Genomic DNA, 230,686 nt, shown 5'->3' with positions numbered 1-230,686 from the left:
CAAAATGAGCGGCTGCCGTGATTCCAAGCTTAGTCTCAATCATACTGCCGACCATGCACTCCACACCATAGGCTTCAGCCAGATGGTTGATTTTCACAGCTCGATGAATACCACCGGATTTCATTAGTTTGATATTGATTAAATCGGCGCTCCGTGTCTCTAATATCCGCCTGGCATCTGTCGGACCAAACACACTCTCATCCGCCATGATTGGTGTATAAGTATGGTCGGTGACTTGTTTCATCCCCTCTATGTTCTGAGCATGAACAGGCTGTTCCACCAATTCTATGGGAAGGTGGTGGTCCTCCATTTTACGGATGGCATAAATGGCTTCTTTCGGTGACCACCCTTGATTCGCATCCAGCCTGATTCGAACCCCCTCACCTACCCGCTTATGGATGTTCTGAATCCGTTCGATATCTTTTTCAATCGTATCTTTACCTACTTTCACCTTTAAGACCTTAAATCCGTTGCTGACATAACGGGCCGCGTCTTCCGCCATTTCTTCCGGATCGTTTACACTGACCGTATAATCGGTTTCCAACTCGCTCTTCGATCCACCAAGCAATTGATAGAGTGGGAGTTGATAGATTTTTCCTAAGAGGTCGTGTAAAGCTATATCCACGGCAGCTTTAGCACTTGTATTCCCAATGCAGCAGCCCTGCAGCTTTTCAAAAAGATCCTCTCTATACGTGATGTCCTTTCCGATCAGAACAGGTGTGATGATTTTCTTTATCGTATGATCGATACTCGTTAAACTCTCTCCGGTAATCACAACCGTTGGCGGGGCTTCTCCCCACCCTTCGGTCCCATCCTCACCAATCACTTTTACGTAAATGGACTCAGCTACGGTAACCGTACGTAAAGCCGTTTTGAATGGGGTGTGTAAAGGGACCGCAATCGGATAAGTTTCTATAGACTGAATTCTCATGATCCTCCACCTTTCTTAATCGACACCTGGCTGTATCATTAGGGATTTCCTGTGACTTGATAATACGGCGTCTGTTCCAAATGGAATGCTGTAATGGGGCAGACAGTGACCAATCTTAAACCCTGCGAGCACAGGTTTATTCAGATGAGAAAAATAGTCCTCATAAACTTGTGATAAGGATAGGGTTTCTTTTGTCTTCTCTGTTTCCGTTCCACTAAAGTCTCCGAGGATGATCCCAGCCGCATCTTCAATTTTACCTGCAAGCTTCAATTGATTAAAAAATGAATCCAAACGGTAGGGTTCTTCTCCGACATCTTCAAGGAAAAGTAATTTCCCCTTCGTATCAATCTCGTAAGGTGTGCCCATTGCATTTACAAGTAAGGATAAATTCCCACCCACTACTTCTCCTGATGCTTCTCCTTCTCCAATGACTTCTAAAGGAGAAAGGTTCTCGTTATAATGAATCCCCTCAGGCTCAAACAACTGGTGAAACATTTTTTCTGATTCCGCATCAAAGTCTTCTTTTCCAACATCCGAACAAAGCATTGGTCCGTGAAAGGTGACGAGTCCTGTTTCCTGACGAATAGCGGTATGTAAACATGTGATATCACTATAGCCCCAAAAGATTTTAGGGTTTTCTTTTATAGATGAATAATCAATATCCGCAACAATCCGTCCCGTGCCATATCCCCCACCAGCACAAAAGATGGCCGTAATTTCCGGATCTTGAAACATGTGATGGAAGTCTTCCAACCTCTGTTGATCATTTCCTGCTAGATAGCCATGCTTTTTATTTACATGGGCTCCTAGTTTCACTTTCAGACCTAAGCTTTCCAGGAAAGAAATGCCTTTGTCTAAGTTTTTAAGGTCCGGGGGACTTGCCGGGGCTATAACCCCAACGGTATCGCCCTGATTCAACCGTTCCGGCTTCATCATATTCATATTCCTCCAATGAAGGAAAAGAGGCGAAAGAATCGCCTCTTTTCAAAGAAAGTCTATTGTTTGTCTGCCCACTTCAATTCAAGGTAACCGACAGGATGACGAACGATATCGGATACGTTGTCTTTCTCAAGAACGACCTGGTTATAGAAATGAACAGGGAAGATCGGCATCTCTTCAAAAAGAAGTTTCTCTGCTTCATACATCAATTCCCAACGCTTTTCTTCATCCGCTTCATTTTTAGCATCGGCGATCAGCTGATCGTATTCTTCATTGGACCAACCTGTACGGTTCATGGAAGAATCCGTCGTGAAACTCTCAAGGAAGTTGATTGGATCGGCATAGTCAGCTAAGAAAGAACTTCTGGAAAGCTGGTGTTCCAATGCTTTTTGCGCTTCGAGGAAGACGTTCCATTCCGCATTCTCCAGCGTAACTTCTACGCCAAGATTTTCTTTGAACATTTGTTGGATGGTTTCTGCAATTTTCTTGTTGTCCTCGCTCGTGTTATAGGAAAGGGTGATGGCTGGAAGTTCGTCGTACCCTTCTTCCTCCATTCCTTCTTCAAGCAACTGTTTCGCTTCTTCTACATTCGGTTCTACAAGATTTCCATTGTGTTCACGGAAATCTTCCCCAGATGGACTTTCAAATCCATAAGAGACAAAACCATACGCAGGCTCTTCTTTATTTTTCGTCACATAATCGACGATTTCCTGTTGATTCACACTCATGGCGAGTGCTTTTCTTATCTTCTTATTCTGGAAAGGCTCTTCATTTACATTGAAACGGTAGAAGGCTGTACCTGCCTGGTCCTGGATCGACACCTCTTCACTGTCTAACAGCTGCTCCGCCATATCAGACGGAATATTGGAAGTGTCAAGCTCCCCACTTTCATACATTTGGTATTCCGTATTGGTATCATTCACCATCGCCCAGTGGACTTCATCAAGCTTCACAGTCTCGTGATCCCAATATTCTTCATTCTTTTTCATAAGCATTTCACTATCATGTTTCCATTCTGCCAATGCAAATGGTCCGTTTCCTACAAAGCTGTCTGCTTCCGCGAACCACTCTGGGTTTTCTGTTGCTACAGACTCATTGATTGGGAAAAACGCCGGGTTGGAAATGATATTTAAGAAATATCCTGTCGGTGCACTTAATGTCACTTTTAACTCTTTGTCACTGACCGCTTCCACCATCACATCATCGGCTGATCCTTCTCCATTGTTAAAGGCTTCTCCACCTTCAATAAAATAACCCAGGAAAGCTGCTGGTGAAGCCGTTTCAGGATCAAGAAGACGTTTCCAAGCAAACTCGTAGTCCCCTGCCGTCACGTCATCCCCGTTCGACCACTTTGCATCTTCACGGATGAAAAACGTATATTCCTTGCCATCTTCGGAAATTTCCCATTTCTCAGCAGTTGCTGGTTCTGGAGTGTGGTCTTTGCCAAGACGCGTCAGACCCTCCATCAAATTGTTCAACGCATTCCAGGAAACCGCATCGAATCCTTGAGATGGATCGAAGGAGGTCGGCTCCTCTCCGTTATTCAGTAATAGCGTTTTTGTTCCTGAGTCACTTTCTCCTTCAGAACTACCCTCATCACTTTCTCCTGCACTTTCCGAAGCTGTACATGCGGCTAATACAGCGACAAGTAAAACCCCCATAAAGACTGTCCACCATTTTTTCATACTCGTTCTCCTCTCTATATATTTAATAGGTTGATGCCATATATTTTTTTGCTCGCTCATCCTGCAGCCAACAGTCCACGTCATGTGTTCTGCTCAACTTAGAATGAAACGGATAAACCTTTGTGCACACTTCCATGGCCATTGGGCATCTGGCAGCAAATGGACACCCTTCCGGTGGTGAAAACAAATCCGGAGGTGTTCCGTCTATTGGTATTAATTTTTCTCCCTTTTGATCCAAACGGGGCACAGAGTGAAGCAGACCCCTGGTGTAAGGGTGCTGCGGGGTGTAAAAAATTTCTTTCCGTGTCCCTGTTTCAATAACTTTTCCGGCATACATGACCGCAATGCGATCGGCTATTTTAGCTACAACCCCTAAATCATGCGTGATGAGTATGATAGAAACACCGGTCTGTTTCTGTATTTTCTGAAACAGCTGAAGGATTTGAGCCTGGATGGTGACATCTAAAGCGGTTGTCGGTTCATCGGCAATCAGTAGTTCAGGATCACAGATCAGTGCCATCGCAATCACGATTCGCTGGCGCATGCCGCCACTAAATTCGTGAGGGTACTGCTTCATACGTTCGACAGGGTTGGGGATTCCGACAAGGGTAAGCATTTCCATCGCCTGTTTATCCGCTTCTTTCCTTGAAATGGAACGATGTTGGCGCAGCCCCTCTGTCAACTGGTCTCCAACGGTCAAGGTCGGATTCAAGGCAGTCATCGGATCCTGGAAAATCATCGAAATATCTACACCGCGAATTTTTCTTACTTCCTTGTCCGAAAGCTGAGTCATATCCTGTCCTTTGAAAAGAATGGATCCATCCTTGATCTCACCTGGAGGTGTTGGAATAAGGCGCATGATGCTGTTCGCTGTGACACTCTTCCCACAACCGGATTCTCCGACAATGGCAAGGGTTTCCCCGCGATATAATTCTAAATTTACGCCGCGCACGGCCTGTACCTCTCCCCCGAAGGTTTTGAACGATACATGCAGGTCACGGATGTCCAAGATTTTTTCCATTGATGTTTACCTCCTGAGCTTAGGATCGAGCGCATCCTGGAGACCATCTCCAAGCACGTTAAATGCGAACATTGTTGCTGAAATGAAGAATGCAGGAAAGAAAAGACGCCACCAGTCCCCTGATAAGATGACACCCAGCGCATCATTGGCCATCATTCCCCAGCTTGCAAATGGTGACTGAATGCCTAAACCCAAAAAGCTTAAAAAAGCTTCTGCAAAGATGGCTGTTGGAACAGTAAGAGTCATCTGTACAATAATCGGCCCCATCGTATTCGGGAGCAGGTTCTTTTGAATGATCCGCTTCGTTTTCGCTCCGAAAGACTGGGAAGCCATGACAAATTCATTGTGTTTCAACTGCAGGACCTGTCCTCTGACAATTCGTGCCATACCAACCCAGCCGGTAACCGTTAAGGCTATGATAATGGTTAAGAGACTTGGTCCCATGACCACGAGGAGTAGAATGACGACAAGCAGGTAGGGCAGTCCATAAAGGATTTCGATGATCCGCATCATGATATTATCAGTTCGACCACCTTTATAACCTGACAGTCCTCCATAAGCGACCCCTATGAAAAAGTCGATCAAAGCGGCCATCAATCCTACAAACAAGGAGATTCTTGCCCCGTACCACGTCCTCGTGAATACATCCCGTCCTAATTCATCTGTACCGAACCAATGGGTAAGCGATGGTGCCTGGTTCTGGTTTGGCAGGTTTTGAGTATCCACATCGTGAGGGGAAATCCAAGGCCCGATGACAGCCATGATGCCTAATAGGATAAGAAAAATGAGCCCTGACATAGCTAATTTATTCTGCCGGAGTCTTCTCCAGGCATCTTCCCAATAAGAAAGAGAAGGACGAACAACGGATTCCGCATCTTCTGTATTTTTCTCTTTCGGTTTAAACCATTCATCTGGAATCGATGAATGAGGCGTTTCTTCATTCTGTTTCTTCGCAGGAATCACATTACTTGCCCCCTTCTTTATGCAGCTTGATTCTAGGATCGAGAATTCCGTAAGCGATATCCACCAGGAACAACATCAATACAAGAAAGGCACTGTAAAAAACGGTCGTTCCCATAATGACTGGATAGTCGCGCTGGTTTATGCCTTCAACAAAATATTTGCCCATCCCCGGAATCGCAAAAATCTTTTCAATGACGAACGTTCCTGTCAAGACCCCTGCAAGCAAGGTACCTAAAATGGTGACCACAGGCATGAGTGCATTCTTCAATGCGTGCTTCACAATGATTTTGGCTGGCGAAAGCCCTTTGGCCCTAGCCATTTTTATATAATCCTGTGTTAACGTTTCAAGCATGCTTGACCTGGTTAAACGGGCAATAATGGCCATGGGGCCGGTAGCAAGGGCAACAATTGGGAGCACCATATGTTGTGGGCTGCTCCACGTCGCAGCAGGGAGCACACCTAAGTTGACGGCTAACTGCTGGATTAACAGGGTAGCTAATACAAAGTTAGGGATCGATATCCCCAGTACGGCAATGGTCATCGCTATGTAATCAATCACTCCATTGTGCTTCAATGCCGCAAAAACACCGAGGGCCACTCCGGAAATTAAAGCAATGAGGATTGTCCATATTCCTAACTCAGCGGATATAGGAAAACCTCTGCCTAATAAAGAATTGACCGTTTCTGTCGGTTGTTTAATCGAAGGACCGAAATCCAGCGTCACAATGGATTTTAAATACAAGACGTATTGCACAACTAACGGTTCATCCAGATGGTAATGGGCCTCTAAATTTCTCTGGACGGCTTCGTTGGTTGTCCTTTCTTCATTGAACGGTGAACCCGGTAGTAAATTCATTAAGAAAAACGTGAGCGTTGCTATGATAAAAACAGTAACTATCATGTAAATGAAACGTTTCAATATGTATTTCGCCACGACTGGTCCCCCTAGCTGGATGTTGTCTGCATGGCAAGCTCTGTCATGACAAGCATGGCTTGGTATGCTTCCACTATGTTTTTGGCTTGAAACCTTACCGTTGTTGAATCTGGTTCGATTTCCGTACCAGGCATGAGATTTGCCCATTCGGCCTGGCCATAATTCATAAATTCAATTCTTAGAGTGGGATCTTCTGGAGGTACGAGCGGCTCTACTCGATTTCGGTTATGTATCGCTTCCGTCGTTCGTTTTTCCAGAAGTTCTCCTGCCTTTTTCGGTGTTAAACTTTTGACCGCTGATCGAGAAATCGTTTCTTTGACTGGTACTGTAACGATATTTGGAATCAGGGCTTCTGCTTCCATCGCTGCACAGTCATCCCCGGCAACCATCAAAACAGGGACACCGTAATAACCGGCCACATATGCATTAAAACCAAGCTCCCCCACGGCAACGTCATTTATGTAGAAGTTACGAACCCCGAAAGTCATCGAGTGTGATAGAACCCCTTTTTGAGCTGCCCTGGCATGGTACCCTACAAAGATAGCTCCGGCATAGGATTCATCTAATCCTTGAATCATAGATAGTGGCTTCACACTTCCAGTGATTAATGAGGCATCCGGGTGAATCTCATTGATCAGTAAATTGTTCATCTTCGAATGGCTGTCATTGACTAATACTTCTTCTACATGGTTTTGAAATGCCGCTTCAATGACATGGTTCGTTTCTTCTGTCATGATCTTCCTCGCCCGTTCATAATTGTGCTGGGAAGAATCAACAAAGGTGTAATCGGGTACACCGGTTATTCCCTCCATATCTACGGAGAGGTACAACTTCATGATCATCATCTCCTTTTTGGTAATATTGTTAATTTTCATAAAATTTTACCAGTTGATGACAAATTTTGCAATAGGACTCTTCCTCCACTTCTGTTTAAAGATCAATATCTCCACCATCTGAAGACCAGGAATACGGCTCATAAATCATCAACGGCCTAAATAAAAAACCTGGAGTTAGACTCCAGGTTTCACATAGGCTTTTTAAATAATGACTGTTTTTCAAAGTAGTAATCAATGACTTCAAGTTCAGAATAAGGAATTTTTTTATCGCCAACAATTTGGTAACCACCAAACCCTATACTTGCGGTGGCGACGTTCACACATTCCATATTAAAACAGCCTTTCATTACGGACAGGATTGCTTGGCACATAAAAAAAGACAGCCGCCGGACCGGCGCTGCCTTTTCTTATAAAAGAAGCTGGTTTATAAAAGACGAATATGCGTGATTTTTGCTTGGGGGTTACTTTTCAAATGACTTTCGCGTGCTTTTTCTTTGTGCGAAGCATATACAGGGACTTGTTTCACTACGCCTGATTTGGCCTGGTAATAGATCAAGTATTTTTCTGCCATTCTACTCTACCTTTCCTGATTCTTTGTTGCTACAAGTATTCGCACGAATGGACAGGAATATACATGATGTGGGTTCTTGCGCGCGATGAAGATGCTCTTGCGCGCGATGAAGATGCTCTTGCGTGCGATGAAGACGCTCTTGCGTGCGATGAAGATGCTCTTGCGTGCGATGAAGATGCTCTTGCGTGCGATGAAGATGCTCTTGCGTGCGATGAAGATGCTCTTGCGCGCGATGAAGATGCTCTTGCGTGCGATGAAGATGCTCTTGCGTGCGATGAAGGTGCTCTTGCGTGCGATGAAGGTGCTCTTGCGTGCGATGAAGATGCTCTTGCGTGCGATGAAGATGCTCTTACGTGCGATGAAGATGCTCTTGCGTGCGATGAAGATGCTCTTGCGTGCGAATCACGCACTGAAGGCGTGATTCGCTCGTACAAAAAGAAGCAGCATCACTGCATGTCTGCAATGATCTGCTTCTTCTCTTGATCTGATACGTAATTGCGATGGTTGAACACTTGATATCCGTTTTTTCTTACAGTCGGAAGGATGGCCCGATACATTTTGGCGGCGCCTCCTACTGGTGTGCGTGAATACAAAGGGTATTCAGGTAATGTTTTCATCGCCTTGTCATAGTAGGCTTCGGCATCGGCGGCCAAGTCTTCCCACATGCTGATAAAGGCTTGATTTACCTTTTTCTTTTTCAGGTCAAAAAAAGTGTAGCCATGCTGATCCATCACTTCTTGTGGTAAGTAAATACGGTCGATCTCCATGTCTTCGCCTATATCTCTTAGTATGTTAGTAATTTGCATGGCGTAGCCGAGTTCAATCGCTCCTTGGCGGAGAGCAGCGACTTTTCCTGGAGCAATGACAGGGAGAAGCATCAGACCGACGGTACTTGCTACATGATAGCAATAATCTAATAAATCCTCTTTCGTACAGATGGTGGTCGGATACAGGTCCATGCGTTGACCTTTGATCATGTCATAATAGGGCTCAGGATCGATAGAGAAATGTCTGAACACATCATCGAGCGCGATCCAGGAAGGGTCTTTGAGTTCAAGCTTCCCTTCCATGAAATGATCAAATTGTTGGGAGAAAGATTCGAGTTCTGTTTTTGGGTTAATTCCTTCATCTACGATATCATCGACACGACGGCAAAAGGCATAAATCGCCCAAACCGCTCTTTTCTGCTGTTTGGGAAGCATAGCGAATGCTTTTGAGAACGTTTTGGAATGCTTTTCGATTACTTCGCGGCAATGATCGTATGCTTGGTTTAAGTCCGTCATCACTAAACACCTCGCTTGTAATTATGCCTTTCTTTAACACCATATTGCAAATTATCTGCCAACAATTTTGCTCCTTGCATGACAATTGGAACACCACCGCCTGGATGAATCGAAGCTCCAACCGCATACACATTCCCTAACGCATACGGCTGCAGCTGCGGTCGAAACACCCCGGATTGGAAAAGAGTCGGCGCGATTCCGAAGCTGCCTCCTGCATACAAACCTTCCCGTTCAGCATCTTCAGGGGTTCGGACATGCATCCATTCGATATGTTTTCTCAAGCCCGGAAACCCGCGTGCTTCCATTTCATCGATGATGCTTTCAATCAATTGGTCTTTCTTCCCCCAATCCACCGACTCTCCTGTCGGCACAGGAATCAATGTGTAGAGCACACCTTTTCCATCAGGTGCGAGAGAAGGATCCACTAAGGACGGATGGAAGGTATAAAATGACGGATCATCCGGCAATTGCTTTTCAACAAACACTTGACGCATATGGCGGTCAAAGTCACGAGACATGAAAAACTGGTGGATGGAGTCATTCTCATACGTACGGTCAAGTCCCATATAAAGTAAGAGACAACCAGAGGAAGGAGTATATTTCCGTTGAAGCTGCTTTTCAGCGGGCATAATTTTGTCCATCAGAGGGAAATCACCGTTCAAGATCAATTCATCGAACTTGATTTTTTCTCCTCCTGCCGTTATGGATAATGCTCTATCCTTGTTTGTTTCTACACCTTCTACAGGCATTCCTTTATAAATATGAACCCCTCTTTTTTCCAACTCTTCCTCGATGATTTCAACAAGATGAGCATAGCCGCCTTTCATGTACCAGATGCCGTGCTCATGTTCACTGTAAGACACGAGCGAATACATCGCCGGCGACTGTTCCGGATGACCTCCGATGTACAACGTTTGTAACGTATAGGCTTCGACGAGACGCTCATCATCGAAATAACTGCGCATCATTTTTTTAACGTTCTGGTAAGCTTTTAATTTGATCAATGTTTTCAAGTTTTTACGGGAGAAAAAGGTTCGCTTGTCTACGAACGATTTTTCGAGAAACTGCGCTTTCCCCTGTAAAAACCGTGTCCGCATATCGCTTAAGAACCTGTCGAAATGAATCTCATTGCCAGGGAACTTTTCCTTTAATTCCGCTTTTTGTTTTTCGGTATCTGAATATTTGTTGAACGTCGTCCCGTCAGGAAAATGGATATTATAGAGAGGGTCGCAAGGAATCAATGGAATACGGTCCCTGGAAATGCCGCCGTCTTCTAAAATACTTAGAAGCATGTCAGGCAGAAGAACGATCGTGGGACCCTGGTCGATTTTGAACTCGCCATGCCGTTCGTACGTAAGCCTGCCTCCGAGCACGTCTTTCTTTTCATATATGGAGATCTTGCGGTCAGGGTCGTTGGATAAAAGCAGAGCCGTTACAAGACCGCCAATGCCTCCGCCGACAATCGTCGTTGTTGTCATATCGGCTGCACCTCCTCTTCCCTGATCCATCCGGTCGTTATCCTGGCCGATTCAAGGATGGTCGGCAATCCGCTTCCTGGATGGGTTCCCCCACCGACGAGCCAGCAATGATCAAGTTCCTGAAACCTGTTGTGCGGCCGGAAGTACATCATCTGGGAAAGTTGGTGACCAAGACTGAACGTCGCACCCTGGTGGACAAAATGATCGGTTTCCCACTGTTTCGGAGTGAGGACTTTTTCTTCAACGACGTGGCTACGAATATCGGTGAACCCTGTTTTTTTCTCGATTTCGTCATAGATTAATGATTTGAATGTTTCCTGCTTATCCTCCCAATCAATCTCAGAATAATTGTTTGGAACAGGAGCTAATATATAAACGGCTGAATGACCCTCAGGTGCGAGCGTCGGGTCGGTCACGCTTGCGTTATGGATATAGATGGATGGCTCGTCGGATAATACGAGGTCTTTCGTCATCTCATTTACATTCTTCTGGTAATCTTCCGCAAAAAGAATCGTATGATGCGGCATATCGTACACCTTGTCGAGACCGACATAGATCATGAACGTCGAACATGAAAACTTCTTCTTTTGGAGCTTTTCTTTGGAATGGCGGCGCAGGACACCGTCATCGACTAAACGGGTCATCGCTTCAGCGAAGTCCGCATTGATGATGTATTCATCCGCGTGTACCGTTTCCCCGGAGTCGAGGACAAGCCCCGTTATCTCCTTACCTGATACATTGATTTTCTGCACACCTTCATTCAAATGTATTTGTCCTCCGTGTTCCTCCGTCACTTCCGCCATCGCTTTCGACAGTTGATTGACCCCTCCGATTGGGTGAAACACTCCCCACTCATGTTCCATGTACGAGAGGATGGAAAAGGCGCCCGGACATTCCCACGGCGACATGCCTAAGTACTTCGCCTGAAATGTGAACGCAATTTTCAGCCGTTCATCAGTAAAGTAATCGGAAAGGACGTCATAGACCGATTTACCGAGTGAAAGCTTTGGTAGTGCTTTCAGCGCCCGCTTACTCATATAGTCGGTCAGCTTGTTATGTTTCGTTTGTAAAAGAGGCATGAGTGCCTGCATTTTTTCCCTAGTGTCCTTCATGAAGTTTTCATAACCCGCCTCATTGCCCGGGAAATGCTCAGAGATCACCTCAAGCATTTTTTCCCGTTCCCGGTACATCGGCACCCTTTTTCCGTCGAATTGAAGTTCATACATAGGGGAAAGCTCTTTCAAATCCATGTAATCGTGAACATTCCTCCCGGACATTTCAAAGATTTCCTCCATGATCTGAGGCATACTCAAAAATGTCGGACCGATATCGAATGTATAATCCCCGAGCGTAAAATGACCGTTCCTTCCGCCCACATAGGATTGTTTTTCATAGACATGAACGTCATAGCCTTTAGCTGCAAGGATCATCGCTGAGGCTAAGCCTCCAGGTCCTGCTCCGATTATGGCGATTTTTTTCATAACCATCCACCTTCTCTCTTGAACTTCTACTGTACAATCATTATACAAAATATGTACAAATACAGCCATTGATCCAACTTCACCAATGTGCTCTGCCAATTTTTCCATTTCTTTATACTCATTTTTTACCCTTCAGGCGGATGTTATAACCCTCTACTTCAGTAAAGTACTACTTTCGCTTCTGTTTCTTGATATTCCTCCTAACGGTACAGGGTGGTTTTATGACAAGGATAATAAAGGGAATCGAGGGGATAATATGGTCGAAGGAGGCATGGTTATGTATTCAAATCAAAGGATTTCCGGTCCTTATTACCCTTCCCATTCGACCCATCACCCACCACACAACCAATACAGCAACGAACAATTGAACCATTGGTGTGAGGAGCTAGATCAGTGTGATCATCACCAGGAACAACGGTCGGACAGCATGCACCAAAAAAGTAAAATCACAAAACTTTCGCCCCCGACCTTCATGATTTGATGAAGCTGGGTAGATGACCATACACAGCCCCTCCCACGTGCATAGGCTACAAATGTAACAACAGGAGGTGAGCTTATGTACGGAGGCTATCCTTACGGAGGAAGACGGTGCCACAGACCACGACGTTACGGCAATAACTTCGCCTTGATCGTCGTATTGTTCATCCTATTGATCATCGTAGGTGCAGCATTTTACTGCTAACCACTGATTTGTGCTTGAAAAAGAAACGCCAAGCATAAGACGAGGGACGGGAGGATGTCCTTTCCACCAAACTTGTCCAGCGTCTTATGGAGAAAGTAGAGGTAGTCGCTGAGAGAGGATGGGAGAAAAGACAACCCTCTCCCCTCTTTACAAGACTCATCTTTATTCTTTTTCCTAAAAAAGGACACAGCCTTATCGGCTGTGTCCTTTTTAATTAGTGGACCGGTTTGTTTTCGAAAACGGTGATTAACTCCTCAGCGGGCAGTGGCTTGCTGTAGAAATACCCTTGGATCTCATCACACTTTTCACTTTTAAGAAAATCCCATTGTTCGGCGGTCTCTACGCCTTCTGCAATCACCTTCATATTCAATGAATGAGACATGTGGATGATCGATTTTACGATCGCCTGGTTTTGCTCCTGGTTTTCACTGATGAAAACTTTATCGATTTTCAACTTACTCACAGGAAAACGGCTCAAGTATTTGAGTGATGAATATCCCGTCCCGAAATCATCGATGGAGACATGGACACCTAGGTTCCGGAGTTCATTCAGTGTTTGGATGATGTACTCTTCGTTGGTCATCGCCATGGATTCAGTAATTTCAAGCTCCAGATACATCGGGTCGAGGCCGGTTTCTTTCAGTATCTGTTTCACCCGATGGACAAGGTCCTTTTGTAAAAACTGCAGGGCTGAGAGGTTCACACCAACAATGACTGCCGGATACCCTTCTTCCTGCCATTGTTTATTTTGACGACACGCTTCCCGTATGACCCAATCACCGATTTCGAAGATCTGGCCATTTTTTTCTGCGACCGGTATGAAGGTCGCCGGAGAAATCCTTCCTTTTTCCGGATGGTTCCAGCGAATTAAAGCTTCAAGACCGACGATTTTTCCTGTGTGTATGCTTTTTTGTGGTTGATAATGCAGTTCCAGTTGATTGCCTTTTAAGGCTTTACGCAGTTCTGAATCGATGGAAAGCATTTGTTCAAACTCTTCACTGATCGATGTGTTATAGCAAAGATAATCATTGCGATGCTTTTCTTTGACGGTGTACATCGCACTGTCTGCCTGCTTGATAAGATCTCCAGCTGTCTTTCCATGCTCCGGGTAAAGGCTAATTCCAATGCTTACGGATGTGTACAACTCATACCCGTCGATGATGACAGGCTTCCGGAAAGCTTCAATCAGCTTTTGCGCCAATAACTCTGCATCGGTCTGATGGTTCACATGCCTCTGCAGGACAAGGAACTCATCCCCACCCATACGAGCAATGAATGTATCTGCATCTTGGTGCAATTTCAAACGCGAAGCACATGCTTTCAACAGTTCATCCCCGAAAGAATAACCGAGGGTGTCATTGATTTGTTTGAAATAATCAAGGTCGATGAAGTGGACAGCAAGCCCGTCCTTCTCTTCGATCGCCTCTTTGACCATATCCATGAAGTAATAGCGGTTGGGAAGGTCCGTCAGTTCATCATAATAGGACATGAATTCAATTTTTTTCTCGTTATGTACACGTTCAGTAATGTCCCGAACGATCGCCACGCGTAAAACACGATCGTCCTGAGGATAAGGGTGGGCGAGGACTTCGATATAAAAAGGGGTCCCATCTTTCTTAATCGCCTTCAGCACATAAGGCTGTTCAGGGTAGCTAAGAAAAAGCTTGTGCAGCGCTTCGTGTTCACCTTCTTCTGTGAGCGTGAACGCGTCCTGCTTCATAAGTTCTTCTTTTTCGTAACCGAACATGTGTGCAAGCGTGTCATCACAATCAATGATCTTTCCTTTTTCGTGAATGACCATCCCCTCGGATGGAACCGTTAACCGTTGACTCATCTTTTTCTTAACTTCGAACGTTTGATCGAGCATCGGGACGGCGTGGAGAAAAATGGCGTAAAGAGAGCTGTTTTTCTCCACTTCCCGGCATTGAACTTTATACAATGGACCTCCTGATGGGGGGAGATCCACCAACTTCGGGGTTTCTTCCTTTTTCAGTTGATGAAAATCAAGGAGGTCGACGAGTGACTGGACATCCCCGTCGATCAATTCTCCCGCTTTGTCATTGAACCGAAGCAGTTCCCCTTCTTCATCTACAAAAAGCAGGGCATCATTCATTTGTTGAAAAATCCAATCATCTATAGGTAATGCAAGCTCTTTCAAACGGTCCGACATAAGTGTGCCCCCTAAACAGCTGTGTTCTAACCAATAATGATTCTTTCTCTAGGATAATGAAATTTCCCTTGAGCTTTATCATGTTTCTTGAATGAGAATAAAAATGTCAATAATCCGATTCGTCCTAAGAACATGAGCAGCATAAGCACGACTTTTCCAAAGGAAGAAAGGCCTGGCGTGATGCCGAGGGATAACCCAACGGTTCCGAACGCCGAACAGACCTCGAAAACGAGTTCATTCAGTGTAAAAGGTTCTGTGATGGTCAGAGTGATAACAGCGCTGAAGCAGACGAATAAGGCGACGATCGTGACGACAACCGCTTTATTCAAGTCTTCTGGATGAACTTCTCTTCTGAACAATCGGATATTGTTCCCGCCCCTGGCAAAGGTCAATACGAAGATGACCACAAGAGCGAATGTCGTCGTCCGGATCCCGCCTCCCACACTACTCGGGGAAGCACCGATAAACATCAAGGAAGACATGAACAGCTGGGTTTGTTCTGTAAATTGATTGATATCCATCGTGGAGAGACCACCACTTCTCGTTGTGACAGACTGGAACAAGGCATAAAAGAAAATTTCATGCCAGGACTTGTCTGTAAAGAAATGATTGCTTTCTAAAATGATGATCATGATTGTCCCTAATACAACCAAGGCAAAGAAAGTAAAAGTCGTCAGTTTGGCAAACAATGAAAAACGAATCGTTTTCTCTTCATGATTTTGCATCAAATATTGTTTGACCTCGATCAGAACCGGGAAACCGATGGCTCCGGCAATGATGAGGATGATGTTGATGAATTGCACAAAATAATCATCACGAAACGGGATCAATGATTGGCCCGTGATGTCAAAGCCACCGTTCGTCATCGCACTAATCGTACCGAAGAAACCCTGCAAATAAGCTTCGCCTGGTTCATAGTACTGAAGAAAATACGTACCCAGGACAAGGAAACCGACCAGTTCGATCACCAATACAACGATAACGATTTGTTTCACAAGTCTTACCATCCCGGCGAAGGACGTCTGGTTCTGGTCTGTCATAATCAAACGGCGTTCTTTCAAACCGATTTTCTTCCCGAGCATCAACCAGATCAACGTACCTAAGGTCATCACACCGATCCCTCCGAATTGGAGAACAATCGCCAGGATGAAATAGCCCGTCGTACTAAACGTTTCCGCTGTCGGCAGGGTGGTCAAACCTGTGACACTGACCGCACTGACCGCCGTGAATAAAACATCGATAAATTCAACTTTGACCCCATCCCGGTGCGCCACAGGAAGTGCAATCAATATAGAGGATATGGTCACCGCGACCATATAATATAATGCGATTAATTGGAATGGCGATAAGTCATTCAGCCATCGCAGGCTCTTTCTTCTCACCCACATAAAGTAAAACTCCTTTGATGTTGCCAGGTCTAATGGATGTCTATCACCACTATTAGTATAGCAGGATGTTCGACAAATTACTTCCGTTTTTTTAAAAATCTAAGACATTTGAACTAATACACACGTCGGAGGCGTCTGATATTCAGACGCCTCCAACCCTATGCTTATGCTTTTGATTCCTGGCCACGCTTTTTGAATTCTTCTAAGAGGTCTTCTCCCTGATAGCCTTCGTCCATCAATTGCTTTAACACCCACTCCACTTGTTCCTGCTGCCGATCTACAATCGTTCCCATGAAAATGACATTCATACGGTCGCCGATCATGTTGACGTCAATCGGTTTCACGAGGAAAGTCGCTGGACGGTTGCTTTGTTTCGTAATCTTCACTTGTATGATGATTTCTTCTTGATTTTCTTTCATCGTTTCAAAGAAGTCGCGATAACTCTCATCGACGTACGCCTCAATCACCCAACGACCGTGATCATCTTCCCTGTTGATGATCAAACCATCTTCGAGCTTGATGCGTCTTTGAGTGATATCCTCATGCTTTTCTTCCACGATATCCAATGAAATCAGTTTAAAGGTTTTCATTCGAATGACCTCCGAGAATGATAATTATCTCCATTATAGAACACGGAGAGGACTGGAGCAAAGACTGATTCCGACCTTTTTTTATCCACCGATATAAGACATTTCGATTTTATTCTCTTTCATCGGCTTCCCTTGGGCCCTGTCGACTGAATATTGATCGGTACGACCTGTCCAAATCGCGAGCAAATAGTCCGTAATTGTTTCATCATCTTCCCCATCACGAAGCATGGTTTTCAAATCATACCCGGATGAAGCAAACAGACAGGTAAACAAGTTTCCGTCTGCGGATAGACGGGCCCTCGTACAGCTCGAGCAAAACGCTTCCGTCACGGATGAGATTACTCCGATCTCTCCCGAACCATCTTCATAACGGTAACGGGAAGCCACTTCTCCATAGTAATTCGGATCCTGAGCCACGAGCGGCATTTCTTGATCGATTTGTTCGATGATCCATTTTTTCGAAACGACGGCATCCATATTCCAGCCGTTGTGGTTGCCGACCTCCATGAATTCAATAAAGCGCAGCGTATCGCCGGTCCCTTTGAAATAGCGCGCCATCGGCAGGATTTGGTCTTCATTCATTCCATTTTTCACGACCATGTTGATTTTAATCTTTAAACCCGCGTCTCTTGCGGCTTCGATCCCTTTCAACACCGGTTTCGTTTTGATGCCGCGTCCATTCGTTTCCTGGAAAACGTGATCTTCAATCGCATCAAGGCTGATGTTCACACGATCAAGCCCTGCATCCTTCAGTTTTTGAGCCTGCCTGACAAGAAAGACCGCGTTCGTGGTGACGGCAATATCTTCGATGCCATCGATTTCTTTTAACCAGCGCACGAGATCCGCAAGGTCTTTCCTCATCAAAGGTTCGCCTCCGGTCAGGCGTATTTTTTCCACGCCGAATTGGGCGAAGACCTTCGCAAGCCGTACGATTTCATCAAAACTCAGGAGTTCTTCTTTTGGTAAAAAAGCATAATCCGGACCGAAAATTTCTGCCGGCATACAGTATGTACATCGGAAATTGCATTGATCGATCACTGATATTCTTAAATCCTTGATGGGACGACCGAGTTGATCAATGATGTGTGAATCGATAAGATCACCCCTCCTCAAAATATTCTTGTCCGCTTTGATCTTCTAAAAGGATCGCTTCTACAGCATCTCCTTTTTTAAATCCTCTCGTTCCTCCGGGAAGCACAAGAAAAGCGTTTGTTCCAGCCAGGGATGTAACGACATTCGACTTGTCCATCCCCGCTGGAGAGACCATCACTTTCCCTTCCTCGTAGTGAATCTTCCCACGCACGAAACGGGCGAAAGGATTCGGCTTGGGGAAATCTTCTCCGAGTGTTGCTTTGATACGTGTATGGAAAGGCTCGGGGTTTCCAAGCAACTTTTGAATGATTGGATAGGTGAATAGTTCAAAACCGACATAACAAGCGGACGGATTGCCGCTTAATCCATAAAGCAGCTGGCCATCAAGCTCAGCGACGGTCGTCACACTACCAGGGCGCATCGCAACTTTATTGAAAAGCACCTGAGCCCCTAGTTTTTCATAAATGTCCGGCATGAGGTCATAATCACCGACAGATACGCCTCCTGTCGTAATCAAAAGATCATAATTTAGAGAACGGGAAACGGCACGAAAACAAGCGTCAAAGTCATCCACCAGTTTCCCTAAAAAGTGACCATCCGCTCCTGCGCGTTCGATTTGGGATAAAATCATGGGAGCATTGGAGTTGCGGATCTTCCCTGGCTGAAGCGGTTCATCTACGTCAAGCAGCTCTGTTCCCGTTGCAAAAACGCCGATTTTCGGCTTTCGATAAACCTTCACCTCTGGATACCCGAATGTAGCGAGGAGTGCTTTGACACCAGGATTGATACGCGTGCCTGCCTCGACGAGCACTGTCCCCTCTTCTGTCTCGGATCCTTTACCGATAATATTCTGGTCCTGATCCATCGATCGCTTTAATGTCATGTAAGAGATGCCTTGTTCTTCATAGGTTTGGCAGATTTCAAACATTGCGACACAATCCGCACCCTCAGGAATCTCTGCCCCTGTCATGATACGGACGGCTTCCCCTTTTTCTACCGGTTTACTTGCGAGCTGGCCGGCACCAATGGTTTCCGTTACACGGAAGCCGCCTGGATTTTCTCTCGATAAATCCTTCGTATCTTCTGAGCGTAAAGCAAATCCGTCGTAAGGGGATTTGTTGAAAGGAGGAACAGGATGCGTAGCAAGTAAGTCTTCAGCTAACCTGCGTCCATCACTTTTCTCAAGAGGAACGGCTTCGGACCTTCCTTCTTTATTATAGTTCATAACCCTGTCTACAGCTTGTGGTACAGGGAGTGGATTTCTATGTAAGTTCATCTTCGATCCTTCCTTTACTAACGTCTTCCTTTGAACATATAGGAATATTCGTATTTTTTCAAAGATTGTATGTATGATTTACTTCTTTTCCCTAATGGTTTGGTAAATAAACACTCATCTTGTAAATCGCTGGAAGGTTTTCGTTATAATATCAGTGTTTTCAGTGTTTTATCAGTATCTGACAAATAATATTAAAAGCCCGAAGCAACGGCTCCGGGCTGAGTTTTGGTTAAATGGGATCGTACACATTGACGACGTGGTTGATCGCTGTCTCATCCTGCTTTTTCCCACGTCTTTCTTCTTTACGCGCATGCTTTTTCTCATTACTCTTCGTTATTTTCTTATTCCCTGATGCCATGTTCATTCACTCCCCTCCTTCCTATTGTTCCAACGAAGAAAGGATTTTATGACAAAACCTCTGCCTGACAGGCAGAGGTTTCATTGGTTATATCCGTGTGTATTTGCTTTTCACATCATTGATTTTCTGGTCGATCTGCCGGCTGCGTCGTTTTGATTTTTCGACAGAGGCGGCATTCGCACGTTCAATAATGATGGTAAAAAGAATCATATGGATTCTCATGTTTTTTCCTCCTCTTTGTACTGAGGCTAAGCGGTATCCTTCTCAACATTCAACCAGTTCATAAAAGCCATTCTCAGCAATTCTCCCATTGTCATCATCTCCTTAATATTTGTAGGTGTTACATGTAACGGCTGAATGCAGATTTCCGATCAAGCCACTGGTCTTTCGCCGTCGGTCGGTACCCGGGTAACGGCTGACAACTTTTCTGCTTGTTTTTTGCGACGGTAATCGTAAAAATGAAAAATTGAATCGTCATGAAAATCACCTCATTTCAAAGTGTAATATTTATATCTAAAGAGTAAAATTACTCTTAGATAGCATAAGAAAAAGCCGCAGGGCATACTGCGGCTTTCGAAGAAATCTCTCCACTAAAAAAGCCACAGGAATACAATATGCATCTCCTGCGGCTGATATGAGTGCTTTTTTATAAAATAGTCGTAGATCTCAGATACGGATCTCCGCGCAGGTCGATGGTATGAAATTGTTTTGGTTTTGTGTCATCCAGTTTTTCATGTTTTCCGACCTCGCTTTCTGAGAAATTTTTCTTACACTGGAAATTATATAGGACGTTTTACGGAAAGTAAAGCCTATTCCCAAAATATTCTTGACTTTTTTAGATGGGCAGAAAAATTCCTGCCCATAACGCCCCTGCTCTGATTCAATGTATGAAGGGCCAGAGGAAGTTATGCCAACTCATCATCATCTTGCAAATATTTTTCGATTTTCAAATCCAATTCATGCAATCGCTTCAATGCTTCGCTTTTGTCCATTTGTTTGTAATGATGCAACCCCATCGGCTGCTCATCCTTTTCATCGGCTTTCGCTACAACATGTTGAAGCGGCGTTCTTTTTTCATCAAGACCAAACGGCAGGTAGCTGTCCGTGTGGAGAAGAACAGCCACAGACACTTCCTTCGCGACGAGACGGTCTTCGCCGAGACGGATCAGGAGCTTATGGGCCCGTTCTGCGCCCTTGATCGCATGGATATCAGATTTCCGGTATTCATCATAATCCCATTTCCCATCCCGGTACCACTCATAATGGCCCATGTCATGGAGCAAAGCTGATTTCGTAGCAAGATCAGGGTCCACTCCCTTTTTCAATGCCATATCAAATGCGTATCCTGCAACGGTGACCGCGTGGTTGATTCCTGAGCGCTGCAAGTACTTTTGTGTAATGCGGTGTTTGAACACATCGACGAGTGTCACTCTTTTCATACGATCACCTCCAATTTTTTAAAAAAGATCATATCATGATTACCCATTTAGAACAAGATTCCACTCGTTGATTCGCAGCTTTCGGAGAGCTTGGAGTGGAAAGTATCTTTTCAGACGACGTTTAATACAGTCATTGATTTCACATTCCTATGGAAGTTTACCCTATAATAGAAAAAGGAAACGATTCCGGGGAGGGATAAACATGACAAGAATGAACGAAACGGTACTCATCACAGGCGTTGCTCAGGGCATTGGGCGTGGATTAGCTATAGCTTATGCGGAGAAAGGATACCGGGTGATTGGCTGTGATGTGAATGAAGAAAAAGGTCGGGAAACGATAAAAGAAGTGGATGGTGTATTCGTGCGTTGTGATGTAAGTGATCCAGAAGAGGTCGAAGTTCTTTTCCAAAAAATAAAAGAGCCTTTTTCCATTTTGATCAACAACGCCGGCGTTAGTGAATTCAAATCGATGTTCGAATTGGACGTGAATGAATGGGACCATGTGCTGAATACAAACCTGCGCAGCTGTTTCCTTTTTTCAAAATATGCAGCTGAACGATGGAAAAAGGATAAGATTCCTGGACGAATTGTGAATATGGCATCTACGAGGGCGTTCATGTCTGAGCCTGACTCGGAAGCTTATGCGGCAAGTAAAGGAGGCCTTTTCGCGCTTACCCATGCGATGGCCGCTTCTTTATCTCCCTACAACATCCGGGTGAACAGCATCAGTCCGGGTTGGATTCATACAGGCGATCCTCATGAATTGAGAGATGTCGATCATGACCAGCACTTATCCAATCGTGTAGGTACGGTCGATGATATTGCAAAAGCTTGTTTTTATTTGACGGATGAGGCGAATGATTTTGTGAATGGAGAAAACGTGACCGTTGATGGCGGAATGACTCGAAAAATGATTTATGAACATTGATGATGGCGAAATGTTTAGTATAAGTTTTGTAGGGGTAGTGATATAGCAACAAAACATTACGGAGGTGACGACAGTGAATGAGCTGTCTTCTTACCAAATCACATTGAATCGCCCGTTAAAAACAAACCAGATTATGAAAGTGTACAAAACAATTTCGAAAAATGGGTGTGACTTATACTTACATCAAAATCAGCTGATTGCTGATGCTGGGCACCTTCCGAAATTATTATCATTTTTTCTATTCATGGATAAGGAAGAGTCATTCGTCATGATCATCGATGGCGAGTGTGTAGATGATGTTTACAACGAAATCGAAGACGAATGGGAGGATCATATTGCGGAGAGTACGTGCCGCAGAAAATACAATGATGCGATGGTTGAAAACGAAACTTCTATCTTAGTATAACGTTTGTACAATTATCTTAATAACCGTTGTACGATGGAAATGTCGAATGATAGTGAACCTTCTTCCGAGCGAAGGAGTGATCATCTTTGATTTTACGACTATCCAGAGACTCCTTCGCATCCCTTTTATACATAAGACGAAACCCGCTCCTTTTACAAGGAAGCGGGTTTCTTTTGGGCATACGTGTGTTCTTTTTTGTAAAAATTCATCCGGAACTGCAGAAATCCTAAGAGGATGATAAGAGAAAACGCCAAGAAAATGTTGCTGTAAACCGCCGTCGTGCCTTCAAACCCTAACCAGTTGAACGGCTGGTTAGGGTTGAATACGTCGAGCGCTTTTCCAATCAAAGCGCCACTTAGAGCACCGGATACGAAGTTGAGCAGGTTGAACACTCCCATTCCAACTCCTGTTTCATTTTTGTGTAAAATGTTCGCCAGGATGTCAGCGGACGATGCCTGCACGAGTGGAAAGCTCATGTAAGCAATGATGATCGCTGCACTTACGATATACGGATGTGCGCCGACAAGTGTAGACAAAACGACAAATCCGGTCCCTAGTAAGCCCAGGGCCATATAAAGAACGAACGTGTTCCCTTTTGAATCGACGAGATTCCCACCTTTTTGTCCCATCAATGCTGCACTCAATGCCCCTGGAAAAAGGACGAGACCGATCATCATCGTTCCAAGTCCATAAGCATCACGGAACATGATCGGCAGCATGAACATCATGCCGAACAAACACACGACACCGAGAAAACTTGTAATGATGGTGGCTCTGTACTGATTGCTTTTGAATAGATGAGCAGGTATAAATGGTTCGTCGATCGCCTTCATGCGCCATAAATTCAAAACAAAGAACAGAACCGTAAACAAGAACAGCCAAGTGATCCCGAGGGTAATCCCAAGCATAAGCGTAGAAATCACTCCGGCGATTAAAGCAGCACCGAGATAATCGATGTACCCTTTTTTCGACTCTTCTTGAGGCAGGTTTTTACGCAAGAATGGCAAAGTAATAATAATCATCGCAGACGTTAAGAACAAATACCGCCAATCAAGAAAACCTGCAATAAATCCACCGGCAATCGGGCCCACACCTGAGGCGAAAGCCATGACAGATGAGACGATTCCCAGCACTTTCCCACGCTCATTCGGAAAATAACGAATCGGCGCCAAGAATACGAGCGCCGGAATCATTGCCCCGCCTACCGCCTGGATCACTCTTGCCAGCAGGACCATCCCATAGTTTTGAGCAAAAAAGCCGAACAAAGAGCCGGCACAAAAAATGCTGAGTCCAAACGTAATCAACGTTCGATATGGATAGTAATCGGCCAGTTTTCCGTAAGTGAGAGCCCCGACGGCATAGACCATAATATATCCTGTCATGACCCAGCTGACTTCCGATGGCATCAGTTGATACGTTTTTGCTATATCGGGAACAGCGATGTTGAACATCGTTCCATTCATCACTGACATCATCATAACCGCGCAAAGGGAGATCAATAATCCCTTTGGGTTACGTACTTGTTGTTCTTCTTTCATGTTTTGATCTCCCCTCCATTATTTCGTTACCCGAAATGATTCTACACGACATCCTTATCAAAAGCAACGGCCAAACCTCACATCTACGCATTTAGTTTTTTTATCATAAGCTCCCTTTAGTTGATGACTCAGTTTCGAGACTTTTGATGAGCGGATCGGGGATCCTGGGGATGGCTCGCTTTCCGCGGGAGTGCGTTGAGCCTCCTCGGACTGCCGTCCTGCGGGGTCTCACCAAGCACTCTCTTCCCGCAGGAGTCTCACCATCCCCAGAAGCCCCTTGCTGTAATAAGAATCTCGAAACAATCTCCAAACAACAGGGATTTTATGTCTCAAATTCCTACAATGACAGGATTTAGGTGTGATTTCACCCGGACTTGGCAGGTTACTTTGAAGGGGATTTCGAGAACCTCATATGTCAAAGGGGCGGAGGGAATCGGTGAGATGGTATCTCGAAACCACTTCTGCCTTTCATGCTTAAGGGAAGTGAAGAAATATATACTTGTAGGCAGGTATTATCATCGTGATCGCTTTATATAGAGCATTTTATGCCTATCACAAATAAGGATGGAAGCCTCTCCTTCTGAGCGTAGGGGTTCGTTCATCACTTCGAATGGGGTGGTTGGGAAGCTGCGAGACTCCCGCGGGAATGGATTGGCTGGCGAGACCCCGCAGAGCTTTAGCTCGAGGAGGCTTGCCGCCATCCCCGCAGGAAAGCGAGTAGCTTCCCAACCACCCCTGCCACTCAACTTAGCAACGAACCCCTGTTACCTCGAAATAAAGCCGTTATAACTTTCAAGCTTGCTAAAATTTAAATGGGCGGAAAATTCAGATATAATGGAGGAGAAACTTCAAAAAGGAGTGATTGGATGTACGATGTAGCGATTATCGGGGCCGGACCGGCCGGTGCCAGTGCCGGACTTTTCACCGCAAAAGCCGGTAAGAAAACGATTCTTTTTGATAACGGAAAGAGCATTACTGCCAAAGCATGGGTCGAAAACCATTATGGCGTCGATCCGATCGAAGGTCCGAAACTATTGGAGCAAGGCCAGAAACAGGCACAGAAATTCGGGGCGGAAATCGTCCAGGATGACGTCGCCGCGATTGAAGAAAAAGGAGAACTCTATGTCATTCAAACATCCGAAGGTAGTTATGAAGCGTCCCACGTCATTTTTGCGACAGGCATGTCTGTAAAAGCGGCGGAAGCTTTTGGACTTGATGTTGTCGAAGGAACCGAGCCTCGCGTGGCAAAAATCATCGAGACCGACAATCACGGACGTACGTCGAAGCCGAAAGTGTGGGCCGCGGGCACCGTTGCTGGTGTGAGTGTCCATACGATTGTTACATCTGGTGACGGAGCGAAAGTCGCCATCAATGTCATTAGTGAGCTGAATGGCAAGCGTTATGTCGACCATGACGTGCTGGGTAAATAATTTTGGAATATACAAAACGAAGCCCCCGATCTTATTAGACCGGGGGCTCGCTTTATGATTTTTTATCATCCGGCGGGTTGAACCGCCCTACTCCTAGTTCTCTACCCTCTTTATAGATCGCCTTCACAAAACTGATGACCATCATCAACATGATGATCGAAAATGGCAGGGCTGCGATGATCATCGTATTTTGCAAGGCCTGCAGTCCTCCTGTGTAAAGGAGAGCCAAAGCTGTGGCAGACAACAACCCACCCCATGTCAGTTTGATGGATGTTCCCGGCGTTTCGGAACCACCTGTCGTCATCATCCCGAGGACAAACGTTCCTGAGTCTGCAGATGTGATGAAGAAGGTGGCAATCAGTGTCATCGCAACAATCGAAGCCAGCCATCCGAGCGGTACGTTCGAGAATACCCCGAACAACGATTCTTCTGTAGCTAGAGAAGAAATCGTATCAATAGCATTGTGCTCCAGTTGAATGGCTGTTCCACCAAAGGTCGCAAACCATAAAAACCCAATGATCGAAGGCACAACAAGTACGGTGAATACAAATTCACGAATGCTCCTCCCTCTTGATACACGGGCAATAAATACACCGACAAACGGCGACCACGCGATCCACCAAGCCCAATAAAAAATCGTCCACGCATTGATCCATTCACGTGTTTCCTGATTGAGGGGCGCAATCCGAAAGCTCATGGTAGGCAGGTATTGAAAATAAGCACCGATTGAACTTGTGAAGATGTTTAGGATGAACATCGTCGGTCCTACAATGAAGACGAGGAGGAAAAGGAGTCCGGCAAGCGCCATGTTCGCATTACTGAGAATTTTGATACCTTTTCCTAGCCCCGTCCAGGCGGAAATCATGAACAGAACGGTGACGATCGCTACGATAATGAATTGGACGACAATGCCGCTCGGAATATCAAAAAGATAGGAAAGACCTCCATTGATCTGCACGGCACCGAATCCAAGCGTTGTCGCGACCCCGATGACGGTCGCAATAACAGCAAGGATATCAATGACTTTTCCAAAAACTCCTTCCGCAGCCTTTTCCCCGATCAACGGTTTTAATGTGGCACTAATGAGCCCTGCATGGCCGTGACGGAAATTGAAATATGCGAGTACGAGAGCAACGATGCCGTAAATGGCCCATGCGTGAATACCCCAGTGAAAGAAAGTGAACCGCATCGCATCTTTAATCGCCTGATCGGTCCCGGTCTCTCCCGTCGGCGAACTGATGGCATAGTGACTGATAGGCTCCGCCGTACCCCAGAACACGATCCCAATCCCCATGCCGGCACTGAAGAGCATCGCAATCCAGGTCGGACGTGAAAACTCAGGCTTCTCCCCTTTTTTTCCTAACTTGATTCTTCCAAGCGGTGTAAAAAGGAAAGTGAGGCAGACAAGCACAAAGAGAGTGACGACGATTAAATAATACCAGCCCAGCTTATTAGCAATAAAACTTTTGACGTTCGTAGTCATCTGTTCCAAACCATCCGGCCAGACGATACCTATGATGACAAGCACAAGCATGATTCCAGCTGAAACTTTGAATACTGTATTGAATTTTTTCATCAGCAAGCGATCCCTTCCAAAAAAAGATTGTTAAAGATAGTATCTTTCCGCCTGCTTTTCCTATTCTCGTCCTAGGAAAACTGAAAAATAAGAAAGTTGCTTTCCATTCTGATACCTGTCAGACTTGAATAGTCAAATAATCACGACTTACCGTCAATTAGGAACTTTTTTATAAAATTACGGAGGTGAAGACGATGATCGAAGTACGTACGTCTACACTTGAAAACGAAGAATTGAACCGCGGCATTTTCGCAAAAAGGGATATATCTAAAAATGAGCTGATTCACCAGGCTCCTGTCATCCCTTACCCAAATGAAGAACACGTCCACATCGAAAAAACCCGCCTGGCTGATTATGCTTTCGAATATGGCGAAAACCACACCGCCTTTGTGCTCGGCTATGGAATGATGTTCAACCACTCCTACGAGCCGAACGCCAACTATGTCATCAATTTCGAGACACACACGTTTGACTTTTACGCCTTCAAAGACATCAAAGCGGATGAAGAAGTGTATATCAACTACAATGGTTTTGTTGATGAGCAGGAACTCCTTTGGTTCGATCAGGACGAAGAAGAATCTTAAATGAATATCAAAAACGGTCGTGACATTTCGTCACGACCGTTTTTATTAGCGGGGGCGGCGCTCCTGGATATCAATAGAGATTTCAAAGATGTTGATCATTCCGGTCATCTCCTTTGTTTTCTTGTTATCTTAAGTATAGACCGCCCCGCTTTTCTTTCTAACGGCCGTTGGAGTGATTTCCATTCATCCTCTGGACCGAAAAAGGACGGAGGAGAAATGAAGGAGCCGCTTCATCCTCCCGCCTCAGAGGGATAGATACTGATAAATGAGTAAAACCCAACGATAAAAGTGAGAAACCCACCGATAAAAAAGCCTAAGTCACTGTTAAAATCTCAAAAGCCACTGATAAATGTCCAAATCGCTATTTAACAGATTCCATCTAAATACAACCAACAAACAAAACGCCCGCAACCGAAGTCACGAGCGTTTTATTCTATACATTCAGCGAGGACGGCGCTCCTGGATATCGATAGAGATTTCAAAGATGTTGATCATTCCGGTCATCTCCTTTGTTTTGTTGTTATCTTAAGTATAGACCGCCCCGCTTTTCTTTCTAACGGCCGTTGGAGTGATTTCCATTCATTCTCTGGACCGAAAAAGGACGGAGGAGAAATGACGGAGCCGCTTCATTCTCCAGCCTCAGAGGGATAGATACTGATAAATCGGTCAAACCCACTGATAAAAGTGCAAAAGCCACTGATAAAACCTCAAAAGCTACTGATAAATATCCAAAACCACAAAAAAGCTGCTCTAAGTAAATGCGCTCAAACCAAAACGCCCGCGACCGAAGTCACGAGCGTTTCATTTTATACATTCAGCGGGGGCGGCGCTCCTGGATATCAATAGAGATTTCAAAGATGTTGATCATTCCGGTCATCTCCTTTGTTTTCTTGTTACTTTAAGTATAGACCGCCCCGCTTTTCTTTCTAACGGCCGTTGGAGTGATTTCCCTTCATCCTCTGGACCGAAAAAAGACGGAAGCCACCTGCCCGGGTGGCTTCCGTCTTACGTCTGATGTTCAATCAAACCAGCCTTTGTTTCTGAACCAGATGAACATCGCAACCGCTACAGCAATCATGAGTCCCCACACGACAAAATAGCCGTATTCCGTCTGCAGCTCGGGCATGTTGGCAAAGTTCATGCCGTACACACCAACGATAAACGTCAGCGGCATGAAGATCACACTGATGACCGTGAGAATCTGCATCGTCCGGTTCGTTTCATGGGAGTTCAAGGACAAGTAGCTATCGCGGATATCCTGTGTCATCTCCCTGTTCGATGCGACCATGTCAGCTACTTTAATCAAGTGGTCATGAATGTCCGCAAAATATTCCCTTCGCTCAAAGACTCCGTCTAAATGTCTTGTATTTAATATACGGTACAACAAATCCCTCATTGGGTGAATCGTCTGCCTCAATAACAGCAGTTCGCTTCGTCTGTCGAACAATTCCTCAAGCAGCTTTTCCATCGACAAATCTTTCGTGTTGTCTTCGATTTCATTGATATGATCTTCAATTTTATAAATGATCGGAAAATAGTTGTCGACGACTTTATCCAGGATCTGATGGAAGACATAATACTCATCGACTTTCTCGTGCTGCTTATTATTTTTGACGATCCTTTTTGCTTGTTCCAGCGGTTCGTTTTTTTCCTTATGAAAAGTGACAATAGAACAATGACCGAGAAAAACGTTGATTTCTTCCCGCTCAAGTGTCTTTGGATTGACGGAATGAACAACGATGAAGCTGTGATCGTCATAATAATCGAGCTTCGGACGCTGCAGCCCGTGCAGACAGTCTTCAACCGCCAGAGGGTGGAACTCGAAGGTTTTCTCTAAGAGCGTCACTTCCCCCTCGGTCGGTTGATTGAAATCAACCCAATACCAGTCCCATTTTCCACCGGAAAGTTCTTCGATGGAAAGGTTGTCATGCAATCCAGTTTCTTTACTATAAGCCAAAACCTCAATCATTCGTTTCACCTGCCTATGTACGTCTTATTCTTTTATAACCGTAAACGAAAATATTCAAACAACCATTCCCACTTATGGTACGATGGAAGAAAAGACGGAACGGAGGCAAGCGGATGCTGCAACGTTTGAAATGCGACGAGCAATTAAAAGGACAGAGGGTGATACTACGGCATATTACCGAAGGGGACATTCCCGTTTTGTACCAATTGATTTACAATGGCGATGAACCGGAATGGAAAAAATGGGACGCGCCCTACTATCCGCTCGAGCCTCATACACTCGAAAGCTATCGCAGTCACGAAAAAGCGCGCATCAACAGGCTCGGTCCGAATGAACCCGATTCACGACTCATCATCGAAGTGGACGGGAAGACAATCGGAACCGTCACCTATTATTGGGAGCACAAACCATCTCTATGGCTTGAAGTCGGCATCGGCATCTATGATCCCGATTATTGGAACGGAGGCTACGGATCGGAAGCGCTTGAAATCTGGGTGGATTACCTTTTTCGGACTCTCCCCCTTGCCCGTGTCGGTTTGACGACATGGTCCAAAAATGAGCGGATGATGCGTGTTGGTGAAAAACTCGGCATGAAAATCGAAGGCCGATTGAGGAAATGCCGTATTTATGAAGGACAGTTTTATGATTCGATCCGTATGGGAGTCCTTAGGGAAGAATGGATGAAACGTGCGTAGAAGAACGCTTGGCCTAAACAGCCAAGCGTTTTCTTTTTCCGGTGCTTCTAAAGCACTTGTCACTTGTGCCATTTCACTGCATAATACCTCATCCCTCTCGGAACACCCATGAGCATGAATTCCCCTTGAAGGACAAGCTCACGAACTCGATACTCGAAAAAGCTGTCCCCGACAACTTGTGATGAATGTCCGAGAACCTCTCCAATTAATCGAGCCGCTTTTATGTAATCATCCATATCACTCTCAAACTGCAACTCTTTTAACGTTTGGATGAGAGTCGCATCAAAATAATTTTCAGACAACGATTGGATGCCTCTCTTCCACACTCGGAGATTCGCATTCTCTTCGGATAAAGCCCGCCATTCGTCCCTGTAGGTTTCCATGCTCTCATCGGACAGGGGACTACTTGGGAAACGTTCCAACAAACTCACCAAACGAGCAGGAGAAAGCTCCCCTGTATGAAGCGGGAAATCTAAAGCGTCCGTTACTTGAACCGTATAGATTCCGTTGGGTTTGTTTTTCAAAAGATGCAACACAAACCGAAGCCCGGTCTGTTCATGGGCATTGTCACCGACCCAGATCGTGATCGGCACCCCAGTTGGAATGGAACGTAGATCTTCAATAACCTTCAAGGAATCTTCTACCATGTGCATCCACTGCTCATCGTCCATGACAAGATGATTGAACAGCCATTCCTTTCGCTTTTCGATACCTTCTTCTTTATCCAAGTCCTGTATTGGACCGATAGAAAACATAGGAGAAAGAGCGATCACTTCTTCCTTTGTCTCCTCTTTTCGTCTCAGCGCTAGCTGCAATGAGCCTTTCGTAGATTCACTAAAGACGATATGGACGTGCTCTACAACTTCCCCTGCCTCCCCTTGAAATGGATGCAGGCGGTCTTCACAGACACGTTCGGTTCTTTTTTTCATTTCTTTCACCTGATTGATCCATTCTTTCTCTGAGATCTTCTCTTCTTCTACATAAGTAAAAAGGGTCCACTGATGGAGTAGAATGGTGCGCATCTCTTCTTCAGTCAACGCTTCAAGAATTCTTTTAATAGATCGATTCATTTCCTCTCTCCTTATCCCTTGGTAAAATGAAAAGCATTGAACTTCCTTCCCTACGATTGAATAAATCCATAAGTTTCATTTCATAAAAAAACGAACACCTGTATAGGTGTCCGCTTAACTCATCGATACACTGCTCATAAGACCAAGGTATAAGCACCACAAAACCATTGCACTGACAAAAAAAGTACCTGCCAGCGAGTTCCGCTTGATCATCACTCCTGTAAACAGCAGAAAAATAAAGCCTAAGGCCAAAGAGGAGATACTGATCAAATTCGGAGCGAGGGTTAAGGGGCCAAATCCTTCCACTGTCGTGAATATACGGAAAAGAACAGAGGGATCCTGCTGCTCCAACGTCTGCTTGATATTATGCGGCGTTTCCTGTTCGGTCATGTATCCTGTAATCGTATAGATAAAAACGATGAGAAGACTTTCCGCTTTCCACCAGCGTCTCGGTGAGAAGCCTGCATCCTCTGCTACTAAACGCTTCATGAGAAAGCCATTGATGAAGGCAAACAGCAGAAGAACAATAAACAGAAGATGTTTGACCAACAGCGCCTGGCCATAGGAAAGCATCCACGAATCTACAATACTCTCTGACAATAGTAAACTCATAGCAACACCCGTCAACGTAATCCATACGATGCAGCCGATGGCTACCTTCGTAAACCAGCGTACAAAGGACTCCCACTGGTGCTCGTGATCAGAAAAAAAGCTGACCACGAGTAATATTCCGGACCATATCCCCACACCGATGAAATGAATCGTATGAAAAAGTGCTCCTTGAAAAGAAGCGGTGCTCGCAGAATGTCCGGTCACACTCTGAGTAAGAATCATCCCCGCGATAAGTAATAAACTGAACGAATAAGCGACCTTTGGCTGTTTCATCGTGTTCAGTAGAATGACATGAAGAATAGCCAATGATAATAGTAGAAGCCATGCCTGCCCTCCCTTTAATTGGGTGAGCACATGAAAAAGACTCGACAAAAAGCTTCCTCCCCGATATTCCTGAAGCCTACCCGCCAGCTCTATGATTGGAAATGCAGCTAAAACAGGTACAGTCAAAGCAACCAGTGCCCATGTCTTTCTACGCTGAGCAAGCTTTTCATCAGAAAATGACAAAAGGCTTGCCCCGATCAGAATGGAGAGACAAGCATAGAGGCCTCCATTCGTTAACGCATGAATCATGATTTTTTCCTGATCCCCAGGAACACGAGTACAGCCGTAACCAAGATCCCGAATCCAAGTACAGGTACAATCCATACCATCGAATCGTTCCCCTGGTTAGACGCTGCGACTTGGTCACTTTCAGACGCTTCTCCGCTCCCACTTCCGCCTTCACCTGAAGCCGTTGCAGGTTCCTCTGTATTTGTGTCTTCTCCAGCGGTAGAAGCCTTATCCTTCACGGTATAATTAAACGTCAGCTCATTTTCCATGACGTGCCCGTCTTCACCGATGATGCTAAAGAAGACCTCGAGGTCCCCACTAGCTACTTCTTTAGGAATACTGAATTCGATGACATTTTCAGGGGAATGGGTATAGCTCTCTATTTCGAACTCTTCCCCATCATCATCTGTAATGGTCAAGGCCGTCGGTTCCTGGACTTTGGAATCAAAAGTCAGTGTGATGCCTGGGTTTTCTGATGTTAGCGCACCTCCTGATTCAGGTTCTGAACTTTCAAGGTGTGTATGCGCCTCTACCGTCATAGGCAGGGCAAGTACAATAAGTAAACAAAACATGGATATATATTTCATGGTCCTACTCCTTTTTCTCTTTTATAAAGACTACGAATAAAAAGGAGCAACGGTTCACTCCTCCTTCTAATTTATATCAGAGCAAAGGTTGTAATACCAGGAGAAAAGATGGACAATTTAGTGAACAGAAAAACCTCGGTTCATGAGCTGAACATAAACCAGGCTTTGTCGGGACCCTGCATTTGATGGTTTTATTCAATGATATTTTTCTTTCCTTTTTCAAATGTATAAATACCACCACTGATCTTTTTAATACCACTATCCGAAACGAGCACAGATCCTCCGTCTTCCATAGCAAGGATCTGAAAACTCTCATTCTTTGTGATGAGGGTTGTTTCACTCTCATCCTCCGATTTGTAATGACACACTATCCTGTAGTTCTCCACGAGATTCAGAGCTTCCTTCCCTCCTGAATGGGCCTTTCCGAACACTACAGCGCCAGCACTCTGACCGAAAACTACGCCTCCTCGTTTGTAAAAATCCAAAAGAACCCGATCGAATCCACTTTCATACATTAACCTTCGCAGCTTCAATGAACAGCCTCCACTGATGTAGACACCAGCAAACATTTGAAGGTCCACGAATGACTTTCCGTTAAGGTCTGTCCACATCTCCAACTGAGAGATTCCATGTGGCTTCAGACACTTTTTTATGTAATGGAAACTCTCTTCATGTGGCCTTCGTTCCGGATCCCCTGCGACCGGAATATACAAAACAGCCTTTCCTTGCTCCAATTTTTCCGCGAACGATGCATGGGCCTTCTTGTTCTGCTCTGCACTTCCACCACCTGAAAGAATCAATGCCCCCATACCACCACACCTTCCTTCTTATGAATCAGATACAAAAGAGAAGCAGCCAAACCACTCGCAGTCCCGGATGTAATGAATACTATACTTATCATTTTCATCCCTAGAGAATGGGCGGGAAAAATAAAAAAAGCAGCAAGCAACAACATGACAGCCCATACTCCAAAATACATGATCAACGAAAACTTTCCCTTGTGGAATAAAACCACCCCGCTTAATGCTATGAAATAGATGAGGCCCAAGAGGAGCAGTAAAGGAAAGAACGGTTTAAATTTAGCAGCATAGACCAAATAATCGACGACGAGGATGTCTGAGGATGTTTTCACCTCTCCATGAACCCACTGGCTGAATACAGCAGAAGACCTCCATTCAAACGGATGATCTTTGATTTCACTTCCTTCATACAAAGCGGCGACCGTTGAAAATAAAAAAGTACATAGAGCGGCGACATACTGAACTAGAACTCTCATTATTATTAATTCCCCCTCCCACTTTTTACCAATTATTTCAAATGTTCAACAATTACTCAATCTTTTATTTAAACAAGCACGCGACTTACGTGATACGATACGATTAATGATTGATAGAAAAAAGGAGCCTGGTAACCATGTACAAAATTCTTACAGGAATCTTCTTATTAACAAGCATTTTTTTCGCTTACCTTTGGTTCGATACAACCAGATCCTCAGAGATCGACACGTTCACAAAAGATGCCGCGACTTCCGCTGTGTCCGAACTTCCCTATCGCATCGAGGACGTCACCCTGTCCTTTGACTCATTTCATAGCGAGGGAAGTGAAAAAGAAAGGTTTTATACGGAGACTTTGCTCACCCGCAGCCTCCAGCAGCTGACCGGATATCAAAGATTATTAAATGCTGCCGAACGATCGAATGAATTGAAAAAAGGGTATTTCCGTGATTATTCGAATGAGTTGTTCAAGCTTCGATCGGTGATTACTACGGAATCATTTGAAGATGAGGATTCAGACAAAGTAGATGATATCACAGCCGCTTTAAAGCAGCTCCACACCGACGTGCAGTATATTGTGGAAAAAGACTCTTTTACGGTATCTGATAAAGAAAAAATGGAGGCACTAACAGAAACGATCCGCTCCTTTAATGATAAGTTTCTATCATAGGAGATTAATGGTAGTTATTAAACTATATGGCAGAATTGTGATAAACTCAGTTTCGAGATAACTGGGGTTCGTTACAAAGTTGAGCGTCAGGGGTGGTTGGGAAGCCACTCGCTTTCCTGCGGGGATGACGGCAAGCCTCCTCGTGCTTCGCACTGTGGGGTCTCGCCAGTCAATCCATTCCCGCGGGAGTCTCGCAGCTTCCCAACCACCCCATTCGATGAATGTGAGAAACGAACCCCATTACTGTGTGGGGGGGTCTTCCACTATCCTTGTGTTATATGCATAAAGCGCTACATAACAAGCTTTCCGCACCCAGAATAGAGTGCCTGCAAGTTCGTATCCTCCATTAAATCTGTGCATAAAAGCAACTTATTCTGGAAGTGGTTTCGAGACACTTATATGGCAAAGGGGCGGAGGGAAACGGTGAGACTCCTATGGGACGTGTGGGACAGGTGAGACCCCGGAAGGCGTAGCCTGAGGAGGCTCACCGCCCGCCCCATGGAAAGCGAACCTTTTCCCGCAGCCCCTAAACTCACACAAAAGTCTCGAAACTGAGTCTTCCAGAAAAGGGAGCTTATATGGAAGAGAAGAAATGATATAAGAAAAGCGAACCCTCAATATGAGGGTTCGCTTTTCTTCTTATCCGAAATATGTGTTCAATGGAGGTACGATTTGTTTCTTACGGGATACGACACCTTTCAAGACAGCCTGATTGCCATCAAGCTCTGTTTCGAAAGCTTTTGCAACCGCTTCTGTTTCGTTACCAACCGCAACCACTGTCGAGTCACTTTCAAGAATGTCTGTCACGACAAGCAGGAACAAGTCCAAGTCCTTTTCAGAAACGTTCTTTTCGATCGCTGCTTCAAGTTCGCTCTTACGGGAAAGCACATCATCTGTATCGACTGTGTTCACTTGAGCGATTTCTACTTTTTTATCGCCCATGTTGAACCCTTTCGCATCCAGGGAGATCAATTCTTCCGCTGTCTTGTCACTGATGTCCGCACCAGCTTTCAGCATCTTCAAGCCGTATTCTTCAGCATCGACACCAGCAATCGCTGCAAGTTCTTCGGCTGCTTTACGATCTTCGTCCGTGCACGTCGGTGATTTGAATAAAAGAGAATCGGAAATAATCGCTGACAGCATTAGTCCTGCCATTGGCTTTGAAACCTGCTGTCCTTTTTCCTTATACAACTTGTTCAAAATCGTTGCCGTACATCCGACAGGCTCCGCACGATAGTAAAGAGGTCCTTTTGTTTCGAAGTTTGCAATACGGTGGTGGTCGATGACCTCAAGCACCTGCACCTCATCAATATCCTCTGCACTCTGCTGGCGTTCGTTATGGTCGACAAGGATGACCTGCTCGACTTCATCAGAAACACGTTCAACAAGACGTGGCGCATCGACATTGAACTGATCCAACGCAAATTGAGTTTCTCCGTTTACTTCACCAAGACGAACGGCTTCTACCTCTTCGCCAAGGGCTTTTTTCAGTTCAGCATACACAAGTGCTGAAGTAATCGTATCCGTATCGGGGTTTTTGTGCCCGAAAATCAATGTTTTGCTCACAAAAATCTTCCTTTCTTTATCAAGGGTATGTAGGATGTCTTGTCCGTTTCGATTATAAAATAGATTAGAGCCATAGTCCATCTTCTCCTACCATTCCCCTTAATATGGAAAAGAAACTATTCCTTTTCGAACCCTTTTATAAGAAAGTAACCACAGAGAACCTGGATCACCGAACTCACAGAAGGATTGGTAACCAGTAGATTTGGAAAAATTGAATCGATCGGGATGATATAGGGAACCATCATCAAGTATAAAGAAGGAAAAAGAAAGAGGAATCCGTATCGTTTCTTCCATTTCCATTGTCCTTCTTCTTCCCATTTATTAAGGAACGCTGGCAGGGCGAGTAAAATTCCTAGAGGGACATACACGAATTGTGAGAAAATAATATAAAAATAAAAATTTTCTGTCACAAGGGCGGTTCCTTGTACTTTCACCGTTACGAATGAGATGAAAACCAAGTAACCAAAAACGGCTGCAGACTGCATGAATACAAGCTTTTTACTGTTCATACAATACCTCCATTCCACTTATAATCTACCTTATGTAGGAGGACGAAATTTTTTACTAAATCATAGGTTTACGATAAAAAAATAAGGGAATTTACATAAAAGGCATTTGAGATTTGTCTACACTATGTGTTAGAATTCCTAACATAAGAAAAAGTGAGATACATATCCACCACTATTCCGGATACACATCTCATAATAAAATTGTTAAAGAGAGGGTAATGTATGACTTACACAAAAGAGCAAATTATTCAGGAAGTAAAAGAAAACAACGTAGAATTCCTACTATTAGAATTCACAGATATGTATGGGGATACGAAAAATGTTGAACTACCGGCTGAGGAACTAGAAATGGTCTTGGAAAATGAAGCCATGTTCGACAGTTCTTCCATCTCCGGTTTTTCCGATATCCAAGAAAGTGACATGTATCTCTATCCAGACTTAGATACATTCCTACTGCTTCCTTCTTTGGTCGATGAAGATCGCAGCGCGCGCTTCATTTGTGATATCTACAAGCCAGATGGCACTCCATTCGAAGGAGACCCTCGTTACATCCTTAAACGTGCAATGAAAGAAGCCGAAGACATGGGATACACAGTAAACGTCGGTCCAGAACCAGAATTCTTCCTATTCAAACTGGACAAAGATGGTTACCCGATCCGCGAAATGAATGACCGCGGTGGATATTTCGACGCTTCTCCAAAAGATAAAGGGGATAAAGTACGTCGTGACATCGTTCGTACACTGAAAAAATTCGGTTTCGAAATGGAAGCTTCCCACCACGAAGTGGCTATGGGTCAGCACGAGATCAACTTCCGTTTTGACAACATGCTGAAAACAGCCGATAACATCCAAACGTTCAAAAACGTAGTTAAGGATATTGCAACAAACCATGACTATCACGCAACATTCATGCCTAAACCAATCGCAGGTGAGAACGGTTCCGGAATGCACGCACACCTTTCCCTATTCAGAGATGGCGACAGTGCTTTCTACGATGAAGATGCGAAAGATGGCGTTTCCAAAACTATGAAACAGTTTATCGCAGGAATCCTTCACCACGCTCGCGCGATTGCAGCGATTACGAACCCGAACGTGAACTCTTATAAGCGTCTCGTTCCTGGTTATGAAGCACCTGTAAGTATTGCATGGTCCCACTCCAACCGCAGCTGTATGGTCCGTGTACCAACAACACGTGGTCAAGGTACTCGTTTCGAAGTCCGTAACCCGGACCCGACAGCAAACCCTTACCTGACTCTTGCGGTATTGATCCAAGCTGGTCTTGAAGGTATCCGTAACGAATATGATGCAGGTGAAGCGGAAAGCCGTAACTTGTACGAAGTTGAGGACGACAGTGTACCAACACTTCCTACAAACTTGAAAGAAGCTCTTTCTGCTCTTAAGAAAGACGAAGTTCTTCTTAAAGCTCTTGGCGACCACACGGCCAATGCGTATATCGAAGACAAAGAAGATGAGTGGACTCAGTACTCCTTGCAAGTAAGCAAGTGGGAAATTGACAAATATATGAATAAGTAAGAAATAGCAAAGCAGCGCTCCGATGTGGAGCGCTGCTTTTTTGTGTAGGCTCTTCGCTTCTTTTGCGCGCGACTCGGCTTTCTTGCGCGCGACTCGGCTTTCTTGCGCGCGACTCGGCTTTCTTGCGCGCGACTCGGCTTTCTTGCGCGCGACTCGGCTTTCTTGCGCGCGACTCGGCTTTCTTGCGTGCGACTCGGCTTTCTTGCGTGCGACTCGGCTTTCTTGCGTGCGACTCGGCTTTCTTGCGTGCGACTCGGCTTTCTTGCGTGCGACTCGGCTTTCTTGCGTGCGAAAGGTCATCCTCAAATCGGATGACCTTTCGCATCATTTACTCATTAAATAACGATAAGACAGAACTAGGCCTCCCACGTAAAAGAACAGCGCGATGTATGCGGGCAGCAAGTGGATGAATGTCGTATAGCCGATCATAATATGTACAAAAATCCCTGCGGCAAAGGCAGGGATACCTCCGATCAGGAACATCCACCAAAACCAGCGTTCCCCCTGGTGATACCCCCATAAAGCGCTCATCAGGACGAGAGAACCGACACTGAACAGTGCGCTTCCGAACCCGGCGCGATCATGGGCGATGACGGGAATCAATCGTTCGTTGAAACTTTGTATCAGTTCAGGAGGCATGCAAAGATACTGAATATCAGTCGGGATAAAGACGCCTGTCACGCCGATATAGGAAATGACGATGCCACCAAGGACGAAAGAGAATCCGAGGACGACGAAGCAAAATTGTCCATAGACGCCGAGAAGCCACGTTCTGTCATTTCTTCGATTCATCGAAGCTGGCTTTTCGGAGAGACCCCGGGATTTGATCCATCCCGTCACATATAACGGCAGAAGGATGATCCAGAATAACAGGTGCAGCCAGTCAAAATAGCCATATCCGATAAAAAAGAGAATGCCTAAAAAGCCTGCAATCGCAGCAAAGTCAATCGCTTGTTTCGCCCATTTTTCTCCCTTGGAAACAGAATACCTTGCCAGCCACATATAAAGCAGCCCACCGGAAATCATGGTTCCGGCGAGGGTCATCCGGTCGTGGGCCATAAACCAGAGGATCCGTTCATTGAACAATAGCAATTGTTGTCTGGATATTCCGAGGAACGTTTCATCATAAGGTAGGATGACCGAGGTCAAACTGAACACCAAGGCGAGGATGCCACCTAGAAAAATCGCCAGGCCGAAAAGAAAATACCACATCCAGCCGGTTTCTTCCTTGCCACCTTGAGCTCTTTCATCCAGCAGCGCTTCGTGAATCCGCTTCGGTAGTCCAGGACCTGCTTCGACGTATTCAGTAGAAAGAAATACCATACGGGCACCGGCGGAAAGGAGGGCCAGCGCATCTGCGGGTTCCTTCACTCCGCCGACCGTAACCACATCATAGCCCTGCAGCTTTTCCATTGCCTTTTTGTGCGCTTCTAAATTACCTTCCTCACCAGATTCTTCTAAGACGAAGCCGGCGACTCCTCCAAATCTGTCTACCTCACAAACATTCTTACTCGGAACTCTTAAAAAAACGGGTTTCCATTCTGAGAGTTTTCCAACTAGATTCGGCGACCACACATGATGAGAGAAACTGAATATCCCATGAAAAGGTTTTAGAGCTTCTGCCATTTTAAAAATTTCATCTTGTGACCCTTGCAAATGAAAGAGATAAGGAATTTCTGCATCCGCCTTTTCCAGCCGACGAACCGTTTCCTCCAAACCAATCGACTCTCCGTGATCCGGAAGCAGCAGGCGACCCTCTTTCCTTTCAGGGAAACCCCCATTCTGCGGTTCCAGCGTCACCGGACCAACTTCGATCATACTGAAACCTAACTGACTGAATGCCTTCACACCTGATAACCGCGGATCGATTTTTCCTGATAATCCAACAGGTCCACGGATCCGTTCGCTCCCAAGAGAAGTGGTGAGTTTCTCCGAGATTTCTTCTCTCCCAAGAAAATGGATAATAGAGCTTCCTCCAGGAAGAGAAGCGATACGGTTCATATTTTTATGTATAAATTCTCTTGAAGTCACAGGGGCTAATTTTGACAGCCACGGTTTGAATAACACATGATAAGACCAATCCGGCATACAATCTTCCTTTTCTTTTATAATCAAAAGCTCCAACTACAAAAAAAGAGGCACCGGAACCGGCACCTCTTTTTTCTACTTGATTGCATTCGGTCCGTGGAGCATCCGGTTCGTGCGATGCGTCCCGTACCGATCTTTCAACTCGAGCCGCTTCAGCTCCCGTTTTAACTTGTTGTAGCTTTTCAGACGCGCAGCTTCAAGCTCTCCTTCTTCAATGGCTTGCTTCACTGCACATCCCGGTTCTTGTTCATGTTTGCAGTCTCTGAACTTACAAGACCCGCTCAGGCGATCGATATCAGAGAATGTCTGGTCCACCCCTTCTTCATCTCCACCCCATAACTGCAATTCGCGCATGCCGGGTGTGTCAATGATAAAAGTTCCGTTCGGCAGTTCAAACAGCTCTCTGTGCGTCGTCGTATGCCGTCCGCGCTGATCCTCTTCACGCACCCCTTGAGTCGCTTGTTTTTCCATGCCGAGCAAATGATTGATGAGTGTTGACTTGCCGACTCCGGAAGAACCTACGAGCGAAATGGTTTCGCCAGTCCGTAATTCAGTGACAAGCTCTCCCATTCCTCCACCTGTCAAACTATCCACTGCATAGACAGGAACGCCCGGCGCTACACTTTCGACTTCAGTAATATGATCAGGCACCGTGTCGCACAAGTCCCGTTTTGTTAAAACAACAACCGGGCTCGCTCCACTCTCATAAATTTGCTGAACATACCGTTCGATTCTTCTAAGGTTAAATTCCTGGGTCAAAGCGGTGACGATAAACACGGTATCGACGTTCGCCGCAATGATTTGCTCCTGATGACTTCCGCCCGCCTTTTTCCTGGACAAGACGGTCCGCCGGTCCAGGACGCGGTGGATTTTCGCACGCGCTCCTGCATCATAAGGTTCAAATACGACCCAATCCCCGACAGCCGGGTAATCTTTGTCAACCTGTACGGTATGATGAAACCTTCCGGAGACTTCTCCGTTCCGCTCCTGTTCATCATCCACAACGGTGTACAGGCCATGGGTCAGGCGGGTGATTCTTCCGATCTGTTCCCCTTCGTTCGTCTGTGCTTTAAAAAATTCTGTAAAATCATTCCGTTTCATTCGATTCCTCCTGAATTTTGGAGGACGTTACGAGTGATGTCCTCCGTGATTTGATGGATTTGAGTTGAATTGATTTGTTACGTTTGCCATAAAACATCACTCCTAACTTTTTGATTAGTTCCATTATACCAGAATTTTTTGCCAGTGGTTACGTTTATCCGCGGGAAACTGCTTTTTTCGCAGAAATGGCTGCAAAGGTTATGGTGATGGTACACACGATGACGATCGCGAATACCCCCTGCATCAAATCCCAAAACACCCAGCCGTCGATGAGTGCCGTCCGCATACTTTCAAAGATGTAAGTCGTCGGGTTAATCGTCGCCGCGATTTTCAGCCACTGAGCTTCAATCAGCTCATACGGGACGAAAGTGGTGCTTAGGAAAATGAGCGGGAAAAAGATGAACGTTCCCGCTTGTGCGGCCTGAGCGTTCCCAGTCCGAAGCGCGACCCCGGCAGAATAGCCGGCAAACGCAAGCCCCCAGCCGACGGCAATCAGCAGCACAAACAAAATGCCTCCGAAACCTGTCACCACTTCAAGACCGAGCAAAAAGGCGATGCCGATGATGAGCAGTGTTTGCACGACGAGTTGAAGCATCCCGGCAATGATTGGTCCGAGAACGATCGCCAATCTTGAAGCTGGCGTCAGCAACAACCGGGAGAAAAACCCATTCTCAATATCTTTCACGATGCTCTGTCCCGCCCCCCCGGCTCCACCAATGGCCGCAGATACAATCGACACAGGCAGAATGAACGCCAAATAGTTCGCCCCTTCAAATGTCGGGAGCTGGGAGATTCCGCTCAACCCGCCTTCATAAACAAGGAGGAAGAAAGCCGATATGATCAGGTTCGGGATAAAAGAAAACGGATTACGTAACGTCGTTTTGATGTTTCTTACTGTCATGAGCCACGTATCTTTCCATAGGTTATTCCCCAACCGCTCTCACTCCTTCCTTTTTCTCACTCGTGATCTTCAAGAAAATATCATCCAGCGTTGGTGAGGAGAGTTGGATGTCTTCGATTTCATAGCCTTCCTGATCAAACAGACGGACAACTTCAAGCAATTGCTTCGTCCCCTCTTCAACGTATATGAGCACCTTATTCTGACGATTGATCACGTCAACGTCCGCCATTTGTCCACGTAAGTACTCCACCGCCTCGGATTGCTGTTTTTCATCTTTCAATGTAAGGGTGATCAGATCATTTCCGATTTGTGCCTTCAATTCTTTCGGCGTGCCTGTCGCAACAATCTCCCCATCATTGATGATACTGATGCGGTGAGCAAGCGAATCGGCTTCCTCTAAATACTGGGTAGTAAGAAAAATGGTGGTGCCCACTTCCTCGTTCAGCCGTCGCAATTCCTCCCAAATCGCCATCCGGTTCGAAGGATCAAGCCCTGTTGTCGGTTCATCGAGAAAAAGGATTTTCGGTTCATTGACGAGTGTCAGGGCAAGATCAAGACGCCTGCGCATCCCGCCCGAGTAGTTGCCGATTCTCCGTTCCGCCGCTTCTGTAAGCTGCACAATCTCCAACAACTCCTGGGCCCTCTTTTTCCCTTCTTCTTTACGGAAGCCGAAAATATTCGCTTGAAGCTCAATCATTTCCCTGCCTGTCAGATCAGGGTCCACACCTGTTTCCTGCAGGGCTACACCTATATAACGTCTCACTTTTTCCGGCTCTCGGATGACGTCATGACCGGCCACTTCTGCTTTTCCAGAAGTGGCATTGATGAGCGTCGTCAAAATTTGAACGGTGGTCGATTTACCTGCTCCGTTCGGTCCTAGAAAAGCGAAAAATTCCCCTTCCTCTACTTCGAAAGAAACATCTTTTACCGCTTGGACGTTTCCTTTTTTGAATGTTTTGGTTAGGTGTTCAACAACGATTTTCCCATTCACTACAATCCCTCCAGTCATCTTTCCATATCTTTACTATATACAAATGTCCTACCATATTCACTTTTCCACACTCTCTTCCCCACATTCCCCCGTTCATCTAAATGGCAGCATTGTTGAAGACTTGATTTCGAGATGTTTTGGGGTTCGTTGCTGAGTTGCGCGTCAGGGGTGGCTGGGAAGCAACTCGCTTTCCTGTGGGGGAGCGCCGAGCTTCCTCGGGCAACCGCCCTGCGGGATCTCGCCTGTCTCCTTCTCCCACGGGAGTCTCGCAGCTTCCCAACCACCCCATTCGATGGAGGTGAGAAACGAACCCACATACACAGTAGGAGCATCTTCCAAAACTACAGAAGTTGAAAAGGGCTCTATAGAAAGCTTCAGAATAAAAGTGCTCCTGTTTTAAGAGTGATTCACCAACTTCTATTACGCTCGAAAGCTGCTTATTTTGGGAGTATTTTCGAGACACTTAAATGGTTTAGGGGCGGAGGGGAATGGCGAGACTCCTGCGGGAAAAAAGTGCATGGTGAGACCCCGCAGAGCGAAGCTCGAGGAGGCTCACCGCGCTCCCGCGGAAAGCGAGTCATTCCCCGCAGCCCCCATCCACTCAACAAAAATCTCGAAACTGAGTCTTCCACAAACTGGAGCTTTAGTGAAAGAAAGATAAATATGAGGGATTTGGGGTTTGAAGCTGTTTCAAACGGGGAATCTTTATTTTTACGTCCCAACGGAAAACCGCCAAAACTAGACGGTTTTCACGGTTGAAGCAGGGTTTCATAACGTGATAGAATCTTTAATAATAAGAATTTTCAGAATATACTTTGAGGAGGTGAATACCATGGAGCTTATGCAGGTATATCCCTGGTTGATGCCGGCCCTTTTGATCATCAGTATCGGTACGTTGTTCGGTTCATACTTAACGTTTAGAGCAGAAAAATACATGATGTTGATCGCGATTGGGATGGTGCAGACGCTGATCAGTACGATGCTTGCGACAAGTGTCGGACCGCTTTTGTTCGGAATCGGGTTGACACAGTTCTACGTAGGAATCGTCAACATGAAAAAGGTGAAAGGCTATGAGACATGAGAAATCATCGTCTTATAGGTCTTTCACCTTTTTTTCTATATATATACAAAGATCCCCAAGCGTCGGAAATTGGGCGAGCTCACGATTTCCAGGTAGTTCCTGATGGCTGTTCGGAGGGAGCTCCCAATGTTGAATGATGGCAGCAAACGCCTCCAAAAATTTGGAACGGTCATTTTTGAATACGGTGGCAAGCTTCACATTAGTCGTTAAGTGCTCCAGTGCATCTTCATAGGTTTCATCGCTATACAAATGCACATAATAAACGACACTTCGATAAATCGCTACGGTTGTTCTCGGGTCCTGGATCTTCTTCTTCTCTCTTTCTTTCTTTGACTGAAAAGCTTTGAAGTTGTAGACTTCTCCCATTGCCCCCACCTCAATCTTTTTTCTATGAGGATATATTTCTTTTTTTCTATTCCTTATTCCTTCAAGAGCGCAGATAATCTTTGTAAAAGTTTCACCCTCATGAATTTTCGACTGTTGTGGTATCCTGTAGGAAAGAGCTTTTTTAAGTGAGGGAATTGCTTATGATGAAGAAAAACGTGTGGTGGATCGGCTTGGTCCTTCTTTTGTTAGTCGGATGCAGCTCAAATGCAGATGCAGAGGACACGTTGAATATGAATTCGCTTGAAGGGGACGATCCCCTCATCGATGAAGAAGGAGCGGAAGCCAATGGAAATAAGATGCAGCTCACCCTCGATGGCGCTTCCTATCCATTCACGGCCAAAGACTATCCCATTCTATCTCAATTTGTACATAATTTTGATCAACCGGAACCACAACTGCGCAAGCTTCCTTTTTCAAAAATAAAAGAGGACCAGTACTTGGTGGAGTTTGCCTGTCATGAACAGCGTTGCTCGCATTTGATGATTGATTTTGAACAGAAGCACTCGTTTTTAATGAGTGATTTGAGCAAATTGGTTTCAAGCCACGTTTCTCCTGACCAGCAGTATGTGGCCTTCCTTTTCGAACGCACGTATGAAAAAGAAGCGATGCACCAGCTCGTCGTCATGGACCTTCGTACGCTCGAACCGATTGAACTGGAACCAGGAGAAGATCACCTCCTCCCGAAACCGAATCAGTATCAATACGCCATCCATTCTGTTACTTTTATGGATGAAGAACGATTGCAAATCACCAGTAACGATCCAGTGGCAGGTTCCGATACCAAGGATCCGGTCCGGACGCAATGGATCTACAAATAGGAGGCCACGTTCATGAATGAAACAATTGAAACACTTCTGAACCACCGTTCGATTCGAAAATTCAAAGATACACCCGTAACTGACGAGCAGCTGAGCACCATTGTGTCTGCCGCCCAGCAAGCGTCAACCTCAAGCTACATGATGGCTTATACGATCATCGGGGTAACAGATGAAAAGAAAAAAGCTCAACTTGCAGAAATCACCGGGCAAGGATACGTGAAAGATAACGGGCATTTGATGATTTTCTGTGCCGATCTTTACCGTCATACCCTCAACGCCTCTTCAGATGAGTATGAAGAGATGCTTGCCAACCTTGAGAACAGTGAGCATTTTCTCGTTTCAGCGATTGACGCAGCGCTTGCTGCCCAGAACGCGGCGGTTGCTGCAGAATCGATGGGGCTCGGCATTTGCTATATCGGAAGCATCCGTAACCAACTTGATAAAGTCGATGAAATACTCGGACTGCCGAAACACGTCCTTCCACTTTTCGGCATGGTCCTCGGTGAACCCGATCACCAGCCTGATCAGAAACCCCGACTTCCTAAAGAAGCGGTTTATTTTGAAAATGAATACAAGCGCGATCACAAAGATGAACTAGGAGCGTTTGATGAGCAGATCGCAGCCTACTATCAGTCGCGTCAGACGAATACAAGGAATGATTCCTGGACCGATCAAATGCTGCGCCGCTTCACAAAACCGATGCGGATGGACGTCACAAGCATCGTGAAAAAGAAAGGCTTTAACAAGCAGTAAGAGGAGTTGCCGTCTATGTATGAAACGATTGCTCTCAACATAAAAAGTGCCGAACGGATCGCCGTACTGACTGGTGCAGGCGTTTCAACAGCGAGCGGCATCCCTGATTTCCGCTCGAGTGAAGGATTATGGACAGAAAATCATGATCGCGAGTATTACATGTCCACCGATTACTTTTTCCATGACCCCGAGGATTTTTGGAAAAAGTACAAGGCGATCTTCCGGATGAAGCTGTTAAAAGACTTCCAGCCGAACCTTGTGCATCAGTTCATCAAGGATTTGGAAACCGATGAGCGGGAAGTATCGGTCATCACCCAGAACGTCGACGGGCTCCATTCGCTTGCAGGCAGCTCCCGTGTCCTTGAATATCATGGAACGTTAAACCGATCGAGCTGTCCGAACTGTGGAAAGTCCTATTCTTTGGATGATGTCATGAAGGTAGCTGTGCCGGTTTGTGAAGATTGCGGATCGGTTTTGAAACCGGATGTCCTGCTGTTTGGTGATATGATCACCGCTCACGATGAGGCCGAGTCGATTATTGAAAAAGCGGACCTCCTGCTCGTCATGGGAACATCGCTTTTCGTGACTCCTTTCAACCTGCTGCCGTATCTTGCCTATGAACAGGAAAACACGACGACCGTTCTCATGAACAATGAACCAACAGATAAGGACCGTCTATTTGACTATGTCGTGCACGAGGATTTGTCAAAAGCCATAACAAAAATAAAAGAAAAGATGTAAAAAAGCCTCCTTCAGTGAAGGAGGCTTTTTCCATTATCTGTATGACCTGGTACACCAGAATATGGATGTTAGGCTAAGCCGAGTTTTTTGATGACTGGCTTTAATGTCAGTCCTTGGACGATCAATGAGAAGAGGACGACGGAAAAGGTGAGCAGCAGCACTTGTTCCCGGCCGTCAAAATCCATCGGCAGACTCAAGGCAAGTGCGATGGAGAGACTTCCTCTTAATCCACCCCAGTTGATGAGGATTCTTTCTTTGGATGACAGTTCTTTCACCCACCCTGTTCCAATGTAAACCGCGATGGTACGTCCGACGAGCACAATAGCGATCGCTCCAACAATATATCCCCAGTTCCCCGCAAGATCGATGTTCCGTATTTCAAGACCGACCATCAGGAAGATCAGCGCATTGGCAAGCAAGGTGACACTATCCCAGAACGTATTAAGGTTCGTCTTCGTTTCTTCCGACATGCCGATCTTCGCACCGTAATCGCCGAAGACGAATCCACCGACGACAACGGCGATGACGCCCGATGTATGGAAGTGTTCAGCGATGAAGTAACTTCCGAAAAACAGCAGGGCACTGAAGGCAACTTCCAACGGGTAATCATCATAGACACGAATCACTTGAGAGAACACATAGCCTAAGATCAGTCCGATCAGGGCGCCACCGACCGCAAATTTCAAGAACATGAACACCCCGCTGCCGAGCCCGGCCCAGCCCATTTCGATGTAGGTCAGTAAGTAAATGCTGGCGATTTTAAAGAGAACGACGGCAATACCGTCATTGAACAATGACTCCCCCTCCATAATCGTCGACATTTTTTGTTTTACCCCAAGAGACTTGAAGATGGACAGCACACTGATGGGATCGGTCGCACTCATAAGCGCAGCAAATGTAAACGCGACAGCAAGCGGCAAGTCCAATAGAAAATAAGACGCTGCCCCGATGGTAAGCGACGATATGAAAGTCCCTAAAAACGCGAGCCCCATGACCGTCTTCTTTTGTGAAAACAGATGGTGGAAAGGCAGTTTCAACGTCGCATCACCTAGTAGAATTGGCAGGAACAGCGAGATGACGGTCGCCTGGAACACTTCCGACTGTGTGATGTAGCTTTCCGCTTCCTCAATGAATGGCAGCTGTGTCAGTCCGAGGACAAGGCCGACCAGAACAAGAGCCACCGAGTCCGGTTCCTTCAAAAGTTTGGCGATCGCGATAACCGTGACAGAAATGGCGAGTAACAGTAGTATTTGAATGAAAACATCATGAAATCCGTGCATGAGAAACCCTCCCAGTATGAATGCGCTATAATTAGTCTTTCCCTTCTTGCTCGCCCATTACCCATAAAAAAACGGACGTAAAAAAACGTCCGCGTTGCCGTTATTCTTTAACTATCAGCTGATGATCTGAAAGTATGATGGCCAATTGGTCTTCGATCTCATCCACATCTTCCGACAAGAAGTGATTAAATACCATCGCAAAAATCAGAGGCTCCTCGTCTTTTGTCGTTACATACCCGGACAGAGAGGAAACACCTGTCAACGTCCCTGTTTTCGCTCTGACATTTCCTTCCGCATTGGTCCCCTGCATCCTGTGGCGCAACGTGCCCCCTGCGAATCTCTTTTCATTGCCGGCAACAGGAAGCGATTGCAAGAATTCTGGGAGCCATTTTTTCTCTTGAACAAGGTAAAGCAATTGGGAGATTTCGTTGGCAGGGATTAAATTTGTGGACGACATTCCCGACCCATCATTCAGTTGGATGGTCTCCATATCCACCCCTAAACGCCGCATTTCTGCTCCGACAACATCCAGCCCTTTTTCCCAGCTCCCTTCACCATGAACGACCTTGCCCATTTCCTTTACTAATACTTCGGCATGCCCGTTGTTGCTGAGTTTCATAAAGGGGAAGAACAACTGCTTTATGGGCATGGACGAACGCTCATACAAGCGTATGGCATGCACAGGAGTTTCAGCGATTCTCGTATGTGATCCCTGCACACGAATCCCCTCTTTCATTAAGGACTGGTGAAAAAGATCAGTAACGAGCCCTGTCGGTTCAAATACCGCAATCCATGACTTAGAAACAGGATCATCAATCTCCATCGTTCCCTCTACAATAATGCGATTGGTTCCGTGCTCCCTCTCAACTTTTAATTCATCTTCTTCTCTTGTCTTACCGGTCTTTGTCATGTTCACGATTTCCACATATTTATTATCTGGAGTGACTTCGATCTTTCCTGGTTCCCCATCTTTATTTGCAGGAGAGACGCTGATCAACACGGTTCCTGCATCATAATCCTGATCCGGAGACACGGTCAGCGCAGACACTTGTGAAGCGTAGTATTCACTTTCCTGCGACCATAGAATCCCATCAGATAAACGGATATCGTCATACCACGTATCATCCGCTATGACATCTCCTGTAATTTCCCGGACGCCCTTTTCTCGTAAAAAAACAGCCATTTCACTCAATTCTTTTTCTGTTAAAGTCGGATCCCCTTTTCCCTTTACATAGAGGTTTCCTTCCAGCTTACCGTCCTCCATATCCCCGTCCGACCATAATTCTGTCGCAAATGCGTACTCAGGTCCAAGTGTTTCCAAAGCTGCAGCTCCTGTGAACAACTTAGTATTCGAGGCAGGCGTCAGACGTAGATGAGCATTCTTTTCATAAACAACCTCTCCTGACCCGGCATGTCGAATGCTCACTCCTGCGATCGCCCCATGAAGAGCTTTATCTTCTAACAAATCGTCAATTTTATCTTTCAATGACGTCTCCCCTTTCGAGACCTCCTTTTCTTCTTCCAACGTTGAATTAAAAAACAACATCATGGATGATGGTAAGAAAAGGGATGACTAGCTGCATGCTCTTTGTTGTCGACATCTTTATGTACAGGCCTCCTAAAAATTTTGCCTATGTTTATAGTAGCAGAGCAGACAGATTTTGTAACTTTCTCTTTTTCTATACGCCCACATGTTAAAAGCTATTATGATAGTGAATGAGGAATGAAGTGAAAGTATTTACCCATCCAATTCAGCTTCAAGGAAATTTTTTTATCTTCCTTTTCCATTCATATGAATTCATTTATGGTCCCTTGTAACACTTACGAATCTTCATCCTACAAATCCCCTTTCAACTACTAAGCATATTGTTATCCATTTGATACCATCATTGATAGAGTACCTTTAGAAGGAAGAGGTGGCGATATGAAAATAAAACTTATATTGACCATAAGCGTTGTGCTAGCAGCGTTGCTATGGTTCTTAAATGATGGAGATGGAAAAGAGGAAAAATCAAAAACCACCGTAGACGACTGTTCTGGGGATCGGTTCTGTTCGTTTGAAGAGTTGACGGAAGTCTATGAGGAAGGAGAAGACTGGATTATTGCCACAAGTACGGAAGGGAATCAGCAATGGCTGGTCAGCGCAATCCATGGCGGTGGGATCGAAGAAACGACATCGTCCTTAGCTGAGGCGATTGCGGGAAAATCTTTTCCCTATTACGCATTCAAAGGAAGATTAGCCTCTGATAATTTCAGAAACTTACATATCACCTCCACAAACTTTGATGAGCCCCAGGCGCTTGAAATGGTTGCAATGGCCGATCATCACATTTCCATTCACGGGGCAGGTGGAGATGAGCGAAAGACACTGATTGGCGGCCGGGATAAAGAGTTGATGAAAATCGTGAAGCGCCATTTAGAGGATAAGGGATTTGCCGTCGAACAAGCTCCTGAGCACCTAGACGGCGATCACCCTGACAATTACGTCAACAAGACGAAGACAGAGAAAGGCGTGCAGCTTGAGATCACACGCGGACAAAGGAAGGCGTTTTATAAGAATGGAGACATCAGTTACTCCTCAAGGAAAGATGTTTCTAATGAGACGGAAGACTTTAAAGCGTATGTAAAAGCGATAAAAAGGGCGATGGAAGAATACAAGGAATAACAGATGTAACGCTCCACCTCTGTGATGGAGCGTTTTCCTGCTGGGAATGATCAACTCAGCTATGATCCTTTTTCCCATTTGAAATCCGCATTCTCGATCATTTGTAAAAGGGAATTTTGTCCTTCCACTTCATATTCAGTGCCGAGATCCTCCCCATCCATACTCCCCATGATACGGAGCGCGTCATCCCCGACAATGATCCGAACCTCGTCTTCATAGGAATCCCCTTTCAAGTAGATGGAATAGAGATGGCGGGAGAGCCCCTCATCTGTAGTCACAAGCGTCATGCTCGAGGGGCTTTGCAGGATTTTTTTTATCTCTTCAAGGTTTTCAAGCGTGACGGATTTGAATCCCCTCTTCTTTTCATCATAGATTGTCATTTCCGTCACCACCTGTGCATCACTGATTTCATCAGGCATCGCTTCTTCGAATGTTGTAGTTGTTGGTTTGTTTACAAAATAAAACACAGCAGGAGTGACTAGGAAAAAAGTGATCACCATTCCTGTAACTATTCCTGCTTTTCTTCTATAGAGTAAGGATAAGAAGGCCAGTGCCGCTGCCCCTAAAATGCTGATTAATAATATAACATTTCCAATGTCAACACCATCATCCAAATAAGCCCCTGACCATCCAACACCAAGCAGTGTCGCGACAGCTATGAACGGGAGTGCGATGAGCATGACTTTACGCAGACGTTCGTTTATCAAAAAATCCCTCCGTTAGTTGAATAATGCATAATTTCACAGCGTTTTCTGTTGCGGTTACAAGTTATGGTAGACATTGACGCTTACCCTCGTCACTTTTTGGGTAAATATGGAAATAGAAACACTCCAATAAGGAGGTAATTTCATGGAATTCGTTATGGCCATTTTCTTATTTCTTACCATTGCAGCCCTTTTGACTGTCGGCATTCTGGCTTTTTTACCTGAAAACAGAACCCACAGGATATCAGCAGGACTCATCATCGCCCTCCTTTCCCCGCTCGCTTTTTTTATCGGTGCGTCTCTTGGAGGAATCGGTGGAGGCGTTTTCGGTGCCATCGTTTCAATTGGTCTCTTCTTTTGCGGGGTATCCATTTTCATTAATGGGTTACTCATAAGCAGTAATTACAAGCACGGAGCTTTAGAAAAAGAAAGGAAAAAAACAAATCATTCCAACGGTTGAGCTGTATGATTTCCCTAATAAAAGGCCCCCTCCAAAATTCCCTTAATATCCCCCAAATGCTGGATAAGGGATAGTCCAGAAACAAAAACGTAAAAACTACTGAGGACAAGCACTTTCTTCAATGGTTCCCCTTGGAGGACCTCCATCCCCAGCCAGAAGATTGCTACCATGATGGATGTGAAAAAGAGGTGATACTCCATAGCTTGACCCTCAATACGATCGGCCAGTGCTTCCGCTCTCCATTCATACCCTTCAGGTGGTTGATAGGTGACCCTCTCTTCTTCAAATCCCCACGTATTCAAAGACTGTACAACCACTGCGTTCTCCTGCTTTTCCACCACTTCATAACCGAGCGGAGAATACCCGAGTGGATAAGCGAGAAAATAGGATAAGAAAAATGTGCCCATAAGAAACGCTATGTAAAGTAGGACCCGTCTTCCTTTATTCAACATTTCTTCACTCATGATCATACCTCCTTACCCGTATATCCTTCTCTTGAATTTCTTTCCTTCTTATACGATTAAAGCAAGGAATCGTTTCACATCCTTTTTCAAATGCACACAAAAAAGAGATTGAACCTTATGAATTCTCCCCTGCTTTCTTACGCACACGCCTTACACAATAAATGAATGACACATTCATTAGCTGAATTGTATTTCCACAAAGCTTCTCACATGATTCTTAGATCTCCTACTCATACTAACTTCAGGAGGAGTCTCGGATGAAAATTACCATTTTATCACTATGCTTATTAATCGCTGCACCGTTCATTCAAGAAGAGAATGTATCCATCACTTATGACGGGGAACAATTGATGTCTGTGAACCGGGATGACTTCACGGACGTGATGTTAGGTAAGCCCTTTGTGAATCAAGAGAAAACCACCCAACTGGTGGAACAGCTGGAAGGAAAAATCTACCGTGAGCCAGTCCCTGCAAAAATCGGGAAAGCAGAGGAAATCATTCCCGGTAAGGCGGGGCGTAAAGTCGATCAACAAAAATTCACGGAAGATTTTTACCACTATCTGCACAGCACCGGGAAAGCTACAATCCATGTGCCTACAATTCCTGCTCACCCTAGAGTCGATGGTGAATTACTCGCAACCATCCGCACGAAACAGATCGGCCAATATGTAACCTATTTCAATAAAAATAATAAAGAACGCTCCCACAATATCCGTTTGGCTGCCGAAGCCCTGGACAGTCATGTCGTCTTTCCTGGCGAGGTCTTTTCTTTCAATAAAGTTGTAGGAAAAAGGACGGTGGAAAAGGGATACAAAAGAGCCCCGGTCATCGTCAAAGGTGAAGTGACAGAAGGCATTGGCGGTGGGATCTGCCAGTTGTCTTCCACACTGTTCAACTCCGTGGACTTAGCCGGAGTTGAGATTATGGAACGCTATTCGCATAGTAAACGTGTTCCTTATGTACCGGAAGGGCGAGATGCGACAGTGAGCTGGTATGGTCCCGATTTCACGTTTAAAAATCAGTATAATCAGCCTCTGCTCATCCGCTCAAAGGTAGTAGGAGGAAAAATGGTTGTAACAGTATATTCATCTGATTTAATAGATATGGAGCCGAGAAACGGGGAGCAGGAAGCAGACGAATGAGAGGGATTGAAACATCCAGTGCCAGGGCCCCTGTGGAGGGTCTGGCACTTTCATTTTTTTAGAGATCAGATCGATAGCGAGCCGCGGAATCCCCTCGCCTTATAATAGGACTCTGCTCCGTTGTGATACACGAAGACGTGACCGAAACGGCGATCACAAAAAAGCGCACCTCCAAGCTCCCGAATGTCCTCAGGAGTGTGGATCCAGCTTGAAGTCTTTACATCAAATTCCCCGACCTTCTGCAGCGCTCGGTACTCTTCCTCAGTCAAAAGTTCGATCCCCATGGATGTGGCAAGATCCAACGCGCTTGTTTCCGGCTTATATTTCTTCCTTGATTCCAAGGCTGCACGGTCATAGCAGACACTCCTGCGGCCTTTAGGGCTTTCTTTTGAACAATCGTAAAAAATATAAGCACCTTTCTCCTGATCGTAACCGACAACATCGGGTTCGCCGCCGGTTCTTTCCATTTCGTTCAGCGACCAAAGCTTTTCAGGTGTCTCCTCAAGTTTCTTCTTGATCTCAGACCAATCCAGCCCTTCGTGGCGGTTCATGTTCTTTTCAAAACGTTCTTCCAATGCTTTAAGTATTTCTTCTTTTCCCTTCAGTGAAAGCTCCTTTTTACTACCGGGCTCCGTTTTCTTTGTCATGGTTGTGCCTCCCTTCAAAATAGTGGATGTCCCCTCTATCTTACTATAAAAATCCATTTTCTTCTCGGCGACCCTTACTCCTAAAAAATAGACGAAGCTCCAATAACCTAAAACCTCTTCAAGCCCTATCAGGATATGTCCGATCACCCTCCAATTGGCTTTTGTTCAAAGTTTTTCTCAGCATCTTTTCATTCATTTTGCCAACCTTCCAATCCCTTGCATTTAAAAAATTCCAACACATACCCGTTTAGGTATGGAGGGAATCGGTTATGAAACAACTGTGAGCTAAATAAGAAAATCCTGGAGATCGGAGATCTTACTATCATTTGAAAAAATGTACATGTTCAACCATCCCAAATGATTTCCTGCATTTCTAATTGAAAATCCCTAAACCATTTCAAAGGAGTGTTGGTATGGAACAAGAAAACCAGGAACAAAAACAAACGTACAGCTTACCTAGAATCGGTGAAAAAGCACCAGAGTTTACGGCACAAACGACACATGGAGAGATGTCCTTGAATGACTATGAAGGGAAATGGCTGATTCTTTTTTCCCACCCTTCTGATTTCACACCTGTGTGTACAACAGAATTCGTGGCTTTCCAGGGCATCTATGACCAATTACGAGAAATGAATACCGAATTGATGGGCTTGAGTGTCGACAGTGTGACTTCACACATTGCCTGGATACGAAATATTGAAGAAAATTTTGATACCACGATCGAATTTCCAGTCATTGCGGATTTGGATAAAGCAGTCGCTACCAAGTTTGGCATGATTATGCCGGAAAGCAACGGGACAGAAACATCCAGGGCTGTCTTTGTCATTGATGATAAAGGAACGGTCCGTTCGGTCATCTATTATCCGCTGACCACCGGCCGAAATATGGGGGAAATCGTCCGCCTTGTAGAAGCTTTGAAAACAACAGATGAACATGGTGTATCGACCCCTGCAGATTGGAAAAAAGGAGATAAAGTGGTTGCCTCCCCGCCAAAAACAACAGAAGATGCTAAAGCACGCATGAATGATTCAGATTATGACTGTGTGGATTGGTACTTTTGTAAAAAGGATATAAATACCTGAGAATCCCTGTCCAACTAAAGGTAGCACGTGCAAGGGAGCTGCTAAAAGCAGCACAAGCAGTCATTCATAAGAAAGACCATTCAAGGAAAACTATCTGATGAGATTAATTTTTCAAGGAGGAATTTCAAATGGCGAATACAAAAGTGGCCATCATAGCAGCGAACGGAAGTTTATTTGATGCCTATAAAGTTTTTAATGTTGCCTCAGCAGCTGCAGCTTCTGATGCGGAGGTAGGCATCTTCTTTACTTTTGAGGGACTAAACTTAATCCATAAAGAAGGACACAAGAACCTGCCTTTACCTGAAGGAAAGGAACATTTCCAAGAAGGGTTTCAAAAAGCGAATGTCCCTTCCATTGAAGAATTGGTAGGCATTGCTCAAGAAATGGATGTAAAACTGATTGCGTGCCAAATGACCATGGATGTCATGAGTTTAGAAAAAGAGGATTTCGTAGAAGGCATCGAAGTCGGCGGCGCTGCGTCTTTCATTGAGTATGCCAAAGATGCAAACATTTCCTTAACTTTCTAAACAAAGGAGGCTCCATAGTGACCGTTAAGCACTTATCGACAAGCGACTTGGCTGAAAAGATGGAAAATCATGAAAAAACGTTAATTTTAGATGTACGAAATTCCGATGATTTCGATGAATGGAAAATGGAAGGCAGTCAAGTCGAAGTGATCAACGAACCTTACTTCAACCTGCTCGATGACATCCGATCCCTTGATGGGAAATTGGAAAAAAATCAAGAAGTGGTCGTCGTCTGTGCGAAAGGGAACTCTTCTCAAATGGTTGCCGAAATGCTGGATGAAGAAGGGTATGAAGATGTGTATTCATTAGAAGGCGGCATGCAGGCATGGGGAGAACACCTCGAACGTTAGAGGGTCTACATGTTAAGGATGACCGCTTACAAATACCTCCCCTATGAATAAATAGGAGGAGCTGGTACTCGACACGAACGAGATCGTGTGTTTCTTATATGAAAAGGAGGATGACAAATGGAAGCAAATGAAGTGTTAGATGCAAAAGGGTTGGCATGTCCGATGCCGATCGTAAAAACGAAAAAGGCAATGGAAAAACTTAATACCGGCGAGGTTCTCGAAGTCCAGGCAACAGATAAAGGGGCTAAAAGTGATATTGCCGCATGGGTGAAATCCGGTGGTCACGAGCTCTTAAAAGATGCAGAGGAAAACGACGTCTTAAAGTTCTGGATCAAAAAAGGGTAAATTCAGGGGCCGGCTGGTCCCTGTTTTTTTAAGAAGGTGCAAATATGGAGTATAGCATGCTTTTTTTGATCATCATTTTTATGATTGGCTTTGTCGGTTCATTCATATCCGGCATGGTCGGCATCGGCGGTTCCATCATCAAATACCCGATGCTGCTTTATATTCCTTCATTAGTTGGACTTTCCGCTTTTACGGCTCATGAAGTTTCCGGTATCAGCGCAGTCCAGGTTCTTTTCGCTACAATTGGAGGAGTATGGGCCTACAGAAAAGGCGGTTACCTGAATAAGAAACTTATTCTCTATATGGGGATCAGTATATTGATCGGAAGCTTTATCGGAGGGTACGGATCCCGTTTCATGTCCGATGAAGGCGTTAATCTCGTGTATGGTATTTTAGCCATCACAGCGGCCGTCATGATGTTTCTCCCAAAAAAAGGCGTCGATGACATTCCATTAGATGAAGTGACATTCAATAAATGGATCGCTGCCTCCTGTGCTTTCCTTGTAGGTATCGGGGCAGGAATAGTAGGAGCTGCCGGGGCCTTCATCCTCGTTCCTATTATGCTGATTGTTCTTAAAATCCCGACACGGATGACCATCGCTTCTTCCCTTGCGATCACATTCATTTCATCCATCGGAGCAACCACAGGGAAGTTATTGACTGGTCAAGTCCTGTTGTTCCCTGCCGTGATTATGATCATCGCCAGTTTAATCGCTTCTCCACTCGGTGCGAATGCAGGGAAGAAAGTGAACACAAAACTATTACAGATATTTCTAGCCTTACTCATTTTAGGCACAGCCATAAAAATCTGGTTCGATATTCTTACATGATCAAAAAAATCTGCGGCCGGCTCTGAACAGCCGGCGGCAGATTTTTCATCTATCGTTTACAAAAATACAAAATACATAATAAACAATCCACCAAGCGTGTACATGATCGGGTGGACCTGTTTCCAATCCCTTTTCGCGATCATAGCAAATGGATAAAGAATAAAGCCAAGCGCAATCCCTGTCGCGACACTAAACGTGAGCGGCATCATGATGATCGTGACGAATGCCGGCACGACGATTTCAAACCGGCTCCAATCGATTTCTTTCACCTCTGTCGCCATCAGAGCACCGACGATGATCAGTGCAGGTGCCGTCACTTCTGGTGTAATGACACCAAGGACAGGCGAAAAGAACAACGCGATAAAGAAACAGATCGAGATGACAACGCTCGTAAACCCTGTACGGCCGCCGACAGCAACCCCAGCAGAAGATTCAACGAATGAAGCGGTCGTCGATGTTCCAAAAATCGCTCCCGCGACGCCTGAAGTAGAGTCAGCCAATAGCGCACGTCCTGCGTTCGGAATTTTGTTGTCCTTCATGATTCCAGCCTGACTGGCCACAGCAATGAGCGCCCCGGCTGTATCGAAGAAAGCGACAAACAAGAAGGTGAAAATAACAGCTAAGACTTCCGGTCTAAAGATATCCCCTAAATGCTGAAACACCACGCCGAAGGTAGGCTCAAGGCTTGGAATCTCCCCTACTACGGAGCTCGGCACATCCACTAAACCAACGATCATCCCTATGATGCTCGTAACGACAATCCCGTAAAAAATACCTCCACGAATGCCACGCACAAGCATCATCAGCGTTATGATAAACCCGAACGCAGCAAGAGCTGTCGTTGGAGAAGTCAACTGACCGATCGATACGAACGTTTCCTCGCTCCCGACAACGATGCCGGCATTTTTCAAACCAATGAATGCAATGAAAAAGCCGATGCCACCTGCAATCGCATGTTTCAAGTCTTTCGGAATCACATTGATGATTTTCTCGCGGATCTTCAAGAGACTCAAAATCATAAAGATGATTCCAGCGATGAAGACGCCGGTTAAAGCGACCTGCCATTCAATCCCCATCCCGATGACAACAGAAAAGGTGAAGAATGAATTGAGCCCCATACTCGGCGCAATTCCTACAGGAAAGTTTGCCATAAGCCCGATTAACAGCGATCCGACAATCGCAGATAAAGCGGTAGCCGTAAAGAGCGCTCCTTTATCCATCCCTGCCTGACTTAAAATGATCGGGTTGACGACTAATATATAGGCCATGGAAAGAAACGTCGTAATTCCAGCGAGCGTTTCTTTTTGAAAATTCGTTTCACGTTCTTTGAATTGAAAAAAGTTTCTCATGATGTCCCCTCCTACAAACGAAAAAAAGCACCGGTCATCTACCGGTGCTTTTACATAGGGAAAGAAACATAGACGTTCCTCCCCTTGTAGACGAGCTATTTCCGGTAGCTGGTAGAAACGTTCAGGCCGTATTCCTGAACTTATACAAGGTGCTGCATCTGTTTTTAATTATAGGGAGAATCATACCAACCCAATAGAGATGGGTCAATGAATATAGAAAATGTTCGGGAATTCACTTTTTTCTGATTTCTTAAATCATCTCTGCCTCCTCAACTCCCGGTCCTACCATATTCCATCCACCCTTCTCTCTTTCGCTTTCTCCTATGTTGGGAATAAGAGATTAAAATAAACAGATTTGTGGTAGAACTGTAAGATGGATAAATACAAGAAGTGATTCGATTCCATCAAGTGATAGGAGTGGCAAAATGAAAAAGCCGGACATACAACGTTATTTTTTTATGACCAAACGGGAAAGGCGGAATGAACTCAACCAAACACTATGGTTGATGCCCCTTCGTTATATCGGGGTAGCCCTTGCGTTATCAGTGCTGAGTGCTTTCTTTGATACTTATTTAGATATACATAAACATGTGCCGAATGGCATGGTGTTCAACGGAGCGACGACGAGGCTGTTAATTACGACACTTATTGGTGGCGTTTTAACTCTAAGCGCCTTTACAATCAACTCTTTGTTGGTGGCTTTGACTACCCTGAGCGGGCAGTTTTCCTCCCGTATGGTATTGAATTTCATCAGTGAACCTCCCACTCAACACGTGCTCGGAATTTTTAACGGGAGCTTCATTTATGTCCTATTAAATATTCTTTTCTTGAGCAATAGTTCTAATGAAGTGTATTTCGTTATCCCTCTGTTTTCCGTCATGGTCACTTTCGTGGCTGCTGTCACGTTCATCTATTTCGTAAACCATACTTCGACATGGCTTCAAGTCCACAACATTACATCGAATATGAAAAAGACCACCAGAAATACGATTAGGAGTTCATTATTAGAGGAAATCGGACCATACAGGAGCACAGTTGGAGAGGAATATAGTGACGAAAGATGGGCCGATCGCGAAGTAAAGACCATTTATGCAAGGAGATCTGGACACCTGCAATCCGCTAATTTTCAAAAAATTATCGAAGAAGCTAAAAACGATGATATTGTCATTGAATTAAGAGTGTCGATTGGTCAATTTATTCTAGAGAATACTCCCCTTTTTGATTACAGGCAGGGCAGCCACACGTTTGATGAAGAAAAATATAGAAAGCTTGTTCGCGTGGATACGAAAAAAACCGAAATTCAAGACTTGGAGTTCGGGCTGGAAAAGTTAGTGGAAGTCGCTGTAAAAGGTTTGGGGAATAACGACCCGTTAACTGTGAACAACACATTGTATCAGATCACAGACTTGTTGAAAGAAATAGGGAACGCTACAAGCTTCTCACCGATTTTGGTAGACGATGAAAATCACGTAAGGTTGAGGCTCAAACACGATGGGTTTGATTATTTCCTTTATAAGAGTTACGGATATATTCGAGAATATGCCAGTCAAAATTCTACTGTCATTATCACAATCATGGAAATGCTCAGTCTTTTAGCAGAGTCCATGAATCGCAACGTTCACGATGACATTTGGGATTTCGCAGAGAGTACGATAAAAGGGTACCAAAAGTACTCTCTTTATAAAGAAGATTGTCATTACATCTTAAAACACTTAAAAGCAGTCGCTGCACATACCGATCACACTGAAGCATATCCACAATTAGAAGAAATGCTTTCGAAAAGGGTATTCTCATAGCTTACTGCTTCTTTGGAGGTGCCTGACCTCACTCTGCTAAAAGGATGACGTAGGAGAGGTCAGGCATCATCATTGGATCCATACTTTCATCAGTAAAAATCCCCAGGATCATCATATACGTCTACAGCGGTGAAATTTATGATTTATAAAGTTTGTTTCGGTCCATCGGTTGTGGCGGTTTTTCCATCCATCCTCTTTCGATCATAAGCTTCTGCCCTTCATCCCCGAATTTTATGACATCGGCAATAAAGCGGCCGTATTGAACGGCTAAGTCCTTCCGCATTGAAACAGACAAGGCGTCTCCAAGCTTAGAAATAGCCACTTGGTTTGAAGCACTGATTAAAAACAGGATCAACCGTTCAGAAAACGGAGAAGTAGTCGAGTTTGTTACTTCTATAGGAACAGGTGAACCAATATGGTGATCGTTTTCTTTCAATAATTGATCGAGCGTTTCAATTTGGTTTTCCGCAAGTTTCTTCCCTTTTAATAAATAGTTCTTGATTTCCTTATCTTTCGTCACTTGTAAAAACCCAATCAAAAGGACAAGCCCCATCCCATTTCTCTCAATATCCTGGAAAATCTCTGCCAGCTCTAAGACGTTTAATGGTCTCTTTTCCCCTAACCACGTGTTGACTAACGAAGGTTGGTGCTCGATGAACTCCGCTTCTTTTGGATATTCGATCTTCGGAGGTCGGTCGAAGATTCCTTTGGAAAACATCAAGTTTAAGACTTTCCTATGTAATTCCGTTTCACGGGATTGGCATTCCTGCAGCAACGCGTAGATATCCATCCGCGTAACTTTCGTCAAAGCGTTCGCATAATGAGGAATGGTGATTTGACCCCCTCGATAAACAAAACTCAAGGCATACAAGTCTGTAAATAAAGCGGGAGCAGAAAGGTCAACATCCTTATCCGAAAAACCTTTTGGAATAGGAAATTTTTCTTCATTAAAAATGGCTTCCACGTTTCCTATAGTATAGTCAACATTATTCAAAGCTTCTTCTACCATGGGTTTAATTTCAACATCTTGAAGATTTTGAAGAAAATGTTTATAAAAACAACGGACAGCCGTGCTTTGGATATAAGTTTTCCAAAGAATTGTAATGTCTGCTGAGGTTAACTTTACGAAATGATGCTTATCTTCCATGACGGCACCCTCCTATTGAATCATTCAAGAAATAGTATGTCCCATATAGGAAAATTAATTGCAATCCTCCCCACGCCACGAAAGCTTTCATTCAAAAGGCCGGGCACAGAATCTAAAAAGAGAGGAAGCCTAAAAGCCCCCTCTCCTTTCTCATTCCTTTAAAAATCAGCCGGCAGTTTTTCTCTTCCGGGCAGGAAATATTCACTTAATGCTTGCTGTAAAGTAGCCAGCGTCTCTGTTTGCTGATTGAAGTTGACGCCACTATTTGTAATCTCTCGTACCGTTTCTTTCCTGAGCCCTGTAATGACCGTTTTACAGCCCATCATCGCTATACCGTCAAGGAGCTTCATCAATTCAATCGTACTTTCTTTATCCATCGCTGCAACACCGGACAAATCCATAATTAATGTTTCAATCCTCAATTCAGATACTTTTACTAACACTTTATCTTTGAGGGTTTCGATACGGCTGGTATCCAGTGACCCAATAAGCGGGAGGATACAGATGGAGGCATCAATCGGAATGATGGGAACAGAAAGATTCTTCACGAGTTCCTGCTGCGCTGTAAGCAGAGAGTCCTTGTATGTAGAGAAACTGATGAAGAACGAATTCAGAAATTCATCGACGCGGTTATTGATCGCATGTTCCAATTGAAAAAAATACCGGATTTGCTTATTCTCATTCATTTCATAGAATTTTTCAATCATGGCCCATAGGGTTCTGCGGATTGCTTGTATCCATTCTAACTTGAATGACAGGTCAATGGAATGCGTCGCCCAGGCAATGCCTTCTTTTTTCGCAAAATTCCTTAAGGCTTCATCTTCGCCATCAATGATATAAAAAACAAGGTGATGCGCATTGTTCACAAGATCGATGTTCCCCACAGTTAAAATATCATCAATCTTGTCTTTCACATTCACGGCTTCGTTCAGAAGGGTTTGTTCGAAGATTTGATTATTTTTCTCGAAGAATCCTTTTAATTGATTGGAGTATTCATAAGTTAATTCCATGCTTTCACCCTTTCTTAGTTTTCACTGATCTGTGATTATTTTTATAGGATACAAGCGCGGACAGGGAAATGAAGAATCCTAACTTATATTCGTTATCATACCACTTCCACCTTCATCTTGGTAGGAGTAAGGACGGTATCTGCCCCGGATCCCTAAAACGTTTTCATTTACTTAGACTGATGATTGATCACGATCGATAATTTATAATTGGCATGCCGGTTCAAATCTATCAGAAACTGATCCAATTGTTCATGAGAAACAAATCGGCACTCCAACATATAGCATCCCTCTCCACTGATTTTGTAATGATTCTCCACATGCTTCGTTTGGGTTTCAACAAAATTCAGATAAGGATGATGCGAGGTACTTTGGGTTATAACCGTAATAAAAGCATGGACGGCATACCCCATCTTCTTCTTGTTCACTTTCACCGTATAACCCTCGACAACGCCTTGTTCTTCCAGCTTCACTACCCTTGTCGCGGCCGCTTGTCCTGTCAAATGGACTTTATCTCCTAATTCTTTCATCGTCATCCGGCTGTTGTGCGTCAATTCCTGTATGATTTTCAAATCTGTATGATCCAGCATGTTGATTCTATCCTTTCATAAATCAAGTAAAAACACACAAAGACTTGATTTTATCTATGTCGTTCTCTGTTTAACTAAGTATAAAATAGACGTAGACCTTAGAAAAGGAGTTTTCAAATGGAGATCACACACATTCGAAATGCGACACTTATCGTAAAATACGCAGATAAAAAGTTTTTAATAGACCCTATGTTAGCAGACAAAGGTGCTTACCCTCCCTTTCCTGATTCGGTACGCCAGGATCAAAATAACCCATTGGTTCATTTACCCACTTCACTGGATCAAGGGATGAAGGATGTGGATGCGGTCATTGTCACCCATTTGCATTTGGATCACTTCGATGAGGCAGCTAAAAAAGTACTGCCAAAAGATATGAAAATGTTTGTTCAAAATGCAGAAGATGCGGCTGAAGTGAACAACAGCGGTTTTCAAAATGTTGAAGTGCTTACAGAAGACACAGGCTTTCATGGCATCCAATTAACGAAGACAGCTGGAGAACATGGAAGGGGTGAGATTCTCGAATTTGCCGGGAAAGTCTGTGGCGTCATCTTCAAACACCCGGATGAAAAAACATTATATGTTGCAGGAGACACCGTATGGTATGAAGGTGTGCAAAAAGAAATCGATCAGCACCAGCCGGATATTATCATAGTCAATGGCGGGGATAACCAATTCCATCAAGGGGGATCACTTGTCATGGGAAAAGAAGATATCCACGAAGTGCATAAAGCTTCCCCTGATGCCGAAATCATTGTCGTTCATATGGAAGCTGTTAACCACTGGACATTGTCGAGAAAAGAACTAAAAGATTATACGAATGAGGCAGGAATGGACACACATGTCAGGATTCCCGAAGATGGGGACTCGTATTCCTTTTGAAGAACCGTTCTATTCGTCTTGCCAGCATCCCATCCGTCAGGGACGCTGGCCTTTTTTCTACTCAATGGCGTCGGGACCAGATGACAACTGGAATGAGAAGAAGCGATAAGAGGCCCCCTCCGATAGATAAAATGGCGAAACTTGAATTCGCAGCTACCATTCCCGAAAGCGCACCTCCGGAAGCACCGGCTAAGGCAATAAACACATCAAGGGTCCCTTGTGTTTTCGCACGTGTTGCAGGCACAGTCGAATCCACAACTTGTGCGGTACCACTGATCAAACCGAAATTCCATCCCAACCCCAACAATGAAAGGGCGACAATTAATAGAAACACAGAATCACTAGGTGCGGAAGCCGCTACTAAACCAGCCAGTAATAATATGATACCAGAAGCTATACTCATAGCTGTCCGCCCTATTTTATCAACCAATACCCCAGTGATCAGGGATGGAAGATACATCGCTCCAATATGAAAGCCGATGACCATTCCCACTTCACTCAAACCATGTCCATGATTTTTCATATGGACAGGGGTCATCGTCATGATGGCGACCATTACAAGCTGGGTTAACACCATAACCGTCGCCCCGACAGCAAGACCTTTTTTGTCTGAATGATTGTTTATAAGATCCGAACCCATGCGTTGATTGTTTTCTTTGTTATACGAAGCGATCTTTTTGGCCATATCCAGCGGATCCGGACGGAGCAGCATAAAAAGCACAGCGCCCGCCAGGATGTAAGCCGCTGCCGATAAAACAAATGGCCCTGCCAGTGCTGGAATTCCGATGGAACGAGCGATCTCCCCCATGATTCCGACTAAATTCGGTCCTGCTACAGCTCCAAATGTTGTCATGACCATTGTAATACTTACAGCCGTAGCCCGCTGCTTTTGACTTGCCAGGTCTGTCCCTGCATAACGGGCCTGCAAATTGGTCGCCGTACCCGCACCATAAATCAAAAGAGAAACAAATAAGAGAAGGACACTATGGAAAACGGCTGCAAACACTACTCCGATCGAACCAAGACCGCCTACAATAAACCCTGCCGATAAACCTGTGCGACGTCCATACCGCTGAGAAAGTCTTCCGACGATTAAAGCGGCTCCCGCCGATCCTAAAGTGAATAAAGCGGCCGGAACCCCAGCAAAAGCATCCGTACCGAGCATCTCCTGTGCTAACAAAGCCCCAACGGTAATCCCCGCCGCAAGACCAGCGCCACCAAATATTTGCGATATACTCACAACAACCAATACTTTTCTATACATTCTTTTTAACTGCTCAGGAGAAGCTATGTAATCCTGAACGGGATCCTTGATGCTTCCGGACATCTCCACACCTTCCCTCTTTGAAACATTAATAACAAAACGAAGCAGCTCTTGCATTCAACTAAATAATTGAATAGTTGTATATTAGTGAGAAATGGATCGATTGTCAATCTTTTTAAACCACCAATAAAGTACATCTTCTTCCCCCTTCTTGATCATGATTCTTTACATTACACATTCCCTAATGATATTATTCAACCATTCAGTTAAATAGTTAAATGTAAGGAGATGGAGTGTAAACATGGATGCAAGATCATTCAAAGATACCATCTACAATGAATTCGCCCGGATTGGAAAAGTTTTATCCAGCCCGAAACGATTGGAACTGCTCGATTTGCTTTCTCAATCACCGAAATCGGTCGAAGGGTTATCCAAAGAAACGAAAATGTCTATGGCTAATACATCAAAACACTTACAGGCATTACTGGACGCTCGTTTAGTGAGTTATAAAAAGGAAAAAAATTATGTCATTTATCAACTCGCAAACCCTGAAGTCACGGACCTTCTTTTCTCCTTAAAATCCATCGCCGAAGCACAAATGGCTGATGTGAATCTTTTACGGGAAAGCTTTATAAAAAGAGGCGAAGATCTGGAAACACTGGAGCTTGAGGACTGGGTCGAACGCAAGAAAGAGGAAAGCCACATACTGATTGATGTCCGCCCGAAAGCAGAGTATTTAAGCGGCCATCTGGATGGAGCGATTTCCATCCCTATGGAAGAGTTGAATGATTATATCCGTAATCTTCCGAAGGATAAAAAAGTGATTGCATACTGCCGCGGTCCATACTGTGTCTATGCAACCGAAGCGGTGGAGTATTTGAAAGCAGAAGGCTTTGATGCCGCCCGTTTGGAAGCAGGTATTCATGAGTGGAACCAATATAAAGAACAGCATACCCACTAAACCGTAAGCCCGGTTGTGGAAGACTCCATTTCGAGATGTTTTCGGGTTCGTTGCCTTATTGGGATTCAGGGGTGGTTGGGAAGCTACTCGCTTTCCTGTGGGGATGACGGCAAGCCTCCTCGAGCTTCGCTCTGTGGGGTCTCGCCAGCCAATCCATTCCCACGGGAGTCTCGCAGCTTCCCAACCACCCCATTCGATGTATGTGAGAAACGAACCTCAATACCTCAAAAGAGTGTCTTCCACTAACCCGGTACTATTAGTATAAAGCACTTCTGAACTTGCTTTTACGTTCTAAATTCCTAGTGGGAAGAGGTGTTTATGATCCGCATCCTTCTATCATACAATCTGTTTTCAAAAGTGGTTTCGAGACATTGATATGGCAAAGGGATTGAGAAAACTCTCGTGGAAAGCGACAACTAGGCAGGGTCCTATAAGAGGGATTTCGAGAACCTCATATGGTAAAGGGGCGGAGGGAAACGGTGAGACTCCTATGGGTTGTGCGGGAAAGCTGAGACCCCGGAAGGCGTAGCCTGAGGAGGCTCAGCGCCCGCCCCATGGAAAGCGAACTGTTTCCCGGAGCTCCTAGAATCACAAAACCATCTCGAAACTGAATCTTAACCAATAATGCCAAATCCTTTAATAACTAATTATTAGCAACGAAAAAAATAAAGCACCTGATTGACTCCATCAGGTCCTTTTAAAGGAGGGATACCCTATGAGAAATGTGCAAGTAGGTGTTAGAGAAAATATTGTTCAATTTGTATTACTAGTGGTGATCAACCTGTTCGTCGGGTCTATGGTCGGTTTGGAAAGGACCATTCTGCCGATTATAGGAGAAGAACGATTCGGATTGGCATCCATGAGTGCCGCCTTATCCTTTATTGTCAGCTTTGGTTTTTCAAAAGCGATCGTCAATTTCTTCGCAGGGGACCTGGCCGATCGGATGGGAAGAAAACAGGTGCTGCTCGTTGGCTGGGGAATCGGGTTAATCGTTCCGATCCTGGTGATTTTCGCTCATGCCTGGTGGGTTGTCATTGTCGCCAACATCTTTTTAGGGATTAACCAAGCACTCACATGGTCGATGACCGTAAACATGAAGGTCGATCTCGCTAAATCCACACAGCGGGGATTAGCTGTCGGCTTCAACGAATTTGCCGGCTACATCGGTGTAGCGATTATGGCCGTTGTGTCAGGGTATGTGGCTTCTACTTATTCATTGAGTCCGGAACCCTTCTACATTGGAATTGTCCTCGTCATCATTGGATTTATTTTATCTCTTATTGTCCAAAATACGGATCAGCATGTGAAAACACAGGCAAAACAACACAAGGTCGAATCTGACCCTGTTTCCACTTGGGAAGTGTTCAAGCGTACCTCATGGAAAAACCCTGATTTAGCAAGCAACAGCTTAGCTGGTCTGACGACGAACTTAAAAGACGGCATGGCATGGGGACTGTTCCCGATCTTTCTTGCTGCTGGTGGCTTGAGTGTCGGTCAGATCGGTACGGTGGTTGCGGTATATCCAGCAGCCTGGGGGTTGTTTCAATTATTCACAGGGGTTTGGAGCGATAAAATCGGACGAAAAAAATTGATTGTACCGGGCATGTTTGTTCAGGCATTCGCGTTATGGTTCATCTTACTCGTGGATAGCTATTCCCTTTGGATCATCGGTGCCGCCCTGCTTGGTATAGGTACAGCCATGGTTTATCCGACCATTCTCGCTTCCATAAGTGATGTAGCCCATCCAGAATGGCGCGCCACATCCATGGGTGTTTACAGGTTTTGGAGAGACAGTGGCTACGCCTTTGGTGCACTCCTTGCCGGAATCATTGCTGACATGATCAATGTCGACTGGGCTATCGGTCTTGTCGCCCTTCTCCCGCTCCTTGCTGGAATCATTGCCTGGACGAAAATGAAGGAAACGCTTCAATCTTCAGCGTAAGACAAATGCCAACCCCGATCTGTTATTTTTCAAGCAGAGCGGGGTTGGCATTTTTTATGACAAAACATTCCAAAGTTATGTTTTCTATACCAAAATAAGGGAATATTCTTACTATTGCCTCTATTTCTCACAGCTTAGGTGTCGTGAACGTATCGTTTGGTATTTCATTTTCCCTTAAGGAGGAGAAGCATGACAAATAACCGGGCAGTAGCGTACACAGGAAATGGTGGAGTGACGGTGAAAGAGATTGATTTTCCAGAGTTGGTACTTAGAGACGGACCAGGTGTAAACCCGCAGAATGTCGGCCGGAAATGTGAACACGGGGTTATTTTGAAAGTGGTTTCGACGAATATTTGCGGGAGTGATCAGCACATGGTCCGCGGAAGGACGACGGCTCCGGAAGGACTTGTGCTCGGACATGAAATTACAGGTGAAGTGATTGAAACCGGACGAGATGTCGAGTTTGTCAAAAAGGGCGACCTCGTTTCGGTTCCTTTTAACATTGCCTGTGGCCGCTGCCGGAACTGTATTGAAGGAAAAACCCACATTTGCTTACACGTAAACCCTGACAGACCGGGTTCCGCTTATGGCTATGTCGATATGGGAGGCTGGGTCGGCGGACAGGCTGAATATGTCATGGTTCCTTATGCCGATTTCCAAGTACTGAAATTCCCAGATAAAGACGAAGCCATGGAAAAAATGCTAGACCTCACAATGCTTTCGGACATCTTCCCTACCGGATTTCACGGCGCCTATACAGCTGGAGTGAAAATGGGATCGACGGTTTATGTCGCCGGTGCAGGTCCTGTAGGCTTAGCGGCCGCCCACTCCGCCCAATTACTTGGAGCTTCTGTTGTCATCGTAGGGGATTTGATAGAAGAACGGTTGGCCCAGGCACGCAGCTTTGGCTGTGAAACGATCAACATCAGTAAGCATGATGACATTTCCAAACAGATTGAGCAGATTCTCGGTGTTCCGGAGGTGGATGCAGCCGTGGACTGTGTCGGTTTCGAAGCTCATGGACATAACCACCAGGAAGCTCCTGCCGCTGTCCTTAATGACATTATGGATGCGACCAAAGCTGGCGGAGGTTTAGGCATCCCCGGTCTTTATGTAACCGAAGACCCCGGCGCCTCTGATGAAGATGCCCGCAGAGGCTCATTGAAGCTTGACTTCGGTCTCGGGTGGGCGAAAGCTCAATCATTTGCCACAGGTCAAACACCCGTCATGCAATATCATCACGGATTAATGATGTCGATTTTGAAAGGAAAAGCAGACATCGCAAAAGCCGTAAATGCTACAGTGATTCGTTTAGAAGACGCTCCGCGTGGTTATGAAGAATTTGACAGTGGGGTAGCGAAAAAGTTCGTTCTTGACCCGCACAACCTGATCCGCAGCTAATGATTGAACGTCTCTATCCTCTATATAGGATAGAGACGTTTTTCACCTTTTCGGCACCCTGCCTAAGTATGAATGGGTTCTCTACATACGGGGCGCCATAAAAAAAGAATAAATATCAAAAAAAGCTGACTAGTACATCTAGTCAGCTTCCCCCCATCATTCATGTGGCTACCTTTTCTTTCAATGCTTTCACTGTACCGGTATGGACTCCTTCATGGTATAAGGTGAAGTTAAGGATTTCTCCTACCGTTGGCAAAGATAAGAAAGCTTGTGCCGCTTCGTCTTCCAACTGTCCAGTCAGTAATTCCTTCAGTTGCACCGGCTGCTCCTGAAGCACTTGCTTCAGCTCATCAAGAGAAGGAACCTCCCCCTGCCAATCAGCTGGTTTTGTTCCTGGTGCGAACAACTCTATGTAACGGGATGGGGTTTCAATAGTTTTGCCTCCAAATTTAGCCAGCAATGAATTTTGCACCACGTATATGTGTCCAAGGTTCCAGCGGATCGTGTTTTTGAATCCTTCTGGTTGTTCATCTGCCTCTTCCTCTGTGACACTTTCCAATATCTTTAATGTTGCTTGTCTTACCAAGTTAATTTGTTTAAACAGCTGTTCTTCATTCATATGAACATCTCCCTTCTTCCCTATTATTCTAGCTGCCTCCCCTGCTATTCACAACTAAACTGCTCGGGTCAAAGACCATGGCCTGTCCAGTAAGACAGGACATTTCACACTATATTTCCAGATTAAAAAACAGAAATCTCCTGTTTATCTTTCAGGAGATTTCTCTTTGTGAAAAGGGTCATGTTCTTTATATTTAAGTATGCATATTACCAACAAGCCAGCTTCTCGGTTGATAAAAACCAACAGGAATTTGAATGAGCGTCGTTTCTCCGGAGCTCTCCAGCTGATACATCTGATCACAAGCCTTCCCATCATACCCAAGCAGCGGATGGCCGTTCATACCAAGGGCACTGGCGGTTAACAACAATTTTTGAAGGAGCATGCCTGCTTCCATCTGCTGAATCCGGTATCCCCTGTACCCGAGTTCCTTTTTGTAATGGGTTCGTTCACCTACGATATGAAAACAGATCGGCACTTGATGGAGATTGACGTTATCGACTTTCATCGCTTTCTGCAACGGGAGACGGAAATCACCTTGATGTATTTCAATCAACGAATGGGTCCGCGCATGATATCGATAGGCGCCGTCAGCCAACCCTTCCACACCATGGAAACATCCATAAATAGTAAGAGAGGATCGGCAGCTTTTTGAATAAAGGTCTGTATGGGATGTTTGGACTGACTCTTTAAGAAGCAAAGCGAGCTTCTTTAATGGAATCGTTTGTTTGATAAAGTCCAGTTCTGGCGAGTGCCGCTTCCGGCAGACCTCAGCTAGGTCGTAGGCCAATGGTTCAACTTCCGGTAACGGGTGGCTGCGGTAAAAATCCCGAACCTCTTCTTTTTCTTTTAAAAGCCCAAACTGCGCTGGAGAGTCGAACATGGAATGCTGGTTCATTTTTTTAATGTACGGGAAGTCCAGAACCTTGTTTGAACGTTGATAATGGCTCGTGTGAACGGCGGGGATTTCTCTGCCCCCTTCAGTTGCTGACCATTGATTAAAAAAGGAAGAGGTCCGATCTGTAAATGGAATAACAGCATAGGTGCTCTCCTCCTCGTCATCCAGGCCAAGCAGGTGATTGATGGAGCGATCTACAAATTGAAAGTGTACGTTAGTAAAAAACCGTGCACATGAACCCACTTCCCGGCATTGAACGAGCAGTGCCCCTGCATCGAGGCCTTGAAGACGATAGGCGAAGTGGTTGTATTTGAAAAAGTTTTTCCAGAACATCGTCGTCACGAACAGTACACCCTTCGCTTCGGAGAGATCAGAGCGGTTTCCAAGTGCCTCTGTTATAAAAGCATCGAAATGCCCCTCACGAATCAAAAGCAGACGGTGGTGTGCGGCATCATAATGGTAGACGCCGTCCGGGAACCCTTCCATTTTTAAATACATATACAATTCACTCGGATACAACCCTCCCCCCGAAGGGACAAACCGTCGGAAGGCATGGATGGTTTCGGGGTGGGACCCGTCTGCTGAGGGGGCTGCGGTTTCACTGTAGCGGGCAAGCCCGTACGTGTACCAGAGAAAAGCGCTGAGCCTCGTACGTTCACTCTTTGAAGCTAAATCATCTTCCTGTAACGACAGCGGAATTTCACTGTCAAGCGGAACCTCCTGTAAATGCTCGTAGAGTTTATAAGGGAGCGGAGCATCCTCCCATACCGCTTTCCAATCGGCCGGGATAACCCGCTCACTCTGAAATTGTAAATTATGCAAGAACCTGTCAAGATCCATCACAAGCCTCCTTCAGCCATCAAGGAAATGGATGCGGATATGGGTTAAGATCCTCTGGAGTGAGATTCCGATCGGTATAACCAAGCTTTTTCGGCACCTCGAAAACTCTGTTCAACCCCTCAAGACGTCTGAGGTGATGTCCGAAAGTCATCGGCAGCATGCCCGGGATTATAACTTTGACGCAGTGCAGTCCATTCCTTTCTAATTCGGAAGTCGTCTGGTCGACAACGATGACATCCAAATTCAAATTTCGCAAAACTTCCAGAATCTCCTTTAAATCTTCGGTCAGATCAGGATGAGTCCGCTTCCGATGGAAAGCTTCTTCAAACGTTTGGAGAGGGCGGTCCTGATGCAGCAAAAAGCCGAGGCGTTCTTCTGCTTCAGGAAGTCCATACACCATCCCGTGATCATCCATTTTCTTCACAAGGAAAGAATCGTGAAGCATTTTCCTAAACGTCTCTTTATTCTTTTTGAATTCTTTATTTAAAGGCTCGATCATGCCGACACTTTCAAATACGGCACTTTTCACTGCTTTGACAGGATCCAGGTGGGCCCCGGCGGCACAGATCAGGTTCAAATCCCCCGAATCCGCCTTTCTGTTTTTGATGATGGTCAGAATACAAGGAATGCCGTGTTCCATCGTCGCGTTATATAAATAAAGGTCGTAGCCTGCGACCTCTTTCATCCGGTCGATCATCAAATGCAGTTCCTGATCACCGGATGAATATGGATCTATGCGCGGAAGAGGAAGTTCTGCATACCAGGACATGAGAAAAGAATCGCGCTCCAGGACTTCCATGATTCCATGGAAAACGGCTTCTTCCCTGCTTCCTCCGATGGCACATCCGTTGGAGGTTTCAAAAATGTACCCGCCCCCGCAGCCCATGCTGTAATAGGCAAGCCTTTCCGGCACTAAGATCGGCTTTTCCTGCAATAACGAATACCCCCACACCCAGTTCATTTTTTTATCCGGATGGTAGGGGGTGAAAGGAAAATCTTTTTTTGCATACTGTGCATCAGAGTGAATACCGACATCCAGAGGGTTAAGCGCTGAGCGTAGGTTGCTGTAACTGTCATACACACGCGTTCTTTTCCCTTTCGGATCCATTCCACAAAAGCGTTCCAAACCTTCCAGGATGGCGGTCCTTTCACTGGCAGCATAGGAATTCGTCCTCCCTGCCGATCCTTCATTGCCGTTCATGAGCGGAAGATTCACGATCACATCAGCGAACGGTGTCTCAAAATCGATCATTTTATGATTGAGAATTCCTGTACGCGGGTCGAGGTAATCCTTGGTCAGAAAGTTGCTCAAATCTTCCATCGACCTTGTTCGGTAACTGCCTTCCGTGATTTTCATACTCGGCATCATGGGGACCTCAGCAAGGTAAGGGGAATCCTCTACGACTCTGCCGCAATACGGACATTGCGAATCTGGTAAAAAGAGATGACGGGAGCTTTCCAATGTCTTCATGTTGACCAGATGGACGGCTTGTTCTGTTAAGACGCGTTTCCCTTCGCTCCAACGCTGGACCTCATTTTTGATAAAACACGTCATCTGCATGACCCCGTTCAGTGAAACCCATTCATCCTGTCTTGCCCGTGTATCCTCCACAAGTGTCTGTTGAATGTTCCAGAGGTCTTCGCGATCGCTCGCTGTCATGACTCTTCTCAAATCCGCACACTGCGAACATCCCTCATCCCCTGGGCGCACAAACGGGCCGATGACTCCTTCACCAAAAGCAACAAAGCCTCTCAGCCAATCGATGCCATATTCCCTGGCGATTCTTTCTCCCATGAGAGAGGTCCCCGGATTCCAGCCGTCCTCTAATACAACAAGCAAATCCGTGTTATCCGGAACTTTTTTTTCAAAACTTGAGATACAGGTCACTTCATAATCCGCTTTCAGTTCCTTGACGACGCAATCAAGCAGAACGCCTTCGCCTACCGCCGTAATCAAAGCGCTCATTGGCTTTCCTCCTTATCCACCCATACCCCGTAAAGCTCGATCATCCCGTCCCTCTCGAAAGGATCCATGGAAATTTTGACGAAGGAAGGTTTGTTTCGTCGTTTTTCGAGCTGCGCGACTGCACTACGAAGGAGCTTTTGATTATCTTCCGCTTCCATAGAAGGAAGGTCAAAAACGTCTGGGGATTCATTTTCAAAATAGAGCTGAGAGCAAGAAAGGAAAGAATAAGCAGAGGGAAGGCCATGATTTTGCTGTTCCATGACGAGAAGGAGTAACGCCTGGCGGACAGCCAGTGTCTGATCCAGAGCGATCGTCCCCCGCCATTTGCTGTTGAGCGTTTTCACCCACACCACAGGAAATCCGAAACCATCTTCTGAAATGGCAAGTTCCGGTTCCTTATCCATCGTCTTGAGAACCTGCCAATAATAGCGGCAATGCTCATCTTCGATCTTGTTTAACGTAATCTTTCTTGCTTTTTTGACTTTGTGATGGTCCTGCATCATCCATACGTTTTCAACCACTTTTTGCAAAGCCCTGAGGCAGGCTTCTGTTCGAGTTTCTCCGGCACCGATGTGGAAGGTATTTTCAGAAACCGTTTGCGGTTCCTCTGCATGAGGGTCAAAACTTTGTAAGATATCCCTTTTCAGAGGCTTCACATACGCTTCCACCCCCATGAGAGCCGCTTCCCGTCTTGCCTCTTCATGGGTTCTCCCACCGGCAATGATCTCTGGATTCAACTGCTGTGTCCGGACATGGACCACTTGAACGGCACATTGGGAAAGAGGGTTCTGTTCCAGGTCCTTTTCTTCCCAATGATGAAAGATTCCTAAAGGGCTTGCCGTTAACTCACTAAAATAGTACAGCCATTCGTTCTGGTCTTTCTTTTGAGTCGAGCCTTCTCCTCCAGGGTTCATTTTTTCCGTTGAAATACTCTTTGTCGCGAGTGGATGCGGTTTAAAAGGATGCCACCTTCCCTCAAGGGTTTCCAAGTTCATCAGATAGACGTGATTGGTCTGATGAGGCTCCTTGATTCCTGTCATTTTCTTGAACAGTTCAAATACCAGGATCGTGGAAAGCATGGATTGAGCAGGACTCGAAGCATTCAAGGACGGGGATCCGCTTTTCATATGATGGGGCAGGCTCCGCCAGGCCGATTCCCAAGCTTTGTCTGAAGCTTCATCTATATAGGGCCCTGCGATTCCATAATCTCCTAGAATCATAGCCGGAAGGAAGCCTTTCTTCTTTTCCAGACATTGGTTCATGATGCTCTGAAGCTCTTCCACCTTCCCTTCTTGAGATACGTAGAGAACCGCATCATAAGAATCGATCTCCTCAGCCCAGGAAAAGGACTCCTTTTCAACAAAGATATTCACCGATACGTCAGGGTCAATTTTTCTGGCTGCTGTTTCTAATTCCGATAACCGGTGTACGTTTGTCTTCTTGGGACCTGTGAGAAAGACAGAAACGTCCGCCAACCCAGATTGAAGCATAGCGGAAACAAGCCCGGTCACCATCGTCCCCTCACCGATGGCTAACACTTTTTTCTGACGAAACTGCTGAAAATGGTATGCAGGGGAAGCAACGAAACTTTCTAAGTATTCGATTTGAGACGCGAATGCTCCCACCACCTGCTCTCTCAAGTCGTGAGGCCGTACCTGACTGACATCTAAAAGGAATCCATTCTGATAAAGGGTGTCGATAATTTCATAAAGCCGTTCGCGATAAGGATTCGGTAAGCCGTCTGTCAGACTTTCCATAGAATGACTTCCGTTCAGCATCGGGATGAGTTTTTCAATCCATTGCTGGATCATCGGGCCTTCCATACGGAAAGAACCCGCATTGTTTCTGAAATAAACACGATCGGTCTCCGGCATAAAAAACGTGCCCTTTTTGACTTTCAAGCACATGGAAGGTTGGACCTTTGTCATGACGTTCCTCCTTGCCCGCTAAGGTGACTTCCTAACCGATTTTATGTATGCCGACACCGGAGTTATGCGTGGACAACACGGAAGAACCCCTGTCGGAATATCCAACAGGGGTGAGCATTCTCTTTTATTATGTCCGTCCGGGTCGATGGATCAGCGTCCTCCGCAGCGACCCCCACAACGGGCGCATCCTGCACAACGAGCGCAGCCGCCGCATCCCGCACAGCGCGCACAACCGCCACATCCCGCGCAACGGGCGCAGCCTCCACATCCGCCACAACCAAAGCAACTGAAACAGCCGAAACATCCTCCGATTCCGAACCCAAGCCCCACACACAGACGTGCGTCATTCGAATAAACTTCCTGCTGCTGACTCGGGACCAACTGTTGAGCCCGATATTCACCGACGTCTAAGTTTTGAATTTGATTTTGAAACTCATTCACTTTGTTTCCCCTCCATCATTCCATCCTTTGTGCACAAAAAACACAAAGCACTACGTTCACAACAACGTATGAAGAAAGCCTATATATTGTTACTGTTCAGGAAAGTGGCCGGTGCCTGCCCCCACCCTGTTAAAGTGATAACAAAGTGGCGGCAGAAGGTGATGAAAGATCATTCAAAATACCATTTATAATCGATCGTAATAGTGATTGACAAGTTCCACTAACCTGCTGCCTTCTTCAGCAGATACTGATTCAGACAATCTTGCGGCAGCAATAATTGGCGCCCATCGGAAAATTTCATCTTTGGAGAGGCCAGTTTTCTTACAATACAGCTCAATGTACATTTCTGCCCATTTTATTGAAACTTGTGAATATAAAAGGTACGTTCTATAAATATCAGCGCGAATATCCCCTGCACTTGCATCCACCCAATCGATGACAGCAGCTTCATTCCCTGATTGAATCAAATTAAAAAAATGAAAGTCCCCATGACAGAGTTTCTTCTCATATGTCATGGCATTCAACTGACCCAATAATTCCTTTTTCAGACTGAATTCCAAACGAGGGGCTTCTTTTATTTGTCGACTCAGTTTCTCTTGCATAGATTCCATAGAGTGTGCTTCGTGCTCATGAATGTTTTGCTGTAAATCTATAGAAAGATTCATATAATACTCCACCTGTTCCGGGTGTTGGGAGATGAGATGGCCCACCGTTTCGCCCTGAACATATTCCATGATCAGCGCTTGTCTGCCATCTACTTTTGTGACTTCAAGAACCTTTGGCACAAAAAGCCCGCAGTAATGAGCATACTTCTGTTTTTGAGCCTCGTTCACAGCTTCCGAATCCGGCAAATACTCTTTGAATATTTTGACAACCTTGTTTTTAAAAAGATACACCTCTGCTGTATTCCCTGCTGCAAATGGTGCGCCTAAATCAACAATATTCATACATGTACTCCTCTTATCACATTGCACTCCTCCTAATTCTGCAGTTCCCAATCAAACCACCGTCCATGGCCATCCGTTTCACCGATCGTCTGCGTCTTAAAGCTTCCCTTCAAATAGGAATCCACATGAAGCTTTCTTCTGTCATGGATATTGTTATAAATATGGAAGACGTCTCTTCCTTGTCCTATTTCCTCCACTTTTTGAAGAAGGTCTTCTTTTACATTCTCAGGCATTTGGTTGGCTACATGAGTATGATAGATACATAGAGTAGAGTTATGCGGAATATCCTCAGCAACGCGCGGAAGCAGGGCCACTCCATCACCTTCCATCATTGTAGGTGGGGACGTTCTAAACTGTCGGACGGCCGTTTCAAAGTTCCTTCTACGTTCTTCGTGCTCCGGCCATATGAGAGCTTTCAGCCATTGAACATCCTCTTCTTTTGTTAAATCACTGACATGGAGATCAACGCCTATCCGTTTTTCCACGGGAGGTGGTGATTTCATGACCTCCGGCGACAGTGTGCCTCGCCTTACTTTCGAATGGAGCTGGACGAGGGAGGATGGATTCCCGTAAATTTCATGATCTCCATAGGAATAACTGTATTTGTCCCACAGCAATTGTAGCCCGGCGCTTGTTCCGATCTCTATGAGGGAGAGAGGTTTCTTTGTCTGTTCGTGGATGGTGCAGAAAACAGGATAGAGATAGGCGCACCGGCGGACTTCGTTTGTCTGTACACGCTTCGTTTCAAGTATGGTGATGATGGCTTCTCTATTTTCTTTACAAAAGGATTGGAAGAAAGGGAAAGGGTTTTGAGTTAGATCAGGAGATTTCGTGAGGCTAGGGTAAAAGGTTTCCAGTTCATGATGATTTCCTTGCAGCAGCAAATAATGAACAGCACCGAAAAGCAGATTGGGGACGGGTTGTGATTCTCTTGTATGCCGGCATAGTTGCAGGATTTTCTCATCTTCAGCAATATGTAGAGATAACTGTTTATAAAGTTCACTTGAGCCTTCACACTCGTTCGTGGCGAAATCTTTAAATAAGTCCGCGATGGGTAATGTTTTCACACCATTTCCTCCTGTTAAAATAATATTTTTAAAATCCTGATTATGGAAAATGTTCTCTTTTAAAACATAACACATCCTTATTTCTTCAGAAAGAAATGCTTCCTGCAAAATATAAAAAAAGCCTGGAGGTCGATTCTCCAGGCTTTACGTCTTATCCATATATACTAACAGGCTCTTTTTGTTCCTTTTCCTGTCCAATCAAATCATAAGTAATCAGCGCAGGACGGTGGGTGCGTGGGTCAGTGACAATGGCTGCATCAATGTTGAACACACGTCTTAGAACAGAAGAAGTCATGACCTCATGAGCTGTTCCTTCCTTGATGATCTTGCCACCATTCAGCGCAACTAAATGATCGGCAAAACGTGCCGCGTGGTTCAAGTCGTGGAGCACCATCACAATCGTGCGGCCTTCTTCTTTGTTCAATTTTTCCAAAAGAGTGAGCACTTCAAGCTGGTGAGCGAGGTCCAGATAGGTCGTCGGTTCATCCAAAAGCAGTAAATCCGTGCCTTGTGCTAAAGCCATCGCGATCCATACCTTTTGACGCTGCCCACCGGATAAAGCGTCGATCGGACGTTCAGAAAATTGGAGGACCCCTGTTACTTCAAGCGCCCACTGAATAATATCACGGTCTTCGTCCGTCAATTTCCCGAATCCACGCTGGTGTGGGAAACGCCCGTAAGAAACGAGTTCATAAACCGTCAATCCACTCGGTGCCTGCGGAGTTTGGGGAAGAACCGCCATCTTCTTGGCAATCTGCTTGGTCGATTCTTTATGAATCGCTTTTCCGTCCAAATAGACAACCCCCGACTTCGGCTCAAGCAAGCGCGACATCGTTTTTAGTATCGTCGACTTCCCGCAGCCGTTCGGACCGATGATCGTCGTGATTTCGCCTTCAGGGATATGTAAGTTCAAATCTTCGACAATTTTCACTTCACCATAGGCAATGCCTAAGTCCTGCATGGACATTCTCACCATTGTTGTGCACCTCACCTTTTCTATTTGCATGCGCTTGCATGTTCTATATCCGTTCAAGTTAGATAGTAATAATCATTCTCAATTAATCGTATACGGAAATTATTTTTTCGTCAAGGAAGAACATGCAAAAAAAGAAGCCCTCTGGAAAAGGACTTCTTATCGTCTAGCTTATAGCTGTTCCCTTCATCAAGATCTTTGTGTTACAGAAAAATATTGGAACCAGAATCGAAATTCATCAAAAAATGCGTGTGGGGATATTTCGATATGATCGAAAAAATCCTCCAACTGCTCCTCCTCCACTTCATCCAGTAACCCTGTCACGTATAAAGGGGTTTGAAAACGGGTGTACATCTCTCCATGTCCGTAGGTTTCAAACACTTCCTGCATTTGTTCTTTCGTCATCCGTGTCCACTCCTTTATTCTAGAGTGGCACGAATACTCCAAATCTATTCTTTTTTACACATTAAATTTCTTTAAGTATATGGCATTATTCTTGAAGACTTGATTCCGAGATGTTTGTGGGGTTCTAGGGGCTGCGGGAAAAGGTTCGTCTTGCTCCATCGTCCAGACACTCGCGTCATAAGCAGAACAGCAAAGGAATGAAAGGGCACATTCCTTTGCTGTTCTGCTTATGCCAGTCGTGTCTACCAGGACGATTCCGCATTTGAACACTTTCCATGGGGCGGGCGCTGAGCCTCCTCAGGCTATGTACTGACCCCATAAAATTGGACACTATGTAATTAGGCTGTTGCTTGATGCTTATTGCGGAATTGGACCGGGCTCATCCTTAGTTTAGACTTGATTCTGGTATTGTTGTATTTTTTCATAAATGTTGAGAGCTCCTGCTTGAAGTGCTCAACACTTTCAAACGCTTTATGATAAAGGAACTCGGATTTCATAATTCCAAAGAAATTTTCTATGACGGCATTATCGTGGCAGTTGCCCTTACGTGACATACTTTGTGTAATGCCTGCTTTTTGTAGACGGTCTCGATATTGTTTCATTTGATAATGCCATCCTTGATCGGAATGGATCAGTAATTCATCTGTGTCTTTCAAGCGTTCAAGTCCTTTTTCTAACATCTCTCCAACGAGGGTATAGGTCGGGCGTGTTCCTAGCGTGTACGTAATAATTTCTCCATTGAAAAGGTCAAGAATCGGGGAAAGGTAAAGCTTTTGGCCGAATAGCTTAAACTCTGTAATATCCGTCACCCATTTTTGATTCGGTTTCTCTGCTTGGAAATTTCGATTTAAGATGTTTTCAGCTACTTTTCCGACTTGGCCTTTATAAGATGAATATTTCTTCATACGCACGAGACAACGAAGACCTAACTCTTTCATCAGTCGATACACTTTTTTATGATTGATTGGTATTCCTTGATTTTCAAGCTCATTCTGGATACGTCGGTATCCGTACGTACCGTCTTCTCGGTGAAAAATGGTACGAATCTTTTCTTTCAAATCCCGGTCTGGATCCGGCTTACTCATTTGGCTAATTTGGTGGTAATACGTACTGCGTGAAAGGCCGGCCACGTCCACTAATTGTTTCACGGGGAAGTCATGCCTTAGTTCGAAGATGATTTGCGCTTGTTGCCTTTTGAATTGCGGTCCTCTTCTTCCACTAAGGCTTTCAACTTTTTTAAATACGCGTTCTCCATTCTTAGGTATTCCACTTCTTCCTCTACGGATTTAAACGTCTTCTTCGTTTTTGGGTTCTTATTATGCGGCACTGGAACGTTCCCCTTTCGTTTGGACTCCAGGGCTTCCACACCGCCATTCTTCCATTTCACGATCCATCTTCGGACCATTGAATAATCAGGGATATGGAAGAGAGCTGAGGCCTCGCGAATGGAATACCCTTCGTCTTTAATCCATTGAATTACCTTCAGTTTAAAGTCTGAGGAATAGTTTGTATAGGGACACGCAAAAGCTTGATTGCCATGATACTCATATAATTTGACCCAATAACGTAGAGCGGAGTTGTCTACGCCAATCTCGTTAGCAAGGTGACGGTAGCTTATCGTTTCATCCATATATCGACGAACGGCTTGGAATTTGTCTTCTTTCGTAAATTTTTTCAAGGTGAACCCCCCTTAACTCAGAGCTAGATAAGTGTCCAACTCTTGGGGGTCACTTCACTACGCCTTCCGGGGTCTCAGCTGTCCCGCACGTCCCATAGGAGTCTCACCGTTTCCCTCCGCCCCTTTGCCATATGAGGTTCTCGAAATCCCTCTTATAGTACCCTGCCTAATTCTGTGGCAAAGTCCTGCCTAGTTTCCTTTACCTCCGCCAGCTCAGTCCAGTCCATACGCCGCTGGTCAAGGCGCCTCCACACTTAAGGTAGGAGTCTCGCCATTCCCCTCCGTCCCTTGCCGTAAAAGATTCTCGAAACTACCTTCCAGTAACAAGCGCTTTTATGGTTAAGAATCCTATATCGACGTGGTTTATTCGATGTTGACTTATCGTACAGAAGCGAGGGAAGTCTTGAGTGGGTGGGGCTGTGGGGAATAGCTCGCTTTCCGTGGGAGCGCGGTGAGCCTCCTCGTGCTTCGCTCTGCGGGATCTCATCCTGCTCTCTTTTCCTCTTCGATATGCGGTTCCGGCGCCAGCGGCTAATGACAAAAGTCTCAAAACTGAGTCTTCTAGAATAGGGAGCTTATTTGATGGAAGAGAGATGCGTTATAATGGTAGGAAAGATATTTGAGGGGAGTTGGTGGAGGTGCCTGTCATTGTTCAGCGGACATTTATTAAAGCAACAGTGGATGTGTGCTTTGATCTCGCGAGAAATGTGGATGTTCACACACAAACGACCAGCAAGACGAATGAAAAAGCGGTGGCTGGGGTGACGGAAGGTTTGATGGAAGAAGGAGACGAAGTAACGTGGGAAGCGACACACTTCGGGATCCGCCAACGACTGACGGCCCGGATCACAGAAATGGACCGGCCCCATCGTTTTGTTGATGTGATGGTCAAAGGAGCTTTCCACTCGTTCACCCATACCCATGAGTTTTTCGAAAAAGCAGAAGTTACAGTGATGGTGGACACGTTTGCCTATAAATCACCACTCGGCCCTCTCGGTATGCTCGCCGATCGGCTGTTTCTGGAGAAACATATGAGAAGCTTCATAGAACTTCGCGCCGCTGGATTGAAAAAAATGGCGGAAAAAGAAAAAGACTCAGAGGTAAACTCTGAGCCTAAATGATTACGGAGTAAGGGTCAGGACATCGCCGTCCACTTCTTCAGTGGATGTCAGGTGGTACTCCCCTTCCACCCAATCTTCCAGTTGATCATGGTACCAGTCACTCCTGAAATGGCCGGATTGTCCTGGTCCGACGACGTGGTACGCTTCGGTCGGATCATCCATGTCGATGACAAAACGCCACGATGCTCCGTGATTGACGAGACCTTCGCTGTTGAAACCAGCGGCACGAACAGTCACCCGGTTGCCACTGACTGGATGAGGATCGCCTGGGTTCAGGAATCGTTCCAGGAATCCGATGCTTGAGAGTGGATGAGTAAATTCGACGGCATGAGCATCTCCCCACTTCCATTTAGAAGGCTCTTCCCCGAATTCTTCCACCACTTCATCGATCGTCGCATGAAAGGCATTGGAAATCATAGGATTCATGCCTCCTGCTTTTTGAACCCACCGTGACTCTTCCCCCATACGCAGCAATTCATCGGTCGTCTGCCCGGAGCCTTTGAAAAACTTTTGAATATCCGCGGACAAATCTACATTGTAAAGCTCATCTTCAATGTTCGCCATCCAGCGATGGAAGATCAGAGGCTGGGCGAGCGCTCGGTCATCCTCCATATTCCACTCCTCCATTAAAGCGGTCACTTCTTTTTCAATCGTGGTTACAGGTTCGACATGATCAAGCAATAAAGGCAGAAACTCTTCCGCCTGGAGGTTTTTCACATCCATCTGCATCGATTGGAATTGTTCCGGCGTCAGCTCATTTTCCCCTTCGAGCATTTCGCTGATGCGTGCGTAACGATAAGGCTGTGCCCAATTGTGGCTGATATGGTAAGGGTAGTCATCTGTTGTAATTTTATTGTTCGCAGTCGCAATGAATCCTTCTTCCGGGTTGACCACTCGCGGCAGCTCATCAAAAGGAACGAACCCCTGCCACTCATCCTCAGACTCCCACCCCCGCATCGGAAGCAACGCATCATCCGGTTCATTATAAATCGGCACCTGGCCATTCGCCTTGTAGGCAATCGTTCCGTCTTTACTCGCAAAAACGAAATTCTGCGCGGGAACGAGGAATTTTTCCAACCCTTTTTCAAACGACTCCCAATCATCGGCGCGGTTCATTTCTAGGACCGCTTCCAGTTCAGTCGTCGCATCAAGAGCGGTCCATCGTAACGAGAGCAGCGTATCTTTTCCAGACTCCCCCGCGTAATCACTGATTACAGGTCCGTGACGGGTCTCTACGACCTCGAGCTCAACAGGCTCACCGTCTTTCACATCAATCGTTTCTGTGAACACATCCGCTTCTTCCCATTCGTCTTCATATAAAAATTGGTGCGGATTCTCGGGATTCCTTTTTTCTAAGTATAACTGCTGCACATCAGGCCCGACGTTCGTCACACCCCAGGCGATGTTGTCGTTATGTCCGAGGATGATGCCGGGGATGCCTGCAAAAATTACTCCGGAAACGTTGTAGCCGGGAGCTTCGAGGTGCATCTGGTACCAGATTGATGGTGTCGCCATTCCGAGGTGCGGGTCATCAGCGAGCATCGGAGATCCGGATGCCGTACGATCTCCACTCACGACCCAGTTGTTGCTGCCATTGAATTCGTTCGGAATGATCACTTCGGCAAAGCTTTTTACAATATCGACCGCTTCTGCTTCAGCAAGGACTGTCGGGGCACCTTCCGGATACGTCGGGAAAAGTTCATACGCTTCCTCTTCAGAAAAATTCTGCATGAGATAATAGTTGAACGCCTGCCGCTCCCAGTGGCCGCCAAGGTCAAACGCCATGTATTTTCCGATCGTCAACGAATCGAGCGGTGTCCACGGTTCCGGGTCGATATTCATCATCGCAAACTCCGGAGGCAGCGGTTCGTTATTTATGAACGCATTAACCCCTTCCGCAAACGCCTCAAGCCGTTCGACGGCTTCGTCTGAATAAACCGCCAGCGATTTTTCTGCGGCCCGTCTCAGACCGAGCGTCCGGAAATAACGGTCCTGATCGACCGTCGCCTCCCCGACCACTTCACTCAACCGGCCCGAGGCCTGCCTGCGCGCAAGCTCCATTTGAAATAGCCGATCCTGCGCCTGCACATAGCCTTGGGCGCGAAAGACATCGAGTTCGTTTTCAGCCTGAATATGAGGCACACCCTGATCGTCCCTTGTCACGGTCACGGAAGCTTCCAGTCCGGCAAGTGATGCCTCCCCGTCGGTCTCGGGCAAACTCCTTAACGTGTAAGCGTTTACAAAAATCACAGCACTAACGATCAATAACACGATGATTCCAAGCGTCAGCCAGGTTGCCTTTTTCCACCGTGGCCTTTTCTTTTTTTGTGGATCGATCTGTCGAGCTGTCTCCATTCCCCCACCTCCAAAACTTTTCTTCATTATATCTCATTTTCGAGAAAATAGATTAAAAAATTTTCGAAACGGGTATGGAACGAATGTGCTTGACTTTGGAGGTGTAAAAATGGAAAAAATCAAAATTAGTGATACATCCATGGAAGCGAGCCGCATCGGCCTTGGCACATGGGCGATCGGCGGCTGGATGTGGGGAGGCACGGATGAAGAACAATCCGTTAAAACGATCCACTCTGCGCTTGACCAGGGCATCAACTTGATCGATACCGCACCTGCTTATGGGTTCGGACGCTCAGAAGAAATCATCGGAAAAGCCGTCGAACAATATGGGCGACGTGAAGACCTTCTGCTTGCGACGAAAGTGGGCATCGACTGGAACGAAGACTCCGTGTTCCGTAATGCCAGCAAAGAGCGCATCCATAAAGAAGTCGAAGATTCACTGAAACGATTGAAAACCGATTATATCGATATTTACCAGGTCCACTGGCCGGATCCGATCACACCGATCCACGAAACAGCGGAAGCTCTATCTTACTTGTACAAACAAGGAAAAATCCGCGCCATCGGTGTCAGCAACTTTTCACCAGAACAAATGGACATCTTCCGTGAAGCGGCGCCGCTGCACACGTTACAGCCGCCGTACAACCTGTTCGAACGGGACATCGAGTCGAAAACACTCCCTTACGTCCAGGACCATAACATCACGACCATTTCCTACGGCTCGTTATGCCGTGGACTGTTGTCAGGAAAAATGTCCACAAAACGTGAGTTTGAAGGCGACGACTTGAGAAACAATGATCCAAAATTCCAACAGCCACGCTTCAAGCAGTATTTGAACGCTGTAAACGAACTCGAACAGCTCGCTGAAAACCGTTTTGGCAAAAGCGTCCTACAGCTCGCCATCCGATGGGTGCTTGACCAGCCAGGCTCCGGCATCGCCCTCATGGGAGGACGCCGTCCTGATCAGCTCAACCCGATTGACGGCGTAGACAGCTTTACGATCGATGAAGAAACACGACACGACATTGATGAAATTTTGCTGAAACACGTGAATGATCCCGTGGGGCCGGAGTTCATGGCTCCCCCTGATCGTCAGGAATTAGGCTTAAAATAAAATTTTGGGCGGACCCTCTCTCGTAGGAGGGTCCGTTTTTAAGTTTGAGGACATTGAACCGTAGTTAGAGAACGTTGAGACTGCGTTAGGGCGCATTAAAGTAGAGTTACGGGACATTGAGCTTGCGTTAGAGGACATTGAAAGGTTGAACGAGCATAGAAAACTAGAAACCCATAAAAGTTTAGAAACTTTTATTCTCGTCAATCGTATAAAGGAAAGGAACAGAAACTCAGGAGGTACACGTTTATGGATATACTTATTTGGGTGATCATCATCGCCTGCTTCATCGCTAGTTTTGCAAGCGTCATTTTTCCAATCATACCGGCACCGCTCGTGCTGTGGATCGGATTCCTTGCTTATGCGTTTTTCATCAATGGCAGCGGGCTATCGGTCTTCTTCTGGATCGGAGCGGTCGTTTTAACTATACTGCTCATCGTCTCTGACATCATTGCCAACAGCTACTTCGTGAAAAAATACGGTGGAAGTAAATGGGGCGAGCGATCAGCGGCGATCGGTGTCATCATCGGATCGTTTATTATTCCGCCGTTCGGCATCATCGTCATTCCATTCGTGCTCGTCATCGTTGTGGAACTTGTGCAGAAACGATCGTCGGAAGAGGCCTTTAAAGCAGCCATCGGCTCTCTGTTTGGCTTTCTCAGCGGGACGGTTGCCAAAATCATCATTCAGGCGATTCTCATTATCTGGTTTTTCTTTGACATTTAAACGCGATAGAAAAATCTCAGAGTTCATGGCTCTGAGATTTTTTTGTTTCTTTTTTTATGCGTTAAGTTCATCGTATTCGGACCGGTCACGATCATTGGGCGCATCCTTCGTCACATAGGTGCCGCCGATAAAATCATGGACCCCTCTTTTATCTTCCCTTAGTCCGACCATGAAGGCGCTGACGACGAGAGCGATCCCGAACGTCACAAAGTACAATAACCCCCCGACAAGCTCACGTAAGACGATATTGATAAAAGTAACATCTGAACCATCGGTTTTGACAATTCTGTTTCCCAATGCTCTTCTGCCAAGCGTATAGCCATACCATATCGGCGGCAGAAGAAGGGCATAAAAAATCGACAATACATCGATAACTGTGAAACTTTCCCGAACAACGAACTCACCCGTTATGACTCCGAAAAAGCCAGCCAAAATGAACCCATCTAAAAACCTTGCGCCGACTCTGTTCCAAAAACCAGCTGGATTTTCCAAGTTCCATCCCCCCATGACCATTCCTGTTGCTACTTTTGTTCTACCTATGTATATGTACTCATTATTATGGATGATATTGGTATTTTCAAACGAGAACGCTTTTGTGAAAAGTGCCACAATAGTGAAGATCATCATCCAAGCCTCTCTAAATTTTATGCTTCCCATTTAGTGATAAATGAAAAAAATCCCAGAGGTTGTTTCTCTGAGATTTTTCATGCCCATCGTTTCGTTCATTTTTTCTCTCTCTGCTGTTCTTTAATCAGGACTTTCAGTAAGGATTTGGTTTCCTCAACATCTGCTTGTTGCTTTTTTAACAATTTCTCCATATAGCTCACTTGGAAAACAAGATATAAAAAGAGCGCAAAACCCATGATTACCCATAAAACCCCCATATTCCCCCTCCTACAACGGCTTTCGTCACTTGCCAAAACAAGTATAGCAAGCACCATCCAGGAGTGACAATCATTTAGTGGACATACGCTTATTTCATGAAACGTCTTTTACCTCAGACTTATTCCTATCCTCGCTCTTTTCCTTAGATAAGAACCAGCCGCCAACAGCAATCAACAATAGAATCGACCAGAACGTGATTTTCCATGGAGCGCTTTTCGCAAAACCTTCGGATAAAAACGCGATTTCCGGGTGGGCCATCGTATAGACGGCAAGCTTGACGCCTACCCAGCCAACGATCATGTAAGCGGCTGTTTCAAGGCCCGGACGGCGGTCAAGCAATCCGACAAAATAGCTGGCCGCAAACCGCATGATGACAAGACCGATGATTCCCCCGGCAAGAATGACAGCGAAGTGACCACCATCCAATCCTCCGACTTGCGGGAGACTTGTCAAAGGTAAGGTTACGGCTAAAGCAACTGCTGCAAGGATGGAATCGACCGCAAAGGCAATATCTGCAAGCTCCACTTTTATAACCGTAGCCCAGAACCCTGATCCTTTTCTTTCCATGGTTTTGGCTTGTTTGATTTTAGGTTTAAGCACATGCTTCTTCAATAAATGATAGACCGCGATCCCAATAAGATAGAGGGCTCCGATGGCCTGCACCTGCCAAATGGTAACGAGGTAGGAAATGAGAAACAAAGAACCGAAACGGAACAAAAAGGCACCGGCTAACCCGTAAAATAAGGCTTTCTTTCTCTTTTCCTCAGGAAGGTGTTTCACCATCGTCGCGATGACGAGCGCATTATCCGCAGCAAGAATCCCTTCAAGACCGATCAAAATCAACAACACCCAGCTGTATTCCATAACTAAACCGAAGTCCATCTTCTTTACTCCTTATTTTTTAAGTTTTTTAGTTTACGACGATCTCATCATGATCAAAACTTTTAGCATTGTTTTCATAGACCAGCCGCGTCTGCAGTTTATAAGATTTCCCCTCTGATAATAGAGGAAGATTTCGCGGCAGTTCATAGCGGAAGGGATACTCATCATACCCTCCCGCTTCCATTGTCCGTGTCATGAGGACAGTGGTGACCGGCTCTACCAATAGAGGCTTCCTCCCCCGCTCAACGACGACCAAATCGCATTCGAGACGCTTGATGTTCTGCTTTCTCCAACTTCCAGAGAGTTGAAAGATTCCTGACAAAACATAGGGATCCTCTCCTTTTGAGTCCAGAACTAGATCCACCTTCGGCTTACCGCCCCATAATCCATTCATCCATTTCGTTAACAATGAAAATCCCTCCTATGAATATAAAAAAACCTTTACCAACAGATGGTAAAGGTTTTTGAGAGTTCTTCATCATATCCCTTCACCATCATGGCAAAGGTCTCGCGAACAACGTTACGTTGCCAGGTATGCCGGAGGCCGGATGGGCCACGTAATGACGACATAACTGCAAGCTACTCCCCTTTGGAGTTATATAAGCTCTATTGAGCACAGTTTTCACTCGTTGACTGTAACTTAATCATATTTAATTTTCAGAAAAATGTCAATTCTTTTTTTCTTTTTTTTCAAGCTTTTTGTATGGTTTCGATATGGCAGAGGACGCTGCCACCGAGAAGCCAGTAATGGGTAAGAAGCTAGTCTCTACCCAGCGGTGTTGTATGGCGCGAATCCTTATCGGTGGGTTTTAACCTTTTATCAGTGGGTTTCGAGATTTTATCGGCGACTTCCGGGCTTTTATCGGTGGGTTTCGCACATTTATCGGTGACTTTACTGACTTTATCAGTAATTTCCCCAGCGAGCTTAGTTAAAAAAAGAGGGTGAAGCCATTATGGCTTCACCCTCTACGTTTGTTACCTTCCCATGCCCTTCAGAAAATGGAGGAGCATCGTGATGCTGCGGTTGATTTCCGGGTCTTTCAACGCTTTGGCAAGGTCCAGGAACGACGTCTTGTCGGTCGTCCCTTCTCCTTCCATCGCTTCCAGACCGTGATTCAATCGTGAGCTCAGCTCACGGATGCCGCTTACATTGATCTCTCCTAACAGGAAGACGAGTTCAGGCAGGTTGCGCAGCAAAGGTTCGTATTGATCCTTATCGATTTCTTTCACAACGTTCGCTAAGGCTTCATCTTTCGCTTTGACAAAAGCGGTCACAGAATCCAGGGTTCCTCCGTTGTCGAGCGCCTTCAGCAATTCAATCCCCTTCAAAAGAGAATCTTTGTTGTCGGCGACGGCTTCTTTCACTACGCGGACATCCTGCTCGATCTGGTCTTCCCTTGATACTTCATACCTTTTGATTTTCGTAATGGCTTTGGCCATCATCGTCCCCCCTTGCCTGGGAATATATAATCTTCACGCTTCCATTTTTCCTGTACTTTGACACCTTTTTGCGGAACAGGATTCCCGCGGCGGTGGTTGTTGTGTGGGATCGGCGACTTGCCTTTTTTCTTCAACACTTTCATCTTCACCGCGATTTCCTTATATGCTGGTGTATCCGTATCTTTATCCACACGGTTATCTGTCAAATAGTTGATGGCTGACTTGCCATTGTCATTCAGTGGCAGGAACAGTTCATTGCCACGGACACGGTCGGTGACGGTAACGGTGCCTGTCGCTTCTCCTGCTTCTGAGATCAGCTTCACTTCGGCTCCTTCTTCAATGCCACGTTCTTTCGCAAGCTCTTGCGACACTTCAATGAAGGCGTTCGGAGTTTTCCGTCTAATTCCTTCAGATTTATATGTCATGTTTCCTTCGTGGAAGTGCTCGAGCAGACGCCCGTTATTCACATGCAGGTCGTATTCTTCATCCGTATCATACATCAGCTCATACGTCAGTGGGTACAGCTTCGCTTTTTTATCTTCAAAAGGAAATCCTTCCGTGAACAAGAGCGGCTGATCGGATCCGTCTTCTGCGACCGGCCATTGCAGGGACTTGTACCCTTCAAGACGATCGTAATGGACACCCGCAAACAATGGTGCAAGGCCTGCTGCTTCGTGCATGATTTCAGATGGGTGCTGGTAGTTCCAGTCACGTCCCAGTTCTTTTGCGATCAGTTGAATGATCTGCCAGTCCGGCTTCGTTCCTTCAAGCGGCTCGAAACTCTGATACAGACGTTGGATGCGGCGTTCGGTATTCGTGAACGTTCCTTCTTTTTCAAGGCTTGGAGATGCTGGCAGCACAACATCCGCGTATTCAGCGGTTTTTGTTAAGAAAAGATCCTGTACGATGAACAAATCTAACTTTTCAAAAGCTGCCGTTACGTAGTTAATGTTGGAATCGACAACCCCTGTGTCCTCACCCATGACGTACATCATGGAAAGCTCATCATTATGGATCGCCTCGATCATTTCGTGGTTATCCATACCCGGCTCTTTCGGAATCGTCGCATCCCACGCTTTTTCATAGCGGGCGCGGACGTCATCATCTGAAGTCGCTTCATAACCAGGGAAGAAGTTCGGCATGCTTCCGAAATCACTACATCCCTGCACGTTATTGTGGCCGCGGAGTGGATAAGCCCCTGTTCCCGGCTTGCCGTAGTTCCCTGTAATAAGAAGCAGGTTACTGATGGCTGTACTCGTATCACTTCCGAGCATATGCTGCGTGACACCCATGGCCCAGCAGATGGCTACAGATTCCGAATGGGCGATTTCTTTCGCGACATCCTTCAATTCCTGTTCAGGGATGCCGGTCAACTCGGAGGCATAGGCCATCGTGAACGGCTCCAAGCTTTCGCGGTATGCGTCAAAATCATTGACCCATTCCTCAAGGAAGCTCTTATCTTCCCAACCTTGGTCAAGAATGTACTTCGCAACAGCGGAAAGCCAGACGAGATCCGTACCTGTCTTCGGCTGGTAAAAGCGGTCGGCGCGTTTCGCCATTTCGTGCTTTCTCAAATCAAAGACGAAGAGTTTCTGCCCGAACAGCTTTTGGGAACGTTTAATTCTAGAAGCTAAAACTGGATGGGATTCTGCCGTATTCGATCCAATCGTTAAGACCAGTTTACTTGCGGCGATATCATCGATCGATCCGGAGTCTCCCCCATATCCGACTGTACGGAACAATCCTTTCGTCGCTGGTGCCTGACAGTAACGGGAGCAGTTATCGACGTTATTCGTCCCGATAACTTGACGGGCCAATTTCTGCATCACATAAGATTCTTCGTTCGTCGCTTTCGATGAAGAAATGAATGCCAGGTGGTCCGCGCCTTTTTCTTCCTTGATCTCTGTCATACGATCAGCGACATGGGCGATCGCTTCGTCCCATTCGACTTCTTCAAAATGGTCGCCACGACGGATGAGCGGCTTTTGCAGACGTTCTTCACTATTGACGTAGTCCCAGCCGAACTTCCCTTTTATACATGTCGAAATCCCATTCGCCGGAGATTCGGCGCTCGGTTCGACTTTAAGGATTTCTCTTCCTTTCGTCCATACGTCGAAGGAACAGCCGACACCACAGTACGTGCAGACCGTTTTTTCCTTTTGGATGACTTCTTCGCGCATCGCTGCTTCCGTATCAGATACAGCGAAAAGCGGACCATAGCCCGTCTCTACTTTTTTCGTCAAATTGATCATTGACTTCAAAAGCCCAGGCTCGGTGTCGGTTAAGAATCCGGCATCGCCTTCCATCCCTTTTTCCATCATTGCGTTACAAGGACAGACGGTGGAACACTGCCCGCAGTTGACGCAGGACGATTCGTCGATCGGCACATCATTATCCCAGATGACACGTGGTTCCTTGCGATCCCAATCGATCGTCAGCGTCTCGTTCACCTGGACATCCTGACAGACCTCGACGCAGCGACCGCAGAGGATACACTGATCCGGGTCATAGCGGTAAAAAGAACCGGAGTCGTCCTTTTCATAACTCGTCGGCTGAAACGGACGGGACTGATGTTCCAGTCCAAACTCTGCCATCGTATTGTGAATCTCACAAGAGCCGTTGTTGTAATCACAAACCGTACAGTACAATTCGTGTTTTTCCAAAATGCGGTCCAACGACTCCTTCTGTGCTTTATGTACATGAGGAAGTTTCGTTTGGACTTTCATCCCTGCTTTCACACTCGTGCCGCATGCGCGCGTCAGTTCGCCATCGACCTGGACGATACACGTATCACACGTCTGGATCGGACCCAGCGATTCGTTGTAGCAGATTTGCGGCACCTGTTCTTCCGCCTCGTTCATCAGTTGAAGCAGATTCTGCCCCGGTTCAGCCAAAAATTCTTTTCCGTTGATCGTCACTACCGTGTGTTCATTCAATCGTTACTCCTCCTCCACTGGCTGCAGCAATACGCCTCGGATGAGTGTACACATTCATCCGCTCCCCCCGTAAAAATCCGACAGCCGTAATGTTCAAATCATCCGCAAGCTGAAGGGCTAAATCTGTCGGTGCCGATTTGGACAACAGGACACCAAACCCCATTTTCGATATTTTCAAAAGGACTTCTGAAGAAATCCTGCCTGTAAATAAAATGATCTTCCCTTTTCTGCTTACGTTTTCTTTCAATAAAAAACCATACAATTTGTCCAGCGCGTTATGACGGCCGATGTCCGCATACGCTTTCACTATTCCATCTTCTGTGGCTATGGCTGCCTGGTGCACCCCGCCCGTCCGTTGGAACATGCCCGCCTGGGACTGGAACTCTTCCATCAATTTGTAGCAGACATCAGGATCGAAGGTACTCTCATCCATGGCTGTACGGGCTGTCGCCGCATCGCTTTGAAAATAAAACGCCCGGCTTTTCCCACAGCAGGATCCCAGCCACCTTTTTTGACCACTTTGCATCTCCGGAAGGCTCTTCACTATTTCCACATAAGCAAACCCACGGTCTTCATCGATGGTCATCTCCTTGATTTCTTTCACATTCCGAATCAGACCTTCGGATGCGAGGAATCCGATGACCATTTCCTCTTTGTCCATCGGAGTGCAGACCATCGTCGCGAATTCTTCCCCGTTGACGGTCACCGTGAGTGGATACTCGATAGCGACTTCATCTTCTTCAGAGGACCATTCTCTCTCTCGAAATCTATGAATCTGCCACGACCTCGTCCCCAATTTTTTACCCCCTTACCAATCGTTCCCTAACTTATTCCCGTTCTTTCGACAAAACAAACACCTGCCATTGGAAAAGTTGGACAGGTGCCTGGGTGATTATTCTCTTTAATATCTTCTCTTTTCGTGTCCATTTCCCTTTTTTGCTGGCGTTTATAATTACAATTAATGGGAAGGTAACAAATAAAATAAACTTATGAAAAGTGGTGATGGCAATGAATGTACTAGAAACCCTATTTCAAATCATTCGAAAAATCCGCGGCATTATTTTATCGATCGTTCTCATTTTCATCGTTCTATTCGCGCTCTTTATTGCGGCAGGATACATCACTTCCCTCTTCAACTGATGTGAAAGCTTGCCTTTTTCTAAATTGAAAATAGAAGAATAGCAGCCAAACACCTCCAATGATTCCGATCCCCCCTCCCCACAAACCAAGGGTGCGGGCACTGAACACATCTAAAAACCAACCGGAGGCAAACATCATGAGCCCAAGCTGAACGTTAGTCCATGATTCCATCCAACCGAAAACACGCCCCTGATCTTCGGCTTTCATATTTTTCATGAGAAAAGCATCCAGCAGAGCGCCCCATACACCACCGATCAAGGCGATCGATACGAACGTCATCCACAAACCAGGAAAATTGGCCATACGGCTGGCGAGCAGATGGAGCATCCCTTCGACGATAAGGAGAGCCAGACATAACGGGAGACCATAGGTTTTAATCTTACTAGAAAAAAAGAAACTGGCCACCAGCCCTGTGCCGAGAGCTCCATATAAGAAACCGACGCCAAGTTCGCCAAGATGAAACGTTTCGGCCCCATATACACTGATTAAGACATTGAACGCCCCATCCATCGTAGCGCCGACAAGCTGAATGACAACAACAAAAATCATCCACCCTTCCCAATGGACGCGTTTTTTCGTTTCTTCTTTTTCAAAATGGCTGCTCGATGGAGGTCGCTTTAGAGGGAGAACCAGTACAGCTGCCGCAACAAAAGAAAGGCCGTTAAGCCAAAAGGCGAATGAAGTTCCGAAGACATATGCGACCACGCCACCTGTAATGGAGCCGGCGATCAAAACGACTCCAAGCAGCAGCTGCTCCCAGCCATTCACCTTCACCAAATCCTCTTTTTCTACAATCGTAGCAATCAAGCTTTTCCGTACCGGCTGATAAACAGCCTCCCCGCAAGCCAGGACGAACATCGTCGTGAAGACGAGCCACACCATCTCCTTCGTATCCACCAGCAAAAAACTGAGGGCAAACGGAATCCTGAACACGTCTGTCAGCACAAGCAGCCACTTTTTGTGAAAACGATCGGCCAGCCTTCCTCCGAGCGGGGATAACAGCAAGTAGGGAACCACCCTTAACCCAAGAGCCGCTCCTACCGCCAACCCTGAACCGGTCAGTTGTAAAAGAAGCGTCAAAACCGCTACCTGACTGAAGCGGTCACCGATCCCATTGACGATCCCTGAATAAAACAGATAACGATAAGAATGCGTGCGTATCATACAAACCACAACCAGTTAGATATACATCTAATTAGATTTTCAAAAAAAGAAGCCATGTCGTCACCTTTGGACGACGACCGGCCACATTTCCACAGGGTTCAGCTCATACTGATTGTTTTCCCTGTACATGAACTGCTGCATGATCCATTCCCGTCTGACGGTCGCAAAATCATCGAAGAATGTTTTGATATATTCATTGACCTCTTTCTCGTCATAGGTTTTTCCATGTTCAAACCATTGGACAAAATAAGAAAGAATGACGTTTTTCTTCTTCAGCTGGCTTGGCATCTGTTTCAGTTTCCCTTCCACCGTGACAAAATTTTTAATGATTTTCGCCTGATCTTTTGCATCTACTTTCAATTCTTCGGCTACCACTCGTTCACCATCTCCAATCCTTAATATAGCGGTCGTCATGAATTCCAAATTCTGTTCATTCAAATAAAAATAAATCGTATTTTTATCCCTTCTCGAGTAGACCGCCCCTGTATCTTTCAGCTTCTTCAAATGATGGGTAATTGTCGGCGGGCGCAATCCCAGCTTCCCTGCGATTGCCTGGCCGTGCAGAGGTCCCTTTCGTAAAAGTGCGATGATCCTTAACCGTGTCGGATCTCCCACCGCTTTATGAAACGCGACCATTTTTTCTAATTGCATCTTTCCACCCCACTAATTAAATGTATATCTAATTAAACAGTAATCTAATTAGTTGAAAATGTCAATAACGACAAGTCCCATGGAATTGGAAGAATCCTAATATCTAAACGATTTGTATAATTTTTCTAGTTTTGAAATAATGGAGCTTAAGATCTAGGTTTGGAAAAATGAGGATAAAGTTCAAATGTGCTGGAGAGGAGCATTTTATGAAAAAGCAATTTTTCTTGTTTTTATTAGTTGTACATGTATTTTATATCGCGCATGCCCTTTTTGATTTCGGACTAAGGATGTCCATGGAGTGGAACATTTTGCTCGGTTTTATATTCATCACGAGCCTTTTCTATTCCAGCATCCATCTTTTACGATCCAAAAAGCACCCTCTATTGAGCGTTTCCGTCTTGTCACTAAGCTTAGCTTCACTCGGTTGGTTTACGTTTATTAACTTCCTCTCCATTGTGATGGGATAACTGAATCATTGGAGAAGGAGGAAGTGAATGGAGAAGGTTCTAAAATGTCGGTTTGATTATAGATGATTCCACTATTTCCCATCAAAAAAAAGCACCCCATACCGGGTGCTTTTCGTTATCCCAACCACTATAAATCTTCCACCAGAATATAGGCCGCTTTTACAGGTCCGTGAACACCTACGATCAAGTTCATTTCAATATCCGCACTGTTGCTCGGTCCTGTAATAAAACTGACGCATGACGAAACAGGGTTCCCTTTCTGTTCCTGTTCATGAATCACCCGCGCTACCTGCGTCATTCTCGGTACCAACGTACTTTTCGGAATGATGGCGATAAACGTTTCCGGGAGAAGGCTGATGGATCTACCGTTATGTTTATCGTTGAAAAGGGTCACCGTCCCGGATTCTGCAAGGGTGATGTCACTGAAGACGATCCCGACGCCTGCCTGTTCGGCAAAGGTTACGTCGCCTTCTTGGTCATTCCAAATGCGAAAGTCGAAGCCTTCTTCCCGTAGCTCATCATAAATACCGGGCAACCCAAATTCATCCAACCTCGGACCTCCTGCGCTGATGACTTTCCTGGAACCTTCAAACGAAGCGAGCACTTTTTGTAAGGAGTCACCAAGAGCAGCGCGTGTTGTTCGATCGAAGGAGGTATGAATGACGCTGCATTGGGCTTCCAACTTTTCGATCAGTTCGTCCTGGGTGGCTCCTTGGAAAACACGGTCCTGCGGCTGTACGGAATACACGGGAGCTTGCACTTCTGTACGCCGCTCCCGGCCAAGATTCTCGGCGACACGATCAAGAAACGATGTCCGATTATGAACGGTCATGCTTCTCCCCTCCTTTTTTCTCGTTGTTTGTACCATTCCCGGAAGTTCTTCTTCGCGGGGGCAGGAAAATCGCGGCTCTCCGTCCATCCTTTCAGCGGGCCCGGACCTTTTTCGATCTGCTCGTCTTTCGTCCACGGTTTCATCGCTGTTCTCGCCATTTTCGTACTCATTTTATAGGCAGCAGGTGTGGATGCCCATTTGGCGAATCCTTTCATCATCCATTCTTCAGACTTCGCCCCCATTTGTTCCCGTTCAACGATGATTTCGCGGTGCCGGATCAAATGTTCATGAAGCGGAATCTTCACAGGACATGCCTCTGTGCAGGCGGCGCACAGCGTAGATGCATAAGGCAAATCTTTATGGTCTTCGTACCCGTCGAGGAGTGGTGTTAAGACAGCACCGATTGGACCGGGATAGATGGAACCGTAAGAGTGGCCGCCCACATGCCGGTACACCGGGCAGGCATTGATACAGGCGGCACAGCGAATGCAATGCAGCGCAGACTGAAATTCTGTCCCTAGAATTTTCGAACGTCCGTTATCGACAATGACGAGATGGAAATCCTCCGGCCCGTCTGTTTCGTCTTCTAACCTTGTTCCTGTAAGTGCCGTGATGTAACTCGTCAGTTTTTGGCCAACGGCCGCTCTCGTAAGTAAGCTGACCACGACTTCCAACTCTTCCCATGTTGGAACGACGCGCTCCATGCCCATGACGGCAATGTGGGTATCAGGAAGGGAAGTGACCATGCGGGCGTTTCCTTCATTCGTTACAAGCGTGACCGCTCCGGATTCAGCGACAGCGAAGTTACATCCCGTCACACCGAGGTCTGCTTCCAGAAAATCTTTTCGGAGCTGTTCGCGGGCAAAGGCGGCCAGTTCTTCGGGCTGATCGGTTTTCGTATAGCCCTTTTTATTCGCAAACGTTTCGCGGATTTGTTCTTTATTTTTATGAAGGGCAGGGGTGACGATGTGGGACGGGGGATCTTCATCGAGCTGCAAGATCCACTCCCCTAGATCTGATTCCACCACCTCACAGCCGCTCTTTTCCAAGGCTTCATTCAAGCCGATTTCTTCTGTGACCATCGACTTTGATTTCACAACTTTGCGTGCCTGCTTTTTCTTCGCGACTTCCTGGACGTAAGCGTTCGCTTCCTCAGCGGTTTCTGCAAAAAATACCGTTCCGCCTCGCTTTTCCACTTGTTTGCTCAGCTGATGCAAATAGTAGTCCAGGTTTTCCATCGTATGATGACGGATTTCTTCGCCAAGCGTCCGCCAATCTTCCCAATCGCCGAGTTCTTCGGCCGCTTTCAAACGTCCGCTTCGGAAACGGCCCTGAGCCGAAGATACGGCTTGTCTCATAAAACTATTTTCGATCCCGGCCTGAATCCGTTCGGCATACGGCTTATCCCCGATTTTAATTCCCATGTGATTTCTCCTTTCTTATTGGCTGTTCAGCACTTGAGCGATGTGCAGTACTTTCACGTCCTGTTTGTTCCGGCTCATGCATCCACCCATATTCATCAGGCAGCCCATATCACCGCCAATGAGATATTCAGCCCCGGTTTCATCGATATGCTGGGCTTTTTCATCCACCATTTGACCAGACACGGCCGCATTTTTCACAGCGAACGTGCCCCCGAACCCACAGCAATCTTCCTTCATCGGAAGCTCGATCAAATGCAACCCTTCTACGTTTTCCAGTAAAATTCTTGGCGCATCCTTCACTCCTAAAAGACGTGTCATATGACAGGACGGATGATACGTCGCTGTCCCTTGAAACGTCGACTTCACATCCTCCACGTGCAGAACTTCTACTAAAAACTGCGTCAGTTCATATGTTTTCTCCGCGACAGCCTGTGCTCGTTCGCGCCACTCCGGTTCATCCTTCAACGCATGTGGATACTCCTTGATCATCTGCACGCAGGAACCGGATGGGCCGACCACGTATTGTGATGCTTCAAAGGCTCGGATCATTTGTTTCATCGCTTTGATCGATTCTTGCTTGTATCCACTGTTGAATGCCGGTTGGCCGCAACAGGTCTGGTTGGCAGGAAAATCCACGTCACATCCGTAGCGTTCGAGCAGTTGGACCGTGTCTTTCCCGACGTCTGGTGTGAACGTATCGCAAAGACAGGTAATAAATAATGAAACCTTCATAAGGGTATATCCTCCTTTTTACACATAAGGTCATCAGATGACTTAACATTTGAGAAAGGATACTGACAACAGAATCCTTTTTATGATAAATATTCAGCTAAATGTTCTTCCACACTTTCCAAGTGACGGACCATCGCCTCTTGGGCTAAGGTTTCATCTTGAGCTGTGACCGCATCCAGAATTTGTTTATGCTGCTTCAGCAGACGGTTCGTTCCTTGCGGCGTATGCAAAAGTTTGCGGGTTTCCCTCATGGCCTGCATCATAATTTCAGAAACACTGTTCATCAGATTAATCAAAATCTGATTTTGTGTCGCTTTAACAAGGGCAATATGGAATTCGAGGTCCGCCTTTTCGCCGAGCTCCCCGTTTCCTTTCGCTTTTTCCATATCCGCCAAGGCCTGCTCCATCGCTCTGAGGTCATCCTCCTGCCTCGTCCGGGCAGCTGTCCCAGCAGCGCCGACCTCCAGAATATGTCTCACTTCCATCAAATCTTTCATATCGTCCTGTTTCATCAAAAAAGCGACGGATACGGGTAAAGAAAACCTCGAAGGATCGAAGGCCTTCACATACGTTCCTTCCCCCTGGCGCATTTCAAGAATTCCCATGGCTCTCAGTGCGCTTAACGCCTCACGGATCGCCGACCTTCCGACACTGAAGCTGCTAGCCAGGCTCTCGACACTGTCCAGCTTGTCTCCCGGCTTCAATTCCCCTTTTTTCAATGAATCCAAAAGCGAATCGGCTACTTGTTCATATATTTTTTTCGTACGAATCGGTTTATAATTCACGCTGTTTCCTCCAAAGTTTCGCTTGTCTCTTGCTACTATTCTAATCGAAAACCATATCCTTTAAAAGAGAAAGCGATTTCTAAGTAAAGAAAAGATAAACAAGAGCAGCGGTTCCGACAAGCAGCCCATACAACAAAGCAGGGCCGATCGTTTTTCTAATGATATCCCCTTCTTTTCCTGCGAGTCCTACGACCGCACCTGCAGCTACGACATTATGCACACAAATCATATTTCCTGCCGCTGAACCGAGGACCTGCAAGGACAACACGGTATCTTTTGCAAGAGCCGTTTCCTGAGCAATACTGTACTGAACGGGTGAAAACGTCAGCGTTGAGACCGTAGCGCTTCCGGTAATGAACGCTCCGAGCTGGCCAAGAAAAGGAGCAACCATGACCCACATGGACCCGAATCCCGCGGCGAGTGTCTGGGCGATGTACTGGGGCATGCTCACAAGATCTTGAGCGTTCATTCCTGAATTCGTAAACACCTGAACAAGCGCAAGTGTCGCAACTAACGCTAAAGCCGCATCCTTCATGGAGAGAACGGATTCTTTCGCCGCCTTCGTAAACCGGTCAAAGGACTTCTTTTGCACAACGACCGCCATGATGGCAGCAAAGACTAATACAGAACCCGGAGAATAAAGCACTTGCCAAGAGGACGTAATCCCTTCCACACCTAAAATATCCGCCCAGGAAAGATCAACCCAGGTCAACGCGAATGATTTGACTGATGGAACAATCCTTGTCACAAGCAAGAGCAAGACAATGATCACATAAGGAGCCCAAGCCGCCCACAAGCTCATAGAGACAGGTTCATTGGCCCCCTTTTCCTCTTGAAGGGCTTCCTGCCAAGGTTCATCAGGAAGCAGAAAACCTTTCTTCGCCGTAAAGGTGGCGACGAGCAGGCCGGTCAAAGAAGCTAAAATCGCGACGAACTCATGACCGAAAATGCTTGCATAAAGGTAAGCGGATAATGTATAGGTGAAACCGATCAAAAGTGTCCAAGGAATCATTTGTTTAATATCTTTGAGGTTCCGCTGCTTCCCAAAAAAGACGGTTAGAATGACTACAAGAATAAGTGGAATGAAACTTCCTGCAAACAGATCAAAAAACGCGACTTGTACTCCAATTTCTTTGTAAAAAGAAAGATCTGCTCCCGGAATATTACTCAATCCGACCTGGATCGGCGTGCCAACTGCTCCATAAGAAACCGCTGAACTATCCGCTATAAGCGCAATGGCCGCGGCAGCCAGTGGTGAAAATCCTAAAGCTACCATCAACGGCCCTGTCACAGCCGCCGGCGTCCCAAAACCCGCGGCCCCTTCGATCAAGGCGCCGAATAAGAAGGCCACAATGACAATCTGCACTCTCATATCTTTGGAAATGCTCCGGAATCCTTGATTGATCCGGTCCACCGCGCCCGTGTTCCTTAATGTGTTCAAAAGAACAATCGCTCCAAATAAAATAAACAGGATGGTTAACGTCTTATGCGCGCCCTCCAGTATAGAGGCAGCAATCACCCTCTCCCCCACACCCCATACGAAGTAAGCAAGGCCGATCACAATCAATGCGCTATACAACATCCCTTTCTTCGCCGGCATTCGTAAAAGGACCAGAAAAATAAAAGGAGCGAGTATCGCACTCAAAGCTACGAATAAAATCATATAAATCCTCCCCCACCACACGATTTGTCAACGCTTTCAATACATGTATAAAAGTAAGGTCATCAGATGACCTGCTTTACTTATATTTTATATCGATGATGTGGTTTTTGCAAACGCTTTTATGAATTTCACAGAAAAGACAAAAGTTGCTGAACTTTTCCCTATTAGGTAAAAGGATTCCTAGAAAATAGTTCAATCAAAAAGCCGTACATCTCTCATGTACGGCTTTCACACTCATTGATTTTTCATGTATTCAAGAACTTTCAAATCAATCTTACCGCGCTCCTGCTCACGGCTTTCGAAGTTTTCCGTGTGCAAGTATGTTGTGAACGTATCGTAAAACTCATCAAGGGTAACGTCCTCTGATTCGAGATAACCGAGACGACGCAAGTGACTTTCGACCTCTGCCTTCACCTCACCATCCAGTCCTACGACATCATCAGAATCAGATGCCCCGAAATAGAGTTGGTGCAGCTGATAGATTCGGTCCAGTTCTTCAATCGGTTCCGGATGATCATCGACTCGGAGATCGACAGCGACATCGCTGAGTTCCCCATATCCTGCCTTATCTTTAACAACGAGGATGGCTGCCGATTGTTTCCCGCGGCTGTCTCCCCCAGCACGCTGAGCGGCTTTGATGGCTGTCATCAAACGATCAGCAAGAGAACCTTTTGCATGTTCAAAAGCTTCCCCCATATCGGTGACGGTCTCCTCATTCACAAGGATGTTTCCTTGAGCGGCATAGTGTTTGCCGACTTTGCCGCCAGCCCACTCGTAGCACTCCTTACCTGTAAACGTAGCCCCGTTTCCTTTCGCATCGACAATTCCGACTTGGCGGTCTTCCTTTTGTGGATCCTCAGAAGTTAACCGCTCGATCACTTCCTCAGCTGAAAGCCCTTGTTCGAGCAGGTTCAGTCCGTCCGGCCCATACTGGGGGTTTCCAAGCGCCTGGGTAGCAATTGCCCCCACACCTGCTTTCGCCCACGGAACAATCGATCCAACACCTAAAAACTTCGACTGTACGGCAACGCCCCACTCCCCTGTTTCAGGGTCGTGAGCACAAATAGAAAACGTAGCGATGATCTTTGATTTCATTTTCTTCCCTCCAATCTTATATGTAATTCGGGATGTTTGGACAAATTCCTGCAAAATTTCGGTTTGGGAGTTTTTAGCGATTAGAAACTTAATTGATATATCTGGATTTCAGTTGATTTATTGAATTTTTAATTGATATATGAAATTTTCAATTGATATTTTTACGTTTTGATTGATAACCTTTTCGTTTTGATTGATAAAACCTCTGCGCATTCACACGTTTAATTCATCTCCACCCGGGTACATTCCATACCGTAGCAGCTATTAGAAAAAGGGAGAGATCAAAGATGAAACCAACAGTGCGTGAATACACAAATGATGAAAAACTGATGGAAGATGTGAAGCGCTTAAAAGACGAAGGCATCGACAACAAAGACATTTACATCCTGTCGCACGATGACGACCGTACAGACCGCATTGCTAAAAACGTCAACGCCAATACCATCGGCCTTTCCGAACAGGACATCAAAAACGTAATCAGCAATCTCTTCAGCAAACAGGGCGACGAACTACGTACAAAACTTCAGGAAATCGGATTTTCTGAACAGGAAGCAGAAGAATACGAAGAAGATCTGGATGAAGGGAAAGTTCTCCTTATCGTGACAAACCCTGCTAAAGCAGAAACCCTATTATAAAAAGAAAGGAGCGCACGGAATGTGCGCTCCTTTTCTATCAGTATGTGGTAAACCATGTCCATTTCTGCAAGTAATAGGTGGCATAACGGATGAATGTTAAATTATCCTGGTATTCTTTATAGTCAGCCGTATAATGTCCATCTTCATTATTCCAAATACGTGTAAAGTAATCATTTACATCTGTAAATACTTGTTCTTCTCCATTCCCTTTGATGACAACATCGGCTTCCAAGTTTAAATTGGATAGGTTACGACGCGTATAGTTCGCAGACCCCGCGATGATGACATCATCCTCAGGATGGTCGATGTACAGCATTTTCGTGTGATACTGCTCGATATTGACGTCATACCAGCGCAAATGGATATTCTCATTACCCAGGCGCTGCAACTCGGCAGCTACAGGTAAATTAGGAATGCCGGTTTTTTCATGACCAAACGCCTTTTTGTTTGGGTCCATCACAATGTTCACCGTAGCTCCGCGGTTGGCTGCATCATCAAGCGAACTCATGATTTTCTTATCAGCCAGATAGTACATCCCGAGCCAGACGGTATCCCCTTCACCTGCTGCAGACAATTCATCGAGAATCGCTCGATAAATTTTCCCTTCCGTTACAAATTGAGTCGTCAGAGGACCTTCCTTTGCCTCCCAATTACGGTTCTCATATTCAGGAAAATCAGCCTCCCCTGAATAGTTAACAACGGCTTCTTCGGCTTCTAAAATATCTTTGATGATCGGCCCCGTCATCTTGAACGCCACGTTTTCATGATAACCACTGGCATCATGAGGATTCGCTGTCGAGACAATCGCAGATTTCTCTGTCACAAGGATTTTCCTATGGTTCGCCTTGATGTTCAACAGCTTCATATACGATCTGAGCGTCACATCCGGAGCTTCTTTGGCCATAGGGTTACTAATCCAACCGTTGTCTCCGGTACCCATCCATGAAAACAACAGCCGCCAGACGCTCGAGTATAAAGGATTCGAATCTCTCAATTTATTCAAATTGGTCAAAACGACATCGACCCCGCCATCTTCCAGACGCTTGATCGTCTCCGATTCATACGACCCGTAAACCGTGTTGATCTGATCGGTTATGAAAACAACCTTCAAATCAGGCACTTCCTTTTTCCTTTTTAAGATGGCATCCACTAAATTACTGGAGATCTGTGGAAACTCGTTTTTCCCATTTGTGTAGCCATTGAATAAGAACATATCCGCTACAATAAAGTCTTCAGCTTCCGATATGGTTTGATTGATCTCTTCGAAAACCTGAAGGTCATGCACGGTCTTTCCTGCTTCATTTTCGTATGTTAAATCACGGAAAAACTCGATATTTTCCATCTTGTGCTTTTCCCCTTCATAAGAAATCCCCTCAGGAAGAGCTTTCCATGAAGTATGATAAGCAATCGTAACACTTAAAATAGCTATAATGATGACGATGATCCAAAACCACTTACTTTTCCCTATCCGCTTTAAACGGTCCATTACGTAGCCTCCCCAACTAAAGTGCTTATCTTATTTTCACTATAATCGCCTGTTTCAAACCTCGATAGAAGAAAAAATCAAATAAAATACATTTTATTCGACTATATGCCAGGATTGTTGAAGACTCGATTTCGAGACTTTTATTGATTGGGTGGGGGCTACGGGGAATAGCTCGCTTTCCGCGGGAGCGCGGTGAGCCTCCTCGAGCTTCGCTCTGCGGGGTCTCACCAAGCACTTTTTTCCCGCAGGAGTCTCGCCATTCCCCTCCGCCCCTTTGCCATGTAAGTGTCTCGAAACTATTTCTGGAAACGCTGCTTGTGTACTCAAGCAAAATGGATAACATCATACTCTCCCCAGAAAGCCTGATATAGAGCCTCTTATGCCTACATCTGAGTATGGTGTGAACACCCCTCATCTTGGTATAGGGTTCGTTTCTGTTCCACATGGAATGGGGTTGTTGGGAAGCTGCGAGACTCCCGTGGGAGAAGGAGACAGGCGAGATCCCGCAAGGCGATAGCCTGAGGAAGCTCGGCGCTCCCCCACAGGAAAGCGAGTGGCTTCCCAACAACCCCTGACTCTAAATAAGGCAAACGAACCCCGGTTATCTGGAAACTGAATCTTCCACAAACTGGAGCGTTTATGGAACAATGATAAAGAAATAACTAAAATCCCCCGTTCGATGCCGAAACATCAAACGGGGGATTCTTATTAATGGCTTAATAGTGTTGGTCGTTTTACAAATAGGAGACTGACGACGATACTGCTTAAGATAAACGCCGGAAGCATGTATCCACCATTATAGACGAGGGAATACAGCCAGACCGGCTGGCCTTCAGGGGCGAACTCGCCGTAAAAAACGATGCCTGCAAAAAAGTGTCCGAAAAAGCGCAGCACACTTCCGATCAGGCAGCCGACAATAATCCATCCGACCAATCGACGGGACTCTTTCGATTTGATCGCATTCCATAGCGGTTTAGCTACTAATCCAGCCGTTCCAATCACAGCAAAGGCGACGACATAGTCAAGAAACGCCTGAAGAGGGGTCATAATATAGGCGCCTGTCATGATTTGATAGATTCCTAAAAGCAAACCCGTGGTGACACCACCTTTTACCCCCCAGCGGAAAGCCATGATGAAGACTGGGACCATGGCAAAAGATACTGATCCTCCCTGCGCCCACAGTTTAAACGATAAAAACGGGATGATATCCAACAATAGTGCGAGTGCTGAAAAAATCGCAATCTCTACGAGAAATAAAACGCGACGATTTCTCATTTCAACATTCCTCCTAAAAAAAGACACAAAAAAAGCAACGCCAAATAGGGAAGCTTCCTGATGGAGGAGTCCCAATTCTGCATTGCACCATCAAAAAAGCCGCCATCCCTACGCCAGTGCTAACTGACAGGTTCGAAGGGTCAGAACATTAACGTTCACTCTCAGCCGGAGGCTCCCCTTGAAGGCTTTATACCGTTTACTTTTCTTGATTTGTCTCTATTATAATAAACTTTTTACTAGATTACAAAACCTTTTATATTTCCCGGGCAATCACTTCGTGTTCGTGTACATTTGGAAAAATTCCAGGGTACGCTCGATGATCATATCCTTATCATGATCAAGGGTCGCCACATGGTAACTGTTTTCCAGATGGATGATCTCTTTGTGTTCAGAAAATACCGATTCGAAGATGACTTCTGAATTGTGAGGAGGAACGACGTGATCCTCATCCGATACGAAAATCATAATCGGGCAATGAATTTCATCAAGCCTGTCCTTCACCTTGCCCATCAATCCGACGAGCTCTCCGATCGATTTCACCGGTGTGCGGTCATACGCAAGCTCGACAGTTGCAGGATCCTTGATATCCGAGCCGATCGCATCTAAAAAGCGTTCGTCCGTTCCCTGGCTATTTTCAAGTGCGGGAATATCAATGGCCGCATTGATTGGAATGACTCCTTCAATGTCCCGGTACTCACTCGCCATATATAAAGCAAGGGTTCCCCCCATGGATAACCCTACGACAAATATTTTCGAACACCTTTCTTTTAACCAGGTGTACGCTTCTTCTACTGAATGCACCCAATCCATATGAGAGGTGGATTCCATATCTTCCGGGCTTGTTCCGTGGCCTTTTAACCTCGGACAATAAACGGTGTACCCAGCTCTAGCATAGGTTTCAACTAAAGGCTTCATACTTTGCGTCGTTCCTGTAAACCCGTGAGATACGAGAATGCCGACTTCATTACCCTCGAAGCGCATCTCCTCCGCTCCATGCATCACTTTTTCCATTCAATCCCACTCCTTTGGCTTTCTCTTTTCCAAGAATTTTTTGTAACACGGTCTTTTCCAGCCAGCTCCATGGCAGCAAGCGCTTGAACCAGACGTTCGTCCTTACCCCGGCACCGATCGGATAGCGTAGTTTCCCAAGCGATTCTTTCTCCATCAATCCAGTCATCAGGTCAGACACATCCTGGGGATTTCCATGCGATTCTTTGTTGAGCGCACTCCACAACCCTTTTATGTATTCAGCATAAGGAGATTCCGGATCCTGCACTTCTTCCGGCATATAAAGCCCTGAAGACCAAATGTTCGTCTGATATGAGCCTGGCTCGATCAAAGCGACATCAATTCCGAACGGTTTCACTTCGAAACGGAGACTTTCCGATAATCCTTCCAATGCATGTTTGGAAGAAACATAGGCAGATAAACCCGGAAAACCGATCAAGCCACTCACACTGCTGACATTTAAAATCTTTCCTCTCCCCTGTTTGCGCATTAATGGCAGAACCGCTTTAGTTACGGCAATGACACCGAAAACGTTCGTATCAAATTGCTTGCGGTACGTTTCAAGCGGCACCTGTTCAAGAAATCCGCCGACCGCATAACCGGCGTTATTGACGAGTACGTCCAGTCGTTCCAGCGTGTTCACTTTTTCTGAAAAACGCTCGAGCGACTGTGCATCTGTCACATCCAATGGCCATACTTCAATGCGTTTTTGTACCTCCTCGTCGAGCGTTTCATACGCGGAGGCCTTTTCTACATTTCTCATCGTGGCGATGACACGAAAACCTTTTTGTGCACATTTCACAGCTGTATGGAAACCGAATCCACTGGATGCTCCTGTAATGAGTACGGTTTGTTTCATATTCTGACTCCCCCTTGTGCTAGTCGTTACCCCATATCATTCGATGTCACACCCTTATTCTCCTCTTTCCATAAAAGCTAAACAGATCCATATGGGCATGTCACGGCATAATTCCGATACATATTGTATGGTTTTAGACATATTAATGGTAGAATGGTAAAGGTTATCGACCGAATAAATATTAATAGAAAGGAAGTTTCATATTTTATGAGTACGAACATGAAGCTTCAGGCGCTTACCCCTTCTTATGACCCGTGGGAAGCGTATATGGACGTGGAAGAACACGGAAAGATGACGTTATCGAACATTGAATTTACGACGACGACGCTCTGCAACATGCGTTGTGAGCACTGTGCGGTCGGATATACGTTAGGTGCGAAGGACCCCGAGGCTTTGCCGATGGACTTGCTCAGAAAGCGTCTCGATGAAATCCCTCATTTGAGGACGCTCAGCATCACGGGCGGGGAACCGATGATGTCCAAGAAGTCTGTAGAGAACTATGTGGTCCCCCTGCTGAAATACGCGCACGAGCGCGGAGTGCGGACACAAATCAATTCCAACTTGACGCTTCCGTATGAGCGTTACATCCCGATCATTCCTTATTTGGACGTTTTACATATTTCCCACAACTGGGGAACGATCGAAGAATTCATCCATACCGGATTTGCCCGTATGGAGCGGAAACCATCCGAAGAAAACCGTAAGAAGTTCTTTGACCGGATGGTAGAAAATTCCCAGCGACTTTCTGAAGAAGGGGTCATGGTCTCGGCTGAAACGATGCTGAACCGTCGTACGTTCCCCTACCTAGAATCGATTCATGATCATGTGAAAGAAATGAAATGTGCGCGCCACGAGATTCACCCGATGTACCCAGTGGATTTTGCCAGCAGTTTGGAGACGTTGAGCCTTGAACAAATGCGTGAAGGCATCAACCGGCTGCTAGATCATCGGGATGACGACATGTGGATGTTATTCGGAACGCTTCCCTACTATCCATGCAGTTCTTCACAGGATGATCTCGATATGCTGAAGCGCCTGTACAGCGAAAAGAATGTGACGGTAAGAAATGATCCAGACGGGCGCTCCCGCTTGAACGTCAACATTTTCTCAGGCGATATTATTGTGACAGATTTCGGTGACGAGCCTGGGCTTGGGAACATTCAAGACACGAAGCTTACAGATGCTTACAACAACTGGCTTACTACTAGTACAGCGAAAAGCCTGAACTGTCATTGTCCAGCCGTGAAATGCCTCGGACCGAATGTCCTTGTCAAAAACACGTACTATGAAGGTGTCGATTTCCAAAAACGGAAAACGCACATTACGTTGTAAGATAGAAAGGAGGCTATGATGCCAACTGTTACTTTTGACGAAAGAAAAATAACTTATACTGTAGAAAAACAAGAGGTCTCTTTTATCAAAATTTATCTCGACGATTTAAATGGTGTAAAAGTGACCGTTCCCCCTCAAAAAGAGGAAGCAAAGATTCAGGCTTTTGTAGAGAAAAAAGTGGATTGGATTTTTGAAAAATGGCAGAAGACGCATGAAGATTTATACGCAGTCGATGGGCTTATCGCTTCCGAGAACGAAAAGATTTCTTACCTTGGCCGCTCTTACCGGCTGAAAATTGAACATAAAGATGAAGCGCACTTCGCTTTTCGAAAAGGAACCTTCCTTTTTGCTTATCCCGAAACATGGACAGCGGAAGAAGCGAACCAACAGCTCAGAATAGAAGCGAGCCTATGGCTTAGCCGGAAATCGGAGGAAAAGTTTTCGACGCTTTCAGAGTGGCAAGCCGCGTCAGAACAAGACTACCTCAGGCTCGGTGTGAAAGATCAAGACCGCATCCATCTCAACTGGCGGCTTGTTCAAAGATCGAAACAAAAAATCCAAGAGACCATCGAAGATCTAATTCACGAGAAAACGTGTTAACAAAAAATGCCCAGCAAGCGATATCGCTTGCTGGGCATTTTTTCAGATAAATAACAGAAGGCTCAAAGCCATGACGGCCATTCCGGCGACGACCCCGTAAATCGATAAATGCGCTTCTCCGTACCTTCTGGATGCAGGCAGCAATTCATCAAGGGAAATGAACACCATGATCCCTGCCACCCCTGCAAACAGAATACCGAACACCATGTCGTTCAAGAACGGCATCAACAAAAGATAGGCTAGAACCGCACCAATCGGTTCAGACAAACCACTCAGGAACGAAAGCTTAAATGCTTTCTTCTTGTCTCCTGTGGCATAGTACACCGGCACGGATACCGCGATTCCCTCTGGAATGTTATGAATCGCAATCGCCGCAGCAATCGCAATTCCGAGTGCCGGGTCGTTCAAGGCAGCCGTAAATGTCGCGATTCCTTCCGGGAAGTTGTGTATCGCGATCGCAAGCGCTGTGAACGTTCCCATCTTCAATAAATCAGGATCTTTCACAGCTGTCTGACGCTTCGACATGTCTTCCACTTTTTTCACTTCGTGAGGGTTCCCTGACTTCGGTATGAATTTATCGATGAGTGCAATGACGAGCATTCCTCCGAAGAAGGCACCAACGGTCATCCACCGGCCTGGTTCGTTCCCCATTGCATCAACTAAGGCATCCTGTGCTTTAAAAAAGATTTCCACCATAGATACATAGATCATGACCCCTGCTGAAAAACCGAGCGCAAGGGAAAGGAACTTCGTGTTCGTCGTCTTCGCAAAAAATGCAATCAAGCTCCCTACACCTGTGGCTAATCCGGCAAGTAAGGTCAGCCCGAAAGCCAATAACAAGTTTTCCATTGTACCTCTCCTTCAATTCGAACATTTTCTCTAAGCACATTGTAACGAAGGTTTTTCCTTAGAGCAACTTTTTTAGTTTCAGTTATATTTTATGAGCCCATAAAATAAGTGCTACACATTATTCTCAACTTTTATATTCATATTTAGGTCCTCCCGTGCATAATCTATCCTTTTTTGCCCATAAAAAAACCACCTTCCATTTTGGAAAGCAGCTATTTAAGGCAAATATTGAAAATGCGCTTCCACCCTGGCGACCGTTTCGAGCGTCCCGGGTTCGATCGGAGTGGCAGTCGCTCCGAGTACGTCCGCTTTTTGAAAAGTTTGCACGGGAACAGCAGGCGTTGTGCCTAGTTCAATGATTTTGACAGGGGTTTGATCCAGGTTCAGCCCCATTGTGCCCGCGATGGTCTGCGCATTTGCGAGCGCGTTTCCGAGAGCGATTCTTAACGCTTCTTGATAATTCTGATACGGATCACTCACGGTAAACGAAATATTGGATATCCGGTTCGCCCCGGCCGCTACCGCTGTATCGATGATAAAACCGGTTTGACTCACAACATCGATCGTCACTTTTAAGGTATGGGTCACTTGATAACCTCGAAACTCCTGCTTGCCATCAACATAATCATATTCAGGAAAAATGAAGAAGTCGGCCGTCTGAATGTTTTCTTCCGGAATGCCGGCAGCAACCAACTGACTGCGCACATTTTCCATCGTACGAGCATTTTCCTGCTGTGCTTTTTCCAAGTTATTATCTTGTGTCACGACGCCGATGTTCACATTCGCAACATCGGGACGCACTTGAACTTTACCGACGCCATTGACTTTAAGAAGTCGGCTCTCCCCTTCTCTTCCTACCTGTCTCATACCAGAGTAATACATCTCGCATCTCCTCCTTTTTTATTTAATGAAGGAGGACAGAGGATTATGTCCTTTCTCTAGATAAGGATTTCTCCCTATACTTTTATTTCCATTTTTTGAATAGATAGTAAAAGGGGGTGGCGACGATGCATCGTGCATATGAAGAAAGCGTGCAAGAATATAAATCACATATTCTCGAGGGGTTACCTAATTACGGACGTAAGAAACGGATACTTATTTTAGGTGCGGGTATGGCCGGGCTTGTTGCCGGGTCCCTTTTAAAGAAAGCCGGGCATGACGTCATTATTTTAGAAGGAAACGATCGAGTCGGTGGAAGGGTCCATACCATCCGGGAACCTTTTTCGAACGGTAATTACATAGACGCCGGCGCCATGAGAATTCCTAAAAATCACCAATACATCCAAACGTATATAGATAAGTTTGGCATAACGACCAACCCCTTTATTAACTCTAAACCCAACGACCTTTTGATGATTAATGGTCAAAAGGTGTTCCGTTCACAATATGAACAAAATCCTGACCTATTACAATACCACCTCCTCCCGCACGAACGAGGGAAAACGGCGGAGCAATTGTTTCTTGACGCTGTTCAGCCATTTTTAGACCTTTACCGAAAAAGTTCAGATCAGGAAAAGAAGAAATTGGAGGATCAATTTTCTAATTTTTCGATGGGGGAATATTTGAGAAACAACCCTTACGGCCCCTCGATGTCTAATAATGCTGTACGCATGATCAAAGTCGTGCTTGGCATGGAAGGCTTTCCTGAGTTTTCTTTTCTTGATATTTTAATTGATATCACGTTCCCCATTTTTAATGGGCAGACAGAATTCGTTGAAATCCAGGGCGGCAATGACCGGCTCCCTCATGCTTTTCTTCCTGAACTCATCGATAACCTTTACTTTGAACAAAAAGTGACGAAGATCGTCCACAACCATGACCGTGTCACCGTTCACACGGAAGACCAGCGTTTTTTGAAGCCATCGTGCTGGAGTGGAGATTTTTTACTGACGACCATTCCTTTCAGCGCCTTTCAATTCATTGACGTTTTTCCCTTTGGGTGCTTATCACAGAAAAAATGGCAAGCCATTCGAGAGGTCATTAACGTACCAGCCGTCAAGATCGGCATCGAATTCAAGTCCCGTTTCTGGGAAAGGTATGCGGTCGGAAACCTCATTTCTGACTTACCGATCCGCTTTGCTTATCAGGCGAGCCATCATCAGGGTATGCCGGGTCCGGGGGTCCTGCTTGCCAGTTACACATGGGGGCAGAACGCGCTGCTGTTCAACAGCCTCAGCAAAAAAGAAGCGACCAAACAAGTACTAGAGAATCTCGCTCGTGTGTATGGAAACGTCGTGTACGAAGAATACATGCAGAGCGTTGTTTACAATTGGAGCCAAAATCCATTCTCCGCCGGGTGCTTCACCTTATTCACCCCGGGACAGAGCCGTGACCTTGAAGGAGTGATGCCGCTCCCGGAAGGTCGGATCCACTTTGCTGGAGAACAAACATCCTCCTACCACGGCTGGATGGAGGGAGCTGTAGAATCCGGCATCCGCGCTGCGAAAGAAATTAATGAACGGTGATGGTCGGGTGACAAAGTGGGTGGTTCCACAGTGGGTGGTTCCAGGTACGGAAAACTTTTTTCTCGTACCTGGAACCGCATGAAAGCGTTCGGTACCTGGAACCACAAAACGAGCGACTGTACCTGGAACCAAAAAAAGCAGTTCAAGTGCCAGGTTTGCTGTTAACCGTTTCACAATATCCAACAAAAAATCCCTTTCCACCGTTTAAAGTGGAAAGGGATTTTTATTCTTAGGATGCTTCTTCCTGCTCGGCACTTAGCTCTTCACCGGAACCGCTCCAGATTTTGACAGATTGGTTCTCTTTTTTGACCGGATAGACGACTTTGTACTTCTTCATCTGCACTTCCCCATCGACCGTTTCTTCAGCCGTGAGGAAAGCGGTGACTTCGACCTTATCCCCCTGTGGATCTGCGACGAGGTTATCCACTTTCACACTGAGCGTATTGTTGTACCCAGAGCGGAAGTCTTCAAACGAAATGTCTTCCTGCCAGCTGGCGCTGAGCAGGGAATATGCTGTGACGAAATCACCTTGATTGATACTGTCATAAAAATACTGCACCATATAACTTGCCTGCTCGGCATCCGTCCCTGTTACAGGTGAGTAGACCTCACCGGTGAGTTCCGGGAATTCCGGAAGGGAGCGCATCGGAGATTCACTCCAACGCCTCACCATCGGCAGGACATCGGCAATAGGGATGCTGAAACCGATCGATTCGTCATCCATTTTAGCGGAGTTAATGCCGATGACTTCACCGGTTTCCCTATCAAGAAGGGGTCCTCCACTGTTTCCTGGTGAGATCGGTGCTGAAATTTGGTATAAGTTTTTGTAATGGAAGGGCTCGATGTCGAGCGTCCGTTCAAGGCCGCTGATTTCCCCTCGTGTGACGGTATTTTGCAGCCCTAGAGGACTTCCAAGCGCCAAAACTTCATCGAGCAGCTCTGCTGAATCTTCTTTTCTGATTGGCAGTGGCTCTTTTCCTTTCAAGCCTGGCACTCGAACGACAGCGACGTCAATGTCGCGGCTGACTCCGATTACGTCGCCGGGCATTTTCTTTCCATCGGATGTAATGACATTGACCTTCTCTGTATTCGCAACGACGTGCGCATTCGTTATGATATCTCCTTGATCATTGTACAAAAACCCCGATCCGACAGAACCGTCTTCAAGCTCTAACTGCACGACAAGCTTCTGTGATTCAAAAATGATCTCCTGTGTTTCTTTCGGTACTTCTCCCTCTTCGTCATCCTCAGCCGGTGGTTCATTTAAAACCGCTGAAACCGTCACGTCCTTTTGAACGGTATCCATGACGTAGAAAACGCCCGCAATCCCGCCACCGAGGATCAGAAGAGTGGCGAGAAGGCTGATGATCCAAGATCGTTTCATCTTCCATCCCCCTATTCTACGAGCCACTCCATCTCTGTCATTTCGACGGAGTATTCTCCCTCTTCTAATTCATAATGTACTTTATCAAACGTTCCCTGATCTCCAGGGTTCAAATAGTTCGGAAAAACTTTCACAGATTCAGAGCGGACGACGTTTCCTTCTTTATCGAGGATGTCATATTTCACAGTCACCGTACTGATGATTTGTGTCGCCACACTTTTCAAGGAACCCTTCACTTTGTAATCACCGAACTCATCTTTTGTAATCGAGAGGTCAACAACTTCAAGTGCCTGGGTCTGGTTACGCAATTCATCCTGTGCCGCTTGCTGCATGGCACTTTCCAGCCTTTGCTGTTCCGCTTGTTCGAAGGCCTTCTTCTCCTGTTGGATCCGTTCCTTCAACTGAATCAATTTTTCGTCATTGGAAACGTACTGCAAGCCCTGATCGATGATGGCAATCGCTTCAGCATAGCGCTTTTCTCCCGCTGCCGCTTCCGCTTTTTTCGTCGATTGGTTTACGATTTTTTCAAAAATTTTATCCCGTACTTTGGAAGCTTCCTCCAAATTCAGGTCGGATAATGTATTCAGTTTTGCTGCCAGTTCATCCACATCTGTGATTTTCGAAAGTTCCTGATTGATTTCCTTCAATGTCAGTCTGGAATCCATTTCATTCATTTTTGGAACAAGGGTAACAAGCAAACGGCTGTCTTCCTGTCGCAAAGACTCTTGAATGGCCGTGAGCTTCTCACTCGCTTTTTTCAACGAACCTTCTTCGATCCACTGGCCGACCGTCTCAAGCTCCTGATCCCATGTCAAAGCTTCCTGCACAGATCCGAGTTCCTTTTGAAGCGCTTCAAGCTCCGGACGGCGGTCGATCGCTCCGACGAGCAGTTTTTCTGCTTCCCGGTACTCACCGGCAAGAGCTTCCTGCTCCGCTTCTTTTTTCATCGCAACGACTTCGGCATTCACATCTTTCTGATAGTCATAAACAAAATAAAGGGCTACCCCCATTACGGCAAGCATGATAAAAGGCGTAATGATTGGCAACCACGATCGTTTAGACGTGCTATTCGGTTCAGGTGTTTCCATCAAGTTCTTTCCACATTGGGAACAGTAACGGGCACCGTCATCCACCATATGCTTACAATGAGGACATTCAGTCATGGTCCCGTCCTCCTTTTCTATCACTTTCATAATTCTGGAATCTCTAAGAATCCTTATCTATTATAGCATGCCTTCCGCTGGATAAGTAAACGACATAGGTCCCTTTTTTTAAAAAAATTCCTGCATGCAGGGTAAGCGCACGGCCCGTTCTCATTTGTCTGCATAAAATGATATATCTCAAACCCGAGAGGAGGGTCCTCATGTCGAATCGCCCTAATGAAAACAAGCCGAGCAGAAAGCCCTCAAAACCGTGTTGTGGACGTAAACGTAAAGGGACGTCCCGCTGAAAATAGCAGGAGCCGCACGAAAAAAAAGCGGCTCTTTTTCAACAGGGTGTCATTTGTCACGGGAATGTAATCTTTTTGTAGGTATTTTGTCTTTGTATGGTGGTCCGGTGGTTGTTACAATAGGCAAAGTGAAATATTGAAAGGGGACCTTTACTTATGAACAAACGTCTTTTTTCCCTTCTTCTTCTGCCTATGATCATCTTCGGACTTACACTTCCGGTAGCTGCCGATGAAGTGGACAAGCCCGCACAAAATATAGAAACGAAATCCCTATCTTTAGATAAAAAAACAAAAGATCTCGAACGTTTTCCTGACAAAGAAAAGAAAGCCGTCACGGCCTCCGCTTCGAAAGATGACGTCAAGCGTACCGTTGCTGTTGAAGCGACTGCCTACACGGCTTTTTGCGAAGGATGCAGCGGAGTCACGTACACAGGTATCGATCTCCGTGCCAATCCGAATCAAAAAGTGATCGCCGTCGATCCGAACGTCATCCCACTCGGCTCTAAAGTCCGCGTGCCCGGCTATGGCGTAGCCGTTGCTGGCGACATCGGCGGAGATATTGAAGGTCACCGCATCGATCTCTTTATGGCACAGGAAAAAGACGCCTTCGACTATGGGCGCCGACAAGTAAAAGTTGAGATCTTGAATTAAACTCTTCCTTCCAGGGAGAGTTTTTTATTTTAAACCGATTTGTCTTCTCTAAGAGCGAATCATTTTTCCTAGAAGCGTTCCTTGTTTACCCACTCATTCTAATGCCTTGACGAACGGGGTATGAATTCTCATCAACGATCACGCTGTCATGAAGGCCGACTCTTTCAACCTTAAAAGCGTATAAAAAATGGGCAGCTTCCTTTTTACAGGAAAGCTGCCCATTTTTTTAATCTCTGCTGAACCTTGTTTTCTTCGCACATTTGTCCAAATAAAAACTTTCCACACCACTGGTATGAAGCGCTACACCATCTTCCAAAAACCACCATGTGCCCTTATCCAGCTGTTTGACGATGAATTCGGACGCCTCACGCTCATCCATTTCTTCACTCAGCTCAAGGTCGTGCGTCACGACACGCTTGCTATCCAAAAGGAAAATCACGTGCCACTCTTTTTTCTTCGCCATGTTAACCACTCCTTTTCCTATATGTAACTTACTATTACTTACCCACCTGTTTTTTAGTTTAATCTTAAAATTAAAACTCATACATCAACTTCTAGTACTGTTCGCCAAACCTTGACATAAGATATCCACATTGCCTTAATTATTAGCGGCTTCCTCCTGTTTATTAGCAGCTTCAGCATACATATTAGCAACTTTCTCCTATATATTAGTGACTTCCCCCCATTTATTAGCAACTTTCACAAAACACCTTCCCTAAACAACAAAAAAGCCACGCCAGCAGCGTCGCTTTCGATCAGTCTTTATGTAGGGGGAGGTGCGCCAGATGTACGCCAAGAAGTTCTTCGATTTGCTTTTTTACAAACAAAGAAAAACCAGCGAGTAACATATGAGCGAGCGACAGGTATAAGACATCCCTCCAATAATTGTTTTAGGTCGTCCTGTCTACACATTTATTTTACCACTTGTCCTCGTTGAATCATGTTAATTCTACGTAAAGACTGAGCTTTGTTCTCTTTGTACAACCATTGTATGCAGGATGATTTACAAATAGACGAGTCTCCGTTACAATATCAAAAGTTCATTTAAAACTAAGTAAACAAATCGGATTTAGGAGGAATGAAACATGCAACAACAAACTGTCCAGCAGACGGTTGAAGAAAACAACACCCGTTCGACCGTCATCGCTCCATTAGATCCGGTACAAAAACCATTCGTATGGATCGGTGCGATCGTATCGCTGCTTTTATTTATAACGATAGTATCTGTCACAACCTTCACACAGGGCGTTCTATTCTTGATCGGCCTTGCTTTCGGGCTCGTGCTTCTGCACGCAAGGTTCGGCTTCACTTCAGCATTCAGACGGCTGATATCAGTCGGTAATGTCCAAGGTCTTCAAGCCCACATGCTCATGCTCGCTGTTGCAACAACGCTTTTTGCCATTATATTAGGGACAGGGTTCAGCTTCACAGGTAACGCCCCTCAAGGCTATGTGTTCCCTGTCGGCATCAGTGTCATCTTCGGTTCCTTCATTTTCGGTATCGGCATGCAGCTTGGCTCCGGCTGTGCATCCGGAACGCTATATACTGTCGGAGGAGGAAAATCGTCGATGATCCTCACGCTGCTAGGTTTCATCGGAGGCTCAGTGCTCGGTGCGTATCATATCGGGTTCTGGCGCGAGACGCCGACCCTACCGGCCATTTCTTTAGCGGAATCCACCGGCTTTGGCTATTTCGGCGGCTGGATTCTGCAACTGGTGATTTTCTTAGGGATCTACGGCATTACCGTTAAGGTAGCCAGGAAAAAGAACCCACCGAAAATGGCGCCACTCAAAACGACGACCGGTTTGAAAAAATTGTGGCGCGGGGCGTGGCCGCTGCTGCTTGCTGCCGTCATCCTAGGCGTATTGAATGCCATCACCCTTGCTGTCCGCGGCAACCCTTGGGGCATCACCTCCGCCTTTGCGCTTTGGGGATCCAAGTTCATCCAAATGTTCGGCGTAGATGTCGCGAATTGGACATATTGGTCCAATGATCCGGCACCATTGAATCAGACGGTCCTTGCCGACTCCACGAGTGTCATGAACTTCGGCATCATCCTTGGAGCGTTCATTGCGGCAAGCTTCCAAGGTAACTTCAAACCGGGAAAAATCAAGCCCGGCATTGGGGCTGCATCCATCATCGGCGGCGTTCTGATGGGATACGGCGCACGCCTTGCTTTCGGTTGCAACATCGGCGCCTACTTCGGCGGCATCGCATCCTTCAGCCTCCATGGCTGGGTATGGATGATCATGGCCTTAGCCGGAACATATCTCGCTCTGTTCCTGCGGCCGATGTTCGGCATGAAAAACCCGAACCCTAAAGATTCGATATGCTAAAAGGAAAACCTCCAGCTTCCGGGCTGGAGGTTTTTAAGGTTTATTGATATATGGAATATTCAGCCGAGATCTGTCTTCCTTTCATTGATATATTGAGATTTCAACCGATATATTTAAATTTCAAGCGATATCATCCAAGTTCCATTGATATCTGTTCGAACCACTCACCTGTTTCTTTTTCAAAAAATGTGGTATGATAAGAGTAGATACAGGATACACATAAGAAAAGGACCACAGCTGGCACTGTGGTCCTCCCGGATCAGCGCTTCAGCCAAAGGGCGCAGCCTTAAAATAGACTCACCCGCATTCACGTCAGAATAGGGAGTCTATTTTTTTATGCGTAAAATCGCGACAACTAAGCCGAGAACGGACACGATGAACGAACTGAACGCGATCATCACCATCAACGATTCATACATACTCAGAGGCATCACCCCCTTTGCGCTGGGGTTAGCCGACACCCTATTCAATTGGCGAAAAGCGTGATCCACTTTAAATTATACCATGTCCTTCCACGGAAACAGACAGTCTTTTTGGACTATCCCTACTTCCACTCTCGCTCCCGTTTGTTGATGAGGGAGTTTCGAGACTTTTGTTGAGTGGATGGGGGCTGCGGGGAATCGCTCGCTTTCCGCGGGAGCGCGGTGAGCCTCCTCGGACTGCGTCCTGTGGGGTCTCACCATGCACTTTTTTCCTCTTAGGTATCCGGTTCCGGCGCCTAGCGGCTAGTGAGACTTCCCTCGCTTCTGTACGATAAGTCAACATCGAATCGCTGCGCTCTTCGTGTTTCCTTTATCTCCGCCAGCTCAGTCCAGTCCATACGCCGCTGATCGAGGCGCCTCCACACTTAAGATAGGAGTCTCACCATTCCCCTTCGCCCCTTTGCCATACAGGTATCTCGAAACCACTTCCAGAATAAGCCGCTTTTATGCCCATGGTAATTGGAGGGGAATGAACTCCTAAGGACGCTATTCTGCATACGAAAAGCTTGTTATAGAGCGTTTATGCTTATAACACTTCGATAGGGGAAGGCTCCAAGGGAGTGTTCCTCACCTTCTTAGGAAGGGGTGGTTGGGAAGCTGCGAGACTCCCGTGGGAGAAAGGAGATAGGCGAGATCCCGCAGGGCTTTAGCCCGAGGAAGCTCGCCACTCCCCCACAGGAAAGCGAGTAGCTTCCCAACCACCCCTTACGCCCAACACGGTAACGAACCCCGAAACATCTCGAAACGAAATCTTCAACACTCCACCCATAATCTAAAAAAGGAAGGCACTGAAGTACCTTCCTTTCTCCTTATAACAACTTCGCGACAAACTTCCGGCTTCTCGGTCCGTCGAACTCACAGAAGTAAAGTCCCTGCCATGTACCGAGAACGAGTTTGCCATCTTCCACAAGCAGCGTCTGAGCATGTCCAAGCGTACTTGTTTTCATATGTGCGGCTGTGTTTCCTTCCGCATGACGATCTTCAGGGTGGTCCCATGGATACACTTCACGGAAGCGGCGCAGCATATCGGTTTTCACGTCAGGATCGGCGTTTTCATTCACAGTCAGGCCTGCCGTCGTGTGCATCGACTGCACAACGACAACACCGTCTTTGACGCCTTCTTCACGGATCCAGTCCTGGACCTGGCTGGTCACATCAATCATTTGATCATGATGCTCGGTTTTAACATGGAATGTTTTTAACATAGAATCAACCTCCGATTTCTGAAGCAGCGAACGCTTCTAGTTTTTCATAGGTCGCATTTTCTTCTTCAAAAAATTGCTTCTCTGAAACTTCAAAAGTAAGGGCTCCCAAATCGACATCAACCTCTGCTTGATAGACATTGGTTCCATTCCCGCGCAGCTGGATGGAGAAACGTCCGTTGTCTTTTTCGACGACACAGTTGACGAGTCCGCCTTTATTGATGACAACGATCGGTGTACCCAAATCATTCGGTCCTAGAATCGTTGACACTAACGAAGAAGCGCTCATGGCAGTACCGCAGGCGTTTGTCAATCCGACCCCACGTTCGAACGTACGGACGAAGATTTTATTTTTCTCTAACACCTGGACATAGCTTACGTTTACACCATTCGGAAAAACTTCCGGCAAATCGTTCGCCTTTTTCCCGACCGATAGCAGTTCTTCCTGATCGACGGAATCGACGATGGTCACGATGTGCGGGTTTGGTACACTTAGAGCCGTAAATGTTCGCTCTTCAGACAACTCGGGAATCTTCACATCGACCGCTTCTTTCCCTGCAAAATTCATTGGCAGTGAATCGACCTCAAAACTGACAGGCTCAATCATGACAGAGAACGTATCGATCTCAGGGAAAATCTCTTCTACTTGAGAAACGGGCAGCACGGCTTTCTCTGTTTCAATCGCAATTTCCTTTTTCCCGAGTTTTTCAATCATATGGCGGGCGACACAGCGCAGACCGTTGCCGCACATTTCCGCTTCCGTGCCGTCTGAGTTGAACATCCGCATCCGGCCTTCCGCTTTTTCACTCGGCATAACAAAAAGAATGCCATCCGAACCGATTCCGTTTTCACGGTCACATAATAATAACGAGAGTTCCTCGCGCTCTTTTTCTGAAAAACCAAAGTCGTTTTCAATCTCGTCAATGAGGATGAAATCGTTCCCCGACCCGTGGCATTTGATGTATGGAATCTTCATAATAAAACTCTCCCCTGGCGTTCATTTTTTCATTATCATAGCATACATACGCGTAAAAAAAGAAGCGTGTGACCGTTAAGTCGCACGCTTTTTCATCAACCATAAAAAGTAAGGTGCTCCAATCAGGGCGACGAGGATCCCTGATGGAATTTCGTTCGGCGCAAGCAGAGTCCGGCTGAACAAATCAGCAACGACCAGCAGCGCCCCGCCGATCAGCATCGTAACAGGCAGAAGCTTCTGATTGACGCTTCCGACAAGCAGCCGTGCCAAGTGCGGCGCGATCAAGCCGACAAAGCCGATCGAACCGACAGCAGCAACACTACAGGCAGCAAGAAGTGTGGCAATCAAGGCCATTTGGAAACGGACGTTCACAACACGAAGTCCGAGTCCTTTCGCTGTATCATCTCCGAGTGACAGGACGTCGAGCGTTTTAATGTAAAACGCAAGCAGCGGGATGAACAACAAGACCGGCCAGATCAAGTATTGCAGCAGCTCACTCCACCCTTTTGCATAAGTCGTCCCGGATAGCCACGTCAACGCAGAAGCCACCCCGATATCCGCTTGGACGACTATGATTTGAATTAAAGCCGAACCGAACGCAGACATCCCGATTCCGAGTAATGCAAGCACCGTCGGCTGGAATTCGGCTTTTGCTCCTAGAGCCATGACGACGATGAAAAACACAAACGCACCGGCCATCGCGCCGACCGGAATCCAGACGGCCGAGACACTGAACCAGTACATCGTCATCAACGCACCGACCCCTGCCCCTGAGGTGATACCAATAACAGAAGGATCGGCAAGCGGGTTCCGTAACACGCCTTGGAAAATAAGACCACTGACCGCGAGAACCGCCCCACTGAACAAAGCAACAAGCGCACGAGGCAGTCTCAAGTCTATGATCAAACTTTGTAAGAAGGTGTTCGCTTCCCCGAAGAACGCATTGTAGGTAACCAACGGTTCGAATCCGTAGTTCCCTGAAGCAAGGCTGACGAGCAGCGTTATCGTAATAAGCGCTAACAATACGGGCAGCAATTTTTTCATGGACAAAGTAGCGGAATTCTTCCCGGCCATAATCGCCCCGCTGTCCTGGCTGCCTGTCCGCTTCATCCGCATGACAAGCCAGATGAGCCACGGCGAACCGACAAGTGCTGTAATAGCACCTACCGGCAGTTCATTGAAGGATGGATCGATGACCCGGGCAAGGACGTCCGCTAAGAGAAGCACGTTTCCTCCCCATAAAAACGACCCTAAGATGAGCGGCAGGTGGGCCCTGTAACCGATTAGTTTGATCAAGTGCGGCGCGACAAGTCCAACGAAGCCAATCGGTCCAACGATACTGACCGTCACACTCGTCAAAAGCACAGCGGCGATAATCGTCACCACTTTAACGCTGCGCACATTCTGTCCAAGCGCTGTCGCGACATCGTCACCCAGGGTTAGTGTGTCGAGCTTGCTTGAATAGATCATCGTAACCACTACACCGACAATGATTACCGGCAGAGAAAAGGTCACTCCATCCCAGTCATTCTGAATCAGTGTTCCAGATCCCCACAAAAACAACCCCTGCGTTTCATTTTCATAAAAAATCTGCAGGACAGACGTAAGCGCTGAGAATAGGAACGTAACAATCATCCCGGCAAGCACCATCCGGACAGGCGTCGCATCCGAACCACCGGAGAGAACGTAAACAAACAGGAACGTCAGAATACCGCCGAGAAAAGCAGTCATGATTCCATTTCCGACCATAGCGGCCGGCAGAAAAATCGTTGTGACGACAACGGCAAAATACGTTCCTGAATGAATGCCGAGCGTACTTGCAGAAGATAACGGGTTTTTCGTAACCGTCTGCAAAATCACACCGGAAACGGCAAGTGCGCCACCGGCGATGATTCCCATGACTGCACGCGGCATCCGCAGTGTACGGACGGTATGGTGCTGCAGGGTATCCTGAGGATTGATAATTGATTCAACGACGACCCCGAGCGGTATCTCTACATTTCCTTGATTAATATGTATAAATGTTAAAAGACACAACAACGCGGTCCCACCTCCGAAGGTGAGAACCGCAATCATTGTGTTCTTAAGTGTAGAATTCATAACATCCACTCACTTTATTTTTCTTCAAGGGCTGCGTTGACCACTTGTTCAGCCAAGACTTCTGCGGATAGCGGTCCACCGAATGTCCAAGCATCTCCTGGCATTTGATACGTACGGTCTTCTTTTACGAACGCAAGGTTTTCCCATACCGGGTTGCCCGCCAGCTGTTTTTTGAAAATGTTGTCTTCTTCCTGAACGATGTAGAAGAAGTTGGAGTCCTGATAGTTCTGAAGCGCTTCTACTGTTGTTTCCGTGTAGCCGTACACTTCAAGCTTTTCAGACTCATAATCGTTCTTCATGCCCATGCTGTTCATGATTTGTGCGACCATGGAGTTGTCTGTGAACAAACGAAGCGTCGGCGTATCCTGCATCGTGAACGCTTGTGTGATCACATAGTTCATGCCATCTTTCCCCGCCTCTTCTAAGCGGGCCTGCTGCTCTTTGAATGTATTCTCCATATCAGAAAGGACCTGTTCAGCCTTGTCCTCTTTATCGACGATTTTCGCCATCGTGTTGAACTCATCTTTCATGTTCTGGAACTGATCCTGTGCTGCTTCTTCAGAATATGGTGCAAACATGACCGTTGGCGCGATGCTTTCCAAATCTTCTTTGATGGCATTGTGACGGAAATCGACACCAATGATCAAATCAGGATTCAAACGGGAGATCGCTTCCAAGTTCGGCTCTTGACGCGTTCCTACATCTTCCACTTTTTCGCTGAATGGAATACCGACATTGACCCAGTCGCCATATTGATCAAGACCAGCGACACCCACCGGCTCCATGCCAAGTGCCTGAAGGTTTTCCGCATAGGTCCACTCTAAAACAACGACTTTCTTAGGTGTTCCTTCGATCGTCTGTTCTCCGTTTGCATCTTCAATTGTCACGGAACGAGTTTCCTCTTCTTCCGTTGTTTCTTCTTCCTGATTTTCTGTTCCTTCACTCTCGGAACCTTCTTCAGATCCGCCACCACAGGCAGCAAGAACGACTAGCCCAAGCATAAGGGCAAACAACCAAAACTTCTTCATATTTGACATCCTTTCACACGTTTCTTTTATGTAGAATCCTTTATCCGTCGCTTCATCTTTATACCCTTATATAGAAAAACTTAACAACTGATAAAGATTCTCATTATCATCACAATCACTATCCTACCTCAGACTCAAATTTCTGTCAATGAAAACTTTTCTCAATTAATCGCTTGTGAAACATTAGGCTGATATTCAACCACCTTAAGTCGCTATGGCAAGTGGTTAGGGCGTTACTTCCTGCGTTAAGTCGTTCCTCCACCTCCTAAAGTCGCTACTATTTCCTTTAGGGCGCTATCCTTACAATTACGAATGCATTCCCTCCAGCCAATCATAAAAAATTAAACCTTTCCCCGACTCAAAGCCTTCCTTCCGCACCACCTGTTTGAACACTTCCATCAATCCCCCATAAAAATAGCGCAGCAATTCTGTACGTACCATTCCTTTTTTATAAGCAAAAACCGCCTGCCTGAACGTTTCGTTGATCTTATCCAAATAATGCTCGATCGGTTGTTGCAGCTTCCATTGTTTAAACGCACTCTGCACCGTCCGCCAAGCTGGCAGCACCTGCTCTACGCCTACAAACGGCTGAGAGGTTTCAATGAAGGAAGACGGGATGAACGATGGCAGAAATGTCACATCAAACGGTACAACTTTACTAATAGAAGATTCTCCCTGTTTTTTCTCTGTTTCAGGTGTGGATTTGGCCGCTTGAGGGTTGTCCTGTTGGGGAGTTGACGTTTTTTGTGGGGTGTCAGGAAGGGTGTCACGAGGGGTGTCATCCGAGGGTAAAAAAAGATCCGGCTGGGGCAGGAAAACGAGCAAGTTGCCACCCTGCCGTCCGTTCGGCTTCTTCGTTGTCACTTTTTCAATCAACTTCTCGTTCACTAAGCTTCTTAATGCACGAACCACTGTGCTCTCACTCAATCCAGTCCCTTTTGTGATCGTCGCTCTTTTCGGAAAAGCGACGCCGGGAAACTTGACGGCATGACGCCAGATGAACGTCAGTACCTTGAGCGTTCCCTCTGACAATGCTGCCTTTCTTTTGTATAAAAAACTGCGCACATGCAGATCGAGCTCCTTTTTATCTTTGAAGCGTTGATGTTCTTTTATATTATTCCAATCCATTTTCCTTCCACTCCCATTTTATAGTCTCAAACTATAATCGATAGAAGTGAGCGTTTGGTGTCTAAGAAAATGAAATTTTTCATAAAATTTAGAGTTAGGACACTTTGTATTGGCGTTAAGGTACTTTCCTGTGACGTTAAGTCACTTTGATCACAGTTAGGGCGCTTTCAACCGACGTTAGGTCACTTTGACTCCCCGCACGGGCACTTTCACTCATGCCGCCTCACCCGAACCCTATAAAAAAACTGTTTAAACAAGGGCCAAATCGGTAATTCTAAAATTGTCAGCCTAATTTATGAACATTTTGTGTCCAAAGTGCGAATTTTTTGTTACAATGAAATCAAAGAAAACGTTTACATTAAGGAAACATCAATAAGGAGATGATTTTCATGGGTGCGATCGTAATGTTCTTGTTATTGGCGACAGTAGCTCCATTTCTATTTTTACAAGCGAAAAAGATGGCTTTTGCCGTCGCACAATCGATTCTGCTCATCGGCATGTGGCTGTATTTCTTCCAGGTGACGATGTACGCAGATCCAGGTGCCTTCTCGATTACATGGTCGATGTTCTATCTTGGATTGATCGGCGCGCACGTCGCATGGGTGATGTTCATCGTGGCGACCGTCAAATCAAGTCCTGGGTACCAAGAAAGTTTAACCAAAGAAAAAGAAACGCTCCTTTCCTGATTCCAGGAAAGAAGCGTTTCTTTTTTTAGTCTCTCGGTTGCAGTTTGTACAGTTGGATCATCGCCTGTACGAAACTGAAACCAGTTAGAATATATAGGACAAATTTAGGGTCATAGGAGGAGTAAAGCGCTCCGCCTAAGGAAAAAGCCGTCAGCAATATGCAAAGAACGAATCCTACTAAATCTTTCCACGGCCAGCCGGCCTCCATCGACATGTTCTGCTTTTGTTCCATCCTGATAACCCCCATTTGTATTAATGACCGCTATGGTCTTCTGATTCTTGCTGCTCGTGCTGTTGGTGTTCGCCTGTGTCTCCATGATCATGCCCGAAGGACATTACGAAAAGGGAGCCTGCTACGATGATGCCAGCGAGGGCGAAACCGTGAAACATCATGTTCCATGGCACATGTCCATTTCCACTTGAAGCTTCCGTGACGTGCATGAACATGAACAATTGAACGCCTGCTTGCAACAGAGCCAAAATCATGATGCCGATGATGACCCATGTGACAGGCAGGTCGGATTGAATCGCTGCCCATGCGGCAACAAGTGTCATGACAAGCGACAAAATAAAGCCAATGACGTGATTCATCGGTACACGTTTTTTCGAATCTGCCATATTAAATCACCATCCCAATCAGATAGACACTCGTGAAGATGAAGATCCAAATGACATCAAGGAAGTGCCAGTATAAGCTGATGATAAAGAATTTACGGCTTGTGACGTTCGTCAGTCCACGCTGCTTGATTTGGATCAAGAGCAGAATCGCCCAGCCGATACCAAGCGTGACGTGCAGTCCGTGTGTTCCGGCAAGGATAAAGAACGCCGACCAGAATGCACTGGACTGGATCGTTGCGCCTTCATGTGCATAGTGAACGAATTCGTAAATTTCAAAACCAAGGAATCCAAGACCAAGAGCTAGTGTAATGACCATCCAAAGGATCAGCCCTTTGACCGATCCCCTTCTCATTTCGTGAATCGCAAGTCCACAAGTAAAACTACTTGTAAGAAGCAGGAAGGTCATGACAAGAACGATGCCCGGCTCAAACAGTTCGCTTGGCAGTGGTGCATCAGCTGTACGTCCGAACAACACGGCATATGTTGCGAAAAGGGTCGCGAAGAGGACGACTTCGGCTCCGAGGAAAATCCAGAAGCCCATGATGCCCATCTGACCTTCTTGGGTGCGATATTCTAAAGGACCTGTTTTCAGTTCTTCCGCAGCCATATCATAACCCCCTCGCTTTTTTCTCTGTTCGTTTGATTTCTTCAACCGGTACATAATAACCGTCGTCATAATCGAAGGAACGGCGGATCATCATGAACACCGCACCGATTAATCCGAAGACAGCGACATACATCCATTCAAAGACAAGACCGAAACTGGCAAGTCCAAGGAAGGCCATCATAATAAACGGCTGTCCTGTATAACTCGGCATGTGGATCGGCTTCACTTTGTCTTCTTCAAACGTCGTCTTGCCTTCTTCTTTCATACGGATATATGGATCGATTTCATCGACATATGGCACCGTTGCAAAGTTATAATAAGGAACTGGTGTCGTTGTCGCCCATTCAAGCGTACGACCGTTTCCATTCCAGGAGTCGCCTGTTGTCTCGCGCTCGCTGTAACGGAAGCTGTAGTAAACGTTGTAAACGAACACGATGAAACCAAGTCCCATTCCGAAAGCACCAACGGTTGAAATGACGTTCAATGGAAGCCACTCGGCGACGTTCGTGATGAACAAACGACGCGGCATGCCGTCTAAGCCTAGGAAATATTGTGGGAAGAAGCACACATGGAAGCCGAAGAAGAACAACCAGAATGCCCATTTACCCAAACGTTCGTTCATCTTGTGACCGAACATTTTCGGATACCAGAACACAAGACCTGCGAAACAGGCGAATACGGTACCTGCAATCAGCACGTAGTGGAAGTGCGCGATCAGGAAGTACGAGTTGTGGAACTGATAGTCCGCTGCTGCCATACCGAGCATGACACCTGTGACACCACCAAGGATGAAACTTGGGATGAAGGCCAGGGACCAAAGCATCGGTACAGTGAACTCGATTTTCGATTTATATAAGGTCGCGAGCCAGTTGAAAATCTTCACTCCGGTCGGTACGGCGATCAACATCGTCGAAACGGAGAAGACGGAGTTAACGAATGCGCCGGCACCCATCGTGAAGAAGTGGTGGACCCATACTAAGAAACTAAGCAATGCAATGACGATCATCGACCAAACCATCACATTGTAGCCAAACAGACGTTTTTTCGCGAATGTGGCAATGACTTCGGAGAAAATACCGAAGGCAGGAAGGATAACGATGTACACTTCCGGGTGTCCCCACATCCAGAACAGGTTCGCCCACATCATCGGCAGGCCTTCTCCTGTCAAAGTAAAGAATTGTGCACCGAAAATACGATCAATCGTAAGTAGTGCAAGAGCTACTGTCAAAATCGGGAATGCGAACACGATGATGAAACATGTGACCAATGTCGACCATGTGAAGATCGGCATATGGAAAAGCTTCATGCCAGGGGCACGCATTTTCAAGATCGTCACCATCAAGTTGATCCCTGTAGCAAGGGTACCAATTCCTGATAGCTGCAGTCCCATCAGATAGAAGTTTTGTCCAGGTCCCGGGCTCATCGCTGCACCGGAAAGTGGGGTATAACTTGTCCACCCGGCATCCGGAGATCCTCCGATGACGAAGGAAATGTTGAAGAGCGCCATTCCGAAGAAGAAGGACCAGAAACTTAAGGCGTTCAAATACGGAAACGCGAAGTCACGCGCTCCGATCTGTAATGGAACGATGATGTTCATGAGTCCGATCAAGAACGGCATCGCCATGAAAATGATCATGATCGTTCCGTGCGTTGTGAAAATTTCATTATAGTGCTGGGAGTTCAAGAATCCCAAATCAGGGAATGCCAGCTGCACCCTCATCATCATGGCGTCGACGCCACCACGGAATAACATGAGAAGGGCACTTAAAATATACATGACACCGATTTTCTTGTGGTCAACGGTCGTCAACCATTCGCTCCACAGCCATTTCCATTTTTTGAAATACGTCAGAATGAAAAGGAGGGCGATCCCAACTAAGGCCATTGATACCATGGCACCATAGATGATCGGTTCACCGGTGACTAGAATATCTGTAATGTGCATGTCTTCACCTGCTTTCTTTACGTTCTATTGGAAGCTTTCTTGTTTTTCAATTTCATACAAATGAAGCTTTTCTTTGAATTGTTCACGGTATTTATCGACGACATAGCCCATATCTTCTCTCGTATGGTGCTTCACATAATCCAAGTGTGTGCTGGAATAAGATTGTTTGTCAGTCAGTCCAGGTGCAAGCAGCTCATCATAACGTTCAGCTGTCAGCTCTGGTGCTTCATTGTTAATTTCCTCTGCCCATGTGTTGAAGTCTTCTTCACTTTCGGCATGTACTTTAAAGGTTTGAGCAGCGAAACCTTCTCCATTGAAGTTGGAGTTACGCCCGTCGTAAACCCCTTCTTCATCTGCCTGCAGATACAATTTTGTCATCATACCCGCCATGTTGTACTTCTGCCCACCGAGTGCCGGAATCCATAGCGCTGACATCGAATCTGCCGATGATAAGCGGAATTCAATCGGACGATCGGTCGGGATGTGTAAGTAGTTCACGGTTTCAATATCCTGTTCCGGATAACTGAAGAACCATTTCCAATCCGCCGTCGTTGCGTAAACAACCAGAGGTTCCTTCTCCTCTTCCCCAGCTGCTGGTTCCGGAGCTTTCTCCAAGTCGAATAATGTCGTTACGGTCGGGATGGATAAAAGAATGACAATGATGAACGGAATGACCGTCCAGATGACCTCGATGGTCGTATTCCCATGCAGATTCGGGTCATAGTCACTTTCTTTACGCCCCGGTCGGTTCTCACGGTACTTGATGAGCATGTAGGCAAACAGAGCAAACACGACAACAATGATACCAAGCATGAACCAAAGGGAGTATACAATCAGGTCATATTGACTTTGAGCGACCGGCCCTTTGGGATCGAGCACAGTCATTTCCAACTGCCCGCACCCACTTAAGAAAAGAATCAAGCCGAGCGGCAGCAAACCTAACCATCTATTACGGAGATGTTTAGCTTTCATGAATCTTAACCCTCCTATCAATCTGTTAAATTATAAGTATAAAACTCGGAAACTAGGAGCTGTTATACGTATCAGGGCTTGACTGATTATATCAGATTTTGCGGAATTAGAAATACAAGTTCACAACTTTGTCATACATCGTTCACGAACTTTTAATAAATCCGCCACATGATGGACGCTTTCAAGGAAATTACTAACAATTTAATAAAAAATAGGATGGACAACCAGGAAGGGATTGGCATTTTCAAACGTCGAAAAAACAAGAACAATCGGGGATGGTGAGCTTCCCACTCTCCTTACCCTTCTTCCAGATGTAATGAAACCTTGTTCAGCCAATACCGGCTCCTGCACGTTTCAACTTTCAGGCAAAAAAATAAGAACCTGTTTCACTATAAAAGTGAAACAGGTTCTTTAAATGGATGAAACACCTTTTATGGAAGAAGGACGATTTTTCCTTTTTTACCCGACTCTTTGAAATATTGCTGCGCTTCCTTTGCTTCCTCTAATGGAAACGTCCGGTCGATCACAGGCTGTATTTTCTGTTCAGAGATCGCTTTTAACATCCGTTTGAATTCTTCCCGTGTACCTAAGACCGATCCGTACATCGTGATGTGTTTCAAATAAAGGGTGCGGAAATCGAGTTCTGTTTTTTGACCCCCGGATGAGCCGGATGTGCAAAATTTGCCGCCCTTTTTAAGCACGGTCAAGGCCGTGGAGAACAGCGCATCTCCGACGACGTCAAGCACGGTATCAATGGGACCACCGTTGGCTTCCAAAATTTCTTCTTCCAGATTCTCGGATTTATAAGACAGCACATGTGTCGCTCCGAGTTCTTTCATTCTCTCTTCCATACTCAAATCTCCAACGAGTGCAATGACATCCGCTCCGAAGACTTTCGATGCGATCTGGACGTTGAGCGAGCCGACACCGCCGTTTGCGCCTGTGACCATCACCGTTTCACCAGGTTTCGGCTGCACTTGTTCGACCATATGCCAGGCCGTCATACCACTGACCGAAAACACACAGCTTTCGGTGTAATCTTCAAGCGGCATATCAAAGCAAAGCTCTGCGGGCCACACCACGTACTCAGCATACCCACCATCATATTCAGAACCGATGAAGGACATGTCTTCCGAGATGTGTTCTTGTCCATCCGGGCCACTGGACGTGAACGGAAAAAGAACGACGTCTTTCCCCATCATCGTTTCATCGACTTGCTCACCTACCTGGACCACTTTTCCGGTAATATCAGAACCAGGGGTACGCGGGAATTGAACGCCTTCCGGACGCCAGCCTGATTTGCCGCCTTGGCCGTAAGCTCCTTCCCTCATCCAGATTTCCGTATTATTGATAGCACAAGCTTTCACCTGCACGAGCACTTCATTTTCTTTCGGTTCTGGAGTGGGAATGTCCACTAGCTTCAACTGATCGACATCGCCATATCCAGTTACTTGAACAGCTTTCATCTTAAGGCACCTCTTTCCGATTCGCTTTTCTCAACTAATATGCGACATTCATAATAAGGTTATTCATGGCCTGTATCAAGTCATCCGCTCACAGTATGCATTCATGAATCGAGTATAGGCAGGAATACTTCAACGTCTTCCCCGTTTTCCGTAGGGTGATAAGTTTCTACAATATAGGTCAGCCAATCCCGGGTGAGTTGCTGTTGATATGTCCACTCCCCCACTTCCTTATAAAGGACATCTACATGATCGATGGGTCCTCTAGATGAAGCATAAGTTCCGGAAACCTCTAAATACTCCATCCCTTTCGGCACCTGACTCGGCTTATCTTTTACAAGGACCCCAACATAATAGTGACCCTCGAGGTGATCCTCCCCCCTCTTAGGCTCAAAGAGAGCGATTTCGATATTGGCATGGTTTTCGATTTCCCTCGTCCGATGTAAAAGCTGTCTCGCAAAGTCCGGGACTTCGGTTGCAAAATTTTCAAAAGCTCCGTGGCCTTTGATGGCGACGATTCGAAAGGTTCGTTTCAACGTGATCATGGTAGAACTCTCCGTTCTGAAGGAGCTTTTTAAATACTGCTTAAAGATCCTTCTTTAAAGTTTTTATGTTGGTAGTCTCATTTTTTCAGCTCCATCATTTTCTTATCTTCGATTCACTTTTAGACGAGTTTCTTCCATTGATTATCCTTCTTCACATGTTCAGAGATGGAAAGCGTCTACCGCTTTATGAACGGGAATTCGCAAACGGCTCTCTTTCCTTTTTTCTCAATCTTTGTTTCGCTGAAGCCGTGTTGGGTAGGACGGGGACATGCTGGTAGGCTTTGGCGAGACCAAACAAGGGCATATTCCCGTAAATGACTTCATGCGCCCCGTCCTTCACTTTGTATGTTTCATGGAAGATTCCGACAGCCGGGTTATCTTTCACTTTGCGATTGAAGTTTCTCCACGCCTTCAAATGCTTCGGAGCTCTGGCATAAGCATAAAGTTCGTTTTCCGAACGCCAATACTGGATCATCAATGTTGTTCGGAAGTTTATGAAATTCTCTAGAGAAAAGAAACCATTGTCCTTTTGTGAATAGAGCTCCTGAACCATTGGCGGCATCGCCAGAAGAACGGGCAGCCATTTATGTACAGCCAACCATTTGTTAATCCTCATCCCAATCAAAAACACAATCACTTCATCATCAGCTTTGGCTGTATAACGACCTGGAAATATTTTAGCGGCCATGAGCTTCCTCCTTTTATGTAAAACGTGCCATCAAGATCGTCGAATAATATTTACCATCAGAAAGTCGCTTATCTTTTTTCAGCACACCTTCCACCTCAAAACCGAAACGCTTATACATTTCAATCGCTTTCTCGTTTGTTTCAAGAACACGCAGGGTCATTTTCAATATTCCGTTTCTTTCTGCCCAGAGGATCGACTGCTGCAAAAGCTCTTTTCCGACACGGTAGCCCCAATATTCCTCTAACACTCCTACACCGAACTCCACTTGATGGGAGAGCCTTTTCAAATCACTGCCGGCACACCGACTGAAACCAATGATGGTCCCTTCTGTTTCGGCAACCAGGAACAAATGGTTGTTCTCATCTGCATCTTTTTTGATGAGCTCTTTGAAATCCCATTCACTTAAGTGGCCTTCTCCCTGTTCTCGATCCAGGTATTCGGTTTCACCGTCAATAAGATGCCGAACTTCTGAAAGCTCCTTTGCATCCGTTTCTTGAGCGACCCTTACAACATAGGACAGACCCCGAACAACATATGTACGACTTTCCATCTTTTCCACACACCCTGCCAATCTCATAGAATTCTAAATATTTCCTTTATTATAGCATGATTCGTGGACGATTATTGGATGGAAGATAAAGTAAGACCTGGTCACCCAAAAATTGGGTGACCAGGTCTTACAGATTATTCCATATTTGATTATTTCCTACGAATGCCGATGGTGCGGCCGACTTGTTTGGGTTGTTCTTGACCAGAGGTCTGATTGTATTCCGCTTCCACTTTCTGAGCTACTTCATCAGGAAAGGGTGCCGGACGACCTTCGTTCTGATTGATGCCCATAAGCATTTCTTCGAGCGTCGCGACAACTTCCCCCTCAGCATTGTGCATCTCCAAAAACAGATGGATCCGCTTTGCATCATAATCCAATACGCGGGCAGAGACTTCAAAACCTGCCCCTTCATGCATCTCTTTCAAGTAGCACGTGTGCGTCTCCAGCGTAAAAATCGTGTACTGGAACTGCTCGCGTCCTTTTTCATCGAGTCCGATATAATCGATGAACGCATCCGTAGCAAGGCTGAAGGCACGATTGTACTCGGCATCGTTCATGTGACCGTTGTAATCGACCCAGTCGCTCGGAACGGTCTGTTTGTAAGAAAAGGATGACACAAAAACCCCTCCTTTACGCTTTTGTTTTTTCTGTCTCTTTCGGCCAGTATTCCTGGACGAGATCATACAGACGGATCAAGAATTCATTACGGTTCTGATCGAGTTCAGACATGCTCATGCCGTTCGCCTGCTCTTCACAGCCGGACACGACCTTTTCATAAAGCTCATCCGTCAGTTCTGGTGCTTCAAGCTTCGTCCAAGGTTTTTTCAGTGCCGGGCCGAATTGCTTCAACATGTGACGCATGCCGCCTTCTCCACCAGCCAAGTGGAACGTGAGGAACGGTCCATACTGCGCATAGCGCATGCCTGCCCCATGGGTGAAGGCTTTGTCCACTTCTTCTGTCGTTGCGATCCCTTCGTTCACGATATGCAGGGATTCTCTCCAAATCGCTTCAATCAGACGGTCAGCAATGTGCCCTTCAATTTCATGACGCACAAGCAATACACTCATGTTCAAGCTTTCGTAAAAAGCCTTCGCTTTGTCTACGTTCTCTGTCGTCGTCTGTTTTCCTGCCACGACTTCTACAAGCGGCAGAATATACACCGGGTGGAACGGGTGGGCGACAACTACGCGTTCCGGGTGCTGCAAATTCGCCTGCAGTTCGGAAGGCATGATGCCGGATGTACTGGATCCGATCAAAGCATCAGGTTTTGCATGCTGATCGATGTTCTGAAGAACTGTCTGCTTCAACTCTTCTACTTCCGGTACGTTTTCCTGGATAAAGTCTGCATCCTTCACGGCATCCGCCAATTCTTTTTCAAACGTCAAACGGTCTTTAGATGCTCCTTCGGCAAGTCCAAGCGCTTCAACATAAGGCCACGACTGATCGACCGCACGGCGCATGCGCTCTTCTGCCCCTTCCGCTGGATCTGTTGCGACAACGTCATACCCCTGTGCAAGCATGCGGGCGATCCAGCCGTTTCCGATGACTCCTGTGCCGACAACGGCTACTTTTTGTACTCTCATGTTTACTTCCCTCCGTGCGGATTTCTAAGATTGTAGTATTCACGTGCTTCCTGCGGCGTCATTGGCTCAAGGTCAAGGCCCCGGAGCATCGTCACCGCTTTGTCTACGAGTTGCTCGTTTCGTGCCACCACACCTTTAGAAAGGTAGATGTTATCTTCCAGTCCAACACGTACGTTTCCGCCGAGCATCGCCGCCTGGGAAGCCATCGGCATTTGCATACGGCCGATGCCGAACGCAGACCAATGCGCATTTTCCGGAATACGATTTTTCATATATAACATCGTTTCCGCATCGGCTGCCGCTCCCCAAGGAATGCCAAGACAGAACTGATACATCGGATCCCCATCAATCAGTCCTTCTTCCACTAATTGATTAGCAAAACGGATGTGCCCAGTATCAAAGCATTCGAGCTCAGGCTTCACACCACTTTCCTGGATCATTTTCGCTTGATCCCTTAGCCAGTCCGTCGGGCTCATGTAGATCATGTTACCGAAGTTCGTACTTCCACAGTCAAGCGTGCACATTTCCGGCAAAAGTTCTCCTACGGGTTCATGACGCTCCGCCGGTGTTTGGATGTCTGTCCCATCGCCACCAGCTGCCGGTGTACTCAAACTCGGAATAAAATCACCGCCGCCTCCGGACGTAATATTAATGACGACATCCGTTTCTGATTCACGAATGCGATCGACGATTTCACGATAGTGCTCCAAGTTATGACTGATGCCACCCGTTTTTGGGTCACGGGCATGGACGTGAGCGACCGTCGCTCCTGCTTTGGCCGATTCAATCGCAGATTCAGCGATCTCTTTCGGTGTCACAGGGACATGTGGATTTTTCTTCATCGTATCTCCCGCTCCTGTCACGGCAGATGTCAGCAATACTTTATTTTTCATTCCAAAGGTCCTCCTTTGAATTCGTTTGTTTAATCAACCATCATAAACTATACCATCCGGACTGTTTAGTTTCAAATACTTTTTATGGATTTTTCTATAGATCCTTTTTTCTTCCCCTATACGACAGGCATGCACAATTAGCCATTCCGCCAATTTTCACTCTATACAATGAATGAACGGTCACTAATACTTAAAATATATGAAAATAAGTGAAATATAACTTCACACCCTATCATTCCTTGAATATTGCTTAATATTCTCCCATTTACACCCTCATCCGTGTTTTGAAACAAAACCGTCCAGATTGTACAGTTTAAAAAGTCACATACGAAACAATCGCATCTGAATAAAGGAGGAATACCCATGAAGAAACAACTCATGGATTGGAAAACGTTCGGAGGGGCTCTTGCCTTATTACTATTTGTATCCCTGCCTCTGATCATTTTCCCTGAACAAGGTAAAGAAATTGTGCTGGCGGCGAATGAGGTCGTCACGCAACGATTAGGATTCTTATTTTTATCAGTCGGATTAATCATGCTGCTTTTCTTATTGTTTGTCGGAGTGAGCCGCTATGGAGATATCAAGCTCGGAGACGCCGAAACAAAAGCGGAATTTAAAACGAGCTCCTGGGCAGCGATGCTGTTTACGAGTGGAATTGGAACGGGAATTCTTTATTGGGGCGTGATTGAATGGGCCTACTACTATCAAGGACCTCCCTTCGGTGTTGAAGCAGGTTCCAATGAGGCGATCCAGTGGGCATCCACGTACGGATTTTTCCATTGGGGACCGATCGCCTGGGCGATGTTCGCCATTCCAGCTCTTCCGATCGGTTACATGTTTTTTGTGAAAAAAACCGATGTTTTCAAAATCAGTGAAGCGTGTCGTCCAGTGCTCGGTAAATACACCGACGGCTGGGTCGGACGCCTTGTCGACATACTGTTCATGTTCGGTCTTTTAGGTGGGGGCGGAACAGGACTTGCGCTTTCCGCACCGATCATTTCAGCTGGTCTGAACAACTTGGTTGGCATTCCAGATACAATGACGACGAAATCGATCATTCTGCTTTTCTGTACGTTGATCTTCGGATTGAGTGCTTATTCGGGTCTGCAAAAAGGAATTCGCGTTCTAAGTGATATCAACTTGTGGCTCGCGTTCATCCTGTTGATTTTCATTTTCACCGTCGGGCCGACGACATTCATTACTGAATCGACGACTTCAGCCCTCGGCCGGATGATGGACAACTTCTTCCTGATGAGCTTATGGGCAGAACCGTTCAATGACCTTGCCTCATTCACAAGAACGGGATTCCCTGAAGGCTGGACCGTCTTCTACTGGGCATGGTGGATTGTGTATGCTCCATTTGTCGGGTTGTTCATCGCTCGAATCTCTAAAGGAAGGACCATCCGCCAAGTCGTTTTCGGAACCGTACTGTTCGGAAGCTTAGGAACAATCCTTTTCTTCGGAATCTTAGGAAACTATTCCATGTACTTGGAATTGAGTGGTCAGTATCCGGTCATTGAAACCTTGAACCAACAAGGCGCACCTGCTGCCATCATCGGTACCTTGACTGAACTGCCGCTCGCCACACTTGCAATCATCGTCTTCATTTTGCTCGCCACCATTTTCTTATCGACGACCTATGACTCTGGATCGTATGTCATCGCATCCGTTGTACAAAAACACGTCGAAGGTGAGCCACTTAAATGGAACCGTCTGTTCTGGGCTCTGGCCTTATCCATTCTGCCGATGATTTTCATGAACATGGGCGGACTGACGACACTCCAGACAATCAGCATCGTCGGCGGTTTCCCGCTTCTGATTATTCTGCCGATCCTCGGCTGGTCCTTCATTAAAATGGTCAACGAAGACCGCGCGAAAGAAGAAAAAGAAAACAAGAAAGCATCTTAAGAGAGGAAGAGACACCATGAATACACGTTATGAAAAAGGATTGGAAACCCTCCGTTCCTATACAGATGAAGAAAAAGGCACCAACCATTTTGAACTTATGAAAGCACTGGAAGATATCGCCCCGGACCTCGGAAAATACATCATCGAGTTTGCCTATGGCGATATTTACAACCGCGATCACCTAAGCAAACAATCCCGAGCACTGACGGTATTGTCGAGCCTTGTCACCCAAGGCTCCGGCAGTCTGCCGCAGCTTGAGCTGCACATCAATACCGCTCTAAATGCCGGACTTTCCGAACAAGAAATCATTGAATCCATGATGCAGCTGATCCCTTATGTAGGCTTCCCATCGGTCATCAATGCGCTCACACAGGCACGAAAAGTGTTCCAGGAACGCACCGAAGAAGCTTTCGCCTGAATTTTCTTCATCATAATCCAGACTTCTGTAGCCAAATAAAAATCACCAGCTCTCCCAAAGAGCTGGTGATTTTTATTTAGGTTTGTATGTTTGCTCGGTCAATCGTTCAAGAACCTGTTTTCTAAGCGTCGGTGGCAAAGTCCCGAGCCCGAAAATTTCGGACAGCCACAACCCATCGACAGCAAGACGCAAAATCGTCGCATCGACTTGATCAAGGCCGTCATGCTCGATATGATTCTGCCAGTCCGCATATGTATCCTGAAGAGGTTTCAACAACTTGGGATTGATCCCTTGAGCGGCCAGCATCCCTGAACTGAGCGGTCGGTTTTCCGTGCTTTTATCATGCATGACGTTAATGAACGACCGTGCCCATTTCCCCATCTCCGCATCATCGTTTTCTACTAATTCTTCCACGTTCTCCCGGTAGACATCGTTCATGTATTGGACGAGCCCTTCCACGAGCGCTTCTTTTGTGGAAAAGTGATACAGCAATCCGCCTTTGCTCACTTCTGCACGCTTAGCGACAGCGTCCAATGTGAGCGCATCGCTCCCCTGCTCGCGCACAATGAGTGCGGCTGCTTCCAAAATCTTTTGCCGTTTCGATACTCTTGGCATGTGCTTCCCTCATTTACGTTCATTTTCTCTTCATATTATCAGTATTCATGGGGGTTTTCAATTTGAGTGAGCACCATATTCCTTCCTTTGCTGCTTCTTTTCGTATGATTCCCGACAGCATAGCTGCCTGCAATCGCCAGGATTGGCGAAACAACAAAAGGTACACACCTGTTTTCATAAGTGTATACCTTTTCTATTCAATCCGATAAAAGCGTCCACCTTGATTCACGCGTGACTTTTCACATTTTCCAACGCCATAAAATAATTGAGCACGAATTGGCGCACTTCCCATTCAGGAACTTCCTTCACGCCATCCGTAAACACCGACTGATGATAAGAGTAATTTCCGAAATGACGACGTTTTCCTGAGATCAGATCGGCCATCACTTTGTTCGTCTTCTCCATGTATTGCATGCTCATCACCCTTTCTATCACTAGCATAGCCAGAATACGAGATTCTTATACTAGGATCAAAGAAGATCCGCGATCCTCCTGGTCACATCCATGACCTCTCCCTCTTTTTTAATGGTAAAAAAGTGGTCCGCCTCCTCATCAGACGGTGGCTGTATATGCGGCGATTCTTCCTGCTGCCGCTTCAGTACTTCAGCAAAAGAAGAAGCGGTCCGCAACACCGATGAATCCCGCTTTCTGTCTGCTACGCGTTTTTCAATTAGGGTGAATGGCACATCAAAATTTACAAGAATCGTAGAAAAACCTTTTCTTTTAAAATCATCCAGCAGCGCTTTTCTTGCCTTTGGATTCCGGTTCGAATTACAGATGATGAGATGCAGATCCGTTTCTTCTATCACATAATCGACGATCATTTTCGTCATGCTGTGTTTAATCGTATTCGGTCCATTTTCAGGGACGAGCCGGGAATAATGTGTATTCAAAAACGCCGCCTGATCATCCTGGTCAACCACGACCGTGTTTTTCACCGTTTCCTCCAGCATTCTCGCAAACGTTGACTTTCCACTGTGGGTCATTCCGACAGTCATCACCACATATCTATTCATAACTTCCCCTCCCTACCCATTTTTGGACGAGTGATGTTACCCACACTTTAAATCCAAGCCAGGCACCGAATAGATTCAGAATAAAATCATCGATATCAAAGCTACCCCTTTGGGTGAGTAATTGCGCGACTTCTGCTGAGAGAATGATCAAAACGAAGGCGAGCAAGAAGGCACGCAGTCGGTCCAATTTTCTAAACAGGGCAGGCAGGAAAATACCCATGGGTGTGAAGACCAGCACATTCCCGAGCAGATTTTTAACAGCCGTCCACGTATTCATTGTTCCTTCCTGTAGGGCGGTTATATAATTAGCGATGGTTTTAAATGGAATCAGATTCGAGCGGCTTTGTATATATTCAAATAGACTCAAGGACATCCCCGCTGCCCCGCGAGATTGGAAAAACATATAAAACACGAGAAAGAGGATATACCCGATAAAACCTAAACTCATAATGATGCGTTGAACCTTTGACATAAGAACCTCCACCAACTTTTCTCATCTATATATTCCCTAACCATACCCCGGAGCAATGACAAACCAAACCATCCCGCCAACCTTTTCATGAAGATGTAACATTCCATCATTAAAAAAGCACGAGCTATATCGCCGTTTGATTCACTTTCTTCTCTTTCCACTGCCGATTGTAATAACCTAAAGCTAATGTTACCAAAAGCATCATCAACGACCCTCCTACAACCGCCGCTTTTATCGAAACCCACTCAGCAGCCGCTCCTATAACGACGGTCGCAAAGATGACGAGCACACTTTCCAATAAGCCGAACACACTCGTCACTCTCCCCATCACATGAACAGGGATCCACTCCTGGTAGAACGTGTGAAAGCCTGTATTCGCAAAAGCAAGTGCCAACGATAGCAAGAAGAACCCGACCGCCGCTCCTGAAAAATCCACCGAAAAGGCGTAAATCAAATAGCCGGCCGCTACAAACAACCCGCCGCCAGTGAGAAGAATCTTCGTCGACAGATGATTTCCGAACCATGTAAGGAACATAGCCCCAACAGCGATGCCTGCTCCCGCAATACTGACAAGAAAACCATACGCCGCGTCCGTCAACTGCAGGACTTCTTTTGAAAAAGCGGCTTCCAACGAATCAAGCGCTGCCGCCATCACCATCATCAGTCCGAACAGAAAATAAATCGTCATGATCAAAGCATGATGCTTCGTAAACGACCGCACAATGCTCCAATCTTTTTTCAGCAAGGCCCCTGACCATGCTTCCCTTTCTTTTTCAACCTTTGTTTCCAAGCGGGGAAGCAGGAAAGAAATGATCCCTGAAATGAAAAACGTCCAGGCATTAAAATAAATCGCCAGCTCAGGAGTTCCGATTATGAAAAGAATGCCCGCAATCGCAGGTCCGATCAGAAACCCTCCCGAATCAATCAAACTTCTTAACGCATTGAATCGTTTCCGCTGATTGCTCGGAATCAGTTTCGTCACATATGTCATCGAAGCAGTTTTGAAAATTGACCCCGCCATATTCACAAACAGGACAAGTGTGTACATGGCCGAGAGCGAAGACAAAGCAGGGAGAACGCCAAGCAAGAGAGCCCGGAACACATCGAGCCCAATCATAAGATTCCGCTGATTCACCCTGTCCACCAGAGACCCTGCCCACACATTTGTCAAAAGCGTCGCCACCGGCTTCAGCAAATACAAAACAGCTACGGCCAGTGGAGAACCCGTCATTTCAAGCACGATCAAATTCAAGGCAATCAAATAGATCCAATCTCCGACGTTCGAAAGACCTACCCCTGATAGCAATAAAAACGGGTGCTTCCACGAACGAAACCTCTTTTTCATTTCCATACGCAGCCTCCTCGCAGATGTTTTAAGAAATAAAAAAACTCACCCCCAAGACATGTAAGTCTTGGGGGCGAGGTTTATTTCATCCGCGGTGCCACCCCAGTTTCATGGATGTGTCGCCACACCCAGCTCATCGGGTACGCGCTTCATACCCTATCTCTGTAACGGGAGCTCCCGTCTCATGATCGCCAGGCTGGTTCCCATGAGAAGCTCAGAGGTTTGTTTCGATAAAAGAATCCTTGCCCCTTTTCAGCACGCGGAGCTCTCTGTGAAGGCTTCTACTTATCTACTCTTCTCTTCAACGCCGGTTCTTATTTCTCTATACTATGCTAGAATATTCCTTATTTGTAAAGGATCATTTTCATTCGAAAATAGCAGTCATAATCTCAGCTACCTCATAAAAATCGAAGGCCTTCTCACCGGTAATGACGTGGCTCGTATTTCTGAAAGCATGAATGGCCACCTCTGCAAGATCGCGAGTATCCACGAAACTGGTGGTGCCTTTCCCAGCCGGAACAAATAAGCCACGTATAAATTGTCATACACCCTCAGAGAATAAGATTGATTTTTATTTCAAAGGAGACGATTATCTTGTCCATCAGTGTATTATTGGTACGCCTTACGATTGCTTTTTTCACATTGCTGATTCTCGCCAGGCTCATGGGAAGAAAAGAGATTTCCCAAATGACCTTCTTCAACTTCATTTCTGCCATTTCCATCGGTACAATCGGCGCCTCTCTTGCCATTGATTCCACATTAAGTGTAAGAAACGGGCTCATCGCCCTTGCCGTATGGAGTGCGTTCACCATTCTCATGGGAGTTCTTGATATCAAATCAATCAGCGCACGGAAAACTTTAGACGGTGAACCCATCATCTTGATCAAAAAAGGAAAGATTCTAGAAGAAGAAATGAAAAAGACCCGCCTGGATTTGGACGAGCTAAACGTACTCTTAAGGAAAAAGAATGTGTTTTCTGTCGCTGATGTCGATTATGCGATTTTTGAAACTGATGGTACGCTTTCCGTTCTGCAAAAACAAGGTAAACGTCCGGCAACAAAAGAAGATGTTCATACGCCTTATCACCCGGTTGCATCTTCTCCCGACTCCTCTGTTGTGATCAAGGATGGAAAAGTGAATCATGAACATTTGAAACGGTTACATTTGGACCTTGAGAATCTTGAAGCGCAACTGGCTGCCAATGGTTTCAACTCTTTGGATGATGTATTTTACGCAGAAGTCAAAAATGATGGATCGCTGTATGTGGACGCATACAGCGATGACATTCATTAAGGGATGAGGGATGTTCCAAACGGCACTAGGCGCAAGTCATGCTTCCTTTTGCACGCAGGGGGCTGAGTGTTCCCCATCCATTTCAATTCTGAGATTTCCCCCTATCACATAAGAAGTCGAAGAGTGGATGGGAAGCACTTTGTCGCTTTTTCTAATCATTCTATTCAACCCTTTAAAAATAAAAGAAGCCTATCTATGTTGATCGATAAGTATCGGATTACCATCAGGGTCTTCAATTGTAAAACTTTCCGGTCCTTCGCTCGTTTCATCTGCTTCTGATAGGATTTCAATTCCTTTTTGTTTCAACTGGTTTTGTAATTCCCGTACATCTGTAAATGAATCGATATTTTCTGCTTGTTGATTCCAACCAGGATTGAAAGTCAGTATGTTTTTCTCAAACATCCCTTGAAATAATCCAATGACACAGCTTCCATTTTTCATGATGAGCCAGTTTTGCGAAGGATCTCCTCCAAAAGATTGAAATCCTAATTTTTCATAAAAATCTTTGGATTTGTTGATGTCTTTCACCGTTAAACTTACTGAAAATGCACCAAGTTCCATTTCATATCCCCCTTTAATTTTACCCTATCCTGTAACATGTTCGCTTTGGTAAGGTAAAAAACCTGCCATTCCTTTTCCATATGGTTAATGAAGCGGAAGACGTTTTGGCCAGAAAGAACAAATAAAGACAGGACCGTCCACAAGTGAGGATATGTTCAGTTGAAAATTAGGTGCAAATAATCTCCATGGCCCCTGATCAGTTCAACCTCATCGATCGAAGAGATCCAAAAGAAATGAAAGGTAAGCCCCTCTTCTTCTCCCCCACCTGTTGGATCGTGGTCCCATCCATCATCCACATTACAAACCGGTAATTCATAAAAAAATCGGTGATGGATAGAACCATCATCATTTTCCCACAAATCTTCAGCAAGGAGTTGTTCAACTTTAAGGTTTCTTAATCCCGTTTCTTCTTCCATTTCTCTTAGGACGGCATCCTGTGTTTCTTCACCCGGCTGCACTGTACCCTTGGGTATTTGAATCCCTGCTTCAGCGACAGGATGCTTAAACACTAATACTTGCGGTCGACCTTCTATTATTCTCGTTACATACCCATATGCTTTCTTGATAGAAGTCACTCTATGATATCCTCCTGATTCCCAAAGATGCGGTTATCCTAATCGGACAGCTGCCACTCTATAAGTTTTCTTAACACCATAAACGACGTTGATCAAAGGAGATAGAGAATTTCCACCATGATTACGTCCGTCTGTTCTTCATCTCCCATAAAAAAAGAATGCCCACATCTTCTTGTAAAAAATTATAGCATTCTCATCTCTTTCCCACACACCCAGCTATATCTTCTTTTTATTACGTTCCAACGCAATTTTCACAGCTTCATTTAACAGATACTTCCCAAATCCAAGCCTTTAACATTTGTTGATTTAACGGCGTTAGAATAACATTCCCGTTTGATGAAAGGTGAAAGACTATACCTCCAACCATAAAAAAGCGCCTGCCTTACTCAACAGTAGGGCAGGCGCTTTTCCTTTTTAAAGAGAAGCAGGATCTTCAGAGGCACTCTTCGAACTCACCCGCTTCAACATATATTCAAGCAGGAAAAGATAATCCTGCTGATGGCCTGTGTTTTGAGCAAGTTCGGCTAACTGCTCTAAAATATACAGGCAATCATTTTCGTACAGACTGTAGTTATCAAACCCTAGGATCGTTTGACGGGCAAATTCCCATAGATCTTCGTGAACATTCTGATCCATCGTTTTACTGAGGAGCGAAATCATGGTCAAAAGCTCTGTCATCACGGTCGAGTTCTGGTTCGCGTACTCGCGGATGGAGGCGAAACCCCGATGAAGGTAATACCGGAAAGTTTTTTGATTCAAAATGATCCGAAGCTCCTCTTCATTGTCAAAAAGATAGGGAGAGAAATTGGTAGACTGACCGATGCTTTTCAACAGATCCGCAATCTGGTGAATCGTATTTGTCACCGTAAGCGGGTCATTATGACCTAAAGCCTTGATGGCTACCTCGGCAAGCTTATTGAGCCCGTACTCCAGGTCTTGAATTTCTGTTTGTTTGACCCCGATCTCCATCGACTTCAAATAGCGGTCGGGATGAATGGTTTGACCGTGTTCCCAATACGTAAGGATCGGTGTTCCTTCTAAAACAAACTCGCCGATTCTGACATCGAACCTAAGAAGGCTATCGTCACTCTTCGCCTGCTTAATCAATCTTGAAAAGTCAGCGACTTGAAGATAACCAGACTGGCGGGTCTTGATCACCTTCCCATCCACATCAGCGGGAAGTGACTCTACCTCAATCTCCTTCTCCAGGTGGTAGGGCTTTAATTCTTTTTCCAGAGAAGCCTGGACCTGTTTCGACTTGGTATTCATATTAAAACTGATGTTATGCACCTGCATCCAGGTGGTCGTATGGTTGATGAAATAAATAAACGTCACCGCAGCTGTAATCGCTGTGAGGATGGATAAAACCGGTGTTGCAACAATATACTCCTCTTCTTCATGCGTTACGTACAAGAAGTTCAACAGCACATAAATGAAACTTCCGTTAAAAATACCAAGCACATGCTGGGTCGCCCGGTCACTGACAAAGTTCACAAGCATCTTCGATGAAAACTGACCGCTGAATGTCGTCAAAGCGACAAGGAGGGAGTTAATGGTAAACGCGCTTAATGTCAGCACCCCTCCGACGAGTGCACTCAGAAGCACCTGCAGTGTCTGGCCGCTGAAACCGATGGCTGCTGGCAGATATAAACCGACATCCACCACATAATCAAGATAAAAGGTGAAGGCGGATAAACCGATCGCTCCCACGATATACCAAAAAGGCATAAACCACAGCGTTGACTTTAATTCACTTTTCCGTTGTCGTCTCGACATCTTAAAATACTTCTTTATATAGTAAAAGATCCCCATATGAATCTCCAATCTTTTCTTAAGACTTTTGAATCCTTCTAATTCCTACCCTGCAAAGATGGAAGTGAACCTGTTTTTTCATGTTTCTTTGAAAAATAGGGATAAATGTCTGAAACACTCCTGGGTTCATTAACCTAGAACGAAACCTCTTTCATTTATTTGAAAAAGTTTCAATATTTATCCTAAGCTTCTCCTCCAACTCCTTTCCTTATTCTTTAAGGTGAACTTACCTTTTCCACCCAGCGAAATTCATGTTTAGGTGGAAAATATTTGAGGAACTACCGTTAACACGTTAAAAAACACGCAGCACCGTAAATGGATGGGGCGCCCCATCCATTTACGTATATGAGTTCACTTTCTCTGACCTAGGAAAATTACGATGACTGAATATATAGGAGGCACATAATGAGATACGCAGGTGTAGGATTGGTTATACTGGCAGCAATATGCTGGGGCATTAGTGGAGGAATCGCAGATATTTTGATGAGCAAGGGCTGGGACCCTATCACCATTTCCTTTTACAGAGGTGCCGTTGGGTTCTTATGTTTTTTGGTTTGGTTTCTCATCCGATTTAGCAGGAAGTGGGTTTACACCAGCCGCTTATATCTATGGTCTCTGTTGGCTGGTGTAGGTGTTGCTGGTAACTTCACTTTATATTTTCTGAGTATCGAAGCTTCGAGTGTAGCTGTGGCTGCTACTCTCATGTACACCGCCCCCGTCTTTGTCCTTTTAATATCCTTTGTATTAGGGATTGAACGTTCATCATGGTTGAAATGGGGATGTATCGTCGGCGTACTCATTGGGATCATCCTTCTTACAGGTGCCTACAATATCGAAACGCTGTCCGCGAGTTTTCTAGGGACAGCCGCTGGACTTGGGGCCGGAATCTGCTATGCGGTGTTTATATTCGGATTTAAAAAGGCTTCTCATAAGGGCAGCGTGGAGACAGCGTTAGCCACCGCCTTTTTCTTCTTTTGTGTCATTCTCTTTGTTTTTACAGACAAGCAGGAAATGACAGATGCGTTGACGTCCAGCGATATCGGATGGTTCATTCTGTTAGGGCTCGTCGGGGCTGGCGTTTCCTTTATCCTCTATATTATCGGTATACGCAAGACGGCACCGTCCACAGCTTCGATGGTCGCTATGGTCGAACCCGTCACAGCGTCATTATTCGGTGTGCTGCTCCTAGGGGATCAATTGGGCATGATCCAGCTTGTTGGAATGGGTCTGATCCTGTTTACGATCACAACTCTAAGCGTGAAGCAGTCCGACTGAAGGGATTTAGTACAGGCACGTTTAGCCGTTTCACAAAAAACACGGCCTCTATCCGTTAAGAGGCCGTGTTTTTCATTTTCACTTAGGATTTCCGCAAAACCTTCTCCATCGCTTTCCCCTTGGCCAGCTCATCGATCAGCTTATCCAAGTAGCGGATTTCCTGCATCGTCGGCTCTTCAATGTCTTCCACCCGCACCCCGCAGATGACACCTTTAATCATGGCTCGTGAAGGATTGAGTTCCGGAGCTTCTGCAAAAAAGGTTTCAAAGTCTGTCTTTTTTTCCAAATGCGCCTCTAACTCTTCTTGATTATAACCTGTCAACCATCGGATGATTTCGTCGACTTCAGTTTTCGTACGGCCTTTTTTTTCTGCCTTCTTCACATAGTGAGGGTAGACACTTGCGAAACTCATCGTATAGATCTTATGTTTGGTCATGATCCATCCTCCCTTTCCAAGATTGTAGAATCTTTCGTTTCTATATTACCATTAGAATTCTTCTCTATGTTCTTTGTGGCGGTCCACGAGCCCTCTGCTAACGCTTAATCATGGAGAGAACCAGGCATCAAAAAAATAAAAAAGCCAACATTAAACGTTGACTTTTCCATCAAGCAATTGCAATGATTGAATGGCTCTGTGAAGACTGCTGAACGTGTGGATTCCTTTCATATCAATTCCCAGGCTCACCATTGTCTGTACAATATCCGGACGAATACCGCTCATGATACCATTCACACCCGTAAGCTTTAAGGAATTGATCACTTTAAATAATTGATGTGCTACCATTGTATCGATGATACTCACACCAGATAAATCCAAAATAATCGTCTCAAGTTCAAACTCTTCCCCTTGTGTCAAGGCATTTTCCATTAATAGTTGGGCCCTTTTCGTATCTATTTCTCCAACGATCGGTATAACGCCGACCGTCTCTGTAACACGGACAATAGGAACGGAAAGTTCATCCACCGCATAATTAGCGGTTTGTATCGTATTCTCAAAATCATCCATATAGGATCGACTCACGAATTGTACCGCTTGGTCAACTGCTTGATTAAACGGAGTAAGAATCTCGTAAAATTCATCAAAGGATAGATTCTGTTCCTTTGCTCCGTTTTTGAGCATTGCGCCTATAACTTGCCTATACTCACTTATTTCTACTAGCGCCAAGTTCAAAGGCAGTCTTAGTTCTACGAGTTGCTCTGAGACCTGATCGCTCCACTTACCCAGATTTTGAGTAACCCCATCGAAATCCTGACTTAAAGAGTTGGCGTAAGCTTCAATTAATTCCATTCTCCAAGTAATTAATTGTTCTGAAACTCCTTTGCCTATCTCACTTGGTATAGCAACCGCCCGAGCCAGCTGTTCTTTTTGTTCAAGTATTGTAGCCATTACAGGCTTCAATGTTCCTGACTTTGCCGCCGTCATTTATTCTCCTCCTCAAAAATGGGTTGAATGATTAACATTATCCTCTTTTAATAGTTCCTGATCTTTAATCCCCAAATGACATTCATTAATATATTACAATAATGAGTTTAAGAAATCGAGAGGAAATAATAAACTTTAAGTACATGAGGATATTCGTGAATTGGATATCTATCATTCTACCATCACTTCACCTTGAAATTAATCCGCCTCCCTTATATGGCGAATAAATTATATAGCTAAAAACCCTAATTTCAGCTGATTTTAACTATAGAAGGATGCTTTCATTTTTTTAAATTGAACAAAAAACAGACGCCCTGGCAGGAGGACGCCTGTTTTACCATTAATATAGTTTTTGCAGTGCTTCTTTATTGAAAGCTAGAAGATCATCTGCTCTACCTTCATGAACTTTCTTCACCCACTCGGGGTCCATTAATAAGGAACGGCCAATGGCCACAAGGTCGAACTCCTCACGATCCAGCTTGTCCACTAAACCGTCAAGACTTGTTGTACCAGCACCAGAGAAGTCTGTGAAGACACCATCAAGACCGACAGAACCGACAGAAATCACTGGTTTGCCGGACAGCTTCTTCGTCCAGCCTGCAAGGTTTAAATCAGAACCTTCAAATTCAGGCTCCCAGAATCTTCGGGTTGAGCAGTGGAAAAGATCCACGCCTGCTTCTACAAGCGGCTGTAAGAACTGCTCCAGCTCATCAGGCGTGTGAACCAATTTCGCTTGGAAGTCATTCATCTTCCATTGAGAGAAACGGAAAATGATAGGGAAATCTTCCCCGACTTCACGACGGCATGCTTCCACGATCTCTACGGCAAACTGTGTACGCCCAACGAAATCGCCGCCATAACGGTCGGTGCGTTTATTAGTGTTTTCCCAGAAGAACTGGTCGATCAAGTACCCATGAGCCCCGTGGATTTCAATCGCATCAAAACCGAGGCGCTTGGCATCCGCTGCTGCTTTGGCATAGGATTCCACCAATGCCTCTACCTCTTCTGTCGATAATGGTTCATTCACTTTCTCTCCATCCAGACTCAAGCCTGATGGTCCCACAGGTGATGCTTCTTCATTGGGAAGATCCCCTTTGCTGCGAGTCATTCCTACATGCCACAGCTGCGGGGCAATTTTACCGCCGGCCTCATGTACTTGGTTCACGACATCAGCCCAGCCGTTCAACGCCTTCTCTCCATGAAACACAGGAATATTCGCACCAGATACAGAAGCTGGATGGTCGATCCCTGTTCCTTCTGTAATGATTAACCCGACTTCATTCTCCGCACGTCTGCGGTAATACGCGGCCACTTCCTCATTAGGAATGTTGCCAGGTGAGAACCCGCGTGTCATTGGAGCCATGACGGTACGGTTCGGAAGATTTAATTTATCACTCGTAAATGTTTCGAATAAAGGTTTCGTTGTTGTTTGGTTTGTCATTGATCTGCCTCCTTTTCAACGATGTCTGTCATTATCACAGATCAAAAAGGGGAACGAAAGAAATCTGCTTCGATCCAGCACATTGAAGTGGAAATGGACGGATGCTCAGACGGTGTATGATCTATCCATAGAATCCATACTTAGCTTGCTATAATAATAGGATAAAAAAAGCTGAGAGTTCTTTTCACTCTCAGCTTTTGGAATGCCGTTATTCTGCTGCAAATTCAAACGTTTCTTTATAATCACCAGCTTTTACAGTTAGAGATACCTTTCCTTCTTTTAAGAAAGTGATGGTCTGATCTTCACGGTTGAACACAGCTGTGGCATCCGTATTTTTTGTGCCTTCTTCTGAAATCAAGAGATTTTCCGATCCTTCATATCGAATGGTTGCAGGGTAGTCCAGAGGGAACTCCCAACCAGCTGATTGGTGGCCGGTCAATTCTACTTCCACCGTTTCATTTAAAGGATAAATCGTTTGATCCACTGTCACATCCTGCAAAATGGGGCGGATGTCAGCATGAATCCACGGGTTTTTCTCCAATCCTTGATAGGACGGGTGGTGGAGGCGGTGGTCTGGTTGATAGTCAGGATCGATACTCATTACTGCGTAATTGAAGAATCCTCCATCATGCGGCGCACCGTATGTTCCTTTTCCTATCGGCCCTGTAATCATATAAGGAATACCGTCTCTGCGATCAAGGTTGACTAGCGAAGCATGGGCGGACATAACCATGGCCGGTTTTCCACTATCTTCACGGAAATCTGTCAGCCAATCCTCTAAGAGGTCTGCTTCTTTTTGATCGGATAACGCATGGGCAGCATCAGGAAGTGGATCTTCTAATGGGTGGTGACCATAGACGAATACATTGTTGATGGTTGGATCTTTTTCCGCTTCATCAAGTGCTGATTTGATCGTGAACCATTGTTCTGCATTGCTGATTCTAAGTCCACCTTTAGAAGTGTTGATTTGGATGAATCTCGTTCCTTTATGATCGAAGACTTGATGGTCCGGGCCAAAGAATTCCTTGAAATTGTCGAGGTTGCCTGATCCATAAACTTCATGGTTTCCTGGTGCGACATAGTAGGGTTTATCAAGGTTTTCTTCAATTAAGTCCTTGGCGAATTGGTACTCTTCATCTGTGTCAAAATCAACAACATCTCCATTAAACAAAACAAAATCCACATCTTGTTCGTTGATTGCCTGCAGCACTTCCTCGGAGTTTTGAATTTCTTTGCTGTCTTCATTGGCACTGATCAATTGCATATCAGAAATGACGGCAAACTGCCAATCTTCTTCTGGGAGTTGTCCATAATCCAAAATAAGCGGGTCTTCTGTTTTCTCTTCTTCAGGCATTTCCAACTTCTGGGCTACTTTTGCCTGGATATCATCAATGATGATGGACCCTTTATCTTGTTTATTGCGATCTGTTTCCACTAGGTAGATTCTGTCCAAAACCACAGGGTACTCTACACCGTTTGGAAGTTCTGCTTCGACGTATTTCCAGCCATCCCAGTCTACACTGTAGTCCAGGTTCAATGTATGATAGACATTATTGCTGTCCTTGACTCTCGCACGGAGCCAATGGCCATTTCCTTCTGACCCATAAACATTGACCCCGATTTTCTTCACATCCCCGTTCATTTCAAGACGACGATCTGGAGGAAACATATAAGCGGCTCTTGTTCTTGTCGTTGTGGTGAAATCATAATCCAATCTAAGGGCGTTCCCATCGGTTAAATGATTGTTGATGTAGTTTAGTTCTGCCCCCACGCTGGATGGATATTTAAAAACGGTCCATGGATTAGACTCCTCATCAAACGTTTCCGCTATTTCCGTTTTTAACCCGATCGTTATACCGAGATTCGTGCTCAGTTCTCCGGCTTCTGCTTTTACGATAGATGCTCCCGAATCAACAAGGGCTTGAATGGTAAAGGAACCATCCTTATTCGGATTGATTTTCAATTGATCCTGATTATAAGTCAGCTGAACATCCCGCGGTTCCAAATGTGTTTCATAACCTTCCTCATCTTTCCCTGTGACCATGAACGTCGTCGTTTCTCCCTTTTCCAACCCCATTTGAAAAGGCTCGATGGCGAGTTCTACAGGCTCACCGAGGACTTGAATATCTTTGTACGTATCATCGCCCCTATATTTAGCCCGGACTTGGTTTTCTCCAGCGTGCTTAGCAGTAAAGATATTCCCGTCAAAGGACCCTGCGTTTCCACCTTGCCATTTGACATCAGTTTGATCGATATCAACAGGAGCATAAGCCGTATCATACCCAGAGGCTTGAAACACTCGGCTGAAGCCTTTGAACACTCGGGTCGAGTCGGTTTCAATGTTGAACCCATCCAAATCGCCTGTGGAAGCCGTACTGTAAATACCGATCCCATTCGGCACTGCTCGTTCACTGCCATCGGAAGGACTGTTGAAAACATTCAAATTGTCCTTACCAAGTTCTCTTGCGACAAGAGTAGAAGAGCCACCGCCGTCTAAATTAAGAGCATTGTAAGCCCCTTGTTCTTTCATAAAGTGAGCGAGTTCAAGCATGGTCATTCCGCGGCTGTCCGTTTGCCTTCCATCAATGGTGACAAGAATCATCTCCTTGCCATCTTCAGAGAATCCAACAGCCGTTCTTGGATGGCGATCACCGTTATCGCTTGTATTTATTTCTCCATCCTTGAGAAGTTGGGCACTTCCTCCAATGGCAAATTTCATATCCTGATAATCTGGAGACGTCGAGTAGGAAACTTGGACTTGATCGCCAACCGCTAGCTCTTTCAAAGGAAAGGCTTGTTCTCCCTTACCAACGATCAGAGTTTCGTTTTTTTCAAGAGGCTGATTGTAGACTTGGTTGCTTAATATTTCTACTACTTGCTGGTCTCGAATCAGCACTTCCGTATAATGGTCAGAACCAGTCATCATGTGGGTACGGCTGGCCTCTCCCCATGCGGAGGTGTACATGACCGTTTCATTAACATAAACGGTGGGCTGATTGATGCCATCCAGTGTCCATGAACCAACATCGGTTTTCACTTCCCCTTTGAGAAACGCATGGGCGATCGAACCAATACGGTCATTTGAAACGGAGGCATGGGTACGACCATTGCCGCTTTTCATAAGTTTTCCGTCTTGTACCATGGTTCCGATTGGAGCGTTTGTATTACTAATGTCAAAAAAGTCGCCGTTCACACCAGCAATCGCTCCGGATTCTTCCATTTGTTCACTGATGGGAGCTTTATCTGTCACATTTCCAGGTGTTAGTAGATGAGTAGAAAGAGTATTTTCTGATAAGTTGGCTTTCATCACATCCGCACGAAGCCACCCCGCTACATCAAAACGGTCGATTTGAGTTAATGTCAATCCTAGAGCAATGGAAGTCGTTTCTTTTTCTTCATGAATGACTGGGTGAAGGACTTTCTGAGAATCAGAGGATGTGGCTTCTGTTACCGGAGTGTCTGAACTTTGTTGTTCATTGGCAAGGACGGTGGTCGTAGGCATGAGCATTGTGGCGGCAAGCATGGTGGATAAAAACGGCTTGTACTTCACGTAACTTTCTCCCCTTTATGTATGAATTTGTAATGTAACATATGAATCTACTATAAACGATAAAGGAGAACTATAAATAGGACGTAAACCCGGGGTAATCGTTTTGCAAAGAAAATTGATGCATCTGGAGGGGGGCAAACTACTTATGTGACTAAAATAGGAGCCGGATAGATTTTACATATCAAATGCCTCAAAAAACCCCTGATCTCCTTCAAGAAAATCAGGGGTTTTATTGAAATGGCATATATATCCATGCAACTTGTTACATTCGCTTACGATCAAACCAATTAGGAACCCGCCCAGACATCTTTCGCCAGTCGGCCGGATCGCTCAAGCTCATCTAACCAAGAAGCAGCCTCCTGTTCACTTACTTGTTGGTGGTCCCGGTAACACTCCACAAGCGTATTCGTTACCTCGGGAGCCATTTTGCTTCCATCCCCACAAATATAGAGACGGCCTCCTTGATCCAATAGAGAAAGGATCGCTTCCGCATTTTCCTTCATCATATGTTGGACATAAACCTTTTCACCATGCTTATGTCTTGAAAAAGCGGTATGCAGGTCAATCAATCCTAAACGTTCCGCTTCTTTCAATTCCTCTTCGTACAGAAAGTCCTGTTCTGGGTGACGGCACCCGAAATAAAGGTGGGCTTCACCAAGCGTTGTTCCTTCCTGCTGCATCGCTTTACGAGCCTGAATGAATCCTCGGAAGGGAGCGATTCCAGTTCCCGGTCCGACAAGGATCATCGGGGTTTCAGGATCTTCCGGCAGTTGGAAATCTGATTGAGGTGTGCGGACAAAACAGGCGATTTTGTCTCCGATATCTCTTGATGCGAGATAGTTCGAAGCCACACCCTCATAATTTCCTTTGCCGCTCCAAGCCTCTCCTCGAACAACACTCACCGTCACACTCGGTTGATGTGCATCAACACGAGGGGAACTGGAAATCGAATAATAACGGACTTTCAAAGCTGGAAGCAGGGAAATGAATAGTTCGAACTCCATTTCACAAGAAGAATAGGCTTCCAACAGCTCAAGCATCGTTAAACGTTTTTCCAGAATCTCAGTTTTATAGTTTTCATCCTCTACGAGTTGTTCCAGCTCGATTTTGTGAGGCGGGCAAGGATTACTCGCTGCGAGTGCACGGATTTGTGCACGAGTCGCCGGTTCCTGCAATTCCACGTAAGACGATAACAATTGGTGGAGTTGAACGGGTTGGCCTGTAGGCAGATGGGAAGCCCGGCCGGTTCCTTCGCTCAAAATTACGTGCTCTTCTCCTTTGATTCCGAACCGGTCCAAAACCCTGTTGATAAGGGCCTGCGTATTTTCCGGCACGACACCCAAGTGATCTCCTTCTTTGAAAGTCATGCCTGCAGGAAGTTCAACCTCCACGTGTCGGGTGCTGCGCTCATCAGACTTCAACAGCTCCCTGTTTTCAAGCACAACAGCTGTGAAGGCGTCATAGGTACGAGCGACAGGCGTGTAGCTCGTTCCACTGACGAACTCCATGGAAACGGGGCTTGAGGCATCCTGTCCTTCTTCCAAATCCAATTTAAAATGGTCGGCTAGAGACGGCCATAGCTTCTCTTCCCATTTTTCCAAATCACCATCAAAGTCTTCGCTGGCATCACCTTCTCCTCGTTCAAGCAGGCGGACAGCTCCTTTCGCATCGAGCTCGTGATCGATCGTTGCAGGAACCCGTTGATAAGTGCTCGCCCAATTGCGGTCTCCACAGCCAAAAACGGCGTAAGTTACACCGTCAAGGTCTGCTTCCTCAGCAGAAGTCAGCCACTGGACGAAAGAGGTCGCGTTGTCTGGCGGATTGCCGTTGTAGGAGGCCGATACGATCAAGGTAGCTCCTTCTTTCGGAAGATTCCCTGTCCATTCATCGAGCGGAGCCGTCGTTACGGAAAACCCTTGATGGCGGGCAGTTTCAGCAAGCTCCCGGGCCACGCCTTCTGCTGTCCCCATGTTCGACCCGAACAATACAAGGAATGGAGTGCCATGGGACTCACGTGCGGGAATATCCTTCGTATCTTCCTTTTCATCAACGTCTTGTGGCTTGAACCCGTTGAATTCTCTTCTCGTTTTCACTTTCATCGTCAGCCCGTCAGGCTTGAACGTCAACGTTTCTTTGACATCCAGTTCATAATCAGTATGATCTTCAAGATCGAAATGCTGCAAAACCATACCGAGAACGAGGGTCGACTCATGGAGGGCGAACTGCTGCCCGATGCACGCTCTTTGTCCATTGCCAAAAGGCTTATACGCATGATGTGGGATGCTCTCTGGATTTTCAAAGCGTTCCGGATTGAATTCCTCCGCATCGTCTCCCCAGACGGTCGTATCCCTGTGAAGCTCCGGAATAAGCAGGGTGAACGTATCCCCTTTTTCCACCTCGTATTCGCCATCAAGCGTTGTATCCTCCTTTGCATACACAGAAAACGCTGGAGCGGTCGGCCATAGGCGTAAAGCTTCGTTCAATATCATCCGCACGTATTTCAACTGTTTCGCTTGTTTATAGGAAGGGGTATCGTCACCAAGCACTTCATCCACTTCTTCATACGCCTTCTGTAACTTATCCGGATGTTTCAACAAATAGTACATGGCAAAAGAAAGGAGTCCACTCGTCGTTTCGTGTCCGGCGATGAGGAAGGTGATGATTTGAAAACGGATATTCTCATCATCCAGCGCTTCCCCTGTTTCAGGATCTTTCCCTTTCAGCATGTGACCAAGCAGGTCGTCCTCCCCTTGATCTCCTGCCTGTTTCCTTTCTTCAATTAATTGATCGACTAAGTTGAACATGTAATCGATATCTTCTTTGAATTGTCGTTTGGATCGGACCATCAGCTTATCCTGGATCCCCAGGCGCTGCGTCTGACTCATCGATTCATCAAGCGCCCGCACCATTTTTTCTATGAAAGGATGCGAATCTTCCCGGTAGAAGCTGTTGAAACGGTAATTGAATCCGCACAAACCGATGGTATCAAGCGTCAGACGTGTCATGTCATCAGGTACATCAACTTCTTCATTCGGATTCAGCCTTGCCCATTTTTGGATCAGCTGGGAAGCAAGGTCGATCATTTTTTCATGATAGCCCTTCATGGCTTGCTGGCTGAAGCTTGGCAGCAGGATATTATGAGCCTTCTTCCAATTCGGTTCTTCCGTTCCACTTGTGAACAAACCATCACCGCCAAAAGCGCGTACTTTTTGGAGGGCAGGCCCTACTTTTTTATCAAAACGCGTCTCGTCACAGATTTCAGCAGCAAAACGTGCATTAGAAATAAATGTACTGACCCGTCCCGGAAATTGGAGTTGATAGATCGGACCAAGTTCCCGGGCATGCTTCATAAACGACTGCACGGGTTTTTCTTTGTCAATGCCCGGTAAATTCCCGAGCGGTCCATAAGATTTCGGTTGTGGAAGATTTTCTATATGATTCATGGACAAACACCTCTTTGATCGTATTGAAGATACCGGAATGAACATTCATTCCGCTTATAGGAGAAGAAAGCTCTGCCTCATCACTCATGATGACGCACAGCATCCCAGCAACTTTCCTCGACACCTGCCAATAATTCACCCGTCGCTTCGATCTCACCTGCACGGATCAATTTGAATAGCTCAAGAAATCCGCCGAATATTATCGCAATCAACGCCTTTGATGGCAGATCCCTGATTTGTTCTTTTTCTTTCCCTTCATCGATGAAGTCCTGGAGAATCATCAACAAATGATTGAATTGACTCCGGCTTGTCTCATCAAGGAAATAGGCGGCGTTATGAGTTTTTATAAAATAAAGCGCGTGCTCATGCTCATTTGTAAAACGAACCATCCCTTGGAACAGATGATGAAATTGATCACGGATCCCCGCGTCTTTAGGGTAATCTTCTTCAAGCGTCTTCGTGAACAAAGCCGCGTAATGTTGAAACAATGTATTGACGAGAACTTCTTTATTCTCGAAATAGCGGTAGATCGTTCCCGCTCCCACTTTCGCATCACTCGCAATCATCGGAATCGTTGTGGCATCGAAACCGCGTTCTGCGAATAGGGACAGCGCGCTTTGGAAAATATGATCACGTTTACTTGTTGTTGTCGGCATAAAAACTTCCTCCCTCCTATGCGGAATGAACATTCATTCCTAATCAGCTTAGTATATTTTACTGTGCCCTTCAATCAATCGAAGGACTCATAATTATTCTTTTTTAATAAAAAATCGATGCCAATTCCCGCTCCGTTACTACTGTAAAAGAGCTTGGGTCTGGCACCGATTCCAAACAGCAATCATGCAGTGGCTTGTTGTTTTTTCGTCGTCAACGTAAAAAAGATTACCGCACCAATCGAAGCTGTCGTAAACAAGATCGCTCCCATCGGTACAGCCGTCGTCTCATCAAGACCGACAAGCGGAGATACTGTCGCGCCAAACAACAATGGCAGCATCCCGAGCACCGCACTGGCACTTCCTGCTCGGTGGCCTTGATGCTCCATCGCCAAGGTAAACGTACTTGTCAAAACCATTCCCATCGCTGTCATGTAAATGAAGATAGGAATGACGATGGAATACAACGGTCCTTCGACAATTGTCATCACTAAAAGGAAACTCGTCGCACTGACAGCAACGAGTACAGCGGTCCGAAGCAGACTTCTTTCATGGAAGATCCCCCCGAGACGCCCGACTAAAAAGCTTCCTGTAATGATTGCCAGGCCATTAATCCCGAATAGCACACTAAATGCTTGAGGGGACACGCCATAAATGCCCTGATAAACGAACGGTGTTCCGGATACATAAGCGAAACTTCCCCCATGGACAAAACCGATGGTCAGGGCGTACCCGATGAACGAGCGGTCCTTCAGCAGGCGGCCGATGGTCAGAATCGATTCTTTCACAGAGCTTGGGATCCGCTTTTCTACGGGAAGGGTCTCCGGTAATTTTCCTGCAACGGTTAAAACGATTGCTACACCTAAAATACTTAAAACGAAAAAGATCGTCTCCCATGTAGCGAATGGTAAAAGTAAAATCGCTCCCCCTGTCATCGGGGCAATCATCGGAGCTGTCGCATTGATCACCATGAGTAAGGCGAAAAATTTCGTCAGCTCTCTCCCTGAAAACACGTCTCGCACGACGGCCCGCGAAAGGACGACCCCGGCAGAAGCTGTGAAGCCCTGGAGGAAACGAGCGATGACGAGCACAAGGATATTAGGCGCAAGCGCACAAAGAAAGGACGCCAGTGCGAAGAGGGAAAGGAAAATGATGAGTGGTTTCTTCCTCCCTTGCGAATCACTGACCGGGCCTACGACGATTTGACCGACGGCAAGACCGATCAAACAGGTCGTTAAGCTAAGCTGAACAAGGGACGCGTTTGTCTCTAAATCGGATGCGATCCCCGGGAAGCTTGGCAGATACATATCAATGTTCAATGGACCTAGAATTCCAAGCATTCCGAGTAGGAACGCCAGGCCAATTCTTTCTTTTCCTTTTGGATTATGCAACATAATTAAACACCTTCTTCTATTCTATCTACTTTTTTTAAAAGACCCCTGAGTAATATCCCCACGTTCTCTAAGCTGTTAAACTATGATTTTATCTTTATTCACCAAGGAAGTCTATTCATCAGCATAGAAAAACCGTTCCATAAAACAGACATGGAACGGTTGGGATCTTATCCTTGATAATACTCTTTAACAAGCTCCCCCATCACCCTATTGGTTCGAAGCGCTGTTTTTCCCGTGCTTGGACAAGTTCCTTCTCCCAGCAGCTCATCAACGATTGTTTGAATATGAGCCTGTTGAATATGTTTCGGACGCTCGAAGTAAAAAGATTCTTCCCCTGAATCGGTGACAAGGACAACCGGCTTGTCATCAAAGGTGGAAAACTGTATTTCTCCTTTTGTTCCAACAATTCGGTTATCATCCTCATTCTTATAAGAAGAAAAATTCCATATCCCTGTTCCGACAGCTCCGCTCTCAAATTTCCATACACCGCTGACCGTGTCTTCAGCTGGATAGGAATCAGCAAGGTTCAGCCCAAATCCTCTCACATCTTTCAGAGGTCCAAGCAGGTAGTCGAAAACGTCTAACGTATGAGAACCGACATCGTAAAATAATCCTGCCCCGCTTTTTTCCGGAATCACTCGCCATGGCCAATTCCCATGCTCATCCTTTTGCACAATCTTCTGGGTCTGCTGCATTGAAGCAAATCGTACATCTCCGATGGCTCCTTCTTCCAAAAGTTCTTTTACTTTTAAGAACCTCGGCAGGGATCTCCGATAATAAGCAATAAATAAAGGCACACCATACGTTTCGCAAACTCGGACCATTTCTTCACATTCTTCCAAACTATTTGCCATCGGTTTTTCCACATAGACAGGCTTTCCTGCTTTGGCTGCCATGATTGTATATTCTTTATGGGAAGAAGGTGGCGTGGCAATATACACCGCATCCACTTCGTCATCATGGATTAAATCCTCCGCCTTGTCATACCATTGAGGCACACCATGACGCTCGGCGTAGTCTTTCGCTTTCTCTCCATTTCTTCTCATAACAGCTTGAAGTGAACTTTGTTCGATCAACTGAAAAGCTGGACCACTTTTTACTTCTGTCACGTCCCCGCATCCTATGATTCCCCATCTGATCGTTTCCATCTGAATTCCTCCCCGCATTTCTTTTCTTAGAATTCAATACATAACTACTATTCCGTTACAACTTTAGCATAATAGGGACAGACACTAAAATATGGAAGCCTTCCCCTTTAAGAAGAATCCGAGTCCGATATTTTTCGTGAAGGCCATTCCCGGTATATTACAAGGGCATGGCAAAGGAGTGGTTCCTTTTCCATGAATCATCGATTCGATTTTTTTCGACATTTTATATAAAAAGCGTTTTCAAAATTGAAAAGTTGTACTACACTACTTGTATACAAGTATACAAAGTTACACAAATGAGGTGAATAGATGAAGGATTCCAATGAATTTCTGTACCCGCTCCAATGGTTATCCAAAGCATCCGCTGGTGAACGTGTGGCCTGCGAGCTCCGAATGCGTATCATTTCGGGCACTGTTGAAAGCGGTTCAATCCTATCTGAGAATCAGCTGGCTTCCGAATTCTCCGTAAGCCGCTCCCCCGTAAGGGATGCATTGAAAGCCCTTGCTTCGGAAAATCTCATCCGATTGGAAAGGATGGGTGCACGGGTTCTCGATATCACAGAGAAAGAAATCCAGGAAATGTACGATGTTCGGTTACTCATTGAGAGTTTCGTTTTTGAACGGCTCGTCCATATGGAGACAGAAGAACTGGTCAAAGATCTCAGCAAGATTTTTGAAATGATGAAAATAGCGATTCAATACAAGGATGCCGATGAATTTTCCAAGCAGGACCTGGAATTTCACGATACGATCATCCGCTCGATCGGTCATTCTCATATTCAGATGATTTGGAATAACCTGAAACCCACACTCGAAAGCCTCGTCCTCCTTTCCATGAGATACAGGTTTGAAGAGATGTATGGAGACTTTGAAAGAATCATAGAGAACCACGAATTATACATTGAAGCCATTCGCAAGAAAGATCGCGACCTTATGGTTCAATCCCTGCACCAGAATTTCGATGATGTCGCCAAAGGCCGGGTCGAAGAACTATGGATGGCGCAGGAAACCTTTACTAAAGGAGTCGAAAAAGAAGATGACTAACTACATGCTCGGTATCGACATCGGTACCACAAGTACAAAAGCCGTATTATTCAGTGAAAAAGGCGATGTCATTCAAAAGGAAAGCAAGGGCTACCCCTTGCATACACCGGATATCTCAACGGCTGAACAAGATCCGGATGAAATTTTCCAGGCGGTTGTCACTGTCATGACCGCCATTATGAATGATCATAAAGACAAGAATCTCTCGTTTGTGTCATTCAGTAGTGCCATGCACAGTCTGATTGCCGTAGACAAAGACGGCCATCCCCTGACCCCATGTATCACCTGGGCGGATAACAGAAGTGAAGCATGGACGCAGAAAATCAAACACGAATGGAATGGTCATGACGTTTACAGACGTACAGGCACTCCGATTCATCCCATGTCTCCTTTGAGTAAAGTGACATGGATGGTTCAGGAGCATCCTGAAATCGATTCCATTACCAGCAAGTACATTGGAATTAAAGAATACATTTTCCATAAGTTTTTCGACGAGTATGTCCTTGATCATTCTCTTGCTTCCGCCACTGGAATGATGAACTTGGAGAAATTGGACTGGGATGAGGAAGCACTCCACATCGCAGGGATTTCCCGGGATAAGTTATCAAGGCTTGTACCAACCACGGAAGCTTTTACTTCCTGCAACCGTTCACTGGCAAAGAAAATCGGATTGAACCCTGAAACGCCATTTATTATCGGTGCGAGTGATGGTGTTTTATCAAACCTTGGTGTAAACGCTATCGGAAAAGGAGAAATCGCGGTCACGATCGGGACGAGCGGTGCGATCCGAACGATCATCGATCAGCCGCAGACCGATGAAAAAGGAAGAATCTTTTGTTACGCACTGACAGAGAATCACTGGGTCATCGGTGGGCCTGTCAACAATGGCGGAATGATTCTGCGCTGGATCAAAGACGAATTCGCTGCCGCTGAAATTGAAACGGCGAAGCGTCTCGGCATCGACCCTTATGAAGTCCTGACAAAAATCGCCGATGGTGTGAGACCAGGCGCAGAAGGATTGATTTTCCATCCTTATTTAGCTGGGGAGCGGGCACCGCTTTGGAATCCGGATGTCCGTGGGTCATTCTTTGGGCTTACCATGTCCCATAAGAAAGAGCATATGATCCGCGCGGCCCTGGAAGGAATCATTTACAACCTGTACACCGTCTACCTCGCCCTTGTGGAATGTATGGACACACAAGTAACCCGGATTCAGGCGACGGGTGGTTTTGCCCGTTCTCACGTATGGCGCCAGATGATGGCTGACATTTTTGAATCAGAGGTTGCTGTACCGGAAAGCTATGAAAGCTCTTGTCTCGGGGCTTGTATTCTAGGACTCTATGCCACAGGAAAAGTAGAATCGTTTGAAGTGGCTTCCGAGATGATTGGAAATACCCATCAACACACACCGGTAGAGGAAGCTTCACACGAATACCGGCAATTGCTGCCAATCTTCATTGATTTATCCAGAAGGCTGAGCAGCGATTATACAAGAATTGCAGAATACCAAAGAAGTTTAATTCACAAGTAAAACACACAACATGGAGGGATCATCATGCCATTAGTAATGGTTGCTATAGGAATCGTCGCCCTGTTGATCTTAATTATGGGGCTGAAACTGAATACCTTTGTTTCTTTGATTATTGTTTCATTTGGAGTAGCGATCCTGCTCGGAATGCCGCTTGAAGATATTGTCGGAACGATTGAAACCGGATTAGGCGGTACACTCGGACACCTGGCACTGATCTTTGGTCTTGGTGCGATGCTCGGTAAGCTGATTACAGATGCCGGCGGTGCACAGCGTATTGCCATGACGTTTGTAAACAAATTTGGTGAGAAGAACATTCAATGGGCGGTCGTTTCTGCCTCCTTCGTCATCGGAATTGCGCTCTTCTTTGAAGTAGGACTTGTCCTTCTCATTCCTATTGTTTTTGCGATTTCAAGAGAATTGAAAGTTTCTATTCTTTATTTAGGGATCCCGATGGCCGCTGCTTTGTCGGTCACCCATGGATTCCTGCCTCCTCACCCGGGTCCAACTGTAATCGCCGGTGAATATGGCGCAGACCTTGGGGAAGTTTTGCTTTACGGAATCATCATTTCCATCCCGATCGTTATCGTAGCGGGACCCCTTTTCACGAAGATGGCTCAAAAAATCGTGCCCGATTCGTTTACCAAACAAGGGGACATCACTTCATTAGGAGAACAAAAGAAATTCGACCTAAAGGATACACCGAAGTTCGGCATCAGTGTCTTCACGGCTATGCTTCCGGTTATTCTGATCGCTATTTCCACGATCATTACATTGATTCAAGAAATGGCTGGGTTTGAAACAAACGCGTTCTTATCCATTATCAATTTAATCGGTAACGCTTCCACAGCTATGGTCATTTCCCTGCTTGTGGCTATGTACACGATGGGGATTGCGCGAAATATCCCTGTGAAAACCGTCATGGAATCCTGCTCGACAGCCATATCTCAAATCGGTATGATGCTCTTAATCATCGGGGGTGGCGGTGCGTTCAAACAAGTATTGATCGACGGTGGAGTCGGTGATTATGTCGCTGAACTCTTCGAAGGGTCTACTATGTCCCCGATTGTACTTGCATGGTTGATCGCAGCTATTCTAAGGATTTCTTTAGGTTCAGCCACTGTTGCTGCTTTGACAACGGTCGGACTTGTCATCCCCCTATTAGGGCAGACAGACGTCAATCTGGCTCTTATGGTTCTTTCTACAGGAGCAGGCAGCTTAGTTGCCTCCCACGTCAACGACGCCGGGTTCTGGATGTTCAAAGAATACTTCGGCCTCACGATGAAGGAAACGTTCGCCACATGGACATTGCTTGAAACGATCATCTCGGTCCTTGGCCTTGCCTTTACACTATTACTGAGTTTGTTTGTATAAAACTGAATCTGAACAAAAGAAAGACTGTCGAGACTTTCCCGACAGTCTTTCTTTTTAGTATCTTTTCAGCAAACCAGATGCCTGATCTCATCCTCCGATTCATTTCAAATGACCAGCGGCAAACATCCAAATGAATGAGTATTCTATTAATTGAGGCTATTGTACAAGCGCATTTGATAGATTTTCATAGAGTATCTATGTAAGAGACGTCTCCTACACACATTCTTGTGATGAAGGAGGAAAAACGATGAACTTCTTAAGAAACTTAGTCGCTGTGGTCATTGCTGTCTTGTTTTTGCTGGCGCTTTTGGTGGCTGTTCTACTAGGATCAAGTGAGCAACGCCAAATTGTCATCTCATGTATTAATGAGATTCTTGGAACCATTAGCTAAATCTTTATTTAGCTTAGAGGGCTGTGCATAAACATAGCCCTCTCACTATTTTAATTAGAAAGGAGATAGTCATATGAAAAGAAAAAAACAACAAGAAGAACATGGTAAAAATGAAACCAATATAGACTTTGATAGCCTTCTAAAGCTTGCCTCCAACTTGACTCAACAAGAAGGATTATTGAGCCAGTGGTCACAGACGGCAGGAACGGGTGAAGCTAATGACGTGGATCTATCCAGTATCATTACGGATATTTCAAAAGCATGTTCTCATACATTTGCCGGATTAGAAAGGGCTCCCTCCAAAACAAACGCATTGTATATAAAAAAAAGACATCCATATCCAACTAAAGAAACGCTGATCCATATGGACCAGCGTTTTTCATTCATATGTCCAGATTTATAAATAAGTGACGAGCTATTCACGAAGTCGATGTGGAGACATTCCCTTTCATCTCCTCTACTTCCTCACGGAGACGCTCCAATTCTTTCAATAACTCCATCACCATCTCATCGCTCTTTCGTAATTCATTATTCAAGGCAGTGATCGCGTCTTCTTCCCAGTTGAACGGATCTCCCTGTTCAGGAGTGATCGGGATATCTTCATATACGATTTCGTCTTCTTCCTCTGTCGGCTTGAAGTAAATCGCGACTTCACAACCTCCATCTCCAAGGGCAATCCGTTTGCGCAAATTCACTTTCCCATAACCTATTCTTCTGGATGCTACTCCACCAAACACCCACCCTGGACGTCATCATACATAAGTGAGGAACATCAGGTACAGACCTTTCCTTCCCCTTCAAAGAAGGCAAAAGCATCACCTTTTTTCAAGAACATTTAATTCATGGTGAAACAAGTTGTAAGTGCTATTTTTATCATTCATTATTTCTGAATTGCTCTTCAAAAGACTTTTGCTCAGTACATCCTATTAGAAATATACAAACCATTAAAACTAAATAATTTTTTACTGTTTTCATTTGTATCCTCTGTTCTTTAAATCCCAAAATAGCTCCAATTATTTCAAAAAATCTCCATAAGCTCAACTTTACTTTTGCCATCAGATTACTCTATTTTCTCGAGACTGAGTCTTCAACTAACCTACTTAAAACATTAAGAAGGCGCAATTCTTATATTAGAGAATTTCCCCCTTTAGTTGAAGACTTGAATTCAAGATATCAGTAAAGAGTTTTGTAAATAAGTACTTATGTATTTCCGGGAAATAGTACTGAATTTATTTGATCGAAGAAGCAACTTTAATCATTTCATCTCCACTTTATGATTCATTGCCTTTAAAGTCTATAGCATATTCCATATCATTCATTCGCGAACTCATCATTTGAGTATCATCACTTTCTGTATAATAAGATTTCGTCTCGTTTGATAAATACATTATCTCTTCCCAACTTAATACATTGTTCTAACCATGCTCGTACTTGGGATTCTGATGCCATTAGTCGGAATTTCCATCGTCGTTGTGTTCTTATTCGATCGCTACCTATTGCCGCTGCTGCCGAAAGTCCAGAAGTGGTTAGGAGCTTGACCGTTAGAGGAAGAGTGGTAAATCCTCTTCCTCTTATTGTGCTTTCGACGCTCTCGCAACCGTGACTGTATTCATCTTTTTCATATTAAACGTGTGAACAATAATTCCTAAGATAATAAACAGAACGCCTACTAAAGCAATTCCTGTAGGGAAAGGACTCGCTAACATTAGCATTTCACCTGCGATCACAAACAGAATTTGCGTCGACTGAGTAGCTTCCACTGTAGCGAGCTTTCCTTGGTGATCCTTCACGCGATTCGTCGCGATGAAGAATAGCGTTGTCGCGATGATGCCTGAACAGATCGCGACGATAAACGATTGTGTCACTTGACTCATGCTCGGTAAGCCGACTTTGGTGACTGCTACCCCGCTAATAATCAACCAAAATGGTAAACTAGCGATCGTCATGCCCAGTATTCTCTGAAACGTATCGAGCTTTCCTTCACATAACTCCATCATCTTGCGGTTTCCGAGTGGGTATGCGAACGCTGCTAAGATGACAGGACCGATCCCGATCATAACCTGAACGATCGTGAGCTCACTCGCTTTTTGCTGTTGAATCAATAGGACTCCGATCAAGATGATAAGCGAAATGGCGAGGGATTTTGTTTGGATGCGGTTTCGTCGTTTCACGATGCCAGTGGAGGTTCGTTCTACTTTGAAAAAGAAAGGAGCGACGAGGATCCCACCAATAATCGTGAATTGCCATGTGCCTGCCACTAACCAGCCTGGTCCATATGTTGCAGCGTACGTTAGAGGGGCGTAGAAAAGGACGAAACCTACAAAACTCCACGTCAGCCATTTCCAAGGTTCTTTTTTTAGTTCGATAAAAACTTGTTTTCGGTTGCTTCTCATCAGTACAATGAGGAGTAGAAAGGGAACCATGAAGAGGAAACGAAGGGAAGAACTCCACATCCAGCTTCCACCTTCAAGTTCCATTGAGCGGTTCAAGATAAATGTAACGGCAAAAAACATCGACGAAAGAATACCGAGGGCTATCTCTTTCAATAAAATCGCTCTTTTCTGTATAGTATAGTTAATAATATGTATATTATAGTATATGTAGTGAAATGTAAATTTTTTTATGGAGAGGGTATCGTATGAGTGGAAAAAATAACTGGGAAGATCCCGAGAAATTATCGAAGCAAGTCGGTGCAACGCTACGATCGATTAGGAAGGAACGAAACCTTTCGTTATCAGATCTAGCAGAACGAACGGATGTTAGCAATCTAACGTTAGGGAAAATTGAAAGAGGAGAAGCGAATCCATCGTTAACGATTATCTGGAAGATTGCAAATGGCCTCGCGATTCCAATTTCATCGCTGCTCGCTGAAAAACAAGACGTGGTAATATCGAAGAAACACGAAGGGCAGAAAGTACTTAGCGCAAATGAATCTTTAGTCCTGGAACCGATGTTCAACATGAAGGGATACGGTTCATTAGAAACGCATCGAGCGTTTCTTGAGCCGCTCAGCGAGTACAGTGCAAATGCCCATCAGCAAGGTGTGATCGAGTACATCACTGTGATGGAAGGAGGTGTGAACGTAAGGGTCCAGGATGAGATCTATGAGCTAGAACTTTATGATTCGATCAAGTTTCAGGCTGATCAAGATCATGCTTATATCAATCCAGACTCAGTTGGGGCCGTTCTACATTTCGTGATGATCTATACGCAGGCATAGAAAAAGCTGCCGATTCGGCAGCGTTATTCTCCTTTGTTGAGATGGAATAACTGTCAAAGCGTGTTACCATGTACAATAAGATCATCAAAAAAATATACCTTTGAAATACTCAAACGTATTTGAAATGACCATTATTGTTTCAAATCTGGCTATTATCTCGAAATCGAGTCTTTAACAAACCTGCCCAAAACATTAAGAAGGAGGCAATTCTTCTGTTAAAGAATTGCCTCCTTCTTAATATAACACCTATTATTAGACTCGGAAAAATTGAGATCGAGTGATGGGCAAGTTACTTTCAATTTATAATCTTGATTGGTTCTTCAATTTTAGAATCATCTTTCGGCTCACTCTGTGTTCTAATTAAATTGTAAAATAACGTCATACTCACACCACCTATTATTGCAATTAAAATAGTTAAAACAAGAGGTGATAACCAGCTACTTATAATCATAAAGATTCCTGCTGAACTAACCCCAATAATGGCTGCAATTGAATAGAACGCCATATATGTACTACGAGCATGGTCAGGGACCATATTAGCTAGCATGGCTTGGGAAACCGGAATATAAATAATCTCCCCAATCGATGCAAAAAACATGGCTACAACAAGAATAAATGGCGATTGGCTAATACTAATGATTGTATATCCAGCAAAGAAAAAAACAAACCAATTAATAATACGTTTCGGTCATTTCTTTTACTAATCAAACCTCTCAAATACATTGTAAAACATACTACAAGAATGGTGTTTTCTGATTTCAATATACCAATAAGATTAACCCCATCGATAAATGCTACAGACTCTAGGTTAAGTGAAGTATGGGATAGTTATATTCCATCAATATTGTTAATGGTTCTATCTTTACTTCCAATTGAAACACTTCCTTTCCATAACAATCATGCTATGTTCACTACATTTTGATTGATAATACCTGCAACCTCAAATTTAGGTATTGTACCGTCTACAATTAGGTCAGAATTTGGTTTTATCGTATCTAACATAGTTAGATAACCTCGCCTCCCTCTAGCTAAGTAGTTATCTAAATCCAGTAATATATCTTCAGCAGAGCCACTTTTAAAATCTCTATTTATTCTGCGTGCCATTGCAATATCCAATGGAGTATCAATAAACACTGCAAAATCAATAAGACTACTTGTTTTACTATGTAAATGGAAAATCTATATGTAATCTCTAGGTTCAGTAAGTAACTGTTTTATATCTCTAATAAGTGGTGATAAGTCCCAGGATTACAGCCATTATCAATCCATTTAATTATGTCTTTAGGCGTATCAAAATCATAATCATCAAATTATATCGTTTTACTATTTGGTAACTTCCCTTTTAAGCAAGAAGCAATTACCATTGGTGACTTTCTTTTCATTAAACTCCTCCAATATTTCCGTTTGTCTATACTTATTTAAATTAGGGCGAGTACTTTATTGAGCAATCGCCCCCGATTATGTAAGATTTGATTTTAAGATATCTTTAGTCAGATAACAAATTCACATACCCATTTGTTGTATAGTGATTTATTTCTCTAGCTTAAGTTAATGTTCTTTATTTTCAACTAAAAACTCTTCTAAATCAGGGGATTGATTATACTTTACTGCAGCTTGCTTATCTTTTTTAATAATGGCCTTTGTTAGATCAATATGATTTATACTCGCTATGGCCATAGCGTAATGTATAACATCAACTAACTCTTTTTCTAAAGAATTATCCCCTAGATTTTCCTTCCGGCCTTCTATCTGGTTTAGTACTTCTGCTACCTCACCAATCTCTTCTACTAGTTTCATAAACAAAGCAGATGATGTGACTCCTTCTTTGTATTTTAATGTTAGGTAGCTCTGTAACTCATTAAACGTTAATTGATTCATATAATTCCTCACTTTTTCAATAATGTACTAATTTCTCTAATATGCCACCTTACTTTTATAAAAATGACCTAATCTTCTTATTGCGGAAAAGCCCCTTTTAGCTGAAGACTTGATTTCGAGATATTGAAGCAAATCTCCAACTTAATCATCCTTTTATTGAATCAATTTCTCACTTCTTTCAACCACTCTTCTGATCCATCTTTTAAAATTACTTTAACCTCTTCGTTATTTTTTTCGCTTAGATGGTACCAAGTACGACTTACAGCCTCGCTCATTTCAATTATTTTTGCATTATTATCGCCTACAACAACTTTCTCATGCCTTGGTTCAGTTAGTGTTCCACACCATAAATAGGGTTCTCCAACAAGATTTGCACTCCATTTATCAAGTGGACACTCTCCTGTCTTACTCCATATCCATTCATCATTATGTCTTGTAAAGTAGGCAAGTTTAGGTTGTTCATTGTTGTGATATTCATTAATTGCTTCATTTTCCGAATGAGATGTGAAGATAATAATATTGTCCTCTCTGACTATCTCAACTATCTTGTAATCATCTACATCCTTGTTGCTCTTCATATTATTATGAAAGACTTCTTCCATTGTATTAGGACTGTTACAACCTACAAGTAGAAGTGTAAATAAAAGAATAAAGGTATTATTTTTCAAGATTTCAACTCATTCTCCCCTCTATGTGTGTCCTTGTTTACCAGAATTAATCTTTAATTAAACTGCTCCTCACTTCAATAAGAAAGGTGGAAACTCCTTCTAAAAGATAGGTCCAAGCAGTTTAATTAGAGTACATTACTAAATCAGAAACCATAAAGGCAATGTACAGTAAAGTAAGTGCAATAACACATAATAAAAAGACCTTAAATTTTTCCAATACTTTTCCCTCCTTTATTCTACTCCTATTACTCCCTTAGTCCAGAATAAGCGATAGCCACTGTACAGCTATCGCCCCCGTTACATGAAGACTCGATTTCGAGATAAATTTCACTTATAGTAGTTATCTATCCTATGAAAATTTAAGAATTCCGGCTTTATAATTCTTTCTTTAATCCCATATTGCACTAAACCTTCATAAGGATCCCCAGCAATACCTAATAGCTTACAGAAAGCTGGTTCAGTCTTATATCCCTGTTTTTTTAAGTCAATCACTTTACCTTTAAGCGTTGGATTATCTTTTAAAAGCTCATGTTCAATAATCATATGCAAATACGCGTTTTGAAAATAAGTGGACTGGTCCTGCCCAAATAACTCTAACTCAAAGTTGTTAGACAAAAAATTTGCCTTAACAACCTCACGACCTCTTATAATTGTTCTTTTCATGGTAAAGCCTGGCTTATCACCATAGAGAGCGTCTAGCTTTTTTTCAAAGAGTCTTAAATCCTTTACATCCATAACTATGTCTAGATCTGAATTATCCAAGTCAATGCCAATAGGGATAGTTCCACAAAGCATAGGATTATAAATACTCAATTCGTCAAATATACAGAGTTCTTTAATAGTTGTATAAGCATCTCTTTGCCTCTTATTACCCCTTTTCATTCCCTCGAAAAGATCAAACAACTTATTCCCCCCTAAGAATGCACGTTTCCTCTAAGATATAAAAGCCAGCAATAAAGGCTGGCTTTGTATCTCACTTATTTAACTAAAGCCCCGTTTACGAAAGGCTCTAATTCAAGATATATATAACTACAGGTTGTTTTCACTGAAATTAACCCTAAGTATATTCCACTAGATAACTTGTATCTGTTTTTAAGTTGCAGACAATTTAGAATTGGAAATCCCCATCCTTCATTAACAGGACTTCAGTTCCACCTTCTTTAATACCCACTACTTTCATATCTTCGGTACCAAAGGTCATATTGACTGACAATAGTGAAGTATTCAGCCCCTTTGCTTTCAATTTTTCCTCAGATAGGTCAATGCCATTTTTAATATTGGAAGGAGATGCATTTCCGATTCCAATATGACAGGACGTATTTTCATCAAACAATGTATTGTAAAAAAGAATATCTTCCTGGGCGAGAGGAGATTTATTAGATACCAAGGCAATTTCACCTAGATAATGTGAACCTTCATCTGTTTCGATGAGATTTTGTAACACTCCCTGTCCCTTTGCGGCATAATAGTCGGTAATCCGTCCATCTTTAAAAATCAGATAAAACTCTTCGACGACACTTCCCCCATAGATAAGAGGTTTAGTACCTACCAATTTTCCATTCACCTTATGTTTATGGGGAGCAGTAAATATTTCTTCCGTAGGAATGTTCGGAAAGAAAGGTATTCCTTTTTTATCTCTGACACCCCCACCAATAAAGATGTGATTGTTAGGCATACCGATGACTAAATCCGTTCCTCGACTATTGTTAAAGTGCAGGGTGTCAAACTGGAAATCGTTTAAAAACGTTTTCCGTGACTCGAAGGCGCGGTCATGATTTTCCCAGTTTTTGATAGTATTTGTACCATCTGCTCGCGCTCCACGTAAAATAGCTTGCCATAACGATTGCACGGCTTCTTCTTCACTTACGTGCGGAAATACTTTCGTGGCCCATGCGAAGGACGGAACAGCTAGAAGACACCAGCGTATCTCGTGGGACATAATCTTTGCATAATAACTTTCCAACTTGGTGCGGGAGGCCTTTTGAAAACGACTGATTCGTTCTGGGGAAACTTCCTTAAAGACATCTAAGTTTTCAGAAATAATATGGATGTAAGTAGCACCTGCCTCGTCCCACTCCTTAAAACGGGCAGCCTGCCAATCAGGAAAGTGATCGATAACACTATCTGCTGCATTTAAGTAAAATTCTTTGGAAGACTGTTCATCTGTCCAATCTATGACTACATTTGAAGCTCCTACCTCGTAGGCTACCGTTTGGATTAGACGGGCAAAGGTAGCATTTTGTATATCACTATGGATAATCAACAATTGGTCTTTTTGCAGATTTACGCCAGCTCGCACAGCAAGCTCTGCATACTTTTTCAACTGTGCTTCACTTATAAATTTATATATTCCTTTATTCATTTAATAACTCCCCTGTGATGCTCTTGTATTTATTCAAGAAATGCTCCCGTTTCCATAAGACTCGAAATCAAAATAATACTTTGTCTTTAGCCCTGATGTAAAGTTACCCACCAAAGGAAAAACCGAATAGGAAGAGAAGAAATGTTAAAAGGAATATTACACCTATGATAAGTGTAATAACAGGTACTATTCTCTTTTCCCTTTCTTTATTTAAACTCGTTAGCCCAAGTATGATGCCAACTATGCTGGTATATGGAGTAAATTTAATGAATTGAACCATGGCTCCGAAAAAGTTAATAGACATCATTCTCACAAACAAAACAATCTGGATGAAAAATATAACCAACATTAACAAGCATAACTTTCCTAAGACTGATTTTGGCACAAAAACCCTCCCTAAACCTTCAACTAACCTACCCAAGACGTTAAGAAAAGGAATTCTTCTGTTTCAGAATTGCCCCCTTTACTTGAAGACTCGAAATCGAGATAAAACATGATATAACTAAAAATAAACTATTAAGATTATCATCAATACATAACCTCTAGCACGCTCCACCACTCCCAATATAGAATAAAAAGCCAGCATATAATGCTGACTTTTTATTCTTAAAATTTAAACATAGTTAGTTGTTAACTATATTCCCTTCAGTAATTTCAGGAATACTCTCAGTTGAAATATTATTAAATCTCTTGTCCTTGCCTTTTTTGTACACATGATTTATGTTCGAGAAATAAAAGTCTCCATTCAGCTCATCCAAAAACAACATATACTCTCCCGATTCTATAGGGATTATCTCATCCGAAAGAGAGAGAAAATGATCTTTAAACTGCCCATTTTCTTTCTGTTTAAACCCCACAGGATAAACTACCTTTATTTCGTCTCCATTTTTATATTTATTCCCTTTAGAATCCTTAAAACTATTGTTTACGATAGCTGTGTACACTCTATCAATTTGATAAACATCATTCTCAGCATCTGCTACTTGTGTTTTAATATCATAATCACCATCAAGTGTGCCATGAATAATTAAATCAGCATTCTTCTTTAATGAGTTAAAATCTTTCTCAGCAGAAACGGACAACCCGACACCCTCTGTGGTTTCACTATTACTTGGCACACTTACACCAATTAAAGCTCCTAGTATCACGGCTGAGCATATTGTAACTATAACTTTAAGTTTCACCTAATTCACACTCCTATTATTAATATTTGCTTGCTAATTCTGATTTATCGTAGGATGTAGGATATTGCAAATCAAAAACATCCGACTTATCCATAATGGAATATTGACCGGAAGGATGATCCAATCCTAAGATATGGCCCATCTCATGTAAAAGGACGGATGTCTTTCCACTAGTAGACAAACCATCAACTTTTGATGAATATAGTCTTATCTTACCGCTAGCGACTGTTCCATAGTCATAATCTGCTAATAAGTTTCCGGATGAATCATATGGTAAGATGTAGCCATAAAAGCTATTTTGAGCACTAGGAGCGTAACTTACGTGAACTTGGTTTGATGAAGACCAAGTAGAATCGAAATATGGATATATTGAGGCTCCACTAACGGCCCTCCATCTACTCGTGGCTCTTCCAATTGGAGTATCGAACATTGATTCACTTGTAACATTATCAACAAAAAATGTCTTACCACTTGGCCATGACCAATTATATGTATCGGCACTAACTTTATATGTAGCCACCCCTGATACTAGCAAAAACACTAAAAATAAACTTGATAGTTTTAATTTATTCATTTTGCACGCACCTTCCTAAATTATAAACATAATTATTCGTAAAACAAAGAATTCCCTCACACAGTGACTATCATTTCATTTAGACAAATATATCCACTTATGTAAATTACCCCCTCCCTTTTGTAACCTAATTGTAACATTAAACCTAACTTAGATATAATGGGAAATCAGTTGTTCAAAATATGCTTTAAAGTTAATATTATTATTAATGTTGGGAATGTCAGTTTTTTTGTTGAATGAAATTTTTCAATATAGTAAAATGAATCATTAACTTTTCATTACTCAAAACCTTACCCATTTTAAATACTCAAGGTGTTTATAAGAAAGAGGCGCTGATCAGTTAACTGATCAGCGCCTCTTTCTTAATCCCTAAGGAATTAAAGACTCCTAACTCTATGTGAAGATGTTACAGATAAGCCCCCTATTCTTGAAGACTTGATTTCAAGATAATTAAAGACTATTCACCCTAAGGGATTACAGTTTGCCAAAGTCCAAAACATCGTTGTACAGGTTAAAAAAGGCCCCTAATAAGGGACCTTCTTATCTCTTATCTTATTACTCTTGGATATTGAAAGGTGGGTTAACTTTATGAGTTAATTTCTTCTCAGCGTGTAAACTCCAATAAGGATCATTAAGCATACCTCTTGCAATAGCTACAAGTTTTGTATCTCCTATTTGTAATGGTTACTTCCGCCAGTTCTGGGCTGCCTCACCACCCTAATTTAAGAGCCATTTAAGTAATGCTGTGGGCCCAATGAAAATAGAGGTTTATATAAGGAATGACGTCCCCCTTAGACCCTCCAAGCAATTTAGAAACTCCTACATCCTTATTCGTCTTCTTTCACACTCATAAGCCGTAAACCATTTAGAGCCACTACAATTGTTGCCCCCATATCCGAAAGAATGGCAATCCAAAGTGTTAGCCATCCCGGAATAACTAACAGAAGGGCAATAACCTTAATAGCAATCGCAAAGAAAATGTTAGCCTTAATAATATTTAACGTTTTACGGCTGATTTTAACAGTAAACGGAAGTTTCCTTAAATCGTCCCCCATTAAAGCAACATCTGCCGTTTCAAGTGCTGTATCTGTTCCAGCCCCACCCATTGCAATTCCAACGGTTGAGGCTGCTAGAGCCGGAGCATCGTTAACACCATCACCAACCATAGCTACGTTTCCGTACTTGGATTTCAATTGTTTAATCACGTCTAACTTATCTTGTGGAAGTAACTCTGATTGAATGTCTGTTACGCCGACTAGACTGCCGATTGCATCAGCAGTACTGTGGTTATCACCTGTAAGCATAACTGTTTTTTTAATTCCAGCTTTGTGTAAAGCTTCTATAACATCTTTGCTTGATTCACGCACTTCATCCGCAACGGCAATAATAGCTAGAATTTTTTCATTTGTACCTATAATCATAGCTGTTTTCCCTTGTTTTTGTAGGGATATAATATTTTGGTCTAATTCCTTATTATAATTAGACGATAATAATTCTTTAAATAATTTCGGACTACCAATATAATACGTATTTTCATGTACTTTTCCTTTAATTCCTTTACCCGTAATTGAAGTAAAGTCATCTACTGCTACCTCAGAATAAGAAATACCGTCCTCTTCAGCCTTTTTCATTATGGCCGATGCAAGAGGATGTTGAGAACGATATTCTAGGGCAGTAATAATCGAAAGTAGTTCTTGTTCATCTGTATGAGGGCTCAACACTTCATAGTCAGTTACCACAGGAACCCCTTTTGTTAAAGTCCCCGTTTTGTCAAACGCAATTGCTTTTAATGTACCAACTTCTTCTAGGTACACCCCGCCTTTGACAAGAACCCCTTGTTTCGCAGCATTACCAATGGCTGATACAATTGAAATTGGAGTGGAAATCACCAACGCACAAGGACAACCAACGACAAGAACAGCTAGACCTTGATAAATCCATGTTTCCCAACTTCCATCAAAAAATAAAGGAGGTAATGTAGCAACTAATGCTGCAATGGCCATAATGATAGGAGTATAATATTTAGCAAATTTATCGACAAAAGCTTGGGATGGTGCCCGTTCGCCCTGCGCTTCTTCTACTAGATGAATAATTTTAGATATTGTTGTATCTTCAACAAGCTTTGTTATTTTTACTTCAAGTAATCCTTCTTCATTAAGCGTACCAGCAAATACTTCATCTTCTACAGTTTTCTCAACAGGGACTGACTCCCCCGTAATCGCTGCTTGGTTAATGGCAGAATAGCCATTGACAATGACACCATCCATCGCAATTTTTTGACCCGGTTTAACTATCATAATATCCCCGATCGCAATATCATCTACGTGAATCGTCATCTCTTGTCCATTTCGTCTAACCAATGCTTCCTTTGGTGCAATGTCCATTAATGAACTGATTGATTGTCTCGCTTTATCCATAGAGAATCGTTCTAAAGCTTCACTAATGGCAAAAAGTAAAACGACAATTGCTACTTCTGCCCATTCCCCAATAATGACTCCACCAATGACAGCAACAGTCATAAGAGTCCTCATATCAAACTGAAGTCGAACTAAGTTTTGTAAACCGACTTTGAAGAGTGACGTCCCACCGACTATCATCGAAGTAATAAATAATAATGCTGTAACGATGTTATCATTTCCGTTTACAAACCGGGAAGTGAAACCGATAACCAAAAATAAAACTGAGTACAACAATGTACTGTGTTTTTTATAAAACGGTAACTTTTCTTCTGTACCAGGATCTTTATCCTTTTTTTCTGAACTGTCAGGAACTACTTTTAGGTTCTCAAAAGCCCCAGCTTTTTCAAGCTCCTCTGTTGTCGCTTCACCGTAAACAGAAATTTTCGATGCGCCAAAATTTACTTTTGCATCGCTTACACCAGCTAATCCTTTTACGTTATCCTCAAATTTTCCAGCACAATTTGCACACGTAAATCCTTGAACACGATATACATTTTTCTCATCTTGAGATGCTTCGTTACTCACAATTTACACCTCCTGACCGTGAACCATCGCCGTTACAATCATACTTGTAACATGGGGGTCATCAAGGGAATAAAAGACTAACTTACCTTGTTTTCGACTTTTAGCAATATGCATGTTTCGTAAATGACGTAGATGATGAGAAGCTGTAGCATTCGTTGTGCCAATAATGTTTGCAACATCACATACACATAGTTCAGTTTCCTGCGTTAATATATAGGCAATTTTAAGCCTTGTTTCATCAGATAATGCTTTAAAAATGTCCGCGGTTGAAGTGAATTTTTCATTTTCAATCTTCCGCGATAATCGGTTAACTATTTCCTCGTCGTAGCAAAAAACCTCACATTGATCATCGTTTATTTTAGTGTGTTTGGTTTCCATGATTTCACCCTCACATTCAAATGATTGTTTGATTATATATACAATCTTATAAGGAACCTGTATAGATTGTCAATAAAATAAACAAATGATTGTTTGAATATCTAATTGAATATGTGTTAAATAAGTTTAAAAAGAATCAAGATCTGACGGATCACTTTTGTAAGGTATTAAAAATTCACTTCACTGAGGGATTCAATTCAACAAATGTCATAAGGCTGTTATGTTGTTTGTGCATTAATTCTTTAATTTCTTCAGTTACATGGGTCATTTCCTTAATTGATAAATCCGGTTGAAGAGAAACAGAAACATCTAAAATGACCTTATTACCTGAGACTCTCGCTTTCACATCATTGACTTTCTCTATTTCTTGAATATCTGAAAGTGATTCTTTGTATTGGTGTATCTTTTCAGGATCGATCCCATCGGTTAAAATTAAGGCGGTTTCTTTAAAGATCCCCCATGCTGCCCAGAGAATGATTAGACCTACAATCGTACCAGTGACAGGATCAAGCCAGGATAGTCCAAATTGAGCGCCAGTGATACCAACAACAGTACCAAAACTTACAATCGAATCCGACAGATTATCTTTTGCGATTGACCTTAACCCTTGACTGTTTACTTTTGAGGCTATGGTTTTATTCAAAAAGTAGATTAAAATCATGAATAGACCACTTCCGAGGCCAACCCATATTGCAAGAGGATTCGGTGTAACGAAATTTTGATTTACCATTGTACGAACGGTATCAACTAAAATTTGTATCCCTATTGCAGCTATGACAAAGGCAGCCACCAACGAAGCAATATTTTCGGCTCGCCGATGTCCATAAGGGTGGTTCTCATCCTCCTCTTTTTTTGCAATTCTCAACCCAATGATTAGGGCAACAGATGTAATAATATCCGTAAAATTATTAAACCCATCGGCCATTAATGCCACGGAATTGACCTGCCAAGCAATAATGATTTTCACAAGTGATACTAATAAATAGGCAAATGTACTAATCCATGCACCAGTTTTAGCGTTCAAGAATCTCATTTTATTACCTCCCTTCTTCATTATTTCCAAGTAGTTTTTCATTAAAACGTTTATTTGAATGTATAACAATTCACATGGGAACACGTATAGATATTTTTAATAAATAAATGCAATATTATCTCGAAACTGAGTCTTCCACAATCCTGCCCTTTTGTTGAAGACTCAGTTTCAAGATAAATATGACACAACTATTTTCATTATCAGTGATTGCAAAAAGAAAAGAGACCATTTTATGATTACAATGAGATGGAACCAAAAAAAGAAGGTTCCTAAAAGAACCTTCTTTAAACGATTTGTTAAACAATCACTTACCGATTTTCCAACCTGCCCAGCAATTCATCCAGGTTGGGATCACTAATATAGTTTTCAATTGTGATAATCTCTTTGTCCTGGTGAGCGTGTTTCGCTCGGTCATAGAGATCTTTATGAACGACGATAATATTGGAATCTTGGGGTGCATCTTCAATTCTGTAGTGTTTCACTTCGATCCCGTCGATTCCTCTCTTCTGCAGTTTCTTTCTGAACGTCGTGGCACCTAATGCACTACTACCTGCACCGGCGTCACAAGCGAAGGAAACTTTATCGATGTTTTCATCTTTTTTACTGCTGTTCACCACTTGTTTTCCTTGTTGTTTCATCGCTTTGGATTTTTCGATGGAATCGGAAAGCTCATCTTCTTCCTCATCTTTATTTTTCTCCATTTTTAAAATCAGCGATGTGATCAAGAAGGTTACAGCCGCGGCAGCCAGTACGCCGGCGATAATACCGATAAAGCTTCCTTTAGGAGTCAGTCCTAGATAGGCAAAGATCGAGCCGGGACTTGGACCTGCGACGAGTCCTGCATCAAACAAACTGAACACGCCGATCCCTGTCGCGCCCCCTGCGATCATCCCAATAATTGTAAGGGGTTTCATTAATACGTAAGGGAAATATAGTTCATGAATACCGCCGAAGAAATGAATAATAATGGCACCTGGTGCTGTTCGTCGAGCCGTCTTTTTACCGAAGAAAGTAAACGCCAGCAGCAATCCAAGGCCTGGGCCAGGGTTGGACGCGACAGTAAAGTAAATGGACTTTCCTGTTTCAGCCGCTGCCTGCATGCCGAGCGGGTAATAAATACCTTGGTCGATCACGTTATTTAAAAACAATACTTTTGCTGGTTCGTTAATAAGAGAAAGTAAAGGCAGTAAGCCGGTAGCCACCAAAGCCTCGATGGCTGAAGTTACAAAATTGTTCGCCGATTCGATCACTGGACCGATAAAGAAGAACGATACGATCATCAGCAGGAATCCTAGAATCCCGAGGGAGAAATTGTTCACGATCATTTCAAACCCGGCAGGAATTCTGTTTTCAACCAAGCGATCAAATTTCTTTATGATCAATCCGCCTAAAGGACCGATCACCATCGCTCCTAAAAACATCGGAATATCCGATCCGACGATCAAACCAATGGCCCCGATCGCCCCCATGACAGCTCCACGCTGACCTCCGACCATACGACCACCGGTGATCGCGAGAAGCAGAGGAAGCAAGAATTTAATGGCTGGACCGACAATTTGCGCAAGCTCCTCATTGGGAATCCATCCTGTCGGTATAAACAAAGCGGTCAACAGACCCCAGGCGATAAATGCGCCGATATTCGGCAGGACCATATTGGTTAAAAAGCCGCCGAAAGCTTGAACTCTGGCCCTTGCAGAAGGACGATTAATGTCTACTACATTGCTATCCGTCGTTGTCTTAGCTGGACTTGCCATCTGAATCATCCCTTTCCAATTTATTAATAATAATCGTCGCTGCCTATGATGATCAGGAGACCGGACTTATTCGACCGTCTGAAGTAAGTCCAGGATCTCCTTTTCACTGTTGGCTTGTTCGAGTTTTTCACGCACCTCATCTTCGATCAGTAAAGAAGACAAATCTGAGATCAAATCCAAGTGACCGGAAGTATCTTCAGCAGCTAATGTGAACAGAAGATTGACCTTTTTGTTTTCAGGAAATGGCACGGCCTCTTCTAACTTCAAAAGCGAAATCCCTGTCTTCACAACGCCGCCTTCATTTTTGGCATGAGGCATAGCGATTCCTGGAACGATGACGATATACGGTCCATTTTTGTGAACGTTCTCAATCATATCCTCTACATATTCAGGAGTTATGGAACCGTCATCCAGTAATGGAGCCGCCGATTCTGTGATCGCTTCCTCCCAAGAGTTTACAGATTTCAAAAAATGAATATTACCTTTCAATTGTTCGCTTAGCATATAGTCAGCACCCTTTCTAATCAGCTTTTTAAAGCTTGTTCTTTTTTCAATTGCAAATATTGACTCTTGATCTTCGATACGATCGTGGCTTCTTTTAATTCAGTGAAATGAGTGATGGCCTTTTCGATTCCTTGATCATCCATATAGCTTTGAAGCGTCACAGACTCCTCATCTTCGGGGTTATCAAATAAAAACGCGGCCGCTATCGCAGTCGTCAGATTATCGATCGGCAGGTCCAAATCAAAAAGAACTTTGGCTGGTTTGATTAACCGCTCCTCTGGTCCCAGCTTTCGGATCGGTGACCTTCCCACTCGTAAAATGTCATCGCTTATATTTTCGTTTTTGAAGCGATCGACGGTTTTTTCAATAAACGCGTCCATTTCCTGCTCGTCCATGTGGTGGATGTGAGTGAAATAACGGGCAGACTCTTGAAGGGTTGCTCTTAAAAACGCCTCAAGACTTGAATCCTGCAATGCACGCTGAATGGTTGGATAGCCTTTCAAGTGGGCCATATACGCTGTAGCTGCGTGCCCCATGTTCACCATGTATAATTTGCGCTCAATATGGGGTTTTAACGTATCCACGTAGGTGGCGTTTTTTATTAGAGGCACATCCTTATTCACCATTTCCGACCGGTTGATGATCCATTCGTAATAGGGTTCTACAAGGGCAACTTCCCCTTCACTCCTATTTTCAGAGAGCGAAAGACGGTCAATGGCCGAGTTCGGAAATCCAACAAAAGACATGATTTCTTCCATATCATGTGCAGATACTACACTTTTCACTTCCTCTTTCAATTGAGAAGAAGCGTTGATTGTATTTTCATTGGCGATCACATCGATGGAAGGTTTGCTCTGTTGCTTTCTTGTTAGAAGACCTTCGGATAGGGTAGGAGCAATTCTTGAAAGATTTTGTGCTCCTACAGATGTCGTGATGATATCTGCTTCTAAAATAGCTTCGATAATCTCATTCTGAGCACTTGTATGCAACGCTCTCACAGGGAAAACGGTTTCTTGCGTGTGATTTTCATCTAGCAATTCTATAACATACTGCCTGCGGTCGTTGATGCTTTCAACCAGCTGTTGGTCTGCATCCACAAAGCAGACTTCATATCCCGTCTTGTTCAGGAGATATCCGATTAAACCTCGCCCGATATTACCCGCTCCAAAATGCAGCGCTTTCATTTGTGGACCTCCTTTAATTCAGGTTCTCTTCATTCGTCCAAACGCCAGTAAGCCATAAAAATCAGTATAATATGACCATGACAGAGCGTCTATAGAGAAAAAAGAAAAATAACCCTTTTTGTATAATTTTACAAATTATACAAAAAGCTTTTGTTTAGATCGAGACTCGCCTGATGGTCCCTTGACCGGCCCCTCTGATCTTCCTTTCTATATCAAAGGAGCTTGAGATTTGCATCAGTCTACTATTCTAAATTCGCATGGTATTCCCAAAGCGAATGCAGTTCGATGTTCTCTTTTTTTACAATCATTAACGCGATGGTATCTCCCAGTAGAAGAAGACTCTGTTCAAATAGACTCTTCATCGGCTGCTGGGATTGTACTTCTTCTACTGTCTCCGGATTGGAGCTTATTGGGAGACGGACGAACACATCTGCATATTGGCTCATCGAACTATTTGGGTTCGTACCGATATGAGCGACCGTTGCGTTTAGTTCTTTCGCTTTTTTTGCAATGATAAGAGGAAAAGCTGTTTCGCCGCTTCCAGATCCAACGATCAGCAGGTCCTTCTCCGTCATGGCCGGTTCTGTGATCTGGCCAACGACGTAAGTTTGAACACCGAGGTGCGCTAATCGTTTAGCGATTGATTGCAATGATAAAAGCACCCGCCCTACGCCTACGAAGAATACTTTTTCTGCTTGATTGATTTGCTCGATCAATCGTTCAATCTCCTGGCTGTCCACGTTGGTTAATGTGGATGTGATTTCATTTGTAATGACCCCTGCTGCTTCCTTATAGTTAACCATTGATTCCAACCTCCTCATGCAATCCTTCTTGTATCAGTGATTCCATCAATTTTTTGTTGTCTTTCAAACCATTGCTCTTTTCAAACAAACTCGTGCTTCCAGCCACTAAGATGTCTGCCCCGGCTCTGACCAGTGTCGGAATCGTATTCAATGACACGCGGCCGTCCACTTCAATCTTCGTATCCAAATCTCTGGACCGGATCAACCTAGCCAGATCCTCTACTTTTTTCGTAGCGTACGACACTTGCTTCTCTCCTTTATCTGTTGCAAATCCAGGATTGATCAGCATTAGAAGGACCGTGTCTATTTGCGGTAATACATAATCCAGTACCGATAATGGAGTGGCTGGGTTCAGGGCGATTCCTACTTTGGTGTCATGCTTTTTGATTAAATTGATATAGCGGTCTATGTGTACACTTGTTTCCACATGAAAGGTGATTTGTTCCACCCCGATCCGCAGCATCTCTTGTATGAAAAATTCATTCGTATTGGCCATAATATGAACATCGAATTTCATATCCGTTATTTTTCTCAGTTGTTCAATTGTCTCGATTCCCAAGGGCATGCTTGGACTGAAGGTTCCATCGATAATGTCAATGTGTAACGTATCCAAGCCCGCTTCTTCTATTTCTCTGACACTTTTCTCAAGATTGCAGAGATCCGCACACATGATGGACGGTGCAATTGTAATATTTCGTTGCATGTTTGTGCCTCCTTGTTTGTGTTTATGCGCCTTTGTCAAAATAATAAGGCACAAACAAGAAAAAGTAAAGCGTTTTCTTGCATGTTTTTGCTTTTATTTGCACTTTAATGCTGTTTTTCGATTTATGAAAGGAAAAATCCGTGATATACTGGAAGAAATTAAGAGAAGGAGTCTTTCGTGTATGCTTAAACAAGAACGCCAACAAACCATTATCGATATCGTTAATGAAGAGCACAAAGTCATTGCCAGCGACTTAAGCAGACGGCTGTCTGTTTCAGAAGATACGATTAGAAGAGACTTGAAAGAATTGGACAGCCAAGGAGTGATCAAGAGAGTTCACAGCGGGGCGTTAAGAAAAGGCCCTCCCGTCCAGGATTTTTCAACAAGACAGGAAATTTACAATGAAACAAAGTCGAATCTAGCGAACAAAGCCTTACAATATATTGAAGATGACATGGTCCTGTTGATTGACGGAGGAACAACGAATTTACAATTGGTCCATCAGCTCCCCTTGTCTTTAAAAGGTACCGTCATTACTAACAGCCCGCCGATTGCGATGGCCCTTTCCAACCACAATGATATTGAGGTCATCATGATCGGAGGCACCTTATTTAAACAGTCGATGGTGAATTTAGGAATCGACACCTATGAAGCTTTGAATTCGATGAGGGCCGATCTTTATATTATGGGAATTTACAACATAGATCCTGAAATCGGGATCAGCATCCCCCGTTCGTCAGAAGCACTCATCAAACGGAAAATGGCGTCTATTTCCACCGAAGTGTTAAGTATGGTGACCAATGATAAGTTAGATACGGTTTCCAATCATATTGTCTGTCCAACCGACCATCTAACATACTTAATCACAGAAAATGTGCATCCAGAAATTAAACGCTTATATGAAAAACAAGGCATAGACATAATTGATCACGCATAACCATTTATCTTGAAGTCTAAGTCAGGATCTTTATTCTTGAGAAAAATGAACCTCAAAAAAGCCAACCCTAAAAGGGTTGGCTTTTTCCATATTGATTATTCCTTGAAGTGGTAGCTAGGCTCAAAAGTAATAAACATTCGCCTGGTTCTTATGTGCTTTTATTTTTAATCCCGTATGATACCGTGACTCGAACCAATCAACACTTCTTTCCCTTTTTGATTGCGATAGACAGACTTCATTTCCACTTTCTTATGCCCATCCGCTTGAACAACCTTTTCCAAGCTCACTTCACAAGTAATCGTATCCCCAGTAAAAACCGGGCGGAGAAACTCATTGGCCATATCTCTTGCAATATAGTGCAAATCGCCGCCGATCTTCGTTCCGATGCTCGCCGTTAATAATCCTTGAACCATCAACCTTCCCTCTTCATCCGGCTCCACATGATGCCTCCCCTGATCTCCGGAGATCCGACCGAACTCCAATACTTCCTCATTCGTAAACGTGCGCTTCCAAGTGTATACATCACCTGTTTTCATCGACCTCTCCCCTTTTCATGATTGGTATTCAGCCTATTTCAATATCCATTCTTCATTATGAAACCTCAAACCTCTAATGTTTTTTCAAAATGATAACGCTGACCATCATCCGAAACAAGGTGATAGCCATTCGATGTATAAAGCTGTATCGCACTTTCCCAACTATTGTTCGTCTCCAACACAAGTCTTTCATAGTTACTGGATCGAGCAGCTTCTTCAAGCTTCGCCAGCATCCTCTGCCCAATTCCCTTTCTTCTATAAGTACCCTTCACCGACATCCGTTCAATTCTCCCCACCCGATGATCTTCTCTCGTAACGGCCCCTGTCGCAACAAGCTCACCTTCAGCCAAAGCAACAAAGAATCCATTTCCTTCCTTATTATAGGTACCCATCATATCTTTCAGATCAGGATTGAGAGATTGATCAATGAATCCAAAACGCTCTAAAAAACCAGCCAATATGAGATGTCTAGCTTCGTCCTCCACCGCTTCATGTAAGGGCTGGATGTCCAGGGAGAGGATCTGCTTGTTTTCCTCTTTGTTCAAAAGGCGTCGCCCCCTCTCCAATTGTCACTTTCACCTTAAAAACTCTCTAATTCGGTTAGATAGATGTGTAGACGCTTTTCGATTTGGTCTTTTGTTCCAAAGCGGATGATCTGTTCCTTTGTTAACGTTTCTTCCTTCAGCAGCTCAAGATGAGTATGAGCCATCGTCACAAGTTTCAAAAACACTTCGATATGTAAGTCCATGCGTTTCTGTTTTGAATCTTGCGTATATCCTTCCACAAATCCATCCGCATGGGCTCTCAGAAGAGGGACATGACGATGGTAGTTTCCTTTCCCATATCTTCGTGTGTCGTGGACGGTATGGAAAAAGGTGTGATAATTGAAGACATGATTGGCGGCAAGGGATGTTCCTGTGTAGAGAAGCGGAACAGGGTCGATCATTTTCACGCTGTTATCCATGAAGATCAAATTTTCAGGTGATGTATCCTGATTGGTAAGGATCCGCTTCTCCCGACCGATGGATCGGTTTGAGATTAATTCGTTTCCGATAGCAGAAACTCTTTCTTTATTGAATCCATGAGCATATGATAGCAAGGCATGAAATTCTTCTTCATACTCTCCTCTCTCTTCGACGATACACGCTCTCAATTCCATGTCGAGGCCGCCTTTTAATTCCCCGTTTTCTCCGACTTCCAAATATCCGATCCCTTCATAAGGGGGATCGATCTCTTCAAGGGCGCGAAAGAACTCGCCGATGTCTCTTCCGTACTGCTTCGATTGCTGCTGCGTCTGTCCTTCCAGCCCCAACGTTTTACCCACATAAGATTCAATCGTATAAGTAAGGTCTTCATCAATGAAATAATGGAAGTGTTCAGGACACATGCCTTTCTGTGCTTCATTGGCTATCTTGTAAAAAGCTTTGGTAGACCCATATTCCGCCGTCAACTGATCACGGTTGAAGGCGACGGCTTCATCATAAGCGACCTTTTTCGGAATGCGGAGGACAAGCTGTTCACTCTCAATCAAGTAAGCATAGTGCCAGGAGCCCTCCCCTAAGCGTTTGATATCAGATTCTCCAGACAATAGGTTTAACCCTTCGTTTTCCAGCGCACGGTTAATCTGTTCTATCTCTGTGACCGATTGTTTCGTCAAAAATCCCACGTTTCCGTCTCCTCGTTTCATTAAAAGTGTCTTATGATTGATGTCAGCAGACTTCTTTTTGTTTTTGTTCTAATCTCGACCAATCTCTCCCTATGATTCAGGAAAGGAAAGTAAAGCAACCTTACATATTTTAACATAGAATTCGGAATTATCTGAATTAAATTAAACGTTTCACTAAAAGAAACATAAAAAACTTCCCTATCGTCTTTAAATGATTTAGAAGAAATATACTTTTTGACTCTTTCCCTCTTAAACGTTATACTAGAAAAACTCTTGAGGCTTCGGTACTCATAAAAAATAGTGATCAGGAGTGAGCGTATGTCAGAATTAAAAGTGGGGCAGTCCATCATGGAAAGATGCACAAGCTGCTACCATAATGTTCTAAAAGTAATCAAAGTCGTTCCGAAAGAATTTGAAGATAAAACGGCTTATGTTATCTGGACACAGTGTCCACAATGTGGAAACAATGATCATCAATTAACTCAAAAAGATGAATAGAGGATGGGCGATCTTTTCCATAGTCTTGTCATTAATAATGAGCAAATAGAGCAAAAGGACTTCCTTAATCAGGAAGTCCTTTTACTTTTATTTAGGAAATGAACTCCTCCGTTTATAAAGAAAGCGATGTCACCTGGACATTTTCTAAAAATATCTGAAAGTCTATTGTTCCTTGTGGAGATTCTTGTTAGCATTATCTTTATTCCTTTAAAGCAAACCAATACATCAAGAAAGGAACAAACCTATGAAACAGAAAAACTCATTCTCTACCTATGCCGTCATCGGGACGATGCTTTTCGGCCTCTTCTTCGGTGCAGGCAATTTAATTTTCCCTATTCAACTCGGACAAATGGCTGGAACTTCCTTCTGGCCGGCATTGATCGGTTTTCTCGTAACAGCGATAGCACTTCCTTTGATGGGAATTCTTGCGATCGTTTTGTCAGGCAGTCAAGGCTTGAATGACTTGGCGGGACGCATCCACCCATTATTCGGGATCTCTTTTGCGGTCATTCTCTATTTGACGATCGGTCCATTTTTCGCCATTCCAAGAACAGCGACCGTCCCATTTGTCGTTGGATTTGAACCATTCATCCATCCGGACCAGACTCAACTATGGCTTGCGGTGTTCAGTTTTATCTTTTTCGCACTCGTCTATTATTTTTCTCTGAACTCAGCTAAAGTCATGGATATCGTCGGGAAATATTTAACACCGACTTTCTTACTGTTTTTATCTATACTCATCATCACCACCATCGTCAAACCGATGGGTGGTTTCGGTGCCCCGACTGGCGATTATGCTTCGGTCCCTTTCATGACAGGGTTCACAGAAGGTTATAATACGATGGATGCCCTCGGTGGGTTGGCGCTTGGAATTGTCGTCATCACCGCGATTCGTAATATGGGAATCACTGATACGAAGGCCATCGCCCAAACCACATGGAAATCAGGAATTTTCGCCATGGTGCTCATGATGCTCATTTATGGACTCATTGCTTACATGGGCGCCTCCAGCGTTTCTGTCGTCGGGAATCTTGAGAATGGCGGTCTGACCTTTGCTGCAGTAGCCGAGCATTATTTCGGTCCTTATGGAGCGATTTTACTTGCCATCATCATTGTCCTCGCCTGTTTGAAAACAAGTATCGGACTGATCATCGCCTGTAGTGAATTTTTCCATACGGTTTATCCGAAAATCAGCTACAAAACATTCGTGCTGCTCCTTTCGTTGATGTCGTTCATGATCGCAAACTTCGGTCTGACAAACATCATCCAGTACGCGATCCCTGTGCTGATGTTCTTATACCCAATGGCGATCGTCCTGATCCTTTTGGGGCTCAGCTCCAAACTGTTCCAGCATAAACGTACGGTCTATGCCGGAGCCATGACGCTGACCTTTTTCGTCAGTACCATCGATGGCTATAACGCTTTGTTGGGAACAATCCCAGGTGCAGCCAACCCTCTGATGGAGTCCATCAGCAGCTTTTATAGCTCACACCTTCCCTTATACGGAATCGGACTCGGCTGGATCCTACCCGCGTTAATGGGCGCCGTCATCGGTTACTTGTTGAAAGAAGGAAACAAATCCGAATCCTCTGTCCTTACGCGTGAGGCTGAGCACCTATCTCATTAATAAAGAAAAGACCAAGCCCCACGGGTTTGGTCTTTTTTTAAGCTATTTTTTCTTACGACGGTACAAATCCAGTGATTTATATCCTTCAGCTAAGACTTCAATCATCTGTTTTGCCCGTTTATCACGAGTCGATTGCTGTTTCGCAGAAAAGACCTGGCGCGCCCAATCGCGTTTATAACCTGGCGTCAAGCTCCTGTAAAATTCCTGTTCGAACGGATGATCCTTTAGTAAGTTTTCGACTTCCTCTATCTTGTGTTCATAGTCTGAGACACACTGACTGGGTGGAGTCGTTTTCGGTGCTTTTTTCTTCTCCCGCTTCATGCCGACAACCGTGAACACGTCATCCATACTGACCATACGCGAAAACTTGATGTCACTGCCTTCGACGTACTTATCCTCCCCGATTCTCAATGCCGGAAACATGTCATCCCTGTGTATGTACGTATCATAGCGGGTATTTCCCTTTTTCGGATAGGCAAAGAAAACATAGCCTTTCTCTGTTAAAACTCCCTCATGATCAAGAAGCGTTTGCAAGTGTTCTTTCATCTCCTCCAGGTTTTTCACAAAAATGAAAATCGCATCATGATGTTCGGAAAGTGTTGTCGGTTGCTCATCAAATAAATGATAGTCTTCCGGCTGGTGAAGGACAGCCAGATTCTTATATTTCGATAACTTTAACTTGTCCTTGATCGTTGGCACGATTAACCCCTCCTTTTCAGGTCAAAGGGAATGACCTTCTGCATCCGCCTTTCCCCGACTATTATCTTTCTATTATAAAGAATATTTCCAGAAAAAGTAGCTGGCTGCTGCCGAAAAGCAAATCTTTTGTCATCCACCTGACATTTTGAAATAATTGTAAAATGTCAGGTGTCACCGTATAAATTTTCCATGTTATGAAACGATTTGAAGGGCTGCATCGTATGATAGATGTTGGAAACCATGAGGGGTGGGGACATGTGGGTTTGGCCGATCATCAGCTATTTGCTCGCTGGAATCAATGGCGCATACGTGATGACGAAATATAAGCTCCAGAAAGATATTACAACGCTTGGAAGTGGAACAGGCGGGGCAAGGAATGCAGGAAGGGTAGCGGGTAAACAGGCGTTCATTTGGACCGTGGTCATCGATGCACTAAAAACCATTCTTCCTCTCAGCCTTGCTCTTTACCTAAGCATCTCTTCTGTTATCCTTGCGGCGATGATCATTGCCGCGGTGGCTGGTCATATTTGGTCGATTTGGCTGAAGGGGTGTGGCGGCAAGGGCGTTGTCGCCTATCTCGCCTGCACACTTGTCCTGGAGTGGCCGGGACTTTTGATCTTTGGAGGAGCCGCTTTACTCGCGAAATACCTACCCGTCTCTTTTTCAAAAGTGATGGTAGTCGCCATGATCATTCCTGTGGTCAGTGCCTTTTTCCGAGGAAATCCGGCTGTAAGCTTCGGACTTTTGATTGGGTATGGATTGGTCGTCCTTTCCCATCTATACCCTGTACATCCAGGCAGCATGAAAGAGGAGGAACATCTATGAAACAACCGTTCATCTATAAAGTGGCTTCAACAGAAGAAGAATACGAACAAATCCATCAGTTGAATTACGCGACCTTCGTCGAAGAGATTCCCCAACATAACCAGAACGAATCTCGCAGACTTACAGATAAATTTCATAATGAAAATACATATATTATTGCAAAAAAGGAAAAGGAAGTCATCGGCATGATTGCCGTCCGGGGGGAGCGTCCCTTTTCTCTCGATCATAAGTTACCGAATATTGATGACTATTTGGAAGAGGAATCCACTCCCTGTGAAATTCGTTTGTTATCGGTGAAAAAGGAATACCGGAAGCGGACGACCTTTTTCGGTATGATTGACCAGCTGGCGAGCTACTGCCTGAAACAAAAATTTGATGTCGCGCTCATTTCCGGTACCGAACGCGAGCACGTCTTGTATCGAAAGCTGGGCTTTGAACCGTTTGCCCATACTGTAGGGACGAAAGAAGCTGCATTTCAGCCGATGAAGCTGACGAAAGAGAATTTCGTCAAGGCGACACAGGCGTATCAACGCATTCTCGCCCGATATGAGCCGATTTCTTTTTTATCCGGACCTGTTTCGATGGATGAAGATGTGGCTCAGTCACTGAGCAGAGCGACACAATCGCACCGTTCCCATGATTTTTTGGAGATGATGACCAATGTACAGTCTCTGTTAACTGAGAAAGCGAACGCCTCTCACGCTTCCATCCTTGTCGGAACGGGGACGCTTGCCAATGATGTCGTGGCCCAGCAAATCAAGCAGCTTGAAGGGGACGGACTGATTTTGTCCAATGGAGAGTTCGGAGAGCGGCTGATCGACCACGCCAAAAGAGCAGGCCTCCCTTTTCATACCATCCAAAAAGAGTGGAACACGGCCATCTCCATGGAAGAAGTCCGTTCCATGTTGGATGAGCACCCGAGCATTCGCTGGATATGGACGGTCCATTGCGAAACGTCCACCGGCTATTTATATGACCTTGGAGCACTGAAAGAAGCAGCAGCCGACTATGATGTTCACCTATGTATCGATGCATGCAGCTCCCTCGGCCTCGATGAGGTGGACCTTGATGGTGTGTACCTGGCTTCAAGTGTGAGCGGGAAAGGTCTTGGCTCTTATCCCGGCCTCGCCATCGTCTTTCATAATCACAAGCCGTTCCCGAATTCTACGATTCCAAGATATTTGGACTTAGGCTTGTACACATCCAAGAAAAGCACACCGTTCACCCACTCATCAAACGCTCTCTTTGCTTTGAAAAAAGCATTGGAGCTTGATGGACCAGCGAAGGCAGAATGGATGGGTCTGCTGCGGTCGGAATTGGAAAACCAAGGCTGGGCGGTTCTTGGTGATAAGACGTACTCAAATGGAATCATCACCATCGCTCTCCCTTCAACGCAAACTTCCGTCACCTATGGGGATCGGTTAAAGAAGCAGGGGATTTTAGTTAATTATGAAAGCAGCTATTTGCGAGAGCAGAACTGGATGCAGATTGCCCTGATGGGAACGGTCTCTCATGTGAACATCACCCGGTTGCTTGATGCCATGAAACGCTTGAAAGAGACCGAACAGAAAAGGATTTCTTCATGAAAGCGTACACGGGACTGATCGCCTTTTATTGTGTCAAAATCGTCCTTCTTATGTACATCGGTTTTCAGCTGCAGCCGATACATTGGCCTGGACACCTTTTAATGATTCTGACCATCATCGGTCCTGTGATGCTTCTTTTCAGCGTGCCGCTTTTTACACCTGACCGGTACAGGAAGTGGGTATCTCCTGCACTCCTGTTTCTCACGACGTTCTGGATGTATGCCCACCTCCTGTACTATCGTTTTTATGAAGACTTCATGACCTTGACGATCCTGCTTCAAATCGGGAATGTCGGCGGATTGAGCCGCAGTACGTGGGAGCTTTTTTCCCCGTGGGATCTACTTTTATTTTTAGATATATTTGTGGTCGGTTGGGTGTTGTTCAAAAAAGAAACATTCCAGTTGCCCCCGAAAAAGTGGTACCTTGGAGTCGCAAGTCTTTTGACAATCACCATGCTTGCGGCCGGCCTCCTCTACAAGCCGTATGTTCTCAAGGAAAATTACAACCGCACCCAATTTGTGCAGACAATGAGTTTGTTCACCTATCAATTATTCGATGTCGGACATTCCATACGCTCCCCGCTGTTCAAATGGATGTCAGACCCTAGAGATGCGGAGCCGATGCAGGCACACGTCAAGGAGCAGGAAAAGGAGATGACCGAATGGTTCGGGGAAGCTGAAGGAATGAATGTCGTTTTCATAGGGCTTGAATCCGTACAAAATTTTGTACTGGACTTAGAAGTTGATGGCCAGGAAGTGACCCCGTTCTTAAACAAAATCAAGAACGAGAGCTTTTATTTTTCCAACCTCTATGAACAAACCGCTCAGGGAAAAAGTTCCGATGCCGAGTTCATGATCGATACCGGCCTCTACCCGCTCGACGGCGGTTCCGTCTTCGTCCGCCGTCCCGACAATGCGTTTCACGGACTTCCCGAGATTCTCGGAAACTACCAATCGGCCGTTTTTCACGGCAATGAGCGTTCGTTCTGGAACCGGACGGAAATGTATGACACGTTAGGCTATGACCGCTTTTTTTCAGAAAGAGATTATAAGGTCACCGAAGAAAACTCCATCAACTATGGTCTTGAGGATCACCATTTCTTCGAGCAGTCCATTCCTACATTGAAGGAATTGGACACGCCTTATTTAGCCAAATTCATCACGTTGACGAACCACTTCCCTTTTTTACTCCATGAAGAGGATCAGACCTTTGAAACGGACGTGACCTCAGAACCCGTCGTAAACCGCTATCTGTCAACGGTCCACTACTTGGATCAGTCCGTTGAAACCTTTATAGAGAAATTGCAAGAACAAGAGATGTATGAAAATACGATGTTCATCCTTTATGGAGATCATTACGGGGTTTCGACGGAATATGAGGATGGTCTATTCGAACTGCTCGACCAGCCAGAGACGACTTTTTCCCACATCAAAAACCAGCGCGTCCCTGTCCTGATCCATATTCCCGGATTACAGGGAGAAGTGTTTGATGAAATCGCCGGCCAGATCGATATCCGTGCGACCGTTCTACACCTTCTTGGAAAACGGAGCGCGAACTATATGAGCTTTAGTGAGAACCTGCTCACCCGGGAACACGACGCCTTCGTCACCTTCCGCAACGGCAATTACATCTCTGAATCTACGATGTATGTCAAAGGACAATGCCTTGATACAGAAAAAGGTACCCCCTTATCCAACCAGGCATGTGAAAAAGGAAGAAGCAAAGCCAGAAGCGAACTGCAGCTCTCTGATCAAGTGATCAAAGGAGATTGGCTGCGGTACAAAGAGTAAGGAGCCATGAAATCATGGCTCCTTTTTTCATGTGCGCGGTTCGGGATTTCTTGCGTGCGGTCCACCGCTTCTTGCGCGCGTCTCACTCTTCCTGCGCGCGTCTCACTCTTCCTGCGCGCGTCTCACTCTTCCTGCGCGCGTCTCACTCTTCCTGCGCGCGTCTCACTCTTCTTGCGCGCGTCTCACTCTTCCTGCGCGCGTCTCACTCTTCCTGCGCGCGTCTCACTCTTCCTGCGCGCGTCTCACTCTTCCTGCGCGCGTCTCACCTTCCCTGCGCGCGTCTCACTCTTCCTGCGCGCGTCTCACTCTTCTTGCGCGCGTCTCACCTTCCCTGCGCGCGTCTCACTCTTCCTGTGCGCGACTCCCCCCTATAAAGACTAATTCCATGAAAGACTAGAGAAAAGCCTCTACACATCATCCCCTCCACTCATGAATAGGATAGGTACAAGGACAAATGTTTCACTTCGCAAAGGAGGATCCGTATGATCCAGGTATCCGGGATGCCGTATCAACCTAGTGATTCGTGGAAGCCAGATCAAATCGAGACGACAATCATAAAGGCTTTACAAAAGACTCCGAACATCTACTCTTTTTCTTCGGAAAAGGAGCTTCTATTTGAGGTCAGAAGCAGAAAAAATATCATCCTTAGTGCTAAAGAAATGAACGATGGAGAGTCAACCTTTGCTACTTTTCGTACAGCGCGCTGCAATCCTGACTATTGGCAGCTGACCAGAGCCGGTGGTTTTTTATTGCGACGGCAGGCCTCCCCTGCTGCTGCGATCCAGGATATTTTCAAAAATAGTGATCAGTATAAATTCGAATGTGCGACCGCTTGTGTGATCAACTTTTATCACGGCCTCCTGAAAACGATGGGCGATTCTTCCTTCAGCACACTCTTTCCAAACCTCTACTTATACAGCTGGCACACCGATGATGATCTAGGGTTGTATTCAAATTTTGTGAATCATTATATACCGGGAGATGTTGTGTATTTCAACAACCCTGATGTGAACCCGGCCACTCCATGGTTTCGGGGAGTCAACGCAATCGCGATGGGAAATGACGAGTTTTTCGGTCATGGATTCAGTATCCGGACAGAAGCAAAAATGATCGAAGGCCTGAATACGAAAAGGAAGGAAAACAGTCAGCAGTCGGCTTATTTGACGAGCTTGATCACACGCCCGTCTTTCCAACCATTAGCCAGATTCTCTGCCGGTCGTACGATTCAGAAAACGAGGCCATTCATCGTCCACCACAACAAGACATCAGTATCGTTCAGGCATTACCTATATGAGCTGATCTATAAGCCTAAGTATTGAAAATCCCTGTTTTGTGTACTCGTGACATGCACCCATTTTTAAGGTTGACGGGCTCAACTTTCTGTTAGGCGAGTACAATATAGTGACAAAGAAACAAAACGAAAGGGATGTTTTCACATGGAAAATGTTAATGCTCCGTACACGATGGGTGCAAATGTAAACGCGCCATATATGGGTGCGAATATGCCTCACATGCCGTCCGCTCCTATGTATCACTGTCGTCCACGTCGAAACAATTTTGTTTTGATTGTGGTATTGTTCATTCTATTGATCATTGTCGGCTGCAGCATTAAGTGGTAGACCATCGCTGATTCTGTCCATCATATGAAACTTCTCATGGACGGCCGCCTGACAAAGATGAAACCTAAAAAAGGACGATGGCTCAATGAAGAGCCATCGTCCTTTTTACATCGCCTTATTTCATATACTTGTATTCCATCAAGCTGTTTAAAATATAAATCTCCTGCAGCAGTTCTTCCCCTACATTCGTCTCTAAAACCTTCTTCCTCTCAAGCTCCTTATCTACCAATCGCTTCACAGATAAAACATCCGTTCCATCCCGCAGGACTTCTTCCTTCGAGTTGAAGCGCTTATGGGCGACAAGCTGCATGCCGAAAGAGTTATACAATAGAGTGTACCCAGCAATGCCTGTCGTCGATTGATAGGCTTTCGAAAATCCTCCATCGATGACGACCATCTTTCCGCCTGCTTTAATCGGGTTTTCTCCCTCGATTTCTTTCACAGGCGTATGTCCATTGATGATATGGCCCTGGTCTGGATTCAAGTCGAATTCAGCAAGAATTTTACGGCAGACTTCTTCATCTTCCCGCAAATAATAGTATGGGTTTTTTCTCTCTTTGTGTGTGGTTTTATCAGTGATGAAGTAGCGCTCGAACGTCGTCATTTCCCTTTTCCCGAACAGGGAAGAAAATTGACCTGTCCATAAATACCAAACCATATCTGTCGCCAAGTCATCGGTTTCTTTTGGATTCGCAAACGAATGACGTAGATAGTGCTCAAAAATATCGAGCAGCTCACGCCCGGCATAGGACTTGTCTTCAATCGTCATTTTCTCCATATTTCCTTCTTCATCAACCGGGATACACCCGTGAATCAACAAGTTGCCGTTGTATTTCAAATAAAGGCTGCCCTTTTTCATAAGGAATTTCATATGTCTTGCAAGCTTCTCCGAATGCTGGATGGAAAAGAGCAGCTTTTCGATCACCTTCTCCTCTTCCTCCAGGAGACGATTTGGGTCTTCAGGATCGATCGTTGCAAAGCACGGATTTTCAAGAGGATACGTTTTTCCGTGAAGCGTGATTTCTTCGCGGTCATAATCCACTTTTTCAAGCAGCAAACGCTCAGACATATGGAAATACGGCCGCCTCTTAATGATCGAACTCTCGAGTTTGAACTGAATCATCGCGATCGCCTGATGCATTTTCGTAATCTGCAGCTGCTCATGATCTGATGGTTTGTCATCAGTATGGATTTTAGATCTGAAGGCAGCATGATCGCCATAATATTTCTCAGCAAGATTGAGCAGCGGCCTTAAATTGATGCCATACGCATCTTCAATGATTTCCAAATTGTTGTAGCGGGCGCAAATGCGCAGGATATTGGCAAGACACACCTTCGATCCGGCAAAAGCACCGATCCATAGAACATCATGATTGCCCCACTGGATATCGACCGATGGATAATGGATGAGTGTTTCCATGATTTTATCCGGCTCCGGTCCCCGGTCGTAAATATCCCCGACGACGTGAAGGTGGTCCACGACCAGTTTTTGTGTAGCGTAAGCAAGACCGCTGATGAGCTTGTCCGCCTGTCCAAGAGAAATAACCTGCTGGACGATTTTTTTATAGTACGATTCTTTATTTGTAATGTCATCCGTTTTATAGAGAAGTTCTTCTATGATATAAACGAACTGAGTCGGCAGGGCTTTACGTAACTTGGAACGCGTGTACTTGGAGGAAGCATAGGAAATGAGCTTGATCATCCGGTCGATCGTGTGCGTGTACCATTTTTCCAGCTCTTCATTATTGTCAAAACCGTTCTTGATCAGCTTGATTTTTTCTTCCGGATAAAACACGAGTGTCGCGAATTCATCCAATTCCCTCTCCGTCAATTCATCTTCAAAAAGATCCCTGATTTTCTCTTTGACTCTCCCTGAGCCATTTCTCAACACATGTTGAAATGCTTGGTATTCCCCATGAAGGTCACTCACGAAATGCTCGGTTCCTTTTGGCAGGTTAAGGATCGCTTTCAGATTGATAATTTCAGTGACGACTTTTTCTTCGCTATCGTATTTTTGAGCAAGTAAGTCTAAGTATTTTGTATTCAAGGTTATGTATCCCCTTTCAAAATTCACCATGAGATCATTTTTTAAAGACGCATTCTCTGACAAGCCCTGCTATTCCATTTAATTATTTCAAAGGATTCTTTCTAAAACAACACTCTTTGATAAAAAAAGAGAGATTCCCTCCTTTTGGAAAATCTCTCTAAGGATTCAAGCGTTGGAATTCGCTTGCATCTCTCTCCTCCTTACATGCTCATTCGCATCGCGCCGGGCCCGCTTCCATATCAGGTTCTGGAAGACAATCCCTACGAAGCCGACACCCAATAGGCAGAAACCTATCATTCTAAACGCCATTGTTACACCCAACTGATGAATGAGCAGACCGCCTAGTAACGGACCGATGATAAACAACAGACTCAAGGTGGAGTCGACAATGCCCGATACCCTCCCAATAGCTTCTTTCGGGGGCTCTTTCTGAATCAGATAGTTCACGGCAGTAAAAGCGAGGCCATTCCCGATTCCTCCTAACAAGCCGAGCACGATGACGATAAATAGAAAGGTAGAAGCGTTCAGAAAGCCGAAACCACCGGTCATGACACCGATGAGAAGGCTCGCTGTCCCGAAGAACCACCCGTATTTTTTGATACCATCCAATTTGTTTAAGGCGAGGACAACAAGAAGCGAACCGATCCCGATCGCGGAAATGACCCAGCCGGTAAGCTCCGCTCTTTCAGGAAAGACCTCGCTGAATAAGGTGACGAACTGGGCATCAATCATCTGGATGGTCAAAGTGGTGACGATACCGTATAAGAGGCTGGCCGTCAGAATCCGGCTTTTCAGTACGAAGCTCCAGCCTTCCTTCCACGATGTCCAAAATCCAACCTCCTCCCCTTGCTTTTCTTTCTGCTCATTCGCCTCCTGCTCCTTCGGACGAATGAACAGAAGGATCACTCCGGAAAGGAGAAAAGAAGCACTATTGATCGCTATTGAAAAAGATGGTGAGAAAGCAGCGGTCAGGGAGCCGCCGATCAAAGGCCCCACCACTTTCACAAGTTGAAACAAGCTGCCGTTCATCGTTACCGCCTTCATGATGTCCTCTTCCTCCACAATCCTCCTCACCAGTCCCTGCTGGGCAGGTAGACTGATCGCCCCCGCCGTATTCCTCAGGAAAATTAATGCCAGTGCAAGAAATGGGAAAGGAGTGAAAACGAGCACCAGCGTCAGGACACCTCGGATCCAATCGGAATAAATGAGGATTTTCAGCTTATCCTTACGATCCGCAAAAACACCAGCAAACTGGCCAAGCAATATGCTGGGAATCGCATACATGACAGGGATCAACGCAATCAGTAAAGGATCCGCCTGCCACGTATACCGAAATAAAATCAACACAGCTACAAAGTCAAACCAATTCCCCAAATTGGACAGCGCATTGGCTGAAAAGAACGTAACAAAATTCCTGTTTCCCCAAAGTGAATGTTTCATTTTAATACCTCCCCGTTCTCTTTTAAAAAGCATAACGGAGAAATATCAGAGGAGTATCAGAGGCTCCTATTTTTTTCTGTTCAAATGAACATCCAGTTGGTATTCGATCTGACTCTTCAACTCAGAAAATCGGTATTCAAAAGCGAGGTCCCGCCACATCTCCTGGTATATAGAGAATAAATCACTCTCTGATCGGAATTCCTGGATGAAAAAGAGGATGACGTTCAGACTGATCATAAGTCCTGGAATATATTTGGCTTCCTTAAAAAGCTTAAATCCCTCTTGAAAGAAACGATCCGCTTTGTCTTCTTCATGATTCCAAAAGCAGTGGATCCCCTGCATAATCAAAAAAGTCGCTTGCTCCCGAGAGAAAGGGTACTTCTCAAGTGTCTCTCCCACTTCCTTCATCTTTTTCTCTATAGCCGGCTTATCGTTTTGCAAGAATACAAGGTAGAGTTCTGTTAATAGAGTCAAAGGATACAAGTTGTGCAACCCTCGATCATCGATTTCTTTCTTCGAAGCGCTGAGCTGGTTTTCTGCTTCAGAAAGCCTCTTAGTGAAGATCAAGAGACTCAATCGGTTCAACAATCTTATTTCTGTCCTATGGGCACCCGGCAGCTTCTCTTCAGCCAACGCTTTAGTGAAATAATGCAGGCTTTTCTCTTTATCTGGTTGAATGTAGGAATAGATATGCATCAAATAGTAACAGGTATCCCAAAACGAACGTTCATCCTTCAGGAACCACTCAAAATCACCCTTCATGAAGTGAAGATAACATTGGTGTTCGACGTCGAGTTCAAAACCGAAAATATCCTGGTTTTCCTCAAGCACCTTCAATGCTTTCCCCTGACCGTAGAGATGGTATTTGTGAAAAAGCACTTTCGCACTTGAGGCAACATCCTGGTCTTCGGCGAGGGGGCTTTGATGAACTTGCTCCTCCACTTTCAACAAATACCCCTTCCCCCTGACCGTGGAGATGCTTAAGAGAGAGGCTAACGGCCTCAGCTTTTTCCGGAGCCGGTAAATATGGTCATCGATGGTCCGGTCCGTCGGATTTTCCATAGACCATACAGCATCAAGCAAATCCTCCCTGGAAAACACTTGAAAAGGTCGTTCCCATAAATATTGCAGCAACTGATATTCTTTTGGCAGCAAAAGAACTTCTTCTGCGCCATATTTCACTTTCAGCTCATGATCGATCCACTTTAATTTCTCCATACCTTTCACCTTCACTTATACGGATCAGTCTCTTGAACATTCCTTTCTCTCATCCCAACGACAATCGTACTTAGAAAGCGCCATTTTCATTCGGTGTGTCTTCTGGAATCGGCTGGCCGATATCCCACAACTCAATGATTTTCCCGTTGTCAAAGCGCATCATATGGACTACGGCTGCTCCCGTGTCTTCCTGGTTTTGTTTAATGTGGGAATGGACGACAACAAAATCTTTTTCTTCAATCGCACGATGGACCTCAAGCGTTTTATGAGGGTTCTTGGATGCGTCCTCTTCCATTGCCCTCATCAGTGAACCTTTATCCCCCTGGAAGTAAGGATTGTGATGGGAAAAACCAGAAGAGATATATGTTTGATAGGCGTCCCTTACCTCTCCATCTGCCACCTGCTTCAGAAAAGAAACCGCTCGTTCTTTGTTGGACAATGACGCAGAACTCATATAAAAACATCCTTTCATCCATACTACATCGATTTCATTATGTACCTTTCAATTATTTCAAACGCTTTCAAAATACTCAAGGTTTATGAAAAAAGCGTAACCCTTTGAGAGGTTACGCTTTCCACATGGTTTGATGAATGCTTTTACTTTTTCTAAGCTTAAAAGAAGACGCCTCCCTGCTGGCCATTTATGAAAGGATGTTCACAACCGTTCTTCCTCTCACCTTTCCTTGTAGAATATCTGACAAGGTATCAGGAAGCTCTTTTAGAGTAACTTCATTTTCGATTTCTCCTAAATCATCCGGCTTCAAATCCGCAGCCATCCGCTTCCATAACTTCTCCCTCAAGTCTTTAGGACAATAAACGGAATCAATACCGAGCAGATTCACACCTCTAAGGATGAAAGGGAAGACCGTTGTCGGTACTTCAACCCCGGCCGTTAATCCACTGACAGCAACGGCCCCGCCATATTTCGTATTGCTCAGGACAGATGCCAATGTTTTTCCTCCCACAGGATCGACCACACCTGCCCACTTCTGCTTACCGATCGGGCGGATCTTCTCTGGTGTCACTTCTTCCCGGGATATGATTTCTTCTGCACCTAACGTTTTCAAATATTCGTGTTCCGACTCTTTTCCTGTACTAGCTGTCACATGGTACCCACGTTTTGCAAGCATTGAAACAGCCATACTGCCGACACCACCTGTAGCTCCAGTTACAAGAATTGTTCCGTCTTCCGGTGTGACGCCGCTTTCTTCGAGACGGTGGACAGAGAGCGCTGCCGTGAATCCTGCCGTGCCAAACGCCATCGCTTCCTTCAAGGACATATTCTCCGGCAATGGTACGACCCAATCCCCTGGCACTCGAGCGTATTCGCTGTATCCACCATAATGAGACACACCCAGTTCATAGCTTGTGACAACCACGTCGTCCCCTTCCTGGTAGCGATCATCATCCGATGAAACGACAGTACCGGCAAGGTCGATGCCAGGTACAAAAGGATACGATTGAACAATTTTTCCGTTCGGAATACTTGCTAATCCATCTTTATAGTTGACGCTGGAATAGTGGACACGAATCGTCACATCCCCTTCTGGCAGATCATTGAAAGATAACGATTCTACATTCACTGAAAAATCTTCGTCCGTCTTATTCACCACTAGAGCTTTGAATTCTTTGGTCATCGGTACATTTCCCCTTCCGAATAGTCATTTAATAGCTTATGAATCTATCATAAATCATTTTATACTGACCGGTCAATTTATTTTGACCAGTCAGTATAAAACATTCGTGTACTTCCCCCGTTTCTTGTATAATGGAAAGGAATATCCTATGGAGGTTGTACTGAATATGGCAAAAAAAGCAGAACAGAGACGTAAGCAGATATTGAAAGCCGCCTTCCAAGCCGCAACTGAAAAAGGCTATGAATCCGTCACCTTACAGGACATCGCCGATTATGCGGATGTCAGCAAAGGGGTCACCAACTATTATTTTAAAAATAAATCCGATGTCTTCACGCAATTGTTTGAATGGATTACGACACGCATTTATGAAAAAGAAGCCGCATCCATCAGTGAGCAGGAGACAGCCATTGGGAAGCTTGAAGCCTATATAAACCGTGTGTTCATCAGTCCAGAAGAAAATAAAAACTTCTATCGTGTGTACCTGGACTTTTTATCCCAAGTGAAAAATAACGATTCGTATAAAGAGATCAACCAAAAATTCTACGAAAACTGTTGGTCCATCGGCAGAGAAATCATCCATCAAGGGCTGGAAGAAGAGATCTTTGAAGTCGGTGATGTGGAACAAGCGGCCATCAGCATCCGCTGTATGATTGATGGGAGCTTGATTCAATGGTTGATGAGAGACGATGCTCAACTGCACGACTATTACCGGACCACCTGTTTCGAGTCCATACTAAAAATCCTTCAATACAAAAAATAAAGCGACCGCGTCCGGTCGCTTTTTTCTATGAGACAGGTGTCATCATTTGATAGTACTTATACAACGCCTGCGTCCCATCATTATCTCCACCAGCTTCACTCAATTCCTCATATAACTGTTTGGCAAGTTTCAATCCAGGAACCGGGATCTGCATGTTCTCCGCTGAATCAATGGCGATCTTCATATCTTTTATAAAATGCTTCACATAAAACCCTGGATCAAAGTTCCCGTCAATCATTCGAGGTCCAAGATTAGACAGGGACCAGCTGCCAGCGGCACCGAATTCAATACTGCTTAACACTTTTTTCGGATCGAGACCGGCTTTTTCGGCATATGTAATAGCCTCACAAACCCCCATCATGCCGGAAGCAATCGCGATTTGGTTACTCATTTTCGTATGCTGACCGGCTCCCGCTTCGCCCTGGAGGACGATGTTCTCACCCATCGCTTGGAAAACAGGAAGGATATCGTCAAACGGCTCTTGACTGCCGCCGACCATGATGGTGAGCTTCCCACTTCTTGCTCCAACATCCCCGCCGGATACAGGAGCATCATACGCATAAATATCCGCCGCTTCGGCTTTTTCGGCGATCTCCTGTGCCAAGTCAGGTGAAGACGTCGTCATATCGATGACATAGGAACCTGGCTTGGCATTTTCTAAAATCCCATCGCCACCGAAATATACTTCTTTCACATCGCTTGGATATCCGACAATCGTAATGATGATATCGGAATGCACCGATAAACCGGCCACACTTTCCTTCCAGTTCGCCCCTTCGGCTAAAAGGTCGTTCGCTTTTTCTTTCGTACGCGTAAATACGTTCAGCTCATATCCAGCCTTCATCAAGTTGCGTGCCATGCTTTTCCCCATCACACCTGCGCCGATGAACCCAATGGTTTGTTTCGTCATCTGCCTCTCCCCTTCATAAATAGAGTTGTCTCAAGTATAGCAACTTCAGTACTCTATATAGAAGTGAAACCCATTTATTCTTAAGGAGAAATAGTTGTCCCTATACGACTGATCTTTTTTAAGCAGGCGTTGATTTCTCCACTTCCACTTACCTCTCTTTTGTCTGAGATTCGAAACTGTAATTTTCCCATCAAGAGAGTGAATGTTTAGATGGTTTCCTTTGAATATTTTTTTAATAATACCCGCCTTAGGATCACCCCTATCCCTAAGCCAATTGGCAAAAATAACATAGGCAGCCATATCGGGCCAAATAAGTATCCAAAAAATGTGAATTCGGATGAAAATATTAGGCCTGTTGTTACAAAATAGGCCGAGAATACAAGAGGCAAATAGGCAAAGGGTTTGTCCATTCCCCCACCCGCATCCTTATATGCATCCCAAATAGAAAAGAAGTATAAACACGGATAAAACATGAGCCACAAATAATTGGTTTCAGCGATTGCTTCTTCAATCTTAAAATTAAAACTTAAAATAATGATTTTATTAAAGTTCCCCATGATATTAACCAGGATTTCTAAGATGACTAGGAATATTCCTTTTATATATTTTCCATTTAACAATTGCCCAAAGCCCGGCAAAGCAATACTCCATAATAAAACTTCTAATTTCTTACTTTTTTCAGAATAACCAATTCCCATAAATTCACCTAATTTGCTAAGCCTTTTCTATCAGCAGCTCTATTTACTTATCTTTTGCTATTTCCTTTCTATTCGGGGCAAGTGGTGGCTGTTCCAACCAATTATTTTTGGTCATTAAATTAAACCACTCTTTTGTAATCATTATATTTTTTAATATGATTTTTTCATAAGTGGTTACGAGATCTACTCGCATTGCTGATGCCAGACCTGAACCATGGTAGGATTGGGCAGATTGTAATAAGAAACCCATGTGGTACAACATTAACTTGTCTGAAAAGGGCGAATCCTGTGAAGAAGTAACCTCTGACTCCCATGACATTGGAACAGGTAAGTTATCTCCTTTCAAGATATTACCTAATGATTGAATTTGTTTGTTGGATGCATTTTGCATACTCTCTAAAAATTTTCTAACATCTTTTGATTGGGCCACTTGGCTAAATCCTATAGAAAGTGACTTTTCCAATATTTTTTTCTTTATATTAAGGGATAGAGCAACGATTTCTGTTGCAGCTAAAGGGCGTTTATCACTTGAAAATCCATTAATAAAAGATTGACCTGAAACAAATTCAGGTTTTTCATCAGGGTAAAAGTAAGGGTCCCTCTGAAAATGCCCCTTCTCCAATAGTAATTCAGTCGTTCGCTGATACATGGTTATAGCATCATTACTGCATGATTCATAGAAGTGTCTGAGATCCTTTCTAACAGAAGAACTAAGTGATGTCGTATGCCCGATTAAACCGTGCAACGTCATAATATGCAAATAGTGTAAACAGAAGATGTCAGAAAACAATCGATTGGTGCCTTCATTAAGGTCGGATTCTGAAAATCCAACGGGAATTGGGAATCCTTCGTTGTCAATAAACCGTGCTATTTGCTGCTTTTGATTTTCTGAAATTTTTATTGCATCTTCAAAGATTACTTTAATCTCCTCATCTTCTATGGTGGACAGCATATATTTATTGACAATATCAATGGCCGTTCCATTTACGTACTGTCCCCACAATGTTCCTATTTCAGCAGATGTGAGTTTTAATTCATCTTTATCCATATCATCACCTCTTTCTCATTTTGCCCAAAGTGATAAGGTTCTATATAGATAATTGTTCAAGTGACATTAAGTTTCTAACGTTTACCTACAAACGTTAAGAAATTGGTTAGATAAAAAACACTCAAACGAGACGATCAATCACATGTATAACACGAGGGAATGCAAATATGAGCAGCATTTCCTTCAGGCAGAATAAATGCATTATATGGGTTTGTCTCCTTATCATAGTACTTTGATACCTACTATTTATGTAATAAGAACATTAAAAATAAAGCTACTTCCTATCTGAATAACTGTTATCGTCTTTACGCCAAAACATAAAAATGAACTGACTTATTGAAACTCCTATAAAAATTCCGATAAAAGACGGCCAATCGACTGTAAATCCGTCCAACATATACGTAAACATCACGCCTAGTAATCCAGCAATGATCGGATAGAAAATGAACTTCCATTTCACCAAAGAACACTCCCTTTTATCAAGCCCTTATGGATAGAAAACATACCCTGGCCGCTTAGAGCTTCTATTACCTCAAAAATGACCTCACAAACTTTCCCAAGCAAATAAAAAGGGCGATTCACCCCTGATGGAAGAATCGCTCTCTTCAGCTAAAGCTTTCATTTCAAGATTAATCAGCACCATCTGTGTTTCTTTCCCAAGTCACCTCGTACAAACATTTGAAAAAAGTCATAAAAAAAGAGAAAGCAACGGTCTCTACAGGGTTAAATGATGAGAACCATAACTGCCATAATGAAAGTCCAACACTCATAAATAAGAAGAACCTAACATAACTGAACACCTTAACCATCTCTATTTCTCCTTTGGAAACTGGCGTATCATTTGGTACCGTCAATCTTCATCTTAACTATATGAATAAGAGTAAAGAAATCGATCAGCCTGACCCATGCTCGTTACCACATAGGCAAAGGTAGGTAGAGATAGGCAGAGATCCTCATAAATAATCCCGTTTAAATAAAGGAATAGACGCCCCCACTTTCTCCTTTATTCTTTTTTCTAGTCCTTTTTCTTCAACGTAAACTTCATGCCTGCTTCTCCTGAAAAATCTACAAACAGCTTGGTCGCTCATCCAGAATCAAGGGCCCCTGTCACGTGTAATTCAATCGTATCAAGCTCAAAGCCATTAAAAGAATTGACCAATTCCGTCAGTTCATCCGGTAGAAATTCTAAATACTTTTCGCTTGTAGTATCTGCGGCTGATGCCTGTTTTTGTTGATCAGGCAGCATAAAAGTTACTTTTTTCTCTTCACTCATCCGTGCACCCCCTCTTTTTTGTCATTATACCATCATCTGCCAATGTAAATAGCACAGCGTTAACGTTGGAGGGGATCATTAATCATACCGAAATAAAAAGCAAGAGTTTTAGAAAATATGAATAATAGAGGATTGTGAGGGGTAGGAAAGGAATAGTAAAACCACATGAGGAGGATGCATCAAATGGAACATCGAATTTCACATAGAAATATGGACGAATTATTGAAAGGGCTTGAGGATGATTATGTAAAAGCAGTCAGAGGTAATGAGGCCAAGAGTGTAGATGCATTCGTTGAACAATTTTTGTACGATTCCTGGGATTATAATGATCAAAATATAGAAACAATCAAAGCTGTGATGAGCCGTTACACCCAAGGTGAAATCTATGAAACGACATTTAGTGGTGCTTTCAATGAAATGGTCGATCATGTGCAGGATAAATTGGAAGAGCTTGACTCTGACAAAGAATACCCAGTTATTCAAGACGGGCAAGGCGCTTCTATACTGATCGCTTTCGTTGATGGTCTTGTGATTCAATACTTTACAGGGTGTTGTACAGTGGACCAATTAAAAGAATTGGCCCCTCAGCATAAACAGATTCTTTTGCAGGCACTACGAACAGAAAAATAACTATTCCAAACAAATATGAAATAAAGCAGAAGCTCAGAAGGTTGAGATATCCTTCCTGAGCTTCTGTTTAGTTCCACACCATAAATAGGGTTCTCCAACAAGGTTTGCACTCCATTTATCGAACGGGTACCCTCCTGCCTTACTCCATAACCATTTATTATTAAGTGTTGTGGAATAGGCAAGGTTAGGTTGGTCGTTATTATGATATTCCTTAATTGCTTCGTTTTCTGAATGAGCCGTGAAGATCATAGCCTTCTCCTCTTTCACTATATCTTCGAGATAATTTTTAAAATACCAATATTTTCGCCCCTACTTAGAAAGTATAAAGTAAATAAACTAATCCAGATGGCCAAGATGGATTTTAAGTCTGTCTAAACCCTCCTTCAATTCTTCAAAGGAATTTGTGGCAGCCATAGAAATTCTCAGGTACTTCTTATCGGAAGTTTGTCCACCACTGATAAACCGATCCGAATGAAAAACATAAACTTGCTTCTTTTTTATTTCCTCCTCCACTTGAAGGCCGGGTGCTTTACTATGAATTGGCAGCCAACGAAAATAACTTAACGGGTTTTCGTATTCATTACTTATAGGAAAATAGGAGTTATATATTTCATTCGCTTCTTTTAGTAACGACTTTTTTTGTTTGAAAATAGAATGAGCTTTCCCTGTAAGAATCAGTTGTGAAACAACCTCTATATCAAGAGAAGAGGGTTTTGTATTTATATTATAAATGCCCTCCACTATTTTTTTAGACAGACTTTCCCCAAAGATCATGTGGGCTACCCTCAACCCGGAGCAGATGGTCTTCGATGTACTGTTAATATAAACGGTTTGCTCAGGCAATAGATTAAACATGGGTTGCTTGTAATCATCCAGTTCCTCCGCAATGAATAATGCGTTAATCTCGTCCTCTATGAGAATGAGCCGGTGCTTTTTAATGACCTCCGCGAGTTCCTTTTTCCTATGATCAGAAATCATATGTGCTGTTGGATTACAACCAGACGGCATTAGAAAAACCCCATGAATATTTGTTTTAGAACATATTTTATCGAGGTCACCGGCTGACATCCCATCTGCATCTGCCTGTATAGGGATCAGTTGAATGTGATACATCTGGGCCAATTGAATGAAATTTGCATAAGTGAAAAAGTCAGTTACGATCCGATTTCCCGGCTCAAAAAGGCTGGATAGAGATATCGCTAACGCACTCTGTGCCCCGGATACGATTGCCAATTGATTTGTACTTGCCTCAATATTTAGTGGTTTCAGCCACTTTATTGCCGCCGCTTTATGGTGAGGCAACCCAGCTGGGTGATCATAATTGAGCAGCTCTTCCACACTTTTTTTTGATGCAACCTCTTGTATGGTATCTACAACCATGAAGTTTGTTTGTTCAAATGTAGCACCAAAAGCAAGGTCGATATCTGAATAACCGGCCTCTTTGGAAATGGTTATAGTCCTCGCAGCATTTGGAGAGATAAAAGTACCCTTTCCTGTGATCGCAAAAATTAACCCCTTCTTTTCACACAGTTTATACGCACGCGTAATAGTAGTGAAATTGATATCCAGAAAATCTGCAAGTTCACGCTGAGGCGGAAGTTTAGTACCAGGAGTTAGATGTCCACGAACGATGTCTTTCTCCAACAAATCAGCTAATGAAAGGTAAATGGGTCGTTTCAAGGAGGACTTTTCCGGTTTCCAGGACATCGGATATTGATCGAATGAATTAATAGGCATAACAAATAACCTCGCTCTACATACAATTAATTTAATTGTATGTTTTTGTTATTGAATATCTTACTATCTCCTCAGTATAACCACAACTTCTTAACCAATCGATCACTTCTTTCACAAAGATTTTATTGTAATCCATACAATTATAGTGTTTGTTGCAAATACTTACCGTGATATAAATTATATAAAGCCAAGCTAAGGAAGTGAAAATATGCAAAGGAAAGATATGTTGTATTCGGCATTTAAAGCAGCTTTTCCAAAGACAATCCCTATATTGACAGGCTTTATGTTTGTAGGAGCTGCCTATGGAATATTCATGCAATCATTAGGATTTCACCCACTATACGCAACATTAATGAGCTTACTAATCTTTGCAGGATCTATGGAATTTGTAGCCGGGCATTTGTTGCTTGTCGCATTTAATCCAATAAATGCAGCTTTTTTAACTCTTATATTAAACTCCCGGCATTTGTTTTACGGGGTGTCTCTTTTAGATAAGTATAACGCTACCGGTGCTAAGAAATATTATTTGATATTTGGGATGTGCGATGAATCGTTTGCCATTAACAGTACCGCCAAGATACCTAAACACATTGATAAAGGATGGTTTATGTTTTTTGTGACTCTCCTCAATCATATTTATTGGGTATTAGGAGCAACAATCGGAGGTTTATTTGGGGCATATATTACGTTTAATACAGAAGGTCTGGAGTTTGTCATGACGGCATTGTTCACCGTTATATTTTTAGATCAGTGGTTACAAGAGGAAAATCACCAAAGTTCGATTGTAGGAATAGGCGGCTCCCTCTTATGTCTAGTGTTATTAGGACCAGATCATTTCATATTGCCTTCATTGGTAGTTATCTTAAGTACGCTTATACTTATGAAAAAAAGTCCAAAGAAAAGGGAGGTACTTGAACAATGACGATGACACAAGAAATCCTGACTTTAGGAGTTATTGTTTTAGTAACCATGTTTACAAGATTCCTTCCTTTTATTATTTTTTCATCAAGTAGACCTACTCCTGATTATGTCCAGTATCTTGGAAAAGTTTTACCCTCTGCCGTTTTTGGTTTTTTAGTCATTTATTGCTTAAGGGATGTAACATTTTATTCAGGGACCCGTGGCATTCCAGAAATCATTTCTATAGCCATTATAGCCATGATTCATTTCTGGAGAAAAAATATGCTTCTATCCATTGCCGTCGGCACCATTTCCTATATGGTATTCATACAATTGTTTTTTTAAAAGGACTAGTATCATTAAAGAAAAGAATCCTTAACTATCTGCCCCAATAATATTTAAAGGAGGCGAACCTTTTTATTAAGGGTTCGTCCCCTACACTTGAAGAATTGATTTCAATATATGTGGAATTTTTAGTCATACGTCTCTCGGATTTAACCATTTACTTATAAGGTTTTCTCCATCGTGATTCTCGTATTTGAATATCCCAGTTTCTTGTATAATCGATAAGCCTTCTCATTTTTTATTTCATTACTTCATAGTGAAGCCAAATGGATCCATTACCAACAGTTTTCATATTTTTTAGTTCGATCCTGGTCACATCATTTAATTCTTTCAAATCCTCTGAGTCGAAGATCGAGGGTGTAGTCGTACCTCCTATCGCTAAAGGGGCAATAACTAAACTTATTTCATCTATTAGACCTTGCCTTAAGAACGCTCCATTTATTACTCCGCCACCACTAAGCCCCAATCTTCTGTATCCTAACTCATATAATTCATGTAGAGCTAGAGGTAAATCTATGTGAGCACCGGTGCCTGCTGAAATATAGGTAATACCCTTCTCTTCTAATTGTTGAATATACTTTTTCGAAACATCTTCCCTAGTAACTACTAATAACCCCTCTGTTTGATACCAATCTATGCGCCCTCGCCCATCAAATACAATATAAGCTTTTGATTTTTTCGGCTCATAAATGGGTTCCTCCAGCTCTACACCATTCGCGCCCCATACGATTAAACTTTCGCTACCTGAAACTAAACCATCACAATCTAACTCGTCGTATAGTTGATGCGTTACTTCGTGGGCTTCTCCATCAATACCTGCTGCTGTCCATTCCGCTACATCCCTTTTCGGAGCAGTTGTAATTTTCCCATCAATAGAAGAAAAGACATTTAAGACTACTTCGGGTTTTTTCAATACCAGTCACTCCTTTCACTGTTGTACGTATAATGGTAATGTATTCCAAAAATTATGTCAGTGTTTTTACAATTTTCTTTTTCCTACGATATAAAGCTCATTAGATAAATGCGGAAGTTAGTTAAATGCCGAACATACAAATTCAACAATCGTCCCCGTTTCATTAAGACATTAAATCAAGATCATCTGAAGAATATTCTTATGCGGCATGCGTATCTGATTATTTAGGACAGCACAAATATTTTTTGTAAAATATTCCAATATGCCATATATTAAACATAAGAATTTATTTTAGGAGGGACTGCATGAAGGATTTAGATGGAGCTCTTACTATACTTCTTTTTATTTTTTTAATCCTGGTAAACGTTTACACCATTAAGTGGTATAGAAATGGACGTTTACATTTATGGAGTTCCGGTCTTCTACTGGCAATTGCAGGTGTTATACTTGGCTTTTTAACAGGTGCCATTCTGGTACCGTCGAGTGGCGCAGGAGGAGCGATGTATGGAGCATTCGTAGGTCTTGTTATCGTAGGCAATGGATTACTTCTTTTCCTCGCAGGGCTTGCCGTAACCATTGGAAAACGATTGACTAAAAAGAATACTCAAGCATAAGATAACCCAAAAACCGACCATCTCTTAATGAGATCGTCGGTTTTTTGGCTATGTTTAAGTTTAGTGATGATATTACCCATACAAAATGACTTCTAGTTTTTTGTTTATATTAAGCAAAATCCCCCTTTTCTACAAAACTCAGCTTCATGATATCTTCTTTTGTTGCATGTAAATAGATATAGCCGCATTCAGGTTAGCCAATATCGATATAATACCCATGCCTAATAATGTGAACCTAATTTCTACACTGCCTGGATCAAGGAACAAAACAATTATTGATATACTGCTGGCCGTAAAAAATGCAATAAGAATTTGTACTTGATAATTTTTTTCGAACTGTTTTCTTGAACTCGATTTTGGATTTTTAACATTATAAAAAACAATGCAGAGAGTAAGAGTATAGCAGTAATCAAAGATTAACCTCCTTAACCTAAAAACTTAGTTATGATATTTCATTGTGTTTTCTTAAACTAAAGCCCCCGTTATTATAAGACTCGAATTCAAGATAATCAAAGCCAAAGGTGGTTCTTATGCCTTTGTCGGAAGCGCTAGAACCGTCCCCTCACTTCCAAGTTAGATCTTAAATTCTGACATTCGTTCACCTTTCTCTTATGACGTTGATTGGATGGCAATCTGGAAGACTCCTGAGGAAAGCGACTAGGTTCCGATCCAATCAACCATCCCATCCCTAAGAAAAAAGTTGAATCTCGTCGGTAAGACGCGATCCAACTTTACAATGAAAATGCTTTGGTTTCCTAATTAATAATTAACGGCTTCTTCTTCTTGTTGTTGTTTTAGATCCTTCTCAGTCTTTTTAATGTCTAACTTCATAAGAATGGAGACGACAAGCGCTAAGAGTATTAAAGCAAGAAAAACATAAAATACAGCAGTGTAACTATCGGTTCTAGCCCGAATTTGCGAAACAATCATAGGTCCAAATACGCCGCCTAGAGACCATGTTGTCAACAAGTACCCATGAATGGCACCGAGTTGTTTCGTTCCAAACAAATCACCAATAAATGCAGGGAGATTAGAGAATCCTCCGCCGTAACAACTAACAACGAGTAAAATTAGAAGCTGGAATAAGATGATGTTTGTTGTAATCGGAAGCATAAAAAAAGCAACCGTTTGTATTAAGAAAAAGATCAGAAAAACATTGGGGCGGCCAATATAGTCTGAAGCTGTTGCCCAGCCAAGACGACCTCCACCATTAAATACACCCATAAGACCGACCATTGTGGCAGCTGCAACGGCTGATAACCCTACAACTTCTTGGGCCATCGGTGAAGCAACTGAAATCATCATGATCCCTGCGGTCGTATTAATAAGCATCATTGTCCAAAGCAGCCAAAAACGCTTTGTTTTAACCGCTTCTTTTGAAGTCAATTGTTGTAAGTCCTTTTTATAAACTTTATTCCCAGAGGCCATATTTTGTTTCATAGAAGCTGGCATCCAGCCTTCTGGGGGTGGGGCAATGTAAGAAGCACCTAATATAATAAAAACAAAGTAAGCAGCCCCTAATACGTAAAATGTATTAGATATTCCAATTGCAGTCATTAAATTGGCTGCAACGGGCGCTGTAATGAGAGCTCCTGTTCCAAAACCAAGTACCGCTAATCCGGTTGCTAAACCTCTTCGGTCAGGGAACCATTTCACAAGAGTTGATACGGGTGAAATATAGCCAATGCCAAGTCCAAGTCCACTTGCTACCCCGTAGGACAATAGGAAAAATGGAAGTGAATCAATCGCGATCGCAATCCCTGAACCGGCTTGTCCTAATCCAAACAAAACACCAGCCAGAATTGCTGATTTTCTTGGACCATTTTTTTCAACAAACTTCCCAAACAATGCTGCGGATGACCCAGCCAGTGCCATCATAATGGTAAATGCAATCGTTACTTGAGTTGGTGTCCAACCCATTTGTTCACTTACGGGGGTGGTATATACGCTATATGCGTAGGCACCTCCGATGGAAAGGTGGATGGATATAGCTGATAAAGCAATTAACCATCTGTTTTTCATTGCTTGCATATTATGTACCTCCTTCACTCTCTTTGTAAGCGGATTCATAAAATAGGATACAACGGTTAGTGGAAAAAATCAAACTATTTAAAATTATTTGAAATAAGATACTATGGTGCGAGATTCCATACTCTCCACCGCCTGGACGAGGCTCCCTCACTAGAAAAGAAGCGATTGTGGACATAACGGGTTCCGTTCCCTATCGCAAAACTCGAAATTACACTTTAAAATGTGACTAGATTTGCTTAAATAATTGCACAGTATTTGTAATTAAAATTAAAAAAATCTCAGTTCAGTGAACTGAGATTTTTCTTCTATTTATTTTCAATTGCTTATTCAACTAAAGCCCCCTATAGCTGAAGACTTGAAACTGAGATACTTTCTAGTATGTTTTCGTGCACCCAGGAAAATCTCTTGGTCTCTTCATAAAATCACTACCTAAGAATCAAATAACATTTTGATGATTTGACCAAGTATGTACATTAGGAGTAAGATACCTATTCCCAAGGCGCGAATCCCGTATAACTGTTTCTCTGATAAATCTTTTCCTTGCATTTGTCTCCAACTAGGATAAAAAAATCCAATGACAGGAGCTAAAACTAAACTTATGGACATAAGTACTACAGCTATGACTTCTATTTTAACAACTCCTTTCTTTAGGTCTGAGAAAGAACATCTTTCTTCCAACCAATATGAAATCTGGGAAGCTGATAAATCCGGGTGTTCTCTCAACTATGAGAGGATTTATTTCTGGTAAGGATCTAGTTTTCTTGATCTGGTTTTCAAAATCCCCACCCACTCCAATGCTACTTCAAAATCTTTTTCTAAGTATTCATAGGCGGTTGTTCTAGATAGGTTGCACTTGCGGGCAATAGCTGCCACTTTAAACCCTTGCTTTTTTAATTGATGTACGTCCACGATGGTTTCTAATTTACTCACCTTCCTGATCCTCCAATTCATCCATTAAACATTCATACCCTATTAGTTTAACGGATAGGAGGTTATTGGTGATCAAAAAGTGTTCAATTCCATCGATCAAAATCTGTAGTAGTACCGCGTATCCTACTTTATGAATCTTGTTACTCTCGTCTGTAAAAGCATGCTAGATACTCGGTGGTTTTTCTGATAATCTCTTCTCTGCTCATTTTCCCACCCATCTATATGTGGATTTATCCATTCCCCATTGTATAAAAAAAGCAGTGACATCGTATTAACTTGAAATTGAGTTATTATACTAGAAATCTTTAATTCCATAAAATAGAAAAACTAGTTCAAAAATACCATGGAACTATATGGTAATTAATTGTTAAGCTTTTAGTGCGCGCAAAAAATTAGTACATAAGGAAGGTTGTCCCAGTATGAAAAAATTCATGGTTTTATTTGTAGCAATGATGCTTTTGATTCCGAGTTTCGCAAGTGCAAACACAGATGCTAAGAAAGAGGAATTAGCACAATTACCAACTGAGAAACAAGTCGAGAAAATGAATAAAGCACTTGATAAAATGGTAGAAAAAGCAAACAAAAAGCTTGAAAAAGGTGAAGAGAATTTTGTTTTGAAAGAAAAGTATGGCAAGGGGAAAAAGGAAGTCGTAGAGTTCGGATTTGAAAGTCAAAATACTACTTCAAGTGTTAATACACAGGAAATGACAGCACCACTTACATACGCCTACGCTGCTCCATCAGGATCTAAGATATTTTACGCTTACGTGAAAAACTATGAAGGTTTTAATTTCGAACATCGTCTTGCTGGTGAATTCACTTATAGTGGTGGAGGGATCAATGGAGCCACCAAGAATGTGGACATGAGTGGTGCAATGTACAGCGAATCTCATAAAACGTGGATTGATAAATTAGACTCAAGTGTATGGGACGTGCATTCTAACGGAACGTTTAAAGCTTTAAAGTATCTTGCCGAGTACAATACTTATATTACCGTAAGACTACTAGGTAGTGGAGATTACAGAATAACAAGATCATCTATAGGATATTAAAGACTCTTAAAAAGGATGAGCAATTAGATGCTCATCCTTTTAGCATTTTTTTGTTAAAATATACAAGATACTAATGCATGGAGGTGTACATATGTTGACAGTTGATTCCCCGTTTCTTTTCACTCTTTTAATTGTATTTATCGTCGTCTTTGTAATTAATTTTATATCTCAAACATATCTAATGAAAAAGGAAAATTACAAAATACGATGGAAATCTATGTCGATTATTTTAGTTCAAACTTTGGTAATTACGTTAGTATTGGAGTGGATGTAACGTAAAAATCCGGTCTTATCATCACGTTACAAAGGAATTATGGCTCGGTTTTAAAGAGACATCACCCTTACGATTCCGCCAAGTCAGTTGCAAGGGTGACTACAAGAGGGAGGTATGTCTAGTACCTCCTTTAATAACGAGACCAATAACAACAGTTCAATGGTAAGAACGATCAAATTTTCACATATTATCCCAAACAGCAAAAAATCTAAAACTCACCTTGTTTAGAACAGTCATTAATACAGTGATGTATGCTTCTCTGTCGTTAATTTTATTATCAATGAATGTTAATAAATTGTTGGCTTTAACTATACCAGCTATTGTTTATTGGGAAGCATACATCATTACAGGGTACTTATTGGGAACTTATCACTAAAGGTTTTCTCACCAATCTATAGTGTTTTTCCATTTAGCATTACACAGCAGCCCATATGCACGGCGTTCATTCCTTTTGCTGGTTTAATCATTATCATTTTAAGCCTCACCATACTTATCCCTTACACAGGAAAAAGCACTTTTGCTAAATTCCAATAATGAGTATGCAGACGTTTCCCAGCGGAGACGTCGCTCATTATGCTGCTTGAAAAATCATTCTGGAATATTTTTATTGGAGAAAAGTTAGCAATAGGTAAGCGTTTGAAATTATCTCCAGCTTTTCCCCTGCTCCACACCGAACGTGCTAGTTTCCCAGCATTCGGCGTTCCATCTAAAGGTATGTACTACATTATAAGTTCCTATGTTACTCTTCGAGACTGGATACAACGATCCCTTCCACCCCACATACCTTATGAAGAATACGCAGGTTTTGAAATTGATCGCTTCCTCCAAGATTCTTTGGCACATAGTGGTGACAATGAACATCTGAAGCGTGAAGATATTCGCGTGTAATTTCGCATTTCCCCATCTTCATACTATACCGACTAATACGATTATCCAGGTATTCGACACTTCGATTCGGTAGAGAAGACCTCATTAAATGTCCAATTTCTTTCTGGATATCCGGGCGAAGACTACTGTGTATCTGTTCTCTGCCCTTCTTCGTGTAAAGCGAAAGCTTTGAACTGAAGTTCATCGCATTGGATGTTTTCACATTGCCAATGGGAAACAGATACGTACCATTGATATAAATCGTTTTCGTTCCTGGACTAAAGGTTCTCTTATAAAAAGGCGGTGGCTTAAAAGGATGTTTTAGCGTTCCAACCGGTCGAAGGCGGTTCACTAAAAATGGTTTAAGATCGTAAGCAAGACGTGAAAACACGAGACTTACATGAGTCGCTCGCTTAAAGTATTGGTGAAGTCCTAGAACAAAGCAATTGTAACGATGAATATTCTCAGCAGAAGGCGAAGCTTTCATTCTTCGAATGAGTTTCTTCGCTTCCTGTTTGATATTCTCGCTTTTTGAAGAAATGACCCCCCAGTATGGGCCACTCGTTTCTTTCCCTTTTTATTCGCACGAATGGTGAACCCTAAGAACTCAGATTCTCGTTTTCTTAAGTTTACAATTTGAGATTTCTCTGGTGAGATGTCCAGCTTCAAACGCTCTTTGAGGTACAGACGTACCGCATGGTACCACCTCTGCGCTGTCTTTCCATCCCGACATAGAATTTTAAAATCATCCGCATACCGGACCAGATATCCTTGTTTCAAATTCGTTTGTTTTCTCGCTCGCCTTCTGGCATCATCAGAACTGTAGGATTTCGTCAGTGGAAATACTTCCCACTGGTCCGCAACCCATTGGTCTAGATCGTTTAAAACAACATTAGAAAGAAGGGGAGATAAAATTCCACCTTGTGGCGAACCCTTATCGGGCACACCTTCACCATCAATTTCTGATGTAATCATTTTAGAAATACATGCCAGTACCTTTCGGTCTTGGATGCCAATATTCCAGAGTTGCTTCTTTAATAGACGATGATTTACGTTATCAAAGAAGCTTTTAATATCTACATCAACCACGTAATGAAGTTGACTATGGTTAATCAGAAACTGTATTCTTGCCATAGCATGATGAGCAGACCGGAGAGGTCTGAAACCGTAGCTATGTTTGAAGAATTGAGATTCTACAATCGGTTCGAGAACTTGTTTGAAGCATTGTTGGATCACTCGATCCAAGATACATGGAATCCCAAGGGGTCTCCATTTTCCGTTCTCTTTTTCAATCCATTCTCTTCGAACTTTCTTCGGGTGATAGTTTTGAAGTTTACTTCGGACTTCATTTACCAGATCATTTTCGGAGAGCTCTTTCATGTCATCGATGGTTTTCCCATCGGTTCCTGGTGTTCTAGAACCTTTATTGGTTTTTATCATGCGAAAAGCGAGCAGGATGTTTTCTCTCGATATGATGGTTTCATATAAATGAGAGAACGTATTTCCCTGACTCGCTTTTTCATGAAGATCCGTAAAGGTCTCCGTCATATTATAATAATCCCAGTTTCGCAGCGTTGACACTGTGGCATCCCTCCTTTGGAGTGATGTTCCCACGTTCCTACCCGATCGGTGCCATTCACGTTAGGAAAATAATCGTTTCATACTCTAGACTTGGGGCTATTCCTCCACTTCCATTACAGAAGTTTCACCAGTCATTCCCCTACCTTCACAAGGATAAATGCTTTTCAGCATACCTTTATAGCAACCGTTTCGGGTGACAGCCCTTGATTCAACGTCCCTTGCTTCCCAAGTACCATACAACGTAGCTATCCATACTAAACGTAGATGCTTCCTTTAAGCCTGTGAGCTCGATACCGCCATCGTTCGGTATAGCGTCTTTCAGAGGGGGCAGTTTTACTCCACACCACTCACGTCATCGTAAGATGACCACGTAAGTTTCCTTACGTTCGAAACTTTAGACCCTTACCTTCGGAAGTTCGTCAGTTCCTATCTCAAAGAACGATTCTCATCCTATCTAGTTTTTCAGCCGTGGGGCATATCCGTCAGCATACCTAATGGCTTCAGCCTTCGTTCTGCCCAATCTACCTGTGCTTCACACCCTAAGACCTGTCCGTCTTAACGCATGCAGAAGTGTTGACGGGATGGTTTCAGGAAACATGGATCCTTCATTCCCATCCTCCGTTGTACAGTTAAAATTTAATCAAATAAACTTCCTGCCTTTCACGCTGAAAAGCGCTTATAGCAGAACTTGTCGCGCGCCCCCGTTACATGAAGACTCGATATCAAGATATATTAAAAGCCAGTATTATTTAACTGACTCTAAAAAACACATTTTGATTGATTATTGCTGATGAAGAGAGCCACTTGTGCGGAGTTTTGAGCCATTGATTGCGTAAGACCTCTTTTATAATATAAGAACCCAATTTGTCAAAAGATTGATCAAAATGGGTTCTTATCGAGCAGATATAAGATTGTTTTTTCAAAAAAAGATTGATTGTTTCGGAAAGCGAATATACTATAGCACACAATATAGTAAGCAAAGAAATAATAAAAAATCTTAACCAACTATATTAAGGTCGGTCTATTCTTAATACTTCTGTTATTTTAGTTAACGTCCATTTTTGTCCCAGTCTTCATACGAATCAAAATTATGATTAGGATCTACAGCGTCTCTTCCAGCTTCCATTAAGCTGCTAGCACATTCTTTGCAGAGAGACTCACCCTCTACCAGTAAATCTGAATCGAGTTGATTTTTGGAGAATTCTCCTCCACACTCATTACATATATAATTCTTCATAAGTTTCCTCCTTTTCCAATTTAAATAGCGTATCAAAAGCTTTTAATGAGTTACAATTATAATACAATACTTACATTATTCAGACAATTATGAATTTATCTACTATAAATTTTGTTCAATTATTTATGTAAATTCAGTTTACACTGAATTACTTATTGTAACATGTGGGTTTGGGAGGTGCTTATGAACAAACCTCATTTATCAGCTACACAAGTGGCTCACTCACCCGCAGTCACTGGCTCTATTGTCCGCAAACGGCGGATCAAAACTCCGCACAACTGGCTCATTCTGTCCGCAATACTCATTTGATTACATAACCATAAAAGCTTGATAAAAGCCGTATATTGCAAATAACCCAACGGCCACCTCCCAGGTAACTTCTTGATTTTAAAGTGCTTTTGAAGTATAGCCCCCGTTTACGTAAGATTCGGATTCGGTATATATCTTACTTGTTCCTTTACTTAAACGACTCATACCCCTACATTGGATTACATTTCCAAACATCTCCCGAAAATACCTTATGCTTATAATCGGTCAAATAATTATTTATCCAACGCCTCTTTTAATTCCTTAGCTTGACTAGAATTAATCGTGTAATATTCTCCCGAACCATCGGTAAGAACCGCACCACCATCTTCTTGATACCATACGAACCTCTTCTCCCCGGGATTATCTCGTTTATCTCCAACTGACTTTGTAATTATAAAGAAAACATCAGGATCCTCTTTCGTCCCGTCTTGTGGTTTCTCAATCTTTTTGGCATTTCCAACAACATCTTCAATTTTAACTATTGTTTTTGAATCACTGATTTCTTGATCCATATTTACGCCAGACCCTTCTTCGTCAGAATCTAGAGTACCCACTAAAATTATTTTACTTTCCTCTACCGTGTTTTCTTCCTTACTATGGTCTGATGTTTTTTGATCTTTTAACTCTCCATTACTCTCTTCACAACCCACTATTAATACGGATAGACTGATAAACAAAATGAGCAAAAGTTGTTTTTTCAAATAATCACTCCATTTTTAATGCTGCGATTTCGTTCTCATTGTTCCACGATAAGCTATTTTAATATGTTCCATTTGATATTTACAATAAGTTTGAACGTCAAAACTTTCTCAAACAATATAGCTTATTTACTCCAAAACCTCTTTTAGCACAATAAGCGGTAGCCCCACTGCGCAACAATCGCCCCCGATGCAGAAAAACTTGAATCCGAGATATAACTTATTGTTTTACCATATGACTCTTATCGAAAAAATAAGGAATAAATTATAAACCCAGCTATAATTAGGAGAATAAATATACCAATACCTTTCCAGCCTAAGCCACCAACTAAATCTGCAAGGTTGCTTCCGTGACCACTACTTGAAGGATTGCTTAACTCTTTTTGTCTTAGTCTTTCTCTTCTTTCTTCAGGAGTTTCATTTCCCATCTAATTCCTCCTAAAATTATTTCTCTTATTACACATACGATACTAATCCATTTTAGTTTCAAAACGCCTAATATCTCGAAACTGAGTCTTCCACTAACCTGCCCAATACTTAAAGACTCAGTTTCGAGATATACGAATGTGTTCCAAAATAGTTTAAGATAAAATTTCACATAAAATAAGAATAAGCATTCATTAAATGAACGCTTATTCTTAAATTAACACAACGATCAAGAGTCCTCTTGGTGCCCTTTTAACAAGGATTCAGGAGCAGACTTGATGTGCAAATCTCTTTGAGGAAAAGGAATTTCAATCCCGTTTTCATTCAGTTGCTCATAAATGGAGAAGTTCAGCTCACTTTTCATCCGAATGACTTTTTTCGGGTCGGAAATCCAGAGAAACAGCTCAAAGTCCAATGACGAATCACCGAAACCTTTGAAATTCACAAAAGGGGCTGGTGATTCCAGAACGAACGAGTTCTCTTGTCTAGCCAATTCGGCGACGACGAGAAGGATTCTTTTCACCTTTTGAACATCTGTCCCATAGGCGACCCCGATTGGAATCGTCAGACGGAGCCTCGGGTCCGCAAACGAACGGTTCACTACTTTTTCCTCTAAAAAATAAGAGTTCGGGATGATGATGTGTTCATTCTCCAGCGTACGGACGACCGTCGCTCTCATACTGATCTTTTCAACATCACCGATGACGTCGTCAATGAGGACGCGGTCCCCTACTTTTATCGGGCGTTCAAAGAGGAGGATCAATCCTGAAATAAAGTTGGAGGCGATGTTCTGCATCCCGAAACCGATACCTACTCCTAAGACCCCGGCGAATACAGTAAGGGCACTCAAATCAATACCGACCGTCGTCAAACTAACCAATACCGCGACTACCATGATGATATAGTGGACGACCCGCTCCATCGTGAACTGGATCCCCTTATCCAAATGATGACGCTCGAAGAAAAAAGGCAGGAGATGCTCATTCAAGATTTTTGAAAGTCTATAGGCGAAGGTAATGATCAGGACAGCAATGATGATCAGAAATAACGTAATATCTACTTGGCCGATGGTGAAGAGAGGGTACAACAGCCAGGCCGAATCAGAAAAATAGAAAATCACAAATAAAAGCAGGCCATTGAACACAACCCAATTGATGAGGGAGAGAGCTGCTTTCTGAACGCTTCCCTTTTCTCGGAACAGCCGGTTGATCAAGACACCCCCTATCCAGCGTGTCAAGAAAAGAAATACTATAAAACCCGCCACCATAACAATATCCTGCCAGGGCCACTCATTAAAAAGATTGGTAGACATAATCATTCACTCCATACAAATGTAAAATCCTTCCCTTCTAATCTCTATTCCCTCACAGAAGAATTTTCGAACATCAGACTTATTCCATCGTACCTTTAAACTTCTCCGGGACGCAGACCACCGGAGTTGCGAAAGAACCGTTTGATCCGGATGTCCTTTGGCTCGACCCGAATACTGTGCCGACCATTGGTGATTATTTCCGAGAAGCAGGATAAGGGTGTATCTTACGATCAGAAATCATATAAAAAGGATGAACGCTCCTTACGTTCATCCTTTTTATTCCTTTTGATTAATATATCCATACCGAGATCGCACCTAAAGAGGCACAGCTAATCAATGGGAATAGACATTCAATTCCCGCACATCCCTCAAGAAGCCATCTGAAAACCTAAGAAATCTTCCTTTTTTTATTTTTATAATTACGATGCAGATCAGTCATTCTATTCTTTCACCAATCTTTTTTCCTGTAGTATAAATGAATCTCTCTATAACCTTATGCTAGAGAAAAAATACGACAACCCCCATAAGTAGTAATGAAACCAAGAAGATCCCAAACAGACTGAGGGAAATTTTCAATAATAAAGACCCTTCTTTTAGGAAACGTGTGATATCCCTCGCCTTTTTCTTAGACCCTCCTTGCCCTTTACGACCAGATCTCTCCCCATTTAATCTCTTTATTTTTCTTTCCCAGTGTTTTTTTCCTTCATCTGTGTATTGAAACCAGTAGGTCAACAGAGCTCCTCCGATAATTAGTGAGCCCTGCATCAAATATTTAAGTATGAATAGAAACGCATCCATGTTTTTCCCACCTTTTCTCAAGGGCCATGCTATCAAAGCTCGAACCCTTTGAATGCAGGAAAATTGTTCCGTAGTGTTTGATAATAAAAAAAGGCAAACCCACATTGGCAGGTTTGCCCATTTCATGGTAGGAAACTCTTACAAGACCATTCGCATCTCAATATTCCGGTCCTTTTGTGTTTTTCTCTTAAAACCGATTTTTTCATAGGCACGGATGGCTGCTTTGTTTTGTTCATCCACTTCTAGACGTATTTCATTAACGTCTTCGTGATAATGATGCATACCAAATGCTATGCCCTGCTTTACATAGGTTGCACCTATCCCTTTCCCAATCCAATCCGGCCTCAATGCTAATCCGATCTCCATGATCCTTCCATTCACATCGAATTCGAACAAACCTACCACTTCGTTTTCATGAAAGGCAGCATATCCTTCATATCCACCAGGACCTTGCAACTTCCCTGTTTGCTTGAGTGATTCAAAATAAGGCGCCATTTCCACTTTTTCTACGAAGCCATCATAGTTCCATGAATCAATTTGTTTCACATCTTCCACCTTGATCGGCCTGAACTCAAATTCCATTGGACTCACTCCTTAACACAATTGTGCCGCATTCCTTCAAATGATTAGAACACTTGGTTAAAAGACATTGAACACATTAACCGTAAGTTATAAACCGTTGACTAGTACTTAGAGGACATTTAATGAGAGTTACAGGACATGGATGAAGCTAATTCCTTTTCCCCTGCCTCTTCTTTACAAAAAGAATGACGATCCCATACCCGAAAACGCCGCCGATCACTGTCAATAACAACTGGCTGCCATCAAAATTACTATGAGTGAACATGTTGGCTAGAATTAAACCAAACAACACGCCAAAAAGCAGCAGAACAGCAGACTTCATATTCATGTCTTCTACACCTCTCCTTTTTATTTTTCCAGTCTCCTTAATTGATCAAAGGAATAATCAAGTCAACCAAAATAGGGGCTAATAATAGGAAGCCTAGAATTCCGATTACGTATAAAACAGGAGTAGACATCCCCTTAGATTCATGGATCTCATCTAACTTCTTATTCATTTTTTGAATTTCATCTAGAATTTCTTTCTCTCGTTCTTCAGACATATAAACCTCCCTGAAGTGATTAAGTGAGAGGGTCAACTAATTATAGCTGGACTGACATAAAATCGATGACTATGTATAAAATCCCTTACCTTCATGGTGGATAAAGGACTTAGAGTCAATTATTTCAAACCCTTCCTCAATACTCAAGGGGCACTTAAAAAGCGCAATCCCATAAAGGATTGCGCTTCCTCACATACCTTCTCATACCGATTAGAATAGCTTTGTTACCTGTAAACACTGGCACATGTGCCTGCGACCGGTTCATAATAACAATGATTTTTATAACGCCCTGTGAATTGCTGACCATACCAGGTAGGAGGACACTCACCGAACGGATTGAAATACCATAGAGCATACTTTGCCGGGTGCATACGCCAGAATTTCAGGTTCTTTTCTGCCAATCTTTTTTCCATTTCTCTTGCCGGACTATAAAAAAGATTTCCTTTCTGAACCGCTTCAAAAGAATAATTTCCTCCCTGGACTTGAAAAATGACATCCCGGATCGATCTCACATCCGTAAAGTCCAGACAATCTGCCGCCGCACGGTTTACAATGACATTTCCGACGTACAGCATTCCTTGTTTCCCTTCCCCTACGGCTTCTGCCCGCATCATCCGCGCCATTAGAGCAACATCTGCATTCGTATATTTCACCCTCATTTTACTCACCCCAACATATTGTATGAAAAAAAGCTGGGTTGATGTCATGATTTAGGAAGGGATCCTCTTCGGATGGCCTCGCTGAGTCATAAAATCCGAGCATTAGAGAATGGATGAAAAGAGTCCCTTGGCTCGTAAAAGCTAGGGGACCTTTATCACAAACCATTTACTGTGTGGGAATCTCTCCTCCCGCCGCCTCATACCGGGCATAAAACTCTTGTAAAAATTGATTCGTTACTTTTTCATCATGGATAAACAACATGTTTTCATCGTTGATATCATTTCCGTTCGTGCTCCAATTCGTTGATCCGACAATCGCAGTCGGATCACTAGACGGATGGGTGGCATCAATCAACATTGTCTTCGCGTGCATTTTACGATCTTCCGCATCTTCATAAACAGGAGCGGCATGATTCCATCGTACATTAGGGTTATTTGTTGATGATTGGCTTGCCGTACGGCCGGTCATTTCAATGGAAGCCGACCACCATTGGTTCCAGAAGCTCTGGTCAAAAACACCGCGCACATCAAAGCCTGTCAAACTTCCTTCCAAGTCGTTGTACGAGCCTTCCCACTTGTATTTCAATTCATCGACAAGGGCCTGGTCACTCCATGCAAAGATCGAAAAATAACTGCTGTAATCCGCCTCAGTTTTCACATAGGAAGTCATTTGTCCAACAGCATCATCACCTGCAGAAAAGTAGACATCCACTTCTTTCCCACCTACATCCACGGTATGAAGGGTGTTGTCCACTTTACGACCATGGTAATTCGAAACAGCCGGATCCGGATTCAGAGTAGCGCTTCCCCACATTTCATCAAACTCGGTTTTGAATACGTCAGCAAGGGCTGCGGAATTCAATTCCACCACATGCTGGGTGTTTCCTCCAAGGACATCATTCTGCATATTTTCCTCTGATCCATATAAACCGGTCACGGTGAAATTCCAGCTTCCTGTGAATACCCATGTTCCATCAATGACTGCAAATTTGTTATGCATTTGTTGTCCTGGCGAGTAATAACTGCCTTCTTCTTTTTGTTCGGCATCGACAAGTTTGTATCCGGTCTCTGTACCACTTCCGACTTCAACGGTCACTTCTTCCATTCCGTTCGTTGAAGTCGGAAGTCCGTACTGTTCCCGCAGCGCCTGATCTTCCACTGCGAACATGATGGAATCAGAAAATACCGTCGTATCATCGCTTGTTCCTAAGACATTGTCCTGTCCACGCACCAATTTTTCCACATACAAACGCATGGTTTGATAACGTTCTGCATAATGAGGGTCACTGCCGTCTTTCGCATCCGCAATGACACGGACGTCGACCCCTTCAGCCGCTTTGGCCATCAGCGCATCAATGATGCCTGGTAAGTTGATTTCATAGGTGGCAAGATCGATCGACGTCGTCGCCTGATTGATGCGATGGATTAACCGATCTTCTAAGTTCACGTTATAGTTGGCTCCGTTTCCGGAAGTCGCGTAGTCATCATAGGCGCATTTGTTAAAGTATACATTAATGCTCCCTGCTGACTCGCTCACGTTGTTCAATTTTTCATCTGACGTAGAACATCCTTCTGATGGTACGGAAAAGCTAGCGGAAGGAGTCCCAAGTCCTTCTGAATATGTATCGGTTGCTGTACGCCAGTTTGAAGAATTGGTCCCCTCCGATATAGGATCGATCCGTTCCATCGTGGCTTTCGTGTTATTATCACCTGCATACCAAGCATCCACAGCATCAATGACTTGTGTACCATCACTCAGCTCAAGCACCTCACCTGTGTTACTCATAGAACCTGTGTAAATCAAGTCGGCATCAACAGCCGTAACGGTCGAATCATCCGTTCGTTCGAGTAAGTAATACCCTCCGGCAGGAATCGTGCCAGTTAACGAAATTACTGGAGATCCGTCCGTTGCATTCAGTGACCATCCCTCCAGAGATATATCTGAACCGGTCGGATTGTGAAGTTCGATCCACTCATCGTTATAACTTACATCTGTCCCCATCCAGGCCACTTCGTTAATGACCACATCATTAGCCCCTGCTGCCTCGGTCACCTGCGACAAAGGGATACTCGTCCATCCTAATACAAAAATAAGTACAGAGATAAATCCCGTCTTCCATCTGCTCATGTTTCCATCCCCCATTCACTTTTTTCTCACAATTCTCAACGTACCATAAATGAAGGGGATGAATTCAGAATTTACGGATCATTTACAATAAACGAATCGATGGACCTGATTAACTTAGGAATTGATGAAACCCAGGATACATAAATTTTCCTCATTTTTACTTTTTTAATCAAAAAAACGGCTGGTTCATCCAGTCGTCTTTTTGTGTATTACATCTTAGACAGCCCTTCCATAAAGAGGGCAAAGACAAAGCTGACAAAAGTAAAGCCGGCTAGAGGAATGGCGAAAGCGGCATTATTCTTAAACTCTAATCCCGCAAAAACAGCACCAAAAGCACATAACACGAACCATACCGGAAGAAAAATGGCGTCTGCAACTCCCATAGGTAGCAAAGCATAAAAGCCCGATAACCATAAAACCCAATGGACAAGAAGTAAAACCCCGATACTCAAAGACCTCTTATACGGGAAAGGCCCTCTCCCTTGTTTTTTCACTATAAGGGAAGGGACGACCACCATAATGATTCCTACAATCATAAAGAAAATCAGCACGATCACAGATATACCCAAACCATCCCTCTCCCTTCCATTTCAAAATTTGAAATCCCCCCTTCCATGACGAACAAATTCCATATCACGGAGGATCGCACACCTTCACGAATATAACTTTCCACTTCCAAAACGTCCTTGCACGTTCGGACTGCTCTCCTCACCCATGAAGCTACGATTCTCATCAGAACCTTTCTTCACTCGCTTCAAGGTTGCTACAATTAGAAAACTCACAATCACTAACAAGAGCCAGGAACTCACTTTTCCTAGATGAACAAGACTCCATGCTTCTGCCTGGTTCGGGTATTCCCATGCGCTGAAATAAGTCGCGATATTTTCTGCGACCCATATGAAAAATCCGATCAGCACAAACGATAGCGCGAGCGGCATCCGGTAACGCGTGCCGTTCACCTCGTATCGAACCCATGCTTTCCAAAAAACGAGAATCACAAGCCCCGATAACCACCAGCGGATGTCCATCCAATAATGGTGGGTGAAGAAATTCAAATAAATAGCAGACGCCAGCGGAACGACGAGCCAGGAAGACGGCCACTGTACCAGCTCCACCTTCAGTCTTCTCCACGCCTGGCAAAGGTAACTCGCAACACTGGCATACATAAACCCACTATACAAGGGGACGCCGAACACTTTTGAATAGCCTTCTCCCGGATAAGACCAGGAACCCATATGGACCTTGAAAAGTTCGAGCGCAAGTCCGATTACGTGAAACAACGAAATCACCTTCAGTTCATCCCGTGTTTCAAGTCCAGCGCGTACCATCCACCACTGCATGAAGAGACAAATGATAAGCAGCCAGTCATACCTCGGCAAGAAGGGCATCGGCACCCATTTGGTAATCGCCAAAGAAGCGAAAATAACGACTGGAAACAAACAGGACCATGCCTGTTCCCATCCGAAGTGTAAGAGTTGTTTCACCGCCCGCATCCGACCCCTCCTAATCTTCGTCTTCCTGATATTCCAAAATGTCTCCAGGCTGACAGTCGAGTGCCTTACAAATCGCCTCCAAAGTTGAAAAACGGACGGCCTTCGCCTTGCCATTTTTCAAAATAGAGAGGTTCGCCATCGTAATCCCGACCTTCTCGGAAAGCTCAGTCACACTCATTTTCCTTTTCGCAAGCATCACATCAATGTTGATAATAATCGCCATGTTGATCACCTCAGACCGTAAGATCATTTTCAGATTTGATGGTTATCGCTTCTTGCAGCAGTCTTTGTAGGACAGCAGCAAAAACAGCAATGACTGCGGAAGCGAAGATGATGATCATCCCAATCATAATCAGACCAGGAGCGTCATCAATTTCAGCGACCGTATAGATCACCGGCATAAGTACAACGTAAAGAACGCTGATGGTGATCGCACAAAATTTGATCACTCTCAATGCTTTGACCGATAAATCAGAGAATGCCTGATTCCTGTCAATATAGGTCAGCAGCTTAAACGCTTGATACAGCGCCATGTAAAAAGGGACGGCTGTAAGATACATATAAATGAAGACGACTGGTTCGATGACTGGAAAATCGGAAAGAAGAACGCCCGTAAATTCCGCAAACTCAGG

The 230,686-nt window shown here is 44.4% G+C and carries 229 protein-coding genes, 1 pseudogene, 2 riboswitches and 1 other annotated feature (2 of these 233 running past the window's edge); of the genes and pseudogenes, 63 read left to right on the top strand and 167 right to left on the bottom strand.

From position 1 onward, the window contains the following. The 9 genes from ACJA3J_RS09055 to ACJA3J_RS09015 all read right to left on the bottom strand — a co-directional run. Positions 1–931, bottom strand: partial view of a dipeptide epimerase gene (locus ACJA3J_RS09055; RefSeq protein WP_406946099.1) — the 5' portion only. Its footprint begins 167 nt before the window's first position; the window shows 931 of its 1,098 coding nt (coding positions 1–931); it begins with the start codon at positions 929–931; its stop codon lies beyond the left edge, outside the window. Between the two features lie 15 nt (positions 932–946). Beyond that, complete coding sequence (locus ACJA3J_RS09050) at positions 947–1,867, bottom strand: LD-carboxypeptidase (RefSeq protein ID WP_406946098.1); 921 nt, start codon at positions 1,865–1,867, stop codon at positions 947–949. Positions 1,868–1,926: 59 nt separating this feature from the next. Then, the gene (locus ACJA3J_RS09045) at positions 1,927–3,555 is read right to left on the bottom strand and encodes a peptide ABC transporter substrate-binding protein (RefSeq protein WP_406946097.1); all 1,629 of its coding nucleotides are present in this window, start codon (positions 3,553–3,555) and stop codon (positions 1,927–1,929) included. A 22-nt stretch (positions 3,556–3,577) separates the two neighbouring features. Next, positions 3,578–4,576, bottom strand: a complete 999-nt coding sequence (locus tag ACJA3J_RS09040; protein ID WP_089654771.1) for an ABC transporter ATP-binding protein — start codon at positions 4,574–4,576, stop codon at positions 3,578–3,580. Positions 4,577–4,582: 6 nt separating this feature from the next. Continuing rightward, positions 4,583–5,536 (bottom strand): ABC transporter permease, encoded by a 954-nt coding sequence (locus ACJA3J_RS09035; RefSeq protein ID WP_406946288.1) that lies wholly within the window; start codon positions 5,534–5,536, stop codon positions 4,583–4,585. A 4-nt stretch (positions 5,537–5,540) separates the two neighbouring features. Next, positions 5,541–6,473: an ABC transporter permease gene (locus tag ACJA3J_RS09030; RefSeq protein ID WP_089654772.1), complete on the bottom strand. Its 933-nt coding sequence runs from the start codon at positions 6,471–6,473 to the stop codon at positions 5,541–5,543. Positions 6,474–6,484: 11 nt separating this feature from the next. Next, entirely contained in the window at positions 6,485–7,309 is an 825-nt protein-coding gene (locus tag ACJA3J_RS09025) for a M55 family metallopeptidase (protein WP_406946096.1), read from the bottom strand. A gap of 188 nt (positions 7,310–7,497) precedes the next feature. Next, positions 7,498–7,638, bottom strand: a complete 141-nt coding sequence (locus ACJA3J_RS09020) for a hypothetical protein (protein WP_167356129.1) — start codon at positions 7,636–7,638, stop codon at positions 7,498–7,500. Between the two features lie 95 nt (positions 7,639–7,733). Continuing rightward, complete coding sequence (locus tag ACJA3J_RS09015) at positions 7,734–7,880, bottom strand: hypothetical protein (RefSeq protein ID WP_167449425.1); 147 nt, start codon at positions 7,878–7,880, stop codon at positions 7,734–7,736. Between the two features lie 66 nt (positions 7,881–7,946). Between ACJA3J_RS09015 and ACJA3J_RS09010 the strand changes: the two genes are divergently transcribed. Then, positions 7,947–8,363, top strand: a complete 417-nt coding sequence (locus ACJA3J_RS09010) for a hypothetical protein (RefSeq protein WP_406946095.1) — start codon at positions 7,947–7,949, stop codon at positions 8,361–8,363. Here ACJA3J_RS09010 and ACJA3J_RS09005 read toward each other — a convergent pair. The 3 genes from ACJA3J_RS09005 to ACJA3J_RS08995 are packed head-to-tail and all read right to left on the bottom strand — an operon-like array spanning position 8,327 to position 12,122. Further along, a complete protein-coding gene (locus ACJA3J_RS09005; protein ID WP_406946094.1) occupies positions 8,327–9,163 on the bottom strand; it encodes a phytoene/squalene synthase family protein in 837 nt (278 codons plus the stop codon). The genes ACJA3J_RS09010 and ACJA3J_RS09005 overlap by 37 nt on opposite strands. A 2-nt stretch (positions 9,164–9,165) precedes the next feature. Beyond that, positions 9,166–10,641, bottom strand: coding sequence for a phytoene desaturase family protein (locus ACJA3J_RS09000; RefSeq protein ID WP_406946093.1), 1,476 nt, complete (start codon positions 10,639–10,641; stop codon positions 9,166–9,168). Continuing rightward, complete coding sequence (locus tag ACJA3J_RS08995) at positions 10,638–12,122, bottom strand: phytoene desaturase family protein (RefSeq protein WP_406946287.1); 1,485 nt, start codon at positions 12,120–12,122, stop codon at positions 10,638–10,640. Before ACJA3J_RS08995 ends, ACJA3J_RS09000 begins: the two co-directional genes overlap by 4 nt. A 277-nt stretch (positions 12,123–12,399) precedes the next feature. On the opposite strand from ACJA3J_RS08995, the gene ACJA3J_RS08990 reads away from it, so the two are divergent. Both ACJA3J_RS08990 and ACJA3J_RS08985 read left to right on the top strand, forming a co-directional pair. Further along, positions 12,400–12,603, top strand: coding sequence for a hypothetical protein (locus tag ACJA3J_RS08990; RefSeq protein WP_406946092.1), 204 nt, complete (start codon positions 12,400–12,402; stop codon positions 12,601–12,603). Positions 12,604–12,678: 75 nt separating this feature from the next. After that, a complete protein-coding gene (locus tag ACJA3J_RS08985; RefSeq protein WP_089654777.1) occupies positions 12,679–12,804 on the top strand; it encodes a YjcZ family sporulation protein in 126 nt (41 codons plus the stop codon). Positions 12,805–13,018: 214 nt separating this feature from the next. Here ACJA3J_RS08985 and ACJA3J_RS08980 read toward each other — a convergent pair whose 3' ends face one another. The 9 genes from ACJA3J_RS08980 to ACJA3J_RS08940 form a co-directional block, all read right to left on the bottom strand. After that, complete coding sequence (locus tag ACJA3J_RS08980) at positions 13,019–14,974, bottom strand: EAL domain-containing protein (protein WP_406946091.1); 1,956 nt, start codon at positions 14,972–14,974, stop codon at positions 13,019–13,021. Between the two features lie 26 nt (positions 14,975–15,000). Continuing rightward, complete coding sequence (locus tag ACJA3J_RS08975) at positions 15,001–16,362, bottom strand: TrkH family potassium uptake protein (RefSeq protein ID WP_115822183.1); 1,362 nt, start codon at positions 16,360–16,362, stop codon at positions 15,001–15,003. 164 nt (positions 16,363–16,526) lie between these two features. Beyond that, entirely contained in the window at positions 16,527–16,952 is a 426-nt protein-coding gene (locus ACJA3J_RS08970) for a YwpF-like family protein (protein WP_089654780.1), read from the bottom strand. Between the two features lie 81 nt (positions 16,953–17,033). Next, positions 17,034–18,065: a GTP 3',8-cyclase MoaA gene (moaA, locus tag ACJA3J_RS08965; RefSeq protein ID WP_406946090.1), complete on the bottom strand. Its 1,032-nt coding sequence runs from the start codon at positions 18,063–18,065 to the stop codon at positions 17,034–17,036. Next, positions 18,052–19,320, bottom strand: coding sequence for a gephyrin-like molybdotransferase Glp (gene glp / locus ACJA3J_RS08960; RefSeq protein ID WP_406946089.1), 1,269 nt, complete (start codon positions 19,318–19,320; stop codon positions 18,052–18,054). The genes moaA and glp overlap by 14 nt, the downstream gene beginning before the upstream one ends. Before the next feature lie 229 nt (positions 19,321–19,549). Next, positions 19,550–19,684 carry a hypothetical protein gene (locus tag ACJA3J_RS08955; protein WP_258871683.1) on the bottom strand — a complete coding sequence of 45 codons (135 nt, stop codon included), beginning with the start codon at positions 19,682–19,684 and terminating at the stop codon, positions 19,550–19,552. Positions 19,685–19,765: 81 nt separating this feature from the next. Next, on the bottom strand, positions 19,766–19,900 hold the full coding sequence (locus ACJA3J_RS08950) for a hypothetical protein (RefSeq protein ID WP_406946088.1): 135 nt from the start codon (positions 19,898–19,900) through the stop codon (positions 19,766–19,768). A gap of 118 nt (positions 19,901–20,018) precedes the next feature. After that, positions 20,019–20,156 carry a hypothetical protein gene (locus ACJA3J_RS08945; protein WP_167356131.1) on the bottom strand — a complete coding sequence of 46 codons (138 nt, stop codon included), beginning with the start codon at positions 20,154–20,156 and terminating at the stop codon, positions 20,019–20,021. Between the two features lie 427 nt (positions 20,157–20,583). Further along, complete coding sequence (locus tag ACJA3J_RS08940) at positions 20,584–21,117, bottom strand: HD domain-containing protein (protein ID WP_406946087.1); 534 nt, start codon at positions 21,115–21,117, stop codon at positions 20,584–20,586. A gap of 202 nt (positions 21,118–21,319) precedes the next feature. On the opposite strand from ACJA3J_RS08940, the gene ACJA3J_RS08935 reads away from it, so the two are divergent. Together ACJA3J_RS08935 and ACJA3J_RS08930 are read left to right on the top strand one after the other, a co-directional pair. Beyond that, positions 21,320–22,045 (top strand): SDR family NAD(P)-dependent oxidoreductase, encoded by a 726-nt coding sequence (locus ACJA3J_RS08935; RefSeq protein ID WP_406946086.1) that lies wholly within the window; start codon positions 21,320–21,322, stop codon positions 22,043–22,045. A gap of 73 nt (positions 22,046–22,118) precedes the next feature. Beyond that, positions 22,119–22,451: a hypothetical protein gene (locus ACJA3J_RS08930; protein WP_089654784.1), complete on the top strand. Its 333-nt coding sequence runs from the start codon at positions 22,119–22,121 to the stop codon at positions 22,449–22,451. Positions 22,452–22,603: 152 nt separating this feature from the next. Here ACJA3J_RS08930 and ACJA3J_RS08925 read toward each other — a convergent pair whose 3' ends face one another. Beyond that, positions 22,604–23,989, bottom strand: coding sequence for an MFS transporter (locus ACJA3J_RS08925; RefSeq protein ID WP_406946085.1), 1,386 nt, complete (start codon positions 23,987–23,989; stop codon positions 22,604–22,606). A gap of 866 nt (positions 23,990–24,855) precedes the next feature. Here ACJA3J_RS08925 and ACJA3J_RS08920 point away from each other — a divergent pair. Next, positions 24,856–25,419 carry an FAD-dependent oxidoreductase gene (locus ACJA3J_RS08920; protein WP_406946084.1) on the top strand — a complete coding sequence of 188 codons (564 nt, stop codon included), beginning with the start codon at positions 24,856–24,858 and terminating at the stop codon, positions 25,417–25,419. A gap of 52 nt (positions 25,420–25,471) precedes the next feature. Here ACJA3J_RS08920 and ACJA3J_RS08915 read toward each other — a convergent pair whose 3' ends face one another. Further along, the gene (locus ACJA3J_RS08915) at positions 25,472–26,995 is read right to left on the bottom strand and encodes a BCCT family transporter (protein ID WP_406946083.1); all 1,524 of its coding nucleotides are present in this window, start codon (positions 26,993–26,995) and stop codon (positions 25,472–25,474) included. Positions 26,996–27,189: 194 nt separating this feature from the next. On the opposite strand from ACJA3J_RS08915, the gene ACJA3J_RS08910 reads away from it, so the two are divergent. Next, positions 27,190–27,579, top strand: a complete 390-nt coding sequence (locus tag ACJA3J_RS08910; RefSeq protein WP_115895265.1) for an SET domain-containing protein — start codon at positions 27,190–27,192, stop codon at positions 27,577–27,579. Further along, positions 27,580–27,834, top strand: coding sequence for a hypothetical protein (locus tag ACJA3J_RS08905; RefSeq protein WP_406946082.1), 255 nt, complete (start codon positions 27,580–27,582; stop codon positions 27,832–27,834). It begins immediately after the preceding gene. Between the two features lie 763 nt (positions 27,835–28,597). On the opposite strand, the gene corA is transcribed toward ACJA3J_RS08905, so the two are convergent. Beyond that, positions 28,598–29,548 carry a magnesium/cobalt transporter CorA gene (gene corA, locus ACJA3J_RS08900; RefSeq protein WP_089651117.1) on the bottom strand — a complete coding sequence of 317 codons (951 nt, stop codon included), beginning with the start codon at positions 29,546–29,548 and terminating at the stop codon, positions 28,598–28,600. Between the two features lie 113 nt (positions 29,549–29,661). On the opposite strand from corA, the gene ACJA3J_RS08895 reads away from it, so the two are divergent. Then, complete coding sequence (locus ACJA3J_RS08895) at positions 29,662–30,243, top strand: GNAT family N-acetyltransferase (protein ID WP_406946081.1); 582 nt, start codon at positions 29,662–29,664, stop codon at positions 30,241–30,243. 59 nt (positions 30,244–30,302) lie between these two features. On the opposite strand, the gene ACJA3J_RS08890 is transcribed toward ACJA3J_RS08895, so the two are convergent. The 5 genes from ACJA3J_RS08890 to ACJA3J_RS08870 form a co-directional block, all read right to left on the bottom strand. After that, positions 30,303–31,313 carry a DUF1835 domain-containing protein gene (locus ACJA3J_RS08890; RefSeq protein WP_406946080.1) on the bottom strand — a complete coding sequence of 337 codons (1,011 nt, stop codon included), beginning with the start codon at positions 31,311–31,313 and terminating at the stop codon, positions 30,303–30,305. A gap of 114 nt (positions 31,314–31,427) precedes the next feature. Further along, positions 31,428–32,498 (bottom strand): copper resistance D family protein, encoded by a 1,071-nt coding sequence (locus ACJA3J_RS08885; protein WP_406946079.1) that lies wholly within the window; start codon positions 32,496–32,498, stop codon positions 31,428–31,430. Next, positions 32,495–33,064: a copper resistance protein CopC gene (locus ACJA3J_RS08880; protein WP_406946078.1), complete on the bottom strand. Its 570-nt coding sequence runs from the start codon at positions 33,062–33,064 to the stop codon at positions 32,495–32,497. Before ACJA3J_RS08880 ends, ACJA3J_RS08885 begins: the two co-directional genes overlap by 4 nt. Before the next feature lie 191 nt (positions 33,065–33,255). Further along, the gene (locus ACJA3J_RS08875) at positions 33,256–33,873 is read right to left on the bottom strand and encodes a Type 1 glutamine amidotransferase-like domain-containing protein (RefSeq protein ID WP_406946077.1); all 618 of its coding nucleotides are present in this window, start codon (positions 33,871–33,873) and stop codon (positions 33,256–33,258) included. Continuing rightward, the gene (locus tag ACJA3J_RS08870) at positions 33,861–34,340 is read right to left on the bottom strand and encodes a DUF4306 domain-containing protein (RefSeq protein ID WP_406946076.1); all 480 of its coding nucleotides are present in this window, start codon (positions 34,338–34,340) and stop codon (positions 33,861–33,863) included. The genes ACJA3J_RS08875 and ACJA3J_RS08870 overlap by 13 nt, the downstream gene beginning before the upstream one ends. 137 nt (positions 34,341–34,477) lie before the next feature. On the opposite strand from ACJA3J_RS08870, the gene ACJA3J_RS08865 reads away from it, so the two are divergent. Further along, positions 34,478–35,008, top strand: coding sequence for a hypothetical protein (locus ACJA3J_RS08865; RefSeq protein WP_089651109.1), 531 nt, complete (start codon positions 34,478–34,480; stop codon positions 35,006–35,008). Between the two features lie 639 nt (positions 35,009–35,647). Here the strand turns inward: ACJA3J_RS08865 and ACJA3J_RS08860 are convergent. Beyond that, complete coding sequence (locus ACJA3J_RS08860; RefSeq protein ID WP_089651139.1) at positions 35,648–36,574, bottom strand: manganese-dependent inorganic pyrophosphatase; 927 nt, start codon at positions 36,572–36,574, stop codon at positions 35,648–35,650. 116 nt (positions 36,575–36,690) lie between these two features. Further along, the gene (locus ACJA3J_RS08855; protein ID WP_115894778.1) at positions 36,691–37,083 is read right to left on the bottom strand and encodes a hypothetical protein; all 393 of its coding nucleotides are present in this window, start codon (positions 37,081–37,083) and stop codon (positions 36,691–36,693) included. 222 nt (positions 37,084–37,305) lie between these two features. On the opposite strand from ACJA3J_RS08855, the gene ACJA3J_RS08850 reads away from it, so the two are divergent. Next, on the top strand, positions 37,306–38,616 hold the full coding sequence (locus ACJA3J_RS08850; protein ID WP_089651107.1) for a glutamine synthetase family protein: 1,311 nt from the start codon (positions 37,306–37,308) through the stop codon (positions 38,614–38,616). 324 nt (positions 38,617–38,940) lie between these two features. On the opposite strand, the gene ACJA3J_RS08845 is transcribed toward ACJA3J_RS08850, so the two are convergent. The 4 genes from ACJA3J_RS08845 to ACJA3J_RS08830 form a co-directional block, all read right to left on the bottom strand. After that, on the bottom strand, positions 38,941–40,704 hold the full coding sequence (locus tag ACJA3J_RS08845; RefSeq protein WP_406946075.1) for a dihydroorotate dehydrogenase: 1,764 nt from the start codon (positions 40,702–40,704) through the stop codon (positions 38,941–38,943). Positions 40,705–40,779: 75 nt separating this feature from the next. After that, a complete protein-coding gene (rsgA, locus tag ACJA3J_RS08840; protein ID WP_406946074.1) occupies positions 40,780–41,805 on the bottom strand; it encodes a ribosome small subunit-dependent GTPase A in 1,026 nt (341 codons plus the stop codon). A gap of 154 nt (positions 41,806–41,959) precedes the next feature. Further along, positions 41,960–42,739 (bottom strand): ABC transporter permease, encoded by a 780-nt coding sequence (locus ACJA3J_RS08835; RefSeq protein WP_115822165.1) that lies wholly within the window; start codon positions 42,737–42,739, stop codon positions 41,960–41,962. After that, positions 42,729–43,697, bottom strand: a complete 969-nt coding sequence (locus ACJA3J_RS08830; RefSeq protein ID WP_406946073.1) for an ATP-binding cassette domain-containing protein — start codon at positions 43,695–43,697, stop codon at positions 42,729–42,731. Before ACJA3J_RS08830 ends, ACJA3J_RS08835 begins: the two co-directional genes overlap by 11 nt. An 832-nt stretch (positions 43,698–44,529) precedes the next feature. Between ACJA3J_RS08830 and ACJA3J_RS08825 the strand changes: the two genes are divergently transcribed. After that, a complete protein-coding gene (locus ACJA3J_RS08825; RefSeq protein ID WP_115894775.1) occupies positions 44,530–44,778 on the top strand; it encodes a hypothetical protein in 249 nt (82 codons plus the stop codon). Positions 44,779–44,790: 12 nt separating this feature from the next. Here ACJA3J_RS08825 and ACJA3J_RS08820 read toward each other — a convergent pair whose 3' ends face one another. Next, positions 44,791–45,144, bottom strand: a complete 354-nt coding sequence (locus tag ACJA3J_RS08820) for a hypothetical protein (protein WP_406946072.1) — start codon at positions 45,142–45,144, stop codon at positions 44,791–44,793. 161 nt (positions 45,145–45,305) lie between these two features. Here ACJA3J_RS08820 and ACJA3J_RS08815 point away from each other — a divergent pair, with 161 nt between their 5' ends. Genes ACJA3J_RS08815 through ACJA3J_RS08805 form a run of 3 tightly spaced genes read left to right on the top strand, consistent with a single transcriptional unit; the run spans position 45,306 to position 47,477 of the window. Further along, a complete protein-coding gene (locus ACJA3J_RS08815) occupies positions 45,306–45,983 on the top strand; it encodes a hypothetical protein (RefSeq protein ID WP_406946071.1) in 678 nt (225 codons plus the stop codon). Between the two features lie 12 nt (positions 45,984–45,995). After that, complete coding sequence (gene nfsA, locus ACJA3J_RS08810; protein WP_115894772.1) at positions 45,996–46,736, top strand: oxygen-insensitive NADPH nitroreductase; 741 nt, start codon at positions 45,996–45,998, stop codon at positions 46,734–46,736. A 15-nt stretch (positions 46,737–46,751) separates the two neighbouring features. Next, on the top strand, positions 46,752–47,477 hold the full coding sequence (locus tag ACJA3J_RS08805; protein ID WP_406946070.1) for an NAD-dependent protein deacylase: 726 nt from the start codon (positions 46,752–46,754) through the stop codon (positions 47,475–47,477). A 68-nt stretch (positions 47,478–47,545) separates the two neighbouring features. On the opposite strand, the gene ACJA3J_RS08800 is transcribed toward ACJA3J_RS08805, so the two are convergent. Both ACJA3J_RS08800 and dacB read right to left on the bottom strand, forming a co-directional pair. Further along, positions 47,546–48,757 carry a sodium:proton antiporter gene (locus tag ACJA3J_RS08800; protein WP_115822157.1) on the bottom strand — a complete coding sequence of 404 codons (1,212 nt, stop codon included), beginning with the start codon at positions 48,755–48,757 and terminating at the stop codon, positions 47,546–47,548. A gap of 100 nt (positions 48,758–48,857) precedes the next feature. Continuing rightward, positions 48,858–50,243, bottom strand: coding sequence for a D-alanyl-D-alanine carboxypeptidase/D-alanyl-D-alanine-endopeptidase (gene dacB / locus ACJA3J_RS08795; RefSeq protein ID WP_406946069.1), 1,386 nt, complete (start codon positions 50,241–50,243; stop codon positions 48,858–48,860). 438 nt (positions 50,244–50,681) lie between these two features. On the opposite strand from dacB, the gene ACJA3J_RS08790 reads away from it, so the two are divergent. After that, entirely contained in the window at positions 50,682–51,422 is a 741-nt protein-coding gene (locus tag ACJA3J_RS08790; protein ID WP_406946068.1) for a poly-gamma-glutamate hydrolase family protein, read from the top strand. Positions 51,423–51,481: 59 nt separating this feature from the next. Here ACJA3J_RS08790 and ACJA3J_RS08785 read toward each other — a convergent pair whose 3' ends face one another. Beyond that, positions 51,482–52,129: a hypothetical protein gene (locus tag ACJA3J_RS08785; protein ID WP_406946067.1), complete on the bottom strand. Its 648-nt coding sequence runs from the start codon at positions 52,127–52,129 to the stop codon at positions 51,482–51,484. A gap of 142 nt (positions 52,130–52,271) precedes the next feature. Between ACJA3J_RS08785 and ACJA3J_RS08780 the strand changes: the two genes are divergently transcribed. Next, entirely contained in the window at positions 52,272–52,586 is a 315-nt protein-coding gene (locus ACJA3J_RS08780) for a hypothetical protein (protein ID WP_406946066.1), read from the top strand. 14 nt (positions 52,587–52,600) lie between these two features. On the opposite strand, the gene ACJA3J_RS08775 is transcribed toward ACJA3J_RS08780, so the two are convergent. Further along, the gene (locus ACJA3J_RS08775) at positions 52,601–53,050 is read right to left on the bottom strand and encodes a hypothetical protein (RefSeq protein ID WP_406946065.1); all 450 of its coding nucleotides are present in this window, start codon (positions 53,048–53,050) and stop codon (positions 52,601–52,603) included. A gap of 257 nt (positions 53,051–53,307) precedes the next feature. On the opposite strand from ACJA3J_RS08775, the gene ACJA3J_RS08770 reads away from it, so the two are divergent. Then, on the top strand, positions 53,308–54,192 hold the full coding sequence (locus tag ACJA3J_RS08770; protein ID WP_406946064.1) for a VanW family protein: 885 nt from the start codon (positions 53,308–53,310) through the stop codon (positions 54,190–54,192). Positions 54,193–54,257: 65 nt separating this feature from the next. Here ACJA3J_RS08770 and ACJA3J_RS08765 read toward each other — a convergent pair whose 3' ends face one another. After that, positions 54,258–54,839 carry a DUF4256 domain-containing protein gene (locus ACJA3J_RS08765; protein ID WP_406946063.1) on the bottom strand — a complete coding sequence of 194 codons (582 nt, stop codon included), beginning with the start codon at positions 54,837–54,839 and terminating at the stop codon, positions 54,258–54,260. A gap of 413 nt (positions 54,840–55,252) precedes the next feature. On the opposite strand from ACJA3J_RS08765, the gene ACJA3J_RS08760 reads away from it, so the two are divergent. The 5 genes from ACJA3J_RS08760 (at position 55,253) to ACJA3J_RS08740 (ending at position 57,973) form a co-directional block, all read left to right on the top strand. Next, entirely contained in the window at positions 55,253–55,921 is a 669-nt protein-coding gene (locus tag ACJA3J_RS08760) for a peroxiredoxin (protein ID WP_406946062.1), read from the top strand. Between the two features lie 128 nt (positions 55,922–56,049). Next, positions 56,050–56,448, top strand: a complete 399-nt coding sequence (locus ACJA3J_RS08755; protein ID WP_160917659.1) for a DsrE/DsrF/DrsH-like family protein — start codon at positions 56,050–56,052, stop codon at positions 56,446–56,448. 17 nt (positions 56,449–56,465) lie between these two features. Beyond that, complete coding sequence (locus ACJA3J_RS08750) at positions 56,466–56,798, top strand: rhodanese-like domain-containing protein (protein ID WP_406946061.1); 333 nt, start codon at positions 56,466–56,468, stop codon at positions 56,796–56,798. A gap of 117 nt (positions 56,799–56,915) precedes the next feature. Further along, complete coding sequence (locus ACJA3J_RS08745; protein ID WP_115822149.1) at positions 56,916–57,143, top strand: sulfurtransferase TusA family protein; 228 nt, start codon at positions 56,916–56,918, stop codon at positions 57,141–57,143. Positions 57,144–57,187: 44 nt separating this feature from the next. Beyond that, the gene (locus tag ACJA3J_RS08740; protein WP_406946060.1) at positions 57,188–57,973 is read left to right on the top strand and encodes a sulfite exporter TauE/SafE family protein; all 786 of its coding nucleotides are present in this window, start codon (positions 57,188–57,190) and stop codon (positions 57,971–57,973) included. A 56-nt stretch (positions 57,974–58,029) separates the two neighbouring features. Here the strand turns inward: ACJA3J_RS08740 and ACJA3J_RS08735 are convergent, their stop codons facing one another. Continuing rightward, a complete protein-coding gene (locus ACJA3J_RS08735; protein ID WP_089651090.1) occupies positions 58,030–59,322 on the bottom strand; it encodes an NCS2 family permease in 1,293 nt (430 codons plus the stop codon). A 67-nt stretch (positions 59,323–59,389) separates the two neighbouring features. Then, positions 59,390–59,490, bottom strand: a riboswitch (purine riboswitch). A 257-nt stretch (positions 59,491–59,747) separates the two neighbouring features. On the opposite strand from ACJA3J_RS08735, the gene ACJA3J_RS08730 reads away from it, so the two are divergent. After that, complete coding sequence (locus ACJA3J_RS08730) at positions 59,748–61,118, top strand: DUF2254 domain-containing protein (protein WP_406946059.1); 1,371 nt, start codon at positions 59,748–59,750, stop codon at positions 61,116–61,118. Between the two features lie 136 nt (positions 61,119–61,254). On the opposite strand, the gene ACJA3J_RS08725 is transcribed toward ACJA3J_RS08730, so the two are convergent. The 3 genes from ACJA3J_RS08725 to ACJA3J_RS08715 form a co-directional block, all read right to left on the bottom strand. Then, a complete protein-coding gene (locus ACJA3J_RS08725; RefSeq protein ID WP_406946058.1) occupies positions 61,255–62,265 on the bottom strand; it encodes a DUF3231 family protein in 1,011 nt (336 codons plus the stop codon). Positions 62,266–62,423: 158 nt separating this feature from the next. Continuing rightward, on the bottom strand, positions 62,424–63,275 hold the full coding sequence (locus ACJA3J_RS08720) for an STAS domain-containing protein (RefSeq protein WP_406946057.1): 852 nt from the start codon (positions 63,273–63,275) through the stop codon (positions 62,424–62,426). A 167-nt stretch (positions 63,276–63,442) separates the two neighbouring features. Beyond that, positions 63,443–63,862, bottom strand: a complete 420-nt coding sequence (locus ACJA3J_RS08715; protein WP_406946056.1) for an Lrp/AsnC family transcriptional regulator — start codon at positions 63,860–63,862, stop codon at positions 63,443–63,445. A gap of 117 nt (positions 63,863–63,979) precedes the next feature. Between ACJA3J_RS08715 and ACJA3J_RS08710 the strand changes: the two genes are divergently transcribed. Next, the gene (locus ACJA3J_RS08710) at positions 63,980–64,741 is read left to right on the top strand and encodes an MBL fold metallo-hydrolase (protein WP_406946055.1); all 762 of its coding nucleotides are present in this window, start codon (positions 63,980–63,982) and stop codon (positions 64,739–64,741) included. A 61-nt stretch (positions 64,742–64,802) separates the two neighbouring features. Here ACJA3J_RS08710 and ACJA3J_RS08705 read toward each other — a convergent pair whose 3' ends face one another. Further along, positions 64,803–66,068, bottom strand: coding sequence for an MFS transporter (locus tag ACJA3J_RS08705; RefSeq protein WP_406946054.1), 1,266 nt, complete (start codon positions 66,066–66,068; stop codon positions 64,803–64,805). A gap of 238 nt (positions 66,069–66,306) precedes the next feature. Here ACJA3J_RS08705 and ACJA3J_RS08700 point away from each other — a divergent pair, with 238 nt between their 5' ends. From ACJA3J_RS08700 to fdhA, 3 genes are all read left to right on the top strand, one after another. After that, positions 66,307–66,966, top strand: coding sequence for an ArsR/SmtB family transcription factor (locus ACJA3J_RS08700; protein ID WP_406946053.1), 660 nt, complete (start codon positions 66,307–66,309; stop codon positions 66,964–66,966). Between the two features lie 715 nt (positions 66,967–67,681). Beyond that, the gene (locus ACJA3J_RS08695) at positions 67,682–68,908 is read left to right on the top strand and encodes an MFS transporter (protein WP_406946052.1); all 1,227 of its coding nucleotides are present in this window, start codon (positions 67,682–67,684) and stop codon (positions 68,906–68,908) included. Between the two features lie 189 nt (positions 68,909–69,097). After that, the gene (gene fdhA, locus ACJA3J_RS08690; RefSeq protein WP_406946051.1) at positions 69,098–70,309 is read left to right on the top strand and encodes a formaldehyde dehydrogenase, glutathione-independent; all 1,212 of its coding nucleotides are present in this window, start codon (positions 69,098–69,100) and stop codon (positions 70,307–70,309) included. Positions 70,310–70,469: 160 nt separating this feature from the next. On the opposite strand, the gene ACJA3J_RS08685 is transcribed toward fdhA, so the two are convergent. The 9 genes from ACJA3J_RS08685 to ACJA3J_RS08645 all read right to left on the bottom strand — a co-directional run bounded on the left by ACJA3J_RS08685 (position 70,470) and on the right by ACJA3J_RS08645 (position 82,068). Further along, positions 70,470–70,928 (bottom strand): DinB family protein, encoded by a 459-nt coding sequence (locus tag ACJA3J_RS08685; protein WP_406946050.1) that lies wholly within the window; start codon positions 70,926–70,928, stop codon positions 70,470–70,472. A gap of 193 nt (positions 70,929–71,121) precedes the next feature. Next, a complete protein-coding gene (locus ACJA3J_RS08680) occupies positions 71,122–72,663 on the bottom strand; it encodes a SagB family peptide dehydrogenase (protein WP_406946049.1) in 1,542 nt (513 codons plus the stop codon). A gap of 19 nt (positions 72,664–72,682) precedes the next feature. Further along, the gene (locus ACJA3J_RS08675) at positions 72,683–74,629 is read right to left on the bottom strand and encodes a TOMM precursor leader peptide-binding protein (protein ID WP_406946048.1); all 1,947 of its coding nucleotides are present in this window, start codon (positions 74,627–74,629) and stop codon (positions 72,683–72,685) included. Then, positions 74,626–76,557, bottom strand: coding sequence for a bacteriocin maturation protein (locus tag ACJA3J_RS08670; protein WP_406946047.1), 1,932 nt, complete (start codon positions 76,555–76,557; stop codon positions 74,626–74,628). The genes ACJA3J_RS08675 and ACJA3J_RS08670 overlap by 4 nt, the downstream gene beginning before the upstream one ends. A 626-nt stretch (positions 76,558–77,183) precedes the next feature. Then, entirely contained in the window at positions 77,184–77,945 is a 762-nt protein-coding gene (locus tag ACJA3J_RS08665; protein ID WP_089651077.1) for a phosphotransferase family protein, read from the bottom strand. A 32-nt stretch (positions 77,946–77,977) separates the two neighbouring features. After that, the gene (locus ACJA3J_RS08660; RefSeq protein ID WP_406946046.1) at positions 77,978–79,012 is read right to left on the bottom strand and encodes a DUF2332 domain-containing protein; all 1,035 of its coding nucleotides are present in this window, start codon (positions 79,010–79,012) and stop codon (positions 77,978–77,980) included. A 151-nt stretch (positions 79,013–79,163) separates the two neighbouring features. Further along, positions 79,164–79,988, bottom strand: a complete 825-nt coding sequence (locus ACJA3J_RS08655; RefSeq protein WP_089651076.1) for an ABC transporter ATP-binding protein — start codon at positions 79,986–79,988, stop codon at positions 79,164–79,166. Between the two features lie 186 nt (positions 79,989–80,174). Further along, positions 80,175–80,390, bottom strand: coding sequence for a hypothetical protein (locus ACJA3J_RS08650; RefSeq protein ID WP_406946045.1), 216 nt, complete (start codon positions 80,388–80,390; stop codon positions 80,175–80,177). Between the two features lie 338 nt (positions 80,391–80,728). Further along, positions 80,729–82,068, bottom strand: a protein-coding gene (locus ACJA3J_RS08645; RefSeq protein ID WP_406946044.1) for an IS3 family transposase whose coding sequence is annotated in 2 segments (ribosomal slippage) — positions 80,729–81,615 and positions 81,615–82,068 — 1,341 coding nt in all. Because the reading frame shifts where the segments join, the coding sequence is not laid out codon by codon here. A gap of 638 nt (positions 82,069–82,706) precedes the next feature. Here ACJA3J_RS08645 and ACJA3J_RS08640 point away from each other — a divergent pair. Next, positions 82,707–83,189 (top strand): cell division protein, encoded by a 483-nt coding sequence (locus ACJA3J_RS08640; protein ID WP_406946043.1) that lies wholly within the window; start codon positions 82,707–82,709, stop codon positions 83,187–83,189. Here ACJA3J_RS08640 and ACJA3J_RS08635 read toward each other — a convergent pair whose 3' ends face one another. After that, a complete protein-coding gene (locus ACJA3J_RS08635; protein WP_406946042.1) occupies positions 83,190–85,544 on the bottom strand; it encodes a penicillin acylase family protein in 2,355 nt (784 codons plus the stop codon). 109 nt (positions 85,545–85,653) lie between these two features. Here ACJA3J_RS08635 and ACJA3J_RS08630 point away from each other — a divergent pair, with 109 nt between their 5' ends. Both ACJA3J_RS08630 and ACJA3J_RS08625 read left to right on the top strand, forming a co-directional pair. Next, positions 85,654–86,658: an aldo/keto reductase gene (locus tag ACJA3J_RS08630; protein ID WP_089651072.1), complete on the top strand. Its 1,005-nt coding sequence runs from the start codon at positions 85,654–85,656 to the stop codon at positions 86,656–86,658. A 246-nt stretch (positions 86,659–86,904) separates the two neighbouring features. Beyond that, positions 86,905–87,381: a DUF456 domain-containing protein gene (locus tag ACJA3J_RS08625; protein ID WP_089651071.1), complete on the top strand. Its 477-nt coding sequence runs from the start codon at positions 86,905–86,907 to the stop codon at positions 87,379–87,381. A 54-nt stretch (positions 87,382–87,435) separates the two neighbouring features. Here ACJA3J_RS08625 and ACJA3J_RS08620 read toward each other — a convergent pair whose 3' ends face one another. The 9 genes from ACJA3J_RS08620 to ACJA3J_RS08580 form a co-directional block, all read right to left on the bottom strand. Next, the gene (locus ACJA3J_RS08620) at positions 87,436–87,888 is read right to left on the bottom strand and encodes an RDD family protein (RefSeq protein WP_089651135.1); all 453 of its coding nucleotides are present in this window, start codon (positions 87,886–87,888) and stop codon (positions 87,436–87,438) included. 215 nt (positions 87,889–88,103) lie between these two features. Then, on the bottom strand, positions 88,104–88,265 hold the full coding sequence (locus tag ACJA3J_RS08615) for a hypothetical protein (protein ID WP_406946041.1): 162 nt from the start codon (positions 88,263–88,265) through the stop codon (positions 88,104–88,106). Positions 88,266–88,359: 94 nt separating this feature from the next. After that, on the bottom strand, positions 88,360–89,148 hold the full coding sequence (locus ACJA3J_RS08610) for a TerC family protein (protein ID WP_406946040.1): 789 nt from the start codon (positions 89,146–89,148) through the stop codon (positions 88,360–88,362). A gap of 28 nt (positions 89,149–89,176) precedes the next feature. Continuing rightward, entirely contained in the window at positions 89,177–89,557 is a 381-nt protein-coding gene (locus ACJA3J_RS08605) for a sporulation protein (RefSeq protein ID WP_244157047.1), read from the bottom strand. A gap of 566 nt (positions 89,558–90,123) precedes the next feature. Beyond that, entirely contained in the window at positions 90,124–90,588 is a 465-nt protein-coding gene (locus tag ACJA3J_RS08600; protein WP_406946039.1) for a DUF1641 domain-containing protein, read from the bottom strand. Further along, positions 90,588–93,524, bottom strand: coding sequence for a formate dehydrogenase subunit alpha (fdhF, locus tag ACJA3J_RS08595; protein WP_406946038.1), 2,937 nt, complete (start codon positions 93,522–93,524; stop codon positions 90,588–90,590). The genes ACJA3J_RS08600 and fdhF overlap by 1 nt, the downstream gene beginning before the upstream one ends. Then, positions 93,517–94,320, bottom strand: coding sequence for a formate dehydrogenase accessory sulfurtransferase FdhD (gene fdhD, locus ACJA3J_RS08590; protein WP_406946037.1), 804 nt, complete (start codon positions 94,318–94,320; stop codon positions 93,517–93,519). The genes fdhF and fdhD overlap by 8 nt, the downstream gene beginning before the upstream one ends. Positions 94,321–94,613: 293 nt before the next feature. Continuing rightward, a complete protein-coding gene (locus ACJA3J_RS08585; RefSeq protein WP_406946036.1) occupies positions 94,614–95,828 on the bottom strand; it encodes an MFS transporter in 1,215 nt (404 codons plus the stop codon). 60 nt (positions 95,829–95,888) lie between these two features. Next, on the bottom strand, positions 95,889–96,479 hold the full coding sequence (locus ACJA3J_RS08580; protein ID WP_089651065.1) for a metalloregulator ArsR/SmtB family transcription factor: 591 nt from the start codon (positions 96,477–96,479) through the stop codon (positions 95,889–95,891). 206 nt (positions 96,480–96,685) lie between these two features. Here ACJA3J_RS08580 and ACJA3J_RS08575 point away from each other — a divergent pair, with 206 nt between their 5' ends. Further along, entirely contained in the window at positions 96,686–96,946 is a 261-nt protein-coding gene (locus ACJA3J_RS08575) for a hypothetical protein (RefSeq protein ID WP_089651064.1), read from the top strand. Positions 96,947–97,073: 127 nt separating this feature from the next. Here the strand turns inward: ACJA3J_RS08575 and ACJA3J_RS08570 are convergent, their stop codons facing one another. The 6 genes from ACJA3J_RS08570 to ACJA3J_RS08545 all read right to left on the bottom strand — a co-directional run bounded on the left by ACJA3J_RS08570 (position 97,074) and on the right by ACJA3J_RS08545 (position 103,477). Continuing rightward, positions 97,074–97,778 carry a lactate utilization protein C gene (locus tag ACJA3J_RS08570; RefSeq protein WP_406946035.1) on the bottom strand — a complete coding sequence of 235 codons (705 nt, stop codon included), beginning with the start codon at positions 97,776–97,778 and terminating at the stop codon, positions 97,074–97,076. Continuing rightward, on the bottom strand, positions 97,775–99,202 hold the full coding sequence (locus ACJA3J_RS08565; protein ID WP_406946034.1) for a LutB/LldF family L-lactate oxidation iron-sulfur protein: 1,428 nt from the start codon (positions 99,200–99,202) through the stop codon (positions 97,775–97,777). Before ACJA3J_RS08565 ends, ACJA3J_RS08570 begins: the two co-directional genes overlap by 4 nt. 15 nt (positions 99,203–99,217) lie before the next feature. Then, positions 99,218–99,934 (bottom strand): (Fe-S)-binding protein, encoded by a 717-nt coding sequence (locus ACJA3J_RS08560; protein ID WP_406946033.1) that lies wholly within the window; start codon positions 99,932–99,934, stop codon positions 99,218–99,220. A gap of 80 nt (positions 99,935–100,014) precedes the next feature. Then, entirely contained in the window at positions 100,015–100,719 is a 705-nt protein-coding gene (locus ACJA3J_RS08555) for a FadR/GntR family transcriptional regulator (protein WP_406946032.1), read from the bottom strand. 79 nt (positions 100,720–100,798) lie between these two features. Next, a complete protein-coding gene (locus tag ACJA3J_RS08550) occupies positions 100,799–102,382 on the bottom strand; it encodes an L-lactate permease (protein ID WP_406946031.1) in 1,584 nt (527 codons plus the stop codon). 234 nt (positions 102,383–102,616) lie between these two features. Then, a complete protein-coding gene (locus ACJA3J_RS08545; protein WP_115893188.1) occupies positions 102,617–103,477 on the bottom strand; it encodes a DUF1028 domain-containing protein in 861 nt (286 codons plus the stop codon). 287 nt (positions 103,478–103,764) lie between these two features. On the opposite strand from ACJA3J_RS08545, the gene ACJA3J_RS08540 reads away from it, so the two are divergent. Next, on the top strand, positions 103,765–104,112 hold the full coding sequence (locus ACJA3J_RS08540) for a general stress protein (RefSeq protein WP_089651057.1): 348 nt from the start codon (positions 103,765–103,767) through the stop codon (positions 104,110–104,112). Positions 104,113–104,149: 37 nt separating this feature from the next. On the opposite strand, the gene ACJA3J_RS08535 is transcribed toward ACJA3J_RS08540, so the two are convergent. From ACJA3J_RS08535 to ACJA3J_RS08520, 4 genes are all read right to left on the bottom strand, one after another. Beyond that, positions 104,150–105,598, bottom strand: coding sequence for a phospholipase D family protein (locus tag ACJA3J_RS08535; protein WP_406946030.1), 1,449 nt, complete (start codon positions 105,596–105,598; stop codon positions 104,150–104,152). 708 nt (positions 105,599–106,306) lie between these two features. Continuing rightward, complete coding sequence (gene thiT, locus ACJA3J_RS08530; protein WP_089651055.1) at positions 106,307–106,873, bottom strand: energy-coupled thiamine transporter ThiT; 567 nt, start codon at positions 106,871–106,873, stop codon at positions 106,307–106,309. Positions 106,874–106,961: 88 nt separating this feature from the next. Then, positions 106,962–107,062, bottom strand: a riboswitch (TPP riboswitch). 81 nt (positions 107,063–107,143) lie between these two features. Then, positions 107,144–107,884 carry an alpha/beta hydrolase gene (locus ACJA3J_RS08525; protein ID WP_406946029.1) on the bottom strand — a complete coding sequence of 247 codons (741 nt, stop codon included), beginning with the start codon at positions 107,882–107,884 and terminating at the stop codon, positions 107,144–107,146. Next, positions 107,838–108,740: an SDR family oxidoreductase gene (locus ACJA3J_RS08520; RefSeq protein ID WP_406946028.1), complete on the bottom strand. Its 903-nt coding sequence runs from the start codon at positions 108,738–108,740 to the stop codon at positions 107,838–107,840. Before ACJA3J_RS08520 ends, ACJA3J_RS08525 begins: the two co-directional genes overlap by 47 nt. A 207-nt stretch (positions 108,741–108,947) precedes the next feature. Between ACJA3J_RS08520 and yfkAB the strand changes: the two genes are divergently transcribed. Then, the gene (gene yfkAB / locus ACJA3J_RS08515; RefSeq protein WP_406946027.1) at positions 108,948–110,072 is read left to right on the top strand and encodes a radical SAM/CxCxxxxC motif protein YfkAB; all 1,125 of its coding nucleotides are present in this window, start codon (positions 108,948–108,950) and stop codon (positions 110,070–110,072) included. A gap of 18 nt (positions 110,073–110,090) precedes the next feature. Next, positions 110,091–110,672: a YgjP-like metallopeptidase domain-containing protein gene (locus ACJA3J_RS08510; RefSeq protein ID WP_406946026.1), complete on the top strand. Its 582-nt coding sequence runs from the start codon at positions 110,091–110,093 to the stop codon at positions 110,670–110,672. 42 nt (positions 110,673–110,714) lie between these two features. Here the strand turns inward: ACJA3J_RS08510 and zupT are convergent, their stop codons facing one another. Then, positions 110,715–111,521: a zinc transporter ZupT gene (gene zupT, locus ACJA3J_RS08505; protein ID WP_406946025.1), complete on the bottom strand. Its 807-nt coding sequence runs from the start codon at positions 111,519–111,521 to the stop codon at positions 110,715–110,717. Positions 111,522–111,737: 216 nt separating this feature from the next. Then, complete coding sequence (locus ACJA3J_RS08500; RefSeq protein ID WP_406946024.1) at positions 111,738–112,403, bottom strand: SIMPL domain-containing protein; 666 nt, start codon at positions 112,401–112,403, stop codon at positions 111,738–111,740. Between the two features lie 125 nt (positions 112,404–112,528). Between ACJA3J_RS08500 and ACJA3J_RS08495 the strand changes: the two genes are divergently transcribed. Beyond that, positions 112,529–113,986 carry a flavin monoamine oxidase family protein gene (locus tag ACJA3J_RS08495; protein ID WP_406946023.1) on the top strand — a complete coding sequence of 486 codons (1,458 nt, stop codon included), beginning with the start codon at positions 112,529–112,531 and terminating at the stop codon, positions 113,984–113,986. 229 nt (positions 113,987–114,215) lie between these two features. Here the strand turns inward: ACJA3J_RS08495 and ACJA3J_RS08490 are convergent, their stop codons facing one another. Beyond that, complete coding sequence (locus ACJA3J_RS08490) at positions 114,216–115,370, bottom strand: S1C family serine protease (protein ID WP_406946022.1); 1,155 nt, start codon at positions 115,368–115,370, stop codon at positions 114,216–114,218. Positions 115,371–115,381: 11 nt separating this feature from the next. Continuing rightward, positions 115,382–116,533 carry a zinc ribbon domain-containing protein gene (locus ACJA3J_RS08485; RefSeq protein ID WP_089651047.1) on the bottom strand — a complete coding sequence of 384 codons (1,152 nt, stop codon included), beginning with the start codon at positions 116,531–116,533 and terminating at the stop codon, positions 115,382–115,384. 443 nt (positions 116,534–116,976) lie between these two features. On the opposite strand from ACJA3J_RS08485, the gene ACJA3J_RS08480 reads away from it, so the two are divergent. Continuing rightward, positions 116,977–117,471: a 3D domain-containing protein gene (locus tag ACJA3J_RS08480; RefSeq protein WP_089651046.1), complete on the top strand. Its 495-nt coding sequence runs from the start codon at positions 116,977–116,979 to the stop codon at positions 117,469–117,471. Between the two features lie 226 nt (positions 117,472–117,697). Here ACJA3J_RS08480 and ACJA3J_RS08475 read toward each other — a convergent pair whose 3' ends face one another. Further along, the gene (locus ACJA3J_RS08475; protein ID WP_089651045.1) at positions 117,698–117,934 is read right to left on the bottom strand and encodes a hypothetical protein; all 237 of its coding nucleotides are present in this window, start codon (positions 117,932–117,934) and stop codon (positions 117,698–117,700) included. Positions 117,935–118,556: 622 nt separating this feature from the next. Between ACJA3J_RS08475 and ACJA3J_RS08470 the strand changes: the two genes are divergently transcribed. Then, on the top strand, positions 118,557–119,807 hold the full coding sequence (locus tag ACJA3J_RS08470) for a YeeE/YedE family protein (RefSeq protein WP_406946021.1): 1,251 nt from the start codon (positions 118,557–118,559) through the stop codon (positions 119,805–119,807). A gap of 326 nt (positions 119,808–120,133) precedes the next feature. Here the strand turns inward: ACJA3J_RS08470 and ACJA3J_RS08465 are convergent, their stop codons facing one another. The 6 genes from ACJA3J_RS08465 to ACJA3J_RS08440 all read right to left on the bottom strand — a co-directional run bounded on the left by ACJA3J_RS08465 (position 120,134) and on the right by ACJA3J_RS08440 (position 126,723). Then, positions 120,134–120,226: a putative holin-like toxin gene (locus ACJA3J_RS08465; RefSeq protein ID WP_226591619.1), complete on the bottom strand. Its 93-nt coding sequence runs from the start codon at positions 120,224–120,226 to the stop codon at positions 120,134–120,136. An 872-nt stretch (positions 120,227–121,098) separates the two neighbouring features. Then, the gene (locus ACJA3J_RS08460) at positions 121,099–121,494 is read right to left on the bottom strand and encodes a secondary thiamine-phosphate synthase enzyme YjbQ (protein ID WP_406946020.1); all 396 of its coding nucleotides are present in this window, start codon (positions 121,492–121,494) and stop codon (positions 121,099–121,101) included. Positions 121,495–121,498: 4 nt separating this feature from the next. Beyond that, positions 121,499–122,467, bottom strand: a complete 969-nt coding sequence (gene dapF, locus ACJA3J_RS08455) for a diaminopimelate epimerase (RefSeq protein WP_406946019.1) — start codon at positions 122,465–122,467, stop codon at positions 121,499–121,501. Between the two features lie 75 nt (positions 122,468–122,542). Further along, positions 122,543–124,567, bottom strand: a complete 2,025-nt coding sequence (locus tag ACJA3J_RS08450) for an iron ABC transporter permease (protein ID WP_406946018.1) — start codon at positions 124,565–124,567, stop codon at positions 122,543–122,545. A gap of 14 nt (positions 124,568–124,581) precedes the next feature. After that, positions 124,582–125,595: an ABC transporter substrate-binding protein gene (locus ACJA3J_RS08445; RefSeq protein WP_406946017.1), complete on the bottom strand. Its 1,014-nt coding sequence runs from the start codon at positions 125,593–125,595 to the stop codon at positions 124,582–124,584. A gap of 306 nt (positions 125,596–125,901) precedes the next feature. Continuing rightward, entirely contained in the window at positions 125,902–126,723 is an 822-nt protein-coding gene (locus ACJA3J_RS08440; protein ID WP_089651040.1) for a helix-turn-helix domain-containing protein, read from the bottom strand. Positions 126,724–127,112: 389 nt separating this feature from the next. Between ACJA3J_RS08440 and ACJA3J_RS08435 the strand changes: the two genes are divergently transcribed. Beyond that, positions 127,113–127,409, top strand: coding sequence for a hypothetical protein (locus tag ACJA3J_RS08435; protein ID WP_089651039.1), 297 nt, complete (start codon positions 127,113–127,115; stop codon positions 127,407–127,409). A 25-nt stretch (positions 127,410–127,434) separates the two neighbouring features. Here the strand turns inward: ACJA3J_RS08435 and ACJA3J_RS08430 are convergent, their stop codons facing one another. The 12 genes from ACJA3J_RS08430 to ACJA3J_RS08375 all read right to left on the bottom strand — a co-directional run bounded on the left by ACJA3J_RS08430 (position 127,435) and on the right by ACJA3J_RS08375 (position 137,274). Continuing rightward, positions 127,435–127,641 (bottom strand): hypothetical protein, encoded by a 207-nt coding sequence (locus ACJA3J_RS08430; protein WP_089651038.1) that lies wholly within the window; start codon positions 127,639–127,641, stop codon positions 127,435–127,437. Between the two features lie 20 nt (positions 127,642–127,661). Continuing rightward, the gene (gene qoxD / locus ACJA3J_RS08425; RefSeq protein WP_089651037.1) at positions 127,662–128,027 is read right to left on the bottom strand and encodes a cytochrome aa3 quinol oxidase subunit IV; all 366 of its coding nucleotides are present in this window, start codon (positions 128,025–128,027) and stop codon (positions 127,662–127,664) included. Position 128,028: 1 nt separating this feature from the next. Next, positions 128,029–128,634 carry a cytochrome aa3 quinol oxidase subunit III gene (gene qoxC / locus ACJA3J_RS08420; RefSeq protein WP_089651036.1) on the bottom strand — a complete coding sequence of 202 codons (606 nt, stop codon included), beginning with the start codon at positions 128,632–128,634 and terminating at the stop codon, positions 128,029–128,031. A gap of 1 nt (position 128,635) precedes the next feature. Next, positions 128,636–130,579 (bottom strand): cytochrome aa3 quinol oxidase subunit I, encoded by a 1,944-nt coding sequence (gene qoxB, locus ACJA3J_RS08415; RefSeq protein WP_406946016.1) that lies wholly within the window; start codon positions 130,577–130,579, stop codon positions 128,636–128,638. A 24-nt stretch (positions 130,580–130,603) separates the two neighbouring features. After that, positions 130,604–131,551: a cytochrome aa3 quinol oxidase subunit II gene (qoxA, locus tag ACJA3J_RS08410; protein ID WP_089651034.1), complete on the bottom strand. Its 948-nt coding sequence runs from the start codon at positions 131,549–131,551 to the stop codon at positions 130,604–130,606. A 431-nt stretch (positions 131,552–131,982) separates the two neighbouring features. Then, a complete protein-coding gene (locus ACJA3J_RS08405; RefSeq protein WP_089651033.1) occupies positions 131,983–133,017 on the bottom strand; it encodes a zinc-binding dehydrogenase in 1,035 nt (344 codons plus the stop codon). A gap of 101 nt (positions 133,018–133,118) precedes the next feature. After that, positions 133,119–133,559 carry a GyrI-like domain-containing protein gene (locus tag ACJA3J_RS08400; protein ID WP_406946015.1) on the bottom strand — a complete coding sequence of 147 codons (441 nt, stop codon included), beginning with the start codon at positions 133,557–133,559 and terminating at the stop codon, positions 133,119–133,121. A 184-nt stretch (positions 133,560–133,743) separates the two neighbouring features. Continuing rightward, positions 133,744–134,247, bottom strand: a complete 504-nt coding sequence (locus ACJA3J_RS08395; RefSeq protein WP_089651031.1) for a DUF4188 domain-containing protein — start codon at positions 134,245–134,247, stop codon at positions 133,744–133,746. A gap of 13 nt (positions 134,248–134,260) precedes the next feature. Then, the gene (locus ACJA3J_RS08390; RefSeq protein WP_406946014.1) at positions 134,261–134,797 is read right to left on the bottom strand and encodes an N-acetyltransferase family protein; all 537 of its coding nucleotides are present in this window, start codon (positions 134,795–134,797) and stop codon (positions 134,261–134,263) included. A 149-nt stretch (positions 134,798–134,946) separates the two neighbouring features. Continuing rightward, positions 134,947–135,414 (bottom strand): thioesterase family protein, encoded by a 468-nt coding sequence (locus tag ACJA3J_RS08385; protein WP_406946013.1) that lies wholly within the window; start codon positions 135,412–135,414, stop codon positions 134,947–134,949. 13 nt (positions 135,415–135,427) lie between these two features. Next, a complete protein-coding gene (locus ACJA3J_RS08380) occupies positions 135,428–136,381 on the bottom strand; it encodes a 3-hydroxyacyl-CoA dehydrogenase NAD-binding domain-containing protein (protein WP_406946012.1) in 954 nt (317 codons plus the stop codon). A gap of 2 nt (positions 136,382–136,383) precedes the next feature. Then, positions 136,384–137,274 (bottom strand): 3-keto-5-aminohexanoate cleavage protein, encoded by an 891-nt coding sequence (locus tag ACJA3J_RS08375; RefSeq protein ID WP_089651025.1) that lies wholly within the window; start codon positions 137,272–137,274, stop codon positions 136,384–136,386. A 363-nt stretch (positions 137,275–137,637) separates the two neighbouring features. Between ACJA3J_RS08375 and ACJA3J_RS08370 the strand changes: the two genes are divergently transcribed. Together ACJA3J_RS08370 and ACJA3J_RS08365 are read left to right on the top strand one after the other, a co-directional pair. Continuing rightward, entirely contained in the window at positions 137,638–139,182 is a 1,545-nt protein-coding gene (locus ACJA3J_RS08370) for a BCCT family transporter (RefSeq protein WP_089651024.1), read from the top strand. Positions 139,183–139,198: 16 nt separating this feature from the next. Then, entirely contained in the window at positions 139,199–139,600 is a 402-nt protein-coding gene (locus ACJA3J_RS08365) for a carboxymuconolactone decarboxylase family protein (protein ID WP_089651023.1), read from the top strand. A gap of 72 nt (positions 139,601–139,672) precedes the next feature. On the opposite strand, the gene ACJA3J_RS08360 is transcribed toward ACJA3J_RS08365, so the two are convergent. From ACJA3J_RS08360 to ACJA3J_RS08340, 5 genes are all read right to left on the bottom strand, one after another. Beyond that, a complete protein-coding gene (locus ACJA3J_RS08360; protein WP_406946011.1) occupies positions 139,673–140,215 on the bottom strand; it encodes a TetR family transcriptional regulator in 543 nt (180 codons plus the stop codon). Positions 140,216–140,440: 225 nt separating this feature from the next. Then, complete coding sequence (locus ACJA3J_RS08355; RefSeq protein WP_089651021.1) at positions 140,441–140,629, bottom strand: hypothetical protein; 189 nt, start codon at positions 140,627–140,629, stop codon at positions 140,441–140,443. Between the two features lie 56 nt (positions 140,630–140,685). Next, a complete protein-coding gene (locus ACJA3J_RS08350; protein WP_406946010.1) occupies positions 140,686–141,231 on the bottom strand; it encodes an AAA family ATPase in 546 nt (181 codons plus the stop codon). Next, positions 141,224–141,703, bottom strand: coding sequence for a VanZ family protein (locus ACJA3J_RS08345; protein ID WP_244157044.1), 480 nt, complete (start codon positions 141,701–141,703; stop codon positions 141,224–141,226). The genes ACJA3J_RS08350 and ACJA3J_RS08345 overlap by 8 nt, the downstream gene beginning before the upstream one ends. A 124-nt stretch (positions 141,704–141,827) precedes the next feature. Beyond that, positions 141,828–143,048, bottom strand: a complete 1,221-nt coding sequence (locus tag ACJA3J_RS08340) for an MFS transporter (RefSeq protein WP_406946286.1) — start codon at positions 143,046–143,048, stop codon at positions 141,828–141,830. A 66-nt stretch (positions 143,049–143,114) separates the two neighbouring features. Next, positions 143,115–143,362, bottom strand: a binding site (T-box leader). 280 nt (positions 143,363–143,642) lie between these two features. Here ACJA3J_RS08340 and ACJA3J_RS08335 point away from each other — a divergent pair. Beyond that, the gene (locus ACJA3J_RS08335) at positions 143,643–144,341 is read left to right on the top strand and encodes a YetF domain-containing protein (protein ID WP_406946009.1); all 699 of its coding nucleotides are present in this window, start codon (positions 143,643–143,645) and stop codon (positions 144,339–144,341) included. A 189-nt stretch (positions 144,342–144,530) separates the two neighbouring features. Here ACJA3J_RS08335 and ACJA3J_RS08330 read toward each other — a convergent pair whose 3' ends face one another. From ACJA3J_RS08330 to ACJA3J_RS08315, 4 genes and pseudogenes are all read right to left on the bottom strand, one after another. Continuing rightward, positions 144,531–144,902 carry a VOC family protein gene (locus tag ACJA3J_RS08330; protein WP_406946008.1) on the bottom strand — a complete coding sequence of 124 codons (372 nt, stop codon included), beginning with the start codon at positions 144,900–144,902 and terminating at the stop codon, positions 144,531–144,533. A 155-nt stretch (positions 144,903–145,057) separates the two neighbouring features. After that, the gene (locus ACJA3J_RS08325; protein WP_406946007.1) at positions 145,058–145,477 is read right to left on the bottom strand and encodes an NUDIX domain-containing protein; all 420 of its coding nucleotides are present in this window, start codon (positions 145,475–145,477) and stop codon (positions 145,058–145,060) included. Positions 145,478–145,569: 92 nt separating this feature from the next. Further along, positions 145,570–145,762, bottom strand: a pseudogene (locus ACJA3J_RS08320) (GNAT family N-acetyltransferase); the annotation flags it as partial. A 129-nt stretch (positions 145,763–145,891) separates the two neighbouring features. Then, positions 145,892–147,253 (bottom strand): DUF2254 domain-containing protein, encoded by a 1,362-nt coding sequence (locus tag ACJA3J_RS08315; RefSeq protein ID WP_406946006.1) that lies wholly within the window; start codon positions 147,251–147,253, stop codon positions 145,892–145,894. Between the two features lie 441 nt (positions 147,254–147,694). Between ACJA3J_RS08315 and ACJA3J_RS08310 the strand changes: the two genes are divergently transcribed. Beyond that, the gene (locus tag ACJA3J_RS08310) at positions 147,695–148,564 is read left to right on the top strand and encodes a DMT family transporter (RefSeq protein WP_406946005.1); all 870 of its coding nucleotides are present in this window, start codon (positions 147,695–147,697) and stop codon (positions 148,562–148,564) included. Between the two features lie 82 nt (positions 148,565–148,646). Here ACJA3J_RS08310 and ACJA3J_RS08305 read toward each other — a convergent pair whose 3' ends face one another. From ACJA3J_RS08305 to ACJA3J_RS08270, 8 genes are all read right to left on the bottom strand, one after another. Beyond that, complete coding sequence (locus ACJA3J_RS08305; protein WP_406946004.1) at positions 148,647–149,000, bottom strand: DUF2200 domain-containing protein; 354 nt, start codon at positions 148,998–149,000, stop codon at positions 148,647–148,649. Between the two features lie 150 nt (positions 149,001–149,150). After that, on the bottom strand, positions 149,151–149,987 hold the full coding sequence (locus ACJA3J_RS08300; RefSeq protein ID WP_406946003.1) for an STAS domain-containing protein: 837 nt from the start codon (positions 149,985–149,987) through the stop codon (positions 149,151–149,153). 340 nt (positions 149,988–150,327) lie between these two features. Beyond that, positions 150,328–151,428, bottom strand: coding sequence for an NADH:flavin oxidoreductase (locus ACJA3J_RS08295; RefSeq protein WP_406946002.1), 1,101 nt, complete (start codon positions 151,426–151,428; stop codon positions 150,328–150,330). 208 nt (positions 151,429–151,636) lie between these two features. After that, positions 151,637–154,978 carry a phosphodiester glycosidase family protein gene (locus ACJA3J_RS08290; protein ID WP_406946001.1) on the bottom strand — a complete coding sequence of 1,114 codons (3,342 nt, stop codon included), beginning with the start codon at positions 154,976–154,978 and terminating at the stop codon, positions 151,637–151,639. A 287-nt stretch (positions 154,979–155,265) separates the two neighbouring features. Continuing rightward, positions 155,266–158,421, bottom strand: a complete 3,156-nt coding sequence (locus ACJA3J_RS08285; protein ID WP_406946000.1) for a bifunctional cytochrome P450/NADPH--P450 reductase — start codon at positions 158,419–158,421, stop codon at positions 155,266–155,268. A gap of 80 nt (positions 158,422–158,501) precedes the next feature. Further along, positions 158,502–159,077 (bottom strand): TetR/AcrR family transcriptional regulator, encoded by a 576-nt coding sequence (locus tag ACJA3J_RS08280; RefSeq protein ID WP_406945999.1) that lies wholly within the window; start codon positions 159,075–159,077, stop codon positions 158,502–158,504. 182 nt (positions 159,078–159,259) lie between these two features. Continuing rightward, positions 159,260–160,468, bottom strand: coding sequence for a Bcr/CflA family efflux MFS transporter (locus tag ACJA3J_RS08275; RefSeq protein ID WP_115894289.1), 1,209 nt, complete (start codon positions 160,466–160,468; stop codon positions 159,260–159,262). A gap of 167 nt (positions 160,469–160,635) precedes the next feature. Continuing rightward, a complete protein-coding gene (locus ACJA3J_RS08270; protein ID WP_406945998.1) occupies positions 160,636–161,616 on the bottom strand; it encodes a Gfo/Idh/MocA family protein in 981 nt (326 codons plus the stop codon). A 309-nt stretch (positions 161,617–161,925) separates the two neighbouring features. Here ACJA3J_RS08270 and ACJA3J_RS08265 point away from each other — a divergent pair, with 309 nt between their 5' ends. From ACJA3J_RS08265 to ACJA3J_RS08245, 5 genes are all read left to right on the top strand, one after another. Beyond that, positions 161,926–162,660, top strand: a complete 735-nt coding sequence (locus ACJA3J_RS08265; RefSeq protein ID WP_406945997.1) for a GntR family transcriptional regulator — start codon at positions 161,926–161,928, stop codon at positions 162,658–162,660. Beyond that, positions 162,653–164,191 carry a gluconokinase gene (gene gntK, locus ACJA3J_RS08260; RefSeq protein WP_406945996.1) on the top strand — a complete coding sequence of 513 codons (1,539 nt, stop codon included), beginning with the start codon at positions 162,653–162,655 and terminating at the stop codon, positions 164,189–164,191. Before ACJA3J_RS08265 ends, gntK begins: the two co-directional genes overlap by 8 nt. A gap of 24 nt (positions 164,192–164,215) precedes the next feature. Beyond that, positions 164,216–165,562, top strand: coding sequence for a GntP family permease (locus ACJA3J_RS08255; protein WP_115822066.1), 1,347 nt, complete (start codon positions 164,216–164,218; stop codon positions 165,560–165,562). A gap of 247 nt (positions 165,563–165,809) precedes the next feature. Further along, positions 165,810–165,953, top strand: coding sequence for a hypothetical protein (locus tag ACJA3J_RS08250; RefSeq protein WP_167355989.1), 144 nt, complete (start codon positions 165,810–165,812; stop codon positions 165,951–165,953). A gap of 73 nt (positions 165,954–166,026) precedes the next feature. Further along, positions 166,027–166,356, top strand: coding sequence for a hypothetical protein (locus ACJA3J_RS08245; RefSeq protein WP_406945995.1), 330 nt, complete (start codon positions 166,027–166,029; stop codon positions 166,354–166,356). A 16-nt stretch (positions 166,357–166,372) separates the two neighbouring features. On the opposite strand, the gene ACJA3J_RS08240 is transcribed toward ACJA3J_RS08245, so the two are convergent. From ACJA3J_RS08240 to ACJA3J_RS08230, 3 genes are all read right to left on the bottom strand, one after another. Further along, positions 166,373–166,690, bottom strand: coding sequence for a hypothetical protein (locus ACJA3J_RS08240; RefSeq protein WP_406945994.1), 318 nt, complete (start codon positions 166,688–166,690; stop codon positions 166,373–166,375). A 136-nt stretch (positions 166,691–166,826) separates the two neighbouring features. Beyond that, positions 166,827–167,009 (bottom strand): hypothetical protein, encoded by a 183-nt coding sequence (locus ACJA3J_RS08235; RefSeq protein ID WP_089651000.1) that lies wholly within the window; start codon positions 167,007–167,009, stop codon positions 166,827–166,829. Positions 167,010–167,524: 515 nt separating this feature from the next. Then, positions 167,525–168,499 carry a multidrug resistance efflux transporter family protein gene (locus ACJA3J_RS08230; RefSeq protein WP_406945993.1) on the bottom strand — a complete coding sequence of 325 codons (975 nt, stop codon included), beginning with the start codon at positions 168,497–168,499 and terminating at the stop codon, positions 167,525–167,527. 92 nt (positions 168,500–168,591) lie between these two features. On the opposite strand from ACJA3J_RS08230, the gene ACJA3J_RS08225 reads away from it, so the two are divergent. Further along, positions 168,592–169,173, top strand: coding sequence for a helix-turn-helix domain-containing protein (locus tag ACJA3J_RS08225; protein ID WP_406945992.1), 582 nt, complete (start codon positions 168,592–168,594; stop codon positions 169,171–169,173). A 295-nt stretch (positions 169,174–169,468) separates the two neighbouring features. Here the strand turns inward: ACJA3J_RS08225 and ACJA3J_RS08220 are convergent, their stop codons facing one another. From ACJA3J_RS08220 to ACJA3J_RS08150, 15 genes are all read right to left on the bottom strand, one after another. Next, positions 169,469–169,849 carry an MFS transporter gene (locus ACJA3J_RS08220; RefSeq protein ID WP_406946285.1) on the bottom strand — a complete coding sequence of 127 codons (381 nt, stop codon included), beginning with the start codon at positions 169,847–169,849 and terminating at the stop codon, positions 169,469–169,471. Between the two features lie 872 nt (positions 169,850–170,721). After that, complete coding sequence (locus ACJA3J_RS08215; RefSeq protein ID WP_406945991.1) at positions 170,722–171,051, bottom strand: MazG nucleotide pyrophosphohydrolase domain-containing protein; 330 nt, start codon at positions 171,049–171,051, stop codon at positions 170,722–170,724. Between the two features lie 161 nt (positions 171,052–171,212). Then, positions 171,213–171,719, bottom strand: a complete 507-nt coding sequence (locus tag ACJA3J_RS08210) for a hypothetical protein (protein ID WP_406945990.1) — start codon at positions 171,717–171,719, stop codon at positions 171,213–171,215. A gap of 327 nt (positions 171,720–172,046) precedes the next feature. Continuing rightward, positions 172,047–172,622, bottom strand: coding sequence for a DUF4269 domain-containing protein (locus ACJA3J_RS08205; RefSeq protein WP_406945989.1), 576 nt, complete (start codon positions 172,620–172,622; stop codon positions 172,047–172,049). A gap of 205 nt (positions 172,623–172,827) precedes the next feature. Next, positions 172,828–174,081 carry an aminopeptidase gene (locus ACJA3J_RS08200; RefSeq protein WP_406945988.1) on the bottom strand — a complete coding sequence of 418 codons (1,254 nt, stop codon included), beginning with the start codon at positions 174,079–174,081 and terminating at the stop codon, positions 172,828–172,830. Positions 174,082–174,704: 623 nt separating this feature from the next. Next, complete coding sequence (locus ACJA3J_RS08195) at positions 174,705–175,265, bottom strand: hypothetical protein (RefSeq protein ID WP_406945987.1); 561 nt, start codon at positions 175,263–175,265, stop codon at positions 174,705–174,707. A gap of 19 nt (positions 175,266–175,284) precedes the next feature. Beyond that, positions 175,285–175,839, bottom strand: coding sequence for a matrixin family metalloprotease (locus tag ACJA3J_RS08190; protein ID WP_406945986.1), 555 nt, complete (start codon positions 175,837–175,839; stop codon positions 175,285–175,287). 827 nt (positions 175,840–176,666) lie between these two features. Further along, positions 176,667–178,823, bottom strand: coding sequence for a heavy metal translocating P-type ATPase (locus tag ACJA3J_RS08185; RefSeq protein ID WP_202616143.1), 2,157 nt, complete (start codon positions 178,821–178,823; stop codon positions 176,667–176,669). Positions 178,824–178,826: 3 nt separating this feature from the next. Then, on the bottom strand, positions 178,827–179,201 hold the full coding sequence (locus ACJA3J_RS08180) for a metalloregulator ArsR/SmtB family transcription factor (RefSeq protein WP_153464098.1): 375 nt from the start codon (positions 179,199–179,201) through the stop codon (positions 178,827–178,829). A 175-nt stretch (positions 179,202–179,376) separates the two neighbouring features. Then, complete coding sequence (locus ACJA3J_RS08175; protein ID WP_161993087.1) at positions 179,377–180,234, bottom strand: cation diffusion facilitator family transporter; 858 nt, start codon at positions 180,232–180,234, stop codon at positions 179,377–179,379. A gap of 308 nt (positions 180,235–180,542) precedes the next feature. Further along, positions 180,543–181,988, bottom strand: coding sequence for a PTS mannitol transporter subunit IICB (locus ACJA3J_RS08170; RefSeq protein ID WP_406945985.1), 1,446 nt, complete (start codon positions 181,986–181,988; stop codon positions 180,543–180,545). A 66-nt stretch (positions 181,989–182,054) separates the two neighbouring features. After that, a complete protein-coding gene (locus ACJA3J_RS08165) occupies positions 182,055–182,492 on the bottom strand; it encodes a PTS sugar transporter subunit IIA (RefSeq protein ID WP_115894294.1) in 438 nt (145 codons plus the stop codon). Positions 182,493–182,512: 20 nt separating this feature from the next. Further along, the gene (locus tag ACJA3J_RS08160; RefSeq protein ID WP_406945984.1) at positions 182,513–183,676 is read right to left on the bottom strand and encodes a mannitol-1-phosphate 5-dehydrogenase; all 1,164 of its coding nucleotides are present in this window, start codon (positions 183,674–183,676) and stop codon (positions 182,513–182,515) included. Between the two features lie 242 nt (positions 183,677–183,918). Further along, the gene (hxlB, locus tag ACJA3J_RS08155; RefSeq protein ID WP_089650994.1) at positions 183,919–184,479 is read right to left on the bottom strand and encodes a 6-phospho-3-hexuloisomerase; all 561 of its coding nucleotides are present in this window, start codon (positions 184,477–184,479) and stop codon (positions 183,919–183,921) included. Continuing rightward, positions 184,472–185,182 carry a ribulose-phosphate 3-epimerase gene (locus ACJA3J_RS08150; RefSeq protein WP_406945983.1) on the bottom strand — a complete coding sequence of 237 codons (711 nt, stop codon included), beginning with the start codon at positions 185,180–185,182 and terminating at the stop codon, positions 184,472–184,474. The genes hxlB and ACJA3J_RS08150 overlap by 8 nt, the downstream gene beginning before the upstream one ends. Before the next feature lie 181 nt (positions 185,183–185,363). On the opposite strand from ACJA3J_RS08150, the gene ACJA3J_RS08145 reads away from it, so the two are divergent. After that, on the top strand, positions 185,364–186,119 hold the full coding sequence (locus tag ACJA3J_RS08145; RefSeq protein WP_089650992.1) for a DeoR/GlpR family DNA-binding transcription regulator: 756 nt from the start codon (positions 185,364–185,366) through the stop codon (positions 186,117–186,119). 164 nt (positions 186,120–186,283) lie between these two features. On the opposite strand, the gene ACJA3J_RS08140 is transcribed toward ACJA3J_RS08145, so the two are convergent. The 3 genes from ACJA3J_RS08140 to ACJA3J_RS08130 form a co-directional block, all read right to left on the bottom strand. Further along, positions 186,284–186,655 (bottom strand): MaoC family dehydratase N-terminal domain-containing protein, encoded by a 372-nt coding sequence (locus ACJA3J_RS08140; RefSeq protein WP_406945982.1) that lies wholly within the window; start codon positions 186,653–186,655, stop codon positions 186,284–186,286. A 65-nt stretch (positions 186,656–186,720) separates the two neighbouring features. Next, on the bottom strand, positions 186,721–187,200 hold the full coding sequence (locus ACJA3J_RS08135) for a GNAT family N-acetyltransferase (RefSeq protein ID WP_406945981.1): 480 nt from the start codon (positions 187,198–187,200) through the stop codon (positions 186,721–186,723). A 35-nt stretch (positions 187,201–187,235) separates the two neighbouring features. Next, complete coding sequence (locus ACJA3J_RS08130; RefSeq protein ID WP_406945980.1) at positions 187,236–188,321, bottom strand: hypothetical protein; 1,086 nt, start codon at positions 188,319–188,321, stop codon at positions 187,236–187,238. A gap of 318 nt (positions 188,322–188,639) precedes the next feature. On the opposite strand from ACJA3J_RS08130, the gene ACJA3J_RS08125 reads away from it, so the two are divergent. Both ACJA3J_RS08125 and brnQ read left to right on the top strand, forming a co-directional pair. Beyond that, on the top strand, positions 188,640–188,819 hold the full coding sequence (locus ACJA3J_RS08125; protein WP_089650988.1) for a hypothetical protein: 180 nt from the start codon (positions 188,640–188,642) through the stop codon (positions 188,817–188,819). A gap of 244 nt (positions 188,820–189,063) precedes the next feature. Further along, positions 189,064–190,446, top strand: coding sequence for a branched-chain amino acid transport system II carrier protein (gene brnQ, locus ACJA3J_RS08120; protein WP_406945979.1), 1,383 nt, complete (start codon positions 189,064–189,066; stop codon positions 190,444–190,446). A gap of 42 nt (positions 190,447–190,488) precedes the next feature. Here the strand turns inward: brnQ and ACJA3J_RS08115 are convergent, their stop codons facing one another. Then, a complete protein-coding gene (locus ACJA3J_RS08115) occupies positions 190,489–191,145 on the bottom strand; it encodes a YdeI/OmpD-associated family protein (RefSeq protein WP_406945978.1) in 657 nt (218 codons plus the stop codon). Positions 191,146–191,400: 255 nt separating this feature from the next. Between ACJA3J_RS08115 and ACJA3J_RS08110 the strand changes: the two genes are divergently transcribed. The 5 genes from ACJA3J_RS08110 (at position 191,401) to ACJA3J_RS08090 (ending at position 196,965) form a co-directional block, all read left to right on the top strand. Continuing rightward, complete coding sequence (locus ACJA3J_RS08110; RefSeq protein WP_406945977.1) at positions 191,401–191,970, top strand: glycerol-3-phosphate acyltransferase; 570 nt, start codon at positions 191,401–191,403, stop codon at positions 191,968–191,970. Further along, positions 191,967–193,556: an aminotransferase class V-fold PLP-dependent enzyme gene (locus ACJA3J_RS08105; protein ID WP_406945976.1), complete on the top strand. Its 1,590-nt coding sequence runs from the start codon at positions 191,967–191,969 to the stop codon at positions 193,554–193,556. The genes ACJA3J_RS08110 and ACJA3J_RS08105 overlap by 4 nt, the downstream gene beginning before the upstream one ends. Further along, the gene (locus ACJA3J_RS08100; protein WP_406945975.1) at positions 193,553–195,346 is read left to right on the top strand and encodes an LTA synthase family protein; all 1,794 of its coding nucleotides are present in this window, start codon (positions 193,553–193,555) and stop codon (positions 195,344–195,346) included. Before ACJA3J_RS08105 ends, ACJA3J_RS08100 begins: the two co-directional genes overlap by 4 nt. Before the next feature lie 482 nt (positions 195,347–195,828). Beyond that, positions 195,829–196,665, top strand: a complete 837-nt coding sequence (locus ACJA3J_RS08095) for a protein-glutamine gamma-glutamyltransferase (protein WP_115894302.1) — start codon at positions 195,829–195,831, stop codon at positions 196,663–196,665. Between the two features lie 117 nt (positions 196,666–196,782). Next, entirely contained in the window at positions 196,783–196,965 is a 183-nt protein-coding gene (locus tag ACJA3J_RS08090; protein ID WP_089650981.1) for a YjcZ family sporulation protein, read from the top strand. Between the two features lie 115 nt (positions 196,966–197,080). On the opposite strand, the gene ACJA3J_RS08085 is transcribed toward ACJA3J_RS08090, so the two are convergent. From ACJA3J_RS08085 to ACJA3J_RS08065, 5 genes are all read right to left on the bottom strand, one after another. Beyond that, on the bottom strand, positions 197,081–199,012 hold the full coding sequence (locus tag ACJA3J_RS08085) for a fructose-1,6-bisphosphatase (RefSeq protein WP_406945974.1): 1,932 nt from the start codon (positions 199,010–199,012) through the stop codon (positions 197,081–197,083). Positions 199,013–199,177: 165 nt separating this feature from the next. Next, on the bottom strand, positions 199,178–200,452 hold the full coding sequence (locus ACJA3J_RS08080; RefSeq protein WP_406945973.1) for an MFS transporter: 1,275 nt from the start codon (positions 200,450–200,452) through the stop codon (positions 199,178–199,180). A 66-nt stretch (positions 200,453–200,518) separates the two neighbouring features. After that, complete coding sequence (locus ACJA3J_RS08075) at positions 200,519–201,670, bottom strand: winged helix-turn-helix domain-containing protein (protein ID WP_406945972.1); 1,152 nt, start codon at positions 201,668–201,670, stop codon at positions 200,519–200,521. A 70-nt stretch (positions 201,671–201,740) separates the two neighbouring features. Further along, positions 201,741–202,124 carry a nuclear transport factor 2 family protein gene (locus ACJA3J_RS08070; protein ID WP_089650977.1) on the bottom strand — a complete coding sequence of 128 codons (384 nt, stop codon included), beginning with the start codon at positions 202,122–202,124 and terminating at the stop codon, positions 201,741–201,743. Positions 202,125–202,311: 187 nt separating this feature from the next. Continuing rightward, the gene (locus ACJA3J_RS08065) at positions 202,312–203,307 is read right to left on the bottom strand and encodes an acryloyl-CoA reductase (protein WP_406945971.1); all 996 of its coding nucleotides are present in this window, start codon (positions 203,305–203,307) and stop codon (positions 202,312–202,314) included. A 166-nt stretch (positions 203,308–203,473) separates the two neighbouring features. Here ACJA3J_RS08065 and ACJA3J_RS08060 point away from each other — a divergent pair, with 166 nt between their 5' ends. Next, a complete protein-coding gene (locus ACJA3J_RS08060; RefSeq protein WP_089650975.1) occupies positions 203,474–204,067 on the top strand; it encodes a TetR/AcrR family transcriptional regulator in 594 nt (197 codons plus the stop codon). Positions 204,068–204,092: 25 nt separating this feature from the next. Here ACJA3J_RS08060 and ACJA3J_RS08055 read toward each other — a convergent pair whose 3' ends face one another. The 5 genes from ACJA3J_RS08055 to ACJA3J_RS08035 all read right to left on the bottom strand — a co-directional run bounded on the left by ACJA3J_RS08055 (position 204,093) and on the right by ACJA3J_RS08035 (position 207,996). Next, the gene (locus ACJA3J_RS08055; protein ID WP_406945970.1) at positions 204,093–204,977 is read right to left on the bottom strand and encodes an NAD(P)-dependent oxidoreductase; all 885 of its coding nucleotides are present in this window, start codon (positions 204,975–204,977) and stop codon (positions 204,093–204,095) included. A 206-nt stretch (positions 204,978–205,183) separates the two neighbouring features. After that, the gene (locus ACJA3J_RS08050; protein ID WP_406945969.1) at positions 205,184–205,675 is read right to left on the bottom strand and encodes a hypothetical protein; all 492 of its coding nucleotides are present in this window, start codon (positions 205,673–205,675) and stop codon (positions 205,184–205,186) included. A gap of 43 nt (positions 205,676–205,718) precedes the next feature. Further along, positions 205,719–206,723 (bottom strand): DUF3231 family protein, encoded by a 1,005-nt coding sequence (locus tag ACJA3J_RS08045; RefSeq protein WP_406945968.1) that lies wholly within the window; start codon positions 206,721–206,723, stop codon positions 205,719–205,721. A 274-nt stretch (positions 206,724–206,997) separates the two neighbouring features. Beyond that, on the bottom strand, positions 206,998–207,183 hold the full coding sequence (locus ACJA3J_RS08040; protein WP_089650971.1) for a hypothetical protein: 186 nt from the start codon (positions 207,181–207,183) through the stop codon (positions 206,998–207,000). A 624-nt stretch (positions 207,184–207,807) separates the two neighbouring features. Then, complete coding sequence (locus tag ACJA3J_RS08035) at positions 207,808–207,996, bottom strand: hypothetical protein (RefSeq protein WP_406945967.1); 189 nt, start codon at positions 207,994–207,996, stop codon at positions 207,808–207,810. A gap of 183 nt (positions 207,997–208,179) precedes the next feature. On the opposite strand from ACJA3J_RS08035, the gene ACJA3J_RS08030 reads away from it, so the two are divergent. Continuing rightward, complete coding sequence (locus ACJA3J_RS08030; protein ID WP_244157041.1) at positions 208,180–208,626, top strand: hypothetical protein; 447 nt, start codon at positions 208,180–208,182, stop codon at positions 208,624–208,626. A gap of 336 nt (positions 208,627–208,962) precedes the next feature. Here ACJA3J_RS08030 and ACJA3J_RS08025 read toward each other — a convergent pair whose 3' ends face one another. Then, positions 208,963–210,363 carry a PLP-dependent aminotransferase family protein gene (locus tag ACJA3J_RS08025; protein WP_406945966.1) on the bottom strand — a complete coding sequence of 467 codons (1,401 nt, stop codon included), beginning with the start codon at positions 210,361–210,363 and terminating at the stop codon, positions 208,963–208,965. 208 nt (positions 210,364–210,571) lie between these two features. Between ACJA3J_RS08025 and ACJA3J_RS08020 the strand changes: the two genes are divergently transcribed. Both ACJA3J_RS08020 and ACJA3J_RS08015 read left to right on the top strand, forming a co-directional pair. Further along, a complete protein-coding gene (locus tag ACJA3J_RS08020) occupies positions 210,572–211,285 on the top strand; it encodes an AzlC family ABC transporter permease (protein WP_406945965.1) in 714 nt (237 codons plus the stop codon). Next, positions 211,282–211,608 carry a branched-chain amino acid transporter permease gene (locus ACJA3J_RS08015; protein ID WP_406945964.1) on the top strand — a complete coding sequence of 109 codons (327 nt, stop codon included), beginning with the start codon at positions 211,282–211,284 and terminating at the stop codon, positions 211,606–211,608. The genes ACJA3J_RS08020 and ACJA3J_RS08015 overlap by 4 nt, the downstream gene beginning before the upstream one ends. A gap of 238 nt (positions 211,609–211,846) precedes the next feature. Here ACJA3J_RS08015 and ACJA3J_RS08010 read toward each other — a convergent pair whose 3' ends face one another. Next, a complete protein-coding gene (locus ACJA3J_RS08010) occupies positions 211,847–212,521 on the bottom strand; it encodes a RibD family protein (RefSeq protein WP_406945963.1) in 675 nt (224 codons plus the stop codon). A 305-nt stretch (positions 212,522–212,826) separates the two neighbouring features. Between ACJA3J_RS08010 and ACJA3J_RS08005 the strand changes: the two genes are divergently transcribed. Continuing rightward, positions 212,827–213,135 carry an inner-membrane translocator gene (locus ACJA3J_RS08005; protein WP_406945962.1) on the top strand — a complete coding sequence of 103 codons (309 nt, stop codon included), beginning with the start codon at positions 212,827–212,829 and terminating at the stop codon, positions 213,133–213,135. A gap of 759 nt (positions 213,136–213,894) precedes the next feature. Here the strand turns inward: ACJA3J_RS08005 and ACJA3J_RS08000 are convergent. Both ACJA3J_RS08000 and ACJA3J_RS07995 read right to left on the bottom strand, forming a co-directional pair. Beyond that, entirely contained in the window at positions 213,895–215,166 is a 1,272-nt protein-coding gene (locus ACJA3J_RS08000; protein WP_406945961.1) for an OFA family MFS transporter, read from the bottom strand. Between the two features lie 735 nt (positions 215,167–215,901). Continuing rightward, positions 215,902–216,096: a hypothetical protein gene (locus tag ACJA3J_RS07995; RefSeq protein WP_406945960.1), complete on the bottom strand. Its 195-nt coding sequence runs from the start codon at positions 216,094–216,096 to the stop codon at positions 215,902–215,904. A gap of 419 nt (positions 216,097–216,515) precedes the next feature. Here ACJA3J_RS07995 and ACJA3J_RS07990 point away from each other — a divergent pair, with 419 nt between their 5' ends. Further along, positions 216,516–217,148 carry a hypothetical protein gene (locus tag ACJA3J_RS07990; protein WP_406945959.1) on the top strand — a complete coding sequence of 211 codons (633 nt, stop codon included), beginning with the start codon at positions 216,516–216,518 and terminating at the stop codon, positions 217,146–217,148. A gap of 1,013 nt (positions 217,149–218,161) precedes the next feature. Here ACJA3J_RS07990 and ACJA3J_RS07985 read toward each other — a convergent pair. The 16 genes from ACJA3J_RS07985 to ACJA3J_RS07910 all read right to left on the bottom strand — a co-directional run. After that, positions 218,162–218,326, bottom strand: coding sequence for an HNH endonuclease (locus ACJA3J_RS07985; RefSeq protein WP_406946284.1), 165 nt, complete (start codon positions 218,324–218,326; stop codon positions 218,162–218,164). Between the two features lie 446 nt (positions 218,327–218,772). Continuing rightward, the gene (gene ltrA / locus ACJA3J_RS07980) at positions 218,773–219,870 is read right to left on the bottom strand and encodes a group II intron reverse transcriptase/maturase (protein WP_406945958.1); all 1,098 of its coding nucleotides are present in this window, start codon (positions 219,868–219,870) and stop codon (positions 218,773–218,775) included. 1,048 nt (positions 219,871–220,918) lie between these two features. Continuing rightward, entirely contained in the window at positions 220,919–221,107 is a 189-nt protein-coding gene (locus ACJA3J_RS07975; protein ID WP_406945957.1) for a hypothetical protein, read from the bottom strand. Between the two features lie 542 nt (positions 221,108–221,649). Next, positions 221,650–222,117: a hypothetical protein gene (locus ACJA3J_RS07970; protein ID WP_406945956.1), complete on the bottom strand. Its 468-nt coding sequence runs from the start codon at positions 222,115–222,117 to the stop codon at positions 221,650–221,652. 239 nt (positions 222,118–222,356) lie between these two features. Further along, positions 222,357–222,542, bottom strand: coding sequence for a DUF6366 family protein (locus ACJA3J_RS07965; RefSeq protein ID WP_406945955.1), 186 nt, complete (start codon positions 222,540–222,542; stop codon positions 222,357–222,359). A gap of 227 nt (positions 222,543–222,769) precedes the next feature. After that, positions 222,770–223,852: a mechanosensitive ion channel family protein gene (locus tag ACJA3J_RS07960; RefSeq protein ID WP_406945954.1), complete on the bottom strand. Its 1,083-nt coding sequence runs from the start codon at positions 223,850–223,852 to the stop codon at positions 222,770–222,772. A gap of 498 nt (positions 223,853–224,350) precedes the next feature. Then, positions 224,351–224,650: a hypothetical protein gene (locus ACJA3J_RS07955; protein ID WP_181898642.1), complete on the bottom strand. Its 300-nt coding sequence runs from the start codon at positions 224,648–224,650 to the stop codon at positions 224,351–224,353. Between the two features lie 138 nt (positions 224,651–224,788). Beyond that, complete coding sequence (locus ACJA3J_RS07950; protein ID WP_115894322.1) at positions 224,789–225,232, bottom strand: GNAT family N-acetyltransferase; 444 nt, start codon at positions 225,230–225,232, stop codon at positions 224,789–224,791. A gap of 148 nt (positions 225,233–225,380) precedes the next feature. After that, positions 225,381–225,560: a hypothetical protein gene (locus ACJA3J_RS07945; RefSeq protein WP_115822027.1), complete on the bottom strand. Its 180-nt coding sequence runs from the start codon at positions 225,558–225,560 to the stop codon at positions 225,381–225,383. A 37-nt stretch (positions 225,561–225,597) separates the two neighbouring features. Continuing rightward, positions 225,598–225,774: a hypothetical protein gene (locus ACJA3J_RS07940; protein WP_167355985.1), complete on the bottom strand. Its 177-nt coding sequence runs from the start codon at positions 225,772–225,774 to the stop codon at positions 225,598–225,600. Positions 225,775–225,998: 224 nt separating this feature from the next. After that, a complete protein-coding gene (locus ACJA3J_RS07935) occupies positions 225,999–226,433 on the bottom strand; it encodes a cell wall hydrolase (RefSeq protein ID WP_115894323.1) in 435 nt (144 codons plus the stop codon). 166 nt (positions 226,434–226,599) lie between these two features. Beyond that, the gene (locus ACJA3J_RS07930) at positions 226,600–228,561 is read right to left on the bottom strand and encodes a phospholipase D-like domain-containing protein (protein WP_406945953.1); all 1,962 of its coding nucleotides are present in this window, start codon (positions 228,559–228,561) and stop codon (positions 226,600–226,602) included. Between the two features lie 209 nt (positions 228,562–228,770). Then, the gene (locus ACJA3J_RS07925) at positions 228,771–229,130 is read right to left on the bottom strand and encodes a hypothetical protein (RefSeq protein ID WP_406945952.1); all 360 of its coding nucleotides are present in this window, start codon (positions 229,128–229,130) and stop codon (positions 228,771–228,773) included. Positions 229,131–229,214: 84 nt separating this feature from the next. Next, complete coding sequence (locus ACJA3J_RS07920; protein ID WP_406945951.1) at positions 229,215–230,054, bottom strand: DUF817 domain-containing protein; 840 nt, start codon at positions 230,052–230,054, stop codon at positions 229,215–229,217. A 10-nt stretch (positions 230,055–230,064) separates the two neighbouring features. Then, positions 230,065–230,277: a helix-turn-helix transcriptional regulator gene (locus ACJA3J_RS07915; protein WP_089650949.1), complete on the bottom strand. Its 213-nt coding sequence runs from the start codon at positions 230,275–230,277 to the stop codon at positions 230,065–230,067. 10 nt (positions 230,278–230,287) lie between these two features. Further along, positions 230,288–230,686, bottom strand: the 3' portion of a protein-coding gene (locus tag ACJA3J_RS07910) for a DUF2975 domain-containing protein (RefSeq protein ID WP_115822023.1). The gene runs 84 nt beyond the window's last position; the window shows 399 of its 483 coding nt (coding positions 85–483); the start codon falls outside the window, past its right edge — the gene reads right to left on this strand; its stop codon occupies positions 230,288–230,290.

The organism is Halobacillus sp. SY10 (genome assembly GCF_045401165.1).
Taxonomy (GTDB): domain Bacteria; phylum Bacillota; class Bacilli; order Bacillales; family Halobacillaceae; genus Halobacillus; species Halobacillus aidingensis.
Note: the sequence above shows the minus strand (reverse complement) of the source record. Positions and strands in the feature narration are given on the sequence as shown.

Coding starts and splice junctions, on each gene's coding strand:
- ACJA3J_RS09050 (WP_406946098.1), bottom strand. CDS start 1,867: ATGATGAAGCCGGAACGGTTGAATCAGGGCGATACCGTTGGGGTTATA.
- ACJA3J_RS09045 (WP_406946097.1), bottom strand. CDS start 3,555: ATGAAAAAATGGTGGACAGTCTTTATGGGGGTTTTACTTGTCGCTGTA.
- ACJA3J_RS09040 (WP_089654771.1), bottom strand. CDS start 4,576: ATGGAAAAAATCTTGGACATCCGTGACCTGCATGTATCGTTCAAAACC.
- ACJA3J_RS09025 (WP_406946096.1), bottom strand. CDS start 7,309: ATGAAGTTGTACCTCTCCGTAGATATGGAGGGAATAACCGGTGTACCC.
- ACJA3J_RS09020 (WP_167356129.1), bottom strand. CDS start 7,638: ATGGAATGTGTGAACGTCGCCACCGCAAGTATAGGGTTTGGTGGTTAC.
- ACJA3J_RS09015 (WP_167449425.1), bottom strand. CDS start 7,880: ATGGCAGAAAAATACTTGATCTATTACCAGGCCAAATCAGGCGTAGTG.
- ACJA3J_RS09010 (WP_406946095.1), top strand. CDS start 7,947: ATGTGGGTTCTTGCGCGCGATGAAGATGCTCTTGCGCGCGATGAAGAT.
- ACJA3J_RS09005 (WP_406946094.1), bottom strand. CDS start 9,163: ATGACGGACTTAAACCAAGCATACGATCATTGCCGCGAAGTAATCGAA.
- ACJA3J_RS09000 (WP_406946093.1), bottom strand. CDS start 10,641: ATGACAACAACGACGATTGTCGGCGGAGGCATTGGCGGTCTTGTAACG.
- ACJA3J_RS08995 (WP_406946287.1), bottom strand. CDS start 12,122: ATGAAAAAAATCGCCATAATCGGAGCAGGACCTGGAGGCTTAGCCTCA.
- ACJA3J_RS08990 (WP_406946092.1), top strand. CDS start 12,400: ATGTATTCAAATCAAAGGATTTCCGGTCCTTATTACCCTTCCCATTCG.
- ACJA3J_RS08985 (WP_089654777.1), top strand. CDS start 12,679: ATGTACGGAGGCTATCCTTACGGAGGAAGACGGTGCCACAGACCACGA.
- ACJA3J_RS08980 (WP_406946091.1), bottom strand. CDS start 14,974: ATGTCGGACCGTTTGAAAGAGCTTGCATTACCTATAGATGATTGGATT.
- ACJA3J_RS08975 (WP_115822183.1), bottom strand. CDS start 16,362: ATGTGGGTGAGAAGAAAGAGCCTGCGATGGCTGAATGACTTATCGCCA.
- ACJA3J_RS08970 (WP_089654780.1), bottom strand. CDS start 16,952: ATGAAAACCTTTAAACTGATTTCATTGGATATCGTGGAAGAAAAGCAT.
- glp (WP_406946089.1), bottom strand. CDS start 19,320: ATGAACTTACATAGAAATCCACTCCCTGTACCACAAGCTGTAGACAGG.
- ACJA3J_RS08955 (WP_258871683.1), bottom strand. CDS start 19,684: ATGAACATGGCATCAGGGAATAAGAAAATAACGAAGAGTAATGAGAAA.
- ACJA3J_RS08950 (WP_406946088.1), bottom strand. CDS start 19,900: ATGAGAATCCATATGATTCTTTTTACCATCATTATTGAACGTGCGAAT.
- ACJA3J_RS08945 (WP_167356131.1), bottom strand. CDS start 20,156: ATGACGATTCAATTTTTCATTTTTACGATTACCGTCGCAAAAAACAAG.
- ACJA3J_RS08940 (WP_406946087.1), bottom strand. CDS start 21,117: ATGAAAAGAGTGACACTCGTCGATGTGTTCAAACACCGCATTACACAA.
- ACJA3J_RS08935 (WP_406946086.1), top strand. CDS start 21,320: ATGACAAGAATGAACGAAACGGTACTCATCACAGGCGTTGCTCAGGGC.
- ACJA3J_RS08925 (WP_406946085.1), bottom strand. CDS start 23,989: ATGAAAGAAGAACAACAAGTACGTAACCCAAAGGGATTATTGATCTCC.
- ACJA3J_RS08920 (WP_406946084.1), top strand. CDS start 24,856: ATGTACGATGTAGCGATTATCGGGGCCGGACCGGCCGGTGCCAGTGCC.
- ACJA3J_RS08915 (WP_406946083.1), bottom strand. CDS start 26,995: ATGAAAAAATTCAATACAGTATTCAAAGTTTCAGCTGGAATCATGCTT.
- ACJA3J_RS08910 (WP_115895265.1), top strand. CDS start 27,190: ATGATCGAAGTACGTACGTCTACACTTGAAAACGAAGAATTGAACCGC.
- ACJA3J_RS08905 (WP_406946082.1), top strand. CDS start 27,580: ATGAATATCAAAAACGGTCGTGACATTTCGTCACGACCGTTTTTATTA.
- corA (WP_089651117.1), bottom strand. CDS start 29,548: ATGATTGAGGTTTTGGCTTATAGTAAAGAAACTGGATTGCATGACAAC.
- ACJA3J_RS08895 (WP_406946081.1), top strand. CDS start 29,662: ATGCTGCAACGTTTGAAATGCGACGAGCAATTAAAAGGACAGAGGGTG.
- ACJA3J_RS08890 (WP_406946080.1), bottom strand. CDS start 31,313: ATGAATCGATCTATTAAAAGAATTCTTGAAGCGTTGACTGAAGAAGAG.
- ACJA3J_RS08885 (WP_406946079.1), bottom strand. CDS start 32,498: ATGATTCATGCGTTAACGAATGGAGGCCTCTATGCTTGTCTCTCCATT.
- ACJA3J_RS08880 (WP_406946078.1), bottom strand. CDS start 33,064: ATGAAATATATATCCATGTTTTGTTTACTTATTGTACTTGCCCTGCCT.
- ACJA3J_RS08875 (WP_406946077.1), bottom strand. CDS start 33,873: ATGGGGGCATTGATTCTTTCAGGTGGTGGAAGTGCAGAGCAGAACAAG.
- ACJA3J_RS08870 (WP_406946076.1), bottom strand. CDS start 34,340: ATGAGAGTTCTAGTTCAGTATGTCGCCGCTCTATGTACTTTTTTATTT.
- ACJA3J_RS08865 (WP_089651109.1), top strand. CDS start 34,478: ATGTACAAAATTCTTACAGGAATCTTCTTATTAACAAGCATTTTTTTC.
- ACJA3J_RS08855 (WP_115894778.1), bottom strand. CDS start 37,083: ATGAACAGTAAAAAGCTTGTATTCATGCAGTCTGCAGCCGTTTTTGGT.
- ACJA3J_RS08850 (WP_089651107.1), top strand. CDS start 37,306: ATGACTTACACAAAAGAGCAAATTATTCAGGAAGTAAAAGAAAACAAC.
- ACJA3J_RS08845 (WP_406946075.1), bottom strand. CDS start 40,704: ATGCCGGATTGGTCTTATCATGTGTTATTCAAACCGTGGCTGTCAAAA.
- rsgA (WP_406946074.1), bottom strand. CDS start 41,805: ATGAAACGGAATGATTTTACAGAATTTTTTAAAGCACAGACGAACGAA.
- ACJA3J_RS08825 (WP_115894775.1), top strand. CDS start 44,530: ATGGAGCTTATGCAGGTATATCCCTGGTTGATGCCGGCCCTTTTGATC.
- ACJA3J_RS08820 (WP_406946072.1), bottom strand. CDS start 45,144: ATGGGAGAAGTCTACAACTTCAAAGCTTTTCAGTCAAAGAAAGAAAGA.
- ACJA3J_RS08815 (WP_406946071.1), top strand. CDS start 45,306: ATGATGAAGAAAAACGTGTGGTGGATCGGCTTGGTCCTTCTTTTGTTA.
- nfsA (WP_115894772.1), top strand. CDS start 45,996: ATGAATGAAACAATTGAAACACTTCTGAACCACCGTTCGATTCGAAAA.
- ACJA3J_RS08805 (WP_406946070.1), top strand. CDS start 46,752: ATGTATGAAACGATTGCTCTCAACATAAAAAGTGCCGAACGGATCGCC.
- ACJA3J_RS08800 (WP_115822157.1), bottom strand. CDS start 48,757: ATGCACGGATTTCATGATGTTTTCATTCAAATACTACTGTTACTCGCC.
- ACJA3J_RS08790 (WP_406946068.1), top strand. CDS start 50,682: ATGAAAATAAAACTTATATTGACCATAAGCGTTGTGCTAGCAGCGTTG.
- ACJA3J_RS08780 (WP_406946066.1), top strand. CDS start 52,272: ATGGAATTCGTTATGGCCATTTTCTTATTTCTTACCATTGCAGCCCTT.
- ACJA3J_RS08775 (WP_406946065.1), bottom strand. CDS start 53,050: ATGAGTGAAGAAATGTTGAATAAAGGAAGACGGGTCCTACTTTACATA.
- ACJA3J_RS08770 (WP_406946064.1), top strand. CDS start 53,308: ATGAAAATTACCATTTTATCACTATGCTTATTAATCGCTGCACCGTTC.
- ACJA3J_RS08765 (WP_406946063.1), bottom strand. CDS start 54,839: ATGACAAAGAAAACGGAGCCCGGTAGTAAAAAGGAGCTTTCACTGAAG.
- ACJA3J_RS08760 (WP_406946062.1), top strand. CDS start 55,253: ATGGAACAAGAAAACCAGGAACAAAAACAAACGTACAGCTTACCTAGA.
- ACJA3J_RS08755 (WP_160917659.1), top strand. CDS start 56,050: ATGGCGAATACAAAAGTGGCCATCATAGCAGCGAACGGAAGTTTATTT.
- ACJA3J_RS08745 (WP_115822149.1), top strand. CDS start 56,916: ATGGAAGCAAATGAAGTGTTAGATGCAAAAGGGTTGGCATGTCCGATG.
- ACJA3J_RS08740 (WP_406946060.1), top strand. CDS start 57,188: ATGGAGTATAGCATGCTTTTTTTGATCATCATTTTTATGATTGGCTTT.
- ACJA3J_RS08735 (WP_089651090.1), bottom strand. CDS start 59,322: ATGAGAAACTTTTTTCAATTCAAAGAACGTGAAACGAATTTTCAAAAA.
- ACJA3J_RS08730 (WP_406946059.1), top strand. CDS start 59,748: ATGAAAAAGCCGGACATACAACGTTATTTTTTTATGACCAAACGGGAA.
- ACJA3J_RS08725 (WP_406946058.1), bottom strand. CDS start 62,265: ATGGAAGATAAGCATCATTTCGTAAAGTTAACCTCAGCAGACATTACA.
- ACJA3J_RS08720 (WP_406946057.1), bottom strand. CDS start 63,275: ATGGAATTAACTTATGAATACTCCAATCAATTAAAAGGATTCTTCGAG.
- ACJA3J_RS08715 (WP_406946056.1), bottom strand. CDS start 63,862: ATGCTGGATCATACAGATTTGAAAATCATACAGGAATTGACGCACAAC.
- ACJA3J_RS08710 (WP_406946055.1), top strand. CDS start 63,980: ATGGAGATCACACACATTCGAAATGCGACACTTATCGTAAAATACGCA.
- ACJA3J_RS08705 (WP_406946054.1), bottom strand. CDS start 66,068: ATGTCCGGAAGCATCAAGGATCCCGTTCAGGATTACATAGCTTCTCCT.
- ACJA3J_RS08700 (WP_406946053.1), top strand. CDS start 66,307: ATGGATGCAAGATCATTCAAAGATACCATCTACAATGAATTCGCCCGG.
- ACJA3J_RS08695 (WP_406946052.1), top strand. CDS start 67,682: ATGAGAAATGTGCAAGTAGGTGTTAGAGAAAATATTGTTCAATTTGTA.
- fdhA (WP_406946051.1), top strand. CDS start 69,098: ATGACAAATAACCGGGCAGTAGCGTACACAGGAAATGGTGGAGTGACG.
- ACJA3J_RS08685 (WP_406946050.1), bottom strand. CDS start 70,928: ATGAATGAAGAACAGCTGTTTAAACAAATTAACTTGGTAAGACAAGCA.
- ACJA3J_RS08680 (WP_406946049.1), bottom strand. CDS start 72,663: ATGGATCTTGACAGGTTCTTGCATAATTTACAATTTCAGAGTGAGCGG.
- ACJA3J_RS08675 (WP_406946048.1), bottom strand. CDS start 74,629: ATGAGCGCTTTGATTACGGCGGTAGGCGAAGGCGTTCTGCTTGATTGC.
- ACJA3J_RS08670 (WP_406946047.1), bottom strand. CDS start 76,557: ATGACAAAGGTCCAACCTTCCATGTGCTTGAAAGTCAAAAAGGGCACG.
- ACJA3J_RS08665 (WP_089651077.1), bottom strand. CDS start 77,945: ATGAATATTGTTGATTTAGGCGCACCATTTGCAGCAGGGAATACAGCA.
- ACJA3J_RS08655 (WP_089651076.1), bottom strand. CDS start 79,988: ATGGTGAGAATGTCCATGCAGGACTTAGGCATTGCCTATGGTGAAGTG.
- ACJA3J_RS08650 (WP_406946045.1), bottom strand. CDS start 80,390: ATGACGAAAGAACAAATGCAGGAAGTGTTTGAAACCTACGGACATGGA.
- ACJA3J_RS08635 (WP_406946042.1), bottom strand. CDS start 85,544: ATGGAGACAGCTCGACAGATCGATCCACAAAAAAAGAAAAGGCCACGG.
- ACJA3J_RS08630 (WP_089651072.1), top strand. CDS start 85,654: ATGGAAAAAATCAAAATTAGTGATACATCCATGGAAGCGAGCCGCATC.
- ACJA3J_RS08625 (WP_089651071.1), top strand. CDS start 86,905: ATGGATATACTTATTTGGGTGATCATCATCGCCTGCTTCATCGCTAGT.
- ACJA3J_RS08620 (WP_089651135.1), bottom strand. CDS start 87,888: ATGGGGGGATGGAACTTGGAAAATCCAGCTGGTTTTTGGAACAGAGTC.
- ACJA3J_RS08615 (WP_406946041.1), bottom strand. CDS start 88,265: ATGGGGGTTTTATGGGTAATCATGGGTTTTGCGCTCTTTTTATATCTT.
- ACJA3J_RS08610 (WP_406946040.1), bottom strand. CDS start 89,148: ATGGACTTCGGTTTAGTTATGGAATACAGCTGGGTGTTGTTGATTTTG.
- ACJA3J_RS08600 (WP_406946039.1), bottom strand. CDS start 90,588: ATGGCCAAAGCCATTACGAAAATCAAAAGGTATGAAGTATCAAGGGAA.
- ACJA3J_RS08585 (WP_406946036.1), bottom strand. CDS start 95,828: ATGATACGCACGCATTCTTATCGTTATCTGTTTTATTCAGGGATCGTC.
- ACJA3J_RS08580 (WP_089651065.1), bottom strand. CDS start 96,479: ATGCAATTAGAAAAAATGGTCGCGTTTCATAAAGCGGTGGGAGATCCG.
- ACJA3J_RS08575 (WP_089651064.1), top strand. CDS start 96,686: ATGAAAAAGCAATTTTTCTTGTTTTTATTAGTTGTACATGTATTTTAT.
- ACJA3J_RS08570 (WP_406946035.1), bottom strand. CDS start 97,778: ATGACCGTTCATAATCGGACATCGTTTCTTGATCGTGTCGCCGAGAAT.
- ACJA3J_RS08565 (WP_406946034.1), bottom strand. CDS start 99,202: ATGGGAATTAAAATCGGGGATAAGCCGTATGCCGAACGGATTCAGGCC.
- ACJA3J_RS08560 (WP_406946033.1), bottom strand. CDS start 99,934: ATGAAGGTTTCATTATTTATTACCTGTCTTTGCGATACGTTCACACCA.
- ACJA3J_RS08550 (WP_406946031.1), bottom strand. CDS start 102,382: ATGATTTTATTCGTAGCTTTGAGTGCGATACTCGCTCCTTTTATTTTT.
- ACJA3J_RS08545 (WP_115893188.1), bottom strand. CDS start 103,477: ATGAAATCAAAGATCATCGCTACGTTTTCTATTTGTGCTCACGACCCT.
- ACJA3J_RS08540 (WP_089651057.1), top strand. CDS start 103,765: ATGAAACCAACAGTGCGTGAATACACAAATGATGAAAAACTGATGGAA.
- ACJA3J_RS08535 (WP_406946030.1), bottom strand. CDS start 105,598: ATGGACCGTTTAAAGCGGATAGGGAAAAGTAAGTGGTTTTGGATCATC.
- thiT (WP_089651055.1), bottom strand. CDS start 106,873: ATGAGAAATCGTCGCGTTTTATTTCTCGTAGAGATTGCGATTTTTTCA.
- ACJA3J_RS08525 (WP_406946029.1), bottom strand. CDS start 107,884: ATGGAAAAAGTGATGCATGGAGCGGAGGAGATGCGCTTCGAGGGTAAT.
- ACJA3J_RS08520 (WP_406946028.1), bottom strand. CDS start 108,740: ATGAAACAAACCGTACTCATTACAGGAGCATCCAGTGGATTCGGTTTC.
- yfkAB (WP_406946027.1), top strand. CDS start 108,948: ATGAGTACGAACATGAAGCTTCAGGCGCTTACCCCTTCTTATGACCCG.
- ACJA3J_RS08510 (WP_406946026.1), top strand. CDS start 110,091: ATGCCAACTGTTACTTTTGACGAAAGAAAAATAACTTATACTGTAGAA.
- zupT (WP_406946025.1), bottom strand. CDS start 111,521: ATGGAAAACTTGTTATTGGCTTTCGGGCTGACCTTACTTGCCGGATTA.
- ACJA3J_RS08500 (WP_406946024.1), bottom strand. CDS start 112,403: ATGTATTACTCTGGTATGAGACAGGTAGGAAGAGAAGGGGAGAGCCGA.
- ACJA3J_RS08495 (WP_406946023.1), top strand. CDS start 112,529: ATGCATCGTGCATATGAAGAAAGCGTGCAAGAATATAAATCACATATT.
- ACJA3J_RS08490 (WP_406946022.1), bottom strand. CDS start 115,370: ATGAAACGATCTTGGATCATCAGCCTTCTCGCCACTCTTCTGATCCTC.
- ACJA3J_RS08485 (WP_089651047.1), bottom strand. CDS start 116,533: ATGACTGAATGTCCTCATTGTAAGCATATGGTGGATGACGGTGCCCGT.
- ACJA3J_RS08480 (WP_089651046.1), top strand. CDS start 116,977: ATGAACAAACGTCTTTTTTCCCTTCTTCTTCTGCCTATGATCATCTTC.
- ACJA3J_RS08475 (WP_089651045.1), bottom strand. CDS start 117,934: ATGGCGAAGAAAAAAGAGTGGCACGTGATTTTCCTTTTGGATAGCAAG.
- ACJA3J_RS08470 (WP_406946021.1), top strand. CDS start 118,557: ATGCAACAACAAACTGTCCAGCAGACGGTTGAAGAAAACAACACCCGT.
- ACJA3J_RS08465 (WP_226591619.1), bottom strand. CDS start 120,226: ATGTATGAATCGTTGATGGTGATGATCGCGTTCAGTTCGTTCATCGTG.
- ACJA3J_RS08460 (WP_406946020.1), bottom strand. CDS start 121,494: ATGTTAAAAACATTCCATGTTAAAACCGAGCATCATGATCAAATGATT.
- dapF (WP_406946019.1), bottom strand. CDS start 122,467: ATGAAGATTCCATACATCAAATGCCACGGGTCGGGGAACGATTTCATC.
- ACJA3J_RS08450 (WP_406946018.1), bottom strand. CDS start 124,567: ATGAATTCTACACTTAAGAACACAATGATTGCGGTTCTCACCTTCGGA.
- ACJA3J_RS08445 (WP_406946017.1), bottom strand. CDS start 125,595: ATGAAGAAGTTTTGGTTGTTTGCCCTTATGCTTGGGCTAGTCGTTCTT.
- ACJA3J_RS08440 (WP_089651040.1), bottom strand. CDS start 126,723: ATGGATTGGAATAATATAAAAGAACATCAACGCTTCAAAGATAAAAAG.
- ACJA3J_RS08435 (WP_089651039.1), top strand. CDS start 127,113: ATGGGTGCGATCGTAATGTTCTTGTTATTGGCGACAGTAGCTCCATTT.
- ACJA3J_RS08430 (WP_089651038.1), bottom strand. CDS start 127,641: ATGGAACAAAAGCAGAACATGTCGATGGAGGCCGGCTGGCCGTGGAAA.
- qoxD (WP_089651037.1), bottom strand. CDS start 128,027: ATGGCAGATTCGAAAAAACGTGTACCGATGAATCACGTCATTGGCTTT.
- qoxC (WP_089651036.1), bottom strand. CDS start 128,634: ATGGCTGCGGAAGAACTGAAAACAGGTCCTTTAGAATATCGCACCCAA.
- qoxB (WP_406946016.1), bottom strand. CDS start 130,579: ATGCACATTACAGATATTCTAGTCACCGGTGAACCGATCATCTATGGT.
- qoxA (WP_089651034.1), bottom strand. CDS start 131,551: ATGAAAGCTAAACATCTCCGTAATAGATGGTTAGGTTTGCTGCCGCTC.
- ACJA3J_RS08405 (WP_089651033.1), bottom strand. CDS start 133,017: ATGAAAGCTGTTCAAGTAACTGGATATGGCGATGTCGATCAGTTGAAG.
- ACJA3J_RS08400 (WP_406946015.1), bottom strand. CDS start 133,559: ATGATCACGTTGAAACGAACCTTTCGAATCGTCGCCATCAAAGGCCAC.
- ACJA3J_RS08395 (WP_089651031.1), bottom strand. CDS start 134,247: ATGGCCGCTAAAATATTTCCAGGTCGTTATACAGCCAAAGCTGATGAT.
- ACJA3J_RS08390 (WP_406946014.1), bottom strand. CDS start 134,797: ATGGAAAGTCGTACATATGTTGTTCGGGGTCTGTCCTATGTTGTAAGG.
- ACJA3J_RS08380 (WP_406946012.1), bottom strand. CDS start 136,381: ATGAGAGTACAAAAAGTAGCCGTTGTCGGCACAGGAGTCATCGGAAAC.
- ACJA3J_RS08375 (WP_089651025.1), bottom strand. CDS start 137,274: ATGAAAAATAAAGTATTGCTGACATCTGCCGTGACAGGAGCGGGAGAT.
- ACJA3J_RS08370 (WP_089651024.1), top strand. CDS start 137,638: ATGAAGAAACAACTCATGGATTGGAAAACGTTCGGAGGGGCTCTTGCC.
- ACJA3J_RS08365 (WP_089651023.1), top strand. CDS start 139,199: ATGAATACACGTTATGAAAAAGGATTGGAAACCCTCCGTTCCTATACA.
- ACJA3J_RS08360 (WP_406946011.1), bottom strand. CDS start 140,215: ATGCCAAGAGTATCGAAACGGCAAAAGATTTTGGAAGCAGCCGCACTC.
- ACJA3J_RS08355 (WP_089651021.1), bottom strand. CDS start 140,629: ATGCAATACATGGAGAAGACGAACAAAGTGATGGCCGATCTGATCTCA.
- ACJA3J_RS08350 (WP_406946010.1), bottom strand. CDS start 141,231: ATGAATAGATATGTGGTGATGACTGTCGGAATGACCCACAGTGGAAAG.
- ACJA3J_RS08345 (WP_244157044.1), bottom strand. CDS start 141,703: ATGTCAAAGGTTCAACGCATCATTATGAGTTTAGGTTTTATCGGGTAT.
- ACJA3J_RS08340 (WP_406946286.1), bottom strand. CDS start 143,048: ATGAAAAAGAGGTTTCGTTCGTGGAAGCACCCGTTTTTATTGCTATCA.
- ACJA3J_RS08330 (WP_406946008.1), bottom strand. CDS start 144,902: ATGGAACTTGGTGCATTTTCAGTAAGTTTAACGGTGAAAGACATCAAC.
- ACJA3J_RS08315 (WP_406946006.1), bottom strand. CDS start 147,253: ATGTCGAGACGACAACGGAAAAGTGAATTAAAGTCAACGCTGTGGTTT.
- ACJA3J_RS08310 (WP_406946005.1), top strand. CDS start 147,695: ATGAGATACGCAGGTGTAGGATTGGTTATACTGGCAGCAATATGCTGG.
- ACJA3J_RS08305 (WP_406946004.1), bottom strand. CDS start 149,000: ATGACCAAACATAAGATCTATACGATGAGTTTCGCAAGTGTCTACCCT.
- ACJA3J_RS08300 (WP_406946003.1), bottom strand. CDS start 149,987: ATGACGGCGGCAAAGTCAGGAACATTGAAGCCTGTAATGGCTACAATA.
- ACJA3J_RS08295 (WP_406946002.1), bottom strand. CDS start 151,428: ATGACAAACCAAACAACAACGAAACCTTTATTCGAAACATTTACGAGT.
- ACJA3J_RS08285 (WP_406946000.1), bottom strand. CDS start 158,421: ATGAATCATATAGAAAATCTTCCACAACCGAAATCTTATGGACCGCTC.
- ACJA3J_RS08280 (WP_406945999.1), bottom strand. CDS start 159,077: ATGCCGACAACAACAAGTAAACGTGATCATATTTTCCAAAGCGCGCTG.
- ACJA3J_RS08275 (WP_115894289.1), bottom strand. CDS start 160,468: ATGTTGCATAATCCAAAAGGAAAAGAAAGAATTGGCCTGGCGTTCCTA.
- ACJA3J_RS08270 (WP_406945998.1), bottom strand. CDS start 161,616: ATGGAAACGATCAGATGGGGAATCATAGGATGCGGGGACGTGACAGAA.
- ACJA3J_RS08265 (WP_406945997.1), top strand. CDS start 161,926: ATGAAGGATTCCAATGAATTTCTGTACCCGCTCCAATGGTTATCCAAA.
- gntK (WP_406945996.1), top strand. CDS start 162,653: ATGACTAACTACATGCTCGGTATCGACATCGGTACCACAAGTACAAAA.
- ACJA3J_RS08255 (WP_115822066.1), top strand. CDS start 164,216: ATGCCATTAGTAATGGTTGCTATAGGAATCGTCGCCCTGTTGATCTTA.
- ACJA3J_RS08250 (WP_167355989.1), top strand. CDS start 165,810: ATGAACTTCTTAAGAAACTTAGTCGCTGTGGTCATTGCTGTCTTGTTT.
- ACJA3J_RS08245 (WP_406945995.1), top strand. CDS start 166,027: ATGAAAAGAAAAAAACAACAAGAAGAACATGGTAAAAATGAAACCAAT.
- ACJA3J_RS08235 (WP_089651000.1), bottom strand. CDS start 167,009: ATGGCAAAAGTAAAGTTGAGCTTATGGAGATTTTTTGAAATAATTGGA.
- ACJA3J_RS08225 (WP_406945992.1), top strand. CDS start 168,592: ATGAGTGGAAAAAATAACTGGGAAGATCCCGAGAAATTATCGAAGCAA.
- ACJA3J_RS08215 (WP_406945991.1), bottom strand. CDS start 171,051: ATGAATCAATTAACGTTTAATGAGTTACAGAGCTACCTAACATTAAAA.
- ACJA3J_RS08200 (WP_406945988.1), bottom strand. CDS start 174,081: ATGAATAAAGGAATATATAAATTTATAAGTGAAGCACAGTTGAAAAAG.
- ACJA3J_RS08190 (WP_406945986.1), bottom strand. CDS start 175,839: ATGAATAAATTAAAACTATCAAGTTTATTTTTAGTGTTTTTGCTAGTA.
- ACJA3J_RS08180 (WP_153464098.1), bottom strand. CDS start 179,201: ATGGAAACCAAACACACTAAAATAAACGATGATCAATGTGAGGTTTTT.
- ACJA3J_RS08175 (WP_161993087.1), bottom strand. CDS start 180,234: ATGAGATTCTTGAACGCTAAAACTGGTGCATGGATTAGTACATTTGCC.
- ACJA3J_RS08170 (WP_406945985.1), bottom strand. CDS start 181,988: ATGGCAAGTCCAGCTAAGACAACGACGGATAGCAATGTAGTAGACATT.
- ACJA3J_RS08165 (WP_115894294.1), bottom strand. CDS start 182,492: ATGCTAAGCGAACAATTGAAAGGTAATATTCATTTTTTGAAATCTGTA.
- ACJA3J_RS08160 (WP_406945984.1), bottom strand. CDS start 183,676: ATGAAAGCGCTGCATTTTGGAGCGGGTAATATCGGGCGAGGTTTAATC.
- hxlB (WP_089650994.1), bottom strand. CDS start 184,479: ATGGTTAACTATAAGGAAGCAGCAGGGGTCATTACAAATGAAATCACA.
- ACJA3J_RS08150 (WP_406945983.1), bottom strand. CDS start 185,182: ATGCAACGAAATATTACAATTGCACCGTCCATCATGTGTGCGGATCTC.
- ACJA3J_RS08145 (WP_089650992.1), top strand. CDS start 185,364: ATGCTTAAACAAGAACGCCAACAAACCATTATCGATATCGTTAATGAA.
- ACJA3J_RS08140 (WP_406945982.1), bottom strand. CDS start 186,655: ATGAAAACAGGTGATGTATACACTTGGAAGCGCACGTTTACGAATGAG.
- ACJA3J_RS08125 (WP_089650988.1), top strand. CDS start 188,640: ATGTCAGAATTAAAAGTGGGGCAGTCCATCATGGAAAGATGCACAAGC.
- brnQ (WP_406945979.1), top strand. CDS start 189,064: ATGAAACAGAAAAACTCATTCTCTACCTATGCCGTCATCGGGACGATG.
- ACJA3J_RS08110 (WP_406945977.1), top strand. CDS start 191,401: ATGTGGGTTTGGCCGATCATCAGCTATTTGCTCGCTGGAATCAATGGC.
- ACJA3J_RS08105 (WP_406945976.1), top strand. CDS start 191,967: ATGAAACAACCGTTCATCTATAAAGTGGCTTCAACAGAAGAAGAATAC.
- ACJA3J_RS08100 (WP_406945975.1), top strand. CDS start 193,553: ATGAAAGCGTACACGGGACTGATCGCCTTTTATTGTGTCAAAATCGTC.
- ACJA3J_RS08095 (WP_115894302.1), top strand. CDS start 195,829: ATGATCCAGGTATCCGGGATGCCGTATCAACCTAGTGATTCGTGGAAG.
- ACJA3J_RS08090 (WP_089650981.1), top strand. CDS start 196,783: ATGGAAAATGTTAATGCTCCGTACACGATGGGTGCAAATGTAAACGCG.
- ACJA3J_RS08080 (WP_406945973.1), bottom strand. CDS start 200,452: ATGAAACATTCACTTTGGGGAAACAGGAATTTTGTTACGTTCTTTTCA.
- ACJA3J_RS08075 (WP_406945972.1), bottom strand. CDS start 201,670: ATGGAGAAATTAAAGTGGATCGATCATGAGCTGAAAGTGAAATATGGC.
- ACJA3J_RS08070 (WP_089650977.1), bottom strand. CDS start 202,124: ATGAGTTCTGCGTCATTGTCCAACAAAGAACGAGCGGTTTCTTTTCTG.
- ACJA3J_RS08065 (WP_406945971.1), bottom strand. CDS start 203,307: ATGACCAAAGAATTCAAAGCTCTAGTGGTGAATAAGACGGACGAAGAT.
- ACJA3J_RS08060 (WP_089650975.1), top strand. CDS start 203,474: ATGGCAAAAAAAGCAGAACAGAGACGTAAGCAGATATTGAAAGCCGCC.
- ACJA3J_RS08055 (WP_406945970.1), bottom strand. CDS start 204,977: ATGACGAAACAAACCATTGGGTTCATCGGCGCAGGTGTGATGGGGAAA.
- ACJA3J_RS08050 (WP_406945969.1), bottom strand. CDS start 205,675: ATGGGAATTGGTTATTCTGAAAAAAGTAAGAAATTAGAAGTTTTATTA.
- ACJA3J_RS08045 (WP_406945968.1), bottom strand. CDS start 206,723: ATGGATAAAGATGAATTAAAACTCACATCTGCTGAAATAGGAACATTG.
- ACJA3J_RS08035 (WP_406945967.1), bottom strand. CDS start 207,996: ATGAGTGAAGAGAAAAAAGTAACTTTTATGCTGCCTGATCAACAAAAA.
- ACJA3J_RS08030 (WP_244157041.1), top strand. CDS start 208,180: ATGGAACATCGAATTTCACATAGAAATATGGACGAATTATTGAAAGGG.
- ACJA3J_RS08025 (WP_406945966.1), bottom strand. CDS start 210,363: ATGCCTATTAATTCATTCGATCAATATCCGATGTCCTGGAAACCGGAA.
- ACJA3J_RS08020 (WP_406945965.1), top strand. CDS start 210,572: ATGCAAAGGAAAGATATGTTGTATTCGGCATTTAAAGCAGCTTTTCCA.
- ACJA3J_RS08015 (WP_406945964.1), top strand. CDS start 211,282: ATGACGATGACACAAGAAATCCTGACTTTAGGAGTTATTGTTTTAGTA.
- ACJA3J_RS08005 (WP_406945962.1), top strand. CDS start 212,827: ATGAAGGATTTAGATGGAGCTCTTACTATACTTCTTTTTATTTTTTTA.
- ACJA3J_RS08000 (WP_406945961.1), bottom strand. CDS start 215,166: ATGCAAGCAATGAAAAACAGATGGTTAATTGCTTTATCAGCTATATCC.
- ACJA3J_RS07990 (WP_406945959.1), top strand. CDS start 216,516: ATGAAAAAATTCATGGTTTTATTTGTAGCAATGATGCTTTTGATTCCG.
- ACJA3J_RS07985 (WP_406946284.1), bottom strand. CDS start 218,326: ATGGGGAAATGCGAAATTACACGCGAATATCTTCACGCTTCAGATGTT.
- ACJA3J_RS07975 (WP_406945957.1), bottom strand. CDS start 221,107: ATGAAGAATTATATATGTAATGAGTGTGGAGGAGAATTCTCCAAAAAT.
- ACJA3J_RS07965 (WP_406945955.1), bottom strand. CDS start 222,542: ATGGGAAATGAAACTCCTGAAGAAAGAAGAGAAAGACTAAGACAAAAA.
- ACJA3J_RS07960 (WP_406945954.1), bottom strand. CDS start 223,852: ATGTCTACCAATCTTTTTAATGAGTGGCCCTGGCAGGATATTGTTATG.
- ACJA3J_RS07955 (WP_181898642.1), bottom strand. CDS start 224,650: ATGGATGCGTTTCTATTCATACTTAAATATTTGATGCAGGGCTCACTA.
- ACJA3J_RS07950 (WP_115894322.1), bottom strand. CDS start 225,232: ATGGAATTTGAGTTCAGGCCGATCAAGGTGGAAGATGTGAAACAAATT.
- ACJA3J_RS07945 (WP_115822027.1), bottom strand. CDS start 225,560: ATGAATATGAAGTCTGCTGTTCTGCTGCTTTTTGGCGTGTTGTTTGGT.
- ACJA3J_RS07940 (WP_167355985.1), bottom strand. CDS start 225,774: ATGTCTGAAGAACGAGAGAAAGAAATTCTAGATGAAATTCAAAAAATG.
- ACJA3J_RS07935 (WP_115894323.1), bottom strand. CDS start 226,433: ATGAGGGTGAAATATACGAATGCAGATGTTGCTCTAATGGCGCGGATG.
- ACJA3J_RS07930 (WP_406945953.1), bottom strand. CDS start 228,561: ATGAGCAGATGGAAGACGGGATTTATCTCTGTACTTATTTTTGTATTA.
- ACJA3J_RS07920 (WP_406945951.1), bottom strand. CDS start 230,054: ATGCGGGCGGTGAAACAACTCTTACACTTCGGATGGGAACAGGCATGG.
- ACJA3J_RS07915 (WP_089650949.1), bottom strand. CDS start 230,277: ATGGCGATTATTATCAACATTGATGTGATGCTTGCGAAAAGGAAAATG.